226 protein-coding genes, 2 tRNA genes, 1 other RNA gene, 1 riboswitch and 3 other annotated features (2 of these 233 cut by a window edge) are annotated in these 230,686 nt (G+C 37.1%); of the genes, 99 read left to right on the top strand and 130 right to left on the bottom strand.

The genetic code is table 11. The features are described 5' to 3' along the window. From AOC36_RS05335 to thrS, 11 genes are all read left to right on the top strand, one after another. A protein-coding gene (locus AOC36_RS05335; RefSeq protein ID WP_067632189.1) for a DnaD domain protein crosses the window boundary here: on the top strand, positions 1-756 show its 3' portion. It extends 417 nt beyond the left edge of the window; 756 of the gene's 1,173 nt are visible here — the last part of the coding sequence; its start codon lies beyond the left edge, outside the window; it ends in the stop codon at positions 754-756. Beyond that, complete coding sequence (locus tag AOC36_RS05330) at positions 753-1,673, top strand: ATP-binding protein (RefSeq protein WP_067632188.1); 921 nt, start codon at positions 753-755, stop codon at positions 1,671-1,673. Before AOC36_RS05335 ends, AOC36_RS05330 begins: the two co-directional genes overlap by 4 nt. A gap of 58 nt (positions 1,674-1,731) precedes the next feature. Further along, complete coding sequence (gene pfkA / locus AOC36_RS05325; protein ID WP_067632186.1) at positions 1,732-2,691, top strand: 6-phosphofructokinase; 960 nt, start codon at positions 1,732-1,734, stop codon at positions 2,689-2,691. A gap of 16 nt (positions 2,692-2,707) precedes the next feature. Beyond that, positions 2,708-4,135, top strand: a complete 1,428-nt coding sequence (gene pyk, locus AOC36_RS05320) for a pyruvate kinase (RefSeq protein WP_067632184.1) — start codon at positions 2,708-2,710, stop codon at positions 4,133-4,135. A gap of 39 nt (positions 4,136-4,174) precedes the next feature. Next, a complete protein-coding gene (locus AOC36_RS05315) occupies positions 4,175-5,077 on the top strand; it encodes an ROK family protein (RefSeq protein WP_067632182.1) in 903 nt (300 codons plus the stop codon). 1 nt (position 5,078) lies between these two features. Then, a complete protein-coding gene (locus AOC36_RS05310; protein WP_232505397.1) occupies positions 5,079-6,311 on the top strand; it encodes an aminopeptidase in 1,233 nt (410 codons plus the stop codon). Positions 6,312-6,347: 36 nt separating this feature from the next. Further along, on the top strand, positions 6,348-7,574 hold the full coding sequence (locus AOC36_RS05305) for an aminopeptidase (protein WP_067632180.1): 1,227 nt from the start codon (positions 6,348-6,350) through the stop codon (positions 7,572-7,574). Between the two features lie 136 nt (positions 7,575-7,710). Continuing rightward, a complete protein-coding gene (locus AOC36_RS05300) occupies positions 7,711-8,181 on the top strand; it encodes a YbaK/EbsC family protein (RefSeq protein ID WP_067632179.1) in 471 nt (156 codons plus the stop codon). A 315-nt stretch (positions 8,182-8,496) separates the two neighbouring features. Next, positions 8,497-15,126, top strand: a complete 6,630-nt coding sequence (locus AOC36_RS12070) for an InlB B-repeat-containing protein (protein ID WP_067632177.1) — start codon at positions 8,497-8,499, stop codon at positions 15,124-15,126. Positions 15,127-15,390: 264 nt separating this feature from the next. Further along, positions 15,391-16,821, top strand: a complete 1,431-nt coding sequence (locus tag AOC36_RS05290; protein ID WP_067632175.1) for a helix-turn-helix domain-containing protein — start codon at positions 15,391-15,393, stop codon at positions 16,819-16,821. Positions 16,822-16,873: 52 nt separating this feature from the next. Further along, positions 16,874-17,071: a binding site (T-box leader), on the top strand. 36 nt (positions 17,072-17,107) lie between these two features. Continuing rightward, on the top strand, positions 17,108-18,868 hold the full coding sequence (gene thrS, locus AOC36_RS05285; RefSeq protein ID WP_067632173.1) for a threonine--tRNA ligase: 1,761 nt from the start codon (positions 17,108-17,110) through the stop codon (positions 18,866-18,868). Positions 18,869-18,921: 53 nt separating this feature from the next. Here the strand turns inward: thrS and AOC36_RS05280 are convergent, their stop codons facing one another. Beyond that, on the bottom strand, positions 18,922-19,494 hold the full coding sequence (locus AOC36_RS05280) for a TetR/AcrR family transcriptional regulator C-terminal domain-containing protein (RefSeq protein WP_067632171.1): 573 nt from the start codon (positions 19,492-19,494) through the stop codon (positions 18,922-18,924). A gap of 168 nt (positions 19,495-19,662) precedes the next feature. Here AOC36_RS05280 and AOC36_RS05275 point away from each other — a divergent pair, with 168 nt between their 5' ends. The 8 genes from AOC36_RS05275 to AOC36_RS12580 all read left to right on the top strand — a co-directional run bounded on the left by AOC36_RS05275 (position 19,663) and on the right by AOC36_RS12580 (position 27,685). After that, positions 19,663-21,432 (top strand): oleate hydratase, encoded by a 1,770-nt coding sequence (locus AOC36_RS05275; RefSeq protein WP_067632169.1) that lies wholly within the window; start codon positions 19,663-19,665, stop codon positions 21,430-21,432. A gap of 233 nt (positions 21,433-21,665) precedes the next feature. Further along, positions 21,666-22,820, top strand: a complete 1,155-nt coding sequence (locus AOC36_RS05270) for an ABC transporter substrate-binding protein (RefSeq protein ID WP_067632166.1) — start codon at positions 21,666-21,668, stop codon at positions 22,818-22,820. A gap of 58 nt (positions 22,821-22,878) precedes the next feature. After that, positions 22,879-23,757: a branched-chain amino acid ABC transporter permease gene (locus tag AOC36_RS05265; protein WP_067632164.1), complete on the top strand. Its 879-nt coding sequence runs from the start codon at positions 22,879-22,881 to the stop codon at positions 23,755-23,757. Beyond that, complete coding sequence (locus tag AOC36_RS05260) at positions 23,754-24,716, top strand: branched-chain amino acid ABC transporter permease (protein ID WP_067632161.1); 963 nt, start codon at positions 23,754-23,756, stop codon at positions 24,714-24,716. The genes AOC36_RS05265 and AOC36_RS05260 overlap by 4 nt, the downstream gene beginning before the upstream one ends. After that, positions 24,697-25,473 (top strand): ABC transporter ATP-binding protein, encoded by a 777-nt coding sequence (locus tag AOC36_RS05255; protein WP_067632159.1) that lies wholly within the window; start codon positions 24,697-24,699, stop codon positions 25,471-25,473. Before AOC36_RS05260 ends, AOC36_RS05255 begins: the two co-directional genes overlap by 20 nt. Continuing rightward, on the top strand, positions 25,473-26,177 hold the full coding sequence (locus tag AOC36_RS05250) for an ABC transporter ATP-binding protein (RefSeq protein ID WP_067632156.1): 705 nt from the start codon (positions 25,473-25,475) through the stop codon (positions 26,175-26,177). Before AOC36_RS05255 ends, AOC36_RS05250 begins: the two co-directional genes overlap by 1 nt. Before the next feature lie 170 nt (positions 26,178-26,347). After that, the gene (locus AOC36_RS05245; protein ID WP_067632155.1) at positions 26,348-27,070 is read left to right on the top strand and encodes a DUF695 domain-containing protein; all 723 of its coding nucleotides are present in this window, start codon (positions 26,348-26,350) and stop codon (positions 27,068-27,070) included. A gap of 486 nt (positions 27,071-27,556) precedes the next feature. Continuing rightward, entirely contained in the window at positions 27,557-27,685 is a 129-nt protein-coding gene (locus AOC36_RS12580; protein ID WP_257721656.1) for a hypothetical protein, read from the top strand. 59 nt (positions 27,686-27,744) lie between these two features. Here AOC36_RS12580 and AOC36_RS05240 read toward each other — a convergent pair whose 3' ends face one another. Together AOC36_RS05240 and AOC36_RS05235 are read right to left on the bottom strand one after the other, a co-directional pair. Next, positions 27,745-28,173 carry a GNAT family N-acetyltransferase gene (locus tag AOC36_RS05240; RefSeq protein ID WP_067632154.1) on the bottom strand — a complete coding sequence of 143 codons (429 nt, stop codon included), beginning with the start codon at positions 28,171-28,173 and terminating at the stop codon, positions 27,745-27,747. A gap of 8 nt (positions 28,174-28,181) precedes the next feature. Continuing rightward, on the bottom strand, positions 28,182-29,624 hold the full coding sequence (locus AOC36_RS05235) for a nicotinate phosphoribosyltransferase (protein ID WP_067632152.1): 1,443 nt from the start codon (positions 29,622-29,624) through the stop codon (positions 28,182-28,184). A 74-nt stretch (positions 29,625-29,698) separates the two neighbouring features. Between AOC36_RS05235 and AOC36_RS05230 the strand changes: the two genes are divergently transcribed. The 26 genes from AOC36_RS05230 (at position 29,699) to phoU (ending at position 51,111) form a co-directional block, all read left to right on the top strand. Further along, the gene (locus AOC36_RS05230) at positions 29,699-30,922 is read left to right on the top strand and encodes a M16 family metallopeptidase (protein ID WP_067632150.1); all 1,224 of its coding nucleotides are present in this window, start codon (positions 29,699-29,701) and stop codon (positions 30,920-30,922) included. Then, positions 30,909-32,177: an EF-P 5-aminopentanol modification-associated protein YfmH gene (gene yfmH / locus AOC36_RS05225; protein ID WP_067632148.1), complete on the top strand. Its 1,269-nt coding sequence runs from the start codon at positions 30,909-30,911 to the stop codon at positions 32,175-32,177. The genes AOC36_RS05230 and yfmH overlap by 14 nt, the downstream gene beginning before the upstream one ends. Before the next feature lie 204 nt (positions 32,178-32,381). Then, positions 32,382-32,639 (top strand): hypothetical protein, encoded by a 258-nt coding sequence (locus tag AOC36_RS05220; RefSeq protein ID WP_067632146.1) that lies wholly within the window; start codon positions 32,382-32,384, stop codon positions 32,637-32,639. A 15-nt stretch (positions 32,640-32,654) separates the two neighbouring features. Beyond that, positions 32,655-33,524 carry a thymidylate synthase gene (locus AOC36_RS05215; protein WP_067632145.1) on the top strand — a complete coding sequence of 290 codons (870 nt, stop codon included), beginning with the start codon at positions 32,655-32,657 and terminating at the stop codon, positions 33,522-33,524. Next, positions 33,524-33,982 carry a dihydrofolate reductase gene (locus tag AOC36_RS05210; protein WP_067632142.1) on the top strand — a complete coding sequence of 153 codons (459 nt, stop codon included), beginning with the start codon at positions 33,524-33,526 and terminating at the stop codon, positions 33,980-33,982. Before AOC36_RS05215 ends, AOC36_RS05210 begins: the two co-directional genes overlap by 1 nt. After that, positions 33,982-35,283 carry a pyrimidine-nucleoside phosphorylase gene (locus AOC36_RS05205; protein WP_067632140.1) on the top strand — a complete coding sequence of 434 codons (1,302 nt, stop codon included), beginning with the start codon at positions 33,982-33,984 and terminating at the stop codon, positions 35,281-35,283. Before AOC36_RS05210 ends, AOC36_RS05205 begins: the two co-directional genes overlap by 1 nt. 14 nt (positions 35,284-35,297) lie before the next feature. After that, positions 35,298-36,023, top strand: coding sequence for a segregation and condensation protein A (locus AOC36_RS05200; protein ID WP_067632133.1), 726 nt, complete (start codon positions 35,298-35,300; stop codon positions 36,021-36,023). Then, on the top strand, positions 36,024-36,563 hold the full coding sequence (gene scpB, locus AOC36_RS05195; protein WP_067632129.1) for an SMC-Scp complex subunit ScpB: 540 nt from the start codon (positions 36,024-36,026) through the stop codon (positions 36,561-36,563). Further along, positions 36,547-37,287: a pseudouridine synthase gene (locus AOC36_RS05190; RefSeq protein WP_067632128.1), complete on the top strand. Its 741-nt coding sequence runs from the start codon at positions 36,547-36,549 to the stop codon at positions 37,285-37,287. Before scpB ends, AOC36_RS05190 begins: the two co-directional genes overlap by 17 nt. Beyond that, entirely contained in the window at positions 37,288-37,986 is a 699-nt protein-coding gene (locus AOC36_RS05185) for an RsmE family RNA methyltransferase (RefSeq protein ID WP_067632126.1), read from the top strand. A gap of 43 nt (positions 37,987-38,029) precedes the next feature. Further along, on the top strand, positions 38,030-38,722 hold the full coding sequence (locus tag AOC36_RS05180) for a hypothetical protein (RefSeq protein WP_198401209.1): 693 nt from the start codon (positions 38,030-38,032) through the stop codon (positions 38,720-38,722). Continuing rightward, on the top strand, positions 38,719-40,176 hold the full coding sequence (locus tag AOC36_RS05175) for a UDP-N-acetylmuramoyl-L-alanyl-D-glutamate--2,6-diaminopimelate ligase (RefSeq protein WP_067632122.1): 1,458 nt from the start codon (positions 38,719-38,721) through the stop codon (positions 40,174-40,176). The genes AOC36_RS05180 and AOC36_RS05175 overlap by 4 nt, the downstream gene beginning before the upstream one ends. Next, complete coding sequence (gene deoC / locus AOC36_RS05170) at positions 40,160-40,825, top strand: deoxyribose-phosphate aldolase (RefSeq protein WP_067632120.1); 666 nt, start codon at positions 40,160-40,162, stop codon at positions 40,823-40,825. The genes AOC36_RS05175 and deoC overlap by 17 nt, the downstream gene beginning before the upstream one ends. Positions 40,826-40,988: 163 nt before the next feature. Continuing rightward, on the top strand, positions 40,989-41,498 hold the full coding sequence (locus AOC36_RS05165; RefSeq protein WP_067632119.1) for a GNAT family N-acetyltransferase: 510 nt from the start codon (positions 40,989-40,991) through the stop codon (positions 41,496-41,498). A gap of 21 nt (positions 41,499-41,519) precedes the next feature. Beyond that, positions 41,520-42,293 carry an AAA family ATPase gene (locus tag AOC36_RS05160; RefSeq protein ID WP_067632114.1) on the top strand — a complete coding sequence of 258 codons (774 nt, stop codon included), beginning with the start codon at positions 41,520-41,522 and terminating at the stop codon, positions 42,291-42,293. Between the two features lie 24 nt (positions 42,294-42,317). After that, on the top strand, positions 42,318-42,902 hold the full coding sequence (locus AOC36_RS05155) for a histidine phosphatase family protein (RefSeq protein ID WP_067632111.1): 585 nt from the start codon (positions 42,318-42,320) through the stop codon (positions 42,900-42,902). 75 nt (positions 42,903-42,977) lie between these two features. Then, on the top strand, positions 42,978-43,262 hold the full coding sequence (locus AOC36_RS05150; protein ID WP_067632109.1) for a hypothetical protein: 285 nt from the start codon (positions 42,978-42,980) through the stop codon (positions 43,260-43,262). Between the two features lie 176 nt (positions 43,263-43,438). Beyond that, positions 43,439-44,308, top strand: coding sequence for an AraC family transcriptional regulator (locus AOC36_RS05145; RefSeq protein ID WP_067632107.1), 870 nt, complete (start codon positions 43,439-43,441; stop codon positions 44,306-44,308). A 57-nt stretch (positions 44,309-44,365) separates the two neighbouring features. Next, complete coding sequence (locus AOC36_RS05140; RefSeq protein WP_067632103.1) at positions 44,366-44,905, top strand: dihydrofolate reductase family protein; 540 nt, start codon at positions 44,366-44,368, stop codon at positions 44,903-44,905. Positions 44,906-45,096: 191 nt separating this feature from the next. Further along, a complete protein-coding gene (locus AOC36_RS05135) occupies positions 45,097-45,420 on the top strand; it encodes a PadR family transcriptional regulator (RefSeq protein WP_067632101.1) in 324 nt (107 codons plus the stop codon). A gap of 62 nt (positions 45,421-45,482) precedes the next feature. Next, complete coding sequence (locus AOC36_RS05130; protein WP_067632098.1) at positions 45,483-46,370, top strand: fructose bisphosphate aldolase; 888 nt, start codon at positions 45,483-45,485, stop codon at positions 46,368-46,370. 240 nt (positions 46,371-46,610) lie between these two features. Continuing rightward, positions 46,611-47,522 carry a substrate-binding domain-containing protein gene (locus tag AOC36_RS05125; RefSeq protein WP_067632096.1) on the top strand — a complete coding sequence of 304 codons (912 nt, stop codon included), beginning with the start codon at positions 46,611-46,613 and terminating at the stop codon, positions 47,520-47,522. 45 nt (positions 47,523-47,567) lie between these two features. Continuing rightward, positions 47,568-48,494 carry a phosphate ABC transporter permease subunit PstC gene (gene pstC / locus AOC36_RS05120; RefSeq protein WP_067632094.1) on the top strand — a complete coding sequence of 309 codons (927 nt, stop codon included), beginning with the start codon at positions 47,568-47,570 and terminating at the stop codon, positions 48,492-48,494. Then, entirely contained in the window at positions 48,491-49,714 is a 1,224-nt protein-coding gene (gene pstA / locus AOC36_RS05115) for a phosphate ABC transporter permease PstA (protein WP_067632092.1), read from the top strand. The genes pstC and pstA overlap by 4 nt, the downstream gene beginning before the upstream one ends. Before the next feature lie 3 nt (positions 49,715-49,717). Beyond that, complete coding sequence (gene pstB, locus AOC36_RS05110; RefSeq protein WP_067632091.1) at positions 49,718-50,470, top strand: phosphate ABC transporter ATP-binding protein PstB; 753 nt, start codon at positions 49,718-49,720, stop codon at positions 50,468-50,470. A gap of 11 nt (positions 50,471-50,481) precedes the next feature. After that, on the top strand, positions 50,482-51,111 hold the full coding sequence (phoU, locus tag AOC36_RS05105; protein ID WP_067632090.1) for a phosphate signaling complex protein PhoU: 630 nt from the start codon (positions 50,482-50,484) through the stop codon (positions 51,109-51,111). Positions 51,112-51,173: 62 nt separating this feature from the next. On the opposite strand, the gene rpsU is transcribed toward phoU, so the two are convergent. Next, entirely contained in the window at positions 51,174-51,359 is a 186-nt protein-coding gene (gene rpsU / locus AOC36_RS05100; RefSeq protein ID WP_067632088.1) for a 30S ribosomal protein S21, read from the bottom strand. A gap of 209 nt (positions 51,360-51,568) precedes the next feature. Between rpsU and AOC36_RS05095 the strand changes: the two genes are divergently transcribed. The 35 genes from AOC36_RS05095 to pepD (AOC36_RS04925) all read left to right on the top strand — a co-directional run bounded on the left by AOC36_RS05095 (position 51,569) and on the right by pepD (AOC36_RS04925) (position 83,793). Then, entirely contained in the window at positions 51,569-52,525 is a 957-nt protein-coding gene (locus AOC36_RS05095; protein WP_232505396.1) for a PhoH family protein, read from the top strand. 1 nt (position 52,526) lies between these two features. After that, positions 52,527-53,198 (top strand): response regulator transcription factor, encoded by a 672-nt coding sequence (locus tag AOC36_RS05090; protein WP_067632084.1) that lies wholly within the window; start codon positions 52,527-52,529, stop codon positions 53,196-53,198. Continuing rightward, entirely contained in the window at positions 53,179-54,393 is a 1,215-nt protein-coding gene (locus tag AOC36_RS05085) for a sensor histidine kinase (RefSeq protein ID WP_067632082.1), read from the top strand. The genes AOC36_RS05090 and AOC36_RS05085 overlap by 20 nt, the downstream gene beginning before the upstream one ends. A gap of 39 nt (positions 54,394-54,432) precedes the next feature. Further along, positions 54,433-54,876, top strand: coding sequence for an rRNA maturation RNase YbeY (gene ybeY, locus AOC36_RS05080; protein WP_067632080.1), 444 nt, complete (start codon positions 54,433-54,435; stop codon positions 54,874-54,876). Then, positions 54,851-55,219 carry a diacylglycerol kinase gene (locus tag AOC36_RS05075; RefSeq protein WP_067632078.1) on the top strand — a complete coding sequence of 123 codons (369 nt, stop codon included), beginning with the start codon at positions 54,851-54,853 and terminating at the stop codon, positions 55,217-55,219. Before ybeY ends, AOC36_RS05075 begins: the two co-directional genes overlap by 26 nt. Continuing rightward, positions 55,216-55,623 (top strand): cytidine deaminase, encoded by a 408-nt coding sequence (cdd, locus tag AOC36_RS05070; RefSeq protein ID WP_067632076.1) that lies wholly within the window; start codon positions 55,216-55,218, stop codon positions 55,621-55,623. Before AOC36_RS05075 ends, cdd begins: the two co-directional genes overlap by 4 nt. Then, positions 55,610-56,509, top strand: a complete 900-nt coding sequence (era, locus tag AOC36_RS05065; protein WP_067632074.1) for a GTPase Era — start codon at positions 55,610-55,612, stop codon at positions 56,507-56,509. Before cdd ends, era begins: the two co-directional genes overlap by 14 nt. Further along, entirely contained in the window at positions 56,502-57,203 is a 702-nt protein-coding gene (gene recO / locus AOC36_RS05060) for a DNA repair protein RecO (protein ID WP_067632072.1), read from the top strand. Before era ends, recO begins: the two co-directional genes overlap by 8 nt. 29 nt (positions 57,204-57,232) lie before the next feature. After that, positions 57,233-58,612, top strand: a complete 1,380-nt coding sequence (locus tag AOC36_RS05055) for a glycine--tRNA ligase (protein WP_067632070.1) — start codon at positions 57,233-57,235, stop codon at positions 58,610-58,612. A 6-nt stretch (positions 58,613-58,618) separates the two neighbouring features. Then, positions 58,619-60,373, top strand: a complete 1,755-nt coding sequence (gene dnaG, locus AOC36_RS05050; RefSeq protein ID WP_067632065.1) for a DNA primase — start codon at positions 58,619-58,621, stop codon at positions 60,371-60,373. Next, positions 60,363-61,709 carry an RNA polymerase sigma factor RpoD gene (gene rpoD / locus AOC36_RS05045; RefSeq protein ID WP_067632063.1) on the top strand — a complete coding sequence of 449 codons (1,347 nt, stop codon included), beginning with the start codon at positions 60,363-60,365 and terminating at the stop codon, positions 61,707-61,709. The genes dnaG and rpoD overlap by 11 nt, the downstream gene beginning before the upstream one ends. Further along, positions 61,709-62,356, top strand: coding sequence for a tRNA (adenine(22)-N(1))-methyltransferase (locus tag AOC36_RS05040; protein ID WP_067632061.1), 648 nt, complete (start codon positions 61,709-61,711; stop codon positions 62,354-62,356). Before rpoD ends, AOC36_RS05040 begins: the two co-directional genes overlap by 1 nt. A 5-nt stretch (positions 62,357-62,361) precedes the next feature. Continuing rightward, a complete protein-coding gene (locus tag AOC36_RS05035) occupies positions 62,362-63,693 on the top strand; it encodes a DEAD/DEAH box helicase (RefSeq protein ID WP_067632059.1) in 1,332 nt (443 codons plus the stop codon). 8 nt (positions 63,694-63,701) lie between these two features. After that, a complete protein-coding gene (locus AOC36_RS05030) occupies positions 63,702-65,723 on the top strand; it encodes a peptidoglycan D,D-transpeptidase FtsI family protein (protein WP_067632057.1) in 2,022 nt (673 codons plus the stop codon). Positions 65,724-65,906: 183 nt separating this feature from the next. Then, a complete protein-coding gene (gene rpmG / locus AOC36_RS05025) occupies positions 65,907-66,056 on the top strand; it encodes a 50S ribosomal protein L33 (RefSeq protein ID WP_067632055.1) in 150 nt (49 codons plus the stop codon). A gap of 52 nt (positions 66,057-66,108) precedes the next feature. Next, positions 66,109-66,732, top strand: a complete 624-nt coding sequence (locus AOC36_RS05020; RefSeq protein WP_067632052.1) for an MBL fold metallo-hydrolase — start codon at positions 66,109-66,111, stop codon at positions 66,730-66,732. Positions 66,733-66,902: 170 nt separating this feature from the next. Next, on the top strand, positions 66,903-67,748 hold the full coding sequence (locus AOC36_RS05015; protein ID WP_067632050.1) for an ATPase, T2SS/T4P/T4SS family: 846 nt from the start codon (positions 66,903-66,905) through the stop codon (positions 67,746-67,748). Beyond that, entirely contained in the window at positions 67,723-68,715 is a 993-nt protein-coding gene (locus AOC36_RS05010) for a hypothetical protein (protein ID WP_067632048.1), read from the top strand. Before AOC36_RS05015 ends, AOC36_RS05010 begins: the two co-directional genes overlap by 26 nt. Further along, positions 68,715-69,008: a competence type IV pilus major pilin ComGC gene (comGC, locus tag AOC36_RS05005; protein ID WP_067632046.1), complete on the top strand. Its 294-nt coding sequence runs from the start codon at positions 68,715-68,717 to the stop codon at positions 69,006-69,008. Before AOC36_RS05010 ends, comGC begins: the two co-directional genes overlap by 1 nt. Then, a complete protein-coding gene (locus AOC36_RS05000) occupies positions 68,986-69,288 on the top strand; it encodes a pilus assembly FimT family protein (RefSeq protein ID WP_099091536.1) in 303 nt (100 codons plus the stop codon). The genes comGC and AOC36_RS05000 overlap by 23 nt, the downstream gene beginning before the upstream one ends. A 141-nt stretch (positions 69,289-69,429) precedes the next feature. Further along, complete coding sequence (locus AOC36_RS04995) at positions 69,430-69,756, top strand: hypothetical protein (protein ID WP_198401208.1); 327 nt, start codon at positions 69,430-69,432, stop codon at positions 69,754-69,756. Continuing rightward, on the top strand, positions 69,725-70,078 hold the full coding sequence (locus AOC36_RS04990; protein WP_067632041.1) for a hypothetical protein: 354 nt from the start codon (positions 69,725-69,727) through the stop codon (positions 70,076-70,078). Before AOC36_RS04995 ends, AOC36_RS04990 begins: the two co-directional genes overlap by 32 nt. Then, positions 70,075-70,635, top strand: coding sequence for an elongation factor P (gene efp / locus AOC36_RS04985; protein WP_067632039.1), 561 nt, complete (start codon positions 70,075-70,077; stop codon positions 70,633-70,635). The genes AOC36_RS04990 and efp overlap by 4 nt, the downstream gene beginning before the upstream one ends. A 76-nt stretch (positions 70,636-70,711) precedes the next feature. Further along, positions 70,712-70,829: riboswitch (FMN riboswitch) on the top strand. 54 nt (positions 70,830-70,883) lie between these two features. Then, positions 70,884-71,402, top strand: coding sequence for an ECF transporter S component (locus AOC36_RS04980; RefSeq protein ID WP_067632038.1), 519 nt, complete (start codon positions 70,884-70,886; stop codon positions 71,400-71,402). Between the two features lie 36 nt (positions 71,403-71,438). After that, entirely contained in the window at positions 71,439-72,521 is a 1,083-nt protein-coding gene (locus AOC36_RS04975) for a hypothetical protein (RefSeq protein ID WP_067632036.1), read from the top strand. 24 nt (positions 72,522-72,545) lie between these two features. Continuing rightward, a complete protein-coding gene (cmk, locus tag AOC36_RS04970) occupies positions 72,546-73,205 on the top strand; it encodes a (d)CMP kinase (RefSeq protein ID WP_067632033.1) in 660 nt (219 codons plus the stop codon). Then, positions 73,202-74,515: a ribosome biogenesis GTPase Der gene (gene der, locus AOC36_RS04965; RefSeq protein ID WP_067632031.1), complete on the top strand. Its 1,314-nt coding sequence runs from the start codon at positions 73,202-73,204 to the stop codon at positions 74,513-74,515. Before cmk ends, der begins: the two co-directional genes overlap by 4 nt. Further along, positions 74,512-75,510 carry an NAD(P)H-dependent glycerol-3-phosphate dehydrogenase gene (locus AOC36_RS04960; RefSeq protein WP_067632029.1) on the top strand — a complete coding sequence of 333 codons (999 nt, stop codon included), beginning with the start codon at positions 74,512-74,514 and terminating at the stop codon, positions 75,508-75,510. The genes der and AOC36_RS04960 overlap by 4 nt, the downstream gene beginning before the upstream one ends. 54 nt (positions 75,511-75,564) lie before the next feature. Next, positions 75,565-75,852 carry an HU family DNA-binding protein gene (locus tag AOC36_RS04955; protein ID WP_067632027.1) on the top strand — a complete coding sequence of 96 codons (288 nt, stop codon included), beginning with the start codon at positions 75,565-75,567 and terminating at the stop codon, positions 75,850-75,852. A 55-nt stretch (positions 75,853-75,907) separates the two neighbouring features. Further along, the gene (locus AOC36_RS04950; RefSeq protein WP_067632025.1) at positions 75,908-76,594 is read left to right on the top strand and encodes a zinc metallopeptidase; all 687 of its coding nucleotides are present in this window, start codon (positions 75,908-75,910) and stop codon (positions 76,592-76,594) included. A 298-nt stretch (positions 76,595-76,892) separates the two neighbouring features. Further along, positions 76,893-78,269, top strand: coding sequence for a PTS mannitol transporter subunit IIBC (locus AOC36_RS04945; protein ID WP_067632023.1), 1,377 nt, complete (start codon positions 76,893-76,895; stop codon positions 78,267-78,269). A 23-nt stretch (positions 78,270-78,292) separates the two neighbouring features. Then, positions 78,293-80,353: a BglG family transcription antiterminator gene (locus tag AOC36_RS04940; RefSeq protein WP_067632021.1), complete on the top strand. Its 2,061-nt coding sequence runs from the start codon at positions 78,293-78,295 to the stop codon at positions 80,351-80,353. A 2-nt stretch (positions 80,354-80,355) separates the two neighbouring features. Beyond that, positions 80,356-80,778, top strand: coding sequence for a PTS mannitol transporter subunit IIA (locus tag AOC36_RS04935; RefSeq protein WP_078055085.1), 423 nt, complete (start codon positions 80,356-80,358; stop codon positions 80,776-80,778). Between the two features lie 21 nt (positions 80,779-80,799). Beyond that, positions 80,800-82,059: a zinc-binding dehydrogenase gene (locus AOC36_RS04930; protein WP_067632016.1), complete on the top strand. Its 1,260-nt coding sequence runs from the start codon at positions 80,800-80,802 to the stop codon at positions 82,057-82,059. A gap of 297 nt (positions 82,060-82,356) precedes the next feature. Next, positions 82,357-83,793 carry a beta-Ala-His dipeptidase gene (gene pepD, locus AOC36_RS04925; protein WP_067632013.1) on the top strand — a complete coding sequence of 479 codons (1,437 nt, stop codon included), beginning with the start codon at positions 82,357-82,359 and terminating at the stop codon, positions 83,791-83,793. A gap of 52 nt (positions 83,794-83,845) precedes the next feature. Here pepD (AOC36_RS04925) and deoB read toward each other — a convergent pair whose 3' ends face one another. From deoB to rplU, 31 genes are all read right to left on the bottom strand, one after another. Further along, positions 83,846-85,039 carry a phosphopentomutase gene (deoB, locus tag AOC36_RS04920; protein ID WP_067632011.1) on the bottom strand — a complete coding sequence of 398 codons (1,194 nt, stop codon included), beginning with the start codon at positions 85,037-85,039 and terminating at the stop codon, positions 83,846-83,848. Positions 85,040-85,041: 2 nt separating this feature from the next. Beyond that, positions 85,042-85,962 carry a tyrosine-type recombinase/integrase gene (locus tag AOC36_RS04915; RefSeq protein WP_067632010.1) on the bottom strand — a complete coding sequence of 307 codons (921 nt, stop codon included), beginning with the start codon at positions 85,960-85,962 and terminating at the stop codon, positions 85,042-85,044. Then, positions 85,959-87,137 (bottom strand): DNA polymerase IV, encoded by a 1,179-nt coding sequence (gene dinB, locus AOC36_RS04910; RefSeq protein WP_067632008.1) that lies wholly within the window; start codon positions 87,135-87,137, stop codon positions 85,959-85,961. The genes AOC36_RS04915 and dinB overlap by 4 nt, the downstream gene beginning before the upstream one ends. Continuing rightward, a complete protein-coding gene (gene recN, locus AOC36_RS04905) occupies positions 87,134-88,771 on the bottom strand; it encodes a DNA repair protein RecN (RefSeq protein WP_067632006.1) in 1,638 nt (545 codons plus the stop codon). Before recN ends, dinB begins: the two co-directional genes overlap by 4 nt. 7 nt (positions 88,772-88,778) lie before the next feature. Next, a complete protein-coding gene (locus AOC36_RS04900) occupies positions 88,779-90,500 on the bottom strand; it encodes a 1-deoxy-D-xylulose-5-phosphate synthase N-terminal domain-containing protein (protein WP_067632004.1) in 1,722 nt (573 codons plus the stop codon). Between the two features lie 8 nt (positions 90,501-90,508). Then, positions 90,509-91,348, bottom strand: a complete 840-nt coding sequence (locus AOC36_RS04895) for a polyprenyl synthetase family protein (protein ID WP_067632001.1) — start codon at positions 91,346-91,348, stop codon at positions 90,509-90,511. Beyond that, complete coding sequence (gene xseB, locus AOC36_RS04890; protein WP_067631999.1) at positions 91,332-91,535, bottom strand: exodeoxyribonuclease VII small subunit; 204 nt, start codon at positions 91,533-91,535, stop codon at positions 91,332-91,334. Before xseB ends, AOC36_RS04895 begins: the two co-directional genes overlap by 17 nt. Further along, positions 91,532-92,929, bottom strand: coding sequence for an exodeoxyribonuclease VII large subunit (gene xseA, locus AOC36_RS04885; protein ID WP_067631998.1), 1,398 nt, complete (start codon positions 92,927-92,929; stop codon positions 91,532-91,534). The genes xseB and xseA overlap by 4 nt, the downstream gene beginning before the upstream one ends. Continuing rightward, the gene (locus AOC36_RS12470; protein ID WP_067631996.1) at positions 92,926-93,696 is read right to left on the bottom strand and encodes a transcription antitermination factor NusB; all 771 of its coding nucleotides are present in this window, start codon (positions 93,694-93,696) and stop codon (positions 92,926-92,928) included. Before AOC36_RS12470 ends, xseA begins: the two co-directional genes overlap by 4 nt. A 36-nt stretch (positions 93,697-93,732) precedes the next feature. Beyond that, positions 93,733-94,062, bottom strand: coding sequence for a hypothetical protein (locus AOC36_RS04875; RefSeq protein ID WP_067631993.1), 330 nt, complete (start codon positions 94,060-94,062; stop codon positions 93,733-93,735). Positions 94,063-94,216: 154 nt separating this feature from the next. Continuing rightward, positions 94,217-95,167, bottom strand: a complete 951-nt coding sequence (gene ribF / locus AOC36_RS04870; RefSeq protein ID WP_067631990.1) for a riboflavin biosynthesis protein RibF — start codon at positions 95,165-95,167, stop codon at positions 94,217-94,219. Then, on the bottom strand, positions 95,167-96,009 hold the full coding sequence (gene truB / locus AOC36_RS04865; RefSeq protein WP_067631988.1) for a tRNA pseudouridine(55) synthase TruB: 843 nt from the start codon (positions 96,007-96,009) through the stop codon (positions 95,167-95,169). Before truB ends, ribF begins: the two co-directional genes overlap by 1 nt. 39 nt (positions 96,010-96,048) lie before the next feature. Then, positions 96,049-96,399 carry a 30S ribosome-binding factor RbfA gene (gene rbfA / locus AOC36_RS04860; RefSeq protein ID WP_067631986.1) on the bottom strand — a complete coding sequence of 117 codons (351 nt, stop codon included), beginning with the start codon at positions 96,397-96,399 and terminating at the stop codon, positions 96,049-96,051. Positions 96,400-96,412: 13 nt separating this feature from the next. Further along, positions 96,413-98,266, bottom strand: coding sequence for a translation initiation factor IF-2 (gene infB / locus AOC36_RS04855; RefSeq protein ID WP_067631984.1), 1,854 nt, complete (start codon positions 98,264-98,266; stop codon positions 96,413-96,415). Then, positions 98,208-98,600, bottom strand: coding sequence for a L7Ae/L30e/S12e/Gadd45 family ribosomal protein (locus AOC36_RS04850; RefSeq protein WP_067631981.1), 393 nt, complete (start codon positions 98,598-98,600; stop codon positions 98,208-98,210). The genes infB and AOC36_RS04850 overlap by 59 nt, the downstream gene beginning before the upstream one ends. Further along, positions 98,569-98,829, bottom strand: coding sequence for an RNase P modulator RnpM (gene rnpM / locus AOC36_RS04845; RefSeq protein WP_067631978.1), 261 nt, complete (start codon positions 98,827-98,829; stop codon positions 98,569-98,571). The genes AOC36_RS04850 and rnpM overlap by 32 nt, the downstream gene beginning before the upstream one ends. Positions 98,830-98,844: 15 nt before the next feature. Then, positions 98,845-100,551: a transcription termination factor NusA gene (gene nusA / locus AOC36_RS04840; protein ID WP_067631975.1), complete on the bottom strand. Its 1,707-nt coding sequence runs from the start codon at positions 100,549-100,551 to the stop codon at positions 98,845-98,847. Positions 100,552-100,561: 10 nt separating this feature from the next. Further along, positions 100,562-100,993 carry an LSm family protein gene (locus tag AOC36_RS04835; protein WP_067631973.1) on the bottom strand — a complete coding sequence of 144 codons (432 nt, stop codon included), beginning with the start codon at positions 100,991-100,993 and terminating at the stop codon, positions 100,562-100,564. A gap of 339 nt (positions 100,994-101,332) precedes the next feature. Further along, positions 101,333-105,643, bottom strand: coding sequence for a PolC-type DNA polymerase III (locus AOC36_RS04830; protein ID WP_067631971.1), 4,311 nt, complete (start codon positions 105,641-105,643; stop codon positions 101,333-101,335). Between the two features lie 13 nt (positions 105,644-105,656). After that, a complete protein-coding gene (gene rnc / locus AOC36_RS04825) occupies positions 105,657-106,337 on the bottom strand; it encodes a ribonuclease III (RefSeq protein ID WP_067631969.1) in 681 nt (226 codons plus the stop codon). 18 nt (positions 106,338-106,355) lie between these two features. Further along, positions 106,356-108,320, bottom strand: a complete 1,965-nt coding sequence (locus AOC36_RS04820; RefSeq protein ID WP_067631967.1) for an ATP-dependent DNA helicase RecG — start codon at positions 108,318-108,320, stop codon at positions 106,356-106,358. A 286-nt stretch (positions 108,321-108,606) separates the two neighbouring features. After that, positions 108,607-110,238: a DAK2 domain-containing protein gene (locus tag AOC36_RS04815; RefSeq protein ID WP_067631965.1), complete on the bottom strand. Its 1,632-nt coding sequence runs from the start codon at positions 110,236-110,238 to the stop codon at positions 108,607-108,609. Position 110,239: 1 nt separating this feature from the next. Next, positions 110,240-110,599 (bottom strand): Asp23/Gls24 family envelope stress response protein, encoded by a 360-nt coding sequence (locus AOC36_RS04810; RefSeq protein WP_067631963.1) that lies wholly within the window; start codon positions 110,597-110,599, stop codon positions 110,240-110,242. Positions 110,600-110,616: 17 nt separating this feature from the next. Then, positions 110,617-111,438, bottom strand: a complete 822-nt coding sequence (locus tag AOC36_RS04805; RefSeq protein ID WP_067631961.1) for a cell division protein FtsQ/DivIB — start codon at positions 111,436-111,438, stop codon at positions 110,617-110,619. A gap of 1 nt (position 111,439) precedes the next feature. After that, on the bottom strand, positions 111,440-112,513 hold the full coding sequence (gene murG / locus AOC36_RS04800; protein ID WP_067631959.1) for an undecaprenyldiphospho-muramoylpentapeptide beta-N-acetylglucosaminyltransferase: 1,074 nt from the start codon (positions 112,511-112,513) through the stop codon (positions 111,440-111,442). Positions 112,514-112,531: 18 nt separating this feature from the next. Then, on the bottom strand, positions 112,532-113,536 hold the full coding sequence (gene ruvB / locus AOC36_RS04795) for a Holliday junction branch migration DNA helicase RuvB (RefSeq protein WP_067631957.1): 1,005 nt from the start codon (positions 113,534-113,536) through the stop codon (positions 112,532-112,534). A 13-nt stretch (positions 113,537-113,549) separates the two neighbouring features. Continuing rightward, positions 113,550-114,122: a Holliday junction branch migration protein RuvA gene (gene ruvA, locus AOC36_RS04790; protein ID WP_067631956.1), complete on the bottom strand. Its 573-nt coding sequence runs from the start codon at positions 114,120-114,122 to the stop codon at positions 113,550-113,552. Positions 114,123-114,136: 14 nt separating this feature from the next. Next, positions 114,137-115,420, bottom strand: coding sequence for a GTPase ObgE (gene obgE, locus AOC36_RS04785; RefSeq protein ID WP_067631954.1), 1,284 nt, complete (start codon positions 115,418-115,420; stop codon positions 114,137-114,139). A 53-nt stretch (positions 115,421-115,473) separates the two neighbouring features. After that, positions 115,474-115,758, bottom strand: coding sequence for a 50S ribosomal protein L27 (rpmA, locus tag AOC36_RS04780; protein WP_067631952.1), 285 nt, complete (start codon positions 115,756-115,758; stop codon positions 115,474-115,476). Then, a complete protein-coding gene (locus tag AOC36_RS04775) occupies positions 115,755-116,075 on the bottom strand; it encodes a ribosomal-processing cysteine protease Prp (RefSeq protein ID WP_067631950.1) in 321 nt (106 codons plus the stop codon). The genes rpmA and AOC36_RS04775 overlap by 4 nt, the downstream gene beginning before the upstream one ends. A gap of 3 nt (positions 116,076-116,078) precedes the next feature. Beyond that, positions 116,079-116,390 (bottom strand): 50S ribosomal protein L21, encoded by a 312-nt coding sequence (gene rplU, locus AOC36_RS04770; RefSeq protein WP_067631948.1) that lies wholly within the window; start codon positions 116,388-116,390, stop codon positions 116,079-116,081. Positions 116,391-116,404: 14 nt separating this feature from the next. Next, positions 116,405-116,482 (bottom strand) — a sequence feature (ribosomal protein L21 leader region). Between the two features lie 256 nt (positions 116,483-116,738). Between rplU and AOC36_RS04765 the strand changes: the two genes are divergently transcribed. The 3 genes from AOC36_RS04765 to AOC36_RS04755 all read left to right on the top strand — a co-directional run bounded on the left by AOC36_RS04765 (position 116,739) and on the right by AOC36_RS04755 (position 120,528). Continuing rightward, complete coding sequence (locus tag AOC36_RS04765; protein ID WP_067631946.1) at positions 116,739-118,103, top strand: polysaccharide deacetylase family protein; 1,365 nt, start codon at positions 116,739-116,741, stop codon at positions 118,101-118,103. Positions 118,104-118,448: 345 nt separating this feature from the next. Then, on the top strand, positions 118,449-118,919 hold the full coding sequence (locus AOC36_RS04760; protein WP_067629969.1) for a DUF6431 domain-containing protein: 471 nt from the start codon (positions 118,449-118,451) through the stop codon (positions 118,917-118,919). 133 nt (positions 118,920-119,052) lie between these two features. Next, positions 119,053-120,528 (top strand): ISL3 family transposase, encoded by a 1,476-nt coding sequence (locus AOC36_RS04755; RefSeq protein ID WP_067629964.1) that lies wholly within the window; start codon positions 119,053-119,055, stop codon positions 120,526-120,528. 171 nt (positions 120,529-120,699) lie between these two features. Here the strand turns inward: AOC36_RS04755 and AOC36_RS04750 are convergent, their stop codons facing one another. The 9 genes from AOC36_RS04750 to AOC36_RS04710 form a co-directional block, all read right to left on the bottom strand. After that, complete coding sequence (locus AOC36_RS04750) at positions 120,700-122,052, bottom strand: sensor histidine kinase (RefSeq protein ID WP_232505395.1); 1,353 nt, start codon at positions 122,050-122,052, stop codon at positions 120,700-120,702. A 64-nt stretch (positions 122,053-122,116) separates the two neighbouring features. Beyond that, on the bottom strand, positions 122,117-122,788 hold the full coding sequence (locus AOC36_RS04745) for a response regulator transcription factor (RefSeq protein ID WP_067631942.1): 672 nt from the start codon (positions 122,786-122,788) through the stop codon (positions 122,117-122,119). A gap of 43 nt (positions 122,789-122,831) precedes the next feature. After that, complete coding sequence (gene dnaE / locus AOC36_RS04740) at positions 122,832-125,876, bottom strand: DNA polymerase III subunit alpha (protein ID WP_067631939.1); 3,045 nt, start codon at positions 125,874-125,876, stop codon at positions 122,832-122,834. A gap of 156 nt (positions 125,877-126,032) precedes the next feature. Then, entirely contained in the window at positions 126,033-126,827 is a 795-nt protein-coding gene (locus AOC36_RS04735; RefSeq protein WP_157777146.1) for an HAD family hydrolase, read from the bottom strand. A gap of 4 nt (positions 126,828-126,831) precedes the next feature. After that, a complete protein-coding gene (locus AOC36_RS04730; RefSeq protein ID WP_067631934.1) occupies positions 126,832-127,800 on the bottom strand; it encodes a DHH family phosphoesterase in 969 nt (322 codons plus the stop codon). Then, positions 127,748-128,950, bottom strand: coding sequence for an acetate/propionate family kinase (locus tag AOC36_RS04725; protein ID WP_067631932.1), 1,203 nt, complete (start codon positions 128,948-128,950; stop codon positions 127,748-127,750). Before AOC36_RS04725 ends, AOC36_RS04730 begins: the two co-directional genes overlap by 53 nt. Beyond that, positions 128,940-129,260, bottom strand: a complete 321-nt coding sequence (gene ylxM, locus AOC36_RS04720; RefSeq protein ID WP_067631929.1) for a YlxM family DNA-binding protein — start codon at positions 129,258-129,260, stop codon at positions 128,940-128,942. The genes AOC36_RS04725 and ylxM overlap by 11 nt, the downstream gene beginning before the upstream one ends. Then, positions 129,250-130,203 carry a signal recognition particle-docking protein FtsY gene (gene ftsY, locus AOC36_RS04715; RefSeq protein ID WP_067631927.1) on the bottom strand — a complete coding sequence of 318 codons (954 nt, stop codon included), beginning with the start codon at positions 130,201-130,203 and terminating at the stop codon, positions 129,250-129,252. The genes ylxM and ftsY overlap by 11 nt, the downstream gene beginning before the upstream one ends. Beyond that, entirely contained in the window at positions 130,190-133,126 is a 2,937-nt protein-coding gene (locus AOC36_RS04710; protein ID WP_067631924.1) for a chromosome segregation protein SMC, read from the bottom strand. The genes ftsY and AOC36_RS04710 overlap by 14 nt, the downstream gene beginning before the upstream one ends. A 153-nt stretch (positions 133,127-133,279) precedes the next feature. On the opposite strand from AOC36_RS04710, the gene AOC36_RS04705 reads away from it, so the two are divergent. Continuing rightward, positions 133,280-133,789, top strand: a complete 510-nt coding sequence (locus tag AOC36_RS04705; protein WP_067631922.1) for a hypothetical protein — start codon at positions 133,280-133,282, stop codon at positions 133,787-133,789. Here the strand turns inward: AOC36_RS04705 and AOC36_RS04700 are convergent. The 8 genes from AOC36_RS04700 to parE all read right to left on the bottom strand — a co-directional run bounded on the left by AOC36_RS04700 (position 133,786) and on the right by parE (position 142,204). After that, positions 133,786-134,487 (bottom strand): 5'-methylthioadenosine/adenosylhomocysteine nucleosidase, encoded by a 702-nt coding sequence (locus AOC36_RS04700; RefSeq protein WP_067631920.1) that lies wholly within the window; start codon positions 134,485-134,487, stop codon positions 133,786-133,788. The genes AOC36_RS04705 and AOC36_RS04700 overlap by 4 nt on opposite strands. Continuing rightward, positions 134,475-135,137, bottom strand: coding sequence for a class I SAM-dependent methyltransferase (locus tag AOC36_RS04695; protein ID WP_067631918.1), 663 nt, complete (start codon positions 135,135-135,137; stop codon positions 134,475-134,477). The genes AOC36_RS04700 and AOC36_RS04695 overlap by 13 nt, the downstream gene beginning before the upstream one ends. Then, complete coding sequence (gene rsfS / locus AOC36_RS04690; RefSeq protein WP_067631916.1) at positions 135,134-135,457, bottom strand: ribosome silencing factor; 324 nt, start codon at positions 135,455-135,457, stop codon at positions 135,134-135,136. Before rsfS ends, AOC36_RS04695 begins: the two co-directional genes overlap by 4 nt. 1 nt (position 135,458) lies before the next feature. Next, positions 135,459-136,463 (bottom strand): nicotinate (nicotinamide) nucleotide adenylyltransferase, encoded by a 1,005-nt coding sequence (nadD, locus tag AOC36_RS04685; RefSeq protein WP_067631914.1) that lies wholly within the window; start codon positions 136,461-136,463, stop codon positions 135,459-135,461. Further along, the gene (locus AOC36_RS04680) at positions 136,460-136,744 is read right to left on the bottom strand and encodes a YhbY family RNA-binding protein (protein ID WP_067631912.1); all 285 of its coding nucleotides are present in this window, start codon (positions 136,742-136,744) and stop codon (positions 136,460-136,462) included. The genes nadD and AOC36_RS04680 overlap by 4 nt, the downstream gene beginning before the upstream one ends. Beyond that, positions 136,744-137,760 carry a GTPase gene (locus AOC36_RS04675; RefSeq protein ID WP_067631910.1) on the bottom strand — a complete coding sequence of 339 codons (1,017 nt, stop codon included), beginning with the start codon at positions 137,758-137,760 and terminating at the stop codon, positions 136,744-136,746. The genes AOC36_RS04680 and AOC36_RS04675 overlap by 1 nt, the downstream gene beginning before the upstream one ends. Positions 137,761-137,841: 81 nt before the next feature. Further along, positions 137,842-140,307 (bottom strand): DNA topoisomerase IV subunit A, encoded by a 2,466-nt coding sequence (gene parC / locus AOC36_RS04670; protein WP_067631908.1) that lies wholly within the window; start codon positions 140,305-140,307, stop codon positions 137,842-137,844. Next, the gene (gene parE, locus AOC36_RS04665; RefSeq protein ID WP_067631906.1) at positions 140,297-142,204 is read right to left on the bottom strand and encodes a DNA topoisomerase IV subunit B; all 1,908 of its coding nucleotides are present in this window, start codon (positions 142,202-142,204) and stop codon (positions 140,297-140,299) included. The genes parC and parE overlap by 11 nt, the downstream gene beginning before the upstream one ends. Before the next feature lie 120 nt (positions 142,205-142,324). Between parE and plsY the strand changes: the two genes are divergently transcribed. The 3 genes from plsY (at position 142,325) to AOC36_RS04650 (ending at position 145,424) form a co-directional block, all read left to right on the top strand. After that, positions 142,325-142,927 carry a glycerol-3-phosphate 1-O-acyltransferase PlsY gene (gene plsY, locus AOC36_RS04660; RefSeq protein ID WP_067631904.1) on the top strand — a complete coding sequence of 201 codons (603 nt, stop codon included), beginning with the start codon at positions 142,325-142,327 and terminating at the stop codon, positions 142,925-142,927. 101 nt (positions 142,928-143,028) lie between these two features. Next, complete coding sequence (locus AOC36_RS04655; protein ID WP_067631901.1) at positions 143,029-143,742, top strand: ABC transporter ATP-binding protein; 714 nt, start codon at positions 143,029-143,031, stop codon at positions 143,740-143,742. Beyond that, positions 143,742-145,424 carry an ABC transporter permease gene (locus AOC36_RS04650; protein ID WP_067631900.1) on the top strand — a complete coding sequence of 561 codons (1,683 nt, stop codon included), beginning with the start codon at positions 143,742-143,744 and terminating at the stop codon, positions 145,422-145,424. Before AOC36_RS04655 ends, AOC36_RS04650 begins: the two co-directional genes overlap by 1 nt. 40 nt (positions 145,425-145,464) lie before the next feature. Here AOC36_RS04650 and AOC36_RS04645 read toward each other — a convergent pair whose 3' ends face one another. The 27 genes from AOC36_RS04645 to pyrR form a co-directional block, all read right to left on the bottom strand. Further along, complete coding sequence (locus AOC36_RS04645) at positions 145,465-146,463, bottom strand: LacI family DNA-binding transcriptional regulator (protein ID WP_067631898.1); 999 nt, start codon at positions 146,461-146,463, stop codon at positions 145,465-145,467. Between the two features lie 26 nt (positions 146,464-146,489). After that, positions 146,490-147,395, bottom strand: coding sequence for a ribokinase (rbsK, locus tag AOC36_RS04640; protein WP_067631896.1), 906 nt, complete (start codon positions 147,393-147,395; stop codon positions 146,490-146,492). A 10-nt stretch (positions 147,396-147,405) separates the two neighbouring features. Further along, entirely contained in the window at positions 147,406-148,317 is a 912-nt protein-coding gene (locus AOC36_RS04635) for a nucleoside hydrolase (protein WP_067631894.1), read from the bottom strand. Next, positions 148,314-149,219 carry a nucleoside hydrolase gene (locus AOC36_RS04630; protein WP_067631892.1) on the bottom strand — a complete coding sequence of 302 codons (906 nt, stop codon included), beginning with the start codon at positions 149,217-149,219 and terminating at the stop codon, positions 148,314-148,316. The genes AOC36_RS04635 and AOC36_RS04630 overlap by 4 nt, the downstream gene beginning before the upstream one ends. Further along, positions 149,216-150,397 (bottom strand): MFS transporter, encoded by a 1,182-nt coding sequence (locus AOC36_RS04625; protein WP_067631890.1) that lies wholly within the window; start codon positions 150,395-150,397, stop codon positions 149,216-149,218. The genes AOC36_RS04630 and AOC36_RS04625 overlap by 4 nt, the downstream gene beginning before the upstream one ends. Beyond that, positions 150,394-151,353: an ABC transporter permease gene (locus AOC36_RS04620; protein ID WP_067631888.1), complete on the bottom strand. Its 960-nt coding sequence runs from the start codon at positions 151,351-151,353 to the stop codon at positions 150,394-150,396. The genes AOC36_RS04625 and AOC36_RS04620 overlap by 4 nt, the downstream gene beginning before the upstream one ends. A gap of 1 nt (position 151,354) precedes the next feature. Next, a complete protein-coding gene (locus AOC36_RS04615; RefSeq protein WP_067631886.1) occupies positions 151,355-152,458 on the bottom strand; it encodes an ABC transporter permease in 1,104 nt (367 codons plus the stop codon). Then, a complete protein-coding gene (locus tag AOC36_RS04610) occupies positions 152,451-154,007 on the bottom strand; it encodes an ABC transporter ATP-binding protein (RefSeq protein ID WP_067631884.1) in 1,557 nt (518 codons plus the stop codon). Before AOC36_RS04610 ends, AOC36_RS04615 begins: the two co-directional genes overlap by 8 nt. 58 nt (positions 154,008-154,065) lie before the next feature. Next, entirely contained in the window at positions 154,066-155,133 is a 1,068-nt protein-coding gene (locus AOC36_RS04605; protein ID WP_067631882.1) for a BMP family ABC transporter substrate-binding protein, read from the bottom strand. Next, entirely contained in the window at positions 155,134-155,856 is a 723-nt protein-coding gene (deoD, locus tag AOC36_RS04600; protein ID WP_067631879.1) for a purine-nucleoside phosphorylase, read from the bottom strand. Positions 155,857-156,162: 306 nt separating this feature from the next. Next, positions 156,163-156,423 carry a YtxH domain-containing protein gene (locus AOC36_RS04595; RefSeq protein WP_067631877.1) on the bottom strand — a complete coding sequence of 87 codons (261 nt, stop codon included), beginning with the start codon at positions 156,421-156,423 and terminating at the stop codon, positions 156,163-156,165. A 57-nt stretch (positions 156,424-156,480) separates the two neighbouring features. Continuing rightward, positions 156,481-157,206: a YebC/PmpR family DNA-binding transcriptional regulator gene (locus AOC36_RS04590; protein ID WP_067631875.1), complete on the bottom strand. Its 726-nt coding sequence runs from the start codon at positions 157,204-157,206 to the stop codon at positions 156,481-156,483. A gap of 9 nt (positions 157,207-157,215) precedes the next feature. Next, positions 157,216-159,588 carry a phenylalanine--tRNA ligase subunit beta gene (gene pheT, locus AOC36_RS04585; protein WP_067631873.1) on the bottom strand — a complete coding sequence of 791 codons (2,373 nt, stop codon included), beginning with the start codon at positions 159,586-159,588 and terminating at the stop codon, positions 157,216-157,218. Positions 159,589-159,597: 9 nt separating this feature from the next. Continuing rightward, complete coding sequence (gene pheS / locus AOC36_RS04580) at positions 159,598-160,629, bottom strand: phenylalanine--tRNA ligase subunit alpha (RefSeq protein WP_067631871.1); 1,032 nt, start codon at positions 160,627-160,629, stop codon at positions 159,598-159,600. 34 nt (positions 160,630-160,663) lie between these two features. Next, positions 160,664-160,858: a binding site (T-box leader), on the bottom strand. A 240-nt stretch (positions 160,859-161,098) separates the two neighbouring features. Further along, the gene (locus tag AOC36_RS04575) at positions 161,099-161,956 is read right to left on the bottom strand and encodes an EamA family transporter (protein ID WP_067631869.1); all 858 of its coding nucleotides are present in this window, start codon (positions 161,954-161,956) and stop codon (positions 161,099-161,101) included. A gap of 352 nt (positions 161,957-162,308) precedes the next feature. Then, a complete protein-coding gene (locus tag AOC36_RS04570; protein ID WP_067631867.1) occupies positions 162,309-163,136 on the bottom strand; it encodes a metal ABC transporter permease in 828 nt (275 codons plus the stop codon). Next, positions 163,133-163,777, bottom strand: a complete 645-nt coding sequence (locus AOC36_RS04565; RefSeq protein WP_067631864.1) for a metal ABC transporter ATP-binding protein — start codon at positions 163,775-163,777, stop codon at positions 163,133-163,135. Before AOC36_RS04565 ends, AOC36_RS04570 begins: the two co-directional genes overlap by 4 nt. Positions 163,778-163,868: 91 nt before the next feature. Next, positions 163,869-164,228, bottom strand: coding sequence for a PaaI family thioesterase (locus AOC36_RS04560; RefSeq protein ID WP_067631861.1), 360 nt, complete (start codon positions 164,226-164,228; stop codon positions 163,869-163,871). 18 nt (positions 164,229-164,246) lie between these two features. Beyond that, entirely contained in the window at positions 164,247-164,936 is a 690-nt protein-coding gene (locus AOC36_RS04555) for a glycerophosphodiester phosphodiesterase family protein (protein WP_067631859.1), read from the bottom strand. A gap of 20 nt (positions 164,937-164,956) precedes the next feature. After that, entirely contained in the window at positions 164,957-166,042 is a 1,086-nt protein-coding gene (gene hflX, locus AOC36_RS04550; RefSeq protein WP_067631857.1) for a GTPase HflX, read from the bottom strand. Between the two features lie 47 nt (positions 166,043-166,089). Continuing rightward, positions 166,090-166,812 carry a tRNA (guanosine(37)-N1)-methyltransferase TrmD gene (trmD, locus tag AOC36_RS04545; RefSeq protein ID WP_067631855.1) on the bottom strand — a complete coding sequence of 241 codons (723 nt, stop codon included), beginning with the start codon at positions 166,810-166,812 and terminating at the stop codon, positions 166,090-166,092. Beyond that, a complete protein-coding gene (gene rimM, locus AOC36_RS04540) occupies positions 166,809-167,312 on the bottom strand; it encodes a ribosome maturation factor RimM (RefSeq protein ID WP_067631853.1) in 504 nt (167 codons plus the stop codon). Before rimM ends, trmD begins: the two co-directional genes overlap by 4 nt. Before the next feature lie 27 nt (positions 167,313-167,339). Continuing rightward, the gene (locus AOC36_RS04535; RefSeq protein ID WP_067631851.1) at positions 167,340-167,600 is read right to left on the bottom strand and encodes a KH domain-containing protein; all 261 of its coding nucleotides are present in this window, start codon (positions 167,598-167,600) and stop codon (positions 167,340-167,342) included. Positions 167,601-167,602: 2 nt separating this feature from the next. Next, entirely contained in the window at positions 167,603-167,875 is a 273-nt protein-coding gene (gene rpsP / locus AOC36_RS04530; protein ID WP_067631849.1) for a 30S ribosomal protein S16, read from the bottom strand. Between the two features lie 177 nt (positions 167,876-168,052). Further along, positions 168,053-168,994 carry a 3'-5' exoribonuclease YhaM family protein gene (locus tag AOC36_RS04525; RefSeq protein WP_067631847.1) on the bottom strand — a complete coding sequence of 314 codons (942 nt, stop codon included), beginning with the start codon at positions 168,992-168,994 and terminating at the stop codon, positions 168,053-168,055. Beyond that, positions 168,975-170,954 carry a glycosyltransferase gene (locus AOC36_RS04520; RefSeq protein ID WP_067631845.1) on the bottom strand — a complete coding sequence of 660 codons (1,980 nt, stop codon included), beginning with the start codon at positions 170,952-170,954 and terminating at the stop codon, positions 168,975-168,977. The genes AOC36_RS04525 and AOC36_RS04520 overlap by 20 nt, the downstream gene beginning before the upstream one ends. Before the next feature lie 29 nt (positions 170,955-170,983). Next, entirely contained in the window at positions 170,984-171,493 is a 510-nt protein-coding gene (gene pyrR / locus AOC36_RS04515; protein WP_067631843.1) for a bifunctional pyr operon transcriptional regulator/uracil phosphoribosyltransferase PyrR, read from the bottom strand. An 82-nt stretch (positions 171,494-171,575) separates the two neighbouring features. Between pyrR and AOC36_RS04510 the strand changes: the two genes are divergently transcribed. Then, positions 171,576-171,649 (top strand) — tRNA-Trp (locus AOC36_RS04510). Positions 171,650-172,116: 467 nt separating this feature from the next. Continuing rightward, complete coding sequence (locus AOC36_RS04505) at positions 172,117-173,025, top strand: exonuclease domain-containing protein (RefSeq protein WP_067631841.1); 909 nt, start codon at positions 172,117-172,119, stop codon at positions 173,023-173,025. Positions 173,026-173,183: 158 nt separating this feature from the next. Here the strand turns inward: AOC36_RS04505 and AOC36_RS04500 are convergent, their stop codons facing one another. The 5 genes from AOC36_RS04500 to AOC36_RS04480 form a co-directional block, all read right to left on the bottom strand. After that, positions 173,184-173,453, bottom strand: a complete 270-nt coding sequence (locus AOC36_RS04500) for a LysR family transcriptional regulator (protein WP_067631839.1) — start codon at positions 173,451-173,453, stop codon at positions 173,184-173,186. Positions 173,454-174,344: 891 nt separating this feature from the next. After that, positions 174,345-175,304 (bottom strand): aspartate-semialdehyde dehydrogenase, encoded by a 960-nt coding sequence (locus tag AOC36_RS04495; RefSeq protein ID WP_067631837.1) that lies wholly within the window; start codon positions 175,302-175,304, stop codon positions 174,345-174,347. 8 nt (positions 175,305-175,312) lie between these two features. Next, entirely contained in the window at positions 175,313-176,518 is a 1,206-nt protein-coding gene (locus AOC36_RS04490) for an aspartate kinase (RefSeq protein WP_067631835.1), read from the bottom strand. After that, entirely contained in the window at positions 176,515-177,609 is a 1,095-nt protein-coding gene (locus tag AOC36_RS04485; protein ID WP_067631834.1) for a homoserine dehydrogenase, read from the bottom strand. Before AOC36_RS04485 ends, AOC36_RS04490 begins: the two co-directional genes overlap by 4 nt. Beyond that, the gene (locus AOC36_RS04480; RefSeq protein WP_067631832.1) at positions 177,606-178,055 is read right to left on the bottom strand and encodes an ACT domain-containing protein; all 450 of its coding nucleotides are present in this window, start codon (positions 178,053-178,055) and stop codon (positions 177,606-177,608) included. Before AOC36_RS04480 ends, AOC36_RS04485 begins: the two co-directional genes overlap by 4 nt. A gap of 86 nt (positions 178,056-178,141) precedes the next feature. Here AOC36_RS04480 and thrC point away from each other — a divergent pair, with 86 nt between their 5' ends. The 3 genes from thrC to AOC36_RS04465 all read left to right on the top strand — a co-directional run bounded on the left by thrC (position 178,142) and on the right by AOC36_RS04465 (position 181,241). Then, positions 178,142-179,563 carry a threonine synthase gene (gene thrC, locus AOC36_RS04475; RefSeq protein ID WP_067631830.1) on the top strand — a complete coding sequence of 474 codons (1,422 nt, stop codon included), beginning with the start codon at positions 178,142-178,144 and terminating at the stop codon, positions 179,561-179,563. Continuing rightward, on the top strand, positions 179,560-180,432 hold the full coding sequence (gene thrB, locus AOC36_RS04470; protein ID WP_067631828.1) for a homoserine kinase: 873 nt from the start codon (positions 179,560-179,562) through the stop codon (positions 180,430-180,432). The genes thrC and thrB overlap by 4 nt, the downstream gene beginning before the upstream one ends. Positions 180,433-180,551: 119 nt before the next feature. Then, positions 180,552-181,241 carry a helix-turn-helix transcriptional regulator gene (locus AOC36_RS04465; protein ID WP_067631826.1) on the top strand — a complete coding sequence of 230 codons (690 nt, stop codon included), beginning with the start codon at positions 180,552-180,554 and terminating at the stop codon, positions 181,239-181,241. A 2-nt stretch (positions 181,242-181,243) separates the two neighbouring features. Here the strand turns inward: AOC36_RS04465 and AOC36_RS04460 are convergent, their stop codons facing one another. The 7 genes from AOC36_RS04460 to pepD (AOC36_RS04435) all read right to left on the bottom strand — a co-directional run bounded on the left by AOC36_RS04460 (position 181,244) and on the right by pepD (AOC36_RS04435) (position 184,774). After that, positions 181,244-181,432: a hypothetical protein gene (locus AOC36_RS04460; RefSeq protein ID WP_067631825.1), complete on the bottom strand. Its 189-nt coding sequence runs from the start codon at positions 181,430-181,432 to the stop codon at positions 181,244-181,246. A gap of 129 nt (positions 181,433-181,561) precedes the next feature. Continuing rightward, on the bottom strand, positions 181,562-181,783 hold the full coding sequence (locus AOC36_RS12465; RefSeq protein ID WP_232505394.1) for a MarR family winged helix-turn-helix transcriptional regulator: 222 nt from the start codon (positions 181,781-181,783) through the stop codon (positions 181,562-181,564). 27 nt (positions 181,784-181,810) lie between these two features. Next, positions 181,811-182,005 (bottom strand): hypothetical protein, encoded by a 195-nt coding sequence (locus AOC36_RS12460; RefSeq protein ID WP_232505393.1) that lies wholly within the window; start codon positions 182,003-182,005, stop codon positions 181,811-181,813. Next, entirely contained in the window at positions 182,005-182,367 is a 363-nt protein-coding gene (gene rplT / locus AOC36_RS04450; protein WP_067631823.1) for a 50S ribosomal protein L20, read from the bottom strand. Before rplT ends, AOC36_RS12460 begins: the two co-directional genes overlap by 1 nt. A 17-nt stretch (positions 182,368-182,384) precedes the next feature. Then, positions 182,385-182,579 (bottom strand): 50S ribosomal protein L35, encoded by a 195-nt coding sequence (gene rpmI, locus AOC36_RS04445; protein ID WP_067631822.1) that lies wholly within the window; start codon positions 182,577-182,579, stop codon positions 182,385-182,387. Between the two features lie 17 nt (positions 182,580-182,596). Next, entirely contained in the window at positions 182,597-183,136 is a 540-nt protein-coding gene (infC, locus tag AOC36_RS04440) for a translation initiation factor IF-3 (RefSeq protein ID WP_067631820.1), read from the bottom strand. 210 nt (positions 183,137-183,346) lie between these two features. Then, on the bottom strand, positions 183,347-184,774 hold the full coding sequence (gene pepD / locus AOC36_RS04435) for a beta-Ala-His dipeptidase (protein ID WP_067631818.1): 1,428 nt from the start codon (positions 184,772-184,774) through the stop codon (positions 183,347-183,349). A gap of 145 nt (positions 184,775-184,919) precedes the next feature. On the opposite strand from pepD (AOC36_RS04435), the gene mscL reads away from it, so the two are divergent. Next, a complete protein-coding gene (mscL, locus tag AOC36_RS04430) occupies positions 184,920-185,327 on the top strand; it encodes a large-conductance mechanosensitive channel protein MscL (RefSeq protein WP_067631816.1) in 408 nt (135 codons plus the stop codon). 69 nt (positions 185,328-185,396) lie between these two features. On the opposite strand, the gene AOC36_RS04425 is transcribed toward mscL, so the two are convergent. From AOC36_RS04425 to AOC36_RS04385, 9 genes are all read right to left on the bottom strand, one after another. Next, on the bottom strand, positions 185,397-185,933 hold the full coding sequence (locus AOC36_RS04425; RefSeq protein ID WP_067631814.1) for a ClbS/DfsB family four-helix bundle protein: 537 nt from the start codon (positions 185,931-185,933) through the stop codon (positions 185,397-185,399). 111 nt (positions 185,934-186,044) lie between these two features. Beyond that, a complete protein-coding gene (recD2, locus tag AOC36_RS04420) occupies positions 186,045-188,177 on the bottom strand; it encodes an SF1B family DNA helicase RecD2 (RefSeq protein WP_067631812.1) in 2,133 nt (710 codons plus the stop codon). Positions 188,178-188,189: 12 nt separating this feature from the next. Then, positions 188,190-188,942, bottom strand: coding sequence for a CPBP family intramembrane glutamic endopeptidase (locus tag AOC36_RS04415; protein ID WP_067631810.1), 753 nt, complete (start codon positions 188,940-188,942; stop codon positions 188,190-188,192). Continuing rightward, positions 188,939-190,072: a tRNA 2-thiouridine(34) synthase MnmA gene (gene mnmA / locus AOC36_RS04410; RefSeq protein ID WP_067631809.1), complete on the bottom strand. Its 1,134-nt coding sequence runs from the start codon at positions 190,070-190,072 to the stop codon at positions 188,939-188,941. Before mnmA ends, AOC36_RS04415 begins: the two co-directional genes overlap by 4 nt. After that, a complete protein-coding gene (spx, locus tag AOC36_RS04405; protein ID WP_067631807.1) occupies positions 190,072-190,506 on the bottom strand; it encodes a transcriptional regulator Spx in 435 nt (144 codons plus the stop codon). Before spx ends, mnmA begins: the two co-directional genes overlap by 1 nt. Before the next feature lie 56 nt (positions 190,507-190,562). Further along, positions 190,563-191,405 (bottom strand): undecaprenyl-diphosphate phosphatase, encoded by an 843-nt coding sequence (locus tag AOC36_RS04400; RefSeq protein ID WP_067631805.1) that lies wholly within the window; start codon positions 191,403-191,405, stop codon positions 190,563-190,565. Positions 191,406-191,409: 4 nt separating this feature from the next. Next, entirely contained in the window at positions 191,410-192,405 is a 996-nt protein-coding gene (trpS, locus tag AOC36_RS04395) for a tryptophan--tRNA ligase (RefSeq protein ID WP_067631802.1), read from the bottom strand. Continuing rightward, positions 192,398-193,111: a transglycosylase domain-containing protein gene (locus AOC36_RS04390; RefSeq protein ID WP_067631800.1), complete on the bottom strand. Its 714-nt coding sequence runs from the start codon at positions 193,109-193,111 to the stop codon at positions 192,398-192,400. Before AOC36_RS04390 ends, trpS begins: the two co-directional genes overlap by 8 nt. A gap of 35 nt (positions 193,112-193,146) precedes the next feature. Then, a complete protein-coding gene (locus AOC36_RS04385; protein WP_417935080.1) occupies positions 193,147-193,317 on the bottom strand; it encodes a YneF family protein in 171 nt (56 codons plus the stop codon). Between the two features lie 586 nt (positions 193,318-193,903). Here AOC36_RS04385 and AOC36_RS04380 point away from each other — a divergent pair. The 3 genes from AOC36_RS04380 to AOC36_RS04370 all read left to right on the top strand — a co-directional run bounded on the left by AOC36_RS04380 (position 193,904) and on the right by AOC36_RS04370 (position 197,984). Continuing rightward, entirely contained in the window at positions 193,904-195,589 is a 1,686-nt protein-coding gene (locus tag AOC36_RS04380) for a proline--tRNA ligase (RefSeq protein WP_067631797.1), read from the top strand. Positions 195,590-195,904: 315 nt separating this feature from the next. Beyond that, the gene (locus AOC36_RS04375; RefSeq protein WP_067629969.1) at positions 195,905-196,375 is read left to right on the top strand and encodes a DUF6431 domain-containing protein; all 471 of its coding nucleotides are present in this window, start codon (positions 195,905-195,907) and stop codon (positions 196,373-196,375) included. A 133-nt stretch (positions 196,376-196,508) separates the two neighbouring features. Further along, positions 196,509-197,984, top strand: coding sequence for an ISL3 family transposase (locus AOC36_RS04370; RefSeq protein WP_067629964.1), 1,476 nt, complete (start codon positions 196,509-196,511; stop codon positions 197,982-197,984). Between the two features lie 161 nt (positions 197,985-198,145). Here AOC36_RS04370 and AOC36_RS04365 read toward each other — a convergent pair whose 3' ends face one another. From AOC36_RS04365 to AOC36_RS04285, 17 genes are all read right to left on the bottom strand, one after another. Beyond that, entirely contained in the window at positions 198,146-198,532 is a 387-nt protein-coding gene (locus tag AOC36_RS04365) for a hypothetical protein (protein WP_067631795.1), read from the bottom strand. Between the two features lie 56 nt (positions 198,533-198,588). Beyond that, the gene (locus AOC36_RS04360; protein WP_067631793.1) at positions 198,589-199,242 is read right to left on the bottom strand and encodes an HD domain-containing protein; all 654 of its coding nucleotides are present in this window, start codon (positions 199,240-199,242) and stop codon (positions 198,589-198,591) included. Beyond that, on the bottom strand, positions 199,223-200,929 hold the full coding sequence (ptsP, locus tag AOC36_RS04355; RefSeq protein ID WP_067631791.1) for a phosphoenolpyruvate--protein phosphotransferase: 1,707 nt from the start codon (positions 200,927-200,929) through the stop codon (positions 199,223-199,225). Before ptsP ends, AOC36_RS04360 begins: the two co-directional genes overlap by 20 nt. A gap of 477 nt (positions 200,930-201,406) precedes the next feature. After that, a tRNA-Ser gene (locus AOC36_RS04350) sits at positions 201,407-201,495 on the bottom strand. A 187-nt stretch (positions 201,496-201,682) separates the two neighbouring features. Next, positions 201,683-202,138: a hypothetical protein gene (locus AOC36_RS04345; protein WP_067631789.1), complete on the bottom strand. Its 456-nt coding sequence runs from the start codon at positions 202,136-202,138 to the stop codon at positions 201,683-201,685. Between the two features lie 5 nt (positions 202,139-202,143). Continuing rightward, the gene (locus AOC36_RS04340) at positions 202,144-202,491 is read right to left on the bottom strand and encodes a hypothetical protein (RefSeq protein ID WP_067631787.1); all 348 of its coding nucleotides are present in this window, start codon (positions 202,489-202,491) and stop codon (positions 202,144-202,146) included. Beyond that, positions 202,472-203,359: an ABC transporter ATP-binding protein gene (locus AOC36_RS04335; RefSeq protein WP_067631785.1), complete on the bottom strand. Its 888-nt coding sequence runs from the start codon at positions 203,357-203,359 to the stop codon at positions 202,472-202,474. Before AOC36_RS04335 ends, AOC36_RS04340 begins: the two co-directional genes overlap by 20 nt. A 95-nt stretch (positions 203,360-203,454) precedes the next feature. Then, a complete protein-coding gene (locus tag AOC36_RS04330; RefSeq protein WP_067631783.1) occupies positions 203,455-204,528 on the bottom strand; it encodes an ABC transporter permease in 1,074 nt (357 codons plus the stop codon). Further along, positions 204,528-205,799, bottom strand: a complete 1,272-nt coding sequence (locus tag AOC36_RS04325) for an ABC transporter permease (RefSeq protein WP_067631781.1) — start codon at positions 205,797-205,799, stop codon at positions 204,528-204,530. Before AOC36_RS04325 ends, AOC36_RS04330 begins: the two co-directional genes overlap by 1 nt. A 9-nt stretch (positions 205,800-205,808) precedes the next feature. Beyond that, positions 205,809-206,741, bottom strand: a complete 933-nt coding sequence (locus AOC36_RS04320) for an ABC transporter ATP-binding protein (RefSeq protein ID WP_067631779.1) — start codon at positions 206,739-206,741, stop codon at positions 205,809-205,811. A gap of 107 nt (positions 206,742-206,848) precedes the next feature. Continuing rightward, positions 206,849-207,481, bottom strand: coding sequence for a response regulator transcription factor (locus tag AOC36_RS04315; RefSeq protein ID WP_067631777.1), 633 nt, complete (start codon positions 207,479-207,481; stop codon positions 206,849-206,851). A gap of 1 nt (position 207,482) precedes the next feature. Next, the gene (locus tag AOC36_RS04310) at positions 207,483-208,607 is read right to left on the bottom strand and encodes a sensor histidine kinase (protein WP_067631774.1); all 1,125 of its coding nucleotides are present in this window, start codon (positions 208,605-208,607) and stop codon (positions 207,483-207,485) included. Positions 208,608-208,784: 177 nt separating this feature from the next. After that, positions 208,785-209,819 (bottom strand): recombinase RecA, encoded by a 1,035-nt coding sequence (gene recA / locus AOC36_RS04305; RefSeq protein WP_067631772.1) that lies wholly within the window; start codon positions 209,817-209,819, stop codon positions 208,785-208,787. A gap of 46 nt (positions 209,820-209,865) precedes the next feature. Next, on the bottom strand, positions 209,866-210,459 hold the full coding sequence (pgsA, locus tag AOC36_RS04300) for a CDP-diacylglycerol--glycerol-3-phosphate 3-phosphatidyltransferase (RefSeq protein WP_067631770.1): 594 nt from the start codon (positions 210,457-210,459) through the stop codon (positions 209,866-209,868). Then, positions 210,456-211,433, bottom strand: coding sequence for a helix-turn-helix domain-containing protein (locus tag AOC36_RS04295; protein ID WP_067631768.1), 978 nt, complete (start codon positions 211,431-211,433; stop codon positions 210,456-210,458). The genes pgsA and AOC36_RS04295 overlap by 4 nt, the downstream gene beginning before the upstream one ends. A 125-nt stretch (positions 211,434-211,558) precedes the next feature. Beyond that, positions 211,559-211,900: RNase P RNA component class B (gene rnpB / locus AOC36_RS04290), an RNA gene on the bottom strand. Positions 211,901-211,912: 12 nt separating this feature from the next. After that, positions 211,913-212,224, bottom strand: a complete 312-nt coding sequence (locus AOC36_RS04285; RefSeq protein WP_067631766.1) for a DivIVA domain-containing protein — start codon at positions 212,222-212,224, stop codon at positions 211,913-211,915. A gap of 115 nt (positions 212,225-212,339) precedes the next feature. On the opposite strand from AOC36_RS04285, the gene recU reads away from it, so the two are divergent. Together recU and AOC36_RS04275 are read left to right on the top strand one after the other, a co-directional pair. Next, the gene (gene recU / locus AOC36_RS04280; protein WP_067631764.1) at positions 212,340-212,918 is read left to right on the top strand and encodes a Holliday junction resolvase RecU; all 579 of its coding nucleotides are present in this window, start codon (positions 212,340-212,342) and stop codon (positions 212,916-212,918) included. After that, complete coding sequence (locus AOC36_RS04275; protein WP_067631762.1) at positions 212,915-215,965, top strand: transglycosylase domain-containing protein; 3,051 nt, start codon at positions 212,915-212,917, stop codon at positions 215,963-215,965. The genes recU and AOC36_RS04275 overlap by 4 nt, the downstream gene beginning before the upstream one ends. A gap of 213 nt (positions 215,966-216,178) precedes the next feature. Here AOC36_RS04275 and AOC36_RS04270 read toward each other — a convergent pair whose 3' ends face one another. The 13 genes from AOC36_RS04270 to AOC36_RS04210 all read right to left on the bottom strand — a co-directional run bounded on the left by AOC36_RS04270 (position 216,179) and on the right by AOC36_RS04210 (position 230,390). Further along, on the bottom strand, positions 216,179-217,201 hold the full coding sequence (locus AOC36_RS04270; protein WP_067631761.1) for a D-alanine--D-alanine ligase family protein: 1,023 nt from the start codon (positions 217,199-217,201) through the stop codon (positions 216,179-216,181). Beyond that, entirely contained in the window at positions 217,201-218,514 is a 1,314-nt protein-coding gene (locus AOC36_RS04265; protein WP_067631759.1) for a UDP-N-acetylmuramoyl-tripeptide--D-alanyl-D-alanine ligase, read from the bottom strand. Before AOC36_RS04265 ends, AOC36_RS04270 begins: the two co-directional genes overlap by 1 nt. Then, positions 218,495-219,142, bottom strand: coding sequence for an endonuclease III (nth, locus tag AOC36_RS04260; protein WP_067631757.1), 648 nt, complete (start codon positions 219,140-219,142; stop codon positions 218,495-218,497). Before nth ends, AOC36_RS04265 begins: the two co-directional genes overlap by 20 nt. After that, positions 219,139-219,633 carry a DnaD domain-containing protein gene (locus AOC36_RS04255; protein ID WP_067634568.1) on the bottom strand — a complete coding sequence of 165 codons (495 nt, stop codon included), beginning with the start codon at positions 219,631-219,633 and terminating at the stop codon, positions 219,139-219,141. The genes nth and AOC36_RS04255 overlap by 4 nt, the downstream gene beginning before the upstream one ends. Positions 219,634-219,638: 5 nt before the next feature. After that, a complete protein-coding gene (locus AOC36_RS04250; protein WP_067631755.1) occupies positions 219,639-220,091 on the bottom strand; it encodes a hypothetical protein in 453 nt (150 codons plus the stop codon). 30 nt (positions 220,092-220,121) lie between these two features. Beyond that, positions 220,122-221,084, bottom strand: a complete 963-nt coding sequence (locus AOC36_RS04245) for a nucleoid-associated protein (RefSeq protein WP_067631753.1) — start codon at positions 221,082-221,084, stop codon at positions 220,122-220,124. A 77-nt stretch (positions 221,085-221,161) separates the two neighbouring features. Continuing rightward, the gene (gpmI, locus tag AOC36_RS04240) at positions 221,162-222,727 is read right to left on the bottom strand and encodes a 2,3-bisphosphoglycerate-independent phosphoglycerate mutase (protein WP_067631751.1); all 1,566 of its coding nucleotides are present in this window, start codon (positions 222,725-222,727) and stop codon (positions 221,162-221,164) included. 134 nt (positions 222,728-222,861) lie between these two features. Beyond that, positions 222,862-223,320 (bottom strand): PTS sugar transporter subunit IIA, encoded by a 459-nt coding sequence (locus tag AOC36_RS04235; protein WP_067631749.1) that lies wholly within the window; start codon positions 223,318-223,320, stop codon positions 222,862-222,864. A gap of 52 nt (positions 223,321-223,372) precedes the next feature. Next, on the bottom strand, positions 223,373-224,872 hold the full coding sequence (locus AOC36_RS04230) for a PTS transporter subunit EIIC (RefSeq protein WP_067631747.1): 1,500 nt from the start codon (positions 224,870-224,872) through the stop codon (positions 223,373-223,375). 1 nt (position 224,873) lies between these two features. Next, positions 224,874-225,548 carry an N-acetylmannosamine-6-phosphate 2-epimerase gene (locus tag AOC36_RS04225; protein WP_067631745.1) on the bottom strand — a complete coding sequence of 225 codons (675 nt, stop codon included), beginning with the start codon at positions 225,546-225,548 and terminating at the stop codon, positions 224,874-224,876. Positions 225,549-225,556: 8 nt separating this feature from the next. Beyond that, complete coding sequence (locus AOC36_RS04220) at positions 225,557-226,381, bottom strand: BglG family transcription antiterminator (protein ID WP_067631743.1); 825 nt, start codon at positions 226,379-226,381, stop codon at positions 225,557-225,559. A 273-nt stretch (positions 226,382-226,654) separates the two neighbouring features. Beyond that, a complete protein-coding gene (locus AOC36_RS04215) occupies positions 226,655-228,283 on the bottom strand; it encodes a hypothetical protein (RefSeq protein WP_067631741.1) in 1,629 nt (542 codons plus the stop codon). 10 nt (positions 228,284-228,293) lie between these two features. Then, the gene (locus AOC36_RS04210) at positions 228,294-230,390 is read right to left on the bottom strand and encodes a dockerin type I domain-containing protein (protein ID WP_067631739.1); all 2,097 of its coding nucleotides are present in this window, start codon (positions 230,388-230,390) and stop codon (positions 228,294-228,296) included. 170 nt (positions 230,391-230,560) lie between these two features. Between AOC36_RS04210 and trhA the strand changes: the two genes are divergently transcribed. Next, positions 230,561-230,686, top strand: the start of a protein-coding gene (gene trhA / locus AOC36_RS04205) for a PAQR family membrane homeostasis protein TrhA (protein ID WP_099091535.1). 534 nt of this gene lie beyond the right edge of the window; the window shows 126 of its 660 coding nt (coding positions 1-126); the start codon lies at positions 230,561-230,563; its stop codon lies beyond the right edge, outside the window.

Genomic DNA, 230,686 nt, shown 5'->3' with positions numbered 1-230,686 from the left:
ATCACAAAACCCTTCGATGCATCACGATTATCTGTATGGGATGAAGGTCTTGAGACAACCATTGATGAACATCAAACAGAGGTATTTGCACCCCATTTTGATGTGGATCGATTCTTCTCTACAATGTCAGATACTGTGTTTCCCTTGAGTCTTCGAACCGATTCATTAAAACGTATTATAGCTGAAGCTGGATCCTTGTATCAAATCTCCTATCCCGATATGAAATCAATCCTCTTCAATGCAACCAACTTCTCAACGCGAACCCTTGACGAAGTGAAACTCGTTCATGCAATTGATAAAGAGTTTAGGGTATCAAAACGTGAACTTCCAAAACAAGTTGAAAATCCTTACGAATTGGATCCTGTGAGTTTCTTACAATTTAAGCAAAATCACACGTATATTGTGGATGCAGATCGCCGTCTTATTGAGTCACTCAGCAAAAACTTTGAATTCACAAATCCTGTCATCAATGCACTCTTGGAATATGTCCTTGAAATCAACAAAGACAATTTGAACCGTGCTTATGTTGAGAAGATTGCATCGACCTGGAAACGTCGTAATGTGAAAACCTTAAGTGACGCACTGAAAGAAATCAGTCAACCCGCTAAAAACACATCGTCAAAATCCACACAAAAATCAAAGGGGACTGTTGTTCATCAAGTTCCTGAATATTCAAAAGACGATTCCATTGACGAAGATGTGGATGCACTACGAAAAATGCTCAAAGATAAATTATCTAAAGGAGGGGCTTCATGAGTTTCAAAAACCTGAAATATCCATTAACTAAAGACCAACAGAACCAACGAAACCAACTGATTGCACAGCTTCTTGAACATAAACATGTCAAAGCATTTTTAACACAATATCGCGTTTCGCAAAAGATTGTTGAGGAGAATGCCTACCGTTTTAAAGATTGGGTAAGTGAAAAAGAGAAAGCAGAATCTGTTTCAAAAGATCTCTTGGAAGCCAATCCCACCTTAGGAGAATATGTTGATTTAGTATTCGATCACGAAACCAACACCTTAATGGAAGTCTTTGTACGCACAGATGCGCTTCAATCAATGAATGAATCGTTAGAGTATCTTAAACGTTATATTGTATTTGATTTGCCAGCACAGCTTCAAAAAGTATCCTTTGATACACTTGACATTGAGCATGAATCACCAAATTACCTTAAAGCCATTGCACTTTGTGAACCCTTAGAGCTTGGAAAAAAGGGGATGTATCTCTACGGAGATTTAGGTGTTGGGAAAAGTTATCTTGCAGCCTGTATCACAAATAAGTTTGCGAAACAAAATCGTTCGGTAATGTTTGTGACAACAAGTGAATTATTAACATATATAAAAACAACATTTGGACTTCAATTTGAACAAGAAAAAATGTTCAATGCCTTAAAGAATTGTGATGTTCTAGTTTTGGATGACCTAGGTTCTGAACCCATTACCCCTTGGTCAAGAGATGAAGTATTGTTTCCAATATTGAACTCTAGAATGGAGAATTCAAAGCTTACGATCTTTACAAGCAACTATCCAATTCAAAAATTAGAATCTGTTTATTCTATCGATTCTAAAGGAAATATTGACCCTTTACGAGCGAAACGGTTTACAGACAGAGTAAGTACATGTGCTACTCCCTTTGAAATCGTTGGAACAAACAGAAGAAATCATAAATAAATGTTAAAAATCTGCACAAAATGTGATAAAAATGGTATGATAACTCAAGAGGTGACGTATGAAGAAAATTGGTGTCTTAACTTCTGGTGGTGATGCACCAGGAATGAATGCAGCAATTCGTGCTGTTGTTCGTTCCGGGCTAATCCAAGGATTAGAAGTTTATGGAGTATTTAACGGATACAAAGGGCTTGTGGAAAACGATATCCAAAAACTCACGCGTAGTGATGTAAGTGATATCGTCATAAAGGGTGGTACCATCCTTGGTTCTGCTCGATTAGAAGATTTCAAGCTTGAAGAAGTAAGAAAAAAAGCAATTGATAACTTAAATGCACTCGGTATCGAAGGGTTAATTGTTATCGGTGGCGATGGTTCATACCGTGGTGCAAAAGCATTAACGGATATGGGTATAAATTGCATTGGTTTACCGGGAACGATTGATAACGATATTGCAGCTACTGATTATACGATTGGTTTTGACACTGCTTTGAATACAATCATCGAAAACGTAGATAAACTACGGGATACATCAAGTTCACATCACCGATGCTCTGTAGTAGAGGTTATGGGAAATCGATGTGGTGACTTGGCACTGTTTGCGGGTATAACTTGCGGTGCTGAAGTTGTGATCACAAAAGAAACTGGATTTGATGAGCAAGAGATTTTAGAACGGTTAAAAATGTTTGAAGTAAAGAAGAAAAAGCGTCATGCGATTGTCATTATTTCAGAAAAAATAACCGATGTAGACCTCTTAGCTCAAAAGATATCTCAGCATACTGGTTTTGCTGGAAGATCAACAGTATTGGGGCATATTCAACGAGGCGGTTCACCAACCGCACGAGACCGAATTCTTGCAACCCAATATGGTGACTTTGCAGTTTCTGAATTAATTCGTGGTGGAGGGGGATCTTGTGTGTGTTTTGTGGATGAACAATTCCGGGCAGTTCCAATTGATGAAGCACTAAAAACACCGAAGAAATCACGTAAAGAGTTATTTGAATTACATCAACGATTAGTTTAATAGGAGGAAATATCTAATGGATATGTTAAAGAAAACAAAAATTGTATGTACGATTGGACCAGCGAGTGAAAATGAGGAAATGATTGAACGTCTTGCAAACGAAGGGATGAACGTTGTTCGTTTTAACTTCTCACATGACATTCATGAAAATCACCTTAAGAGAATGGAACGTGTTCGTGAAGTCAGCAAGAAATTGGGCAAACCACTTGCATTGCTTTTGGACACAAAAGGTCCTGAAATTCGCTGTGCTGTAATGGAAAATGATGCAATTGAATTCGCAACAGGTGATACTGTTAAAGTTGGGTTCGATGCTGATTACTTAGGAAACAAAGAACGTTTCTGTTTACAAGTTCCTGAAGTATACAACGACGTTGTCGTTGGGGATTACCTCCTTATTGATGACGGTAAGATTCGTCTTACAATCATTGACAAAGATGAAAAAGACTTGATCTGCCGCGTTGAAAATGCTGGATTTGTTAAAACACGTAAAGGGGTTAATATTCCTAACGTTAAACTTTCCATGCCTTTCTTATCAGAAAAAGATGAAAAAGACATCCGCTTTGGTGCTCAAAACAATGTCGATTATATTGCCGCGTCATTTGTACGTCGTGTAAGTGATGTATTAGATATTCGTGCAGTACTCGAAGATGAAGGCAAAAAAGACATTCAAATCATCGTTAAAATTGAAAATCAAGAAGGTGTCGATAACATTGAAGAAATTCTTGAAGTAGCTGATGGTGTGATGGTTGCACGTGGAGACTTAGGTGTTGAAGTTGCAACATATCTTGTACCAATTTACCAAAAACAAATCATCAAAGTTGCTAACCGTCTTGGTAAGCCAGTAATTACCGCAACACATATGCTCGAATCAATGCAATCAAATCCACGTCCAACACGTGCAGAAGCGAGTGACGTAGCAAATGCAGTCCTTGATGGAACCGATGCAATTATGCTATCAGGAGAATCAGCAGTTGGTGCATATCCAGTTGAAGCAGTTCAAACAATGCACAATATTTCTACTGCAATGGAAGATATCTTCCCATATCGCGATCGTTTAAATCAAGCAATTCAATCATCACACAACACAATCCAAGATTCGATTGGTATGTCAGTGGGTGAAACAATTCTAAACTTAGCGGATGTAACTGCAATTATTGCCTTTACACAAAGTGGAATGACAGCACGTCGTATTTCTAAATTCCGTCCTAAAGTGCCAGTTATTGCGGTAACATTTGACCGTGCAGTTCAACGTAGCTTAATGCTCAATTGGGGTGTAATTCCAGTTTATTCTGAAGTTGAAAATAAAATGACAAATGATGACGAACTCGCAACTACAATCGCGAAAACATTTGGCGTTCAAACCGGAGATAAACTTGTAATTGTTGCTGGATATCCTTCAGGCGAAGGTTCAACCAACATGATGAAGATCATTGAAGTAAAATAAAAACTAAATACTAAAATAATAAATACTTAAGGAGATAATATGAAAAAGTACTTAGGCGTTGATTTAGGTGGAACAAATGTTCGTGTTGCAGTTGTCAGTGAAACTGGAGAGATTCTTGAGGAGATCAAGCGTCCTTCGCTTGCTGATCAAGGTCCAGAGATTGTTTTGGACAACATTGCTGTAATGATTCAAACTTTGAATACTTCTAAAGAATGTCTGGGTGTTGGCATAGGTATCCCAGGGCCTGTAGACACTGAAAGAGGTTGCGTAACACTTGCAACTAATATTAAAGGGTTTGCAGGTTTTCCTGTTATTGACTATCTTCAAAAGAAATTAAATATGCCAGTATACCTAGATAATGATGCTAACGTAGCCGGACTTGCTGAAGCAGTGGTTGGTTCAGGACGTGGCAAGAAAATCGTATATTATGTAACCCACTCAACTGGAATTGGTGGCGCACTTGTTGTTAGTGGTAAAGTAGTGTCTGGTCACAATGGTTATGCAGGAGAAATTGCGAACATCGTTATTGATCGCAACCGTCCTAAAGTTGACCATTTAAATGCAGGGGCAGTTGAAAACTGGGCTTCAGGAACAGCGCTTGTGCGTCAAGCACGTGAATTAATTGATCCTGAAATCACATCTGCATATCCAATCTTCCTAAAAGCACAAGATGGTGACGCAAAAGCAATTAAGCTTGTCAGCACAATGTGCGAAGATATGGCATATATGTTTTCTGCAATCGCACACGTTGTTGAACCACATGTATTTGTCATCGGAGGTGGCGTTTCACAGTCTCATGAATTCTACTTTGACGAAATGATTGAGAAGTTTAAAGGCCTAGTTCATCCTGGTATGAAAGATGTTGAGTTTAGACTCGCTTCGCTTGATGAACCAGGTGTAATTGGAGCAGCAATGCTTTGCAGTTCAAATGGAGACGCATAAGATGATTCAAGATTTATTAAAGAAATATGCACGACTGGCAATTCGTACAGGAATAAATGTTCAAAAAGGTCAAGTACTTTTAATTAACGTTAAGGCCGAACACTATGAATTTGCACGCATGCTTACTGAAGAAGCATATGAAGCTGGCGCAAAACGCGTTATTGTTAAGTTTTCTGATGATATCATTGGAAAATATCATTACGAATATCAATCCATTGAAACACTCACAGAAGTGCCACAATGGTTGGTGGACGAATATGACAGTTACATGAGTGAAGATTTCTGTCGTTTATCAGTGTATGCACCATCGCCAGGGCTTTTAAGCGATGTTGATGGTAATAAGATAGCAGCACAAGCCAAAGCGCAAGGTGAAGCTTTAAAACGCCTTAGAGAATTCACGATGGCAAACCGTGGTCAATGGTCACTTGTTTCATTACCTACGCAAGAATGGGCACAGGTTGTATTCCCAGAACTTTCGCCTGAAGAAGGTGTTTCGAAACTGCTCGAATCCATCCTTTATACAGTTCGTATTGATGAAGACACAGATCCCGTAGATCTTTGGAACAAACACAATGCAACACTTGCGCATCAAAACAAAGTACTCAATGACTATAACTTTAAATCATTACACTTCACAAATGGACTTGGAACCGATATTGTTGTTGGTTTAGTAAAAGATCATATCTGGGCTGGTGGTCAAGAAACTTCAGAAAAAGGATATGTCTTTAATCCAAATATGCCAACCGAAGAATCCTTTACCATGCCAGATCGTGATCGCGTAGATGGTCGCGTATATAGCACAAAGCCTTTAAATTACAACGGGAAACTCATTGATGCGTTCTGGCTTGAATTTAAAGATGGAAAAGTTGTGGATTTTGATGCTAAAAAAGAAAAAGAAACACTCGAACACTTATTAAATACTGATGAAGGAAGTCGTCATCTTGGAGAAATTGCCTTAATTTCGCATGACTCACCAATCTCAAATCTTAACATCCTATTCTATAACACACTTTTTGACGAAAATGCATCCTGCCATATGGCATTGGGAGCTTCTTATCCAATGAATGTGAAGAATGGAACTACAATGACTCGTGATCAATTAAACGATGCACATGCTAACGATTCAATTAACCACGAAGATTTTATGTTTGGTAGCGAAGATATGAAGATTGTCGGAATTACTTACAACGATGAAGAAGTCCTTATCTTTGAAAATGGAAGTTTTATTATCTAAGCGTGATTCTTCACGCTTTTTTTAAAAGGAGCGATTATGAAAGCAATTGATATAAAATATGCAAATCTATTGATTAATACCGGAATTAATATTCAAAAAGGACAAACACTACTCATTCACGCAGAACCGGTGCACTATGAATTTGTGACACTTCTCAGTGAAACAGCTTATAAACGTGGCGCAAAGCGTGTTATTGTCAAGTATGCAAGTGAACACCTCCAACGTTTAGATTATATATATCAAGATCTAGACACATTGACACAGATGAATCAATGGGAGATTGATGAGTTTGATTCATATCTTAGTGAAGATCTTGTGAGACTTGCACTGAGAGCACCCAATCCAGGCCTTATGAACGATGTTGATAGCTCAAAAGTTCTTGAACATTCAAAAGTTCGCGGTAAAGTAATGGAACGCTATACCCAATACTCCATGAGCTCACAAGGACAATGGCTTGTTTGTGCGTATCCAACGATGTCATGGGCAAAAGCTGTTTTCCCAACACTCAATGAGCACGATGCTTACGATAAGCTTTATGCATCAATTTTATATGCTTGTCGTGTGAGTGAAGATAATGATCCACAGCATGAATGGGAACTCCATAATGCTCAGTTATTACATCAAGGAGATTGTCTCAACACTTATAACTTCAAATCCCTTCATTTCACAAATGCAAAAGGAACTGACATAACCGTTGGACTTGTTAAGGGACATATATGGGGTGGGGGACGAAAACCTTCAGCAAAAGGCATTCCTTTTAATGCAAATATCCCAACTGAGGAATCATTCACAACACCAGATCGCATGAACGTTAACGGTATTGTGTATAACACACTACCACTCAATAACAACGGCCGACTCATCGATGATTTCTGGCTCAAGTTTGAAGATGGTAAAGTCACCGACTTTGATGCAAAAGTAGGAAAAGAGGCATTACAAGCACTTTTAAAGACAGATGATAACAGTAATCGTCTTGGTGAAATCGCACTTGTTTCTTATGACTCTCCAATTTCCAAAATGAATATTTTATTCTACAACACACTCTTTGATGAAAATGCATCCTGCCACATGGCACTTGGTCGCGGATACCCATTGATAGAAAATGGGAGTGCTCTTTCTAAAGAAGCACTCGAAGATTGCGGTATTAACCAGTCACTAATCCATGTAGACTTCATGTTTGGTAGTGATGATATGAAAGTTGTAGGAAAGACCTTTGAAGGTGAAGATATCACCATCATGGAAAAGGGGAATATTACACTATAACTCTGATTCGTGCAGGATCAATATTATTGACCTCTTTTGTCTTCTATAGATAGCGTTCAATCACTCATATAGCACCTCCTTGTTTACATATTCTTTGAATTAGTTTATGATTTTTATCAAAAGGATGTGAATTAAGATGGCACTATCAAATGTAATTGAATACTTCAAAGACGTTAATTTAGATCATAGAATCGTAACGCATGACATTATAACAGATACAGTAATCCATGCAGCTCAAGTAATCGGTTGTCAACCAGCACAAATAATGAAAACAATGTCATTTTATGTCAAAGAAGATGTCGTTTTAATTGCGATGGCAGGGGATGCGAAAATCAGCAATCCAAAATACCGTGCGCAATTTCATCAAAAAGCAAAAATGATTCCCTCTTTTGAAGTGCTATCCTGTGTAGGTCATAATCCTGGGGGTGTTTGTCCTTTTGCTGTCAAGGATAATATAAAGGTCTACCTTGACATATCACTCAAACGATTTCATGATGTCCATGCAGCAGCAGGGGATGCACAATCTACGATAAACCTCACGATAGATGAGCTCGTCAAACATTCTAATATGATAGATTGGATTGATGTAGGCAAAGATTGGGAATAACAATACAGGTGCTTTCTAACACGTATAGAAAGCACCTTTTTATGTGTCTGTTTTTTTAATGGATTATGCAAAATTATGGCACATTACCTTAAGTAAACCCAAAACCTTGTGAGAAGTCAAAGAAATTGCACAAGTAATTGACTTAAAACTGATGGTTCACTCATTAAAAGTGAGATAATTGCTGTTTCTCATAACTATTACAATATATCTACAATGCACTTGACCACGTCTAAATGAGACACCTTAGAGGCAAAAAAGGGTGTGGGGATTGGTTCTCGCGGTATGAGCAAGCACATTGATATAGGAGGAGTTAACATGAGAAACAAAATAATGCGTTTAGGATTCGCAGTCCTTCTTTTCTTAAGTTCTGCGTTTTCATATAATGTTTCTGCAGACTCTAGTTCCGATTATTCATCAAGTGTTACGATCACACATTGGAATTTCATTGCTTCCGATGGGTCAATCGTTGACAATGATTCTTTCATTAAACTTGACGACTCATTCGGACTTGAACTAGAGTTCCGTTTAAACCTCACTGAATCTACACTAAAAAGTGGTGACTCAATTGAGATTGCACTTCCAGATTCTTCGCTCATTCAATCAATCACATCTGATACAAAAGCACTCTTGAATGATACAAAAGAAATTGGTAAATGGCGGATTGCAGACAATAAGATTTTCGTAGAATTCTCAGATGCAGTTGTTGGTGAAACATTTGTAGTGGGAACGATAAAAACCGATTTAGATTCCTTTAGTTCTAAGGTTGACGTTACAAAGCTGTTAACCATAACAATTGGTGATCTTTCGAAAGACATTCAGTTTGTTAACCCAAACTTAAAAGTAACAGTTAATACTTTATCCGGAACTGCCTCGTCCACGACTAAGTATTCCATTACCTACAAGCTTGATGGTGGTACAAACAACAGTCAAAATCCAACAACCTATACATACGGAGTTGGCGTGAATTCTTTCAAAGATGCTACTAAAACAAACTATACATTCCTTGGTTGGTATGATAGTTCTGGTAATAAAGTAACATCCATTTCTAAAACAACCAAAGGAGATATCACACTCACTGCGAAATGGGTAGGAGTTCAATACTCAATCGTATATAACCTTGACAGTGGTACAAACAATACTCAAAATCCATCTGCGTATACATACGGTACTGGTGTTTCTTCATTTTATCCAGCAACAAAAACAGGGTATACATTTGTTAAATGGGCTGATAAGAATGGTAATGAAATCAAATCAATTTCAACCACTTCTACTGGAACTGTAACACTGTATGCAAAATGGACGCCTACAACCTATACGATTACCTATGTACTTGGTGGTGGTACCAACTCATCCAATAATCCTACTTCCTATGCGTATGGAACTGGTGTTTCAACATTCTATGCTGCAACAAGAACAGGATACACATTCGAAAAATGGATTGATGAGTCAAACAATGCCATTACATTAATATCTAAAACAGCGACTGGAAACAAAACACTAACTGCTGTTTGGAAAGCAAATCAATACACGATTACCTATGATTTGAATGGTGGTACGAATGCTCCAAGTAATCCAACAACCTATCAAGTTGGAGTTGGTGTTGCTTCTTTTGCAAATCCAACACGAACGGGTTATACATTCGACAAGTGGGTGAATGAAAACAATAACACCATTACTTCGATCTCAACAACAGATACTGGTAATAAAAAATTGATTGCAAAATGGATACCAACAGTTTATTCAATAACGTATCAACTTAATGGTGGGTCCAATAGTGGCAGCAATCCAACAACATATACCTTTGGAGTTGGTGTAACATCCTTCAACCCAGCAACACGTCCTGGTTATAGTTTTGTACGCTGGGAAGATACAAGTGGCAATACTGTTACATCCATTTCAAAAACAGAAACTGGCAATAAAACATTGGTAGCTGTTTGGAAAGCTTTAAGTTACACCATTACGTATCAACTTAATGGAGGAACTAATGATCCAAGCAATCCATCATCCTATGCTTATGGCGTCGGCGTAGCGTCCTTTGGACCGGCAACAAAACCTGGATATACATTCATGGGTTGGGTTGACGAACACGACAATGCCATTACTTCAATCTCATCTACAGCCACAGGCAATAAGACATTGTGTGCTGTTTGGAAAGCTACGGATTACACGATTACTTATCAACTCAATGGTGGGTCAAATAACAGTAATAATCCATCGACTTATACATTTGGAGTAGGAGTATCTTCATTTAAACCAGCGACTAAAACTGGATACACTTTTGTACGGTGGGAAGATACAAGTGGCAATACTGTTACATCCATTTCAAAAACAGAAACAGGTAACAAAACACTTATCGCCATTTGGAAAGCAAACGAATATACGATTGACTACCAATTAAACGGTGGTATCAATGATCCAAGCAATCCAAATAAATACACATATGGTGTGGGAGTCGCATCCTTTGCTAATCCAACACGATTAGGCTATAGCTTTACCGGTTGGATTGACCAAAGCAATAATCCAATCACTTCAATATCAACGACAGATAGTGGTAACAAGACCCTAAAAGCAACGTGGACGCTGAATACATATTTAATTACCTATGTACTAGATGGTGGTATTAACAACCCATCAAATCCAACTACCTATACATTTGGTACTGGTGTACCATCCTTTAGTCCAGCAACAAAACCTGGCTTCGCATTCCTTGGTTGGGTAAATGAAACAAATCAACTTGTAACTTCAATTTCATCTACTGATACTGGAAATAAAACACTCATCGCAACATGGGCTGCTTTATCTTACACAATCACTTATGATTTAAAAGGTGGTGTGAACAGCAGTAATAATCCAGCATCATACATCTTTGGAATTGGTGTTCCATCTTTTGAACCAGCAACACGTCTTGGCTACACTTTTGTAAGATGGGAAGATCCACAAGGTAATCCTGTAACATCAATCGCACCAACTTCTACTGGAAATATAACACTTTGTGCTGTATGGAAAGCAACAGACTATGCGATTAACTATACTCTCAATGGTGGTACAAACAACTCCCTCAACCCAAGTAAATATACTTATGGAGTGGGCGTACCTTCATTTAAAGCCCCTACACGTTTTGGATATACATTTACCGGTTGGATTGATGAAAACAACAACCTAGTTACCTCAATTTCATCAACCGCGATTGGAACCAAAACACTGATTGCAACATGGACTGCAGTAACATATACAATTACCTACCAACTCGGTGGTGGTACAAACAGTCCAAGTAATCCAGCAACCTATGCTTATGGTGTTGGTGTTCCTTCATTCGCACCAGCAACACGTACTGGTTACACATTTATGGGTTGGGTTGATGATCATAACAATGCGATAACTTCAATTTCAACTACTGCAACGGGTAACAAAGTGCTCTGTGCTGTATGGAAAGTACAAGATTACACAATCACTTATGTACTCAATGGTGGTACAAACAATCCACAAAACCCAAGCAAGTATACCTTTGGTGTTGGTGTCTCTTCATTTAAAGACCCAACAAAAGTAGGTTACACCTTTACAGGTTGGGTTGATGAAGACAACCATTCAGTTACATCAATATCTAAAACAGCAACTGGAAACAAAACACTAACTGCAACATGGACTGCAAATAAATATACAATTACCTACCAACTCGGTGGTGGTACAAACAGTCCAAGTAATCCAACAACCTATACTTATGGTGTCGGTGTTCCTTCATTTGCACCAGCAACACGTACTGGTTACGTATTTATGGGTTGGGTTGATGATCATAACAATGCGATAACTTCAATTTCAACTACTGCAACGGGTAACAAAGTGCTCTGCGCTGTATGGAAAGTACAAGACTACACAATCACTTATGTACTCAATGGTGGTACAAACAATCCACAAAACCCAAGCAAGTATACCTTTGGTGTTGGTGTCTCTTCATTTAAAAACCCAACAAAAGTAGGTTTCACCTTTACAGGTTGGGTTGATGAAAACAACCATTCAGTTACATCAATATCTAAAACAGCAACTGGAAACAAAACACTAACTGCAACATGGACTGCAAATAAATATACAATTACCTACCAACTCGGTGGTGGTACAAACAGTCCTAGTAATCCAACAACCTATACTTATGGTGTTGGTGTTCCTTCATTTGCACCAGCAACACGTACTGGTTACACCTTTGCAGGTTGGGTTGATGATCATAACAATTCAATAACATCAATCTCAACAACCGATATGGGAAGTAAGAAGCTCATTGCAACATGGACTGCAAATAAATATACGATTACCTATCAACTCGGTGGTGGTACAAACAGTCCAAGTAATCCTGCAACCTATATTTATGGCGTAGGGGTTCCTTCATTCGCACCAGCAACACGTACTGGTTACACATTTATGGGTTGGGTTGATGATCACAACAATGCGATAACTTCAATTTCAACTACTGCAACAGGTAACAAAGTGCTCTGTGCTGTATGGAAAGTACAAGATTACACAATCACTTATGTACTCAATGGTGGTACAAACAATCCACAAAATCCAAGTAAGTATACCTTTGGTGTTGGCGTTTCATCATTTAAGAATCCAACACGAACTGGATATACCTTTACGGGTTGGGTTGATGAAGACAACCATTCAGTTACATCAATATCTAAAACAGCAACTGGAAACAAAACACTAACTGCTACATGGAAAGCTCAAGAATACTCAATTAAGTATGAGCTTAATGGTGGTACAAACAATCCACAAAATCCAAGTAAGTATACCTTTGGTGTTGGTGTTCCTTCATTTAAGGATCCTACAAAAGTAGGTTACACCTTTACAGGTTGGGTTGATGATCACAATAATCCAATAACATCAATCTCAACAACCGATATGGGAAGTAAGAAACTCATTGCAACATGGACTGCAAATAAATATACGATTACCTATCAACTCGGTGGTGGTACAAACAGTCCAAGTAATCCTGCAACCTATACTTTTGGCGTAGGGGTTCCTTCATTTGCACCAGCAACACGTACTGGTTACAACTTTGTTCGCTGGGAAGATGCTCATGGAAATGTTGTGTCGTCAATCTCGGTAACTTCAACTGGTAATAAGATCCTTAAAGCGATATGGAAAGCTCAAGAATACTCAATTAAATATGAGCTTAATGGTGGTACCAACAATCCACAAAATCCAAGTAAATATACCTTTGGTGTTGGCGTTTCATCATTTAAGAATCCAACACGAACTGGATATACCTTTACAGGTTGGGTTGATTTGGATAACAATCCAGTAACATCAATCTCTACTACCGATATTGGAGCTAAGAAACTCATCGCAACATGGACTGCTAATAAATATACAATCACTTACCAACTAGATGGCGGTACAAACAGTCCATTGAATCCTACAACGTATACCTATGGTGTAGGTGTTGAATCTTTTGAACCTGCGACTAAAACTGGATACACATTCATGGGTTGGGTTGATTCACACCACAATCCAGTGACTGCCATTTCAGCAAATGCAACGGGCAATAAAGTATTGTGTGCTACTTGGGAAGTACAAGATTACACAATCTCTTATGTACTTGATGGTGGTACAAATGATCTTTCAAATCCTGCAACATATACCTTTGGCATCGGAGTTGCATCATTTAATCCAGCAACTAAACTTGGTTACACCTTTGCAGGTTGGGTTGATTTTGATAACAATCCAATAACAGCCATTTCATCATCCGACACAGGCAATAAGACACTTGTTGCCACATGGGTAGCAAATGAGTATGTCATTACTTATGACTTAGTTGGCGGCATCAATGATCTTACGAATCCTACATCATACATTTATGGAGTAGGGGTACCATCTTTTGCAAATCCAACTAAATTTGGTCACACTTTCTTAGGATGGGTTGATACAGAAAATAATCCTGTAACAGCAATCACGACTACAGATACTGGCGACAAGCATTTAATCGCCCAATGGACACCAAATGTTTATGGTATTACTTATATTCTAGATGCACAAGCTCCATTCAGAATGTTTATGGCCTTTGCGATCAGCGCAACAAATAGTCCAGACAATCCTGATAGTTATACATTTGGAATTGGTGTTCCATTATTCTATCCTGCAAGTAAACTTGGTCATATATTCCTTGATTGGGTTGATGAAGAGGGTAATGTTGTAACATCCATTGATCCTGAACATACCGGTGAAATCACCTTGTATGCAACATGGGAACCTGAAGTCTATGCAATTAACTACTTATTAGATGGTGGTACAAACAATGCAAGCAATCCTGCATCATATACATATGGTGTTGGTGTCGACGCATTTGAAGCTGCTTCTAAACCTGGTTATACATTCCTCGGTTGGACAAACGAATTCGGTGATGCATTCACCGCAATTACAGATACAGACATGGGTGAAATGACACTCGTTGCATCGTGGAAACAAAATGGTGCAAAAGTGACTGTCTACTATGAAGATGAATCTGGAAATCAACTCGATGATCCGATTATATTTGAAGGGGATATTGGTACAACATACATTGCTCAAGCACTCGTGCTTAATGGATATACACTAAAACAAGTAGTTGGTCTATCAGAAGGTCAAATTAGTGCTGTAGAACAAATCGTTCGCTTTGTTTATTCAGTAAATGTTCCACCAAGTGGACCAGTAAGACCTGAAGAACCAGTTGATCCTGTTGAACCAGTAGATCCTGTTGATCCTGTTGTTCCTGTTGAGCCAGTTGAACCTGTAGTTCCAGTAATACCAGTGGAACAAAAACCAAATCCAACAGTTAAAACCCCAACATCGAATAATCAAGGAACAAAAGAACTTGAGAATTCTGGTATCGCTTCGGATAATACATCTGCATTCATGGTAGTCATAGGTGGACTTCTCATGATGTTCAGTTCAATTCGAAGAAAACAAAAACGTTAGATTTTGAAATCGAGGCAGTTATACAAAAAGTGTAACTGCCTTTTAAAATTAAGCGCCTTATAAATGAAAGGATCGTGTTGTAAGAAATAAACCTTTTTTAATTGCACGGATCATAATATGAACACTTTTTTAAACAGAATCACAATTTATTCATAATTAATGAAGTTTTCTTGCGGTAATGCTATTCTATGGGAGAAATAACTAAATCCGTTAACCTCTTGTTCATTGATAGTAAGACTATTTAAAAAGGCGATTGGTGTCATTATGAATATACTTATAGAATCTCACATTAAACGAAAACTCAATTTACTGAATACGCTCTATTTCCGTGAAAAACCAATATCACTTGTTGAGCTTGCTTCCATACTTGGTATTTCTGAAAACACTTTAAAAGGTGATTTACAAAAATATGATTTATTGGGTACAAAAGGGGAAATTGATATCGCAATTGATAAAGATCGCAGATTGGAACTCTATTATACATTCATGCAAGAGTCAATTATTGTGAAAGTATTCCGAATTTTATTGCGTGAACCAGGAAAAAAAGCACAATACTATAGTAATGCACTTTCAATTAGCAGAACTTATTTCTATAAAGTAGTTCTTGCACTCAATAATGAACTTGAAAAATATAAAGCACGGATTTCTGTCAATACTGGTTATCATATTATTGCGGAAGATGAACGTATGTTTCGTTTGTATGCTTTTTTCTATTTCTCAACAACCTACACGGAGCAAGACCCAATTCAAAATCAAAGGTACCGCGTTTTTTTAGAACTTCTAAAGATGAACCATATTGATTATCCTTTACTTGAACAAATCGAATTCTGGGACGATAATTATCACACCTCATTTTTACTTATTAATATCATCCGTCAATCCGATAACAACAGTGCCTTACCAATCCCTGATTTTCATTCATATCGTAAATCCATTAAAATTCCAGAACAAGAATATAATACGATTCGCTCATTATATCCTCACGCTACACGCCAGTCCATTACCGAAGCACTTATTTTGTTTGCCCGATTTAAGGATTCAGGATACTTAGATGTAGAACCAGATGATGTAAACGACATTCTCTTAAACTATAGTCAAATGACTGAGTTAGAACTCAATGAAAATCAGATGGAGCAAATTGTCACTCGATGTACTCAGATTTTGTCCATGACACTTTATGTATCAAAAAACTTCCCATTCAATGTAAATCATTTTTCAATTATTATGAAAGACTTTTACTGTGAATACGCAATTATCAATGCGGATTTGTTAGATAACTATAATAAATTTCTTGAGCTTGCATCGCAAACAATTCAAAACGATTTTTCCAAGATTCGTGTTCTTGTGTTTTATCTTATGATCACAAATATTGGTGACTACTTATTTGCACCAAAAAAGAAGATCTTATTTGCAAGCAAACGCGGGATGATGCATCTTGAACATAGTAAAAACGAGCTAGAAATTATGCTTAGAATGGTAAAAATCAATCCTGACATTACAATGATTCCTTTAACAGAATTGAGAAGAGAAGCCCAAAACGGAACCTATGATTTGATATTTAGTGAATCCAAACTTGATGGGCTAGACAATGTCCTTCTTGTTGTATTTAATAATTCTTTACTTATGTTGGAACTTGTTTTGAAAACCTTCAGAAGTGATTACAAAACCCAACTCGAATTATTAGAAGGTGAGTAAGCGAATTTTTATAGAAGTGCTTGCATATTTCTATTGTTTGCGTATAATTAACTTATAAACGGTGAAGAGGACATGAGTTTATCTTAGTGATGTAGAGAGTGAAGCGGTTGGTGAAAGCTTCTCGAATCTAATTAAACTTACCACCTTGGAGTTGAACTTTTAAATGAAGTTCCGTATATCTGGCGTTAACAGAAAATTAAGTGCACAGTTATTGTGAATTAAGGTGGTACCGCGAGTTTTCGTCCTTGGAAATTGGCGGTTTTTTATTTGTAAAGGAGAAACAACTATGAATATCAAGGAAAATCCAGAGTTAAATGTATTAAATCACTCTGCAGCCCATGTACTTGCGCAAGCTGTAAAAAGACTATATCCAAATGCGAAATTTTGGGTAGGTCCAGTTATTGAAGACGGATTCTATTATGACATTGATTTAGGAGATATTGTCTTAAGCGAAGACGATTTCCCAAAAATTGAAAAGGAAATGAAGAAAATCGCAAAGGAAAACAAGCGAATTTCACGTGAAGAACTCACAAAAGAAGAAGCTTTAGAAATGTTTAAAGACGATCCTTATAAGATTGATATCATTACAAACAACCTTGAAGAAGGGTCTACAATTTCTGCTTATCGTCAAGGTGAATTTGTGGATTTGTGTCGTGGACCTCATGTTGAATCTACAGGGAAAGTTAAAAATGTTCGCCTAACCAAAGTGTCTGGTGCTTATTGGAAAGGGGATGCAAATAACAAAATGCTTCAACGTATTTATGGTATTGCATTCGAAACTAAAGAAGCACTTGAAGAATATGAAGCATGGCTTGAAGCTGCGAAACAACGCGACCACAAAAAATTAGGACGTGAACTCGGATTGTTTATGACAAGTGAATATGGTCCTGGTTTCCCATTTTGGTTACCAAATGGTATGCGATTAAAAAATGCACTCCATGAATACTACCATAAAGCGCATATGGATCGTGGCTATGAATTCATTGAAACACCGATTATGTTGAATCGTGAACTTTGGGAAATATCAGGACATTGGGCAAATTATAATGACAATATGTATACGTCATCCATTGATGAAAAAGATTTTGCGATTAAACCAATGAACTGCCCAGGCGGGATCCTAGTATATAAGAACGGACTTCATTCATACCGCGATTTACCGATTCGTCTTGCTGAAATGGGACATGTTCACCGTCATGAAGCCAGTGGGGCACTTAATGGTTTGTTTAGAGTTAGAGCTTTCACACAAGATGATGCCCATCTCTTTATGACACCCGAACAACTACAAGGTGAAATCATTGAAATGCTTGATTTCATTGATGAAGTGTATTCACTCTTTGGACTCTCTTATACAATTGAACTTTCGACACGTCCTGAATCTAAGTATATTGGAGATATCGAAGTGTGGAATCGTTCAGAAAAAATTCTTGAAGATGCATGTATTGCAGCCGGTGTAGAATTTAAAATCAACCCTGGCGATGGTGCATTCTATGGTCCAAAACTTGATTTCAAAGTTAGAGACTCACTAAACAGAATCTGGCAATGTGGTACAGTTCAACTTGATATGAACTTACCAGAACGTTTCGATATTACTTATATCGACTCAGAAGGTAACAAACAACGTCCAATTATGTTACACCGTGCAATCTTTGGATCACTTGAACGTTTCATTGGAATTATCATTGAACACTTTGGTGGTGCATTCCCAACATGGCTCGCACCATTACAAGTTGAACTCATTCCAGTCAATGCTCAGTATCATCTTGATTACTGTAATGAAGTTGCCCAAATCCTTGAGAAGAAAGGCCTTCGTGTTCATGTTGATGCAAGAAATGAAAAACTGGGTTATAAGATGCGTGAAGCACAAAAAGCGAAAACTCCAATTCAACTTGTAATTGGGGATAAAGAAGTCGAAAATCGCTTTGTAAATGTGCGTCGCTACGGTCAAACATCTCAACATTCTATGTCAATTCAAGCATTCGTAGAATTAATTAGCGACGAAGTAAGCCGTAAACTCTTAACACCTGAAGTAACTTCAGAAGACTAATGTATATTCAAAAGGTGCGATCGTTCCAAATGATCGCACCTTTTTTACACGCTTTAGTGTTGTTTTGATTGGAAGTGTTTTGCATGTTCAATTGCATTTACGTACTGTTGATCCATAATCCATGATAACCGACCAATAATTTCAGAGCTGGGTTCTTTACAACCACTTAAGATCCAATCCACAACAATTCCCGAAAAAGCATGGCTAAAGAAATTCACGATAAAATCTGCGTCTTGTTGTGGAATGTCTTTTGAACCAGAGATATCATAGAACACCTTACTTAATAATTCAGAAATCGTATGATAAAACATTCGCGTAAACTGATTTCGTTGCAATGAGTTTAGGGTATTTAGACAAAAATCATAATTATTCGATACATAATTGAGAATGACTAAAAAACTATCTTTCCAATTCGTATAGTCCACTTCATTTTTAATATGATGAATAAAGTCATCTTCATAGACCCATTCTAAAAGGGCATAGATATCTTGAAAGTGATAATAAAACGTTTGACGTGTTATTTGACACGCATCAACAAGTTCCGTCACTGTAATTTGTTCGATGCTTTTTGATTTCATCAAGGTTTTTAACTCAGTCCCTAAGAGTTTTTTTGTAGGATGTGACATAGACAGTCTCCTTTGATAGACATATTTTATAAGTTTTAGACCATTCTTTCAATATGTTTTTTTACACAATGACATACCTGTCAAATTTTTTGTCACTTCAACTTTTCTGTCAATTCTTTTAGGGTTTATCCAGCGCTATAATGACACTGTCAAAAGGAGGTACAAACAATGTACTATAGCAACGGTAATTATGAAGCATTTGCACATGCAAAAAAACCAGAAGGTGTCGAAAATAAGAAAGCTTACCTCATTGGTTCAGGTCTTGCATCACTTTCTGCAGCATCATTCCTTGTAAGGGATGGTCAAATGGACGGATCAAATATCACCATCCTTGAAGAAATGTCACTTGCAGGCGGTGGTCTTGATGGAATTAAAGATGATGGACGAGGATTCATTATTCGCGGTGGACGTGAAATGGAAAACCATTTTGAATGTTTATGGGATCTCTACCGTTCGATTCCTTCACTAGAAATTGAAGGTGCTTCTGTTTTAGATGAATTTTATTGGTTAAATAAAGTTGATCCAAACTATTCACTTCAAAGAGCCACCATTAATCAAGGGAATGATGCGAAAACTGATGGAAAGTTTACACTCACACCACAAGCATCTGAAGAGATGATCAAATTATTTTTCACGCCTGAAAGTGAACTTGATAACTTAACAATTGAAGATGTCTTCTCTCAAGATTTCTTTGACTCAAACTTCTGGTTGTATTGGCAAACTATGTTTGCATTTGAAACATGGCACAGTGCAATGGAAATGAGACGATATATCGCACGGTTTATTCACCACATTGGAGGTCTTCCAGATTTCTCAGCACTTAAATTCACAAAATACAATCAATATGAGTCCCTTGTCTTACCTCTTAAAAAATATTTAGTGGACCAAGGCGTTACCTTTAGATTTAATACAAAAGTTGTGAATGTTATCTTTGACATTACTCCAACCAAAAAAGTTGCGAAATCGATTATTTGCGAATCAAATGGCAGTGATTTTGAGATAAACCTGACTGAAAACGATCTTGTGTTTATTACAAATGGTAGTAATACAGACTCATCCTCAATTGGTGATCATCATAGTGCAGCAACTCTTAGTGCGACACAAGGAAACAGTTGGAAACTATGGAAGAACATTGCTGCTCAAGATAAAGCATTTGGAAACCCAGGCAAATTCTGTGATGATGTGAAGAAGAGCAATTGGGAATCTGCGACAATTACAACACTTGATGACAAAATTCTTCCTTACATTGAAGCTGTTTGTAAACGTGATCCACTTGCAGGTAAGGTGGTTACTGGTGGGATTGTTAGTGTTAAAGATTCAAGTTGGTTCTTAAGTTGGACCATTAACCGTCAACCTCATTTCAAAGCACAACCAAATGGACAAGCAGTTGTTTGGGTATATGGACTCTTTAGTGAAGTAGAAGGGGATTATGTTAAAAAAGCAATGAAGGATTGTACTGGAGAAGAAATAACACAAGAATGGCTTTATCATCTTGGGGTTCCTGTATCACAAATTAATGAACTAGCTGCTCATAGTGCAAACTGTGTTCCTGTCATGATGCCATACGTCACTGCATACTTTATGCCTCGTGCATTAGGAGATAGACCTCTTGTTGTTCCAAAGAACGTGGTCAATGCAGCATTTATAGGAAATTTTGCGGAAACACCGCGCGACACCGTTTTTACAACTGAGTATTCAGTAAGAACTGCAATGGAAGCAGTCTATACACTCCTTGATATAGATCGTGGGGTACCTGAAGTATTTGGATCTGCATTTGATGTCAGAGTCTTACTGGATGCAACTTCAAAAATGCTTGATGGAAAGAAACTTACTGATATGCACATGAGTTTACCGCAAAAATTGATGGTAAATAAAGTAGAGAAGAAAATTGAAAACACGATTGTTTTAGATTTACTTAAAGAGTATAAGTTAATTTAAAAATAAGCAAAAAGAGCCAAGTTTAAGATACTTGGCTTTTTCATGTCTTATAAAGTCAAAGTTTTTTTTCTTATTCAAGAAACAATTGTATCAAAGTAAGCGCTTTATGTCATCTTATGCTTCATTTTTATGAAAACAAGTGTTTCATAATGTAAAAAAGTGAAAATTCTGTGAAAATAGCCTTGAAATATTTTTGTGGTTTGTTATAATCATTAAAACAAAGGAGAGAAGCTATGAAGAAAAAGGTATTCAAACTATTTCAAGTTATGTGTGTGACGTTGATGCTTACAGCATGTGGTTCCAGTAATGGAAGCGATGGTGATGTTACTATTGGATTTAATTTCGACTTGACAGGTGCTGGAGCTCAATATGGTGAAGCTGAGTTGGATGGAGCTAAACTAGCTCTGAAGATTTTCAATGAAAATGGCGGATTTAATGGTAAAGAGGTTAAGTTCATTTCTCTTGATAGCAAATCAGACCAAAGTGAAGCGTATCAGGCTCAAACTAAATTGGCAGAAGATGGTGTGTTTGCAATCGTAGGTGCTACAATCTCAAGTACATCTGCACAAGCAATCCTTGCATCCGAAGAACAAAAAGTTCCAACTGTTACACCTTCTGCTACAGCAGATAAGGTAACAAACGATGGAACAAAAGGAATTCCTTATGGATATCGCGTTTGTTATGCAGACTCATTCCAAGGGTTGACGATGGCAAACTTTGCTGTTAATGAAAAAGGGTTTAAGAAAATCGGAATTATCGCTGATAATTCAAGTGATTATGCAAAAGGACTTGTATCTGTATTTAAAGCTCAACTTGAATCACTTGGTGGTCAAGTAGTTGTAGAAGAGTATTACTCAACTGGAGAAACAGACTTCTCAACAATCTTAACTAAGATTCGTGGAAACACTGATATCGAAGCATTGTTTATCCCAGGTTACTACAATGAAGTCGGAACCTTAATCAAACAAGCACGCGGACTTGGCGTTGATTATCCAATTCTAGGTGTTGATGGTTATGATTCAGCTGAACTTATTAACCTTGCAACTGCAGAAGCATTAAATAACGTATATTACTCAAACCATTATTCAAATACAGTTGAAAGCAAAACGCGCGACAACTTTGTAGAACTATTCAAAGCTGAGTACGGTAAAGAACCAGCAGGATTCCAAGCCCTTGCATTTGATGCCACTAACTTGGTGTTGGAAGCATTAGTTAAAGCAGGCAAAGCAGATCCTGAAGCAGTAAATGCAGCAATTGAAAGTACTAAAGGATTTGAAGGTGTTACAGGAACAATCTCAATTGATTCACTACACAATGCTGAAAAATCAACATTTGTACTTGAATTGAAAGATGGTGTTGAAGTAGAAGCAACCATCGTAGCACCATAAGAATTACAAGGCGATGTAAAACTCGCCTTTTCGTTTAATTATAGAATAGGGGAATTGTATGGACCAGTTTTTTCAACAAATATTGAATTGGTTGACAGTCGGAAGCGTATACGCTCTGATTGCACTAGGGTATACCATGGTATACGGAATTATGAAACTCATAAACTTTGCCCATGGTGAAGTATTTATGATCGGAGCCTACACTACGTTTGTAGGTATGGTATATTTGAAATTACCATTTTTAGCATCTCTGTTGCTTGCAATGGTATTTGCAGGACTTTTAGGCTTTGTGATCGAACGAGTCGCTTACAAACCACTGCGTAAATCTTCACGGATTAGCGCATTGATTACCGCGATTGGGATGTCACTATTACTCCAAAACATTGTCATTAAAATCTTTGGAGCAGACGTGTTAACTTTGCCTGAAGTCAGTGTCTTTCCTTCACTAACATTTGGTAATGTTGTGATTAACGGAAATCAATTACTCATTTTTGTTGTAACAATTATCTTACTTGTAATTCTCCAATACATCGTGTATCACACTCAGATTGGACGAGCAATGCGTGCTGCATCCATCGATTATGAAGCAGCAAGCCTTATGGGAATTAATGTAGATTTTGTTGTTTCATTCACATTTGTACTTGGAAGTATACTGGCTGCGGGTGCGGGATCACTTGTTGCTGCATACTATAACAGCCTTTCACCAGCTATGGGAGTATCTCGCGGACTCAAAGCATTTATCGCTGCCGTATTTGGTGGGATTGGTATTCTTCCAGGAGCGGTTATCGGTGGGTTTTTAATTGGTGGCATTGAAACACTTGTTTCACTCATCGGTTTATCATTATGGCGTGAAGCAGCAGTATACTTTGTACTCATTATCATCTTACTTGTAAAACCATCTGGTATTTTAGGGAAAAAAGGAGGAACAAAAGTATGACAAAACGCGACCTCAAATCTGGTGCTATCTGGATTGCGTGTACACTTGCGATATATGCAGTGTTCCAACTTTTAATCTCGATGAGAATTCTTCAGGTATCACAACAAATCGCTTGGATTACAATTGGAATTAATATCATTCTTGCAGTCTCATTAAACTTGATTCTTGGCGTTGCTGGACAGTTTTCACTTGGACATGCAGGCTTTATGTCAATTGGCGCATATTCGGTTGCAATCACGCTTCAATTTGTCGATGGGTACCTTGGATTTGTTTTAGGAATCTTAGTGGGCCTTTGTATCAGTGCCATTGTTTCACTGATCGTCGCAATTCCAACACTTCGACTCAAAGGGGATTATTTGGCAATTGCCACTTTAGGGATTTCTGAGATCATCCGCATTATTATTACGAATCTAACCATTACAAATGGAGCAATTGGAATTACCGGAATTCCACGTCATGTTAATTTTACAACCGTATATATATTCGTGGTATTCTCAGTCTATATCCTAACCTCAATTACACGTTCACGGTTTGGACGCGTATGGAAAGGGATCCAAGAAGATGAAATTGCTTCGTCTTCAATGGGCGTTCCATTAACACGGTATAAAGTAAGTGCCTTCTTAATTGGTGCATGCTTTGCCAGCATTTCAGGAGCACTCTACGCTTCATATTTTAGAGCAATTCAACCAGGGCTCTTTGATTTTAATAAGTCCGTTGATATTCTAGTTATTGTTGTGTTGGGCGGAATGGGAAGTTACACCGGTTCTGTAATTGCAGCAATTGTAATTGGGCTCATCAACTTAGTGTTCCAAGGCTTTGCTCAAGAACGCGTTATTATTTATTCAATCTTATTAATCGCAATGATGATCTTGCGACCTAAAGGACTCTTAGGCTCCTATGAGTTGAGTTTTAAACGTCTCTTTGGTAGAAAGGACTCCTATGGAAACACTAAAGGTTAATCACTTAACACAGCGCTTTGGTGGTGTTGTAGCGATTGAAGATGTATCCTGCGAAGTAAAAATGGGTGAGAAGGTAGGCATTATCGGACCAAATGGTGCAGGTAAAACAACCTTATTCAACTGCTTAACAGGTATCTACGTCCCTACTGAAGGATCAATTTCTCTCAATGGCGAAACAACCACAGAACTTACAGGGATGTCCGTTGAGAAAATTACAGAACTTGGACTCGCCCGTACATTTCAAAATATTCGACTTTTCAAGGATTTAACACTTCTTGACAATCTTAAAGTCGCGATGAATTTTAATGTCAACTATTCTAAATTTGATGCAGTCTTTAGAACACGTAATTTCTATCGTGAAGAACGAATCATGCAAGAAAAGGCGGATTCATATCTTGATATTGTAGACTTAAAGGACAAGGCTGAACAAAAAGCGTCTTCATTATCTTATGGGGAACAGCGACGTCTTGAAATCGTTCGTGCACTTGCAACAGGTGCAAAATACTTATTCTTAGATGAACCTGCTGCAGGTATGAACCCACAAGAAACAAATGATCTTCGCGATTTCATCAATCTTATCCATTCAAAATTTGAACTAACAATTGTCCTTATTGAACATGATATGGGGTTTGTAATGGACCTATGCGACCGTATTTACGTATTAAACTACGGTAAATGTATAGCCGAAGGAACACCCAAAGAAATACAATCAAATAAACTCGTTATTGATGCTTATTTGGGAAATGAGGATGCGTAATGTTAAAAATTGAAAATTTAGAAGTTAACTATGGCTCAATTTCTGCCATTAAATCCATCTCAATTAATGTTGAAGAAGGACAGTTAGTATCGCTTGTTGGCGCAAACGGAGCTGGAAAAAGTACGTTACTTAAAACCATTTCAGGATTAATTAACGCTAAAAGTGGTTCCATCACATTTGAAGGAAAAAACTTGTCAAAAGTTAAACCACACGATATTGTGAAAATGGGGATAGTTCATGTCCCTGAAGGCCGTCGTATCTTCTCAGGTATGACTGTTGAAGAAAATTTATTGCTAGGAGCATTTACACGCTCAGATCATCAAGCAATTAAAGAAGAGCTTGAAGTAATCTATAAACGATTCCCAATTCTTGGGCAACGTAAAAATCAAGATGCGCATACGCTCAGTGGTGGAGAGCAACAAATGCTTGCGATATCGCGTGCATTATTATCAAAACCAAGACTCTTACTTCTTGATGAACCTTCGATGGGACTTGCGCCATTAATTGTTAAAGAGATTTTCAACATCATCAAGGAAACAAATAACGATGGTGTTACGGTGCTTCTTGTTGAACAAAACGCTAAGAAAGCACTCGAAATTGCAGATTATGCTTATATTATTGAAAACGGAGTTTTAAGACTTGAAGGAAAAGCTGAAGATATTATAAACAGCGATCAAGTTAAGGAACTCTACTTAGGGGGTTAAGAAGGTACATTCAGTGCCTTCTTTTCTTACGTTTAAAACGCACTATTCTTTACATCATGCGCATGATTATATACAATGAGTGCGTGTTCTATTCAAACCGTATGGACAATACGATTACGTTGAAGGTATAATTTAAAAAGGAATTTTAAATCAAAGGAGATGCATTATAAATGAGTGAACGAACTGAATTTGTTTTTTATCCAACTACATTGGATGAAGTAGCACATAGTGTGCGCGTTGATATTTATGCCCATGAAAGACTTGAACAATATCCTCATGGGGTTATTGTCATGATTAAATATAAAGTAAGGGAAGACGGGTATCCAAGTGAAGATGAATTTGATCGACTTTCTACACTTGAAAGCTCGTTAATGAATGATATGGTTGAACATGGTTCCCTTTATCTTGGTACTATTACTGGAAATGGGAGCGTTGACTTGTTCTTTGCAAGTCCAACAGCAGACAACATCTCAGAACCCCTTAAACAACGTCAGGGCGATGAAATAGAGGTTTTAGTGCATCCAAACGGATCAGAATCACTCTATATCAATTACCTTTACCCAAACCTTTATGAACAACAATATATTGTAAATCAAGATTACTGTAAAGAACTCTTAGAACAAGGGGAGATGTTTGAAACAGCACGTGATGTGCTCTTATATGCATCATTCCACGATAACAAGAGCGCGCATGATTTTGCACATGAATTCGAAGGGTTAACAAAAGAAGCTCACATACATTTAAGCAAAGATGGACATATTCATGTTCACCTCACCATGCACATTGTTCCAGATGTCATGACCATGAATCTATTAACTGATAAAATGATTCACGGTACAGAATCACGCCATGGTCACTTTGAAGGGTGGCAAACAACTGTAGTAGGTGTATAAATAAACTCATTTAATGATCCGATATTGTAAACCAATTTGAACACATTATCGGATATCAATACAAAAACAGTGTCGTAAATACAACAAGCATCGTTTGTATATAAGACACTGTTTTTACATTTCAAACTTGAATAATTTCATTGTTTTTCGATGCTAATGACGGGTATTTTATAGAGCTCAATAATCTGTTGCACTATTCTGAAAATTCTTGAAAAAGATTGGAAATTGCCGTGTAAATAGATTGCTTTCAAATTTCTATTTTGCTAGTATTACTCCAGATGCTTTAAATAGCACAATGACAAAAAGGGGGTAATGTCAATGACAGTAAAATTACGTGGGAAACATGGAAACCTAAAAGAAGTGAAGGTTGGATTTAGCTGGTCTGTATTTTTCTTCGGATTCGTAGATCCATGATTCAATGGAGATTTTAAATGGGGAATCATCCTGCTTTTACTGGAAGTGTTGATAAGTTTAAAGACAAAGGGTATGGGAGCCATTATTGTATCGGCAGCATTCTCAATATTCTACAACAAAATTTACATAAACGACTTGTTGAAAAAAGGTTATGAACCTGCATCTGAAGTTGATGCTGAAATCTTAAAACAAAAGCTTTAGTATCAGATAGTCGAAAATTATCTAAAAAAAGCCAAACTCTTATCTGAATTTGGCTTTTATTAAAGGGTTTTATAAAAATGTTTTTGTGACTTTGTGGAATGATACCCACAATGTTCATAGAAAGCATGTGCTTGTGTTCGAATCACATTTGAGTTCAAACGAACTGCAGATAGGTGATTGTTTAGCGTCCATGATTCCACTTCTTGTAATAACTGTTTCCCAAACCCATATCCACGCACCGCACGATTTACCGCAAGTCCACATACATTTACACACGGCTCACTATATATTGATCGATAGATATGTGCATGAACATAACCAACGACAGAGTCTTGATGTTGGGCGACAAAGATTACATGTTCAGGATTTAAACTTAATGAATTAAAGTTATCTTGGACTAAAGAAAGCGTTGTATTTGGATAACCTAAATCGTGTTGACTTAAAAGCGTAATTGATTCTAAATCTTCAAATAAGCACCGTCGAATCATATCGAAGACTACTTTTCAGTGAGACTTAATAATAAGTCCATTTTTAGATCATACAATTCTTGCGATAGGTCAACATAATAGGTATGAGGGTTTTGAAGCCGTTTTACTTCATCCCACAGTGTTTCACGTTCTTTCGCAGCATAAACCTTTATGTCTTGAAGTGTTGGTGTTTCATAAACACACTGACCCTTAACAAAAATTGGAACATGCAGTTCTCGTATTGTATAGTTTTCCAAATCTTTACGTTTCCATGGAGCACTTGGATCAAAGATCGTAAGCTTATCTTCAGGAACAGTTTCATGTGAGAGCGCGATGTAGTCTGCGAGTGCTTTGTTAGTTGTGTTATCATAGAAACGATATAATCGTTTAAATCCAGGATTGGTAATTTTCTCAATGTTGTCACTTACTTTAATTTTCGGATGGATGACACCATTGACTTCCGATGCAATCAGCTTGTATACACCACCAAGTACCGGTTCACTTTTTGAAGTGATCAAGTTTTCACCCACTCCAAATTGATCAATCGCTGCCCCTTGATAGATTAAGTCATCAATAATAAATTCATCCAGTGAATTTGATGCCATAATCTTACAATCGTGCAAACCCTGTTCATCCAGCATTTTACGCGCTTCTTTTGAAAGATAGGCAAGGTCACCCGAATCCAGCCGTATTGCTTTCAGACGATAACCATTTGGAATCAAATAATCCTGAGCAACTTTAATCGCATTTGGCACACCAGATCCTAATGTATCATAAGTGTCCACTAAGAAAATACTATTTGTTGGATTAATTTTCGCAAAGGATAAGAATGCATCATATTCTGAATCATGCAGTTGAATGTAAGAATGGGCCATTGTACCACTCACATAAGCACCAAATTTATGACCAGCTAATGTGTGCGAAGTTCCGACACATCCAGCAATGATCGCAGCACGTGCTCCATCCAATGATGAATCATATCCGTGCGCTCGTCGAGCACCAAACTCAAGGACTGAGCGTCCTCGTGATGCTGTCACAATACGACTAGCTTTAGTCGCAACTAAGGTCGAATAATTGATGGATAATAAGAGCATGGTTTCAATAAGTTGTGCCTGGATGACATTTCCATGCACAGTCACAAGGGGTTCGTTTGGAAAACAAACAGTTCCATCTTCCATCGCCCACATATCAATATCAAGTTCCATTTCTAGAAGATAATTTAAGAATGCTTCATCCTGAAATCCACACTCTCTTAAATAATCAATATGTTCCTTTTGAAACTTAAAGTTTTTAATGCCTTCGATTAGTTTCGCTAATCCATTAAAAATCATATATCCACCACTATTGGGTGTGCGTCGTGTAAACATATCGAAATAAACAATTTCTTCATGCCTTTTTTCTTTGAAATAGGTATAAGCCATTGTAAACTCATATAGATCAGTGAGAAAAACAATATCATCAAGTTTAATCATAACTATCAATTCCTTCTAAGTATGTTGTATAATGTACTATAGTGATTATACCATTAAATCGGAGGTTTTTATCTATGTTTAATTTGAATCAAATCGTTGGTGAGCCAAATATTTGGCTAATTCCCGACTCAAAGTTCAACGAAGTATCCGTAAATCTATTAATTAAGTTTCCTTTAACAAAAGAAACTGCAACAACCGCGAATGTCTTAACAAAGATGTTAAGCGATCGTCTGAGTGCCTATCCATCTAAACAAGAAATGGCAAAACACTTGGATTGGTTATATGGAACAAGTTTATCTGTTTTTACCTATTCACTGGGGCAAGCACAGATTCTTGAAATAAATACACGTTCAATTAATAAGCGGTATGTCGAAGAAGACTTGCTTAATGAACAGTTTAAGTTAGTGTATGAAGTTTTATTGAACCCTTTGCTTAATGAAGAAACATTTAAGGAAGCCAAACTGAATGTCAAAAAGGATTTGTTAAGGGTGAAAGAAAACCCACAATACTTTGCACTTTTAGAAGCCTTATCAAAAGCTGGACCCGACCAAATATGTGGCATTCAGCCTGATGGAAATTTAGAGCGACTAGAATGTGTTACTTTAGAGGATGTGCACTCATTCCATCAAATGTGTGTTCATGAATTTGAGAAAACAATCTATGTCGTTGGGGATGTATCTCCATCTGACATTCCAACCATCCCAACGCTTTCACAAACACAAACACAAGAAAGTCTTGTCTCAAATCAAATCTTAAATGAGCATCAGGTGGACTATCAACCCTCTAATCAAACAGAGCTTGTGATGATTTACCAAACTGATATCACACCACACCATGAACTTTACCTTCCTTATCTTGTGTTTATTGCGTTATTAGGGCAAGGCACTTCGTCTCTTTTATTCCAAAACGTTCGGGAAAAACACAGTTTGTGTTATTCAATCTATGCTTCCCAGCTTATTTTTGATGGATTGTTCTATATAAGCACCAGCATTTCACCTTCGAATGAAGCGAAAGTCATTGACCTTGTATCAGAACAAATTGAAGCAATCAAACGCGCTCCACACGATCTTGCGAAAACAAAAGCTTATTTAGTGAATCAAATCAGTGGCACCACAGAGAAACTTAGACGTTTAGGACAATTTGTGGTTCGTAATCATGCATTAAACCGGGATGATTCACCCGAAGATATGATTGAATCCATTATGAATGTAACACCAGAATCTGTTCAAGCAGTTGTGGATCATATCAATCACTCATTTATTTACAGCTATAGGGGACAAGACGATGAAACAAATTAAAAATTCTTTTATTGACAATGCGTATGCATTCGTAACGGAAAGTGGCCTACGGGTAACGATTATACATCGCCCAGGGTTTAAACAATCTGTTGCAGTATATGGAACACCATTTGGTGCACTTGACTTAATCCAATCCATTGATGGCTTAGAAGTTCAACACAAGACAGGGGTTGCTCATTTTCTCGAACATAAACTCTTTGAAGATGAAACCGAAGATGTATTCAGTAAGTTTGCTGAAGTAGGGGCCAGTGCGAATGCCTTCACATCACATGAACAAACTGTTTATTACTTTAGTACTAATGGCGATGTATTAACCCCTTTGGGGATTCTAATAGATTTTGTCAGTCGTTTTTCTTTAAATCAAGAACGCGTCGACAAAGAAAAGGGGATTATCTTAGAAGAACTTCGCATGTATGCCAAAATGCCGGATACAAATCTCTTAATGAAGACCTACCAAAATGTCTATCACACGTTTCCTTTACGAATTGATATTGGGGGAACTGAAGAAGATGTTTCATCAATGCTTTTAGATGATTTACGAACAGCCTACCGTATGAATTACACAGACTCACGAATGGGCCTAGTAATTACAACTGGGGAAGACCCACAGAAAATCTTTGAGACTGTGACACTTCACACTCAAAATCATCCGTATGAAGTCTTAAACGTTCAAACCCACTTCAAACATGAACCACTCACTGTACGATGTGCTTATGAAGAAATTTATGACAATGTTTTAATTCCAAAAATGAGTGTCTCTTATAAATTTGAGTACAATGGTACCAACAAAGTCTATGATGAATATTTGGTTCGGTTTATCCTTCAACTTAACTTCTCTGAGATGAATGATGCATACCAATCCTGGTTAGATGATGAAATTATCAGCGATTCATTCATGTATGATGTCGATTTGAGAGATGGCTTTGGTGTTGTTTATTTCTTTAACGATGCCGAAAAACCAGAGGCTTTCAGAGAACTCATTGATTCAGTAATGCAAAAACTAGAAGTAAACCCAGATAATTTTACCCAATTGTCAAGACGTCAATATGGACGCCTGATTATGTTAATGGAACACAACGATCGTTTTGTCATGAATATATTAAGTACTGGGTTTAAAAGGGTCCAATACTTTGATTACCTTGAATTCATTAAGACTTTGGATTACAAAAGAGTACTTAATACATTAGATTTCTTACAAAACTTTAATTCAAGCTTTGTACTAATGAAACCACACGAACCTACCCATTCAGATTAAGAAGCTTTAAGTTTGATCATCACATCGATTATTGTATGAAATTGATTGTTTGATTAATCCTATCTTTTTACCTCATAAATCATAGATTTAAGCAAAAAATCACGTAGAGAGTATGTTATAATTTTTGTATGATTTTTGTGCCGAAAATCTAACGGATCTAGAATTGAGGTGAAGCGTATTAACCAGTTCAGTCTCGTCGGAAAAGTGAAGAGTCAAACGTCGAAAGTTGCGGATCTGCAAGGGGGCATCTATCATGCATTTGATATTGAAGTCATTAAAAACTTCAGAGAAGCGGATTTCTCATTTAAAACAGAAATCTACCGCATTCATTTATGGCAGGGCATGGCTGCAGAAGTTATGTCATTTCGTAAAATAGACGATAACATCGCTGTACACGGCAGAATTGAAAAACGCGGCAATGACTTGATGTTAATTGCTGAAAATTTAGAATATTTAGCTTAAGATAAGGGGACTTTTATGAAAACATATCTCGATTTATGTCAGTTTGTAATGGAACATGGTGAACAACGTATGGATCGTACTGGTACAGGTACACGCAGTGTATTTGGATACCAAATGCGGTTTAATTTAAGCGAAGGCTTTCCTTTGCTCACAACAAAACGCGTACACTTCGCATCTATTGCGAAAGAATTACTTTGGTTTATCAGCGGCAATACGAACATACAATGGCTCGTTCAAAACAAAGTAAGGATTTGGAACGAGTGGCCATATGCTGCATTTAAAGCGTCAGATATGTATCAAAACGAAACAATGAATCAATTTATTGAGAGAATTGCTCACGATGATGCATTCGCTGCTCAATTTGGTGATTTAGGTCCTGTTTATGGAAAGCAATGGCGTGACTTTGGGGGTGTTGATCAACTACAAGAAGTAATTGATCAAATCCGAAACAATCCAACTTCACGTCGGATTATAATGAGTGCCTGGAATCCACCTTTAATTCATGAGATGGCTTTGCCACCATGTCATGCATTTCTACAATTCTATGTCAGTGATTCAGGCAAATTATCCCTACAACTCTACCAACGCAGTGCCGACATCTTTTTAGGTGTTCCATTCAACATTGCGTCATACGCACTGCTTGTGCATATGATTGCGAAAATATGCAACTTAGAAGTTGGTGACTTCGTTCATACGTTAGGTGACGCGCACATTTATAATGATCACGTTGATGCAATTGAAGAACAACTATCACGTGAACCATTACCACTCCCACAATTAATCATTCACGGGGATCAAAAAGAAATTGAAGACTTTAAATATGAAGACTTTGAAATCGTAAACTATAACCATCATCCTTCCATTAAAGCCAAGGTGAGCGTTTAATGATTACCTGTATCGCAGCGATGAATCAGTATGGTACCATCGGCCGTGATGGGGTGATGCCGTGGCATTCATCCGAAGACTTAAAACATTTTAAATCCTATACAATGGGAAAGGATTTGTGTATGGGGAGGGTTACTTATGAAGGATTACCTCAAAAACTCAGAGGTCGAAACATTCATGTAATCACAACAGACACCACATATCCAAACAGCATTCAAGATATTAATGCATTTTTTAAAACATATAAAAACAGTGAAAAGGAATGTGTCGTATGTGGCGGAGGAACCATCTATGAACTTCTTTTACCAATCTGTGATAAACTCGTATTATCCTTCATTAAAGACAATGACGTCATTGGCGACACTTATTTTCCGTCGTTTTCAATTAATGAATTTAGAATAAAGGAAATGCGTGAATTTAAAGAGTATAATTTAGTTATATACGAAAGGGTGATTTGATGAGAATCGTTGAGATAATCGAGAAGAAACGCGATGGACACGCCTTATCTTCTCAAGAAATTAAGTTTTGGATTGAAGGACTTACAAACCACACGGTTGAAGATTATCAATCTTCAGCCTTGTTGATGGCAATTACTTTAAATGGTATGAATATGGAAGAAACAACAGCACTAACAGAAGCGATGATTGCTTCTGGTGACACCATTGATTTATCCTTAATTCATGGTCTTAAAGTCGATAAGCACTCCACTGGAGGTGTTGGGGATAAGACATCCCTTGTCATCAGTCCTATTGTTGCTGCATGTGGTGGCAAAGTTGCGAAAATGAGTGGAAGGGGACTTGGACATACCGGTGGAACCCTTGATAAACTTGAATCAATTCCAGGATTTGACATTAATTTAGAAAATGACGCATTTGTAAATCAAGTAAACGACATTAATGTCGCAATCATTGGTCAAACAGGAAATCTAGTATACGCAGATAAGGTGCTTTATGCTTTACGTGATGTAACGGGAACGGTTCAATCAATTCCACTGATTGCTGCATCGATTATGTCTAAGAAAATCGCAGGTGGAGCCGATGCAATCGTACTCGACGTAAAATATGGCGAGGGAGCATTTATGAAGACATTGGATGATGCACGCGAATTAGCACGTGTGATGATATCCATTGGAAAAAACCTTGGACGCGATGTTACAGCACTTCTTACGAATATGAATCAACCCCTTGGTTTTTGTATTGGAAATGCGCTTGAAGTAAAGGAAGCCGTTGAAACGCTGTGTGGACATGGACCGAAAGACTTAGAAGAACTCTGTTTGGTTGCATGTGGACATATGCTTGTTCATGGCAAGCAAGTTGATTCATATGAAGCAGGGTATCAAAAAGCAAAAGCTTCCATCGAAGATGGATCAGCATATAAGAAATTCCTTGAGTGGATTGCAAGACAAGGTGGCGATACATCAGTATTTGAAGACCTTGGTGCGTTTACTCACGCAGCCTACACCCAACAAGTCTACGCTGATTCCCATGGATTTGTATCTGATTTAAAAGCTTTAGAACTTGGAATGGCTTCACTTCATTTAGGTGCAGGACGCACAAAAAAAGATGAAGACATTGACTTTAAGGCTGGAATCATATTAAATAAGAAAGTTGGGGATTCTGTAAGTGAAGGCGAACTTCTGGGTACTTTGTATAGCAATGAACCCATTGAGTCGCGTCACATTGAAGAATTCAAATTAGCATTCTCTTACACAGACAATGCACTTGAAACACCGCAATTAATCGCGGATATCGTAAGTTAGAAAAGAGATTTTGGATGGCATTTGAAGTTACAATTGAACAATTTTCCGGTCCTTTGGACTTAATGCTTTATTTGATCAAGGATAAGAAACTTGATCTTTTTGACTTAAACATCCTTGAACTCGCGAATCAATATGCTGATTTTTTAAATCACGCTAAAGAACAAAAACTCGAGATTGCTGCAGAATACATTGCAGAACTCGCTGGACTTATTGAATATAAAAGTAAAAAGCTTTTGCCTCGTGACAAAAGTGAACTTGATGTCAAAGAACTTGAAGACCAAGAAACAGACCTGGTGAAAAGGTTGCTTGAATATCAACGCTACAAAGAAGTTAGTATGGAACTTGCAGTACGCTATCAAGAACGGCTCCAACAACATACAAAACCCATCTCTGTTCAACTTCTAAAAGACATTAAAACATCACTTAAGGATAGTATTTCTTATGATCAAACGCCTTATGATCTCATGAATGCCATGGTCAAGGTAATGCAACGCTTTAAGCTTGCAAATCCACATGAAGTATCCATCGAACGTGTTGAATATTCAGTGGATGATCGCATCATTTCACTGCGGATGGAGTTTTTAAACAAAAAAGTAATGACATTGGATGATTTGCTCGAGAAATCACCCAATGTAAGTTTTATGATTGTCACATTCCTAGCAGTTTTAGATATGTTACGAATGGGTGATTTACTCTTGAGCACTCAAAACGACGCAATTTATCTGAAAGGAGCAGTCTAGATGGAAGATTTTGGTACATTAGAAGCAATACTCTTTGCATTTGGTGATGAAGGCATTACTAAATTTCAATTACAGACTGTATTCAATCTTGATGAGGGATCGTGTAATACATTTGTTGAAGACTTTAAAAACCACTACAAAGAAAGTGCAACATCCGGTCTTGATGTTGTGGAATATGGTGGTGTCTTAAAACTTGTTACGAAACAGAAACATCACGAGATTATTGGTGAACTGCTTGAATTTAACCGCACCCGTCAATTATCTCAAGCTGCCCTTGAAACACTTGCAATCATCGCCTACAAACAACCCATTACACGCGTTGAGATCGAAGAAATCCGCGGTGTTAACAGTGATATGATGTGTCGCCGTCTTGAAGCACTAGACCTTATTTGCGAAGCGGGACGCAATGACACACCGGGTAGACCCATATTATATGAAGTAACTTCTTCATTCTTTGATGTATTTAAACTGACATCATTAGATGAATTGCCTGAAATTAAAGTAGAAATGATTGGAGAAAATCATGAGCTCTTCAAATGAAATAAGATTACAAAAAGCAATCGCGGATGCGGGGGTATGTTCGCGTCGTAAAGCAGAAACACTGATCCTTGACGGAAAAGTTAAAGTCAATGGCGTTGTGGTCAAAGAATTGGGTGTTAAAGTGTTGCCACAAGACAAGATTACCGTTGATAACAAGCCAATCATTCAAGAGAATAACCGTGTATATTATTTATTGAATAAACCAAGAGGTGTTCTATCCAGTGCATCCGATACACATGATCGACCGACTGTTATTGACATCGTACACGATCAACACAGACTGTATCCGATAGGACGTCTTGATATGGATACAACAGGCGCACTCATTCTCACCAATGATGGTGCGTTTGCACAACTTCTAACGCATCCAAAATACCACGTTAAGAAATCCTATCGTGTATCAGTAAAAGGGAAACTCCCATTCAGCGTATCAGAGAAACTGCGTCAAGGCGTTACAGTTGATGGTGTCTCTTACCAAGGGATGGAAGTCGAAGACGTTCGTTATATTAAAAAAGCAGACAGAACTGCATTTACCTTAATTCTATCAGAAGGTAAAAATCGTCAAATTCGTAAAGTTATGGAGCACTTTAAACTTCCTGTTGTGCGGCTTCATCGCTTTGCAATTGGTCCAGTAACGCTGGATGGTGTGGGAATTGGTCAATATAGGGACTTGAAACCTTTTGAAATCAAAAAGCTTTCATTAATGGCTAAAGGCGAACTATAAATGCAACAGTTTTTTATTGATGATATTGACAACCCGTCATTATCTGATGACCAACACCACCAAATAAAAAATGTCTTAAGAATGAAACAAAACGATACCGTTCGTCTTGTTGATGCAAAGGGAAACGGCGTCCTTGCACGATTTAATACAAACGCTTTGGATTCCTTTGATATTCTTGAACCCTTAACCTTTTACAAAAAGAAATATCGCATTCGGATTGTTGCTTCACTCATACGTTCTGAGCGTCTTGAATGGATGATTCAAAAAGCATGTGAGTGTGGCGTTGATGAAATCATCTTGTATCGATCCGATCGTGGGGTCGTGCGCGATTTTGGAAAACGGGAAGCACGTAAACTTGAACGACTTCAATTAATTGCGAAAGAAGCCTCTGAACAGTCTTACCGTCAATTCCCCGTGAGTGTATCTGGAATTATTGAGTCAAAAGATTTAAAATCAACCTTATCTGATTTTAATCTATATGGTGATACATCAGACCATCCCCACTTGCTCAGTGTCTTAAACAAATCTCAAGGCTCAATCACTGTATTTATTGGACCTGAAGGAGGTTTTTCTGATAAAGAACGTGCTCTATTTGATTCATTAAACATCCAAGCAGTCAGCTTTGGACCTTATATCTACCGTGCTGAAACAGCACCACTTGCAGTTGCAACCTTAATTAGTACATTGGAGATTGGATAATATGCTATCAAAGTATCATAAGTATAAATTGAATAAAAAACGCATGAATCAGCTTAAAACACTCGCTGAACGTTTTTCATTGCCTTATGATCCGAAAAACTTGATGGACTATCTTACATTAACTGTATTTGAAGAAGGATTAAGAAACAAAGAGACCATTGAATCATGCTATGAAAGTGTGCGCAGTCAATGTTTTGATATGTGGGACTATTTGAGTTTTAAAGAAAGAAATGCTTTGATCCTCAAAGACTTAAAACCAGAACTTCAAAACTTAAAACACTTCAGCTATAATAATGAACAAATATTTATTCCATTTTTTGATGAACTGATGAACGCACTGTATTCAAAAGAAGTCGCCATTCTAGAACTTCCTCAGTTTTTCGAACTGTATCAAAACTTTAAGAGTAAGATTATCAACATTAATCGTTACGGACGCTTGCCTTTTATTGCAAATATGGGAGAATTTGAGTGTTCGTTTGATACCAAAGACTTCTTTATTTTACATGATGAACGTGGTAAAGCATTCATTAAAGTATCTGATAAAGACTACGACATATTTCCATACCTAAAAACAAAAGATTTGATGCAGCGTGACATCTTTACCTTTTCATTATTATTAGCGGAAGATGAAGATGCATTTTATAAAGCATTAGTGGATAAAGAAGTGGTTTCTAAGCGTTTTATTAAGAAATACAATAAACTCGTGAAGAAAAGACAAAAGAAGGTGAAATCATGACAGGGTTTGATTTATTTGGAGTCGATGATTCAAGACAGATAACACGTTTATGCAACAACACGAACCAAGTGATTGCGAACTCGTGTTTCTTTTGTACTACAGGCGTCAGCGCAGATCGCCATGACTTTGTGGATACAGCCATTGAAAAAGGTGCAATATGTATTGTCCATTCCAAACCATTCACAACTTACTATGATCATATTCTTTACATTAAGGTTGACGATGTTCAAAAAGAATTAGTACGGGTTGCTGACCTTTATTATGGCGATCCATCCCGCCATTTAACGCTATATGGAATCACAGGGACCAATGGTAAAACTTCAACCGCTGTCATGATTTATGATCTTTTGAAACAACTCAAGGTTAAAGCAGGATATATGGGAACTGTCGCCATTCGCTATGATGATATTGAATTACCTGCAAAACTCACAACACCCGATATAATTGAATTTAGGGAACTTCTCAGTGATATGGTAAACCATCAAATTGATTCCGTAGCAATTGAAGTTTCAAGTCAAGGCTTATCCTTGGGTCGTGTTGACAATATCGACTTTGATGTGGTTGGATTTACAAACTTAACGCAAGATCACCTTGATTATCACAAGAATATGGAAGCCTATTTCAATGCTAAAAAACGTCTTTTTGATCAAGCAAAACCATCCTGTATTATGGTAATTAATGAAGACGATGAATACGGTCAAAGACTGATTCATACTGGATATACACAATCGATTGTTACATATGGGACACACCCTACAGCAGACTATCAAGCTGCTGATATCAAACTGTTTGATGATCATACAGAATTTAAGCTAATCCATAAACACCAATCCTACGATGTTTACTCAAGTCGTGTCGCACGGTTTAATGTTTATAACTTGGTTCTAGCGATTGCGATGATCCACAACCAAACCCACGTTTCACTTCAAGAAATCGTATCTGCAGCTGCTACACTTTCAGAAATTACAGGACGCGTCAATTTTCTAGACTATGGACAGGACTTTAAAGTCATTGTAGATTATTCTCACACACCCGATGGTATGGAGAAGATGTATCAATACTGTAAAGACATCATCAACCCAAACAACAAAGTAATCGCTGTATTTGGTAGTGCAGGGGGACGCGATCATGACAAACGCCCGATGATGGGACAAGTCAGCGATGCTTACTGTGATGTTATCGTTCTAACAGAAGATGATCCGCGATCTGAATCTGTTTTAGACATCGCCCATGATATCAAAACTGGCATCACTAAAACTGAAACAATTATTGAGCCAAATCGATATTTAGCCATTAAAAATGCTATAATGAGAGCGGATCCTGGTGATATTGTTGTTATCATGGGAAAAGGGCTCGAAACCTATCAGCACGGACCCAGTGGTAAAGAACCTTGGATGGGTGATCCAGATGCTGTAAAACAATCATTGGAGGAAAAAAATGAACACACTCAATAAATACATCGACCACACACTCTTAAAGCCAGAAGCTTTAGAATTCCAAATTGAAACACTTTGTAAAGAAGCGTTGCAATACGATTTTATGAGCGTTTGTGTCAATCCTTATTACGTATCAAAATGTGCAGAACTTCTTAAAGGTTCTGATGTTAAAGTATGTACCGTTATTGGATTTCCTTTAGGTCAAAACACAACTGAAACTAAGGTATTTGAAACAAAGAATGCCATTGCAAATGGCGCAACAGAGATTGATATGGTCATCAATGTTGGCGCTTTAAAAGATGGAAAACTTGATGTGATTACACACGAAATAAAATCAATCAAAGAAGCATGTGGTGACTTAGTACTAAAAGTTATCTTAGAGACTTGTCTTCTTTCTGATGAAGAGATTGTGAATGCATGCAATGCTTCAGTTAAAGCCGGTGCTGATTTTGTGAAAACATCGACTGGATTTAATTCAGGCGGGGCAACTGTAGAAGCAGTAACGCTTATGAAACAAACAGTAGGGGACAAAGCACAGGTTAAAGCTTCAGGGGGTGTACGCTCATTTGAAGATGCTCAAAACATGATTAATGCAGGCGCAACACGCTTAGGCACTTCAGGAGGTGTTGCTTTAATGCAAGGTCAAAAGGTTGAAGGCACTTATTAAGTTACAATTTCTAGAGAGACCGTGATATTTGGTTTCTCTTTTCTTTTAAGGCAATCTTTCACGATGATTCATAACACTTTGATACCCCATTGATTCAGACAGCGATACCTTGTTAATGTTAGGGTTAATACAGTATAATATTCACGCTAAAGGAGATGATGTGATGTACACTTTCACACTTAAACCCGTATCCCTTGAAGAACGAGAGATTCTTGCAAACTTACTTGAAAAATATCTCTATGAATTCTCACAATACACAGAAGTTGATGTAAACCCCTTGGGACTTTATGGGTATATGTACCTTGATTACACATGGACTCAATCAAATCGTTGGGCATACTTCATTATGATTGATGATGCTCTTGCTGGTTTTGTGATGGTTAATGACTATCCAGAAGCCTTTGATCGCATTACAGATTTTTCACTTTCTGAGTTCTTTATACTCCATAAATACCGCAGAAACCGTGTTGGAACATCTGTATTTGAAACCCTTTGTTCATTACATAAAGGATCATGGCAACTTAAATGCCACCCTAAAAATATTCCTTCCGTAAAGTTTTGGGAAAAAGTTATTTCAACCTATACCCTCAATAACTATGAGAAGGTCGTCGATTATCCTAATTCGCATTATGAAGATGGGTCATTAGGAACGCTGTTCTTTTTTGAATCATAACTGCACAAGGAGATAGATACTATGCTAAAAGAAATTACATGCTTGAATGCAACACAGACTGAGTATCCATTTAATATACTGAAATTCGATTCGCTTGATCTTTCCTCACCTGTAATCTTTCTGACCGGTGAAAATGGATGTGGTAAGTCAACCTTACTCAATGCGATTAGCACCTTAACCCAAAGTATTCCCGTTGGAAAAGCATCGTCAATGCACCACCCTTATGAAGATGGGTTCAAACTTTCATGGTCTTCTAAACTTAAGAAAGGGTATTATTTCCAAAGTGAAGACTTCTACACCTATTTGTCCTGGGCATCCGATGAAGTTGAAACCAATCAAATGATGTTACAGGATGCTCAAGCACGCCATAAAAATCCAGAATCACTTGCTTATCTTCTTGAGACAAACCTTCATAAAGGCAATACACAGCGCATGAATGGGATTGTTGAATCTTACCTAAAGGCATCGCATGGCGAAGGGTATATCCGCTTTTTTAGTGAAAGACTGCGTTCACAATCACTTTATTTACTTGATGAACCCGAAACCCCTCTTTCGTTTCAAAACCAATTAACCTTGCTTTACCTTATTGGTGAGTATGTGAAAAAGGGGAGTCAATTTATTATCTGTACCCACTCGCCCATACTCTTAGCATATCCTCAGGCTAAGATTTATTATATACATGAAGCAATTAATGAAGTTTCATACGATAATCACCCAATTGTGAGTGACACACGTTCATTTTTGAAAGATCCGCAGCGGTTCATGCATTATCTTTTTAATGAAGAAGGTTCATAATTTGTTAATGATAAAGGAGTCTCTATGAAACTATACATCGCACGACATGGTCACACATATTGGAATGAAGAAAAACGTATTCAAGGAAGTAGTGATACTGATTTATCACCTAAAGGGATTTTGCAAGCTCACGCACTTGCTGATCAACTGAATCAAATGCACGTCGCTTTTTCTTACATCTACACAAGCCCCCAAAAAAGAGCAAAAGATACCGCAACAATTGTGTCTCAAGTTTGTGGAATTGGTATGGTTGAAATGCCAAATCTTCAGGAGATTGCATTAGGAACCTGGGAAGGGAAGACGTGGATTCAAGTTGAAAACGATGATCCGGATTCATTTCGTACATGGTCTCACAATCGACGCTATTCAAACATTCATCAAGGGGAATCCTATCAACAAGTCTTACAGCGCGTCTTATCAGGGCTTAGACAAATTATTTCGAATCATCAAGATGACGTCTTAATTGTGACTCACAGCGGTGTGGTAATGGCGTTGTTATCCTTACTCAACAAAACTCCTTTTGAGATGATGGTTCAGTACCATTTGAATAATGCTGCATTCATAACACTTGCCGATCAAGATGTTCATCAAATGGAAATACTGTTGTAAGGAATATTCCTTTAATTGTTGATTTTTTCTGGTATACTTTAATTACAAGAACCATGCAAGAGGAGGAATTGACCGATGCTTGAATTATTTGTTTCATTATTTCATGATTTGTTTATTTTCACTAAGTTTGAAAAGTTAGATGATTTTAGCTCAAGAAAAGATTTCATCAAATACATCACATACTTATATTTGATTACAACGTTTTCTTGCATTCTCTTTAGTATCGGATGCTTAAATCTATTCAATACAGTTCGGTTTTTTCACCCTGTATCATTCATCTTTGCTTTGACTTTCATCCCTGTATCAATCTTTGTAATCACTTTTGGATATCGTCACTTAAACAAAACATACAAAATCTAAGTCCAATACCTGGGATTATCGAAGCGGTTGGTTTTTCCAATCGTTTTACTTTAGCAAATTCACACGTAAAAAAGTTCGCCAATCAAATCGTAATAGAATCGACTAAGTTTGGTGTGTAATGTCGAGTGAATGACACATTAAATTGATATGATACATAGGAAAGAGGTGGTTTATTGATGATTAAAGGATTGAATGCAGTGATTGACATGATTGAATCACACCTAAAAAAAACACTAACACTTGAGATGCTTGTTGAGGTAAGTGGGATGCCAGAGATTCAACTCAAAAAGGTATTCTTCTTTTTGTCTCAAATGAGTTTGAGTGAGTATATTAAGTGTCGACGTCTCACATCCGCAACACAAGACCTACTAAATGGTGTATCAATCACTGAAGTTGCCTATACGTACTGTTATGAGTCACTTGATGGTTTCACACGCGCTTATAAGGCGTGGAGTGGGATTTTGCCTTCTGAAGTTAGAAGGCATCACATCATCACCACAACACCAAAACTCTCTTTCAAAATACAGGTAGAAGGAGGAACTACAATGCAAGTTAAACTTGTACAATTGCCAGCGTTCAAGTTTGCAGGAGTGAGCAAACGTGTCTCGCTTCAATTTGAAGGCGTGAATACGGAAATCGTGGCATTAGCCCAATCCATAACGCAAAAACAACGCACAGAAATGCATCAGGTGAAAACGATGGATCCAAAGCAAATTTTGAATATATCATGGGATTCAGACACGAATTTTACACAAGAATCCGGTTCACTAATCCATATGATAGGGGTCATGACATCATACGATACACATTGTGAAACCCTGGAAGAAAAAGACGTTTCAAGTCATACATGGGCAGTGTTCACATGCGATGGACCATTTCCAGAAAAAATGCAAAATTTACACGCTGATATTTACGCAAAATGGTTACCCAGCTCAAATTATGAACTGGTTGATGCACCAACATTTTCTTATACAATTGATAGTAATCTTGATCCAAGTTACAAATTCTCTGAAATCTACATTCCAGTTAAAGAATTACAGTTATAAGTGTGTCTATTTTATCTGGTTTGTGATACATTATTCTTATAAGGTAGGATTTAGCATATGAGAAAAATTGTCTTGAATTTAGCAATGTCTTTGGACGGTTATATTTGTGATGTTGATGGGGGATATGAATGGATTAAAGGACACGGGAATCATTCCCTTGACTCCCATGAAAAATTTGATATTAATACTTGGGCAGAATCAATTGATACCATCGTCATGGGACGTGTCTCACTTGAAGATTGTGGAATTGACTTCATTAAAGATTCTGAACACAAAAAGATTTTAGTCGCAACCAATAATCCAAACTATAAGACTCAATTTGAACACATAGAGTTTATCCATGGAGATATCGTAAAACATGTCGTGAATCTAAAAAACAATGAAGCAGGTAAGGACATCTGGTTGTTTGGTGGCGCACGGCTTGTTGAGAAATTTATTGAAAACGATGTGATTGATGAGTACATCATTGGAATCATTCCAGTCCTTTTAGGATCTGGACGTCGTTTATTCCACGATTTCAGAGTTCCGATTTCATTAGTGCTTGATAAAACATTCATTGATGATGGGATGGTAATTCTGAAATATCATAAAGCATAATACTCTAAAGGTGCGTGAAGACGATCGGTCAATCACTCACCTTTTTTTGTTCAATAATTCACAAATTATACATAAACGAACTAAAAAGTGGATCTAGTATGGGGGTGATAAATACATTTAAACTCAAAGTTATTCCCACTACTTGACATAAACAAATAGCAAGTCTATGATTGAGTCAGAGGTGATAAGCTGTGGATGACAAGCAGTTACTTAAAGGTGTATTAGAAGGATGTGTTCTTGCCATCATTTCACGCAAGGAAACATACGGATACGAGCTGATTGTTATATTAAGAGAATATGGTTTTGAGGACATTCAGGAAGGGACATTATATCCGATTCTCACACGTCTTGAGAAGAAAGGATATATACGTGCACGGGGGGTACGCTCTGAAATAGGGCCTATTCGTAAATACTTCTCGATAACAGCCGTAGGTCGTTATCATTTATCACAGTTTGTTCAATCATATGCTAAGTTAACACAACGATCGCTAAAGATCTTAAAAGAAGTTAATTAGGGCATCATTTTCTTTAAGCCTTATCGCCAATGGTATAATTGTTCTTACGAAAGGGTGATATTATGAACAAAGAACAACTCGAAAGAATGCAACTTGGACAAGGTTTTATCGCGGCTTTAGATCAAAGTGGTGGTAGTACTCCTAAGGCTCTTAAAAGTTATGGAATTGACGAAAGTGCCTATAGCAATAACGAAGAGATGTTTGACGTTGTACATGAAATGCGGACTCGTATTATCAAGAGCCCAGAATTTAAGGCTGAAGGAATTTTAGGTGCAATTTTATTTGAAAATACAATGGATCGTAAAATTGACGGCAAATATACAGCGGATTATCTATGGGAAGAAAAGCACATCGTGCCATTCTTAAAAGTTGATCAAGGCTTGGCTGATGAAGAAGATGGGGTTCAACTCATGAAACCGATTAAAGGCCTTGATGACCTTCTAAAACGTGCAAAACTTCGTCATGTATTTGGCACAAAGATGCGCTCTGTAATCAATAGCGCAAATGAAGTTGGAATTCGAAAAATTGTGAAACAACAATTCGAATTTGCTCGGATTATATTAAGTTATGGATTGATTCCAATTCTAGAACCAGAAGTTACAATTTCTATTTCTGATAAGAAAGAAGCAGAAACAATCTTATTGGCTGCAATTCATGAAGAACTTAAGACAATTAAGGATACAGATCATATCATGTTCAAACTTTCAATCCCAACTGTTGATGATCTTTACGCTGACTTGATGAAAGCACCAAAAGTATTACGGATTGTTGCGTTGTCAGGTGGCTATTCTCGTGATGAAGCAAACGAAAAACTTGCACGTAATCATGGTTTAATTGCAAGCTTCTCTCGTGCACTTGTAGAAGGGTTGACCTTCCAACAAACCGACGATGTATTCAATAAACATCTTGAAAATGCGATCAAAGCAATTAAAACAGCATCAATCGCTTAATTACCATTAGTATTCACCGTGTCATCGCACTGACTTTAAGTGCAATGGCACTTTTTTTTATCCAATGACATGATCATATCCCTTTGTGAAACCTTGGCCTGGTTTGCGTGTTTATATCCATAAATAATCGAAATTTAAGTGTGAGCACATGAGTTTACACAATCTTAACAATTGGTTAAATTGAAATTAATAGAGGTAGGATATGATGAGTTTGCAAGAAAACATTGCATCGGAGGATTTATGAAAAAGGCAGTCGCAATTCTTATATCTTGTTTAGTATTAGTTGGGTGCGGTAATAGCACGTCTGCATCTATGGATATTAAAATATATACTCGTGATAGTTCGAGTGGAACCCGTGAAGCGTTTGAAGCAATCATTGGTCTTGATGATGATGCACTTACCGCAAATAGCTCAGAAACAACATCAAATGGAGATATGGCGTCTCAAGTCGGTAAAGACACCAATGGTATTGGCTATGTATCACTCTCAACAGACTTTGAAGCAAACAGCCTCAAGGCACTCACATATGAGGGTGTCGAAGCAACCGTAGAAACCGTTAACTCAGGTGAATATAAACTCGCACGTCCATTTGAGTATGTAACTCGAGCATCCGGGGACTTTGATTCAGATACAAAAGAACAACTTGTATTGGCGTTCATTGATTATCTTACAAACTCAACTGAAGGACTTCAAGCTGTACTAAGTGCTGGTGGTATTGTTGATGTGAGTCAAGGCAAACCATGGTCAACACTGAAAGCAAATCATCCTGTAGTAAACCAAGACAACTCAAGTATTACGATTAAAACAGGTGGATCAACCTCAGTTGCTAAAACTTTGGAAGCAGCAATGCAATCCTTTATTCCACTCGCAGGTAACTTCAAATTTGAACCAAATCAAACCGGTTCCTCTGATGGATATAAACGCGTACTTGGCACAGAAAAAGATGGTGCGAACGCTGTAGACATCGGCTTTGCATCCCGTGAATTTAAATCTGAAGAGGATACAACACGCTCTATTGCTGCAGGTCAATATGCAAAAGATGCGGTGGTTGTGGTTGTGAATGTTGCAAATGAAGCAATCACAGATCTTAATGCTGAAAAACTTGTTCAAATCTTTAGTGGTGAAATTACAACGTGGGATGGAATCAAGTAAGCTTAGTTTACACTAAGCTTTTCACACGTTTAGAAAAGAGGTTTTATGAATTCATCGGTTACACGTTATCAAAAGCGAAAGAAAATTGTTGACCTATTTTTTATTGGTCTTTTTCGCCTTGCGGGAATCATCGCTGCATCCGCAATTGTTTTGATTTTCGTATTTATCTTTAAGCGCGGTATTTCAGTCTTTTTACCAAACTATCCAGACCAAATTAGCTTATGGAAGTTTCTAACAGGGTTTCAGTGGCAAAGCTCAACTCAAACCTATGGTGTATTATTCATCATTATCAATACACTTATCTCTGCATTCTTTGCAATGCTCCTCGCATTTCCAATTTCAGTTTTAACTGCATTATTTATTGTTAAAATTGCACCAAAGAAACTTGGTGAAATACTCACAACAGTTATTGAGCTTCTGGCTGCGATCCCATCCGTTGTTTACGGAGTTTTTGCATCAGGAGTTATTGTAGGATGGGTTGATTCACTTGCAAAAGTGATGGGATATTCTACTTTTGGTGGGCGTTCGTTACTCGCTGTGATTATACTTTTAGCGCTGATGACATTGCCTACTATGACATCACTATCCATTGTTGCAATTAAAACTGTGAAACCACAACTTGAACTTGCCTCATTGGCCCTGGGTGCATCAAAAACACAGACAAACTTCAAAGTTGTCTTAACGTCTGCTAAATCAGGTATTTTTGCAGGACTTATCTTAGGACTCGCACGCGCTTTTGGTGAAGCAACCGCCGTCTCAATGGTTGCCGGAAACAAGTCAGTGGGTCCCACACTCAATCCATTTGATATAACGCGAACCTTAACCTCCACAATGTTATCAGGATTAAAAGAAACAACTGGGCTCGACTATGATGTGCGTTTTAGCGTTGGGATTGTCTTAATGATTACGATTCTTATCTCAAACTTATTGATTCACCACGTTAAGAAAAAGATAGGAAGTGAACACGCATGACAAAACGACGTAAAATAATCGATGGTATTTACAATGCAATAACAATGCTTGCCTCAGGAACCACCGTAATCGCCCTTGTACTCATCTTTGGATTTGTGGCAATCCGCGGAGTTGGTACATTAAGTTTTGATATGTTAACCAATAATTATTGGTCACAAAACTATTTAGTTCACTTTGAAAATAACCAACCTAGCTTATTTGAAACCCCAGATGACCTTGGCGATGATGTTTATTTTAGTACTCAATATGGTGTTGCACTTAAAGATTCAATCAATCATGAAAAGAAAAAAGAAGTGCTTATTGTCTATATTGCAGAAGACTCACCGTTTTTAACAAGTGTTGATGCATCACAAGGCTCTAATTATCTCCAACCTTTGTCCATTGATGACAACAGCATTTTTAATCGTCTTGAGTATCTCAATGAAGAAGGGGTTGTTTCCCTAACAGGACTTACAATGCAAGAAAATGCGGAAACAATTGTTCAAAATCTTGACAGTGCTTCTGAAATTACCTCGCTTTACTTTCAAACTCAAGGTGGGGGGATTTGGGGATCTTTACTTGCAACTTTAATGTTAATTGCGATCTCAATTGTCATTGCACTACCATTGGGAATCTTTGCCGCAATCTACCTCACTGAAATAGCGAAACCAGGCTTCCTTAGAAATACAATCGAACGTGCAATTGAAATGCTTGCTGGGGTTCCTAGTATTATCTTTGGTCTCATGGGAATTGCAGTACTCTTTCCAATTACTGCACTCTTTAACATTTCTGGATTGTCTGTTTTATTAGGAGGCATGACTATGTCCATTGTACTGCTTCCAGTGATAATCCGATCTGTACAAGAATCTTTAGTTGTTGTTCCCCGTGATTATCGGTATGCTTCATTATCATTAGGTGCGACTCAAACTCAAACCATTTTTAGAGTGATTCTCCCATCAGCGCTTCCTGGAATTCTCTCAGCTTTATTATTGGCAGTAAGTCGTATCATTGGAGAATCTGCAGCCTTGATTTACACAATGGGAACCTTCATCAATGACGCTCCTAAATTAAGTACCGGTGCGACAACCCTAGCAGTTCATATTTGGACAATTATGAGTGGTGAACAACCTAACTTTGAGCTTGCTAGTGCAATTTCAATCATCATATTAATCATCGTATTCATTCTCAATTTCAGTGTTAAATTTTTATCAAGACGTTTAGAAAGAAAGTGGCAAGGATAAATTATGAATTCATTTAAAGTTAAAAATCTTGATCTCTACTATGGTGAGACTCAAGCATTAAAAAGCATAAACATAGACATTACAAAGCATCAAGTAACTGCATTTATTGGTCCTTCAGGTTGTGGGAAATCAACCTTCCTACGTTGTTTGAACCGAATGAATGATTTGATTCCAAACACAAAAATAACCGGAGACATCCTTTTTAATGATCAGGATATTTACGACAAGAACACCGATGTTGTGGATCTTCGAACAAAAGTAGGGATGGTATTTCAACAACCCAATCCATTTCCGATGAGTATCTATGATAATGTTGCCTATGGGTTACGCTGTCAAGGGATTAAAGATAAGGCATTTTTAGATGAAGCAGTGAAGGTTGCATTACAGCAAGCGGCATTGTATGATGAAGTTAAAGATCGTCTTCATAAAAGTGCCATGGGATTATCGGGTGGTCAACAACAACGTTTATGTATTGCACGTGCCATCGCATTAAAACCAGAAGTCATCTTAATGGATGAGCCAACATCCGCACTCGACCCAATTGCAACAGCAAAGATTGAACAACTCATCATTGAATTAAAGAAAACATATACGATTATTATCGTAACCCATTCAATGCAACAAGCAGCACGGATTAGTGATATGACTGCGTTCTTCTTATTAGGGGATCTCGTTGAGTTTGAAGATACAAAAACATTGTTCCATACACCAAAAGATAAACGAACTGAAGATTATATTACCGGACGATTCGGATAGGAGACTAAAACATGCAAATCGATCAACTTATGAATCAATACGAAGAAAGTATTTTCACACTTGCACATCAAGTCCGTGAAAACTTATCCAACGCATTGACGGCTTTTAAAAATGATGACAAGACTTTAGCGCTGGATGTCATAGAAAAAGATGAATTCATCAACAATCAAAATGAACTCATCAATAATCAAGCCATTCAAATTTTGTCCTTGATGCAACCTGTTGCGCGTGATTTACGCCTTTTAGTTGGTGGCGTTAAGATTGCGACAGATTATGAACGGATTGGAGACTATGCAAAAAATATCGGACGTTTTGTTATCCGATATTATGATGGTGTAAATCAGTATCGTGAAGAAGTTGAATCTTTGGGTGATACACTGATAGATTATTTGGATCAAGTTACAAATGTGTTAAAAAAGCAAGATGTTAAGGAGGCCTATCGTGTTGCTTCCTTGGACGAGGAAATTGACCAAGCATTTAAGCGCTTGTTGTATCAAATTGCTGACAAGGGACATAAAACAAGCTTTCCGGTCGAATTAACGGGAATGTTACGGAATTTAGAGCGAACAGGGGACCATTTGAAAAACATCTGCGAACAAGTTGTTTATATCGTAAATGGTCAACATGTTGACTTTGGATAAGAAAAAAGGAGCGACGAGCTCCTTTTAATGTGTATAATCACAAATTTTTAAATTAAATCAGATTAACGACGTTTTTTACGACGCGCCTTTTGAGCGGCTTCAGATTTAAGTTTACGTCGTACGCCTGGTTTAACATAATACTCTCTTTTGCGAGCCTCAGCTAGGGTACCATTGCGAGATACTTGACGTTTAAACCTGCGTAAAGCATCATCTAAACCTTCGTTCTCTTTAACTACTACTCTCGACATGACTAACCTCCTCTCTGATGCAAGCAAAAATATTATAACACGCAATCATCAAAAATCAAGAAAAACAGTGAATAAAAAAGCAATATTTTCTCGAAACTTTTAATGCTTGGCACAATACAGCAAATATTTTGTTAGAAATACTCTTTCTGCACTAAAATGTTCTTTTTTAGTACATTTTTGATATAATAAGTTAAATGGAGGATGTTTCTTTGAGAACTGAACGCGTAACTCTAGATATAGATAACAAAGACTATTCACTCTTAACGGGTGTTGAGGAGGAAAACCTCAAACGAATTGAAAAAGCATGTGACGTCGAGCTTTATGTTAAAGATACGTCAATTGCGATTAAAGGCACGGATGATGCTGTTGAAAAGGCAGTGCGTATTATTAATACGATTCAACGGATTATTATAAAGTACTCTAAATTCAACAAGTATGATCTTGAACTGTTGGTTGATGCGGTCAACCGCAATGCTGAAGATAAATTATTAGAAGCACTGGATACAATTATTGCAAGAACCTATACTGGTAAACCAATTCGAGCCATGACATTAGGGCAAAAAGTATTCATCGATAAAGTTAAAGCCAATGATTTAACCTTTGCAGTGGGTCCTGCAGGTACAGGAAAGACTTATCTTGCAGTTGTTTATGCTGTGGAATTGTTGAAAAAGGGACAGATCAAAAAAATTATATTAACGCGTCCAGCAGTAGAGGCCGGTGAAAACCTAGGATTCTTACCTGGCGATTTGAAAGAAAAAGTTGATCCGTATTTGCGTCCACTTTACGACGCTTTGGATGATATGCTTTCAAGCGAGAAAACCTTACGATATATTGAAAACAACACCATTGAAATTGCACCACTTGCATACATGCGTGGTCGTACCCTTGATGATGCAATGATCATCCTAGATGAAGCACAAAACACAACAAAAGCACAGATGATTATGTTCTTAACGCGGTTGGGACGCAATTCCAAGATGATCGTCACTGGGGATTTAACACAAGTTGACTTACATCCTAAACAGGAATCAGGACTAAAGACTTCCATCGATCGATTACAAGACATTGACAACATCGCTTTTGTGAAGCTTACAAATTCTGATGTTGTGCGTCATCCACTTGTCATTGAAATCTTGAAACGGTTTGAAAATAACGGAGGCATGTAACGTGGAAAAAATATTAATCATTGAAGATGATGACAGCATACGCAAATTACTGCGCTATGACTTAAAACATGCGAACTACGATGTTGATACTGCTGAAGATGGTTTAAATGCTCTTGAAAAAGCAAGATCATCACATTACGATGCCATCATCTGCGATTGGATGATTCCACACAAATCGGGGATTGAGGTCGTATGTACACTTCGAAGTGAAGGATATCAAGGCGTCATCATTATGCTTACTGCAAAAGATGAAGAAGAGGATATTCTAGAAGCCTTTGAAGCAGGGGTTGATGACTACTTAACCAAACCCTTTTCACCCCGTGTATTGACAGCGCGCATCAGTGCTCATTTAAAACGATCATCGTTATCACTTAAACACCATGATCAAGTTATTGGAAATACAATCATTAACACCGAACTTCGTAGTGTTATTGTAGAAGGACAAGAGATTGACCTTACAAAAAAAGAATTTGATTTACTGCATTACTTAGTAGAAAATCAAAACAGTGTAAAAGACCGCGACCAAATCCTTACAGAAATATGGGACTTTGGCTATGATGGTGACACGCGCATTGTCGATGTGCACATTCATAAGCTTCGCGCTAAACTTGAACAATCAACCATACATATAGAATCATTGAGAGGTATTGGCTATGTTATCAAAACAAAATAAAATGATCTTATTTGCAATCTTAGGATTCAGCACCCTTGCATATTTAACACGAGAGAATGAAGTCTTGATGGTTTTATTCTTGGTCATGGATGCTTTATCTGTATTTGGGATCATGTTTTACCAACAGAAAGAACTTGAACATAAAAAAGCATCTGAATTTGAAGGCAAGATTGCATCAGTAGAACAACAACTATCGTTTGAAACTGAAAAATTGGACCATATTATACAAGCAATCCCTTCTGCCATGTGTTATGTGGATCAAAAAGGGAACTTTGACACCTATAATTCAAAATTTAGGGACTTAGTAGGGGATGAGGTTCACGATGTTTATGCATCAAATGTCGGATCTTCCTTACACAAAATATTCTTAGATGCCTTTTTAGGCGAAAAACACTTCTATAAACAAGTCGTGATCAACAGTGTTGACTATCAAGTATTATCGGTTCCAATTTTCTTTGAAAATCGCTACAACGGATGTATTCTTGTATTCCAAGATGTTACCTTAGTGCGTGAAGGGGAGAAAATGCAAAAACGATTTATTGCTGATGCATCTCATGAACTTAAGACACCAATCGCAGCAATAAAAGGTATGCACGAGATCTTAACCCGAGAAGGATTTGATGATAAAGAAGCGATGGAAGAATTTAAGGAACAGATCACCCTTGAGTTAACCCGCCTTGAAAAGATTGTTGAAGATCTACTGCTTCAATCAAAACTGTCAACCAATAAGGTGCACTTAGAGAAATCACGCTTCAATCTCAACGATTTCTTCCAAGGACTTATTTATCGAAGACGTTCTCAACTGCATAACAACAACATCAAAGTTGTACTGAATTGTGCTTCCGACTTAGAACTTGAAGCCGATCAATTTAGATTAAGCCAAGTTTTCATCAACCTCTTCAACAATGCAATAAACTATTCAAAAGACCAATCCATTCGCATCGATTGTGAATTGACAGAAAAAACATGCATCATTAAGTTCTCAGATACAGGTGCAGGAATTAGCGAAGACGTGCTCCCACATATTTTCGAGCGCTTCTTTAGGGGTCAATCTGATCGCAATCGTAACGATGGAAACAGTGGTTTAGGACTCGCAATTTCCAAATCAATTGTTGAAGCACATGGTGGCACCTTGAGTGTTGCAAGTAAACTTGGAAAAGGAACAACCTTTACCATTGCTTTACCAATCGCCTAAACACATGTTTATCATTAGATAGAAGCAGGAAGTGAACATATGGATATTACATTTTTAAATCAAAGCAGTGAAACATCATGGAAGGAATATAAAAAATATCTGAGTCCTTTACTTAAAGAAACATTGCATCACGTCAAACATGATGATAAAGTCAGTGTTTCTGTAGTGCTCGTTCATGATGCACAAATTCATGAGTACAATAAAGCATTTCGTGATATTGACACTCCCACTGATGTTTTAAGTTTCCCTGATGGAGATTGTGAAGAAGGTATCACCAATCTTGGTGATATTGTTATCTCTGTGGATGCTTTAAGACGACAAGCACAAGAGTATCAACACTCTTTAAAACGTGAATTCTCATTTCTTGTAGTCCATGGCTACTTACATCTTCTTGGCTATGATCATCATACTCAAGAAGAAGAACATGAGATGTTTACACTTCAAAAGGAGATTCTCGATGCACTCGATATTAGACGTTCTTAAACGTACCATTTACAAATTCAGATGTGCATTTCAAGGTTTTTATGCAGGAATTCGCTATGATCGAAGCATCCTAATTCAAGTCATCTTTGCACTTATATCTATTATTTTGTTTTCTTTTATAGGAATTTCCGTAATTGAATGGCTATTTATTATCAGTGCTATATTTATTGTGCTGATTGCGGAGTTCTTAAATTCCGCAATTGAAGACATCTGTGATTTGTTAATTAAAAAATATGATTTGCATGTAAAAGAAATTAAAGATATTGCTGCAGCAGCTGTACTTCTAGCAGCGTTGTATGCAGTCGTAGTGGGAGTCGTTATTCTTGGAGGAAAAATACTATGACCAAAGATGTCGTAATCGAAAAAGCATTTGTCGCTATGCATAATGCCTATGCACCGTATTCTAACTACCATGTTGGAAGTTGTGTAAAAACAAAAGATGGCCATTATTTTTTAGGTGCAAATATTGAAAATGCATCATTTGGTGCAACCAACTGTGGCGAACGCAGTGCTGTATTTGCATGTTATTCAAATGGGTATCGAAAAGAAGATATTGAATCCATCGCCATTGTAACAGATGGTTCAATCTTAGCAGGTCCTTGTGGCATTTGTAGACAAGTACTTAGTGAACTACTTGAAGAAGATACACCCATTTATTTATCAAATGGAAAAGAAGAAATGACAACCAATATGGCAGCACTCCTTCCGCTCTCATTTGGCAGAAAGGATCTCAATGACAGACTTTAAATCAGGATTTATATCAATTGTTGGACGCCCAAATGCAGGTAAATCAACACTGATAAATCAACTTGTAAATCAAAAAATCGCAATTATATCAAATAAACCACAAACCACCCGTGATGCAATCATCGGCGTTGTAACCGAAGATAACTACCAACTCATTTTTATTGATACACCCGGCATTCATAAACCGAAACATGAGCTTGGATCGCGTATGAATCGTGTTTCTTACGCTCATTTTCATGGCGTAGATGTAATTTATTACATCATGGATGTCAGTGAAGCGTTTGGGCGAGGGGATCTGTTTGTTATTGAGAAATTAAAGGGATCACACATTCCTGTAATTCTCGTATTGAATAAGATTGACCAAGTCTCTAATGACCACATTCTACAACGCATTGTTGAGGTACAGGAGCACTTAGACTTTAAGGAAGTCGTGCCAATTTCAGCTTTAAAGGATGATAATGTTGATCGATTGATTGATGTAACCTTAAATTATCTTGATGATGGTGTGATGTATTATCCAAAAGATACTGTAAGTGCATATCCCGAACAATTCATCATCGCAGAGATTATTCGCGAGAAAATATTAGCATTAACCCAAGAAGAAATTCCACACTCAGTTGCGGTTGCAATTGAACGCATTGTGAAAAAGAAGAATGCAGTGGTTATCTCAGCATTAATTATGGTAGAACGTTCTTCACAAAAAGGAATTATTATTGGAAAAGGCGGGGCACTTTTAAAGAAAATTGGCGAACAAGCTCGACTTGAACTTGAAACCATTATGGGCCAACCTGTATTTCTTGAAACCTATGTTCGTGTAGAAACAAACTGGCGTAATAAGAGTCGACTCCTAAATCAATTGGGATATATTGAAACTGAATATGAATGATCTTGACATTGGGTTTGTCCTATCCGTAAGTGCTTATCGTGAACATGATGCAATGATTCTTTTTCTTGGAGAAGAAAAAGGAATGTTGCGTTTTGTTCTGCCAGGGTATTACAAAGAAAACTCAAAACAAGGTGCCCTCGGTCTTGAATATTCAAAGGTTCGCTATCGATTTCGATACCGTAAAGATGCTTTACTTCGAATCCAAACGGGGGAGTTGATTGATTCTTACTATCAACATCGTTTTGATTTTGATTGGCTAGTCTATGCATCCTTACTCTCTGAATTATGCATTCGATTTTATGATGAAGACCACAATCACATATGGTTCAATTGGTTTGATGTCTATTTGCGTGATCCAAGCAAACCCTATCTTGTTACCATCTTGGTTACCATCATCAAACAAATGGGGTATGAACCCTATGTTGATGGGTGTGTCATAACACATCAAGCACACGTATCAGACTTTTCAATTGAAAAAGGGGGATTTGTTTCAATTGAATATCGATCTTTAACTTCCAAAATCGATTTGGAAACCTTAAAACTTATTCGTTATATTTTTAAAGCAGAAACAATTGATATGAATACACTCAAAGAGTCTTCAAAACTTGACAATCTTATTGAAATTCTAATTGAATATCTTCAGTATCATGCAGATATGAAATTTAATAGTTGGAAACTCATTTCTAGTGTATAATAGATAAAGAAAATGGATGGTGTATATTAATGAAAAAAGAGTATCGTATTGAACAAGTGATCAGTCATATCAGAACATCTGGATTTGTATTCCAAGGTTCTGAAATTTATGGTGGACTTGCAAATACTTGGGACTTTGGTCCATTAGGCGTTGAGCTTAAAAATAATGTGAAAGCATTATGGTGGAAATCCTTTATTTCAAATAACCCTCATAATGTAGGGATTCAATCTGCAATCTTAATGAATCCAAAAGTATGGAAGGCAAGTGGACATTTAGATACATTCAACGATCCTTTGATGGATTGTAAATCGTGTAAATCACGTCATCGTGCGGATAAATTGATTGAAGAATTTACAAATCATGAAGTCAATGCGGGTGCGATGAGTTTTAAAGAAATGGAAGATTATATTGAAGAACATAAGATTCCATGTCCAGTATGTGGAAAACACGACTTTACAAACATTCGTCAATTCAACCTTATGTTTAAAACACATCAAGGTGTTGTTGAAGACAGTAAAAATGAAATCTACTTACGCCCAGAAACAGCTCAAGGGATGTTTGTAAACTTTAGAAACGTACAACGTAGTATGCGTCTAAAAGTACCTTTTGGAATTGGACAAATCGGAAAATCATTTAGAAATGAAATCACACCAGGGAACTTCATCTTCAGAACACGTGAATTTGAACAAATGGAACTTGAATTCTTTGTGAAGCCAGGTGAAGATCTAAAATGGTATGAATACTGGAAATCATTTTGTCTACAATGGCTTGTAGATTTGGGCATTGATCGCGATAATCTACGCCTTCGTGATCATGACCAAGAAGAGCTCAGTCATTATTCAGTAGCAACTGCAGATATTGACTACAATTATCCATGGGGCTTTGATGAGTTATGGGGAATTGCTGATCGTACTGATTTTGACTTAACACAACATCAAACCCATTCAAAACAAAGCATGGAATACTTAGATCCTCATACCAACGAGAAATACATTCCTTATGTCATTGAACCTGCACTTGGGGTAGAACGCTTAATGCTTGCATTGATGTGTGAAGCATATCGAGAAGAAGAAGTAAGCGAAAATGACACGCGAATTGTCATGGGATTCAGTCCAAAAGTTGCACCAATTAAAGTTGCAATCTTGCCTCTATCTAAAAAACTCAGTGAAGAAGCTACAACAATTCTTCATGACTTTATGGATGAGTTTGTCTGTGATTACGATGAAGCCGGAAGCATTGGTAAACGATATCGCCGTCAAGATGCAGTTGGTACACCATTTTGCATGACTGTAGATTTCGATTCTCTTGAAGATAAGAAAGTTACATTACGTTATCGTGACTCCATGGAACAAGATCGTGTAACATTAGAAGAAGCCAAAACAATACTGAGAGATTCACTCAAAGGATAGGTGATTATGAGGCGTATTCCAGAAAACGTAATCGATGATATACGTCAAAAATCCGATATTGTAGATACAGTATCTCAATATCTTACACTCACAAGAAAGGGCAAAAACTATTTGGGGGTTTGTCCTTTTCATGATGACCACGACCCATCCATGTCCGTATCACCAGATCGACAAATATACAAATGCTTTGTATGTGGAGCTGGCGGGAATGTGTTTCGTTTTATCCAAAGCATTGAAAACATCAGTTTTACGGATGCTGTGATTAAGCAAGCGGAGAATGTTCATATTGATTTGTCTGAATATAAGTCTTCACAAACACAAACGATCGACCCAAAAAAACAACGCGCTTATGAACTTATGAGTACAGTACAATCCTTCACGCAATATACCCTCAATTCAGAAGAAGGAAAATTAGCATTAAATACATTGCATGAGCGTGGGTATAGTGATGATCTAATAAAACATTTTGGCATCGGTGTAGCCCTTACCAACAACAAAATCCATACATTCTTAAGGGCAAAAGGGTATCAAGATGATGAAATGCTTGCGAATGATATCATACGCATTAATGATACCATCCAAGATGTATTCTATAATCGCATCATGTTTCCTATTTCAGATCAATATGGCCGTGTCATTGCATTTACAGCTCGTACACTCGATCCAAACAGTACCGTTAAATACATCAATACATCTGAAACAGAGAACTATATTAAAGGAAACCATATCTACAACTTCAATAATGCGAAAGAAACTGCGCGAAAAGAGGGACGCATTATTATTTGTGAAGGGGTCACAGATGTTATGGCTTTTTATACTGCTGGACATCAAAATGCCGTTGCGATGCTTGGGATTGCGTGCACAGATTCTCAAGTAAATTTGTTGAGAAGCGTCACAAAAAACGTCATGTTAGCCTTTGATGGCGATAAAGCAGGGTATGAAGCAACATTTTCAATCGGAACAAAGCTTGTTAGTAGCGGTTTTAAAGTAAGTGTATGGTATAATGATACTGGTAAAGACCCAGATGAAGTCGTAAAAACTCTCGGCAACAAACGACTCAATGAAGGCATTGAAAATGCACTTGGCTGGTATGACTTTTTATTCACTTACACAATTGGTCTTTATGGACTTACATCTTTCGAAGATAAAAAACGTGTCGCACTGACAATGATTGATCATTTATCGGATGCGGATTCTTTAGAACGCAATTACTACCTTAAACGAGTTAGTGAGAAAACCGGGTTTGACAACGCAATCATCCAACAGATGATTTCAGAGCAAACAAAATCACATCCTCAAACTCAACCCAAGATAGACTATGAGTTCATAGAACCACGTTATTCAGTTTCAAAACCTGAGCGAGAACTTTTAAAGCAGATGCTCCTATCAAAGCAAGCAGCGCATGAATATCGTGATAAATTAGGATTTCTTCCTGATCCAATGGCGCATGAACTTGCATTAATTATTTTGGATATCTACCGAACTCGTGATAAAATAGAGGTTGCGGATTTATATTCGCTGGATCTCTCGGCAGAAATGGGATCATTTATCTCAAATATCGCGGAAGATAAAGGTGTTGAAGTATATAAACAAAGTGTTGTCATTGAAACCATTGAACGGATTCAAGCAATGATGACCGATAAAAACAATCGACGGATTCGACAAGACATTCCTCAAAAAACGTTTAACGAGCAACTGGAATTATTGGATCTTGTCATGAAGTCACGTAGAAAAATTAAAGGAGGAAGTAATAATGGCTAAGGAATTACTCACATTGGATGAGATTAAGGCTGCATTAAAACGTAAGTATAAGAAAGAAGGCGTCCTTAATAATGAAGATGTTGAAAAAGCAACAGGTCATCTTGATTTAAATGAAGAAGAAACAGATGAATTGTTCCAATGGTTTAATGATCAAGATATCATCTTAACTGACCCACAAGACGAAGATGAAGAAGATCTTCCAGAAGGTGATGATGATGTTGAGTTTATTGGCGATGAAGATGGTGACGAACCCTTTGATGATTCAATGAACAAAGTTGACTTAAGCTCATATGAAAATGAATTAACTTCCTCAAATCAATTACGAATCAGTGACCCTGTAAAAATGTACCTCAAAGAAATTGGCCGTGTAAATCTTTTGGATCCTAAAGATGAACCAGAAATTGCACGACGATTACAAGAAGGGGAACAAGCAAAAGTCATGATTAAAGACATCTATAAGGAACACTTTGATCCAGATATGGACGAAGAAACTTATGATGATTTAAAAGTTGAAGACATTCATCGTGAAATGTTACAGTTTTATAAAGATGAACCGACAAATCTTGCATACGTAGAAAACATTCTAAATGCTTATTATGACGGACTAGAAGCACGACGTATCCTTATTTCCGCAAACTTACGACTTGTTGTGTCCATTGCGCGTAAATATGTTGGGCGTGGTATGTTATTCCTTGACTTGATTCAAGAAGGGAATATGGGGCTTGTTAAAGCGGTTGAAAAATTCGACTTTACACTTGGATTCAAATTCTCAACATATGCTACATGGTGGATTCGTCAAGCGATTACCCGTGCGATTGCTGACCAAGCACGTACCATTCGTATTCCAGTACATATGGTTGAAACCATTAACAAACTTACGCGAATTCAACGTCAATTAGTCCAAGAACTTGGACGTGATCCAACTGCTGAAGAAATTGCTGCTGAAATGGAAAATATCACACCTGAAAAAGTTCGTGAAATTCAAAAGATTGCACTGGATCCTGTATCACTTGAAACACCAATCGGTGAAGAAAATGACTCTCATCTTGGTGATTTCATTGAGGATAAAGATGCCTTATCTCCTGATGAATATGCAAACAATCAATTACTCCGTGATGAAATCAACATGGTTTTAGAAGGACTTACTGAACGCGAAGAAAAAGTATTGCGTCTGCGTTTTGGTTTAGAAGATGGTCGTACCCGTACACTTGAAGAAGTTGGTAAGGAATTTAACGTTACCCGTGAACGGATTCGTCAAATCGAAGCAAAAGCACTGCGTAAATTAAAACATCCTTCTCGTTCAAAACGACTCAGAGATTTTATCGACGGTAAATAATGATTAAGCTATCAAAACGACTTGATTTAATCTATGATTTGATTCCACACAACGCAATTGTTGCAGATGTAGGAACAGATCATGGATGGTTGATTATAAAAGCAGTGATGACCGGTAAAGTTTCTTTGGCTTTTGGACTTGATATCGCTGAGGGTCCTTTAAGCCATGCGAAAGCAAATGTCGAAAACTACGGTCTTGAAGATAGAATTACGTTACTTAAAATGGACGGTCTTTCACAATTTAGTGAACCCTGTGATACATTTGTAATTGCAGGTATGGGTGCTGAGACAATCTGGTCAATCCTTGAACAGGCTTCATTTAAGACAACAGATCGAATCCTTATACAATCAAATACGGATCTGCCTTGGCTTCGTAAAACTTTGTTTATGAATGGGTTTAGAATTATTGATGAGCGGTTTATCATCGACCATAATAAACCCGTATTCATTCTTGTATGTGAATATCGACAAACAAGCTTTACGTTAATTGACCAATACATCGGACCCGTTCTTAAGAATGCAAAGGATAATCTTGCGTATTCAAAATATCTCGTTTCACGCTGTAATCATTTATCTGAGATTTCAAAGTATAACCAATCAATTGTAGAAGAATTTAATGTATTAAGAACTTTCATAGAAACGGAGTGAATAGTATGAATTCCCTTAATAAGGATATTATGAGAATTGCGGGTTTTAAAAGCCTCACTTCCGTACAATCACAAGTATTAGAACAAATTAATAAAAACAGAGACATGATCGTCCGTTCCGCAACTGGAACGGGGAAGACACATGCCTTCCTTTTTGCATTGTGTGAAAAGATCAATTTTAATGTGCAAGAAACGCAAGCTTTAATCTTAGCACCAACGCGAGAACTCGCAATGCAAATTTTTGAGTTCTCCAAAGATTTACGTAAAGTTGATGAGAGTATTACCATTGATTTAGCGATTGGTGGTATGGACAACAGTCGTTTAAAACGTAAAATCGAGAAACAACCTCATATCCTTATCGCAACACCGGGTAAAATGTTAGATATTCTTTCTTGGAATACATTGCGCGTTGACACCATTAAGATGCTTATTCTTGATGAAATGGATATGATTTTTGATTATGGATTTTCTGAAGAAATCAATTCAATTGCATCAAGACTGCTTGATAGCACACAATTCCTATTGTTTAGTGCTACTTTGCCACGATCACTTGAACCGTTTATCAAGAAATATCTAAACCACCCCATTGAAATCCACGCTACCGAAGAACGCATGAAACCTCGAATTGAGTTCTCATTAATCCATCGAAAACATTGGGATCTTAATGAAGCAGTCACAGAGGTGTTACGTTCCATTGAACCTCTTTTAGCGGTTGTATTTGCGAATCGTAAAGAAGAAGTTTCCGAAATTGCACAACGCCTTCGTGAAAATGGCTTTGAATGTCTTGAAATCCATGGTGATATTAGCGATCGTGAGCGTAAACAAACAATCTCACGGTTACGTTCGGGTCAAGTTCGTTACATCGTTGCGACAGACCTCGCTGCGCGAGGCATTGATTTACCTGAGATCTCTCACGTAATCAACGCAAACCTTCCTGCACATGACATTTCATTTTTCATGCACCGAGCAGGCCGTACAGGGCGTTCAGGGCGTGAAGGGTATTGCATTACACTTGTAACGGATTCGGATCAAAACACAATCTCAAGAATTCGCAATCAAAACAATGTTTCCTTTAAGTTTAAACGGATTCAGCAACATGTGATTGTGGATGCTCGTCCATTCTTTAACTTTGAACGACGCCATCGTCGTTTAGATCCTGAGATTCAAGCAAAACTTAAACGCAAAAACGTTAAAGTAAAACCACGTTACAAGAAAAAGCATAAAAATGAAATTGAAAAATTGATGCGTCATAAACGAAGAGAAATCATTCGTGATGATATTCGTCGTCAAAAGAAAGAACGCAACAAAGAGCGTCAAAAGAGCATGCAAGATTTGTAGGTGAATAAATGAAGAATTTTCGAGAATCAACAAGCAAACAATCAACGTCCAACTATAAAGGAAGTTCAAGTCATTTAAAGAAACGTTTCGACATTCGGAAGATTGCAAACGTTCGTTTAATTGTACTCATGGGAATCATTGTGTCACTTGCTGGAATCTTGATTGCACGACTTTACGATGTTCAAATATTAAATGCTGATTATTACGCCGAACTAGTACGTCGACAAGAAACAGCACCGCAAACAAAAGAAACAATGCGGGGTGAAATTTTAGATGCAAGCGGAAATATTCTTGTATCCAATAAATCACGAAATGTTATTACATACTTCCCAACTGTATCAATTGAGAGTGATGAACAATGGGATCTCGCGACACGGTTTGCAGTTCAATTTGGTGAAAAAGCAAGTTTAACAGAACGTGAATTGAAAGATCTCTACATCTATTTAAATAGTAACGGAAATGATTTAGTTACAAATGAAGAAATACTGGGGCTTTCTGACGCTCAAATTTATGCATTAAAGTTGGAAAAAGTCACAGATCAACATATTGCAACGCTTAGCGAAGAAGACAAGAATGGATTCAGCATCTATCTTAAAATGAATACTGTCACTTCAACACAAGCTGCGATTACTTATGACAATGCAACTCAAGAACAAATTGCATATTTATCTGAGCATCAAGCTGATTATCCTGGATTCAGTTGGCAAACAACATGGGATCGCGAATATACAGGAATTACAGGTCTTGAAGCAATTGTAGGAAGCGTTGGTGCAATTCCTGCTGAGAAAATTGACTTCTTCCTCGCAAAAGGGTATTCAACCAATGATATCGTTGGTGTTTCTGGACTTGAATATCAATATGAACAATTCCTTTCGGGGAACAAAAGTGAATATATGACCGACAGCAATGGTAATTTAACCGAAACTAAATCTGGATCAAAAGGCTATGATATTGTGTTAACAATTGACATGGAATTTCAGAAAAAAGTTGAAGAAATTGTCATGAACTACTATCGCCAATATCGTTCTGAAACAGGGCGTGATGTCATGGAAGCCATTAACTTTGTTGCTACCGATCCAAATACCGGTGCAATCCTTGCATCAGTTTCCATTAAGGAAGATTCTGAAGGAAACCTTTATAACGATCCTCAAGCACCTTTCCTTGATGCACAGATTCCAGGATCTGTTGTAAAAGGAGCGACAGTATATTTGGGACTTACTGAAGGCGTTATGAAACAAGGTGAAGCAATTTATGATACACCCCTTCTAATCCAAGGAACAAAACCCAGAGGATCATGGAGAAACTTGGGAAGTGTAACTGATATTACTGCATTACAATTATCAAGTAACGTTTACATGTTTAATGTCGCAATACGACTTGGTGGTGCTGTATATATTCCAAATCAACCGTTAGTATTTAACCATTTAGAAGATACATTTAGTACAATGCGTTATTATTTCAGTCAATTTGGATTAGGGGTTAAAACAAACCTTGATTATCCTCAAGAAGCAACTGGATATAAAGGTTCGGCGCAAAGCTCAGGGATGTTACTTGACTTTGCAATTGGACAATATGATAGTTATACAACACTTCAACTAAATCAATACATCAGTACTGTCGCAAATGGTGGATATCGAGTTAAACCGTATCTAGTCCAAAAAGTTGTTGATAATGACAATGATGATGTTGTTTATGAAACAGTTCCTGAAGTACTTAATAAGATTGAAAACAAGAGTAATCTTGACCGGGTTAGGGCAGGATTTAGAGCCTGTGTTACCACATCAAACTGTGGAACCTTAACATCCGCTAAACCTTATACATCTGCTGCTAAGACCGGTACTTCACAGCTTTATAACAGCGAAGGGATTGCAATTCGTAACAATGCATTTATTGCATTTGCACCTTATGACAATCCAAAAATTGCAACAAGTTGTGTAAACGCGGGTGCGTATCGTGATACTTATGACCTTACAAACATCTGTTCACGCTTGACACCAGAGATTCTAGATTACTTCATGGCAAATCACTAGCAATGAACAAACCTTCAAGAAGCGACAATGCGCTTCTTGATCTTAAGGTTAGCCTTAGATATCCATAAAACGGATTAACTGATGATTTCACTAAAATGACGTGAATGAAAAGTTAAGGTAACCTATATGCAGATAGAATTTTATATGATATAATGGTACAGCAAAGTTTGGAGGTATGATTCAATGAGACACCAAGTTATCTTAAAATGCACTGAATGTGGCGAAGAAAACTATATTTCTACACGCAACCGTAAAATTCATACAGAACGTATGGAAGTAGTTAAATATTGTCCACGTGAACGCAAACACGTGTTACACCGCGAAAAGAAATAATTTAAGACAGGTTGTGGAAACACAACTTTTTCTTTTTCAGGAGGCGAAATAAATGAATATTCAAAAATTAACGCTCGGGTATGTACAAACTAACACATACTTTATCGACAGTCCATCCGGATTAATTGTCATTGATCCATGTATCGCGACACCACAAGACTATGATGCTGTGTGTGAAATGGTCCAAGACAAACCCATTGTCGCAATCCTTTTAACACACGGTCATTTTGATCATATCGCAGGTGTTGACCATCTAATGCAGGAAAATACAATCCTATACATCAGTGATAAAGACAAAGACTACTTGGTGAATCCACAACTCAATGGTTCATGGATGATTCAAGAAAACCTAATGATTAATGCGACTCCAACCATCATAAACTCAAACAAAATTGAAGTCGATTCATTCACGTTTAAAGTCATTGAAACACCTGGTCATACGCATGGTTCTGTTGCTTTTTTATTAGACAAACACTGCTTCATCGGTGATTTTATCATGGATGGTTCGATTGGGCGTACTGATCTTGAAGGGGGTAGCAGCCTTGAAATGAGAAACTCCTTAATTACCTTTAAAAAGCGATTTGAAAACAAAAAGATTTCTTTATATCCAGGACATGGTTCAATATCACAGTTTAGTGATGAACTTAAACATAATCCATATTTATCAAAAAGGTAATGGGACTTTTTAAACGATTCCCAAAGCCAATGTTAAAAGCTGATCATATTTTAATCGTTTATAGGCAAACAAGAGATGCAATCACAAGAATGTGAGCGCATCTTTTTATTTATGCGCCACTTGTCATTTTTTATCTTAGGAATTCCAACCAAAGAATCCTATTTAATAGTATGAACAACATATCCATCGAATTTGATACACTTCTCAAAGAAGCTTATAAGCACGGTGCCTCAGACATTCATATTTCACTTAATAAAAACCTGTCTACAATTCAGTTTAGACGCCATAAACGCTATGTCGCTCAATTTAATTCAGACAATATTATGACACTCTTTGAGTATATTAAGTATTTTAGTGGACTTGAACTTCGAAAGTACCAAGAACCTCAATCTGCTCAATTCACTTATATTGTTGATGAGGTAGAGCTTTTCGTACGTTTTGCAGTGCTCGAGACACGGTATCAAACTCATGGAGTCTTACGAATTCTGAATCAAAACAACATCACTTCTTTAGAAGCATGTGGGTTTTGTGACCATCATCTTAGGTTAATTCGATCATTTTTTACCAAACGTAATGGCTTGTTATTATTTACAGGCGCAACGGGATCGGGTAAAAGTACATCCATGTTTAGTGCGCTTCATGAATTAAAACACAAACAGGTCATCACACTTGAAAACCCAGTAGAACAATACTATGACTCCTTAATTCAACTTTCGACACCATCAAAGATGTTGGGCGAGTATGTTACACAAATATTGCGTCATGACCCTGATATCATTGCTGTAGGCGAAATACGAACAAATGATGAACTCTTTCAGTGCCTTCGTTGTGCATTAACAGGACATCTTGTAGTATCCACAATGCATGCAGGTCACGCACATGATGTGATTCATCGATTTAAAGAACTGAATCAAACAGGAATCCCACTTGAGTCCATTTTATACGGTATCGTCCATCAAACACTCATTGATATTGAAGGGGAGGTGCAACTTGAAGCAACTATTGAACTCTATTGAATCATGGATCAAGCCAATAAGGTACCATATCTCGACGTATATAAAATCACAGTTTAATAAACAAATTCCGCTAAACGAACTGGAACACATCCTTGCCTGTCTTGAATATGATGTATCTCTAGAAGAAACAATCCAAGTTCTAGGGATGAATGCAACAAAAACAGAACAAGCAATTCACCAAATAACCCGAAATAACAAAGGCAATTTAAACGACATTGATTTACTTAAACGGTATGTTGAAATAAAAAAATATACACATAAGTTTATGATTGGTTTGTTCGCAAAAAACACATATCCACTAATTCTAATGAGTGTTTCATATTTTATGTTATGGTTTCATTTATCTTTTTTCTCTGGATTTGTAAAAGACCTATTGGTGGATACTGGCGTAAAAAACAGCAGCTCATTTATTAACTTTATAAGTGGCTCCCTCGTGTTAGTTAAGTCAATCTGTGTCCTTGCAATCGTTTTGTTTGCACTATTCATTCGCACACCTAAAAATAGAATCATCGTTTATGGATTCATTAAAGATACACCTTTGGCATTATATTATGTAAACATCGTGTCCTACTTATTTTCCGAAACATTATTGTGCATTTGGAAATCAAACAACAGTATGAAACATGTGCTTGATGTCATGCGAACCTATGATTTAGGTCTTGAACCACAATGGGTCGCATTTCAAATTGATGCGAATCTTGAGAAAGGGGATCCTTTATCATCAAGTCTTGATGTTCCAATGCTCAGTCCGTTATTAATTGGTTTTATCAAAACCGGTTTATATAATAATCGACTCATTGAAAACCTTGAACGCTTTAATAAAATATCTACTGAGATCATGAACAAAAATCTTAGCCGTATTCATCGTTACATAAGTTTTATATCTTTTGTCGACGTATTGATTGTTGTGAGTTTGTACTATGGTTTGCTATATCAAACACTCAAAATTGTGGAGGTGCTTCAATAATGAAAAAAGGTTTTACATTAATGGAAATGGTTCTGGTAATGGTTATCATTGTTATCTTATTTTTACTTACAGTACCAAATATTTCAAATACCCTTAAAACAGTCAATGATAAAGGATGTGATGCACAATTAAAAATTGTTGATGCTGCAATCTTACAGTACATTCTTAAAGTCGATAAAACACCCACATCAATCGGTCAATTAGTGTCAGAAAATATCATTACCCAACGTCAAACACAGTGTCAAGACGGAACAAATATAGGGATATCCAATGGTCAAGCAGTCACACAATAATGGATTTACTTTGGTTGAAATTCTGATTGTATGTCTTTGCAGTGTCATTATTATCCTTGTCTTTGCAATTCCAATGGTATCATCTCAACTGATTGAAGACAGTTTCACTGACTTTCAATACTGTCAACTTGAAGCAATGGCTGAAAAGACGCGATGTACTGTAAATGAAAATCTTTGGTTTAATAAAAACGGAAATATCAATCAAGCACAAACACAACAATTTGGTCGAAAAACCTGTGTATTCCAACTGGGTTTTGGGAGGTTTAAATGTGAACGGTAATAAAAAGGGAAGTATCCTGCTTGAATCACTAATTGCACTTATCGTGTTAATTGGCGTTGTTCAACTCGTTACAATCATGGTAAAGGTAATGCAATGAAAAGGGGATATACACTTGTAAATTATTTACTAGGATTGTTTTGTGTGATGGTTTTGCTCCATGTATCCAGTTTAATTCTCAGAATATTAATCAACCATAACACACCATTCATCGCCCAAAATGAACTCTTTGAACTGCAGATTTTGAATCTGTATACTAAAACTAACGCCGTAACATGTGACAAGTCACTATTAACAATCGATGAATCAGAAATTGTATTTGACCGCGAGCGAATCATCAAAAGACCAGGGTATGAAATCCTATTACAAGATGTTCAATCCATCGAATTTTCTTGCTCAAATCCAATAAAACTTATCTATGTATATAAGGGGAATCGTTATGAACTTTCATTTGAGAAACCAAAAGGGTAGTATTCTGTTATATACTTTAATTCTGATGATTTCTGTGTGTGGCTATCTTCATTTTGAACTGAAGCGATATGCATCGTATATTCAGGGCCAACATCATAAGCGGATTGTAATCGAACATCTTGAATTAGAATTTGAAATCGCAAATATCTTGAATTCTCTAGACAAAGAATTCGAATCAGAGACCTTCTATTACCAAAATACAACGATATTTATTGAAAAAACTGATGAAATATATACGGTTTATGTTTCAGGAACTAGTGAATTTAGCGCTAAGTATGGTATAATTAGTGACGATAGTTTGAAGTGGAGGCAAATAGAATGATTTCATCAAACGATTTAAGATCTGGAATGTCCATTATTTATGATAATAACTTGTATCAAGTTCTTGACATTTCGCACAACAAAACCGCTATGCGACAAATGATTGTTAAAGTTAAAGTTAAAAACATGAGAACTTCATCAATTACAGAATTGAGCTTCACAGGTGGCGATAAAGTAGAACCTGCTCATATTGACAAACGCTCAATGCAATATCTATACGATGCTGGTGAAGGTTTAGTATTTATGGATGCAGAAACTTACGAGCAAATTGAAATTCCAAAAGAGCGCTTAGAATGGGAAATGAATTTCATGACAAGTAACCTAGATGTTACAATTGTTATGTATGAAAATGAAGTGTTAGGTGTTCAATTACCTGAAAAAATTGCATTAACAGTAACCGAAGCAGAACCTGCGGTAAAAGGTGACACAGCTACAAATGCACAGAAGAATGCTGTAGTTGAAACAGGATATGCAGTACGTGTTCCATTGTTCATTGATCAAGACGAAGTAATTCTAATCAATACTAACGATGGTAAATATGCAGGACGTGCAAATTAATCAATAACCATCATGGATAGAGGTGTCTCTATCCTTTTATTTTGTTGAATTTTTCACAATAATTGTGTATGATATGTATGTACTTCAGGGCAGGGTGTAATTCCCGATCGGTGGTAAACCCCACGAGTCAATAATTGGCAGGAACCGGATAATTCCCGGTGGCGACAGTATAGTCTGGATGGAAGAAGTTTTTTTTCATGTTTGCCTTGAGTATGAATGTTTCGTAACGATACATATAGGAGGTAAATATGAAACAATTCAATACTCGAACAATGGTTAAAATTGCAATTCTCACTGCGGTTTCCGTTGCGCTTTACGCTTTAAATTTTGTGGTCTTTGAACCATTAAAGATGGATTTTAGTGATCTACCAGTAATTGTCACTGGATCAATGTTAGGGTTAATTCCAGGGATAATTGTTGCTTTTTTGAAGAACTTAATTCATCTATTCTTCTTAGGTTCAACATCACCAGTTGTTGGGGAAGTTGCCAATATGTCATTTTCAATTCTCATCATGCTCCCGTTTGCATTACTAAAAGGGAAAAAATGGGACAAATATCTGATAAAATCAATAATCGCAATTCTATTAGCATCAGCAGGAATGTTTGTGATGAATTACTTTGTTACGATGCCATGGTATGGCATTAACGAATCCTCTGAACGAATTCGATTATTATTTAGTGTTTACACACCTTTCAACCTTGTAAAAAGTGCAATATTATGCGGTGTATTTGCACTAATCAAACCGCAAATAGATAGAATGAACTAATATAAATGTGATATACTTTAACATAGAGGTGATGTGATGAAATCCCGTGTTCAAAAAAACCATGAGTTATATGAGACTCTTGCATCTTCAACCGAAGAAAAGGTTGAATCCAGCGACTTATCAAGATATGCTAATCAGCTTAATGATATTGATAGTCGTTTTGAGCGTATGAATATTATGGGGAACGTTTCCCATGATCCAAGTCATGCTCGTGATGATGTTACAGATAATGAATCATTGACAAATGTTTATGATACGTTTGAAAATGAGTATCTCAAGGATTTTTTAGAAGAAGTTAAAGAATACAATGTAAAAAAAGGGTATAGAACGTCTGATGACACACAAACTAACATCCTTGGTACATTTACAACTAATTCAGTCATCAAAAAAGACATTCATATTGAAGACGATGATGTTGATTCAATTGAATCACTGGTGAGTTCCATTGAAAAGAACCAAGATGCTGTTAATGAAATCAATCAAACGAAAGAATATGGTCAAGGATTAGTGCATCCAGAAGATTTCGGTTTTGTTTTCCAAGAAAACTATGACGACTTAAATGATGACTTAGTCCAAGATATCGAAACACTCTTTGATGATGTTGAACCCAATGAGACACTCGATTCTCATGATTCAGAATTAATGAATTCAAAAGAGTTGTTATTAAAACAGGGGTTAGACCCTGAAGAAAATTGGAGAACCAGTGATATTCCAATTTTTGAAGGTTTTACAGAAGAAATTAAAACGATTGATTCTGAAGAAACAAAAGAACAACCCTTATCAAATGATGCCTTACAACAAAGTATCGTTGATGAACAACCAGAACCGATTCAAAAAAGCCAGCCAATTATCGATGATATAGAGCATGAGCCTTCAATCATTCAAAGTTCAATTGATACAGGGTTTGAACAAAATGTCGATGTTTTTGAACTTAATAGAGTTGCTTTAGAAGAAACAAAGACAATCCAATTAAAATTAGAAGAGCAGCAAAAAGATATTCAATCAATTAGTAAATCAATGGTTCAAACAAATCGCATCCTCAATACAGTGATTGCGATTGTGCTTTTGTGTTTCTTTTTGGTGGTTGCCTTTATTGTGAAAATGTTCTGGTTTAGTTAAAATAGATTATTAGGAGTTGATTAAGTGTTTAATATTGCTATTGATGGACCAAGCGCCTCAGGAAAAAGTACAATTGCTAAGCAATTAGCGCGTATTTTGAATTTTACACACATTGATACAGGTGCTATGTACCGTGCAATAGCATATCAATGTTTAAAAAACAAAATTGATTTAAATGATGAAATCGGATGCACTGAAGTTGCAAATCACAGTGTTATTGAGCTACTCTCAAATGGAGAGGTGTTTATTAATGACATGAATGTGACACAAGCCATTCGTCATGAGAAAGTTTCTCAAGGAGCATCCGCTGTTTCTCGTTTTAAAGGTGTTCGTCAACGTCTTGTTGAAATGCAACAAGAGATGGCGAAATCAAAAGGTTTTGTTATGGATGGACGTGATATCACATCGGTAGTACTACCGGATGCTGAAGTGAAAATATTTCAAACAGCAGATGTCGCTGTTCGTGCCAAAAGACGTTATGATCAACTTATTGCTAATGGAGCAAACGTTGAATATGATGATGTCTATACTGATTTAGTGAATCGTGATTATCAAGATACACATCGTGATGAATCACCGCTCATGAAAGTCGATAACGCTGTTGAAATTGATACGACATATTTATCAATTGAAGAAAGTGTTGCATTAATCATGGAAATAATTGAAAGTAGGGGACTTAAATGATAGATGGAGTAGTAGCAATTGTAGGACGTCCTAACGTTGGTAAGTCGTCTCTTTTTAACCGTATTATGGGTGAAAGAATCTCAATTGTTCATGAAACACCAGGTGTTACCCGTGATCGAATTTATGGAAAAACCACTTGGTTAACAAAAGAATTACGATTCATCGACACAGGTGGAATTCAAGTAGAAGGACAAACCTTCGGTGAAGAAATTGAAATGCAAGTTGAAATTGCAATCGAAGAAGCAGATATTATTGTTTTTGTTGTCAGTGCTCCAGAAGGAATTACACATGATGATGAGTATGTTGCTCGTTTATTAAGAAAAACAAATAAACCGGTTGTTGTTGTCGCAAATAAAATGGACGATCATCAGTTCATTTCTGATATTTACGAGTTTTATGGACTTGGTTTTGATGAACCAATGGCTGTAAGTTGTGAACACGGAATTGGTATTGGTGATTTACTCGATAAAATTACAACAAAACTCCCTGAAAAGGGGTTGAATACCTATGATGAAGAATTGAAATTCTGCGTGATTGGTCAACCTAATGTTGGGAAGAGTTCATTGGTGAATGCAATTATCAATCAAGATCGTGTGATTGTTTCTGATATTGAAGGAACAACCCGCGATGCGATTGACACCCCCTTCAAATTTGAAGGGGATGATTATGTCATTATAGACACTGCAGGAATCCGTAAACGTGGTAAGGTTTATGAAAAAGTAGAGAAGTATTCTGTATTGCGAGCAATGAGTGCGATTGAACGTTCGGATGTTGTTCTTTTTGTAATTGATGGTGAAGCTGGAATTAGACAACAAGATAAAACTGTTGCTGGTTTTGCACACGAAGCTGGAAAACCAATCATCATCGTATATAACAAATGGGACACTATTGATAAAGAAGAAACTGAAATGGAAACTGTACGGAAAAAGATATATGAAGAGTTCATCTATCTTACTTATGCACCCATTGTCTTTGTCTCTGCACTGACAAAGAAACGTGTTCATACTTTAATACCATTAATCAATCTCGTATTTGAAAACAGTACCCGCCGTATTGGCACCTCTGTTGTGAATGAAGTTGTTCAAGATGCCGTAATGTTTACGCCACCACCTTCGCACAACGGGAAACGCCTCCGTGTATATTATTCTTCACAAGTGAGTACCGCTCCACCTACATTTGTATTGTTTGTTAACGATCCAGAACTATGTCACTTTTCATATAAGCGATATTTGGAGAATTCATTAAGAAACGCATTTGATTTTACAGGTACTCCAATACATATAATTGTACGAAAGAGAGTGAATGTATGAAAATAGCAATTATTGGTTCAGGAAGTTGGGGGACCGCATTAGGAAACGTATTGGCACAAAACGGCCACGACGCATTGATTTGGGGGAAAAGCCTTGATGAAGTGGTTGATATCCAACAATATCATCTCAATGAAACATACTTCCCAGGGGTTAAACTCTGTGAAGATTTAAGAGCTACTCCTACATATAATGATATCCTTGATGCTGACATCTTCTTGCTTGCGATTCCTTCAATTGCCATTGAGTCGGTCTGCCAAGAACTCGATAAGCATTTAGATCGTCCTGTAATTATTATTAATGTTGCGAAAGGGTTCCATCCTGTAACCCATGAATATTTAATGGAAGTAATTGAGCGTTCAATATCAAACGATCACTTATCTGCTGTTGTAAGCCTTATTGGCCCATCCCATGCAGAGGAAGTTGTATTGAACCAGCTTACCACAGTCAATGCAGTATCATCAAATGAAGACGCTGCACGCACTGTTCAAGAAATCTTCTCAAATGATTTTTTCCGTGTATATCGAAATGATGATGTTGTCGGAGCACAAATCGGTGTTGCTGTTAAAAACGTAATGGCCCTTGCAAGCGGAATCGCTTCTGGGCTTGGTTATGGCGACAATACACGTGCAGCACTCATAACACGCGGTCTTGCAGAAATAACGCGCTATGGGCTTTATTTTGGCGGTAGGATGGATACATTCCTTGGATTATGTGGTGTAGGGGACTTAGTGGTAACTGCTACAAGTCAACACAGCCGTAATTTCCAAGCAGGCTATGATGTTGGTGTAAATGGTTCTACAAGTCATTTCTTCGATACCAACATTAAGACAGTCGAAGGTGTAGCTGCAACGAAGGTTGTTTATGAGGTTGCGAAAGAAAAAGGAATTGATATGCCAATCACAGAACAAGTCTATAAAGTATTCTATGAAGGCAAAGATCCAAGACAAGCAATTGTGGACTTAATGAATCGAGAACTAAAACATGAAACCAAATAACTTGATTTTACCCATAAAATCGGTTATCATGGTAATAGAAATGGAGGATTAGTAATGACTACTAAAACACTAAACAAAAAAGCTTTGGCGGAATCACTTTCAGCTAAATTAGATATTACAAAAAAAGATGCTGCAGAATTCATCGAAGCATTTTTAGAAGAGGTTAAAAGTACATTAGAATCAAAAGACACAGTGGATCTTGCCGGATTTGGTAAATTCGTTGTTAAGGAAAGAGCTGCACGTGATGGTTTCAATCCAGCAACTAACGAAAAGATTCGCATTGAAGCTTCTTACGGAATTAGCTTTAAACCAGCAAAAGCCCTAAAAGAAAGCGTTAAATAGTAATTAATTATATAAGGGGCTTATGCTCCTTCTTTTTTATTTTAGGAGGACTACTATGAATCTATACTATTGGATTGCAATTGGTATCACCGCAGTAATATCTATGCTTGCGAATTCATTTGTGATGAGATCTTATGCTCAATACAAAGAAATTCGAACACGTAGTGGGTTAACTGGAGCTCAAGTTGCCCGTAAAATACTTGATGATAACGGGCTACACGATGTAGCGGTTGTTAGAGGGTCTGGAGGAACATTAAGTGACTTCTACGATCCAAGTAAGAAGATTGTGTCTTTATCGCCTGACAACTATGCAAATGCTTCTGTGGCAGCATCCGCAGTTGCAGCGCATGAAGTGGGGCACGCCATCCAACATGCAACTGGATACAAATTCATTGCATTAAGAAACATGCTTTTAAAGCCAACAATCATCGCGAGTCAGTTTTCTCAAATCGCAATTATTATCGGATTGACATCGACTGCATTAACTGGACTTTTCGATCTTGGGATCATTATGATTTCAATTATTCTTGCATTCCAAGTTGTTACATTACCTGTCGAGTTCAATGCTTCAGCACGTGCACTTAAAATTATTAAGTCTGATGGAATCGTGGATTCTTCAGAATATGGTGGTGCGCAAAAAATGTTAACAGCTGCAGCACTTACTTATGTCGCAGCAGTCATCGGAACATTACTGAACCTACTTTACTTCGTTATGTTAAGAGGAAGTAGAAATAGAGACTAAATATGGATACTAAAAGTTGCAGATTTACTGCAACTTTTTTTCATGTCTCAACACCTCACTTAAAATTCATGATTCAAATTTATCCGATTCTCGTTTATAATTTACCTATAAATGTATTTTATGATAATCTCTGGGGGGACACATAAATATTAATATTCTAGATTAATAGTACTATTGTCACACTGCCATTGCCAAAATCATATTTGTTTTATAAATTAAAGTTCCTTACAATATAAGTGAAGTAAGGTACCATCTTCAAAATAATATGAATCTACCAATAGATTCAAAGGAGAAGACAATGTCAGAAAACAAAAGTTTAAAAGTGAAAGTGCAACGCTTTGGAAGCTACCTCAGTGGAATGGTTATGCCAAATATCGGTGCATTCATTGCTTGGGGTCTTATTACAGCACTCTTTATCGCAACTGGATGGGCTCCAAATGAACATCTTGCTCAACTAGTAGACCCTATGATTAAATACCTCCTACCGGTATTGATTGGGTATACTGGTGGTAAACTAATCTACGATACACGTGGAGGCGTCATCGCTTCAACCGTAACGATGGGGTTAATTGTTGGATCTTCGATTCCAATGTTCTTAGGTGCAATGATTATGGGGCCATTCTCAGCATGGCTACTAAAGAAATTTGACGGACTTGTTGAAGGGAAAATCCCAGCTGGATTTGAAATGCTTATCAATAACTTTTCTTCAGGAATCTTAGGAGGAATCCTTGCAGTTTGTTCACTCATTATTATTGGACCTGCTGTTGAACAGCTCAACAACTTTATGGCCAATGGTGCTGACCTCTTAATTTCAAATAGTTTATTGCCACTGGTTAGCATTTTTGTGGAACCCGCAAAAGTACTCTTCTTGAACAATGCAATTAATCATGGAGTTTTGGGACCAATCGCACTCGACCAAGTTGCGGAACATGGTAAATCATTGCTCTATCTTGTAGAAGCAAACCCTGGCCCTGGTCTTGGAATTTTGGTTGCTTATACATTATTTGGTAAGGGGACAGCTAAACAAACCGCACCAGGTGCGATTATCATTCATTTCTTAGGTGGAATTCATGAAATTTACTTCCCATATATTTTGATGAACCCAATTCTCTTGCTTGCAGCAATTTCTGGTGGTATGGTAGGCGTATTTACACTATCGATTACGAATGCAGGTCTTGTTGCTGCAGCGTCACCAGGAAGCATCTTTGCAATCCTAGCAATGACAGAAAGAAACTCATACATTGGTGTTATACTAAGTGTGATATTATCAGCAACTGTTTCATTTATTGTTTCTGCAGTCATCTTAAGACGATCAAAAGACTCAGAAATGTCACTTGAAACTGCAACTCAAAATGTTCAATCAGCAAAAGCGCAATCAAAAGTTCAACTCACTCCATCTTCAATAAAGAAAATTATCTTTGCATGTGATGCAGGTATGGGTTCAAGCGCTATGGGAGCTTCTGTTCTTAGAAACAAAATTAAGAATGCTGGACTTGATATTGAGGTGACAAATGCTGCAATTTCACAATTACCAAATGATGGAGACATCATTGTAACGCATGTAGATTTAAAAGACCGTGTCCTTGATAAACGTCCAGGTGCACATGTCATTACTGTAACAAACTTCTTAAGTGAAGGAGAATATACTGATTTAGTTAACTCATTAAAAAAATAATGATTTCATAAGGGGTGTGACACATGTTAGTTTCTGCTCGGGGACGATTAATCCTTGAAAAATTGCTCGTATCGAGTTTTCCAATATCAATCGATACGATGGCTAAAACATTGGGAGTTAGTAGTCGAACGATTCGACGTGATTTAGACGAAATAACATCAATATGTACTGATTACGATCTGAAACTTATAATAAGAAACAACACCTTAAGCATCGATGGTTTAGAGAAAAACATTCAAACATTTAAATGGCACTTATTTGACCTATCCTATAGTGAATTTACCCCACTTGAACGTCAAAACTTTATCCTTAAGCAACTCATAAAATCAAACGATACGCTCACAATCACATCCCTTGCAAATGAATTAAATGTTACGGAGTCAACAATTCGTGCTGACCTTTTAAAAATTAAAGATGAATATGGGCAATCCATCAAGATTGATACAAAAAGGGGCACAGGCATCTCACTAATTGCGACTGAAATCGAAAAACGAACGATTATTCGGAATATGGTCCATAACACCATTTCAACGCCGCTTCTTGTTCAATTCTTATATCAAAACGATACAGATACGAATCGACTCTTTATAAAAGACAGACTCTTGGGCTTAATTGATGACAATCGATTAATTATTGTTGACCAAGAACTTAAAAAATGGCATGAGACACAAGAATATAAATTAGCAGATGAATCCTATTTTACCTTATTGGTTCATGTATCTATTGCAGTAGAACGGATTAAGGAACAAGAACTTGTCAAAGTGTATGATACTAATATTGAAGATATCGTTGAATCCGATGAATACCAGGATGCAATTCAGATACTCTCAAACATCATGGACACACCACAAACTGATCTCCCTGAAAATGAGATTATTTATGTCGCTCAATACCTGAGAAGTGCTAAACTCAAGGATTCACACCATCTTATTGAACGGGATACGATGCGTGCAACGAATCTTGCTCAAAAGCTGATTCATCGCATTCAAAACGACCTGGACTATCACTTTAACGACGAAACACTATTAAAAGGACTCATCACACACTTAAGAAGCGCGCTCAGAAGACTGGATCAAAACATGATGATCTCCAATCCATTGATTGACTCAATTAAGGAAGAACATGGTCTATTGTTTAATACAATCTCTAAAGCAGTGGAAGATATATTCGTTGATATTTATGTCAATGAGGATGAAATTGGTTACCTCGTATTACACTTTGGTGCAGCAATAATTCAATCTCAGAAGAAAAAGTTCTCGTGTTTGATTGTGTGTTCAAGCGGTATTGGAACCTCTAAAATGCTCTTAACGCGCATTCAAAAGACATTCCCACAGTTTTCTAAGCTTAAAACAACTTCAGTATTTGATGTACTTCAGCGTGATGACCATCAGTTATACGATATCATCATTTCAACACTAGATCTTGGTAATGTAAACTTTGACTATCTCCTTGTGAGTCCCATTCTATCAAATCAGGATATTGAGAACATCACATCACACTTATCCTTGATGAATGTTAACAGTTTGCGCTATGAAACACCTCAGTCAGTATCGCTCAATGAAGCGATGGATTATTTTGAAACACTTTCCAAAACATCCACACTCATGTCTCAACTAATTGAAGACTTTGAAGTTCGTATGTTGACTGTCAACTCCAATTCAATTGAAGATTACATACGTGCAATGTGTTTAGTTGCAATGACTCAAAGTGAATCAGAACCAGAACTTGTTGTGAAATCGATGCTTAACGGGGGACACAAAAACAGTTTCGCCATTCCAAATACACACCTTGCTTTTTTTCATGAAAGGTCTGCAGGAATAAAAAAATCAACCCTAAAAGTATTTCCATTGACTCAACCCATTCAAATTCTGGGATTGGATAATCGAAATCACTGGGTTAATACCTTTATTCTCTTGTTAGCACCTGAGAAACTTGAGCAATACGAATTGGAACTCTTAAGTTTTACCAGTTCGCTCATCATCGACAATGAAGAAGCTCCAGGCATATTTGAAATGGGTGATCAAAACGAAATTACAACGTATCTCGTGTCGAGATATAGAGGATTTATACAAAAAGGAGTATAGAGATGGAAATTACATTTCAAGATATCGAACTCAACATGGCGTTTCAAACTAAGGAAGACTCAATCCGATATGCAGGACGCAAACTTGTTGAACGGGGTTATGTTGTGGAACCATATATAGAAACAATGATCCAAAGAGATATCCTAACAACAACTTACATCGGAAACGGTGTTGCGATACCACATGGTACAGATGAAGCACGTGACTTTATCTTAAAATCAGGAATTGTCGTCTTACAAGTACCGCAAGGTATCGAATATAATGGAGAATGTGCAACCGTTATTTTTGGAATTGCTGGAAAAAACAATACACATATGGATATTTTGTCTCAAATCGCGATTGTGTGTTCAAATGAAGACAACGTCAAAAGAATCACAAATGCTGAGTCAAAAGAAGAAATAATCCAAATCCTGAACGGAAAATAGTCAAAAAAAAGGAGACATACTATGGAAACAAAAGCAGTACGCCTTTATGGTGTTAATGACGTTCGTCTTGAAACTTTTGAATTGCCTGAAATAAAAGACGATGAGATCTTAGTAAAAGTTGTGTCAGACAGCATTTGCATGTCCTCATATAAAACAATCATTCAAGGTGCGAATCACAAACGTGTGCCAGATAATGTTCATGAAAACCCAATTATTTTAGGTCATGAGTTTGCAGGAGATATTATTAAGGTAGGCAAGAAATGGCAAGACCAATTTAAACCCGGTCAAAAATTTGCGCAACAACCGGCATTAAATTACAAAGGCAGCTTAGCATCACCTGGCTATTCATACCCATATTTTGGCGGGGATTGCACGTATTGCATCATCCCACAAGAAGTTATGGAACTTGGATGCCTTATGGTATATGAAGGGGATTCATATTATAGTGCAAGTTTAGGAGAACCTATGTCGTGTGTAATTGGTGGGTTTAACGCAAATTATCATACCAATAAAAGAAACTACGACCACGAAATGGGGATAAAAGAGGGGGGATATCTTCTAATTTTAGGTGGAACTGGCCCGATGGGTCTTGGAGCAATTGATTATGCTGGTGCTCTAGAAAAGAAACCAAAAATGGTGGTTGTAACCGATATTAGTCAAGATCGCCTTGACCGTGCTAAGAAAGTCCTTCCTGAAACAAAAATGAAAGAAAAAGGGATTGAATTAGTCTATTTTAATCCAAATGATTATGACGATGACGAACAAGCACTCATGGACCTGACAAACGGACACGGCTATGATGATGTATTTGTGTATGTTCCAGTGAAAGATTTAGCTGAACAAGGAAATCGACTCTTGGCCTTTGACGGATGTTTAAATGTCTTTGCAGGACCAACCGACAAAAACTTCTTAGCAAACATAAATCTCTATGATGTGCATTATACTAGTACACATATCATGGGTACAACTGGTGGTAATAATGATGATTTAATTGAAGCACTTGATTTAGCAAGCAAAGGTCTGATTAATCCATCCTTAATGATCACACATATTGGTGGTTTAAACAGTGCTGGTGAAACAACCAAGAATCTTCCAAACATTCCTGGTGGTAAGAAATTAATCTATACACATATAGAACTGCCATTGACAGCGATTGAAGATTTTAAAGCATTGGGTCAAGACAACGAATTATTTAAAGCGTTAGATCTATTATGCGAAAAATATAATGGACTTTGGAATAAAGAAGCTGAACATTATCTCTTAAATTACTTCAACGTTTAAGATAGTAAGCAAGAACTGTGTCATTACAGTTCTTTTATTTTGGACATATGAGTTCATCAAAGCATTTCATTACTTCGTATAATGTATATTATGTAAGTTTTGGATAATAATTTATCACTAATACATCTTAATCAGATCCTTTAGGTTCCTTCAAGCCCCCTAAATAGATTGTGAATCATTTTAGTCTAAATTCTTTCATTATTCTCTATTATTCATGTGAATCTCGATTTGTAGTTAATAGAATTCAATTTCCTAGATACGATATAATAATTACAACATCAGTAAAGGAGGATTCTTATGGCAGAATCTAGAATCATTGAACTATTTAAACAAATTAGTGAAATACCCCGTGCTTCTTTTGACGAAGAACGCATTAGTAATTTTATTGTTGATTTTGGTTTGCGTTTAGGACTTGAAACCATCCAAGATGAACACTTTAACGTTATCATCAAGAAACAAGCAACACCTGGATATGAAGATGTTCCAACATTATTACTTCAAGGTCACATGGACATGGTCGCAGAGAAGAATAAATCAAGCAACCATGATTTTAGTATAGACCCCCTTTCATTATGTGTTAGGGATGGACATTTGTGGGCAAATAATACAACATTAGGCGCTGATGACGGTGTTGGTGTTGCTTATATGCTCGCAATCCTTGAAGACACACAAATTCATCACCCTGCCCTTGAATGTGTCTTCACTGTGCAAGAAGAAGTCGGTCTTATTGGCGCTGAAAACTTAGATATGTCAGGTTTAAAGTCAGAATTAATGCTGGGTCTTGATAGTGGTGGTGAGAATATCGTTTGTGTATCATCAACAGGTGGCGTGTACAGCAGACTCATCGCTCCAATCGATTATGAAGCAACCTCTTATGAAACACTTCAGATTAGCATCCGTGGGCTTCTAGGCGGTCATTCAGGAATCGATATTGATAAAGAATATGGAAACGCATTGAAAATCGCAGGGTTTATCTTACGACGTGCCTTGGATAAATTTGAGATTCGCCTTGTGGATATTGAAGGCGGCTTAAAAGTTAACGCTATTTGTCGCGAAGTAGATTTTGAAATTGCACTGAATAATGAACTGATTGAACCCTTTAAGCAATGGATAGATTCAATCATCGATGAATTAAAATTTCAGTTTCAATTCAGTGATCCTGGTTTAGAAATCTCTATCTCAGATGGCCAATCACATAGAGTCCTGAGTAAGCAAAGTACTCAAAAGATAATTGATCTTTTGTTTATGTTACCCTATGGCGTGATTCATAAGAGTATGGCAATCAAAGATTTAGTAATTGCTTCAGCAAACATTGGAAAGATCGCACTTGAAAATAATCAACTTGAAATACTCCTTTCTGTTCGCGCAACCCAAGCATTCGTCTTGGATAACTTAATGAGACAGGTTCAATGGATTACCGATAATTTAGGGGTGCAAATCGATGTTACGGCCCATTATCCTGGTTGGAACTATGATAAGGATTCGAAACTAAGAAAACAGCTTAAGGATGTGTTCTTTGAGCTTCGAGGTTATGAAATTGTTGAAGAAGCAACACATGGTGGGCTTGAGCTGGGAATCTTTAAAGATAAGATGCCTGCGCTTGATATCGTCAATATCGGTCCCCTTATGTATGATATTCATACCCCTTCTGAACATCTTGACCTCGCGTCATTTGAAAGAACCTATGAATTTATTCTTGCATTCATGAAGTCACTGAACACCTTCAATCAATAATATAGCAAAAAGGTAGAATCACATTATTTAAAATGATTCCACCTTTTTTATCTTATATTAGTTCATCCAATACTGATGTCCCATATTCAGGTTTAGCTGTATTGAAGTTATCCGCAATTGTTTGTGCAATGTCAGCAAAGAATCCTTTATCTTTAAGTGGACCAAAATGCGTGAATGATGGTGAGTAGTATAGCACCGGTACTTCTTCACGTGTATGATCGGTTCCAGGATGTGTTGGATCATTACCATGATCTGCAGTTATGATGAGTAAATCATCATTTCTAAGTGACGCAAGAAGTTCTGCTAATTGTCCGTCAAATTCCTCTAATTGTTTTGCATATCCTTCAGGATTTCTACGATGACCCCAAAGTGCATCAAAATCAACAAGATTAACAAACATCAATCCTGTAAAATCAGTGTTCTTAACAATATCGATGGTTTGTTCCATTCCATGGAAATTGCTCTTGGATCGATGGTAATCTGTAATTCCTTCACCATCAAAGATATCAATAATTTTCCCAACACTGATTACATCCAAGCCAGCATCTTTCAAATGATCTAACTCTGTTTTCCCAAATGGCTTCAAAGCATAATCATGTCTATTTGAAGTACGTGTAAACGCACCTTTTTTGTCACCGATAAACGGCCGTGCAATGACACGTCCAACCTTCCATTCAGGTTTCATTGTGAGTTCACGTGCAATTTCACATGCGCGATACAATTCATCCAAACCAAACACTTCTTCATGAGCTGCAATTTGCAGTACAGAGTCAGCAGAGGTGTAAACAATCATCTTTTTAGTTGCCATGTGTTCTTCACCAAGCTCATCTAAGATTTCAGTGCCACTCGCAGCTTTATTTCCAATAATGCCATACCCTGTTCGCGATGAAAGTTCATCCAGTAAATCTTGTGGAAATCCTGTCTCAGTAAATGTAATAAAAGGTTCATCGATGAATAAGCCCATTAATTCCCAGTGACCAGTCATCGTATCTTTTCCTGCAGAAGTTTCAACAAGTTTCGTATAATATCCGTGTGGTTTTTCTACAGGATCAACACCCTTGATTGGATGTAGATTTCCAAGGCCTAAATTTTGAAGGTAAGGAAGATTGAGCCCCCCTACAGCTTCACCGATGTGTCCAAGTGTATCTGAACCGGCATCGCCATACTTTTCTGCATCATGGGCTGCTCCTGCTCCCACAGAGTCCATAACGACTGTAATAATTCGATTAAACTTATATTTCCCCATTTTTAATCATCTCCTTCAAAGTCAAAATCCCCAAACATATAGCGTTCATATTCATTCTTTAATGTTTGACGTTTGACATGGGTATATATTTGAGTTGTTTGGATATCTTCATGTCCAAGTAACTCTTGAATAATTCTAAGATCCACACCCGCATCAAGCAGTGTTGTTGCGAATGTATGGCGCAACGTATGCGCCGAGATATGTTCATTAACGCCCGTTTCATTGCACCTATATTGTAGCATTTCGTGGACATATTGTCTTGTAATTCGGTTTCCACGCAATGTAAAAAATATGTATCGCCGCGATGCATCATTTTGTTTTTTTATACAGATGGGGCGTGTAGTTTTTATGTAAGCTTTAAGCGCATCATTGGCATCTTTTGAAATTGGAACAAAGCGTTCTTTATTTCCCTTTCCCAAGATCCGCAACCATCCTTCGTGTTCGTTGTATTGTTGGAACGATAAATCAACACATTCACTCACACGAAGTCCACATCGAAAGAGTAAAAGAATAATTGCAAAATCCAAGAAATCTTTGGGCAATTCTTTTTCAAACGATACTAACGTACGAACAGAATCAATTGAAACTGCTTTGGGAATCCTTTGCGCTTCTTTATGACTTGATAGTAGCGTTGTTGGATTGAATTGAGCCCTGCCAAAGCGGTGTAAATATCGGTGAAACTGACGCACAGATACCCGTTTTCGACTGATTGACGCAGGTTGAAGGGTGTGTGTCATATCTGAGAAATATTCGATCAACAGCGCATGCGTAACTTGATCTATGTCTTCGATTTTCTGACGTTTTAAAAAGCGAATGTATTCTTCAACATCACGACGATAGTTTTCTACTGTGTTTTTACTTAAAGGTTCTACAAACTGAATGTGATAGATAAAATCCTGATAATGTTTATCAAGGGCAATCATAATTTCTTACCGGAAGCACGAACATCACTTGCTTTCTTAAAGACATCTGTTTTAAGAGCGTTATTTAATTTGCCAATCAGTTCATCCGTTTTAAGATTGCGTGTTACATCAAATAGATTAATTTGCGAGACGACATCTTCGCGTGGAAGAAGATTGGAAAGCGCAACTGAAATAAACGTCACTGCCCCCTCACCTTCAAATTCATCATAAAGCATGAGAGCATTTTCGAAAATATCGTTTTTCGAATCAATATAGCGGTCTAACGTAACCGATCGACTTGCAGTTTTGTAGTTTTCAAGTCTTAATGAAAATTGAACCGTTTTCCCTACCATACCTGTTTTCTTTAAGCGTCGTTCTACTTGTACAACTTCATGAAGAATTGCAGTCTTCAATTCGTCAAAGTCATGGATTGCTGGAATTAAAGTTTTTGATTGACCCACCGATTTCGCGACGGAAGATTCTTCAATTTGACTGCTTGCATTCCCATTTGCTCGATCGATATAGTTTTCAGTATTGATTCCTAGAATGTTTCGAATTGAATCAGGATTTGCATGTGCGAGATCTCCAATGGTCACAATGCCTTGTGCTTTAAGTTTAGGAACAGTTTTCTTTCCTATGCCATACATATCTTCGATTGGTAGTGGCCACAACATGGTATCCACTTCCCGTTTTCTCAGTACTGTAATTCCCATGGGTTTTTTCATATCACTGGCCATTTTTGCTAAAAACTTATTGGGTCCAACCCCAATACTCACAGGTAGTTTGAGTTTCTCGTGTACTGTTTTTTGAATCGTAACCGCTAGATCTAAAGGTCGTTTGTATCGTTTGATTGATTCGGTTACATCTAAATAACATTCATCGATACTCATCGGTTGAATGGATGAACCAAATGTGCTCACGATTTCCATAAATTGTTCGGAGAGTTCTTGATACCAACCAAAATCCATTTCAACAATCACAAGGTCTTTACAGAGTTGTTTTGCTCTACTTAAGGGCATTGCACTGTTAATTCCATATTCACGTGCTTCATAAGAAGCGGTCGTAATAACTGACCCTGTTGCATCACGCGCGACCACTACTGGTTTCCCTTGTAAAGAAGGATCCAAAATCAGATGGGCACTGGCAAAAAAGGCGTTAATATCAATGTGGAAAATTACTTTTGCATGGTGGCTCATAAACTTTGTCCTTGTTCAAAAAGCTGACTTGCAGCCAATAGTGAGGCTTCTTCTTCATTTCCAGACATCATCAAAGCAAGTTCGTGTACCCGTTCTTTGGTCTTAAGTCGTTTCACAGAAGTGATGGTATGGTCATGATCTTCAGATTTCTCAATGAGGTAATGATTATGTGCACATGCAGCAACAGTTCCATAGTGTGTAATTGTCAGCACTTGAGTATCTTTTGAGATTGTTTTCATTTTCTCACCAATCTTAAGGGATACTTTGCCACTGACTCCAGTATCAATTTCATCAAATACAAGTGTTGTTATTCCTTGAAGTTTACTGAAGATGACTTTCATTGCAAGCATCACACGTGAAAGTTCTCCGCCGCTAGCAGCACTAGCAAGCGGTTGGAGTGCTTCTCCCTTATTCATACTAACCATAAAGACAATTCGGTCTTTTCCCGATTCAGAATAGTCGATATCATCAAAAGAAATATCAAATCGAACATTCTCAAGCATTAAGTCGCGACATTGGCCAACAACCTCTTGGATTAGACGTTTTGATGCATCAACACGTGCGTTTCTAAGTAAACGCGCATCTTGAGCTAATAAATCTTCTACCTTCTTCAATTCTATGTCTAAATCTTCCATTAACTGATCATGATGTTCCACAGCATGGATCATAGTTTCTAGTTCTTTCTTTTTCTCAAACAATCCTTCAAGAGAAAGATATTTACGAATCATTTGGTTATATTTATACAGTCTATCTTGTAGTTTTTCATAGACAATTGCGTCGAAGGATGTTTCACTATTTATTTTTGATACTTGATAGGATATGTCTTCTAAACGATAATAGACATCATCAAACCCTTCTTTTAAATCAGAAAGCATATTAAAATGATCTTTAATACTGAAAAGTGATCCTAAAACATCTTTAGAACCCGTTAGTGTGGATTCAATGTCATTTAGCAAGGATTTATTCTTTTCATAATCATCGAGTTGTTTGATTTCAAGCCGAATCGCTTCATACTCATCACTTGACGGCTTAAATGCTTCAATTTCATTGAGTTGTGTTTTCGCGAATTCAAGCTCATAACCAGATAATGTCGTGGTTTTAAGTCGGTGAATCTCATCAACAATTTGCTTATATTTGTGAAAAGTTTCTTGATAGTGTTGGAGGTATTTTGAATCGTTAAGATACATATCGAGGAGTTTGAGTTGGTGTGTTGTATTGAGGAGATATTGTGTTTCATGTTGTGAATGAATATCCAGTGTCTTTGATAAGACATCTTTCATTGTTGAAACATTAACCGTTCTTCCGTTGATTCGACATACATTCCGTCCATCTTTTGAAATTTCGCGTGAAACAATCACTAAATCATCTTCGGATTCAATGTATCCCAATAATTCGAGTTCTTTATAAAAAGATGATGTTGGACTCACTGAAAACGATGCCTCAACAAGTGCTCGGTTTCCGTGTTTCCCAACTACCGAACTTTTGCTTCGTTCACCGGTTACAAAATTAAGCGCATCAACGACAAGAGATTTTCCTGCACCTGTTTCTCCAGTAAAGACATTAAAACGATCTGAAAGTGAAACAGATAATTCTTGAATCAAAATATAATTCTTGATATATAAATTTACTAACATACGTCACCTACTTATCAATTATTATCGAAAGAGCATGTTCAATATTTAAGTGATACACGTTTTTCAAATCTTTTGATCCAAGGTTTAGGTTTGTGCCATGCAACGAAAGATTTGAAGACTTTGACATCCCTAAATAGTTAGAAACAATTATAAATAAAGAAGCTGAGATATCTTCTAAGTCATAAACGACACTTGGAATGTTATGTTTTGATACTTCCGACAAAACATCTTCATCGCCAATTAAAGGACAGGTACAGTTTACTACCCAAACACGATAGTTATTAACACGGATCTTATTGAGAATTTGATTAACACTTGGACCATAGGTAAAAATCACACCGACAGGCTCTGTGACTTCTTCTTTATTTAGTATGGTCCATGATGATAATCCCACAGGATCATTGTGACCACGATACCCAGTTAGACCAGTTGGAATTCTTAGGATACGTACCCCTTGTGTAATATCTAAAATCTGAGGCAATAAAGTTGTTGTTTCATCAATATCTTTCCCCATATAAATATGGTTGGTAAAGATTTGTGAATAGGTCAAATCAAAAACACCTTGATTTACGCGTCCAGGACGTGGTGCGAGTCCTGCATCACGCAAGATGATGGTGATATCATCGCTTTCTCTAAACTGTTCTTCAATATGTGGTGCACAGTATTTATAATCAGAAGAATTCATCACAAGCACACACTTGTTTCCCTTCATAGAGTAACCCTTCATCATATCTATTAATGAATTGTGACTCCCACTGCTGATGATATAGTGATCTGGATACTTAATCGCAAAGTCAACTAAATGATCTTGATGACGTATCACGTCATTAAATACGATGATGTCGTCACGTTCTGATAATAGATTATCGATATGTTCGAGATAGTTTTTATACCCCTCTGGCACACTATGATCTGTTTTAAATTTTGGAAATTGAACAGTTGATTGGAAAGACCGGCGAAGGCGCGTCTTGACATGGAATATTTGGGGTCCTTTGAGTGTTTTCGCAACCTGAAAAGCACGAATACATTCCTTAAGGTTTGACCCATTCAACGGTCCTTTGTATTCAAGACCAAATTGAGAAAAAATGGTTGGTTCAATGATACGTTCTTTTAAACCATCACGAACTTTTGTCATAGTTCCAAGTAAAGGTTTCCCAACTGGATTGGACAATAGCATTTTCACATCTTTTTTAAGGGTTGTATACGTTTTACTAATTCTTACTGATTTAATAATTGAATCTACAGAACTATAATGGCGAAGTAAAGAGTTTTGTTCATCAATCACAACGATAATCATGTCTGGATTGTACGTTGCGATTTGGAGCAATGATTCAAATGTCGTTCCATAGTTAAGGGCATAATCATCGATTACCACAATGATTTGTCCATCAGATTCCAAGGCTAAACCACAACCAACACCTAAGCCATAGCCCGGTTGCGAGGATTGATAAAAATCATGTTTATACTCGAAATCAGTTAAATCATCATACCCTCCCATTAAGAAGCGATGGACGATACTTTCTTCTAGATTATCAAACACAATCTGACTTTTTTTGACATCAAAAACATGGTGAAGTGCCATCGTTACTTCCATCACCATCAGGGATCGAGTAAGCGATTCAACACTAAAATGCGTCTTGTTCACTAAGTAGTCGGATATTAAAGACGCCGTATCCTCAAGCTGAGCAATATTCATTGTTTTCAAGTCAAATGCTGGCAGTTTGTTCATGTTCCCTCCTACATAATTCGTTTATCGATTGTTTTAACGAGTTCATACAAACTTTGATTGCTGAGATGATTGTCATGCATCAAATCAAAGATTGTCTTGAATAAGTCATCTAAATAGAGTTGTGCTTTGTCAAGTGACATAAATGAGAGAATTGTCTTTTTGTTGCGGATTAAATCACTTTGAACTGATTTACCAATAATCTCACTGCTTTGTGTAACTTCCAATAAATCATCTTGGATTTGAAAGGCAATGCCTAAGTTTCTACCTAACTTAGAAGCGAAAGGTCTTAGATCATTGCGTTGTGCTAAGACAACAGCCATTTCAAGTGACGCATTAAATAAGCATCCTGTTTTAAGTTCATAACATTTCAGTAATTCTTCAAGTGTGTGAATATCATCAAGAATATCAAGCTCTTGACCTAATATCATCCCATTTGATCCAGCTTGTTTTGCTAGAATCCCAACGCAATCTTTTGCGTTATCACAATCAGATACAAGTTGAAATGCAAACGTTAATAAAGCATCCCCTGCTAGGATTGCAAAATCTTCACCATAAACCTTATGGTTTGTAGGTTTCCCTCTTCTTAAATCATCATTATCAAGCGCAGGAAGATCATCATGCACTAAAGAATACGCATGGATGCACTCAAGTGCACATGCAGCATCCATCCCTATAGACATATTTACGCCTAAGTCTTCAAGTAACGATAAGAGCATAACAGGACGCAATCGTTTACCACCACTTAAAAGTGAGTATTTTAAAGCTTCTTTAACCTTTGAATCTTCCAGTGAATCCACCGATTGTTCAAGATGTATATTTATAGCAGTAATTTTATGAGACAGATTCATTATGCTTATCTACCAAATCCTTTACCTTCGTTTCATATTGTGTCAATTTATCTTGACACTGCTTTGATAACTCAAGTCCTTCTTCGAACAACTTGATCGATTCATCAAGCGGTAAAGTATCACTTTCTAATAATTCAGAGATTTCTGTTAATCGTTTCATCGCTTTTTCAAAGTTAAATTCAGTCATTGTTTTAGTTCCTTTCTGACAATTTTACTTATAAGAATTCCATCTTGCACGCGTGTATTCATTTCATCATTGATATCAATATCATCAATTGACTTAATTACATTTTCACCATGTGAAGATACACTGTATCCACGGATCATAACATTCAGTGGAGAAAGGTAACTCAATGTCTTAAGAATATCACTAAATGCCTTTTTTTTCAAGGTTACAAACCCACTCATTCCCCTGATTAAGTCTTCATTTGATTGAATCGTATCGCGTCTTGCGGTAGATAATTTAAAGTCAATATTCATGTGAAATTGATTGACGGTTTTATCTAATGCCATATTTTGTTTTTGAAATGTATGTTGTAGGTTATAACCCATGGTATCGACGGTTCGTTTCAACATCTGCGTATGCCGTTGAAATTGCTGATAGTGTTGATTCAAACTATAGTTGACGCGATCCAAATCCATCCACCGGTAATTAAACAACGTTTTATAATCTTGATAGTAAGGTTTGTTCTTAATTGTATCAAATGAGTGAGAAAGTGCTACAATCGAACGACTTATACTCATGATATTTGCACGATCAACCTTCTTCAAAGTAATCCGTATTTCTTGTGTATCAGGTGTCACTTCATGAGCAGCTCCAGTTGGAGTAGCTGCTCGATAATCCGCTACATAGTCTGACAAAGTAGTGTCGCTTTCATGGCCAATTCCAGTAACAATTGGTGTTTTGCAATTGTATACAGCCATAATCACTGGAATTGTGTTAAAAGCCCACAAATCTTCGATACTTCCGCCGCCTCGAGCTAAGATAATAACATCTAGTCCCATCTCATCTGCAAATTCAATCTTTGTCACAAGATCTTGGGTTGCACCATCCCCTTGAACAAGGGAGAATAAATCGACTTGTTCTGCTAAGGGCCATCGGCTTCTTAATGTTCGTGTAATATCTGCATGAGCTGCACTCCCCGCTCCACAGATAACACCAATTCTTTGTGGGTATGGTGGAAGACTCTTTTTATGTGAACTCTGGAAATATCCTTTTTCTTCGAGTTCTTTTTTGAGCGCTTCATATTGGATGTAGAGATCACCCAATCCATCCAAGTTCATCTTGGAAACATAAACTTGCATTTGTCCAGTTTGCGGATAAACATCAAAGCGCCCTTGAATGATGACTTTATCGCCATCTTTTGGTTTAAATAATACAGACTGTGCCTGGGATCGAAACATTACTGCAGAGATACGCGCTTTATCGTCCTTCAGTGAAAAATAAAAATGTCCACTAGAATGCGCTTTGAAATTTGACAACTCGCCTACTAATATGACATTTTGAAATAAGGGAATGTCTGAGACGATTCCCTTTACGACTGATAAAAATTCACTGACTGACACTGGATTATTCATCATAATGTATCTAACACTCCATTAATGAGTTTATATGATTCCTCATCTGAGAACTCTTTTGCTAATTCAACCGCTTCATTCACAACAATGGTTTTTGGAACATCACCAAACTCTAGTTCAGCGCAAGCTAAGAGAAGGATGGATTGTTCGATTAGACCCAGTCTTTCAAATTTCCATGTTTTCTTGAGCGTATCATCAATAACCGCACGGTAAATTTCGAAGCGTTCTTCAATTCGATATAATACATTCATAAAATCATCATTTAATTCAAGATATGGGATAAACGTATCCACTGTGATATGAATCATCACATCATCGTTAAGTAAGGATGGCATATCAACAATGATGGGTTCCCATTTCAATTGATTAATCTTATGTCTGATTGCTTTTCGTTTAATAGGTTGTACTTCATCATCTTTATCTACAGGTTGTACCACTGCATTTTCAACACCGAAAAGTGGTTGATTCAATGAAATTTCACGATCACTTTCAGCAAGTGATAAGAAGTATGACCCCTTTAATACTTTGTTAAAAGAAGCGACACCATCTTTATTTGATTTTGCTTTATACAGTGTGCTTGTATTTTTTGAATTCAGCTTGATATTAACATTAGGGATAGCATTCCCTTCCCCATCTTCTACTAATATCATCAACTTATCAAGTTTTGCTACATCACTTACAGATTCAACCAAAGAATCAAAGGATTCATCACGTAATAAGTGCATATATATCAGTGCTAGTGCATGTTGTCGTTGTTCGTGTCTTTTCATTCATTCCTCCACATTAAAAGAAGCAGATATCTGCTTCTAACTAAATCTAAATCCTACTACATTAATAATGATATCTGGATTTCGATAATCAAGCATCAATTCTAATGCTTCTGTCAAATTCTTTTGTAAGTCGGTACATGAATGTTCAACATCTTCACCGTATTTAACTCTAACTTTAAGCACAATTTGCAGTGCATCTTCAGCAATATTTAAGATTGGTGCTGCTTTAATTGTACGTGTTTCATCTAAAAAAACGGAAGTACTTTCATCAATTACTTGACGAACAATAGAATCTACGACTGTGTTTGATACCTTAACACTTCCAAGTCCAGTATCCACACCTTGAATTACTAAATAATCACTCATATATATCACCTTCTTGAATAATTATAACATTAAATTAGCAAAAAACAAAAGAAAACAATGCCAATTCGTATTGAAAGCTAACTTATGTGATAACTCACTTAATGTTGTGTGTGTGACACTTGTAATTTCATAAATTCAATCAAAATAACTGACATCAAAATTTAACATGCTTTAGGTTTTCACCTAAGTGTTCTCTTGCAAATTGAGCATCTTGATTCATTTGATCGATGAGTCCATCAAGTCCGTCAAACTTCAGCTCATCACGAATTCTTACACTGAATGATTGGGTAATAACTTCACCATATATTTCATCGTTAAAATCAAGGATATGGGTTTCAATGGATAACGTTGGTGTTGTATTAAACGTTGGGTTATATCCAATATTAATAATACTGATATATACATTCTCTTTAACTCGTGTATACCCAGCATAAACACCTGGTTTTGGGATGACATACTCTCCAATCAGTTCCATATTCGCAGTAGGAAAGCCAATCAAACGACCTTGCTTTCGTCCATGAATTACTTTACCACTCACACAGTATTCACGACCTAATTCTTGAGTCACAACTTCCATATTTCCTTTTAGGATTTTTTGGATAATATGTGTTGATCCAATTTTTCCAAACTCATCATTTAGAAGATCAATCACATCACATGGTAATATGTCGGCATAATTGGCCTGAATATATGCTGGAGTTCCTTGACCTTTAAATCCAAATCGATAATCATTGCCACAGATGAGAGATTTAACATTAAGTGGTAAGATTAATTTTTCAATAAAATCTTGTGGTGAGAGTCGTGAGATATCTTTTGTAAACCCAATAACCACCATCATATCAAAACCATACGATTCGACAATTCGAGTTTTTTCAACCATAGGTGTAATATGGTTTACTTGATTTGATTCCTTAAGCACTGACCATGGATCGGGATGAAATGTTATAAAAGATGATTTTAAATCTTTCTCAGAAGCTACTTTTAGGGTTTTATGAATCAGTTCCTGATGCCCACGATGAACACCATCAAAATATCCGATACAAGCAGCTGTTTCGTCAAAATCATGTGACAATGAATCCAATGTGTCAATATGTATTACTTTCATTACCATAATCCTCTTTTCACTCTAAAATTTCCTTCTTCTGTCCGCTCACAGACAGCAAATACCTCCCCACAATCCACAAATACTAAATCTTCATCAGTTGGTAAATCAAACCGTTTCCCATGTAAAATTGGCGTTTGAAACTGGGTGTCTTTGATTACTGGAAGTGCAATGTTATCTTTCGTAGGTAATAACACTTCATCTAAACACTCAATATCCTCTAACAAATGCGCATCTTTGAGCGTGAAGTTCCCTACTTTACTTCGAAGTAAAGAAGACATCGAGCCAATGGTTTCGAGTTTTTCAGCAATGTCTTCACAAAGTGTTCGGATATAGGTACCATTGGAGACATGTGCTCTAAAGCAGATGTTTTGTCCATCAAACCAAAGAAACTCAATAGCGTAGATTTCAATATCAGTATACAATGTTTCAACCGCTTGGTTTTGACGATGGTACTCATAGAGTTTTTTTCCGTTAATCTTTTTTGCGGAAACCGATGGAACGCGTTGTTTCATTTTCCCAACCATGGATAAAACAACTGCTTTTACATGATTTTCATCCAGATCACAAAGAGTCTGTTTTTCAACAACCTCACCCCAAATATCTCCGGTATCCGTTTTAAGTCCAAGGGTTAACGTTGCTTCGTAGACTTTATCACTGACTCCGATGTATGGCAGTGCTTTGGTTGCATTGTTAATTGCGACAATTAAAATGCCTTCAGCTTCAGGGTCTAAGGTTCCACTGTGACCAGTCTTTACCCCGAATTTACGCTTTACTTTATGAATCGCATCAAATGATGTCAACCCTTTTGGTTTATACAGACATAAAATTCCACTTTTATTCATACAGTACCCCTTATGGAAGAAAAAGCGGATAAACCGCTCTTACTTCTCTTTATTCTCATCATTAATTTGTTTTAAAATTCCTTCAATCTTTGAACCATATTCGAGTGATTCATCGAGTTTGAAAATCAATTCTGGAGTTCTACGAGTATCAAGTGATTTACTTACTTCTGTTCTTAATAGACCTTTAGCTTTTTCAAGCACTTCCATACCGGTAACCTTATTTGTTTCTTCAAAAAAGCTGACGAAGATGGTAGCAAATGATAAATCATTTGTTACTTCAACATCCGTAACACTCATAAATTTAAGTGCTGGATCGTTCAAACGGTTCGCAATTGTAGATGAAACTACACGCTTAATAATTGACTCAATTCGCTCTTTTTTTACTGTCATAATGGGGGTCCTCCTAGTCTTGAGCTATTTCTTCTTCACCATATGCTTCAATAACATCGCCTACTTTGATGTCATTAAAGTTTTCGATTGTAATACCACATTCATATCCTTGAGATACAGTTTTTGCATCGTCTTTGAATCGTTTTAGGCCTAATACTTTACCATCATAGATCACGACACCATCACGAATGAGGCGACATTTTCCATCTCTAAAGATTTTTCCATCAACAACCATCGATCCAGCAATTGTACCAATTGATGATGCCTTGAAGATTTCACGCACTTCTGCTTGTCCGTAGATTACTTCTTCAAATACAGGGGCCATCATACCCTTCATTGCTGATTCGATTGCTTCAATTGCTTGGTAGATGACATTGTATAAACGAATATCTACACCTTGTTCTTCAGCAACTTTACGCACTGCACTTGTTGGACGAATGTTAAATCCGATAATAACAGCATGGGATGCTGTTGCAAGTAGGATATCATTTTCTGTGATTGTTCCTGCAGTTGCACGGATAACATTTACACGGATTTCATCTGAGCTCAATTGTTCTAATGAACTCTTGAGTGCTTCTGCAGATCCTTGAACGTCCGCTTTAAGAATAATATTAATATCTTGTACTGCACCTTCAGCAATTTGACGTGACAAGTCGTCAAGACTCATTGCACTTGATGCTGAACGATCCGCTTCAACTTTAGCAATATTACGTTTTTCAGCTACAAAACGCGCACGTTTTTCACTGTCATAGGATTTAAAGAGGTCACCCGCTGTTGGAACATCTTGTAAACCAATGATTTCGACAGGCATTGAAGGCAATGCTTCTACTAGTTCGCGTCCATTGCTATCAGTCATCTTACGAATACGTGCGAAGATTGAACCAACAACAAGTGGATCCCCCACATGTAAGGTTCCATTTTGAACAAGGAGTGTTGCGACAGGACCGCGTCCCTTATCAAGTTTCGCTTCAATTACTGTACCAATTGCAGTACGGTTAGGGTTTGCGGATAATTCTTCTAACTCAGTAGCAACAAGAATTGTTTCAAGTAAGTCTTCAATTCCTTCTCCAGTTTTCGCAGAAATCTTCGCGAATACTGTATCGCCACCCCATTCTTCAGGTGTAATCCCTGCATCAGCAAACTCAGAATAAATACGATCAAAGTTTGCCCCAGGTTTATCAATCTTGTTGATTGCAACAATCATGGGTACTTCCGCAACTTTTGCGTGGTCAATGGCCTCGCGTGTTTGTGGCATCATACCATCATCAGCAGCAACAACAATAATAACTAAGTCCGTAACCTTAGCACCCCGTGCACGCATCGCCGTAAACGCTTGGTGACCTGGTGTGTCAAGGAAGGTTAATAATTGATTATTGTGGCGGATTTGATACGCACCAATATGTTGCGTAATTCCACCAAACTCATCGGATACGACATTTGTTTTACGAATGGTATCAAGAAGTGTTGTTTTACCGTGGTCAACGTGTCCCATAATTGTGATAATTGGTGGACGTGGTTTAAGATCTTTTGGATCATCTTGAATATCATCATCAAGTGCAAGTTCATCAATAACCTCAACTTTTTGTGCGGTTACGTTGTATTCCATACAAATTAATTCTACTGTTTCGGAGTCTAGTGATGAGTTAATTGTCACAACAGTTCCCATAAGGAAAAGTAGTTTGATTAATTCACTTGGACTACGTTCTAAACGCTCTGCAAGATCAGTAACAGTAATGCCGTCGAAATATTCGATTTCAGTTACTGTAGGAACCTTCTTCTTGGGTGCAATAGAAGCAGGGTTCTTTGATTTATTCCGGGATTGATTTCCTCTCCCTTTTACGCGTTTGTTCTTTTTCTTTTGACTCATTTATAACTTCACCCTTTCCATAAATTGTTTTTTGAATCATGCGTGTAAACCCAGCATCTATAATGCCAAGTGCTACACGATTTGTTTTACCGATTGAGATGGAGAGTTCATCAACACTCAACAACTCAATTACTGGGATGTTATAAAAAGCACATTTCTTATTGAACATACTTTTCGTTCTATCTGATGCATCCGTAGCTAGCATCACAAGTTTAACGTTACCAGAGCTCAAAGAATCCACTAATTTATCACCAAAGATGCATTTTGAAGCACGTTGGCACAAACCAAGATTTCTTTGAACTTTACTGATCTGAATATCGTTTAAGGAGTTCATCATAAACCTCTTGTGGCACTTTCGTTTTGAGTGCACGATCAAGTGCGCGGTTTTTTTGGGCTAACTCTACGACTTCTTTAGAGCCATGTAGGTAAGCGCCTCTCCCATTTTTTCTGCCAGTATCATCAATTTCTACGGTGTCTTCTGGCGTTAAAACAATACGAATCAGTTCTTTCTTTGGATGTTGTGTCATGGTTACGACACATTTTCTCATTGGAACTTTCTTCATGTCAAATCCTCATCATTAATCTTTATCGTAGTACTCATCGTAGATATCAAAGTCAATATCATCATCGTACCATTCTTCTTGTTCTTGAGTACGTTGTGCATTGATTTCTTCAAGCTCTTCCTCTGAATATTCTGGCAAGATTGAGTATTCTTTTTGTTTCAGAAGTTCTGCAGTATTCACTGGTTTTTCTTCTTCACGTTCAACTTTACGACGACGTCTTGAATAATGACCTTCATCATTTTTCTTTGAAGCAGAAGCAATTTGTTCAAACTTCGAAACATATTCATCCGCACGTGGTTTCAATACTGGACGTTTACGACGAATAATTTCTTTTTCTTCTTCGGTTTGTTCGTGCTCTTCCACAAAATCAGTAGATTCAACTATTTCTTCAATCTCTGCTTCCATTGTGTCGTCTTCACTTACTAATGTAACAGGTTCACCCTCAACAACTACTTCTTCAACAGCCGCTTCAGAAACACTTGCTTCAGATTCAGTTTCAATTTCAGTTTCAGTTTCACTCATTTCCACAACTTCTGTGTCTTCAACCACTTCTACTGTTTCTTGAGGCGCTTCAGTTACTTCTTCCACGGTTTCAACACTGCGTGCGAGAGCTTGTGCTTCGAGGTCTGCTTTGATTTTCACTTCAAAATCAGCCATCAATGCTTCATAATCTAAGCCTTCTGTATTTGCTTCTGTCTGAGACTTAATATCAATACGTTGTTTTGTAAGGCGCACTGCAAGGCGTGCATTCTTACCACGTTTCCCAATTGCAAGTGATAGTTGTGAATCATCAACAACAACCATCAACCCTTTTCCATTTGGATTTGGGAATACTGCCAAGATTTCTGCAGGAGATAATGCATTCTTAACTAAATCAATGGCATTGTCACTCCACTCAAAAATATCGACTTTTTCACCCATAAGTTCTTCGATAATGACTTGAACACGTGAACCGCGCGGTCCAATACATGCACCAATTGGATCAATATCTGGATCATATGAGTATACTGCAATCTTTGTACGTTCACCTGCTTCACGTGCAATCGCTTTGATTTCGACTTGGCCTTGATAAATTTCAGGCACTTCTTTTTCAAAGAGACGACGTACAAGGATTTCGCTTGCGCGAGATACAATAATTTGTGAACCTTTTGTGTCTCGGTTTACATCTGTGATTACCACTTTAATTGTGTGCCCTTCACGGTATGTTTCACCAGGTATTTGAGCTGTCTTAGGCATCACACCCAATGCTTTACCTAAATTGACCACTACAAAACGTTCTTCTACACTTTCAATCATACCATGAACCAGTTCACCTAATTGATCAATATACTCATCATATACGGCTTGTTTTTCTGCTTCACGAATTTTTTGACGGATCACGTTTTTAGCCAATGTTGCGGCAGCACGCCCCAATCCACTAATATCTTCTTCAACACGATAGTAATCCCCAACTTTGAGTTCAGAATCTGCATCTGTAATTTCATCCAGTGCTTTCTCTAACTCATCATCTTCAACTTCTTCAACAACTAAGAATTGGTGGAACAAACGTAGATTCCCAGTTTTTTCATCAAGTTCAATTTCTACTAAAGCATCCGGTACATCAATTTCTTTACGGTATGCTTTTACGAGTGATTCTTTCAGTGCTTCAACGATGATTTCTTTTGAAACATTTCTATTATCAACAATCTCTTGCATTGCTAATACGACATTTTTTATATTCATTTCTTACTCCCTATACTTTAACTGCGAGTCGAAGCAGTTTTATGTTTTTTCTATCTACAGTAAATTCTTTTGAAGTATGTTTGACACGTACGCTTATAATAATTGTCTCATCATCAAGCGATACAAGGTCACCCTCATATTCATTATACCCTTTTTCTGGGTTAATTAACTTAATATATACATACTTTCCTACTGCTAAACTGTATTCAGATTCCACCAGTTCCCGTTCAGCACCTTCCGAACTTACATCAAGTCCAATTTCGTAGTCAATTGCTTCTGCAAACAATGAGGCAGCTTGTGAAACTGTCTCCAAGTCTAAGGCTTCGAGTGAATCCTTATGCGCAAGTCTAATCTCTAATAAATCGTCACCAACTGAGTGAGTTTTGACGATTTTAAGATTTAACGTATCGGCTACTTTATTTAATGTATCTATATATGTCACAATCTATCACTCCTTTTAAACATAAAGCAAGGAGTGGCGTAACCACTCCTTGACTTCTCTACGTACTAATTATACTATTTTTGATAACGAATTGCAAATATATTTATCTTGTGCTGACGTGCTTGCGATTCGACCTACAATTACTGCATTTGACCCCATAAAAACACGAGAAATTACAGCACTTTCAACCATTTTTAAAACATCAAAAATACGCTGAACATTCGATTTTTAAGATTGTGTGGAGCCAAAACACTTGAAGTCACCTCATCTGAAGTTTCAAAGCAAATATGGTAATGGTTTAGCGTATCACTTCTGTTATCAAATTATGAAGACTCAATTTTAAAATAACGACAATTGATTTGTTTCTTGTAAGTGGTTTGTGACACCCAATGCATCAAGTTTAGATAAAAGTGTTGTACTTAAACCAGTTCGTTTAATAAGATCTCGTTTGGATATAAACTCACTTTCAATCCGTGCTTCAACAACCGTTCGTGCAACCGCATCACCCAATCCGTCAATAACATTAAACGGTGGAATAATCCCGTATGGATCATCTGGGTCGAGTTTGAACTCAGTCGCATCTGATTTCATCAAATCAATTGGATTGATATGGAAGCCCCTGCTTTGCATTTCTATAGTGACTTCTAGGGTATCGATAAGGGACTGTTCTTTCGTTGAGACATCGCGTTTAGTTTCAAAGTTTTTTAATCGCATTCTGATATTGTCCAAACGTCTTTGAACTGAATCTAAAGGTGCAGTCATTGTCTCAATCTCATATGCATTCACCCGTAAAGTAAAGTAAACAGCATAATATGTGAGCGGATGATGCACTTTAAACCAAGCAACCCGGATTGCCATCATTACATATGCAACCGCATGGGCTTTTGGAAACATGTACTTAATCTTTTCGCAAGAGTCAACATACCATTCTGGTATATTATTTCGTTTCATTTCTTGCTTCCATGCATCATTTACACCCCGACCTTTACGCACCGATTCCATGATGTCAAAGGCAAGTTTAGGTTTGAGTCCATGCAACATGAGATATACCATGATATCATCACGACATCCAATAACATCTTTTAGCGTTAAGCCATTTTCAATAAGCGTCTCAGCATTGTTTTTCCATACATCTGTACCATGAGAAAGACCGGATATTCGCACTAGATCTGAGAAAGTATCTGGACGTGTTGCTTCAAGCATCCGACGTACAAATTGCGTTCCAAATTCAGGAATTCCTAAGGCCCCTGTTTTTTCATGATATGTTCTCGTATCAACTTTGAGCGCATTTGGAGTCGAGAAAAGTGAAATCGTATCTGGGTCACTCATTGGAACTGTGTTAATATCAATTCCAGATAAGCGTTCTAACATCTTCATCGCAGTTGGATCAACATGCCCTAAAATATCAAGTTTTAAGACATTATCATGAATATCATGGAATTCAAAGTGCGTTGTCTTCCATGCAGATTCTGGGTTATTTGCTGGATATTGAACCGGTGTAAAATCATGGACATCCATATAATTCGGAATAACAATAATCCCCCCTGGATGTTGTCCTGTTGTTCGTTTAACACCTTCGGCAGCAAACGATAAATAGGTAGCCCACGCTTGACTTGGGTTTCCTTGGTTGGTATTTTCATAATAGCCTTTTACATATCCAAACGCAGTCTTTTGCGCAACGGTTGAAATGGTTCCAGCACGATAGACATAGTCTTCACCAAAGATTTCTTTGGTATAGGCATGCGCAACTTCTTGATAAACTCCAGAGAAGTTTAAATCAATATCTGGGACCTTATCCCCTTCAAACCCTAAGAAGGTTTCAAACGGGATATCTTGCCCTTCACCAATCATCGCCTCACCACAATGTGGACAGGTTTTGGGTGGAAGGTCAAATCCAGATGAGTATTCTCCATCCGTGAAAAATTCACTATGCTGACAGTTTTTACAAATATAGTGTGCCGGCAGTGGATTTACTTCAGTTATTTTTGCCATAGTTGCGACAAGCGAAGAACCTACAGATCCCCGTGATCCGACGAGGTAACCATCATCCAACGATTTTTTTACCAATAAGTGTGAAATATAGTAAATTACGCCAAACCCGTGTCCAATAATTGAGTTTAATTCTCGTTCAATACGATCACTAACAAGCACTGGCAGGGTTTCTCCATACGTTTGATGTGCTGTATTATACACAATTTCTTTTAAGAGCTCATCACTGTTTTCAAGTTTTGGTGTGAAAAGTTTACTTGGTATTGGTTCAATTTCTTCCAATTGATCAAAAAGTAAGTTTGTATTTGTAATAACATACAATTCCACATCTTCTTTGGAAAGATATGGGAACTCTTGCATCATTTCTTGTGTGGGTCTAAAGTGTTGTTTTGGTGATTTGAAATTCATACGGCGGGTTTCATCATAGATATATAACGGGTGACGTGAGCCACCAATTCCTTGCGAATGAATATAGATATCCCGCACGATTTGTTGTTTTGGATGATTATAATGTGCATCACCTGAGGCAATGATTAATTTATTGCATCGTTTTGCCATCGCAATGATCCGTTGAATCACCTGAACTAAGCGTGCTTCACTTTCAATGACATCCCGTTCTACAAGATGACGGTAGGTATCAAGTGGCATAATTTCAATATAATCATAGAACTCGATTGCTTTTTGAAGATGTGCATCACTTTTGTTCATGGCAGTTTCAAATACATCTGAGTTACTGCATCCTGCACCAATAAGCAATTGGTCGCGATGTGATTCGATTTCTTCTTTAATAATACGGGGCTCAGCAACAAATTCTGCTGACTTTGTCGCACCAAATGATGCAAGGTAAGTTGTATAGGACAGACTAATGAGTTCATACAGTTTCTTAAGTCCTGCTTGATTTTTAGCCACTACGGATATATGCGATTTTCTTGTCTTAGCATATGCTGTTTCATCACTTAATCGGTTTAAATCATCCACCGTTTCAAATGAAGCAAGTTTTTCTTCACGAAGCATGTGTGCAAAAACATGGGCAAGGATTTCAGCATCATAGTCAGCTCTATGCGCTACATCATCGTCATAGGTGATTTTAAGAAGACGTGCAATACTTCCAAGACGATATGAGCGACGGTTTGAATACAACGAGCGCGCCAAATCCAGTGAATCTACACATGAATTATCGATGGGTGGCATTCCCAGTCTTCGGAGTGTTTCTTGAATAAAATCATAGTCAAAGGTTGCATTATGGGCTACCAAAACTCCATCACCGATAAATTTCAGCATGGTATGGATTGCTTGTTCAATTGTTGGCGCATTTCTTACATCATTATCAGTAATGTTTGTAAGTGCTTGGATGGTTGGTCGAATTGATATTGGCGGTTTTATAAACATCTGCATCTTATCAACGGTTTGTCCGTTCACGACTTTAACCGCACCAAATTCGATAATATGATCATAATAGGATGATAATCCGGTTGTTTCAAGGTCAAAAATAATATACGTTGTATCGTGCAAGCTTTGACCTTTTGGATTTTTGGCGATGGTCAGATTTTTATCTGCCAAATTCATTTCCACCCCATATCCTACTTTAAACGGTTGATCTGGATTCTTTTTCTTGAGTGCACGAGCTGCATTGTATGCCTTAGGGAAACTTTGAACCCCTTCATGATCTGTAATCACTAACCCTGGATGTCCCCATTCATGGGCTTGTTTAATATACTCACTGACATCACTCACCCCATCCATTTCTGAGATAGTTGTATGGAGGTGAAATTCAACTCTTTTCTTGTCGCTGGTATCATCGCGTTTAAAAATCGAATCAATCAAGGTAAATCGCTTCATCTTAAAGATGTAGTCTTGTACATAGGGTTTGTTGTCGTAAATATAGTTGCCGTAAAAACGTGCAAAGGTTCCTTTTTTTAAGATGTCATCTTCACTCTTATAATATTCACCGATAATAATGGCTGCTTCACCATCTTCAACAAAATATTTAACACTAAAATCACCCGATTTCAGTTGGAATATTTCAACTTCAAAAATATGTCCTTCAACCACGATGTTATTTGCATCTTCAGTCAATGCCCGTAACTTAATCGGTTGGTAATCTGTAATTTTTACATTTTGACGCGGTACTCGTTTTAAGTCACTGGAGGCATCTTGTTCACGCACGGGTTTTATAGGTGCTTCATTGCGTACAATGACCTCTAGTTCATTGGATTCACGAATTGTTTTGACTTCCATTTCACGTTTGATTCCCACTTCAGAAAGCCGTGATGATAAAAGTTCAAAACCTTTTCGAATTTCTCGAGTTGTTGCTTCATCTTTAGATAAAAAGATAATTTCATCATTTTCAACATTAAACGGAATGCCTCTTAATTCACGAATGCGCGATTGTTGCACAAAGAAATCGACATAATCCATAAGATCTTTAAACGCGATCTCAGAAGCACTCGTATTAATTTTTATGGATGTTGGCATTCTTAAACTCGTAATAAAAGCCTTACGTAACGCATAAAATACAGTGTAAGGCAGGATAATGTGTGATTCAAGTTCTACTTCGACTCGTTTTTCTTCTTGAATGTATGTTGATGACGTAATCGCTACATCATCGAGTTGGGAAAGGATTTCACTGTCTAAGTTTAATTTATTAAATACTGATTTCATCAGATCTCCTCTCTTATTTTACTAATTTTTCAAACGCATCTCTTGCAGCCATTTGTTCGGCTCTTTTTTTACTTGTTCCAATCCCCTTGCCAAAAACAAGGTCATTAAGTTTCACAACCACTTCAAAAGTGGGAGCATTTTGAGGTCCCGTAACACTGATTACTTCATAGGTAACCACATCTCTTCGATCGGATTGAACAAATTCCTGTAGTTTTGTCTTATAGTCCATTACAGACATCGCATTGTATGCTTCAAGATCATCCGGTAATACTGCATAAATTAATTTTTGCGCATTTTCTAATCCGGAATCAATATAGATGGCACCCGATAAAGACTCGAAAATATCCGCAACAATTGAGTCGCGGTTACGGCCTCCGTTACGTTCTTCTCCTAAACCTAATACAAGATATTTCTCCAGTCCAAGCTTACGCGAATATCCTGCTAAGGCTTCTTCACATACAAGTCGTGCACGAATGAGTGTCATTTCGCCTTCACTCCAATGATTTTTATGGTTAAATAAAATGTTTGATACACTAACTTGTAGTACAGCATCACCCATAAACTCCAACCGTTCATAATCTTCTTTATAATCTGTTTTTTCGTTCATGCATGAAGAATGAACAAATGCTTGTTCAATAAGTGCTTCATTGTTTACTGGAATATCAAGTTTTTTTAATAAATCCCAAATTGTCATGTCTATCACCTTCATCTATTATACACCATCAATTCCATTTTTGTTTATACGAACTATATCTATAATATTTTTATAATCTTGATTATGAGGATGGTGTAAAATTTCGTGGGCATCCAACTTCGCTTGATTTAAGATTGCGACATCTTTTACCACATCTCCTAGTATAAAGTTAGGAATGCCACTTTGTCTAGACCCTAACAGGTCCCCCATGCCCCTGTTTCGCAAATCTTCAAGGGATAAGTCAAACCCGTTGTTTACGTGTGTCATAAGCTCTAAACGCTTCTTAGCATCGTCCTTGTTGTCACTCAGTAAATAACAAACACCTTGAATAGCACCTCTACCAACACGTCCTCTGAGTTGATGTAGGGTTGCTAATCCAAAGAGTTCTGCGTTATAGATAATCATTGTATTCGCGTTATGAACATCAATCCCAACTTCAATGACCGTTGTGCAAACTAAAACATCAATGGATCCCTGTTTGAATTGTTTCATGATGTCATCTTTTTCTTGCGCTTTCATTTGCCCATGAAGCATCCCGATCCGATACCCTTTGAGTGCTTGTACCATTTGATCATAGATTGCACTGACAGTTCGAACCCCGCGCATATTTGTCGATTCTTCAATCGCTGGGCATACAATATAGATTTGTTCTTTCTTAGATAAGCGATCATGCACATCATCCATGATTGATCGCATGGAGTTCTCTTCAATAAATACAGTATTAATTGGTTTTCTAAAACTTGGATATGTTTCGATCGTTGATACATCTAAATCAAAAAATAAAGAAGCTGCAAGGGTTCGTGGAATCGGCGTAGCGGATAACAAAAGGATATCGGGTTTATCAGACTTGTTAATCAGTGATTCACGTTGACGCACACCAAAGCGGTGTTGTTCATCAATGATAATGAGTCCGAGTTTCTTAAACGAAACTTTCTCTTGAAACAGTGCGTGTGTTCCGATGATAAGGTCTACATCACCCTTGGAAATTGCGTCCATGACAGACGGTTTATCGGATGTCGATTGTGATAAGCTTGCAATCTTAACTTCTGGTATTAATTGTTTTATTGACAACACATGTTGTTCCATAAGAACATCTGTCGGTACCATAAAACAAACTTGATATCCTTGTTTGATAACACAAAGTGCAGCAAGTACAGCAACCACAGTCTTACCACTCCCTACATCTCCTTGTAAAAGACGGTTCATTTGCCGTGGTGCTTTTAAATCTTTCACAATGTCTTCAAGTGCAATCAATTGATCAGCAGTTAATAAATATGGAAGACTTTTTATTTTCGCATTTAAAGCATCTTGATCAATTGAAAGCGGGCTTTTTTCAAGACGGTTCATTTGATTCATTTGACCATACAATTGATACATTAAAAATTCTTCATATTTCAAAGTGCGATATGCAGCTTGAATTTGCACATCATTATCAGGCATGTGAAGGTATTTCAGCGCAGTTTGCCGATGCAGTAATCGATACTTTGCAACAAAATCTTGCGGAATGATATCTTTAAGCTCAACATGGTTTAAAATCTTTTGGATTAGCCGTGTAATTTCGAATTGTTTAATGCCTTGCTTTGTGGCATAGACTGGTTTAATTCCAAGTTGTTGTTCAAGGGGTTGATTTGTGACTGATTTTGCTAAAAACTTAAATTTACCATTATAAGTACCGTGAACAATAATACGTTGTGCATAATGTTCTTGTTTTAAATACGGACGGTTAAAAATCACAACGCTGATAATCTCTTCATCTACTAGGACTTCAAATGTTGTACGCGTTTGATTTTTGCCAAAACGATAACTTTTGAAAGCAGATAATAACGTCCCTTCAAATACAACCTCATCGCCTTCTTTCCATTCATTAAATGGAATAGTGACGCGATATTCATAGCGAAACGGAAAATGATTTAAAAAATCGAGGTCATTTTCATACCCTAAATCATGAACGATGGCTTGTTGTTTTTCGGTTAGATATTTCATAGTCTCACAATTAGAGTATAACTCCAATCCCTTCTTATCTTTTACTTAATTAACTCTATGTATATGTTAAGTGATAAAGTGACTTAATTCAAGACACAACATTTTAAAAATAATGGATTCTCTTCTCAGTTTTTGTATTGTTTACTTGTGCATATTATAGCGTTATTTTTACCTTAACCTTAAATATGCATAAGCACGTCTTAACTCCTATATAAATTAGAAGAGATGAAATGAAAAGAACCTAACATGAAGTGTTAAGTTCTTTAATTACTTATGATATTAATAATTATTCAACACCAATAATGTAAGCGTAAACTGGTTGATCTCCAAAATGAGCTTCAACTTCTACATCAAATGTTGATTCAATGTAAGCGACAAGATCATTCAGTTGATCTTCTGTTGTATCTTCACCTGCAAGTAATGTCACAAGTGCACTGTCATCATCAATTAATTGATCAATAAGGCGTTTCGTGATTTCTTGTTTATCTTGACCTGATACAACAATATCTTTTTCAAGAATTCCCATGAAATCATTTGCTTTAATCTCAATGGAATCAAAAACAGTATCTTTAATTGCGTAGGTTACTTGACCTGTCTTAGTGTGTTGAATTGCTTCAACCATTTCTTGAATGTTTTCGTCAATATCAACCTCAGGGTTGAACATAACACATGCTGCTAGTCCTTGAGGAATTGATTTTGTTTCAAGTACACGAATATCTTTATCTTCAAGTAAATCCTGTGCTTGTTTTGCAGCCATAATAATATTTGAATTATTTGGCAAGACAATAATATGATCAGCATCAATTGTATTAATCATTTCAATGAAATCTTCAGTTGAAGGATTCATAGTTTGACCACCACTGATAATATACTCAGCACGCAATTCATTAAACAATTCAACAATACCATCTCCAGCTGCAACTGAAACAATCGCATATTTTGAATGTTCTTTTGCAACCGGTTTTGTTGCATGAGGAACATCCGATTCCATGATTGTATGGTGTTGCTCAGTCATGTTCTCAATCTTCAGTTTTAGGAATTCTCCATAACGTTGCCCAAGATTCAATGCATTTCCTGGTTTTAATGTATGAACGTGAACTTTAACAAGGTCTTCATCCGTTACAACAACAATTGAATTCCCTAAAGATTCAAGTTCGGATCTGAATGTTTGTTCATCATAGCGTGATGCATTTGGATCCAGTTGAACAATAAATTCTGTACAGTATCCAAACTCGTCACTTTCCATATTTGCACCAGCAGATGCAAGATCTTCTGATACTTCATGGGCTTCAATAATTTCACCCTTAAGCGCAGATAAAAAACCTTCAATTACTGCAACATATCCTGCGCCACCACTGTCAACAACACCAACTTCTTTAAGAACTGGTAAAAGTTCAGGTGTATGTTCAAGTGACTTGTTTGCTTCAGCAAGTAATACTTCGAAGTACTCTTCAAGTGTAGCGGATTGATTGAGTAAGGTCCAATCGTATGCAGCTTGAGCACTTTCACGTAGTACCGTAAGGATGGTTCCTTCTACAGGACGCATAACTGCTTTATAAGCAACTGTCTTTCCATTTTGAAAAGCATTTGCAATTGCTTTTAAATCAGCTTCTTTCAGTGACTCTACGGATTGCGCAAACCCTCTGAATATTTGAGATAAGATTACCCCTGAATTTCCGCGTGCACCCATTAAGAGTCCACGGGATAATGTTTTCGATACATCCCCAATGTTTGACGAAACAATCTTTCGTGCTTCGCTTAACCCATTGGTGAATGTTAAATTCATATTTGTTCCTGTATCACCATCTGGCACAGGAAAAACATTTAAAGCGTTAATTTCGTGATGTTTGTTTGATAGATTATTTGCTCCGCTTTCAAGCATTTTTAAAAATAAATCACCATTTATATTCAATGTCATATTACTTCACAACCTTTATTCCCTGTACGAAAACATTTACAGATTTTAGATTGATTTGTAACGTTTTCTCTAACATGTATTTAACTTTCTTTTGAACTTCTAACACGACTTCGGAAATCTTAACATTATAGCTTAATACAAGATAAAGGTTAAGTTCAAATCCTTCGTCTGATCCAATTACTTCAACCCCTTTGGAGTAATTTTCACCTTTTAATAGCTCGGCAAATCCATCTTTAAAGAATTTTTGTGATGCCATTCCCACAACACCATAACATTCGGTGACAACGCCACCTGCTAACATAGCTATTGCTTCGTTTGTAATATTAATTGAACCAAATTCATTTTGTTTCTCAATTGACATGATAAACCTCCTCCATTTTACTGATTACCCCCGCATGGTTTCGCAATCGAAACCTGTGAGTCTGGGACATCCTCATAATAATCGAGGAAATAAATACATCGATTATCCGGATGATCTCCGTTCATTACACTGGATACTATCTCAGTATAATGATTCATCAACATCATGTTTTCAACACTCGTAAACACTTTAAATCCGTTGTTCATAACAAATCGCATATAAAGCGTTTCAAACTCATTTACTTCATAATGAATCTCAGATATATTGTAGAATGCTGTTTTTTCAATCCGAGATAACTTATCAGCAAATTCTGGATGAGCGTTGATGATATCATTTGTAAATCCAACAAGCAATGGAAAGTCAGCATAGGAATTTGATGCAGTTACATACAGCGCATTATCCGCAAATAAAACGGTAGGTCCTTCTGCAAGATATGCAACAACTTCTTTTTCTTTGACATTCAAAACAACTTTCCCTTTAGTATAATACACGTTTGTTTCACTTAATGCAACACCGGGAATATTTGATATGCGCCGATTTACGAAATGCGAAAGTGTAAAAATCAGACGGTCTCCAATCTCTACATTACTCTCATTAAGTATTATATCACTATTAATGTAATTATTGCCAACGACATCCACCGAAGACACCCGTGAGAATGGTTGGTTATCGACATATACAATACCCGATATCACTAAAACAAATACTAAAATGAACATAATGCGTCGCATGATGCGTTTACGACGACGTTTTCGCGCAAGCTTCTTTTTCGCAAGCAGCTCCTTTTGAACTTTCTCTACATGAGACTCTTGCTCTTCATGTACTCTACGTCTACTCATACTAGGCACCTATCGTTTTAAGAAGCGCTAGGATTCTTTGATTGGCATCAGGTCGAGCAAAGGTCGAAACAGCGGTTCCAATCGCCTTAAGTTTAATCGAATCACCCATAAGATCGTCAATTGCATCCATTAACACGTCTGTTTTTACACGATCTTCTTCAATTAAAACACAGGCACCTTTATCCTCCAAAGCTTTTGCATTATAGAGTTGATGGTTGTTTGCAACATACGGACTTGGGATTAAGATTGATGGGGTTTTAAAAGCAGCAAGCTCAGCGATTGTTGTCGCACCAGAACGCGCAACAACTAAATCAGTGACACCCAACAAAGCCTTTTGATCAACAAATGGTTCAACTATGACATTTGAAGGAACCTGTTCAATCCGTCTGATAAACGATTGATACTCATTTGCTCCAGTTGATACCACAAGTTTATACGGTTTGTCCTTAACTTTTGGAATCAGATCGACCATCACATCATTCATTGTTTGAGCACCTTGTGATCCCATCACATATAACACGATGGCATCAGTATCTTTTATACCCAATCGTTTCATTTCATGTTTGGAATCAATTTGTTTTGGATCAATGGCACCGCGGGGATTTCCGTATTGATAAACACTTTCAACACCCTCAAAAGCCTTGTCATAACAGGTGATTATTGCGCGTGCATAGCGTGCAGCCATCTTGTTTGCTTTGCCTACATAAGCATTTTGTTCATGAAGTACAACAGGTATATTCAAGCGATGTGCTGCGAGAACACAGGGTAAAGTTACGTACCCTCCGAATGCAAAGAGAAGATCAGGTTTTTGTTCTTTAAGAATCTTTCGTGCTTCTGAAATTGCACTGAATTGACCCGCAACTGCTTTTACTTTATCCAAAACACTTCCTTGAAGCCCTTTGTTGTGAATCGCGAAAAACGGATACCCTGCTTCAGGGATAATCCGTGATTCCATTCGGTCTTGATTTCCAATAAAGAATATACTGGTATCTGAGTTTTCTTTTGCGTAATCCGCAAAGGTTAATGCAGGATAGATATGTCCTCCACTACCACCTGTTACGATACATATTTTCATAAACACTTACCTCACTTCTTAAAACATTGAATCATTATAAGGGATTTTTAAATGTTCATATGCTTTTTGTGTTACCACACGTCCTCTTGGTGTTCGATTGATAAAACCAAGCTGTAATAAATAGGGTTCATAGACATCTTCTAAAGTCATGACTTCTTCAGAAATGCTTGATGCGATTGCTTCAATGCCAACCGGCCCACCTTTAAAGCGCTCAATGATTCCTTTTAGGTATCGAATGTCTACATCATCCAACCCTAAAGAATCCACCTTAAGTTGATTGAGTGCGTAATCTGCAATTGATTCGTCAATAAAATCATCATTCATCACAAATGCAAAATCGCGAACACGGCGAAACAATCGATTTGCGATTCGTGGAGTTCCGCGTGATCGAGATGCGATTTTTTTTATCGCTTCATGATTAATGCGGGTATCCATAACCCGTGATGTACGTTCAATAATTTGACACAGTTCATCATGTGTGTAGTAATCTAGTTTTGATACAATCCCAAAACGATCACGCAAAGGTGACGACAAATCACCTGCACGCGTTGTAGCACCTACAAGTGTAAAGGGTGGTAAATCGATGCGTAAAGAACGTGATGTTGCATCTTTGCCAATAATGACATCTAACACAAAATCTTCCATCGCTGAATACAAAACCTCTTCAACAACCTTAGGAAGCCGATGAATCTCATCAATAAATAAGACATCACCAGGTTCTAGTGACGATAATAGCGCCGCTAATTCCCCACTGCGTTCAATACTTGGACCACTTGCAACTTTAATCCCAGAATTCATTTCATGGGCAATAATATGGGCAATCGTTGTTTTTCCAAGACCTGGAGGTCCATAAAATAATAGATGATCCAAGGATTCATACCGCGCGCGAGCGGCTTGAATAAATATAGAAAGATTCTCTTTTAATGCTGTTTGACCAATGTACTCATTGAGCGTTTTGGGTCTTAATGACAATTCTGAATCCATTGATTCTTGATCAAGTTCCGGTGCTACTAATCGACTCATTCAATCATCCCTTCTATCGTGCTAATAATTTTAATGCTTGTTTAATTAAAGTATTGATATCTGTTGCTCTTGATTCGTGAAGTTGTGTTTTGATGCTGTTGATTTCACCACGTTTAAATCCAAGGTCTCCCAACGCAACTGCCACATCTTCAAATAAGCCGTCAAACTTAGAGACTGGTGCATTGCTTGAAGCACTGACCAATTTCCCTTTCAAATCAAGGACAATCTGAGAAGCCATCTTTGGTCCCACACCTGGCATTGTTTTCAAATAAGTGTGATTCCCTGCTTCAATTGCATTTACCAAATCGCTTGAAGGTACTTTTTTCATGATACCAAGTGCGACCCTAGGTCCGACACCTTTTACCGTGATTAAGCGATTAAAAAGATTTAAATCTTCACGCGATTCGAATCCATACAAAAGAATGGCGTCTTCACGAACATAGTAATAAGTATGTAATGTAATATTATGATTTACTAAAATTGAATGGGTCGTTGGACAAAACACTTGATATCCAAGACCATTCACATCAATGATTACTGCATCTTCTTCTTTAAAAACACAAGTTCCTGAAACATAAGCTATCATTTATATCACCACTTCTATTCTATCACACCTTCATCAAATTCAAATTGAATATCGCCTAAGATTACGGTATCACCATGCTTACATCCTGCATCACGCAAGGCTTGGTCAACACCCAATCGTTTCATGGCCATACCAAATTGAATGGCTTCATCTTCTTCCTGAACATCAAACTGATCAAAGAGTTTATCAATTTTTTCACCAGTTACTTCCCATAATCCAGGGTTTAATGGAACCACTTCAAACTTAGGTTTTGGCGCTTCATATTTGAATACAACTGTTTCAGCTTGTTCAATTTCTTTTTCTTGACGGTTTTCATCCAATAGATCGGCAAGTCGATACAACAGTGCATCCTTTCCTTCACCAACAACAGTAATCATTTCAAAAACTTCAACTTCAGGATAGGCTTCTTTGAAGCGTTTTAGGTTTGCTTTTGCTGGATCTAAATCCATCTTATTTGCAACAACTACCATCGGTCTTTCTAAAATATCTTCTGAGTATTGTAAAAGCTCATTGTTAATGACCTTAAAATCTTCAACAGGATCTCTTCCATCTTCAGCACCCATATCAACAACATGACACAAGACACGGCATCGTTCGATATGACGCAAGAACACATGCCCCAATCCTTTTCCTTGATGGGCATCTTCAATAAGTCCTGGTAAGTCAGCAATGACAAAAGAGCGACCATCATTACTGCTCGCAATACCTAAATTTGGTGAGAGTGTTGTAAAGTGATAATCCGCGATTTCGGGTTTAGCACGTGTTACAACTGAAAGTAGTGTTGATTTCCCAACAGATGGGAATCCTACTAGTCCAACATCTGCAAGTAATTTTAGTTCAAGCACTAGTTCTTTTGTTTCACCAATTAATCCTTTTTCAGCATAAGTTGGCGCAGGATCTTTATGGGTTTTGAATCGTGCATTCCCACGACCCCCTCGTCCACCATTTGCAACAACAACCCGTTGACCCTGACGTACGATATCTGCAACAACTATATCCTTTTCAATATCTTTAACAATCGTCCCTAATGGTACAGGAATCACGATATCATCAGCACCTCGCCCATGCATTCGTTTATTCTTACCATTTTGCCCACGATCGGCTTTCACAATACGATGGTACCTAAAGTCAAGTAACGTTGTTTTATTGGAATCACCCACTAAAACGATGTCACCTCCTTTACCGCCATCTCCACCATAAGGCCCACCTAGGGGTACAAATGGTTCACGTCTAAAAGACGACATACCATTGCCACCATTACCAGCAATGACCTTAATCTTAACGCGATCTACAAACATGTAATCACTCCTTTAAAAAAATAAATCCCCTAGAACCTAGGGGATTAGATTTGTTACGCTACCGGATAAACCGAGATACAACGGCGTGAACGACTGATGCGTTCATATTTAACAACACCGTCAACTTTTGCAAACAATGTATCGTCACCGCCACGTCCTACATTTTGACCTGGGTGAAGCTTTGTTCCACGTTGACGATATAGAATTGAACCAGCAGTTGCGAATTCACCATCAGCACGTTTAGCTCCAAGTCGTTTCGCATGAGAGTCACGACCGTTCTTTGTAGAACCTACTCCCTTTTTCGAAGCGAACAACTGAATATTTAATACGAATTTCATCGGATGTCCTCCTTTTCAAGTATTTGTATTGCATCAGAATGTGAGAATTCAATTGTTTTCAATTGAGTTAATACAAACTGAAGTAAAATTTGATTTGTTTTATTTACCGTCATACATCGTATAGAGATGTATGGTTCTTCATTCATAATTAATTCACTGTTATCGTCCAATTGATCAAAACCATTTAATGCGCCTGTCATTACTGAACTGACGCCTGCACACACCAAATCATACCCTGGATCATTTGTATATGCATGACCCGATACTTCAATGCGTTCAATGGAATCTTTTGAACGTGTAACAATAACCTGAATCATTTTTTAGCCTTCGATTGCTTCTACAACCAAACGTGTGTAAGGTTGACGATGACCTTGGCTCTTACGAGTAGAACTCTTCTTAGAAACATATTTGAAGATTTTGATTTTCTTACCTTTGCCATGTTTTTCAACTTTAGCAGTAACCGTTGCACCTTTAACATATGGGGTACCCACTTTAAGAGTGCGGTTTTTCACTGCGACAACAGTATCGAAAACAACAGTTTCTCCTTCAGCTACATCCAATTTCTCTACGTAAATTGTTTGGCCTTGTTCTACCATTACTTGTTTTCCACCAGTTTCAATAATTGCGTACATACTACACCTCCTTATTTTAGCATAAGACTCGCCATATTAGGTGGATACTTAAATCTCTTAGGGAACCTATATATGTGCGGTTGTATGTCTTGTAAGGACATCAACCAGTCTATAACGCCTTTATATTATATATAAAATGGGGGTGGTTGTCTAGCATTACTTTCTCTTCTTCATAAATTTACCACACTTATACACCAACAATGTCATAAAGCCAACTAAATTACTTGTTTGACCAATAAAAAAAGTGGCCTATCAGGTAAAAATATCTTATATCAAAAAGATTTCGATTCTTTTATCTTCTCATTTAATATGTTATCCTATTCATATGGAAAAGAGGGGTTTTTTTCAATGAAGAAAAGAAAAATTAGACGTTGGGTTGTTTACGCACTCGTCTTTGTACTTGTCGGGGGGCTGACTTATGCAGGGATATGGTTTTACAACGCCGTTTCCATACAATTTCCGGAAAATATGTTAAATGTAGAACAAACAAATAAAAACTTTGGTAGCCAAAAAACAATTAAAGATAAAACATCCAGTTATTTTATCGTCCAACATTATCCACATACTGGTGTTGAACCACTTGATCAATGGATTAAAGAAAGTACGGATGCAATTCGCGAGCAAGTTAAGAAAGAAGTTTTAATAAACGCAATTGTTAAAGAGGGTGAAAAACCCTATGAGTTTCTGCAAGATTATGCTTCAGAGATTCTGGATGGAAACTTTATATCCATTAAGATGACTGCTTATCTCAACAATCAAATTTATAATACCGAGTCAAAAGTATTTGATAAGCGTCTCAATCGTTTCAGTTCTGTTAATGATTTTTTCAAACCACTCGCACTTCGTCGCTTAACAAATGAAGCACGCGAAAGTATTGATATGGGTGAAATGAGTCGCATGGACTTTCTAAGTAAGGTTTCATTATTAACAGGCACTGAGAATATTTTCATTAAGGGAACTACCTTTACGTTCACCTTCAGTGACTCCTTATCATTCACAAAAGATATGGCTGAAAACGAAAATTATTTGTTATTGAATCTTGGTGATTTGAAATCAAATGATTCACCCGTTTACCCGACTTATGTCGCACAAGGGGTTGATCCACAATCTAAGCTCATCGCCCTTACATTTGATGATGGTCCGCATATGGAATTGACGGCTCAAATAATGGATATTCTTGAGAAATACGATGCACACGCAACATTCTTTGTAATGGGTAGTCGTGTTGAAGGCCGCGAAGAAATTCTTGTTGATATGTTAAATCGAGGCCATCAACTGGCAAATCACTCTTGGAATCATCCAAATTTCACCAAATTGAAACCTGAAGAAGCACTTGAACAAGTTATCAATACAGAAAATGCGTTGATCAAAGCAACTGGGTATGAAGGGCCTTATTTTGTACGACCTCCTTATGGTGCGATTAATCCAGGACTTCGCGAATTAATTGACCGTGTGTTTATCAATTGGACTGTCGATTCAGAAGATTGGCTTTCAAAAGATGCAGATGCAATATGTAAGCATATCGACTACGCTGCATTTGATGGTTCCATTGTACTCATGCACGATATTCATGAATCAACTGCACAATCACTCGAATGTGTGCTCAGTTCACTCAAAGAAGATGGGTATACCTTTGTAACAGTTCGTGAACTACTCGAAGCACGTGGTCAAGGACCAAACTCTGGCCAACTCTATCGTGAAGCAGTGAAGTAATGAAAAGAAATTCATCGTTGAATTTCTTTTTTTTATGAAAAAGACATCCCTAAAGATGCCGGATATTAAACTTTACTTGGGGTTTTCACTCGCAACACTATTTCTTGGGGTGAGGTAATCTTGCTCTAGCCTCTGTCTTTAAAGAAGTTTGGGGATTTCTGTTGTAAACTGATTATCTTAGACCAGCAGAATAAAAAATCACTTTACTTTATGCACAATTAAGTGCTGTATTAAAGTGATTTTTTTTGTATTATTAGTTTAACGAGGTTAATAAAATGGTAGAAACCCCAAGTTTCCAGACCTAAGTTTCTACCAATCCAATACCTCCTATAAAGGAGTAAGAATATGATAACAGTTTTCTCAAACACATTCAATAATAAACAGTTTTCTCAAAAGGAATATTACAAATTTCTCAATTCAATTAATCCAAAAACAATACCTTGTCCGTGCTGTTCAAAAACAGATACACTGATTCGTTATGGATACTATCCGAAAACCATAATTACTGGGCGATTAACCATTGTCGTAGAAATCGCACGTTTCTTTTGTAATCAATGTAAGAGAACTCATGCAATAATACCAAGTAACTTACTTCCCTATTTTCAACTGTCTGTACCCACAATTGAAATAATATTAACCCATGAACTTGATAGCACGCTTTTAACTGATATTGATGAATCAACATATATTCGGATAAAAATACGTTTTAACGATTATGAATCGGTGAGACATTTAAGTTATTTGGAACGATTGAATTACTTCATATTATCCACAAAACGGAATATCTATCATTCCGCCATTACTTCACCAACATGAGAAAAATAGTTTTAACTCCTCAGATTGAATATAATGAAGATGGTTATTTAAATAACAGACAATCATTTTTATATTTAGGAGCAAGATACATAATGAAACCTTATCAAAATAGTCAAAGAGAGGCAGGGTTTCTATGAACGCTAATGCCACTCTTTTAAGTAACGAAAAAATTCTTGAATTATTTAACTTAGAACACCATCAAGTCCAGAAGATTGATATCAAAGGTCAAAGTGACGCATTGAATGTGTACATTACGCTTCAGGTAGAGGAACAAACATGCCCAATTTGTGAAAGCAAAACATCCACAATCAAAGATTATTCTGAAAAGAAGCTTCTCCACTCACTGGTAACACATATACCCTGTTACATTCGTTACCGTGCACGACGTTATAAATGCACAACGTGTAATAAATGCTTTTTTGAACACAATCCATTTGCGTATCGAAATATGAAGATTACTCAGCTGACCGTATATAATGTCCTGAATGATCTTAAATCGCCACATGAAACGTTTACCACAGTTGCCAATAGATATCGGTTATCTCCCACTACAGTATCATCTATTTTCGATTCCCACGTTTCTGTCTCCAGACAAAAACTACCCGCTTATCTGCTTATTGATGAATGTTATGCGTACCACAGTGATCGCAGTGATTATGTATGCGTTCTTATTGATGCAATGACAAAGAATATCGTAGATATATTACCGTCCCGTAAGAAACAAGACTTAGTCGCGTATTTTAGCCAAATCCCCCTTGAAGAACGCAAAGGAGTCTTAGGTATTGGAATCGACATGTGGTATAGCTATAGAGTCGTCGCAAAACAATTCCTTCCAAACGCGTTTATCAGTGTTGATCGTTTTCATGTTTATAGTGATTTAATGAAACGTATCGACTCTATTAGGGTAGACACTATGAAGAAACTAAAACCTCCTAAGAACTGGAAGCAAACAGAAGATAAAGTCAAAAGACAAGAATATTATAAGCGTGACCAGCAATACTATCTGCTTAAAAAGTTCAACTGGTTACTCTATAAAAACCCCAAAGCAACAACCACAGTTAAAGATAAGAAATACAATATATTTGATCCAAATGTACCGAAACAACGCAATAAGAAATTGGGAAAGTTTCTAAACCTTTACGACATAATAGACCTAATTCTTCAAACGAGCAATGGCCTTGAAGATGCATATAACATGAAGTTCTTACTCGATCAATTCTTCAATGAATCAAAAGCTGAGAATGCACACGAGAATCTGAACACACTCATCAGAGTGATGGCTCAGAGTAGAGTTGCATCAATCGTTGATTTTAGCCGAACTTTAGGAAAGTGGAAAAATGAAATTGTCGCAACTTTCAATAAAGTAGAAAAATGCACAAAGGTCACAAATAAGAAAACAGGAGAAACCCATTATGAAGTTTCCATAACACACATAAACAGTGCGTTGATTGAGAATCGAAATCGCATAATCAAGCAAATAAAAAACAATGCAAGTGGCTATCGTAATTGGGAGCGGTTTAGGAATCGTGTGTTGTATGTGCTTAATGAAGACGCAACATATCGAATTAACCCAATAATTAAAACAACCTATGACAAAGGACTCTCTTAAGAAATGACTCATTATTGATATACTATAACAAAAAGAGGGAAGCTATAGTCATGTGCGACTACGCTTCCCTTTGGTCTTTAACAAACTTGTTTGGGGTAACTTACTCCCCAAGTTATTTTATATCATTTTCTGAATTATCCCCAAGTTATTTCAGACCGCCAAGATGCCTCATCAACCCTTATTTATGGATTTCATTTTGGTGAGATTGAGTGTGTAATAGAATGTCGCACCCTCACCTTCTTCACTTATAACACCATAAGAAGAGCCTGTTGCTTCACAAATTGCCCTTACAATTGATAGACCCAATCCAGTTGAGTTTTCATTGCGTCGATGATGTTTATTAATTTGAGCATATCGGTCCCACACTGTGTTTTGGTGTTCTTTTGAAATGCCAATTCCATGATCAATAACGCGAACAGTCACAAGATTCTTGTCTACCAATGCTTCAATAATAATTGTATTATCCTCTCCGACAAACCGAGTGGCATTATTGATAAAATTATAGAGCACCTGTCCCATTTTAATTTCGTCGGCTTTCACGAAGATTCCCTCACGAACATTAACAATAAAATTAATGTCTAGTGAGAAGAATAAACGCAAGGTTGCTTTTACATGAGTCAGTAATTCGAACTCTGTCTCATTAATAACATAGGCTTTTGATTCATATTTAGACAAAGTAAGCATATCGTTGACTAAACGCTCTAAATGATCTACCTCATTCACAATCACATCAAGATGTTCTTCGCGTTTGAGTGGATCATCACCTGAAATGTCTTTAATCATTTCAGCATAAGCTTTAATCATTGTCAGAGGTGTTTTGATATCGTGTGACACATTTGCTACAAGGTCGCGTCTTAATTCATCAGTTTTACTAAACTCACTGGTCGCATAGTTAAGAATTTCGGAAAGTTCAATTGCTTCATTATACCCTTCACCTGTGAATTCAACATTAAAATCACCGCTGGCTAATTTTTTTGCACTGTTGTTTATTGTTACAAGTGGATAAGCCAGATGCCTTGATAGCATGATAGACAATCCGGTTGCTAGTGCGATAACAATCATGATTACCACAAAAAACTGATTCTTTAAAATGGTAACAGTGGAGTCAAGTAGTTCCATGGGAGTATTCACAAATATATAAAATTGTGAATCACCGACCGCCATTTCTTTGCCAAAAAAGGACATAGATTGGTCAAAAAATTCATTGGTAAATGGGAAACTAATTGAACCAGTGGCAGCATTTTGAATCAAACTGATGTATTCTTGGCGTGAATTTGATGTAATTCCACGAAGAAAACAATTTTGACCCATAAGGTCAACCGCAATCAGTGAAACTTCAATACCAGTATCAGAATAGATAATGCCACACATGTTTTGTTTTGCAAACAATGTACGTAAATTTGAATCTTTTTGGGTTATATCTAAATTGCTTTGATAAATTCGCTCTGCTTCATTTACTGTGTCGGAGATTGTACGCTCACGATTTAGTCGATAATAGGGTTCTAAAAATGTAATTTGTAACATCCACAAAATTACAATAATGGTTCCAACTAAAGTAAGAAAATAGAACCAAACCCTAAATGACATGTTATTTATCTTGGACTTCAAATTTATACCCTACGCCACGTAAAGTAACGATATAATCGCGATAAGGTCCTAAACTTTGACGCAACATTTTAATATGTGTATCAACAGTTCTGAGATCACCATAAAAATTGTATTTCCAAACTTTATCTAACAGCGCATCTCGGGTGAGTGCCATTTTTTCATGTTGCATTAAGTAAACAAGCAGGTCAAATTCTTTAGGCGTGATATCAATGCGTTCGCCGTCAACTGTTAAAGTACGTCCGACAACGTCAACAACCAATCCACCATATTCATAGGTTTGTTGGAGGCCATTTTTTGAGCGTTCACTCACAGCTTTAATACGTGCCATAAGTTCACGGGGTGTAAATGGTTTGGTCACATAGTCATCAATTCCCAATTCAAATCCTAGAAGTTTATCAAATACTTCTTGACGTGCTGAAAGCATGATAATTGGTACATCTTTAATGGCTTTAATTTCACGGCATGCGGAAAATCCATCAAGATTTGGCATCATGATATCCATCACGACTACATCAAAATCTTGTTCTTTAATCATTTGAAGTGCAACCAGCCCATCGCTTGCTTCATGACAATCATACCCTGCTGCCTTTGAGTACTCTTTTACTACATTTCTAACATTCACTTCATCGTCTACGATCAATAATTTAATCATAACTTACCTCCACTTTACATTATTTTATATCACTAATTTGCGATTAGTGCAAATCACTTGGTTCTCTAAATATTTTTATCTTATCCAATATAATGGTGCCTTGTTCTTTCATGTTCCCTTGGACAAGGACCATATCACCTTTGTTGACCAACTCACCAACACTATCATAAAGATTTGGAAACAAAATCGCATCACATGTGCCTGTATCATCACTAATACTTAAAAACGCCATCATTTTACCATTTTTTGCACGATGCTTTTTAACTTTATCTACAATTGCTACAAGTTTGATATCATTCATCGGTGCTTTGAGTGATACCAACGATGGCAATTGGTGTTTTTTCTTAAACGATGTTGTTGGATGTTCACTTAAATAAAACCCAAGCGTTGATTGTTCGCCATATAAACGATAAGCAGACGAATCTTTTTGAGCCGCTAAATAAGGAACACTCACTATTGAGAAATTGAATCGCATTGATTCATCCGTTATGCGGACAAGATCTGCGTATTGAAGTAAATCTTCTAATCGATTTCTAAGAACACTTCGAGAATCAAAGAGTGAATCAAAGGCTCCCACATCAATCAAACTCTCAAGTTGTTTTCGATTGAGCTGAATCTCTTTAAGTCGGGCAAAGCATTCAAAGATTGATTCAAACTGACCATATGCTTCGCGTTCTTCAACAATCGTCTGTGCGGTTGATTGACTCATCCCTTTTAATACTGAGAATGGTACGCGTATGCCACCCTGTTTGTAGGTATATCCATCATAGCTTTCATTGATGTCAATCGGTAGGATTGTTAATCCACGGCGACGACATTCATCCAACGTCTGCCCTGTTTTTTGATCACTTCCAATTGAGGAGGTGAGAAGATATGTATAGAATATTTCTGGATAGTTGGCTTTAAGATATGCCATTTGATAGGATATCAAACTGTATGCTAATGAGTGCGACTTATTAAATCCATAATTTGCAAACTTATATATCAACTCGAAGATTTCAACTGCTACCGATTGAGTATAGCCATTATTTAAACATCCATTCACGAAATCTTCTCGTAAACTCTCAAGGACCCCTGCGTCTTTTTTACCCATAGCACGTCTTAAGATATCTGCTTTTCCTAGGGAGAAACCTGCAAACACTTTCGCAACTTCCATGATTTGTTCTTGATAAATTAGAACACCATGTGTTGAGGTTGTAATAGATTTTAAGTTCTCATGAATATACGTAATCTTCTGTGGATTGGCCTTATTTTCAATATATACTGGTATATTTTCCATTGGACCGGGTCTAAAGAGTGCATTTGCGTCTACAATATCCGTAAATTGCATGGGTTTCATCCGTCTTAACAGCTGTTTCATCCCATCTGACTCAAGTTGGAATATCCCCAAGGTATCACCATCTTGAAGCATTTTAAAAGTTTGAGGATCATCAAGTGGGATGTTTTTTAAGTTAAAGGATGGATCTGTTCTATTGATTTCATCCACCACATTTTGAATGATTGTAAGGTTTCGAATGCCTAAATAATCGATTTTGATAAGACCTAATGATTCAATATTAGTCATATCAAATTGAATGCATTGGTTGTCTTCATCAATTTGATATAAAGGACAGATATCGATCAAATCACCTTTAGATAATACAATCCCAGCAGCATGCATGCTTACATGTCGTGGTAAATTTTCAAGCTTGTTTGCAAGTTCAAATGCAGCCTTAATTTGGGCATCCCCATTCACGACTGTGCGAAGTCGTGCACTTTTATCAAAGGTGTTTTGAAGCGAATCATTTTCCAAAAGCTTCGCAACTTGATTCACTTTACCAATGGATATCTGTAAGACACGCGCTGCATCTCTAAAACTTTGTTTTGCTTTTAAGGTTCCAAAGGTAATGATGTGCGCAACATGGCTGTTCCCGTATTTTTCTTTTGTATAAGCAATTACCTCATCCCTTCGATTATCCGGGAAGTCAATGTCAATATCTGGCATTGTAATCCGTTCTGGATTTAAAAATCGTTCAAATAGGAGCCCATATTTCATCGGGTCGACATCGGTAATTCCTAAGGAATAGGATACCAAAGATCCCGCAGCACTCCCACGTCCTGGCCCCACATTAATGCCATTTGTTTTTGCATAACGAATAACATCATAAACAATTAGAAAATAATCCGTGAACCGCATTGATGTTATCACATTCAATTCAAACTCAAGACGCTCAAGATAGTCTTTAGACAGTTGATTGTTCAAGCGTTTCTTGAGCCCCATTTTACTCAATTCACTCAGGTACACTTCATTTGACACGTGATGATTGTTTTCAAACTGCGGTAGTTGTGTTTTCGACTCATATAAATTAATGGAACATGAATCCGCAATATGATCTGTAACATTAACAAGTTGTGTGTCGTAGAGTTCCAACATTTTTTCACTGGGAATAAACCATCGATTAGGATTGAGACTTAATGAACTATCATGAAGGTGGGTTCCCTTGTCGATTGCACGAAGTGCTTGGTAAATATCATGGTCCTTTTCATCTTTGTAATATACTTTAGGGAGCGCTACACACTTGATATCATGGTTTGATGCCATTAATCTTAATTGTTGATTCGATGCTTTAAAAAACCGTGATTCTTGATGAGAAAGACCGATGAAAAAAGTCGGGCATGCTTGTTTAATAGTCAACAGTTTGGATTCAATCGCTGTCCAATTGTTTTGAAGGATGTCCGCATCAAAAGGACCAGACTCACCGTATAAGATGAAGAAAACATCTTCTAATTGATCTTTAAAGTCTTCATATTCGATTGGTTTTTTTTGGCTCATTTTATATGAAAGTCGATATAATAACTTTAAGCCTTTGTTATTACGAGCAATCAATAAACTTTCATAGTCTTCAATGTTAATTTCAAGTCCGATAATCGGTTTAATTCCGTGTTTTAAAGCAGCATTATAGAAATCAAGTGCTGAAAAAAGCACATGGTGTTCAGTCAGAGCAACTGAGGTATAGCCACGGTTTTTTGCAGTTAAAACAACATCCTCAACAGACATTGTTCCATTAAGTAATGAAAAATGACTTCTTACGCTTAAATGAACGGCCACACCTATCACCTCTTGATATTATTATACATGAAGAACCTATAAATAACTGAATAAATAATACAAATCAGTGTGAAAACATAAATATTTTTGTATCTCTTTTTTAACAGTCTTCTTAAAAAAAGTATCTACTGCGAATATTTGCAATAGATACTTCGATTAAGCTTGATTAAGAATGTTTTGTTCAATCCAATAGGCAACACCATCTGCGTTGTTTGATTTTGTGATTGCAGTTGATCGTTGTTTTACTTCATCACAAGCATTCTCCACTGCAACAGCGTGATCGCAGTATTCGAACATCTCAATATCGTTAAGATCATCCCCAAAACACACGATTTCGCTGCGGTCAAATCCCCACATCTCACAAAGATGTTGAATCGCACCAGCTTTAGATACTGATCGATGCAATACCCTGCATAATGATGTACCCTCAATATTATGAGCATACATAAAGTCTGGAAGACAATCCAGTAATCTTGGATAATCATCGAGAGATTTCAATCCAATAATGATACGTGGTGATATCGCTTGAGGTAGATCACTAAAGTCTGTTAGGACATAGTTTTGCTCATAGGGATCCACTTCCCATATATTGTGATTCACATACATGGTATCATTCATTTCAACTGAGATTCTTTCAGTTGGAAAGTGTGAACACAGAATCTTTAGTACGTGATCGCGTTGATTGGGATTGAGTCCTTGATCAAAGATCACAAATTCATCCTTCATAATACGTCCGCCATTCAGAAGAATAAGACTATCATGAGGCAGTATTGAAAGCAATTGAAGTCTTTGTAGAACACGATGTGCACGAGCAGTAGCTGGCACAAACTTTATGTCTTTATCTCTTAAGCGTTGGATTACATTTAAAGTATATTCTGATAATGTTTTGTCATCTTTAAGAAGTGTTGCATCTAAGTCAGTGAGCACCATTTTAATTGGTTTTCGATTCATCGCATCACCCATTATTTTGCGCGTGCATTAGTTTTTCGAGTACTTCGTCAACATCCTGACGCGTTAATTGTCTCAAACCACTTGCTAATCGATGACCCCCACCGTTGTATTGTTGTGCAATTGTATTAATTGTTACAGATTGTGAGCGCAGTGATCCTAAATAAAGACCATCCGCTTCCTCAACAAAAATAGCCCATATCTTGTATTCTTTAATGCCTGACATGATATTGTTGAAAAGTTTTGCTTCAGCAACACTCAGTCCTAAAGATTCCCGTAACGCTTGATTAATTATGAGCCATGCAACACCATCTTTATATTGAATGTGTGGTGCAAGTTGTACTTCAATTGAATGTTTCTTTAGATCCTTTGTAAAGAACATATTCGATAGTTTGTTGATGTTTGCACCATAGGTCATTAAATGTGATGCAATCATCAGTGTATCCGCTGTGGTGGTCTCAATAGAGAATCGAATTGTATCCGTCATCATCCCAGCGAGTAAATAGCTTGAAGAGATCTCATCAAGACACTCTTTCACCATTAAAAGTTCTGAAACAATCTCGCAAGCACTTGATTTGGTTGGAACAACATAACTCAAATCTCCATAGATATCGACCTCAGGGTGATGATCTATTTTTATGAGTGTTTGTGCTAAATCAAATCGTTTATCATCAATGCGTTCACGATTCGCACAATCGACAATAATAGCAAGAGATCCAGAAATACACGCATCGTCCACTTCATCCATTAACGGAAAGAGTGGTAGTCCAGTTCCATTTCCCCCAAGTGCTACTATGCGCTTATGTGGGTACAGAGAACTGAGTGCATGCTTTAATCCACATTGAGCCCCAAAGGCATCCCCATCAGGGTTTTCATGACGGAAGATGCAGATTGTATCATAGCGCTCAACAAGTTCGTAAAATTTATTTACTGTTGTGGATGGAATATGCGTCTGTAGCGATAACGAGTTCTTCATTTGTAGGTACTACCCAAACAGCAACATCTGATTCAGATGTACTGATTTTGATTTCCTTCCCACGTGTTTTAGCATTGAGCTCTTTATCAAATTGAATGTTTAGTCCTGGTCCAAGAAGTTCCAATACAGCTTCACGAATTCCACCATCGTTCTCACCAACACCTGCAGTAAAGGCAATTGCATCCACATGGCCCAATTGTAGTGCATAACCACCCACTACTTGTAACACACGTTGTGCATAGATGTCTCGTGTTAATATGGCACGTTCATTTCCTTCAGCGATTGCATTTTCGATGTCACGTGCATCACTTGATAGTCCACTTACACCAAGCATTCCTGATTTTTTATTGAAGATATCAATGATTTCTTCAGCGGTTTTATCAAGTTTACGCATTAAGTATGTTACGATTGCAGGATCAACATCCCCAGTACGTGTTCCCATCATAATCCCAGCAAGTGGTGTGAATCCCATTGACGTATTGATACATACACCATCTTTAACTGCTGAAATTGATGCACCATTTCCTAAGTGTAAGGTAATTACGTTAAAGCCTTCAGGTCCTTTTCCTTCAAGTTCTGATAAACGGTTTGATACATATTGGTGTGAAATACCATGCATACCATAACGACGTACATTTAAGTCTGTGTAGTATTCATATGGTAATGGATAAACATACACTTCAGGTTTCATTGTTTGATGAAATGCTGTGTCAAATGACAATGTATGTGTCGCTTTTGGTAGTGCTTCTTTAAATGCGTGATATCCAACAAGGTTTGCTGGGTTGTGAAGTGGTGCTAAATCTGCAAGATCTTCGACAACTGCGATATTTTCTTCGGATGCAAATACTGATCCTTTGAAGTTTTCACCTCCGTGTACTACACGGTGCCCAACAGCGACAACTTCTGATAAGTCTGTAAGAATGTTGTTGTCAACTAATCCTTTTAATACAAGTTCAACAGCAACTGAATGGTTTGGTATATCCAATGTGTCTGATACTTTTTTTCCGTTAAATTTAATTGTGAAAATTCCATCGTTGATACCAATTCTTTCAACGATTCCAGATGCTAATACAACATCCCCTGGCATTTCAAATAATTGAAACTTTAATGAACTACTCCCCGCGTTTACTGCTAATACTTTATGACTCATAATTTCCTCCTTTTAAATATTCATTAACAATCTTGTCCACTCTTTTATCTTCGAGTTTATTTAAAGCGTTAATTAATGTGTTGGTTTGCTTAACAAACCCTAATTTACGTTCTGTTTCTTCCAATAAGTCCACAGCTCGCTTGATATTATCATACACTCCCGACCTACTAATATGCAATATCTCAGCGATCTCTTGGTACGATAAATCTTCGTGAAAATAGTAACGAATGACTTCTTGTTGTTTTTCTGTTAATAATGGCGCATACATATCAAACAATTCATTCACTCTTAGTGTTTTTTCAATACTCATCGCCAAAGACCATACCTGATAAATAAGCCTTAATTTCAAATGGTCGAAGGTCTTCAACGGATTCTCCCAACCCTATGAAACTAGCTTTTACACCCAGTTCATCTTTAATACTTAAGAGTACACCACCCTTTGGAGACCCATCGAGTTTTGTTACTATAATCGAAGTGACATCCGCAACTTCTGTAAAGGTCTTCGCTTGCGCAAGCCCATTTTGTCCAGTGTTTCCATCCAGTACTAAGTAGGTTTGATCAATAAAACCAGTTTCCTTAATTAATACTCGACGCATCTTTTCAAGTTCATTCATAAGATTAATCTTATTTTGAAGACGGCCTGCACTATCACAAATCATCAAGTCGAACTCATTGTCTTTTGCATAGCGTGCTGCATCAACATACACAGATGCAGGATCTTGGTTATCATTTCCACCCACAAAATCAATCTCAAGGTTTTGAGCCCATAGTTTTAATTGATTACTTCCTGCGGCACGAAACGTATCACCACCAACCAATAATACTTTATAGCCCATGTCCTTATATCGCTTCGCGAGTTTGGCGCAGGTTGTTGTTTTTCCTGAACCATTCACACCCACAATCATAATGACATTAAGACGGCCTTCTTCAAGCGTATAGGGTGCAATGTCTTCTCCATAGTTTTGCTCGATTAATTCAATTAATGTATTGAGTGCATCAGTGTCATCCATGTTCTTCTTGATTCGTTTACGTAAACCTTTGAGAATCTTTTGAGCACTTTTGAGTGATACATCGGATTGAATTAATAATCCTAAGAGATTGTCATACCACGCATCATCAAAAGTAACATCTCCTTGAAACATTTGAAGTAGTTTGGACCCAAATGATTTTTGTGTCGTTGATAGCCCGGTGTTATAGACAGTTTCATCTTTTTTTGATGAAAACGCACCTTTAATTTTATTAAACAGCCCCATTTGTCACTTCCTCCTTTAATTCAATTGCTTCTTCAAGTTGTACCTTCAACAAGGATGAAACACCTTGTGTTGGCATTGTAACCCCGTAAAGTACATCACAGCGTTCCATGGTTCCTGAACGGTGTGTAATGACAATAAATTGTGTATCATCGGATAAAGATTGAATATACGTCGCAAGCCGCTCTACATTTACCTGGTCAAGTGCTGCTTCAACTTCATCAAAGATACATAATGGCACATGGCGTGCTTTTAAAATTGAGAACAAGACTGAAATCGCAATGAGTGATTTCTCACCCCCTGAAAACAAGCGAATGTTTTGTACCGATTTTCCTGGAGGTTGAACATCTATATCCACCCCTGTATTGAGCAAATCATCGGGGTCCTCTAGGACAAGTTTTGCCTTTCCACCATTAAAGAGTTGGGTAAAGACTGCAGATAATTCTTGATTAATCTTATCAAACATTTCTTTAAATTGAACACTCATGATCTCATCCATTTCTTCGATAATATCCAAGAGTTTTTGACGACTGTCGGTTAAATCATGAAGTTGTGTTGTTAAGAATTCATAGCGTTCATTAATGGCTTCATATTCTTCAGGAGCATCTAAATTAACATTCCCTAGCTTCGAAATCTCATCACGCAATAATAATACTTCTTCACGTTTCGTTGATTTTAATCCATCAAAGACATTCTCTGAAGCATATTCAAAGGTCATTTGATACTCACTGGATAAACGTTCAAGCAAGCTTTCACACTGTGTTTCACGTTTGACATTCGTCATTTTGTGATTGTTTAACAGTTGGTTACGCCCGTTTAAATCTTGTCGGTGTTGGCGCAGTGTTAATTCTTTACGTTGAATCTCATTGGATAGATTTAAACGACGTTCATGATCTAATGACAATTTTGATGTCAACTCATCACGTTCCATATATGCGCGATTGAGTTGTGTGATGACATCATCATCCAGTTTCTCATTCTTATCGGATTCAAGTTCTAATGCATCATAATCTGATTTTAAACTTTCATATTTTGACCGTTTTACATCAAGCAGTGGTTCTATTTGTGCAAGTGCAATCCGTTTTTCCATCAAGAGTTCATTATCTTTTAGATGCTTATTTTTAATGTGTGTCAAGTCGACATTGAGTGCATCCAATTCGATATCATTGCGTTTGATGGTTTCTTCAAATCGATCGATATCACGGCGTATTTCAGCAATTGAATTTGATTGATTTTTGTTTTGACCACCAGACATCGTTCCACCGCGATGGATGACATCCCCATCTAATGTCACAATCTTTGCATTATAGTTTACGCGTTTTGCTAAAGTGTTTGCATGTTCAATGGTATCAAATACATAAACATCGCCCATAAAACTTAATGAGAGATCACTATATCGCGCGTCAACTTCTACAAAGTCACTGGCAATACCTTTAAATCCTTGGGTATTATGTGCAATCGTTAACACATCATGATTTGCACTGCGTGGTTTAACAACTGTTAATGGAATAAAGGTTGCACGTCCTGATCGGTTTCGTTTTAAGAATTGGATTGCATGAACCGCAGCTTTATCATCATCAGTGACAACATGGTTTGTAGCACCACCAAGTGCTGTTGATATAGCAAGTTCATACCCTTCCAAAGGCAGTAAAAGATTTCCGACTGTATCATGAATGCCTGAGATTGAATGTTTATTGTTCATGATGGTCTGAACACCGTATTGATGTTCATAGGGTCTTTCAAGACGATGTTTCAAGACATCTAAACGACTTAATGTTGATTGCCGTTGACTCTTTAACATATCTATTTTTTGTTGAATATCAAGGATAACCCGGTTGTTTTCATAAGTAGCTTGATTGTGTAAATCCACTTCCGCCTTTAAAAGCTCATGGCGTTTAAACCGTTCTTTATATTCCAATTTCGCATCATTTAATAATGCATACAATTCATTGGCACGTTCTTGAGCATTCCCAACTTCAAGGGTATATTTACGTTTTTCTTCAATTTCAATTTTACGCGCTTCTAAAATCCCAATTTCTCGTACAAGACTCATCATCTTCTCTTGTGATTTTACAATCCCTTGATCCAAGATAAATCCTTCTTGACGGCTTGATTCAAGTTCATGCTCTAACACACCAATTTGCGTTTCTGTTTGCGCAACTTGTGCTTCTAGATCATAAATAATTGTATTTGTTTCATCAATTTCTTTTCGAAACGTTGAGATGTCAGAGACTAATACAGAAACTTCAATCGCTTCAAGCGCATCTTTTTTCTCTAAAAATATTTTTGCTTTTTTTGCTGCACGTCGCAGTGGGGATACTTGTTTCTCAATTTCTTCAACAATATCTTGCATCCGTTCAATGTTTTCTTGAGTGCGTTCAAGTTTACTGATGGATTCAATTTTACGACGTTTGTATTTCGCAACACCTGCTGCTTCTTCAAATATCATTCGTCTTTCTTGAGGTTTCGCTTCCGCAAAAAAACTGATACTTCCTTGTGAAATGATTGATAGTGAATCACGTCCAAGTCCTGTATCCATAACTAAATCATGAATGTCGCGTAAACGACAGGGTGTTTTATTGATCAGATATTCTGATTCGCGTGTATCTCGATAGAGACGTCGTGTGACTTCGACTTCTTCGAAATCACTGTTGAGTGGCTTTTCTGCATTATCAAAAACCAGTGTAACTTCCGCAAGGTTTACACGGCGTCTTTTTTCTGAACCATTAAAGATAATATCCGTCATGCTTGAGCCACGCATTGATTTTACAGATTGCTCTCCTAAAACCCAGCGAATCGCATCACTGATATTACTCTTACCACAACCATTGGGTCCTACAACCCCAGTTACCGAATGATCGAAGTTAATGACTGTTTTATCTGCAAAGGACTTAAACCCTTGCAATTCAATTCGTTTGAGGAACATATTAACCCCCGTTTCTAACTCAACAATTATAACCTAAAACATATTAAAACAAAAGATAAGGAAATGAAACAACTTTCCTAAAGAATGTGAATTTATGTGTAGCCTTGAAATAAGCGACAAATAATGGTAATGTAAACCATGTAAGGAGGGACTATGAAGAAAATAATTTTAATTGTATTCAGTTTAGTATTAATAGTCTCAGCCGGCGCAATTGTATTGTATAAACATTTTAAACCCGCCGATGTATCAACCGCTTTTACTGCTACAGAGTCTGAGACCGTATCATTATCATTTAATGAGAGTCTCGAACAAGTACGATCCGTCCCAGGAAACTACCTGTTGTTTCTATTTAGCGATAACGAAGATGATGAATATGTATGGAAATCACTGCTCAATCCGTTGTTGATGAATACGGATGTTGAGATTAAGGAAATTACCTATATTAATACATCTTCAACAAAAGACCTAACGGTTACTCAACTTAAATCAGCATATAACGTAGAACGAACCCCTTCATTTGTGTCAATGACAGTCAATGAAGACAAATCCGTTCAAATCAATGCAACACTCACTTATTTTTCAGACAAACCGTTTTCTCAAAATGATTTGAAAACATGGTTGTTTGAGAACAATCTATGGACAGGACCATATTCAGCTCGCTAAACGCGAGCTTTTTTAATGGTTTCAATGCAGATGCGAGCACTTGATTCACTGGCATGAACGAGGTATTGCTCAAAGGTTTCTTCGTTATTTTTATAAAATGGGACATCAGATAATGCACGAATTACCACAAAGGGTACATTAAACCGTGAACACGTTGCCCCAACAGCAGTCGCTTCCATTTCAACACAAATCGCTTCGCTGTATAAATCTTTGATGCGATGATATGCATAACTGTCGTTTGTTACAAATTGATCGCCTGATACAATCAACCCAATATAGTGCGTTTTGTTTTGCATGTCTAAGACTTCATTTACATTTTGAATTAATGCTTTGTCAGCATGATATTGAAACCGCATATCTGTCGGAGTGGTGGGTCCAATATCAAAATCATGACTGAGCACTTTTGTTGATACAACAACATCTCCAACATGTTGTGATTCAAGCAATCCCCCTGCACTTCCAACATTAATGACATGTTTTACGTCATAGGTCATCAAAAAGTAAGTCGTCGTGATGGCGGCATTAATCTTACCAACACCCGATAAGATAACGCAAACCGTTTTATCTTCAACAACGCCACTGACGGCTGTAAATCCTGTATGATCAAGGGTCTTAGGGTTTGATAGATGCGATACGATTGCGTGCATTTCTTCTTGCATTGCTGCAATCACAAGAAAATCCAGCGTTATTTTTTGCATACAAGCATTACCTTCTCTCCAATTGATTCGATGCCTTTAGTTTCAAAATCTGTATAAATTTCAACCGTGAAGCCCTTTGCTTGAAATGCTTCGATTAAAATGGCAGGATCAAATACCCATTGAAGCACTTGATCAAAGGTTCCGTCCATAAAATTAATGGTATGAATTAAATGATCATCTTCGGAATCAATGACATACATGTATTGAAATTCTGAAGTATCCCCTTCTTCATAATAACCATCTTCAAACTCTTCAAGTCGATATGGATGATGCATATCAAGAATAATACAGTTTGAAAAAAACGTCGCACTTTCTACAAATTGATTGAGTTCGTCTTCATCATGGAGATAATTCAAGCTATCACCAACACAAATTAAGGTATCGTAATGCTTGGTATCACGATATGTTAAAAAATTACCTACCGTAAATTTTGACGCAAACTGTGGATATTTCGCAATGGCTTTATCAATCATTGTTTTATCAAGATCCAATCCGACACAGTCAAATTGATCGGATAATTTGACCAATAAATCACCCGTACCACAGGCAAACTCAAGTAACGTTGATCCTTGTCCATGCTTCTTAACAAAGTCTGCATACATGTTAGACCCTTCTAGATCTTGAAATAAGCTGTCATAATACTGTCTCATTGTGAGATATACTCCGCATAAAGTTTCTCTAAATTATAACGTTGTCTTTCTTCGGTTAAAAAGACATGTGCAACAACATCGCCTGCATCAAGGAGAATCCATGGTGAGTCTGTCTTGCTGTCTGAGCGTCGAATAGCATAGCCTTGTTTTGATACTGCTTCATCGATTGCTTCTGAGATTGCATTGACTTGACGTGCATTTGATGCATCACAAATTACAAAATAGTCACAGATTGGGCTGGTGTTTTTAAAATCAACAACCACAACGTCGTGTGCTTTTTTATCTTCCATTGTTTTTTTAATTAGTTCTAATAATTCCATTTTATTGTCCTCTATATCGTTTACTTTCTTGTTTTACCTTTTTAAATCCTGCTCTTAAATTCTTTTTGCTTAACACAATGAGGGGTTCAGAGTCATAATCTCTTCCGCGTTCACATTTATCTGCAATATATAATATCATCCCGATGTCAGATGTGCTTGCACCACTGACATGCCCTCGTATTGCATTTAATACCTGTTTATCTCTTACATAATAATGTTTCGATAAAACCGATGCAGCAGCAAAGCCATGATATAAAGCTGGATGCAGTTTCAGGAGGTCAGGGTTGATCTTTTTCATTTCAATTTCTAAGTCTTTTTTATCCCATTCCTTACACCAATCATGGACCATACTTGCAAGATACACGCGGTTTTCATCAATGTGATGATGTTTCGCAAGTTCAAGTGCAAGCTCCGTGACTCTTAGTGTATGTTTGAATCGCTTCTCACTCATTTTTGATTGTGTTATGAGTTTTAAGTAAAGTCCGTGCTCCATCATTGCATTCAGTATCTTTGGACTTGTATCCAATGAACGCCCGTTTCGAATATCGGTTGAGCTGATGTCATAGGTCAATCCTTTGATTTCTTCAAACGCATGGTGGTAGGTGTGACTCGGTCTTGGATATACAACAAATTTCACCATTTCACAAAGCGCTTCATAATTTTTCCACTTTGGTAGATCAGGAATTTGATCACTCCCAATAAGCCATGAGAAGGATACCTCGGGGTGTTGTTTTTTGAGTGCAGTAATGGTATCGATTGAATAGGATGGAATTGGAAGTGTCTGTTCGATGGTACAAAGTTTGAGTCTTTTATAGGGATTTATCATAAGTTTCACCATTGAAGCTCGTGCTTCAAAGGGAGGTGCATCCTCTTTAAAAGGACTTAAAGCAGCTAAAACAAACCAAACTTCTTCAGCTTTGGTTTGTTTGAGTGCACTGAGTGCTATTTCGAGATGTCCATTATGAATGGGATCAAAAGACCCTCCAAATAAAAGTATTTGTCTCAAATCAGAATTCGCCCCTTTGGTCCTTTACGATAGAATACAAGGACACGCCCTACGCTGCTTACAAGATCGCAAGCAAAGCGTTCTGTCAGTTCTTCTGAAACGACTTCTTTTTCAATCGGCGCTGTTTTTTGTAGGGTAACTTTTACAAGATTGTGTGCAACCAGTGAATTTTCAAAAGATTCATAGACTGTTTCAGTCAATCCATTTTTTCCAATATAGACGGTTGTTTTTTCATGGTGAGCAATTGCTCTTAGTTTTCTTTTTTGTTCATTCGTAAGCATTAGAATAGTGCCTTTCTGTATACTATTTCAGCATCTTCATCAAAGTAAGTTTCTAAACTCTTAAGTTCGCCATGGAAACTTACAAACCCAATGTCGAATATTTCTAAATCAATCTGTTTATCCTTAACAGGCCAGTTGTGTTTGCGGTACTTAGGGTTTTCAATCATAAGTTCATGTTCTAATCCCAAATTCACATCGATACGTTCTTGTTTGACACGCTTTAATTTGATGGGCAAATATGAAATTACACTGACGGATGTTTTAGGTTCAATAATAAACGCACCTAAATTACCAAATACTAAGGCTTGTTTCTCATAGATTTGGAAGACATGGGGTTTGATTGTCTTTTTCGGAGAGAGAAGCACCAATCCTTCATCTGAAAACTTCGACAAAAGATTAGATTCTGCATTGAGACCTGGAGTATCGTAAATATCGTACACTTCATGTTCAATGTGGATGACATCTGCTGTTGTCGATGCGACGGGTGACACTGACAATTGATCACGCTTCATTAGAGCATTTAGCAAGGATGATTTTCCAGCATTTACATTCCCTACAAAGGCACAACGGTCATCTTCTAAGTATGGTAGAAGGGTATCCAGTGTTCTTCGTTGCATTGCTGAAACAAAGACAATATCCATTAAAGATAAAGGAATTCCTTTTAACATTGACATAATGGAGCGTTTGATCGAGTGTTCATTGATGGAGCGCGGTAAGACATCGCGTTTATTCACCACCATTAACACGCGTTTTCCAATCATTGCGCGCAGCAATCCACTGTGCATGGATTGGTTGAGTTTCGTCACATCAACAATCCACAGTATCGTACCATCAAATGATTCAATAAAGGACAGTGTTTCACCATCATTTACTGCTTGTTTAACACGACGAAAATCGCGATAATGTCTCAATCGAAAGCATGACTGGCAATACTCGTTGTCAAGGTTTTTCGTATAACCGGGTTCATTGTCATGTGTATTTTGTAGCGTAATGCCACATCCTTTACATTTACTCATAGTTCTCCTTTGGGTTTATTTTCATGCAAAAAAGTATGATTTGATCCATTCAATGCTTTTTGCTAGGTTTATTATATCAAATTACAGGTCTAATTTTAAAGGTTCATCCACATGTCTTGCGTGTGTTGTATGATGTTCAACCAGTGGAACATCAATACATTTACGCACTATCTCAAGGTTTTCAAGCTTTGTGACTTGTGAATAAGATGCATCAAAGTCCATAATTGGAACAGACTTGATTTCAATAAAATCAACCTTTTCATGATAAATTGTGATTGTATCATAAATGTTACCTACCACAATATCGGTAACATAATGTGGGTTTGTTTTCACTTTACGTGCGACCAAGACGCCCAATGTTGCACGATTCATGACAGGGATATCGGCTGCTTTGATTCGTTTGAAATAACAACGATGGGTTCTTACCACTGCTTCAGATTCATCATGTAAGATGGCTGCACTTTTCACAGCATCTCCCTTACGTAATTTCATCCCAATAACCCCTTTTCCTTTGAGTCCAATTGGATTGATTTCAGTGAGATCTAAACGCATAATTTGGCCATCATTTGAAACCATCAAAAGATGATCATCTTCATTACTAATGTATGCCCCAACTAAATCTGCGCCTTTATCAAGTTTCATGATGTCATACAGTTTACCAGAACGCTTCACTTCAAGATCAGGTACACCACTCTTTTTAATCATTCCATTTGAACTTACCGTCACAACAAACATGTTGGTGTTAAAGTCTTTAACGGTAAAGGCACTGACAATTCTTTCGTCTGAATCCATTCGCATGTATTTGTTCATGTGCGGACCAATATCACGCCATTTTGATTCTTCAAGTTCGTGAACTAATATGTACCCATAACGACCTTTACTTGTGATAAATACCAGTTGATCGAGTGTTTGTACTTGAGCACTCACAATTGGATAATCACTATCACTTAAACTAATCACATCGGTTTGACTTGAATTGTAAGAGCGCATGCTGACTTTTTTAATATAACCTAAGTGTGACACTGTAATCATAACATCTTCATTTGAAATTAAGCTCATATGGTCAATTTCAAGTTCACTCACCTTCGCTTCAATGCGTGTTTTTCGTTCAATTGAGAATTCATCTTTAATTTCAAGAAGTTCTCTTCGTACTAAAAGACTGAGCATTGAATCATTGTTGATGATAAGGTTCAGTTCTTCCAGTTCGTTGGCCAGTTTTGCAAACTCATCACGAAGGGCCACAACATCTGTTGAAGACAATCGATAGAGTTGCAAGTCAACAATTGCACTTGCTTGAGCGTGTGAGAATCCAAATTCATTCATGATGTTATCGCGTGAATCTGCCCGATTCTTTGAAGCACGAATGATGCGAATGATTTCATCAAGGATTGATGTTGCTTTAATTAACCCTTCAATAATATGAAGGCGTTTTTCTTTTTGCTCATACCGATAACGGGAACGATTTAATACAACTTCTTTTCTAAATTCAATATAAGCCTTCAACATCGGAATCACACCGGTGAGTTGCGGGCGTTTGTTAATGATTGAAACCATATTTGCATTGTAATAGACTTGAAGCTCAGTATGTTTGAAGAAAAGATTGAGAATGCTTTCAACATCACTGTCTGGGCGACAATCAATCACAATTCTAAGTCCATTACGATCGGACTCATCGCGAACATCCATCACATCCCCTAATCCTTCGGATGCTTTGGCATATCTTAATTCATCAATCTTACGAACTACATTTGACTTAATCACTTCATATGGAAGCTCTGTAACAACAATTTGAGCCAATGTTTTTTTGCGAATAATTTCTGTTTTGGCACGAACAACTACACGACCACGTCCTGTATTTAGAATATCCTTAATGCCTTGTTCCCCTTGAACAATTCCACCGGTTGGAAAATCAGGACCTTTAATAAATGTCATGAGTTCTTCGATGGACGCTTCGTCATTTTGAAGAAGATACGTGGTTGCATCCAGGATTTCTCCTAAATTAAACGGTGGAATATTGGTTGCATATCCTGCTGCAATTCCTGTCGCTCCATTAACCAATAAATTTGGATAGCGCGCAGGTAAAACAACGGGTTCTTGAGTTGTATCATCAAAGTTAAGAACAAATGGCACTACCTCTTCGCCAATGTTCTCCAAGAGTTTTGAGGAGAGCTTTGAAAGACGTGCCTCTGTATATCGCATCGCAGCAGCAGGGTCATCATCAATCGACCCGTTATTACCTTGCATGTCAACTAAAGGCATGTTCATTTTCCAAGGTTGTGACAAACGAACCATTGCATCATAAACCGAACTATCACCGTGTGGGTGGTAGTTACCAATAACAAGTCCGACTGTTTTCGCAGACTTACGATACCCTTTATCATGGGTGTTCTTTTCAGTATGCATGGCATATAAAATCCGGCGTTGAACGGGTTTTAACCCATCTCTCACATCGGGTAATGCACGCTCTTGAATAATATATTTCGAATAGCGACCAAACCGATCACCAACTACATCTTCAAGAGGCATTTTCAAAATATCATGACTCATGAATTGCCTCCTCTAATGTAAATGCAACATTTTCTTCAATCCACTCCCGGCGAACATCTACCTTATCTCCCATAAGAACATTCACGCGGCGATCTGCTTTAAATGCGTCTTCAACTTGAATTTGAATCAATTGACGTGTTTCTGGATTCATTGTGGTGTCCCACAATTGATCTGCATTCATTTCACCAAGCCCTTTATAGCGTTGGATATCAATTGAACCATATTTTTCTCTAAATGCATCCAGTTCATCATCAGAATAGCAATATTGAACGTTTTTCCCCGATTTTGCAAGATACAATGGAGGTTGGGCAATGTATACATACCCTTGTTCAATCAGTGGACGCATATGTCTGAAGAAGAAAGTTAGAAGTAGTACTTGAATATGGGCACCATCAGTATCCGCATCGGTCATAATAATCACTTTATTATAGTTTGAATCGTCGGCATCAAAATCCGAACCAAAACCCGCACCAATACAATGAATAATTGTATTGAGTTCTTCATTCTTCACAATGTCTTCAAGTTTGGCCTTTTGGGTATTTAATACCTTACCACGCAGTGGTAAAATGGCTTGAAACTTAGAATCTCTCCCTTGTTTCGCACTTCCACCCGCAGAATCCCCTTCGACTAAAAACAACTCGTTTTTTGCTTTATTTTTGGTCTGAGCATTCGCAAGTTTCCCAGACAAGAGTTTTTCAATCTTATTACTCTTCCCTTTGCGGGCATTGTCACGCGCTTTACGTGCTGCTTGGCGTGCTTGGGTTGCTTTTTGAATTTTCCCTAAAATAACCATCGCTTCATCATGATGAAGGTCTAAGTAACTTGGAAGCTGATCCAAAATAATTCCTTCAACGACATTTTTCGCGATTGGCGTTCCTAGTTTTCCTTTTGTTTGTCCTTCAAATTGAAGCAAGTTTTCAGGAATTGAAACGGACACGATTGCAGATAATCCTTCACGTACATCGGCACCTTCAAAGTTTTTATCTTTTTCTTTAAGCACATTTAACTTACGCGCATATTCATTAATTACTTTCGTAAGCCCTGAACGGTATCCAATAACATGGCTTCCCCCATCCGTTGTGCGAACTAAGTTAACATAAGAATAGACATCTTCACTGTAACCTTCATTGTATTGAAGTGCAATTTTCACTTCGATGTCTTGATCCATTCCAGAAATCATGATTGGATTTCCAATGGTCTCTGATTCTTCATGAATATAGTTCATAAACGACTTTAATCCGTCTTGGTATTGATAGGTTACCACTTCATTGATACGTTTGTCTTCAATGATGAATTCAATATTTTCTAAAAGAAATGCAGATTCTTGAATACGTTCTTTGATGGTATCAAAGCTAAATCGTGCATTCTTAAAAATCGTGTCATCTGCTCTAAAACGAACTAACGACCCGCGTTTTTGTTTTCCTTCTAATTTTTTGAGTTTGCTGATGTCTTTACCGCCATTTTCAAAACGCATCGTATAGGTTGCGTCATTGTACACGGTCACTTCAAGCCATTTGCTTAAAGCATTTACAACAGAAGCACCAACACCGTGTAGACCACCACTGGTCTTATATCCGCCTGCTTCTGAAAACTTGCCCCCAGCATGCAAGACCGTAAAAATAACCTGTAAAGCTGAAATACCACTTTGGTGTTTCCCTACAGGCATTCCCCGTCCTTCATCTCTAACTGATAATGTTAAATCATCTTCAATGACAATTCGAATTGATTTCCCATAACCGTTCAACGCTTCATCGATTGCATTATCTACAATTTCCCAAACCAAGTGATGTAATCCGCGTTGATCTGTTGACCCGATATACATACCTGGGCGTTTTCGAACTGCCTCTAATCCTTCCAAAATTTCAATACTGGAAGCAGAGTATGTCTGTTCATTCAAAATAAACAACTCCCTTCATCTAAGGTATTATACCATTTTAAACGATTTTAGAAGAAGAATAAATCAATAATTTCAACATTTATGGTAAAATAACAACGTACTTATAGTTGAGGTGGTTAAATGAACATTGTATTAGCAAGCATTTTGGGGTATTTATTTGGTTCAATTCCATTTGCGTTAGTCATTGGTAAAGTGTTTTATAAGACGGATATTCGTCAACATGGTTCTGGTAACTTAGGTGGAACCAATGCTGGGCGTACGTTAGGCGCAAAGGCTGGAGTATCTGTTATTTTATTTGATGTATTGAAGGGTGTTATTGCCATGCTGATTGTTTCTTTTTTCTCAAAAGAAGCCATCATCTACGCAGGCTTTTTTACAACATTGGGACATTGTTTCCCTGTATTTGCGAATTTCAAGGGTGGTAAAGCAGTTTCGACAGCGTTTGGTTTTCTAATTGGGATCTCTATTTTTCTAACACAAAATTATGTGTTTGACTTTATAATCCCTCTTGGCATCTTCTTCGTATTACTCTTTCTTTCAAAAATGGTTTCGTTTTCTTCTATGATTGCATTGGCTTGTGCGACAGTCCTATTATATGTGACCCAGTCAAACATTCAAGTTTCAATTGCATTCACAATCATCACATTGATTGTGATTTATAGGCACAAAGAAAATATTAGCCGTATCCTTAATAAGACCGAGCGAAAAATAACATGGATGTAATTCATGTTTTTTTATGCATTCATTTATCATCAATTAATATTGCATGGTAGTGATAATTATGGTATTGTACTAATGTAGTAATACAATAAGGGAGAATGAATATGATTAACTTGAATAATGTGTCAAAGGCTTTTTCTGGTTTTCAAGCTGTAGACTCAATTAATATGAATATTGAAAAGAATTCCATTGTTGGTTTTATTGGACCCAATGGTGCAGGAAAAACAACAACACTGAAGATGATTACAGGTCAATTAAAACCGGATGCTGGGTCGATTTTGGTGAATGGTTATGACATCGTAAACGATGCGATTAATGCAAAAAAACAATTTGGTTTTGTATCAGATGATCCAAACACCTTTTTAAAGCTTAAAGGGATTGAATACCTAAACTTTATTGGGGATATTTATGAAGTGGATACAACCCTTCGTCAAGAACGTATTGAACGATACTCATCGATGTTCAAACTTGAACAGTCTTTGAATGATAAAATTCAATCTTATTCACACGGTATGCGTCAAAAAATTAAGATTATTGGCGTATTGCTTCATAATCCAGATATCTTTATTCTCGATGAACCATTGACTGGACTTGATCCACAAGCAGCGTTTGATTTGAAAAAGATTATGAAAGAACATGCTTCACAAGATAAGTGCGTGTTATTTTCTACCCACGTTTTGGAAGTTGCCGAGAAGTTATGTGATGCCATCATCATTATCAATCATGGACACATTTTATACACTGGAACCTTAGATGCACTCAAAGCACAGTATGAAGGCTTGAGTTTAGAAGAAATCTTCTTAGAGGTAACACGATAATGCAAAGGATTTGGGCACTTTCTAAGGTAATGTTGAAGTCTTCTTTAGACGAACAGTTCAACGCTTTTAAAGGAAAGAAAAATTCAGGAATCAAGTCAATTTTATTGTTTGGATTCTTAGGAATTTATATTGGCGGTGTCATTTTGTTTTTGGGAACCCTATTTCTATCTTCACTTATTTCAGTGGGACAGCCCTCACTATTTATCTTCTTATTGAATCTCTTCATGCCAATGGTGATTCTGTTTTTTACGATTTTCTCTGTTCCAATTATTCTGTATTATTCCTCTGATAACGCATCATACTTTGTACTTCCTTTAAAGCCATCCGAGATTATTGCAGGTAAATCAATCGCAATTTATGTACAGACATTTATCACAGTTTTAGCGGTGCTACTCCCCTTATACATCCTCTACTTCATAAAGGTCGATGTATCGTTTCTGTCCATGGTCCTCGCGTTATTGAGTATTTTCATTGTTCCAATATTACCCATCTTGGTTTCAGTCATCTTAATTGTATTGATTTTTACGTTTACTCCATTTTTTAGAAACAAAGAGACCTTCACCTATGTTTCGCAAATTATTGCAGTGGTCTTATCATTGGGTTTATCGCAAATTTCAGTGTTTATGGATGCTAATTCACTCTCTATTGAGTCAATTATTGATGCGATACAAAATCAAAATGATACGATATTTACAATGTTGTCCTCAGCATTTCCAACCACTCGATTTATTTCAGATGCTATTGTGAATCAATCCATGAGTTCATTTGTTCTTGCACTACTGATTTCTGTCATTGCAGCTTTTGTAGTGTTTAAGATCACAGAGCCGTTATATTTCAAAACAGTATTGCTCTTTACAGAATCAAAACGATCAAATCGTCGCATTTCACTCAATCAACTTACAAAAGAAAGCAATCAAAAAAACATCATTGTATCTTTCATGCAATACGACTTCAGAAACATTCTGAGAACCCCTGCTTTTGTCAGCAACTATTATATTCCGTATTTGTTGATTCCTGTCATGATGGGGTTTGGAGCTTATTCTGCAATCAGAGAACTGGGATCACTTCCAATTAATGAGATTCAAACAGTAGTCCAGCCAATTATATCCAATTTCTCTTCACTTGAACTCATAGTATTTATGTATATGTTAAGTTTAATTGTTGGTTTATTCTTTGTTAATCTTGGAAATCCAACATCAACCCTTATCTCTCGTGAAGGGATTAATGTCACTGAGTTTTTAACATTTCCAATACAATTATCAAGCATCATCAAAGCTAAAATACTCAATGGGTTAGTTCCTGCGATACCACTGCCAATCATTATTTTGTGCCTTGCAGTCATAATTCTTGGACTACCGCTCTATTTAATTCCATTTATTTTCCTTGGTGTCATTGTTGGCGGGGCATATGTTACCAGTATTGGTTCTTGGGTTGATATGGCAAGCCCTCGTCTAAAATGGGTCAATGAACATGATGCTGTCAAAGGAAACCTTCGCCAAGTATTTGTTATTCTTCCCTTTATGTTTATCCCTTTTGTGATTGGTATCATTCTAGTCAACACCCAATCACTCATTATTTGGGGTCTCATTTCCATATTCACGCTACTTGGCATTGTTGTGTTAATCAAGCACGTCTTAACATTTGCAGATAACCGCCTTGCTTCAATCTTACAAAACAAATAACAAAAAAACTAATGGCCTTATTTTGGTTCATTAGTTTTTTCTATAGTATCCCTCTTGATGAACTCCGCACTACAATGTCTTGGGATAGTTCGACGATTTTATCAATGTTATCACCATCAAAATGATTCATCAAAAGTTCTACTGCTTTTCGTCCCATTTCATAAGTCGGTTGATTGATTGTTGTCAGTGAAGGACTAATTGATTTCGCAAAATCAATGTTATCAAATCCAGTAACACTCACAGTACCTGGAACGTGAATATGTCGTTCTTTGAGTGCATTCACAACACCTAGCGCAATTAAGTCATTGCCACATACTATGGCAGAGACATATTGCGCTTTATCATATTCTAAGAGTAAATCATATCCAGATTCCACTGAATACTCACCAAACAATGCATCATAGTGATCGATGTTGAAGTCATTTAATGCAGCGCAGAAGCCATGATATCGATCTTGTGTCACATCGGACTCTTCAGGACCTCCAACATAAAGAAAATTCTTATGTCCCATTTGAATCATCATTTCTGTAATTGAATAAGAAGACTTAAAGTTATCTGTTGTGATAAACGAGATAATATTTGGATAATTTACAACTCGATCAATTGCGACCATTGGCGCACTCACTTGAAATGTTGACTCGACCTCTTTTCGTCTTCTATAAGAACCCGCAATAATAAACCCATCGATTTGTCTGCTGCTTAATTCTGACAAATATACAATTTCTTTATTAAAATTATCGTCTGTATTGCAGAAGAACACGGTATACCCATTATCGCTTGCAGCATCTTCAGCACCACGTGCTATCTCAGTGAAAAAAGGATTTCGAATGTCAGGTATCAGTAATCCTAATGTTTTTGATTTATTTGTTTTTAAATTTCGTGCTATTTGATTTGGTGTATATCCTTCGCGATCTAAAATTTCCTGAACCCTTTGAACTGTTTTTTCACCAATGTCTAATGTTTTTCCGTTAACAACTTTGGATACAGTAGCAATTGAAGTCCCCGCGATTTGTGCAATTTCTTTTAACGTTTTGCTCATTTTATACACCTTCCTAAAAGTCTATATTACACCATTTGCTTCAAATATGGAATTGATTCTTGTGCACCTTTCGTTGAAACAGTGAGTGATGAGGCTTTAGTTGCGAATTTCATTGCATCCAATACCGTATCACCGCAATCAATCCTTGATACAAAAGCTCCAATATATGTATCTCCTGCTGCTGTGGTGTCAATCGCATTCACTTTGTAGGAAGCCACAAAATGATCCGTTTCTTGATCAATATAAACTGAGCCGATTGAACCTAAAGTAACAATAATTTTTAGATCATATTGTTTACAAAGCTTTCGCGCTCTTTCTTTAATGTCATCAAGATTTAATGCATCCTGTTTATCGTCAAACAGACTACAAAACTCATTTTCATTTGGAATAAAGTATTCAACATTTTTTAACCATTCTAAATCAAAATCTGGATGATAAGGAGCGGGATTAAGGACAACTGGGATATTCATAGATTTACAGCATTCTAAAACTGTTTCAATAACAGGAAGTTGCAGTTCAAATTGGAGCACACAGTATGATGCGTCTTGTAATTCTTCTTTAAGACTCATGATGTCTTCAGAATTCAGTGCATAGTTAGCACCAGGGTATACAATGATGTTGTTTTTCCCAGAGCTATCAACTGCAATAATCGCAAATCCTGTAGACTCATCTTCCTTAGCAATTGGGATTACATGTATGCCATCTTTTACCAAGTTATCAACTAATTGTGTGCCATTTTCATCATTGCCTACGGCACAGATAAAGGTCGTGTTTGATCCCATTCGATTCAGTGAAACCGCTTGGTTTGCTCCTTTCCCTCCGCCATTATACTTAATAGATTGAGCAATCACGGTATCTCCTTCTGAAGGTAAATTGCGCATGGTTAAACTAATATCTTGATTTACACTTCCAATAACTACGATTTTTTTCATAATTCACCTCTTATCTATCATTATAAGTATTAATTATATCAAAAACACGTTTTACGACGTTTTCTCTTGATTTCACATCTACAAAATAGACATTCCCATTATTTTTAAGCTCACTTTCATAGACCATGCCATTTGCACTATCTGCAGACGTAAGCACATTTAGGTTCATCTTTTTGAACTCAAAAAGATGAGGATCTGACAGGGATAATACTGCCAAAACATCATGAAGATATGGATCAAGGTTAATATAATATTCCAAAGTCTTTTTAATGAACTCCGATTTGTTATTTTTCACCTCATATGCATCAAATTCTTCATAAGTAAAGTAGACTTGTGTCGTCGCATCAAGGGCTGACAAATATATATCAATACCGCTTAACAATACTTTTTGAGCAGCATATGCATCGCAGTAAAAGTTAAATTCAGCAAGATCGGTCACATTCCCTTTTTTAAGTCCACCTCCCATAATATAAATGGCTTCAATCTTTTCGTTTAGGTGTGGATCGATCATTAATAGTTTCGCAATGTTTGTTAAGGGACCAATCGCTATGATTGTGATCTTGTCTTCACTTTGACTTATATACTCTGCAAGGTCATATAACCCCCCTGTTTTCCGGTCTAAAGGGGGGGTAGCTTCTCTATAAGAATCATAAAGATTACCAAGTCCATCACTACCATGAACATTGCTATTTCGAACTGGAGAATTAACGAGAGGTTCTTTACTACCTTTATAGACCGGGGTATTTTGTTTTAAAATATCGAGTGTTAAGATTGCATTACGTGTAGTATATTCCAACGATACATTTCCCTTAACACTGCTTAAAGCGACGATATCAAGAGAATCAATACAATATGCTGTTGCGATTGCAAGCACATCATCGATTCCTGGGTCGGTATCTATTAAAATCTTTCTTTTTGTCATTGATACACCTGTAATCCTTTCTTAAGTTCATTTTGAAATGCTTCAAGATTTACATCGCGTAGTACATAAACATTTTCTTGGGTGCTTCTACCAACATAACGGTCATCAGCCAGTGTGAGCCCACGCGAATAGACGCCTCCTGTTTCTACAACAACGCGGTGGTTTGTTCCTGAGAATATATCAGGATGTACAAGTGTCATAACCGCAACAACATCGTGTAGATTACAACGTGTGGTATCACCAAGCATCTCTTTGAGCATTGCTCCAACTGTGCCAAAGGTTCCAATTTCATGGATGTGTTTTGTTAAGATGTATGATTGTTCTGTAACATCTAGCCCAGCCATTGTCATCAAAATCCCTGAATCAAAAACAATGCTTGCTGCTTCTGGATCTACAAAGATGTTAAACTCTGCAGCAATATTTGCATTCCCACCTTTTAATCCGCCACCCATAATCGAAATCCGTTCAATTTTCTCTTTTGCTTTTGGATAACGAATTAAGAGTGTTGCGATATTCGTCAGTGGCCCCAGTGCAACGATCGTTATTTTGTCTGAAGTTGTCTCAAGCACATCAATCATCGCGTCAACTGCATCTTTTTCTATAAATGATGGTGAGGCACACGGTTTGTATGCATAATCCCCTAAACCCGATACTCCATGAACCGCTTCAGCGTATAAAGGTTTTGAGAACAACGGGCGGTTTGCGCCTTTTGCGACATCAATACTTTCATCTGCAAGCCTCAAGATTTCTAGTGCATTTGCAGTTGTTTTTTCTACGCTCACATTTCCAGAAACCGTAGTAATCAATTTAATATCAAATTGTGAACATCCTATTGCATAGAAGAGTGCAAACGCATCATCTATCCCAGGATCACAATCAATAATGAGTGGAATTTTATTCATAAGTCTCCTTTTATCATTTTCAAATATAACGTTCTAAACCACGTTGCTAAACAAATCGCAAGGCTCAAAAGGATGAGCACAAACGTAAATAGATGTTGAAACCCTGTATATGGGTATAATTTACCGGTAAGAAAAACAGTTGTCATCCCTGCTGACATACTTGCAGACCCGATAAACCCAGTTGCCTTCCCAGAGGATTGCGGGAACATTTCTCCAGCAATATTAAGTGCTAATGAGAATAACACGCCCATGACCATTCCAACAACAAAGACACTGAGAGCAGAGATGTTTGGCATAAACACAATCGTCATCATCCCAATAAGTGCAATCAATGGATTAATGATTAAGAGTACAGTAGCATGCACTTTCGTTAAGATATAAGCAAAAAGAAGTGCCCCTACAATATTTCCAAATTGAAGTTTGGCTAATAGCTCAACACTACTTATCAATGTCATGTTTTTTTCTTGGTTTGCAAAGGTGGGTAACCACGTATTAATAACTGCGCTTGAAGATGAAAGCAAAAATGTTGTACATGCTAATAGGAGTCCCTCTCTCATAAAGGATGGCTCTCTTTTTGCAGATTCATTTGCATCAATGGGTTCGCCTTTGTATCGTTTCGGATAGCGTGCAGTGAGAACAATTGCAATCACAACAATTCCAACGATGGCATATAAGGCGTAAATGAGTTTCCAATTCATGTTCTTTTTAATGATAAGACTTGTAAGTGTGGAAGTGATGGCACTTCCTGAAGCAAAAAACACTTGAACAAAACTCATTGCTGGCCCACTGTCTCTCCCAAAGATATCAATCAACATCGAGATTGCAGGTGAATCCATCAGTCCATGTGCAATGCCTCCGATGAGCGCAAAGAACATGGCCATATAGAAGTTTTGGGTCGATATTAATCCAATAAGAAACACCATGAAGAATACGGAACCTAAGCATATGATGTTTTTTCTACCAATGAGATCTGAGAGTGACCCACTGAAGTAGATGGTTGCAACGGTTCCAATGCTTTTTATAGTGATCAGAGTGCTGATTGAAGCAGCACTCATTTCAAAATGATCTTGTAGCATTGACATTGTTGCAACCATAAGTACATTAATCGCGCCTTCAAACAGCATGCACCCATAGGTTACCATAAGTGCACTTTTGTTTTTTAGGATTAATTGTTTCATGTATTGGTCGAACCCTCATCAAGTTTGAGAAGTTTTTTCGCAATACGTTCTTTTTCTGTCTTCACACGATAGGATGCGATTGAATAGGCGACGATGGTTGCTACATAAGGAATCATGTAGATGAATTCAACGGGAATTTTAAGCGTCTGCATATTATTACCCAGTGCATCAAAGATACCAAATAACAACGAAGCAAGAAGCGCTCCGACCGGTGATTGGTTCCCAATGTTTGCAGCAGCAAGTCCGATATAACCACGACCTGCTGTCATATTTCGTGTAAATACGGTCATATATCCCATGGACATAAATGCTCCGCCAAGACCTGAGAAGAGACCACTAATAATTAAAGCAATGTATTGTGTTTTAACTACAGATACCCCTACAGATACCGCTGCATCAGGATTCCCTCCAACAGCACGGATTCTAAGTCCTAATGGTGTTTTAAAGAGAATGTAATTGACAACCGCAACCGATAACAATGCCACATAAACAAGAATATTGTGTCCAAGGATCATATTCCCAAGGATTGGAATCTCCATAAGACCTGGAATAATGAGTCGTGGTACAACCAAACTATCCAGTGCAGCTGAAGTTCCGCGTTCGCCTGAGACAAGATATAGTACAAAGATTGTTGCCCCTGTTGCGAGCAAATTAAGTGCAATGGCGACGAGTAGTTCATCTGTTTTCATATTGATTTTAAAATATGCAAGTGTCATCGAAATGACCACTGCAACTGCGATTGCGCTGAGCACACCGACGATAACACTTTGGGTTAATGCCGATCCAATAACAGCAAAGAGTGCTGCAAAGAGCATTGTTCCTTCAATTGCCATATTTGTGATTCCCGCACGTTTTGACATCAATGCAGCGAGTGAAGCAAATATAATTGGAGTCATTAAACGTAAAACCCCTGAGAAGAATTGTTCTGTAAAAATAATGTCGATTAACATTTTCATATTAGTGTTGACCTCCTTCTTGAGTTTCAAGTGCACCGGTACGTTTAACAATTAAGCGGTGTTTGAATTTAGCAAGGAATGCTTGCGCTGCAATCAATAGAATAATTGAAGCTTGTACTACGGAAATAATTTCTGCTGGTAAATCCGAAGAACGATTCAAGATATCCGCACCAACACGTACGTATGCTAAGAAGAATGCTGCTAATGGAACGTTGTATGGATTGCCGCGCGCTAAGGTAGAAATAATAACGCCATCAAACCCATATCCTGGTGACTCAAGCCACTTGAATGTCTTGTGAATACCAATTAACTCAACAGCACCACCTAATCCAGCAATCCCTGTTCCGACTACTTGAGCTAATACTACGATTGAACCAATCTTCATACCGCTATAACGTGCAAAGTTTTCATTGGAACCTGTCGCTCTTAGTGCATAACCCCACCGTGTTCGATAAATTACAAACCCTGAAATAAGCACTAATGCAATGAGTATAATAATCCCCACGTGAATCCGTGTTCCTGGAATGATGATGGGTAAGTCTACACCTGGTTTCAGCGGTAAGGATTGCATCGCTTGTTTACTGGTATCTCGTACTTTATAGTTAAATAAATACTTAACAAAAAATGAGACAACGTAATTTAGCATTAACGATGTTACAAGTTCGTTTGAACCAAATTTACTATTTAAGAGTGCAGGTACACTTCCCACTAATCCTCCTGCAAGAAACGCAGCAATGAGTGCTAAAATGAGGGTTGGAATTGCTGGAAGCGGACTGAATATACCAATAATAGTCGCTACCATCCCTCCTAAAAAGAAGGCACTGTCTGATACTAAATTAAAGCGTTTTGACTTTAATACGATGGATATTGCCAACCCTGTGAAGGTTAATGGAATCATTAACTCAACAACATTTCCAAATCTTCTAAATGAAGATAATGGTCCAAGCAATAGGTTTTTGATTGCTTCTAATGGATTGTCACTTACAATCGCAACAATGATAATGATTAGGAGCATGGATAATCCAATTGCTACTAATGTTCGAAGAACTTCAAAGAGTGCTTCAAGTTTTAACACTTTTGATTTGTTTGTCTTCTCTTTAGCCATACATTTCCCCCTCGATTTCTTCTTTCTTCATAACCTTAAGTCCTAACATATATAATCCCAACTCTTCTTCTGAGACATTTTGGGCATTTTTAAAGTACCCTGTGATTTCCCCGTTATACATGACGATGAGTGAGTCTGAGAGCTCTAGCACTTCATTAATGTCTGCAGAAGACAGTAACACAGCTACGCCTGAATCACGAAGTTTCACGATACTGTTATGGATAAAGGATGCAGTTCCTACATCAATACCACGCGTTGGCTGGTCTGCAACAAGAATTGACATGTCAACACTCATTTCACGCGCAGCAACAACTTTTTGAATGTTCCCCCCCGACAACATCCGTACTGGTGATAGAGGACTGTCTGTTTTTATTTCAAATTCCTTGATTAAATCACTGGTTAAAGCATTTATCTTTTTCATATTCAAAGATAAGCCACTGTTGTATTCTTTTAAGTTATATCGATTTGAAATAAGGTTGTCTCGAATGCTTTCATCTGCCATAACGCCAAATGTAAAGCGATCTTCTGGAATGTGTACAAGGCCCCGTTTACGACGATCTAATGTGGGATTATTATTTGCACATTCTTTATTTTCAATATAAATATCACCTGAATCATAACCACCCAGTCCTGTGATTGCATCAATCAATTCGCGTTGTCCATTCCCTTCAATCGCAGCAATTCCCAAGATTTCACCTTTTTTTACGCAAAAGGATACATCATTCACAACAATTTTTTGATCGATACTCACTACCTTTAGGTTCTTAACATCTAATGTCGTATACCCACGTTTTGCCTCAGGCTTGTTTATGGCGTTGATGACATCGCGTCCAATCATTAATCGAGAGATGTCTGAGGTCGTAACATCCTTAACATGATAGACACCAACTTCTTTTCCAGATCTCATAATAGTAATTCGATCACAAATTTCTTTAATCTCTTTGAGCTTATGAGAGATGAATAAAATTGTATGACCTGATTTTTTAAGTTCAATCAATTGTGCAAACAGTTCTTCAGTTTCTTGAGGTGTTAATACCGCAGTAGGCTCATCCATGATTAGAACATTTGCGCCTCTAATTAAGACTTTTAGGATTTCAACTTTTTGTTTTTGACTTACATTTAAATCAACAATAAGTTGGTCTGGTTTAATGTTAAAGTTATATTTTTTTGATGCTTCTTCAACGATTGAACGCGCTTTATCCCAATCAATTCGGATTCCCTTCCTTGGTTCCATACCGAGCACGATATTTTCAAGCACACTTAAATGATCAACAAGCATAAAGTGTTGATGAACCATCCCAATTCCTAGTTCAATTGCTTTTAGCGGTGAATCAATGTTAACAGGTTGATTGTTTAAATAAATTTGTCCAGCTTCATGAGATTCCATGCCAAACAAGATTTTCATCAGTGTTGATTTACCTGCACCATTTTCACCCATCAATGCATGAATTTCACCGCGATGGGCTGAGAAATTAACGTCTTGATTTGCAACAACGCCATTGGGATATACTTTTGTTATACCTTCCATTTTTAGAATTTCATCACTCATAATTACCCTCCAATTTAAAGTAAAGCGCAGCTCTTTTTTAAACTGCGCTTGATCTTGATTACGGTCTTACGGAATCTCGAATCGTTGTGATTTCATCGGTAGTCTTTCCGTATGCAGTGTCTACTTTAATTTCCCCACTTGTAATTCTACCAAGTAGTGCTTTTACTTCATCTCTTAACTCTTGTGATACCATTTCTTCATAGTATTTGTTTTCGGCAATTCCAACACCATTTTCTTTAAGTCCTAATGTGTCTTTTCCACCAATGTTAAGTTCTTTCTTCAAATATAGATCAATCGCGCGATACAGTGATTCATCCACATTTTTCATAACAGAAGTTGGAATAACTTTCGCAAAGTTAAGCTTACCCGATGCATCATAGATCATCGCTTGATCAGAATCTACACCCAATACATAGAATTTACTTTCGTCCGCAGCTTCAATAAGTCCTACACCTGCACCACCAGCAACATTGAAGATCATGTCAGCTTTTTGATTATGCATTGCAAGTGAAAGTTCTTTTCCTTTAGAGGAGTCATTATAGTTACCTACAAAAGAAACAGCCACTTTTACATTTGGATTTGCTTCTTTAGCACCTTGTATAAAGCCTACTAAGAAGTCATTGATGATTGGTGCCTCTTGTCCACCTAAGAACCCAATAACACCAGTTTCGCTTAATTTCGCAGATAAGTACCCACCAACATAGGATGCTTCATTCGCACTATAAATAATGCTGTTAACATTCTTGTTTTTACCATTTGTATAATCAACTTCACCATCAAAAATAATGAATGTTGTATTTGGATACGTAGCTGAATGATTTTCGATATAATCTACAAAGGATGACCCTGTAATAATCACGTCATATCCAGTTTCAGCAGTATCAACAAATGTCGTTTCAAACTTATCAGTTTCATGTCCATATTCGATGACTTTAACATCAACTTCAAAATCTTTACCGGCTTTTTCAACACCACGTACAGCGCTATCGTTAAATGACATATCGCCTCTGTTTCCAATTAATAATGCAACTTTTGGTATTTCGTTATTCCCATTATCACTATTACCACACGCAGTAAAAGTAATAAGTACGAGTAATAAAACGATGAACTTACGAATATTTTTCATTTATTTCTCCTCTTGAGTTGCGACCTTTAGTGCAATCTCCATCATTTGCGTATACGATGTTTCTCGGTCTTTAGAAGATTCAGCAGAATCAGCATTATCACTAATCGTGAACAGCGCAAGTGCTTTTTTATTGAGTCTTCTTGCTGTCATATATAACCCTGCAGATTCCATTTCCCCTGCCAATGTACCGTATTGTATTAACTTATCTCTGGTTTCCTTCTTCAGTTCCCCATAAAATTCATCACCTGATAAAACAGTGCCAACATGATATGACACTCCCATATCTTTTGCAATTTCAACTGCTTTTATGAGTAATCCAAAGTCAGGTGTTGGAGCAAAATTAATTTCTTCGAATTTTCCTTTGACAATACTACTGCTCGTATTTGCCGCAGTAGCAATCACAACGTCACGAAGTCCGATATAATCTTGCATGCCTCCCGCAGTACCAATACGAATAATTGATTCAACGTCATAAAAACTGAAAAGTTCGTAATAATAAATATTTGCTGATGGAATTCCCATACCCGATCCCATAACTGAAACCCGTTTACCATTATAATAACCGGTATAGCCTAACATGCCTCTTACTTCATTAAAACAAGTAACATCAGTTAAGTAGGTTTCTGCAATATACTTTGCACGTAAAGGATCACCGGGCATGAGTACAGTTTTAGCAACTTCATCAACACTTTTTGCACCGATATGCGGTGTTGGAATTTTCATTGTTTCCTCCTCCATAAAATTACTTAAACGTTTAAGTAACGCATCAAAAAAAATAGAAATCTAATACTAAGCGCTTACATTGCTAATATAGCAAACTCTAATTAAGTTAGTCAACGTGGCATTTAATACTGTTTTTTTAAGAATCTTTAATTAAATATAGAATTTTGTTTGTGATTAAGAATGGACCTTTAAAATGTCTCTTTTCGTCACGTTCCATGCATATTTGTATTGATATTATTGATAGGATATATAAATAAAAAAGTGGTTCTTTTAAGAACCACTTTCATAGACTCAGGTAAAAATCTGTTATTTTAACCGATCTTCTACTTTATCTTTTACATCTTCTGCGAAATCTTCAGCCTTATCTTTTAGGCCTTCAGCTTTGTCTTTAAGGTCATCAACGACGTCTTCTGCTTTATCTTTTAAATCAGATGCAACATCTTTTGCTTTATCCCCTAAATCTTCAACTGTATCTTTAGCTTTGTCAAATCCGTCTTCAACCACATCTTTAGCCTTTTCACCAGAACCAAAGAGTGATTCCTTAACTTTATCAAAGATGTTCGACATAAATTTGCCTCCTTTGTGATAAGACAATTATATCAACGTATTTTATAAAAATGTAAATTATGCATCGCTAGTTTTTACATTGTGATAAACATCTTGGACATCCTCACACTCATCAAGCATATTTGTTAAGCGTTCAAAGAGCATCTTATCATCATCTGAATCTAAACTTACTTCTTCGTGTGGAAGGTACGTAATTTCCACAACTTCACATTCAATGCTTAATGCTGCTTCAAGTGCGTCTTTTGTTTTGTACAGATCAGTTGGTTCAACAATAATTGACATGCTTCCATCTTCAACTTCTAAATCTTTTAAATCAACTTCTGCTTCAAAAAGAATATCTAACACTTTTTCTTCATCTGTTTCACTAATACCAATAAGTCCAACATGATCGTATCCATGAATTACAGAACCACTCACACCCATTTTACCTTTGGATTTAGTAAATGCATTTCGCACTTCACTTACAGAACGATTATCATTGTCTGTTAAACATTCCACAATGAACGTTGACCCATTTGGACCAAATCCTTCATAACGTACTGAATGATAATCTGCCTCATCATTCCCTTTGGCTTTGTCAATCGCACGATTAATAACATCTGCGGGGACTTGTTGTTGACGTGCACGATCAATAATGCGTTTTAGGCTTAAGTTCATTTCAGGATCAGGAACACCATTTTTGGCTTCCATATATATTTCTTTACCAAATTTTGAATAAACTTTTGCTTTTGCTGCTGATGTTTTTGCCATTGAGGCTTTTCTTACTTCAAATGCTCTTCCCATGTGTTCCTCCTATCGAATGCTGACGTTATGGTTTGATACCAGTTTGTCTTGAATGTCTTTCATAACAGTTTGGATCTCTGTCTCACTTAAAGTGTGATCTGAACCGAGTACTAGCTCTATAGCTAGCGATTTCTGATCACCCAGTTTCTCTGATGTAAACAAGTCAAATACATTCACATCAAGCAAGAGTCGACGTGATGCTTTTTCAATTGTTTGAATAAGCGCTTGTGCTGTGACTTCTTTATCACATAAAAGTGCTAAGTCACGTGTAACAGTTGGATGCACGCGAACATCAGATGCTTTAATTGCTGTTTTCTTTGAAGCAAACAGTAGATCAAGATATATCTCTAATAAGGTCGTTTTTTTAATGCCCAACTCTTTTTCTTTTAATGGATGAATGGTTCCAAGAACACCAATGCGTTTACGGTCAAAATAAATTGAAGCACTTTGGTATGGATGGAACAAGGTCTCATCAAAGTCCTTTGTCTCAAAAGTAAAACGACGAGGTTGGAATCCAAGTTGTTCAACAAGTGATAAGAATAATCCCTTAAGCGCAAAGAAATCTAATGTTACTGTTTCTTTGAGCCAATTCACCTTATTCAATGTTCCTGTTCCAACGATGGCAAGTTTTTCATACGATGTACTATTTCCATATATTTTTGAGTGTTCAAAGAACAAGAGATTATCCTGGCGACGTGATACATTATAAGCAATCGTATCAAGCACTGAAGGTGCTAATTGTGTTCTTAAATGTGTGCGTTTGTCGCTGATTGGACTCATCAATGGAATTGGATTTTCAAGCGACTCGCCACCTTGAGTCCATGCTTCTTCAACCAAGGTATACGTATTGATTTGATCTGCACCAAGACCAAGTAAAATCTTCTCAATTGAGCGAATTGTTGTTTGACGTGGTGTTAAAGATCCCATTGTTAAATCAAGGAGTGGAAGTGTTTCACCAAGTACGTCATATCCGACAACACGGATGACTTCTTCAATTAAATCCACATCTGCGAATATATCTTGGCGATATGAAGGAATGGTACATGTAATTGTATCTTCGTCTACTACGGGTTCGAAATAGAGGCGTTCAAACACATTAAATACAACATCCATTGAGAGATTGGTACCTAGGTATGCATTAATCTTATTATATGAAACCGATACTTTGATTGGCGTGTACTCTGTATTACCAAATACCACTGTTTCTTCGATTAATTCAGCGTCCGCATAGTCAATGAGCAGTTGCACTGAGCGATCAACAGCTTTTTGAGCACTTAGATCATCCATCGGTTTTGAGAATCGTGATGAAGATTCTGTATTCAATGTAAAGCGATTTGCAGTTTTACGAACTTTGACACGATTAAAGCGTGCTGCTTCAATTACGATTCCTTGTGTATCATGTTGAATCATAGAATTTCCCAACCCCATGATACCTGCGATTCCAACTGGTGTCTCACCATTCATGATGACAAGGTCACCTAATTCAAGTGCATACTCTTTATCATCAAGTGCAGTGACAGTCTTACTAATTGAACTGGATACACTGAGTGATAATGGATTCAAAAATGAACGATCATAAAAGTGTAGTGGTTGTCCTGTTTCTAACATGACCAAATTTGAAATATCAACAACGTTGTTAATTGGTTTTACACCACTGCCTATTAATGCATGTTTGATCCAATCTGGTGAATCTTTGATGGTGACTTTATTAATTACTTTACCAATAAATAGATTGCAATCTGGAGTGTCTGAGTGGATTGTTAGTTCTGTTTTTGAACCCACAGAAGCTGCGTTTTCGTAGTTTGGTAAAGTAAGTTTACGATTCATAAGCGCGGATACTTCATGAGCAACTGCGAATAACGACAAGAAATCTGAGCGATTTGGTGTTTGGCTTACATCAATGATTTCATCATCTAAACCCAAAGCAACCCGTGGATCACTCCCAGGTTCACCCTTATCAAGTGCCACAATTCCATCTTTGAATCGTTCTTCAACAAATTTTTCATGAACACCCAATTCTTGAAGTGAACAAATCATTCCATTTGATTCAACACCACGAACTGATGATTTCTTGATTGTGATCCCTGGTAAAACTGCTCCTGGAAGCGCAACAATAACTGTTTGTCCTTGAGCTACATTAGGTGCTCCACAAACAATTTGAAGAACCTCCTTACCAACATTTACAGTGCATACGTGTAAATGGTCACTATCTGGATGATCTACACACGTCTCTACATACCCTACTGTGAGGTTTGTTCCTTTTACCAATTGTGAGATTCCTTCAACTTCAAGCCCTGCATTTGTTAATGCATCCGCAATTTCAAGTGTAGGAATGCCTTCTAAATCTACATAACGATCTAATAATTTTCGACTAATTAACATGGTTTCCTCCTACTCAAATCGCTTAAATTGATCAATGAATCGTTTATCATTGGTATAGAACGAACGAATATCTGTGATACCATATTTCAACATAGCTATACGTTCTACACCAATTCCAAATGCAAATCCAGAGAGTGATTCATCGTCATAACCAGCTGCTTTAAAGACTGCTGGGTGAACCATACCTGCTCCAAGTATTTCGATATATCCTGTTTGTTTACAGATTGAACACCCTTTAGAGTCGCAAAATGGACACGATACATCCACTTCGACACTTGGTTCAGTAAATTGGAAATATGATGGTCTAAACCGAATCGTACGTGTTTCTCCAAAGATTCGTTTTGCAAGTAGTGATAATGTTCCTTTTAAATCAGCAAGTGTAACACCATGCCCTACGACAAGCCCTTCACATTGAACAAATTGGTGGGAGTGTGTTGCATCATCTTCATCACGACGGTACACCTTACCTGGGCAAATTACTTTAACAGGTATATTTGGTGCATACTCTTCCAAAGCGCGTGTTTGTACTGCGGTTGTATGTGATCTTAACAACGTGTTTGGATCAATGTAAAATGTATCTTGCATTTCACGAGCTGGGTGATCTTGAGGAATGTTTGCGCGTTCAAAGTTATACAAGTCAAGTTCAACCTCATCCCCTTCAACTACTGAGTAACCCATTTCTCTAAAGATATCTTCAACTTGTCTTTGAATCCCTACAAGAGGGTTTTGATTTCCAATTGCCCAGTTATGACCTGGCATAGTAATATCTATTGATTCTGCAATCATATCTTGGTTCAATTTGATAGATTCAAGCTGAGCTTGTGTTTCACTGAGTGCATGCTCCAGTTCTTGCTTCAGTTGATTTACGAGTTGCCCAAATGCAGGTCGTTCTTCTGCTGATAAGTCTTTCATTGATTTCATTGCACTCGAAACAAGTCCTTTTTTACTAAGGAATTTGATTCTAACCTCATTTAAAGCATCAAGATCTTGAGCATTTTTTATTGCTTCAAGGCCAACACTTAAAATCTCTTTAAGTTCCATATTTCCTCCTTATGAAAATAAAAAAACCACGCAGTCCAGGAACGTCATGCGCGGTACCATCCTGATTTGTATAAACTATACACAACTTTAAACCTTTAACGCAGGTATACGGAAGGGATTAGCTTCTCTCTAAGATGAATTCATCGGACCTAGCTTACAGGGATCTCACCAAACTCCCATTCTCTTTAATAATTAGGGACCAATTACTTGTTCTTATCAACGATTTGTACGCCCCTAATTATACATAAAAGCGCGTACTTTTGCAAACATTACTCGATTTATAGTTATGCTATTACAAATATAAACCAATCGTGCTAAAGGTTTCCTTAAGACAAACAACATTTTCAAAGATGCTGTTTTTTTCCTCAATTTAAAATCAACATTCTTATGATAAATGACTTAGATTTACGAACACTTTTTTAACCTACTTTGGTAAAATTTAAGACAATGTATTTTTTTAAATACTCACCTAGATAAGCAAGCTTAAAGTTCCGACTACAATTAATACCAAGCCAATCCTTTGTGCTTTATCCAATGTTTCTTTGAACGCAAAATGACCAAAGAACACTGTCACGAGAATACTTAACTTATCAATAGGTACAACAATGCTTGCGGGACCATCTTGTAGTGCTCTGTAATAACACATCCATGACAACCCCGTTGCAAAGCCGGAAAGAATGATGAATATCCAACTCTTTTTATCGATTGACTTCATTTCATGGTGTTTATTTTGAACAAAAACAATTCCCCATGCCATGACAAGAACAACCAGAGTACGGATTGCTGTTCCTAAATTTGATTCAATACCTGAAATCCCTATTTTCCCTAAAATCGCAGTCAAACTGGCTAATAAAGCGGATAAAAGGGCATAAATGAGCCAAGTGTTTCCTGTTTTCACTTCATTGTTTGTTTTTTGTACTTCAATCATTTTATATGTTCCAATGCCGAGACAGACCATCGCAACAATCTTAATCCAAGACAAGGATTCCCCTAACAAAAGGAATGCTAAAGCCATCGTCAGTATTGTACTTGACTTATCAACTGGTACCACTTTATTGACATCTCCAAGTTGTAACGCTTTGAAGTAGCACAACCAAGAACCTCCGGTTGCCAGACCTGAGAGCACTAAAAATAAAATGCTCTTTGGTGCAATTGAACCAATCGTCTGTTGGGAACCCACAATAAAGACCATGAGCCATGCAAAAATAGCAACAACAATTGTGCGTAAAGCAGTTGCTAGGTTTGCATTTGTATCTTTAATTCCGATTTTCGCAAGAATCGTTGTCACACCTGCAAAGAAAGCGGAAGCAAGCTCAAAATTATCCACATGTTCGTCCTCCTTAAAACTACATCACACGCGTGAAGATTGCTACTTTAAAACTGTTAACATGAATAGTGTAATCCTTCACCCAATCAATAATAAGCCCCACTAATGAACATCAATTATCCGATGATTGTTGATAAGGTAACCTTTTATACCTACTCAATTTCTTGAATACCACTTTAACTCAACGTGAATTTGAAGCATTTTTTTGATAACCTTCATATAGACAGATTAAAAAACAAGAACCTTGAGTCTAGCTCCTTCAGTTCTTGTCTTAATCATCTAATCAATTTAAGCGATAATATATCATTTAAAAATCAACGTACACTGTATTCAATGCACCGATGATTCGATGCTACACAGTATGGTGAATTCCTCTTTTTGAAGCAATTCCTTTTACGATAAGTACGACGAGTAATTCGAATACAGATACCAACACAATCGTCCCTCCCGGTCTCAATCCCCATGGTGCATAAAACGCAACAAACAAGCCAATCCAGATTGATGAAATAGAAAATAAGATGCTCCATAATAAGGTTGAGCGATATCCCTTGCTTATTTGCATTCCTGCTGTCACTGGAATTACCATAAGTGAAGAAACGATCAGTGCACCTACTATTCGTGATGTAATGGAAACAACAATCGCTGTCATAAATGTAAACAACATGTTAAATGTGTTTGTATTTATTTTAGATACTTTGGCTGATGTTTCATCAAAAGAAATGTAGAAGAATTGACGGTAGAATACTAAAGATAAAACGAGCACTAATAAGCACAGTCCGATCGATAACATCAATTCATTTTGACTAATCGCAAGGACACTTCCAAATAAGAAGTTATTAAAATTAGCTGGGTTATTTACAAAGCCCATTAATACCCCTGCTAACCCAATACCAAAGGACATGATAACCGCTAGAGAAAGTTCGCTGTATGTTTTCAATCGATTGCGAATGACTTCGATGGATAACGCTGCAATAACTGAAGCTGCCAGTGCACCTAGTATTGGATCATATCCAAAAATTAGCCCCAATGCAACACCTGCCAAGGAAACATGAGACAACGCCTCTCCCATTAAGGACATACGCTTAAATACCATTGTAGACCCTACTAAGGGAACGGTAATCGCAACCATAGTCCCTGCTATAAATGCTACTCGCATAAATGCATAACCGAAAATACTCATAATGTTACCTCGTGGCAGTGTTTGTTTTCAACGCGAATAAGCCTGTTTACATAAGGTTTAATTTCTTCGAGATCATGATTCACAACAAGAATTGAAACACCTAATTCTTGATTGAGTTTTTGCAGTAACTCAAACAATCCTTTTACAGATGCTTCATCCAATCCATTCGTCGGTTCATCAAGAATTAGTAAGTCTGGATTTGCTCCTATTTCACGAGCAATAAGAACACGTTGAAGTTGACCTCCGCTTAATGTGGAAATCAGTTTGTAAGCTGCATCTTCCATTCCAACTTTCTTCAATGCTTCAAGAGCACGCTCTTTACGTTTCTTGCTTAGACTTGATACAAAACTGTCACCTTTTAGTCGCAACATTACGATTTCAAGTGCGTTAGCGGGAAATGACGATACATTTAAAAGACCACCTTGAGGTACATATCCAAGTGTTTTTGCATTCACTGATACATTTCCTTCTTGTGGTTTAAGAAATCCTAAAATGATTTTTAATAATGTAGATTTACCAGAACCATTCGCTCCTACAATTGCCATAAAATCATGATCGATAACATCAAGTTTCAATCCACATAAAACTTCTTGTTTTCCATAGGCAAAGTGTACATCATTAAATTGTATAATTTGATTCATAAACACCCCTTTTGCAAACGATTTGCATATATGATTATACACCGAAGTGATAAAATTACAAGTGTACTGACTAAAAAAGCTTGTTTCCAAGCTAATTAATGTGATACATCGTAAAGGTTCCAACTGCACATAAAGTGTCTTGTGAGTCTTTGACTGATACATCAATCACACACGTTTTGCGTGTTTTACTGACTAAAGTCGCATACGCATTCAAGGTTCCAAGTTTACATCCCGCAATAAAATTAAATGATGAATTCAAGGTAACCCATGTCTCATACTCTGATGCTAAAATAGCTCCAGCTGCACTGTCAGCCAATGAGAAATAGACACCCCCATGTACATATTTGTAACGATTCATGTGTTTGTCATTCAATTTGATTTGTAAATGCGATCTCTTACTTGTTACACTGATACGTTCAATCTCAAGTAATTCATGATAATTTTGACTCATATACTTCCCCTTAGTAATCTAAAATGTTTCATATATTATAGCATCTGCATCAAAATGATGGGGTGAATTTTTTTTCATCGTCCAAAGTACTATGTCACAATGTCTTGAAAGATATCGGTAATACCAATGACTTAATTTTCTACTCCCTACACGATAATGAAATGCATAGAAGTCAGGTTTTGTTAACCAATGGGTAATGCCTGACCCTCCAAAAAACCACAAGAACCCGTTATCGTAACGATCTTTAGTCATGACTAATTGTCCTCTTTTAAAGTGCGGTCTATTTTTCTTAAACCACCTTACAATGAGTGGATGGAACGATTCGACGCAAAACTCACCCTTATAATTATCCAATAAGTGGGCCACTTTTAGACATAATGCTGTGTTATCAAAGCAATGTTTACATTCAACAATTAACGAAACACGGCCATTGATAAACTCTAAGAATTCTTCAAATTTCATGATTCTTAAAGTATCTTTGGTAAGGTCATTGAGTTCATTATAGCTCAAGGCTTCTACTGACTTATCAAGTCCATAGATTCGCTTTAAGGATGCATCATGAACCACAATGACTTCTTTATCGCGTGTTAGCCTAACATCCAGTTCAATGCCTACATTTTCATCTACTGCACACTGAAAAGCTTCTTTTGAATTCTCAAGTATGTTTTGTTGAGGATTATAAAGTCCTCGATGACTGTAATATTTCATACTATGATACCTAACCACAGCTAATGAAATGATCGGTTCGAAAATTCATGAATGCATGCTTTTAGCGATTCAATCCCTTGATGGTCCTTGGTAGAGATAAAGTGAACTGTAGGGGTTGACATAAAGATTTCATCGAGACGATCAATCTTATTGTAAACTTTCCAAACTGGTACATCTTCCACCTGCATTGATTTGAGATAGTCCTCAATTACCTGTTCTTGACGCTCATAAAATGGATGTGAGCGATCAATAACATGTAGGATTAAATCTGCGTCCATGATCTCATCTCGTGTTGATTGGAAAGCAGGATAGAGTGCTTTAGGAAGATTTTCAATATACCCAACTGTATCATGTAAAATAAACGACGAATCGCCATTATAGATTTGACGAGAGGTTGTATCAAGACTGGCAAAAACCATGTCTTGTTCTAAGACATTTTTAGTGTCATTTGATAGCAGTACATTCATCAAAGATGACTTCCCAACATTTGTATACCCTACAAGGGCTACTTTTAAGTCCGTGTTATTCACACGACGACTGCGCTGTGTTTCGCGTTGTTTTTCAAACTGTTCAATTTTCTTTTTCAGTAAATTAATGCGTTTTCTGACATGACGTCGATCAAGTTCAAGTTTTGTTTCACCTAAACCTCTATTTTTTCCTGATCCTCGCCCACTTTGGCGACCCAGATCATCATACGATCCTACCATGCGTGACATCATATAATTCAAATTAGCAATTTCAACACGTGCTTTAGATTCTGCACTTTGTGCTCGTTTTGAGAATATCTGTAATAACACCATATTCTTATCTAGAACTGTGCATTTAAAGCGCTCTTGCAAGTTTTTAATTTGATTGCCAGTCAATCCCACATTAATAATAACCGCGTCATAATCACTGTCTTGTACAACATTCGCAACCATTTGTACATTTCCATCACCAAAATATGTCACTGCATTGGGTGACTTGAGTTTAAAACTTGCTTCAGCCTCTACTTCCATTTCACAGGCTTTCGCAAGACCTAAAAATTCTTGGCGATCTTCTTCGATTTCAAATGCATTATTCCCTTGCGCAATAATTACTGCAAGTACTTTATCTTTTTGAGTCATACTATAACTCCTTTCTGATCTAGACTTCATGTAATTATTGTCTAAATCTATTCTTCGTTTTCTCGTATCATTTCAACGATTTTTAATTCTTCTTTTGTAAATACCCGATTTTTGAGTAAATCTGGTCGATATTTCATCGTTTTCTCTAAGGATGATTGCAATCGATATTTTCGAATGTTTTCATGATGTCCACTAAATAAGACCTCAGGTACTTCTTTTCCTTCAAAAACACGTGGTCGTGTGTAATGTGCATACTCAATAAGCCCATCACTAAACGAATCATCTTCATGTGAATCTTTGGTTATCACACCCTCAACAAGACGTACCACAGCATCACTTATGACCATTGCAGCCACTTCACCACCGGTCAATACATAATCACCAATTGAAAGTTCCATATCCACATAATCACGGATACGTTCATCAAACCCTTCATAATGTCCACAAACCAAAATAAGGTGTTTTTGCGTACTGAGTTCATATGCTATCTCTTGCTTCAAAGTTTTCCCTTGAGGCGTCAACATAATCACGAGTGAATCTTCAGTTCGTGTTGCACGGATTGCATCCACTACCGGTTGGCACATCAAAACAAGTCCAGCACCACCACCATAGGGATAATCATCAACTTTATTGTGTTTATCCAGTGTAAAATCACGCATGTCAACACATTGGATATCAATAACTCCACTTTCTAATCCCCGTTTTATGATTGAAGTTTGTTTAAATCCTTCAAACATATCAGGGAAAAGTGTAATGATTGAAATTCTCATAATAAACCATCCATTGGATTAATATCGATGCGTTTTTCATCAAGATTTACATCTTTAATAAAGACTTCAACAAAAGGCACCATCAAAATCTCGCCGTTATCTAAACGTTTAATTCGAAGCAGTGGTTGGGCTGGCATGTCCATAACTTCAATCACTGATCCGATTTCTTGATTATCAATGTAGGCATTACACCCGACAAGATCGACAAAATAGTACTCATCCTCTTCCAGATCGTGTAAATCATCACGTTCGACTTCAAGTGATGATAATTGAAGACCTTCCACATCATTCAAGGTATCATACCCTACAAGACGAATGAGTAAGTTATCTTGATGATTACGAACGGATTGAATTTCAACAACCTTACGAGCGTTTTTTGTGACTAATTCCATTTTTGATCCCACACTGAATCGCTCTTTCGCAAAATCAGTCATAGGTTTAACTTTAATTTCACCACGAATACCAAAAGGTTTCGCAACGACTCCTATTTTTACTTTCATAAGCACCTCATATATTAAAAAAGGATGTTAAGAAACATCCTCATACGACTCAAAATTAATCGAGATACGTTGATCCATAACACGTGAGCCAATTGTCATCGTTTGACGAATTGCGTGAGCCATGCTTCCCTGGCGACCAATTAGACGTGCAACATCTGAGCTTTCAGCATAAACAGTTAATATAACTTCTTTATCATCAAGACTTGGTAAACGTTGAACATTCAGCTGGTCTTTCTTTTCGACCATTGGAAGTACTAAATCATATAAAATATCTTCGATTGGTCTCATAGTTATTTCTTCGCCTTTTCTTCGTGGAAACGTGTCATGATACCTGCTTTAGATAAAATATTACGCACTGTATCGGATGGTTGAGCACCTTCACGTAACCATTTCAATGCTAACTCTTCATCAACTTTTACTTCAGCTGGAACAGTTAAAGGATTGTAATGACCAATAATTTCAATGAAACGACCATCACGTGGTGCACGAGAATCTGCTGCAACAATACGGTAGAATGGACGCTTTTTAGAACCTGATCTTCTTAAACGTAGTTTTACTGCCATAATTTTTCCTCCTAATCTAACTTAACCTCACTAAGTATATCATATATTGAATAGGTGTCAAGTAATATTACTTGACACCTTTTACTTTTTATCGACATTCTTTACTGGTAGCTTTAGCACATAACACTTTACCTACCAGTTTTTTTTGATGTTTCTTCACCAATTCAAACGTCGTAATTACTTCACGCCTTTTCCTTTATAGAACGTTCTATTTTCTAATGGGAAAGCACGGGGTGCGAAGGTTCCTTCTTCAAGATCTTTGTAGATCTTATCAAACATATTCATGCGTGCATCAATGTTATCAATGAAGTTTAATATTTCTGCTTCTTTTACAAGCGGTAATACTGGTGAACCATATTCATACTGACCATGATGGCTTAAGATTAAATGTCTTAACAGCATGGCTTCTTCTGTATCACGAACTCCAAGTTCACAGGTCACTTCATAAACTTTAGCCTGCATAATCGATATATGCCCCAGCAGTTTACCTTGGGGTGTGTACTCGCTTAAAATCGGTGCGGAGTATTCTTCAATTTTCCCCATATCATGAAGCAGTACACCTGCTAGGAGTAAATCCAAATCTAAAATTGGGTAAAGTTTGCATAAATCTACAGCAAGTAGACACATCCCATATACATGGGTAGCAAGACCTCCTACAAAATCATGATGATTCTTGGTTGCTGCAGGGTAAAGATAGAAATCTTCACCATAGAAATCAAAACACTTATCGACTATTGAACGGTACACTGAATTCTCAATCATATTCTTGAACCCTTCAATTTCCTTTTTCAAAAACTCGGGTTCATACTGTGATCCTAGCACAAAATCATTGACATTGTATGATTCGCTAAAATCAATATTGTGTACTCTTAATTGTAGCGCTCCTTTATATAGAATCGCATCAACTTTTACCATTCCAATCTTACCTTGTTTCACATTGGCCTCATCAAAGGGTTTCACATCCCACCATTTTCCTTCAATGGATCCTGTATTGTCTTGAAATGAAATCGTTAAGTATGGTGCACCATTTTGTGTAACACCACGAAGTACGTTTGTTACAAGCATTGGCAATGTAGTCTTCATGCCATTTTCTAATGTATTAATCTTCTGAGTCGTCATCTAATTCCTCCATAACATCTTTAACCATGTCTACAGGATATCCTTTTGAAATCCCGTAATTAATGGTTTTTGTTCGAGCAAGTTGCTCATCATCTTTTCTAAGATAACGAATAAATGCTTTTGACATGATTCGCATCAAAGAAGCGCGTTCTGCATCGTGGGTATAATCATCTTCAAGTTGACTCATGATTTCTCGTATTACCGAGACTTCGAATCCTTGTCGCAACAAATGTTGCCTTACCTTTGAATTACGCTGTAAACGCGAACCTTCCTTAATCGAACCACTATAATTTATTGCGCGTTTAAGTCCCCGCTCTACATAAATTTCATGGTCTTCATCTAATAAGGTGTTTTCAATATCGATTTTTGAGAAGCCTCTTCGGCTTAAATCTTCAATAATCCATTCATTTCCACGTAACTGATCACGATGGTAATCAATTTTATCTTTAAAGTATCGGTCGTCATTAATGAAGCGTCGTTTCTTCAATATTTCAAGAATTGTTTCGACTTGTTCTTCATTCATTTCATGACGTGTTCTTAAGAAATCAGAAATTTCAAAACTTGTGTAATCACGAATTGCAATGCGTTTCAACACTGCTTGATACGCTTCATATATTTTTTGATCTTCTTCAAGTGAGTTAATTTCGTTTCGAGATAGCTTCATTCCAACACTCAATCCCCTTCGTTGAATTAGTTCTGTATCAAAAACTAGTTTATCGTGTTCAAACCCTTGTTTTATATCAATATAGGTTCGTTCTTCGTCCTGATCAAGGTATTCAATTTCATATTTGCCATGATACGAATCAATGGCCTCTTGATAGCAATCAAGAATGTTTTTCGCAAAGGTTTCACTGCTTAGACCACTCACAATTTCTTGTGCTTTGGCTTGGAATTGATCTTTTAACGTTTCATAATTATCAATATACATGACTGCTTTTTCAACAAACGCGTCGATATCACTAAACAGATATCCCGTTTCACCTTCAATAATTAAATCGTCCAAGGCTCTATCAGGTCGTGCAAATACACATAAGCCACTCGCAAGTGCCTCAATAAAGGTTAACCCTTGAGTCTCAGTGAGCGATGCGGAAACAAAGGCATCACTCGCATGATAATATGCTGGAACACGATCTCGCATAACAGAACCAACGAAATAAAACTTATCCTGTTTACCTAAGTCGCTTACTTGATTCTTGAGATCATCTACTGATGGGCCATCCCCAGCGATGATCATCCGTACATTTTCTTTTTCATCCATAAGTTTTGATACAGCATCAATGACCAATTCAAGACTTTTTTCTTCCGCAATTCTTCCTAAGTAAACAATTGTGAACTTATCATTCAAATCCAACTCTTGTCGAATTGATGCGACTTCTTCTGTTTGAACTTCTTTAAAACTCTTCAAATTTAATCCACTTGGAATTACCGCAATCTTTTTTCTTATATCATAATTCATCAAAAGATCCTTTGTTTTTTGCGAAGGAACAATTACAGCTTGAACATTTTTTGAATAGAAACGTCTCAAAGCAGCTACGGCCTTTTTGGATACAGTATCAATGCTCTTAAGACCCAAAAAGTTCACATAATGTGTATAGTCTTCGTATTGTGTATGGTATGTAATCACAAGTGGTATATATAATGACCGTGCACATTGGCGCGCAAAAATACCAATCCCAAATTCCGTATGTGCATGAATAATATCAAGGTTCATTTCCTCAATTGCTCTCATGGCACTGATATGAACGGGGGAACTCATCGTATATCCATATAAAAATTTTAATTCTACCCCTGGCAAGCGTAACACATTATCTTCAAGTGTTGCGGACATAAGCGTGGACTGTGTCGTAATGACAAATACAGTATGCCCTGCTTCCTCAAGTGCATGTTGAAGTGTTGCGACCGAAGAAGCAACACCATTTATATCTGGTACATAGGTATCAGAAAATAATCCGATTCTCATCAAGTAACCCCTCCTGGCACCTTTACTTACTACTTACTTAAAATAACACACTCTTCGTTGTCATTTTCAACTAAATGAACTTTTACAGTCTCACTTAATGCTGTTGGAATGTTTTTCCCAACAAAGTCAGCACGTATAGGAAACTCTCGATGCCCACGATCAACAAGCGTAGCAAGTTGAATTGCACCGGGTCTTCCATTATAAACTATTCCATCCATTGCAGCACGTACAGTTCTTCCTTTAAACAAGACATCGTCAACTAAAACAACAATTCGATCTTGTACGCTTAATGGGAGTCGCATTGCCTGTTGTTTTACATCAACATCATCTCGCCAATAACTTACATCCAAGGATGCAACAGGTACTTTTACTTTTTCAATTGATTCAATAATATTTGCAAGTCTAAACGCTAAGGTTGCACCACGCGTTTCAATTCCTAATAAGATGACACGATTCAGTCCATTGTTGCGTTCAATAATCTCATGTGCCATTCTAGTTAATGCTCTGTTTATCGCATTTTCATCCATAATTATATTCATACATACACCTCTTGAAATATTATACCAAACACGTATTGAAAATGATAGAAGAGTATGGTATTATTTATGAGCGTTATCAAACAGGGGTATAGTTCAATGGTAGAGCAACGGTCTCCAACACCGTTAGTGTGGGTTCGAGTCCTGCTACCCCTGCCAATATACACACAGGCCTACTATTTAGTAGGTTTTTTTATGTTCTATTTTATTATTGAACATACAAAACACATACAAATTGTTTTGTGTTTGATGCATAAAAAGATAACAGTTAAGGATTACAAGGCTCAAATAATTTCAACGATATTATCACCACTTCCAGTAAAGTTTCTATCCGCCTTATTGTAGTATAAAGCTAGACATGGGATCTGGACGAATCCCATTAACCCTTGATCGTACTTTATCTGTTGTGGAAACAAAGAACAACGCTCATCCCACAAGACAAAAAATCGACTGATTTTTTCCTATACTTTCTCTATAATATTCGATAATATAATCGATATCATTTTTAGTTTGCCTGTTCAACCAATTGATCCATAAGAGCATCAAAGGAAGCTATGCTAAAATATTTATACTATTCATGAGTGAATCATAGTGATATATTATCTATACGCAGAAAGGACGACACAATGACCCAATTGACGCAAAGAACTTCAAATCGAACCTCTAAAGGAAAAAGTTTATTAAGCTTTTATGATGCATATTGCGTCGTCGCAATTGAAACGACAGATTTTGACTATGGTCAGGGTGAAATCATTGAGATTGCATCAAAAAAATATCGGAATCATCAATGCGTTGATTCCTTTCATTATCATATTAAGCCAACCTCACCTATTTCTTCCTATATCGAAGATCTTACAGGAATTACCAATGAGTGCGTCAGTAAATCACCGTCTCTTTCACAAGTTTTTCCTCTATTTCTTGATTTTATTGATAAGGATATCCTTATTACCAATCAAGCAAATAGAACGATTAACTTCCTATACGATGCTTGTACTCAAGTATTTCATCAGCCCTTAATCAACGATTATGTAGACATTCATCGATTATCTCGATATTTAATGACAATCATCGAAAACCATCAACTTGATACTCCGATGCGGTCCCTTGTTTTTCCAGTTCAAACCCACCACCCCATAGATAATGTCGTCATAATTCAAGAGATGTATTCAACCCTTAGAAACCTTGGAATACCACTTTTAACCAAGCATGTAATTGCACCTTCAAATCTAGACGCTTCGTCAGAAAGTGTCAATTCAGATAATTATTTTCTCAACAAAAATGTTGTTTTTACCGGTAAGCTTGATGGGTTTACACGCAATGCTGCATCTCAAATTTTGGTTAAGTTAGGCGCAAACATTCAGTATGGTGTAACAAAACGTACTGGTATATTAATATTAGGTACCTCACGATACCAAAATGATACCAATGGAGGCAAGTCAAACAAACATAGACGCGCAGAGCAATTGATTGAACAAGGAAAATCTGTTGAGATCATGTGTGAGGATACCTTTTTAAGACTTGCGAATTATAAATAATACTGTGAATACACGTCTTTATTCATGAAAAAAACTCAACCTTTAAGCATGTTGCCTATCGGTTAAGTTTTCTATAAACCATATTGGTTTATTTGCAGATTATAATTTTGCATAACGATGTATGCTTGACTCCGTGCAAATAATTATTCGTTTTCAAACTATTTCTGCAAGCCCACTTTGCTTACAGATTTTTTTAACTCGTCAGCTTCTTGCAAGAGTTCCTTTGCTCCATTATAAAGCATTTCTCCTGCTTTCGTAATCTCAATTCCGTTAGTAGAACGTTTTACGAGTTGAGTGCTGAGTACATCTTCTAAATATTTAACATTCCAGCTAAGTGCTGGTTGTGTCACTGATAGCGAGCGAGCTGCACGTGTGAAGTTACCTTCTTCTACCAATGCTACAAAATAATTGAGCTTCTTTAAATCCATGTTGCCTCCTATGAATTCTACAAATTCTTCGATCGATTGTTACTTTATTGGCACGGGCCATTAAGTAAGGGTATAATTCATATCCCCCCGGATAAACAACTATGTTCGCCATATTAAGTCTGCGATGACCGAACATAATTCATCATATGCATTTACACATAATTGTGTAATCTTGAGTCTCAATAATCGACAAATTGAGATTCGCACCAAATATATTGTTACACTATACAATTGTAAATTTTTCTTGAACTTTACAAGATGGAAGATCAGTTTTTTAGGACACAACTAAATTCTTATGCTTCGATATTTATTACCTCTCATGAACCATATTCATAAGTGACTCAAGATACCATTGCATTTGTATAGATATCACAAATATCTAAGTATGTAAAAATCTCATATTTGAATGAATAACTCAGCTTAAATGAATCGAGAATTTTCTTAGAACTACTCTAATAATTTCATTCATAACTCTGTTAATTAAATTCAAATATTTCGCCCTTTACACCCCTAGTAATATAAGTATATCAATAATACAAAATAAAAATTAATCTATTATTTTGGCAAATCAACAATAAATATATAGAATGTTCAGATATACATCATTTCAATATCAAATCAAAAAAAATATCGCAAAATTTACGATATTTTTATATTTATATACTAATTTTGTGCATTTAAGTAAATAAAACACGATATTTTTATTTTTGAAAGTAATTAACTTATAAAATTTATTTTGCAATAATGCTGAAATTCGCATATATAAAAGTTCAATATGTATAAATGAAACCACATAAACTTCGCATCTGGCCACTAAAAAACTACTTGTTTTCCATCTTTGGTTCATATTGATGTCACATGGACTCAGATTTAAACAAATTTAAACGATGATTACAGAAATAACTCTGCAATCTGAACTGTATTGGTTGCAGCACCCTTTCGTATGTTGTCAGCAACACACCAAATATGAACACTATTCGGTAATGTTGGATCTTTTCGAATACGTCCAATTAAGACATCATCTTGACCATCGGCCATTTCTGATGTCGGGTAAGGTTTGATAATTTGAAGTCCTTGGTAAGCTTCTAATACAGTCTCGAGCTCATTGAGTTCAAATGGTTTTGATAAAGAAGCATTAATTGCAATTGCATGTGTATTCTCAATTGGAACGCGCACTGTTGTTGCTGTTACTTTTAAGTTTGGTAAATGCAATATTTTGCGTGTCTCTTCAATCATCTTTTTCTCTTCAAAGGTATATCCATCCTCATCAAAAGCATCGATATGAGGCAGGATATTCTTGTGAATATGATGTGGAAAATGCGCTTGTTTTTGTTCTTTTAAATCTTCAATCCCTTTGATACCTGCCCCAGAGACTGCTTGATAAGTGGTGTAACTTACACGATCCAATCCATACTTATCAAGAATTCCTTTCAGTGGAAGTACTGATTGAATTGTAGAGCAATTTGGATTCGCAATGATTCCCTGATGCTTAAATGCATCTTCAGGATTCACCTCTGCTACGACTAAGGGAACATCTGGATCCATGCGCCAACATGAACTGTTATCAACAACAATTGCTCCTGCTTCCGCTGCAAGTGGTGCATAGTGATGTGATGCCTCTTTTCCTGCAGAAAAAAGTACAAAGTCCAAATGTTTATCTTTGAATGAATCGTCATTAAGCCCTTCAACACTCACACTATAAGGGCCACAGGTAATCACTTTACCGTGAGATCGAGACGATGCAAATAAGAATAGATTCTGAATTGGAAAATCTCGTTCGACCAAGATTTCTAAGATTTTTCGACCAACAAGTCCAGTCGCACCAACAATTCCTACGTTATATCGTTTCATAAACCCCCCTATATATATTCCAGCAAGCGGTCATGAAGTAAGACCACTGCCTCATTGGCTTGTTCTTGTGGGATGATGAGTGACATCTTAATTTCTGAGGTTGAAATCATATCAATGTTGACTCCTGCTTTAAACAGTGTTTCAAATACAACTGCACCAATGACTGGATTTGCTTCTAAACCCGCACCCACTACAGATAATTTTGCACTTGCTTCATTAAGTATAATATCCTCAGCTTCAAAATCATGTTGAGCACTTAATAGATATTCTAGTGCCTTGGGCCCGTTATCAAGGGACACGGTGAAGACCATATCTTTCGTATTATCACGGCCAATGGATTGAAGAATGATATCTATAGGTATGTTATTATGCGCAAGGACTGAAAAGATTTGATACGCGATTCCTGGTCTATCTTTAAGCCCAATCACTGAGATAGTTGCAATGTTTTTGTCTACAACGACGCCACTTACTTTTGTTTTTTCAATTGGATTTTGCATTACGGTTGTCCCTTCTATATCGTCAAAACTAGATTTAATATGCAATACAACACCATATTTACGCGCGATTTCAACCGATCGATTATGAAGTACCTTTGCCCCAAGCGATGATAGTTCGAGCATTGAATCATAATCAATACTCTTAAGTTTTTTAGCATGTGGTACTTGTCTTGGATCTGCTGAGTAGATGCCATCAACATCCGAATAAATCTCACAAAAATCAGCATTTAAAACATGCGCGATTGCGACTGCACTGGTATCAGAACCCCCCCGGCCTAATGTTGTGAAGTCTTCGGTATGGTTAACGGCTTGAAACCCTGTCACAAGGACAATATTCGATTGACTGAGTTCTTCTTCAATCCGTGTCGTATCAATATTTGTAATCCGTGCAGAACCATAGATGCCATCGGATTGAATCTTTGCTTGATATGCATTCAACGAAACGGATGAACAATTTCGTTTGGATAACGCTAAAGACATGAGCGCTACGGATTGTTGTTCTCCTGTAGCCAGTAGCATATCAAGTTCACGTTGACTTGGTTGGTCATTGAGTTCCATTGCTTTCTTTATCAATTCATTGGTCGTATTTCCTTGCGCAGATAAGACAATAATCAATTGATTGCCTTCATGATATGATTTTGCAATGCGATCTGCGACACGACCAATACACTGGGCGTCTTTTAAAGAACTCCCACCATACTTCTGTACAATTCTCATAACTCTCCTTCAATGCGCACAAACACGCCTCCAGAAGCTTGTGCTTCATTGTAATCCATGATAACAACTGATATTTCAGTGTTACAAAAAGGTTTAATCTCAGCTTCTACTGGAAGCCATACAGCATACATCCCTTTATCCCGTTTTACGTCAACAGGTTCAAAGTCCCACGTTGTATTTACAAGGTATGGATTCTTACAGGCCAATACATCAGCAACAACTGCACTTGCTGTGGGTTCTCGCCCTGCTCCTTGACCTTTAAAAACAATGGTTCCAACATCTTTACCATATACAGCAACAGCATTATCGACATCGTCCACTTGGTAAAGGGGATGTTTTTTGGGTAGAAGTATGGGTTCAACACTTGCTGTAACACCTGCTTCTGTTGTTTCTAAACATGCGACCAATTTTAATTTAAAATCCATTTTCTTTGCAAATTCATAGATTGCTGGGTGAACATGGCGAATCCCTACTGTATAAATCGATTCGTAATCAACAAAGTGTTTTGTCAAGATTGACCCCAAGATTGCAATCTTTCGTGCTGTATCAAATCCATCCACGTCATCACTTGGATCACGTTCAGCATACCCTAAGCGTTGGGCACGTTTAAGTACTGTTTCAAATGATGCATCCGTTTCGATGACTTGTGTCAAGATATAATTTGATGTGCCATTGAGAATGGCCTCAATCTTATAAATAGGTTCATGCGCTAACCCGTTTCTTAATGCTGATAATATGGGAATACCACCGCCAACACTTCCTTCAAATAAAAAGTGAACGCCATGTTTTTGAGCGCATAAGTGTAATGTTGCACCATGTTTTGCAACAAGTGCTTTATTTGATGTTACAACATGTTTTCCTTGTTCAAGTGCTGCTTTGAGCATTGAATAAGCGGGTTCTATACCACCCATGGCTTCAACTACAAGATCAACTTGCTTATCGTTCAAGATATCTTGATAGTCAGTAGTATAGCGTTTATCATCCAGTGTCTCGCGCGTAAAAATATAGAGCACTTCACAATCATCGCGTCGATCGATAATATCGACGACTCCTTTGCCAACTACACCATAACCACAAACTGCTATTTTCATATTGTCTCCCCTGCTAATATTCTGACTGATTTAATTGATTGATGTTCTTCAAGAATCTGAATTAATTGCTCGAGATCCTTGGTGTTGTTGAGTGTTTCAAGTGTGAGGGTTACATTTGCAATCCCATTAATCGGAATTGTTTGATTAATGGTTAATAGATTGAAATTAAAGGTTGCAAGAATCCCAAGGACATCACTTAAAATACCGGGTGAATCTAATAGATTTAATCCAATAGTAACTGTGCGTTGGGCTTCGTCTTTATAAAAAGGTTTTACAGCATGTTGGTATTTATAGAATACAGAACGACTAATACCAACACGTTCTGTTGCCTCAGAAATAGACTTTACAACCCCATTATCAAGGAGTTCTTGTGCCTCTAGAACTTTTAGAATACTGCTTGGCAATGCCTTCTTTTGAATAATATAGTATTTCTGTCGATCTGCCACTTTGTCCTCCTAGAATACACATTTGTATTTACTATGTGGAAACTTTAGCATATAATGAAAACTATATCAAGAGGTGGAGAATAAAAATGAATTATAAAAGCACACGATCTACGACACACGCAACACCCAGTCAAGCAATATTAAATGGCCTTGCACCAGATGGCGGACTTTATGTTCCAAAAACGCTGATGGCTTTGCCCTTAGAAAGCTGTATCTCTAAAACCTATCAAGAAATCGCTGAAATGATTTTCGCGTATTATTTCGATGATATTCCACATGATGCACTCATGGACGCAATTACAAGCGCTTATAACACGCACAAGTTTTCGCATCCAAAGATTACCAATGTTCGCTCTGTCGATGAAACAACACATTTACTTGAGCTTTTTTATGGTGAGACTGCTGCATTTAAAGACCAAGCATTGTCAATTTACCCATATCTTATCAAAGCGTCAATGGACCTTCATCACACCCGTCATCTCACCATATTAACCGCAACATCTGGAGATACTGGAAAAGCTGCGATGGAAGCACTAAAAGATGTAAATGGGTTATCCATTGCAGTACTGTATCCTCAACATGGCACCAGTACCATGCAAGCACTCCAAATGCAAACACAAGATGGCAATAATGTGTTTCCAATTGGGATTGATGGCGATTTTGATGATGCCCAACAAGCCGTAAAATCATTTTTTAGTGCGCATTCAGATTTATCGATAAGCAGTGCTAATTCAATCAATATTGCGCGTTTATTGCCTCAAGTCATCTATTATTATGATGCTTTGAGTCGACTCAACCCAAGTACACCAGTAGATATCTATGTTCCAACGGGTAACTTTGGAAATGCCCTTGCTGCATATATCGCAAAAGAAATGGGATGTCCGATTCGTAAGATTGTGATATGTACCAATGACAACAATGTGCTTTATGATTTCTTCACAACCGGAGTCTATGACATTCAAAAGCGCCACCTTGTGAAAACACATTCACCATCAATGGATATCCTTGTATCTTCTAATTTAGAACGCTTATTGTATTTTATGTTTAAAGATGAAAGAAAAGTAAGCAATTGGATGAAATCTCTTAACGAACATCAAATGTTTACTTTAGATCAAAACGAACTTGATGAGATAAAAACTGTATTTGATGCACAACATATGTCAAATTCACAAACAGAATCAACCATTGTGTCTTTGTTTGAATCAAAAGGAATCCTGGTTGATCCACATACTGCTACCGCATTTCCACAAACACCATCAAAGCATCCAAAAATCATTGTGTCTACCGCAAGTCCTTATAAATTTCCAAACGTATATCGTGCGTGTTTTCATTTGGATTCTATGTCTGATTTTGATATTTTAGATTATATTGAAGCACACTCCCAAGAATTCTATCCCGAACACTTAAAATCACTGCGCGATAAACCCATTAAGCATCAAACCTTTATACCAAAGGATGAAGTTGAAGCCGTATTGTTGGACTTTATTGCTAAGGAGGAGCATGCATGAAGTTTTCTATTGTAGTTCCTGCAACAAGTGCGAATATGGGTCCTGGTTTTGACACAGCTGGGATTGCATTATCCCTTTATAATACCTTTACCTTTGAACTTAAAACCTCAGGTGGGATTACCTTTCATGATTCAGATCATGACTTTAATGAGTCGTTAACCCTGAATACATATTTTCAAGTATTAAAAGAATTTAAGGTCAATCCGCCGCAACATATTCACCTAGAAACAAAATCTAATATTCCAGTTGCGCGGGGTTTAGGAAGTTCTTCAACCTGCATTGTTGCGGGGATAATGGCCGCAAATAAAACAGCTTCACTAAACCTTACGAAACATGAGATGGCACAGATTGCATCAAGAATCGAAGGCCATCCCGACAATGTAACGCCTGCAATTATGGGTAATATGTGTCTTTGTGTTTATGATTCTGAGTCCTTTTTAGTCCAAAACTTAACAGTCCATCCATCACTTCAGTTTGTTGGTGTATATCCTGACAAACCCGTATCGACACAAAAAGCACGTGCGATTCTACCAACAACACTCCCTTATGAAGCAATTGTGTACTCATTGAGTCGTGCCAGTTTGCTTGCGTATGGATTTCAAAGTGGTGATGTTTTTGTTTTAGCACAAATAACCAAAGATAAACTCCACGAGCCCTATCGAAGCACGCTGATTGAAGACTATGCTTTAATTATCGACACTTTTACATCCCTTGAGTGTATTACTTCGTGGATTTCTGGTTCTGGTCCCACTATGATTGCTCTTGTGCAAAACCCCGATGAAGCCTTGAACACCTTAGCATCCAACCTTTCGTCAACGTATTCAATTCATCATTTGACGGTTGACACTGCTGGTGCACGTTATATTTAAGAAGCCTTAATCATTTGAAACTAGAAACTTTAGATGTATTCTAGTTTTTTTAAACCATTTTTATCAAGTCTGAGTAAGTCAAAACCAGTACACTTAATATGTAAGGAGGTTATAAAAACGTGGACCAAACACAGTTGATGCATCAAATCATAGAATCTATTGAATCTTCGTTAACTCAAGAGATATCACTTGAGACGCTTTCAAAGACATTCAATTATTCAAAGTCACACTTTCACAAAACATTTAAAGCAATTACAGGTGTCAATCTGTATCAATACATTAGAAAAAGACGGCTTGTATCTGCTTCAAAACTATTGGTCTTTTCAGATATGCATATCATCGATATTGCGATGCTATATCAATTTAGTTCACATGAAGCATTTACGCGTTCTTTCAAATCTCTATACAATCAATCACCCAGTGATTACCGCATTTCAATGCGACATTTACTTGACAAAAAGGAGGCAAAAGAAACAATGGAAACTCAAATTAATGGTTGGACTTTTACAGGAATAGACATTGAAAAGTATCGGATTACTAAGGACTACAACGAATCACATCAATCAGATGCATCCCTGCGTATTGAATCAGTTGATGATTCTGTGAATGCAAATGATACATTTGCGAATTTTATGCAAACTTTCAAAGCGGACGCTTATCTCAATAAGCGCATGAAATTTTCTGCTTTCATCAAGAGTCAAAACGTAACGGAATGGAGTGGATTATGGATGCGCATCGATGATGCGTCGTATCACATGCTTGGGTTTGACAACATGTCAGATCGTCCCGTTACACACGATACTCAGTAGAATCAAGTATCGTGTGTACTTGATGTTCCACAAGGGAGTGTCAATATTAATATCGGTGTTATATTAGCAGGATCTGGAACAATTTGGTTTGATTCTTTGGCATTTGAAGCAGTCGATAATCGATATCCCACAACGGATATAAGAGAGACCAAAGTTACATTACCTAAAGCACCTGTAAATCTTGAACTCACTTAATACATCACTCCAAAAATATCAACGTGATAAAGGTGTGTTGAACTAATTTCATGGATTCAAGCTCACACATAAAAAACCCCTATAGATTGATTTTTAAAATCAGGTCTATAGGGGTTCCTTTTAGTTTAATCATAGTTTTCTTTAAAGAATGTATTGATATGTTGCAATGCACTCTTTAATGCGTCTTGATCAGAATCTTTTAATTCTTCCATGAGTTGTTTAAGCATTTCTTCATGGAATGCATCATGAACCTTCATAACATCTTTTGCTTTATCAGTGAGTTTTAATCGATAGATTCGACGATCTTTCGTGTCTTGAACACGATAAACATAACCCTTATTTGTCAAACGGTTAATATTAACAGTAAGCGTTCCTTATGTTATGTGTAAGTGACGTGCAACGTCACCCATTGTCTTCGAATCACTTTTATACACAGCTTCTAAAGTGTGGATTTCACTCATTGAAAGCTTAATCCCCTTTGATTTGTGATAACGCTCTTCAATCAACAAAATGTGATTAAAGATGTCAACTAAAAGTTCATTCAAAACGTCATGAAGATTATCAGTCATTATTCTTTATCGAGCGCTTTGTTTGCTTTGCTTACAAGTGTAGCAAAACCTTTAGGATCATGGATTGCGATTTCTGAAAGCATTTTACGGTTGATTTCAATCTTCGCAAGTTTTAGACCATGCATTAAGTTGCTGTATGTTGTGTCGTTTTGACGTGCTGCAGCATTAATACGTGCAATCCAAAGTTTACGCATTTCACGTTTAAGTTGTTTACGGTCACGGTAAGCGTAACGTTGTGAACGCATTACTTGTTCATTTGCTGTACGGTATAGTGTATGCTTAGAACCGAAGTACCCTTTCGCTAACTTTAAAGTTTTTTTACGGCGAGCACGACTCGCAACTGATGTTTTTACTCTTGGCATCTTAAGAACCTCCTAAATTAATCTTGTAGCAAATGCTTCACGCGTTTGTAATCACCTGCACTAACAAGTGTTCCCTTGCGAAGTTTGCGTTTTTGTTTTTGTGACTTATGTGCAGCAAAGTGTGATACATAAGCATGTTGACGTTTCAATTTTCCAGTACCTGTACGTTTAACACGTTTTGCAAAGGTACGCTTTGTTTTCATTTTTGGCATACGAATTCTCCTTTTACTTATTTTCTCTTTTTAAGTGGTGAGATAACACAAGACATTGTATTACCTTCAAGTTTTGGTGTTTTTTCTACACTACCCAAATCATTACATGCTTCAATAAACGCATCCATTGTTTTACGACCCACTTCAAGACGGGTAATTAAACGACCACGGAAACGCATATCAACTTTAACCTTAATGCCTTCATCAAGCCATTTGCGAGCATGACGTAACTTTGTGTTGAAGTCATGTTCTTCAATAACTGGTGATAGACGAAGTGGTTTGATTTGAGTAACTGATTGATTTTTCTTCGCTTCACGTGTACGTTTTTGTTGTTCGTAACGGTAGCGTCCATAATCTAGAATTTTACATACTGGTGGATTACCATTTGGTGATACACACAATAAGTCCAAATTTGCCTCAGCAGCGCGATCCAATGCTTCTCTTCGAGTTAGAATACCGAGTTGTTCCCCTTTAGGACCAATTACAAGAACTTCTTTGAACCGAATCGCATCATTCACTAAATCGCTTGGTGTTTGACGTTTGCTAATAAAATTCACCTCCTATGTGATATTAACAATAAAAAAGTGTGATCAAATTGAACACACTTTAGGCATACTTACTACGTTAATGTATTTAAGCCTTAACCCATGACTATCGTGCCATCAGGTGAGAAGTGTGCTTCTACTTTCTTACTGCTTAACCATTATACATGAAATAGGCATGCACGTCAACATAAACATCTATGTCCCAACAATCCCTATTTATTCTTAGTTCCACTCACTCAATGACTTAAGAAGTGCGACTAATACTTCATATGTACGATCAAATGAAGCGATATCTAAATGTTCTTGGGGTGTATGAATGTCATACATGATTGGACCACAGTTTACGATATCAAGTTGAGGCATTTTATCTTTGAAGATCCCTAGTTCCAATCCTCCATGGGTTGCTTCTTCAATCATTTCATTGCCACGCATATCCTTATAAACACGCTTTAATTGCTCTCTAAACTTAGAGTCTTTTTCATAATTCCATCCAGGATAGCGTGCATTAAAGGAAACATTCACACCTAATATATCTGCAAGCCATTCTACTTGACGCATGATATTTTCTAAGACAAATCCTTGTGTGGCACGAATTGACACACAGATTTCAAGTTCATTGTTTTCAATCTTAACTGTCCCAATATTAGCGGATGTAATGACGAGGTCTTCAATGGCCATGCTCTTTTGAATAACACCATATGGAAGCATGAAGAGTAAATCAATAACCCTACACGTGTCACTTGCTGTTAGCACATGGTGTGCATGCCCTTCTTCAACAACAAAGTATAGATCAGGGTCGCTGAATTCATATTGTTGTTTTAATTCGTTTTGAACATCTGAGAACCAGACTTTAAATGCGTCTTTATCATCCAAAGCAATTTCAAAGTCAACTTCGCGACAAATCGCATTGATTTTGAGACCCCCTTCAATATCACGAAGGCGTAGATCGAATTGATCCAATGCACGTCTTAAGATGATTCCCGCAAGTTTCAACGCATTTCCGCGTTCTTTATGGATGAGTCCACCAGAGTGACCACCTTTTAACCCCCTAATGCCAATCTTTAAAGTATCAAAATGGCCATCTTCATAGTCTACAGGAGCGGTCAATGACGTACGAACACCTCCTGATGAAGAAACACACACGACATTTTCTCCTGAGCTATCAAGACCCACCATAAGCTCTGCTTTAAGGTTTGATGTATCTAATTTATCTGCACCAATGAGTCCTACTTCTTCTTGAACGGTAAATACACATTCAAGTGCTGGGTGTTGAAGGGTATGATCTTCAAGAATTGCAAGCATATACACAACGCCAACACCATCATCTGCACCTAAGGTTGTATTATCGGCCCATAGATGACCTTCTTCGATATGAAGGGTTAATGGATCTGTTTCAAAATTGTGGTTACTGTCTTTGTTTTTTTCCGCAACCATATCCATATGACTTTGCAGCAATACTGCAGGGACATTTTCATAACCTGGTGTTGCATCTTTTTTGATAATAACATTCAAGAATTCATCCTGAACGGTTTCAAGTCCTAAGTCTTTTCCAAACTGTGCGATATAATCACTGATACGTTTTTCATCAAACGAAGCACGTGGAATGTCGCTGATGTTTCTAAATAATTCTAAAACTCTAGATTCACTCATATTCTACCTCCTATTTATGGTATCTATTATACTCCAAAAAATATCAATATATACATCAAACATTTTTTAGTTCATAAAGTTTGGGTGCGCTTAACTTTAAACGGTATAGAATTATGTTATAATTCACACATAGGAGGCGCATATTATGAAGAAATTTCTGAATGAATTCAAAGACTTTGCAATGCGTGGCAACGTGCTTGATCTCGCAATTGGGGTTGTAATTGGGGGTGCTTTCTCCAGTATTATAGCATCACTTGTGAACGATATTATTACACCCTTCATCAGTTTACTTGGAAACTCTGGAAATCTTGAAACAAAACAATGGGTTTTACGCGGTGCATCCGAAGGGAAAGAAGCAATTTTTGTATCATGGGGTAACTTTATCCAAACAACAATTAACTTTCTAATCATTGCTTTTTGTATCTTTATGGTTGTGAAGGTTATAAACAAAATGGCACCAAAGAAAAAAGAAGATGTGATTGCAGATCCTGTTAAGTCTGACGAAGCAATCTTACTTCAAGAAATCTTAGCAGAATTAAAAAAAGACGCTTAATAAAAGAACACCGATATGAAGCAGGTTGTATTGAGTACAAACGCTTTAACTATCGGTGTTTTTTTGTCTTTAAGTTTGATTTGATTTCACATGTTTCTTTATTTTCTTATAGGCCCATTCATAGTGGCTTGACGTTGATGAAACAATATAACTGCCCAATGTACTGCCCTTAGTCCATGAGAAGACCCCTTTTGAAAATAGGGCATCATTTGAAAAGTCTTCGACACAGTTCATGATATGAAGGTGTGTATTTTTCAGATTACTCAATGCATCATCCAGTGATGTGGATTGATGTTTTTCCCAAAACATCTGGTTCATTGATCCATAATTCTTCCAATTATATCCGTCAAGTAAAAATGGTTTGTCTTCCCCTTTTTGATTGGATTCAATCCAATGGATTAAGAGTTGATGCCATTCATACAAGTGCGCAATCACATCACGAACGTTTTTATCACGTGCCCAATGTGCTCCTTTTTCTTTTTCAACACTGAAACTAAAGGGTTTATTCAACAAATCCTCATGCATTGTATCAATCATCTGGATGAGTTTGAAGTAGGTTTCATTTGCGGTTTGGATTAAATCCTGTTTGGTTGTAGGTCTTGCCATATCCTTTTCTCCCTTACACTTCATTATTATACAGCAAACGATCTTAAATGATTCGTACATTGTTTAAACTTCTTAGAACTCAATCAAAAGAAAAAGCTGAATTAATCCAGCTTAATCGTTCATGAGATGAAGAATGCGTTCTTTAAGATAGGTGTTTCTGTGAATTTGCGTATCGGTTTTGCTTGCTTTATCAAACGAGTTCAAATCCCCTACCAAAATCACCGATTTCGATGAACGGGTTATCGCAGTGTAATAAAGTTTGCGTGATAACATCATTCCAAAATCTCTTGATGCCAGCAAGATTACAATTGGATATTCACTTCCTTGTGCTTTATGAACACTCATCGCATAGGCATGGGATATATTAATGTAATTTGATTTGTCGTAAGTTACAAATAATCCGTCAAAATCCACAATCAAACTGCGATCATCGTCAATCTCCACCAATGTTCCAATATCGCCATTGTAAACACCGTCATCCGGTTGATTTTTCAGTTGAAGAATCTTATCACCTTCCCTAAAGATGCGCGCGCCAACTTGCACAAAGCGTTTATGCATCGATTCAGGATTGCAAGATTTTTGAAGAAAGTAATTCAGATTATCAATTCCATTGGGTCCAGCATATTTCGGAGATAATACTTGAATATCATTCAGAGAATATCCACGATCCATCGCTTCATTTACAACTTTTACAACGATATCCTTTGCACTTCCATATCTTGAATCAAAATACTTCACATCTTTATGATAATGACTGATATCAAAAATTCCTTCATTAAACGAAAGGGCTAAATCAATGACTTCTGACCCTTGTTCTTGACGGTAATTGTGTTCAAGTCGGATGACTTCAAACCCATCACTCTCTAATAAGTCAGAAAGAACATATCCAGGCCCAACGGATGGGAGCTGATCCTTATCCCCCACAAATACAAATTTCTTTACTTTAGAACCCGCCAAGATTAACTTATATAAAAGCCAAATGTCTACCATTGAAAACTCATCAACAATCACGACATCACTTTCAAGTGGATTGGTTTCATTCATTCCAAATACATTGGTATGAAGGTTCCATTTCAAAACTGAGTGAATCGTTGCGGCATTTACTTTGGTTAAAGATTCTAAACGTTTCGCTGCGCGTCCAGTAGGCGCACATAGCGTAATACTGACGTCTTTAAGTTCATCTTGGATAATTGATATGACACCGGACAATAAAGTGCTCTTACCCGTCCCTGGGCCTCCAGTAATAATAACAACCGATTGATCAAAGACTTGTTTAATGGCATCGCGTTGATTATCATCAAAAACTATCCCCAAACGTCGTTGAATCCGAACAATGGATTCATCAATATTATCCAGTTCAAACACTGATTTGTGTTTATGATCAACTAAGAACCTTGCGACATTTACTTCAGCATCATATTGTGTGTGGTGATAGATTTTCCCTTCATCATCAATTAATATCCCTTTTTGTAAAAGACGATCATATGCAGCTTCAAAATCATCGCCACTAATATCGATACGGTTGTGTAAATCTTCTTTGTAGATAAAGGAATGTCCATCTTTGAAACACACTTCTTGATATACGTAAATGAGGTACCCTTCAAGTCTGAACGGATGATCTTGTTCAAACAATAAAGATTGACCTAATTTATCTGCGGTTTTAAACCCTATACCACTGACTTCTTCAATCATGCGGTACGGATTGATTTCAAGTACTTGACGAGTATCTTCTCCATAGATATTCAAGATTGATTGAATCAAGGTACCTGTAATTCCATGCATGTTTAAAAACTGGATGGATTCATCAAAGCCTGTTTGGTGTTGGAGTACAGATTTAATCACTTCAATTTTGTCTGAAGACACCCCTGTAACTTCTAACATCTCATCACGGCTGTTTTTTATGATTTCTAAAACATCTGATCCCATTTTCTCAACCAAAATTTGAGCAGTTTTGGGTCCAATTCCCGGAAATGAGACCCCACTTAAATACCGAATAATGTATTCATCTTTGATGGGAAGTTTCTTTTCATAGGATTCAACCTGAAACTGCATACCAAAACGCGGGTTCTCGATAAAGGACCCGCTAAATGCATAATATGAATCAACTTCTAACTTATAGAAGTTTCCGACAATAGTTATTGGACGATCATTTGAGTCAGATGCGACAACGCGATACACACCGTAATGATTGCCTTCATTAAAGAATATCTCGCTGTCAACAATTCCTTCAATTTCAACGTTCATAAAGAATCACTCCTAATATAATGAGAATAAGAATAAAATGAGGACTGATAATAAATTATTAAGGAAGTGTAGCGTAATTGAACCCCAGATATTGTTGGTTTTTCGTGCTGCAGTGGTAAAGAAAAATCCCATAAATGCATAAGGAATAATATATAAGACTTCACTGAGAACAAGTGAACCATTCACAAACAAGCTGGGTGCTACGTGTAAAAGACCAAAACCAAATGAACTGATGAGTGTCGCTTTTGTTTCACTCATGCCTGAGCGAACAAATCCAAAATAAAAACCACCTCTGAACAGAAGTTCTTCACAGATTGGCGCAAAGATTAACGTCACAAATATCACAAAAGTGGGTGCGTAGCGTGCAATTTCCATAATATTTGATTGATTTGAACTTGTATCGGTTCCCATCAAGTAACCAATAATGATATTTGATGCAATGACTAACACTTGCATCATTACAAATAAAATCAAAATCGTTTTAATGTTTTCAAGGAAATTATGCTTAAACAGTTCCCATTGCGTGCGGACAACGCCAATCGACACAAGATAAAACAAAACCAATCCAACAAGATAAACAATAAAATCATAATAGATTGGCAACACAAGGACACCCGATGCGGTCATCTCATAGTCGCCAAAGATTCCTGCAACAACCCCTAAGATAATTGGTATAATTGCTTGAACGACACCAAAATAAATCACAGAGTACCACAGTGTATGTCGTATTGTAAAATTTCTTTCTTCTCTTAGTTTAAGTTTCATAGTGTCTCCTTTTTTGAAGAATCATAAAGCACTTCTTGGTCGTCTTTATTAAATACGCGTGCAATGCGTCCTCCACCTAAGCAAACTTCATCGTGATAAAAAACTGCTTCTTGACCCAAAGTAACAGCCTTGACACCCTTTGGCATCAATACTTCAAGTGTTGTTGCATCGATAAACCGGATGGATACAGGTTGATCGGGTTGGCGATATCTAAACTTCGCAGTACAGTCCATCAATCCTTCATGTTTTGATCCAAACCAGTTCACATCATCAATAACACAGCGATAGGCAAAGAGTTCTGGATGATCGCTCCCCCTACCAACATACAGATTATTGGTGCTCATGTCTTTTCCTACTACAAACCAGGGCCCCATTGCACCACTGATATCCAGGCCATGTCGTTGACCAATTGTATAAAACATCACGCCATTATGACGCCCCACAACCGTTCCAGTATCAAAATCTAGAATATCGCCTTCACGATCTTTAACATAGTTTTTTAAGAACTCACGATAGTGACGCTCACCAATAAAGCAAATTCCTGTAGAATCTTTTTTGGTCGCAACCGGAATGTTTTGTTCAATTGCTATTTTTCTTACTTCTTGTTTTGTCATATTTCCTAATGGAAATAATACATGACTTAATACGGATGGATTGATGCGGCTAAGAAAATAGGTTTGATCTTTATTGCCATCAAGTCCTCGCACTAAGGTATTGTTGATGATTTGCGCATAATGACCTGTCGCAAGCGCATCAAAGCCTTCTTGTTCCATAAAATCATAAAATGCATCAAATTTTACGTATTTATTGCACAAAATGTCTGGATTGGGTGTATACCCTTTTTCAGTCTCACTGATAAAAGTTGTAAAAACATTATCCCAATAATCTTTAACATAATCTACACGCAAAAGAGGTAGACCTAAATGATCTGCGACTTTTTTCGCATCATTATAGTCTACTTCTTGAGAACACATATCATCCATAATTGTTGGGTTTCCTAAGATATCATTGTTTGTAAAGGAATCCCAGTTTCTCATAAAAGCACAGGTAACATCATAGCCTTGTGCCTTTAATAAGTAGGCAGCAACTGCACTATCAACGCCACCTGATAATCCCACTAATACTTTCATTAATCATCATCTTTCATTTCTAAATTGACAGATCCTTCATCATCCAAATCATGATGGATTGGATAATGGTGCATATGTCTGAGTTCATGCGGAAGAAATGCATTAATTTCCTCTTCGTCATAGCCAACTAGGAATGATTTTTCATTCAATACGATTGGTCGTTTTAAGATACTTGGATGACGTTGAATAAAGGCAATTAATTCACTTACTGAAAGCTCATCAAGGTTAATGTGAGCTTCTTGCATAACTTTTGAACGTTTTGAAATTATATCCTCAGCACCGTTCTCACTGCGCATCAAGAGATACTTGATTTCGCGCTCGCTAAGTACCGCTGTAAAAATATTTTTTTCGATAAACTTTAAATGGCGCTCCTTTAACCATTGTCGAACTTTTCGACAAGAAGCACAGCCTGGTGAAGAATATAATACAATCATATGGGCAACCCCTTCCGTCACTATAATTATAACTACTAAATTAAATTTATCAAATACTATTTCAAAAATAAGACTGATAAGATCCCCACAGAGACACAATATAATGCAAAAACATCAAGACGACGTTTCTTTAAAATGTTTTGGAACAATTTCAAACAATAATACGTTACAACACCACTTACAATTACACCGATTGTATAAGGAATTAAAAGACTTGTAAGATCAGGTTGTGATAAAAAGTCATTAAGTCCTAAAACCATTGCCCCTAAAGCAACTGGAATAAACATTATGAACGAGAATTTCATGGATGATTCTACATTAAATCCTTGAATTAAGGATGCACAGGTTGTAGATCCACTGCGTGAAACACCTGGAAAAAGTGCAATAATTTGCATTAATCCTGTATAAAGCGCGTTTTTAGGTTTAAAATCTTTGTCTGTTTTATTTCCACTAATTTTAAAAGCAGCAAATAGTACACCTGCTGTAAAAATGAGTGCAATCCCTACCGCCTTTGGATTCATCAATGTTTCTTCAATCCAATCTTTGAATAAGATACCAAAGATTGCTGCTGGTATCGTTGCAATTAAGACATTCACACCATAAAGAAAATGTTTTTGATTTTCCTTCTTAGGCGCATCACCCTTATTCAGAACATACAAGATCGAATGCCACAAATAACCCAATCCTTTTCCAAACAGATTTTTCACATCTTCCCAGTAAAAGACTAAGATTGCGATTAACGACCCAAGATGCAACAAAATCTCGAGTTCAAGGCCACTTCCACCTTCTATGTTAAACACACTTTGAAAGATGACAAGGTGACCACTGGATGAGATGGGTAGGGGTTCGGTAATACCCTGGACGATTGCTAAAAGGATAATTTCTAGGATTCGTTCCATGTCGTTACATCCACTCCAATCCCATTTTTTGTTGAACTTCTTTAAGGGTACTTTGTGCTTGAACACGCACTTTGCTTGCACCGTGTGCTAAGACTTCTTCAACGATGCCGCTGTCCTTAATTTCGTTGTAGCGATTTTGAATCATTTCTAATTCTGACACAACCACATCTGCGACAGCTTTCTTAAAGGTTCCATATTGACACCCTTCAAACTCGGCTTCGGCATCTTGAATGGACACGTTTTTAAGTGCTGCATATATTGACAAGAGATTTGATACTCCGGGTTTATTTTCAACATCGTATTTCACAAGCATATCACTGTCTGTCACTGCGCTCATAATCTTCTTGCGTGCTGTTTTCAAGTCATCACTGAGATAAATTACACCCTTTTCACCAAAATGATCGGATTTACTCATCTTCTTTGTAGGATCTTGAAGTGACATAATGCGTTTGCCTACTTTTGGCATCACAACTTCAGGGACAATCAACGTTTCACCCCCAAAGCGTTGGTTGAATCGTTGCGCTAAATCCCGTGCAAGTTCAACATGTTGTTTTTGGTCTTCCCCTACAGGAACCCCATCTACTTTATGAATTAAGATATCAGATGCCATTAATGCTGGATAGGTATAAAACCCCGCCGTTAGCGTTTGACCCGAGTCTTTTTTATCTTTGAATTGAGTTTGTCGGTTTAGTTCGCCCATTGATGTAAGACACGATAATATATACCCCAATTGAGCATGTTCCATCACATCACTTTGCAAGAAAATGGTGGATTTTTGTGGATCGAGTCCACAGGCTAAATAAAAGAGCACCTGATCTTTTAAGTATCCTTTGAGTTCTTCTGGATCGATGGGCAAGGTAATACAGTGTAGGTTCGCGATGAACACAATCATCTCATATTCATCTTGCATCGCAACAAAATTGCGAAGTGCACCAATATAATTCCCCAAATGCAATTTTCCGGTTGGTTTGATCCCGCTGATCATTCTCATCTTAGTCATTAAAAACCTCCATTTGATAAATTTCTTCTCCAAATTCTTCTGTTATAAATCCATTTGAAATGAGTCGATTAATTACGATGCGTTGTCGTGCTTTTGCAGACTCATAAAAGAGAAATGGATTAAAGGATGATGGTGCTTGTGGTAGTCCAGCAAGCATCGTTGCTTGAGCATCCGTAAGGTTAAGTGGTGTTGTATCAAAATAGATCAAGCTGGCCTCACTGATACCATAGGCATTTGCACCATAATATATTTTATTTATATAAAGTTCTAATATTTCCGCGCGAGTATATAGATTATCTAAGTGTCTGGCGACAAAAAACTCAGAGATTTTACGAATCACACTTACTTCTTCATCGAAATACATATTTTTAGCCACTTGTTGAGGAATTGTAGATGCACCTTCTAAGAAATTAAGATTTGTGAGATTCACGTAGGTAGCACGCCCTATGGCTCTTATGTCTAACACTGAGTTACGTGTCCAAAAGCGACTGTCCTCCACTGCCACAACTGCATCTACAAACATCTCTGACACCTCATCTAAGCTTACAAACCCGGGTTCAGCTTGGATTTGCGCAACATAGGTTTCAATTGGTCGTTGGGCTACGACACGCTTATAATCTTGAAGTCCAAGAAAGATCAGTACCGTGGAAACAACCAATGTGACAATTAAGGTCCATACGAGGACACGTTTTAAGAACTTTTTCATCTAAATAATTAAAAAACACAGGTCGAACTGTGTTTTTATTGCCCCATCGACTTCATAATTGCACGAATTTGAGCTTCAGACGGTTTACGTCCCATTTGCATATACATCGCACGAATCATTTTTTCATTGATTGGTGGGTTTTCCTTTATTTGTTTTTCAAACATATGCTTTGTTACAAAAAACGCAATCACAGCACCTACGGCCATTCCACCAATAAATGTCCAGAATGTTGACCATAAACTTGTAGCTACTAATAACATAAATTCACCTTCCTCGATACTAACTATTTTAAACTGTTTACTGCATAAACGCAATAATAATCACATATTCACATTAAAATAACTAAAAGGAAGTCATAATATGCGAGAATTAGTCAGATTATCCTCCAATATTCTATCATAAATCTTGATATATGTATCTACAAATTAAGCCTCTTGTCAAATTCGAAGGAACTAAAAAGCGAATTGAGCACACAGATTTGCGTTATCAATTCGCTTTTCCACTGAGCGGTGGTTTTAAAAACTCTGAACCCAAAAGGTTGATATTTATTCCCTGTTTATACAGGTGGGTGTCCTGTTCTAGGTTTGGGATTCTAAACAAAAAAGTAAGACTCACACCTCCTAGAAACTCCAGATTCCCTTATATCAAAGTGTCGGAAATATATTTGTTTCCTTTTGGGCAATTTCATTATAACACGATTGGTCGACAGGTACAAACACAAAACATCACGGATTATTATCACTTAAATTGTGTGAATTATGGTATACTATATGAGTTAAATAGAGGTGGATTATGAAACTCAGTGAAAGTTACTTTTATACATTAAGAGAAGATGTTAAAGATGAAGATTCCGTAAGTGGAAATCTTTTAGTGCGTGGTGGATTTGTTAAGAAAAGTTCATCAGGTGTATATATGTTTTTACCGCTTGGACTTCGTGTAAAACAAAAAGTTGAAGCAATCGTACGTAATGCAATGAATGAAATTGGATCTCAAGAGGTCAGTATGCCAACATTGATTCCAGAAGATGTTTATATCGCATCTGGAAGACGTGACATTATTGGTACAAGCATGTTTACCCTTAAAGATCGCTATCAAAAACCCTTTGTATTAGGACCTACTCATGAAGAACTCTTTGCTCAAGCTGCAAAGATGATGGTTCGTTCTTATAAAGACATGCCTGTAAGTCTTTATCAAATCCAAACAAAATTCCGTGATGAAGCCCGTCCTCGTTTTGGGCTGATTCGTGTACGTGAATTTGTGATGAAAGACGCTTATACCTTTGATGTTGACCTGTCTTCATCGGATAAGGCTTATGATAAAATGTTTAATGCTTATAAGAAAGTGTTTGATACTGTTGGCTTAAATTATCGAATTGTACGTGCTGATACAGGTATTATGGGTGGTCTTCTATCTGAAGAATTCCAAGCAATCACAAACATTGGTGAAGATACCTTGGTTTTAGGTGAAGACACAGGCTATGCAAGCAACTTAGAAATCGCAGAAAACTGCGCACGTATTGTGAGTGATGAACCACTCTTAAAACGTGAAAAGGTGCATACTCCTGATGCGAAAACAATTGAAGAAGTATCTGCTTTCTTGAATCAAGATGTCTCACGCTTTGTAAAGACTTTAATTTATAGTGTTGATGATAAACTTGTTGCGGTATGCGTACTTGGAGATCGCGATGTGAACGAAACCAAACTTCGCAAATTGTATGAAGCGGTGAATGTTGAGCTTGCCGACTTCAATCAAGTGCAAGCAGTAACCGGTGCCCGCGTTGGATTTGCAGGACCAATAGGTTTAGAAGGCATTGACATTGTCTTAGACAAGCATATTGAAGGCTTACGCAACTATATATGTGGTGCAAACGAAAGTGATTACCACTATATTAATGCAAATCATACAGAGTTTACTCCAACACATATTGCGGATGTATCAAATGTTAAAGAAGGTGACCCAAACCCCGATGGAACGGGCGTCCTTAGTTTCTCCAAAGGAATTGAAGTTGGAAATACCTTTAAACTTGGTGTTAAATATTCAAAAGCAATGGGGCTTGATTACCTAGATCAAAATCAAACACTTCAAGATGTTTATATGGGATCCTATGGCATTGGAATTGGTCGTACAATTGCGGCAGTTGTTGAACAAAACAATGATGACAAAGGCATTGTTTGGCCAGATGTTATTGCACCATTCAAAGTAGCACTCGTACTTATTAACGCAAAAAACGAAGACCATGTAAGAATCGCAAACGAGTTATATGACACATTATGTGCTCAAGGCATTGAAGTGTTACTTGATGACAGACAACAACGACCAGGTGTTAAATTCAACGATATGGACCTTATTGGTGTACCCTACCGAATCACATTAGGACGTGGGCTTGATTCTGGCGAAGTTGAGTTTAAATCACGTAAAGAGCAAGAACCAACAATTGTGAAACTCGAAGATATAGTAAGCAAAATTAAGAGTTTGTAAACAAAAAGCGCATCTGCGCTTTTTTATATCGGATATTAAACTTTACTTGGGGTTTTCACTCGCAACACTATTTCTTGGGGTGAGGTAATCTTGCTCTAGCCTCTGTCTTTAAAGAAGTTTGGGGATTTCTGTTGTAAACTGATTATCTTAGACCAGCAGAATAAAAAATCACTTTACTTTATGCACAATTAAGTGCTGTATTAAAGTGATTTTTTTTGTATTATTAGTTTAACGAGGTTAATAAAATGGTAGAAACCCCAAGTTTCCAGACCTAAGTTTCTACCAATCCAATACCTCCTATAAAGGAGTAAGAATATGATAACAGTTTTCTCAAACACATTCAATAATAAACAGTTTTCTCAAAAGGAATATTACAAATTTCTCAATTCAATTAATCCAAAAACAATACCTTGTCCGTGCTGTTCAAAAACAGATACACTGATTCGTTATGGATACTATCCGAAAACCATAATTACTGGGCGATTAACCATTGTCGTAGAAATCGCACGTTTCTTTTGTAATCAATGTAAGAGAACTCATGCAATAATACCAAGTAACTTACTTCCCTATTTTCAACTGTCTGTACCCACAATTGAAATAATATTAACCCATGAACTTGATAGCACGCTTTTAACTGATATTGATGAATCAACATATATTCGGATAAAAATACGTTTTAACGATTATGAATCGGTGAGACATTTAAGTTATTTGGAACGATTGAATTACTTCATATTATCCACAAAACGGAATATCTATCATTCCGCCATTACTTCACCAACATGAGAAAAATAGTTTTAACTCCTCAGATTGAATATAATGAAGATGGTTATTTAAATAACAGACAATCATTTTTATATTTAGGAGCAAGATACATAATGAAACCTTATCAAAATAGTCAAAGAGAGGCAGGGTTTCTATGAACGCTAATGCCACTCTTTTAAGTAACGAAAAAATTCTTGAATTATTTAACTTAGAACACCATCAAGTCCAGAAGATTGATATCAAAGGTCAAAGTGACGCATTGAATGTGTACATTACGCTTCAGGTAGAGGAACAAACATGCCCAATTTGTGAAAGCAAAACATCCACAATCAAAGATTATTCTGAAAAGAAGCTTCTCCACTCACTGGTAACACATATACCCTGTTACATTCGTTACCGTGCACGACGTTATAAATGCACAACGTGTAATAAATGCTTTTTTGAACACAATCCATTTGCGTATCGAAATATGAAGATTACTCAGCTGACCGTATATAATGTCCTGAATGATCTTAAATCGCCACATGAAACGTTTACCACAGTTGCCAATAGATATCGGTTATCTCCCACTACAGTATCATCTATTTTCGATTCCCACGTTTCTGTCTCCAGACAAAAACTACCCGCTTATCTGCTTATTGATGAATGTTATGCGTACCACAGTGATCGCAGTGATTATGTATGCGTTCTTATTGATGCAATGACAAAGAATATCGTAGATATATTACCGTCCCGTAAGAAACAAGACTTAGTCGCGTATTTTAGCCAAATCCCCCTTGAAGAACGCAAAGGAGTCTTAGGTATTGGAATCGACATGTGGTATAGCTATAGAGTCGTCGCAAAACAATTCCTTCCAAACGCGTTTATCAGTGTTGATCGTTTTCATGTTTATAGTGATTTAATGAAACGTATCGACTCTATTAGGGTAGACACTATGAAGAAACTAAAACCTCCTAAGAACTGGAAGCAAACAGAAGATAAAGTCAAAAGACAAGAATATTATAAGCGTGACCAGCAATACTATCTGCTTAAAAAGTTCAACTGGTTACTCTATAAAAACCCCAAAGCAACAACCACAGTTAAAGATAAGAAATACAATATATTTGATCCAAATGTACCGAAACAACGCAATAAGAAATTGGGAAAGTTTCTAAACCTTTACGACATAATAGACCTAATTCTTCAAACGAGCAATGGCCTTGAAGATGCATATAACATGAAGTTCTTACTCGATCAATTCTTCAATGAATCAAAAGCTGAGAATGCACACGAGAATCTGAACACACTCATCAGAGTGATGGCTCAGAGTAGAGTTGCATCAATCGTTGATTTTAGCCGAACTTTAGGAAAGTGGAAAAATGAAATTGTCGCAACTTTCAATAAAGTAGAAAAATGCACAAAGGTCACAAATAAGAAAACAGGAGAAACCCATTATGAAGTTTCCATAACACACATAAACAGTGCGTTGATTGAGAATCGAAATCGCATAATCAAGCAAATAAAAAACAATGCAAGTGGCTATCGTAATTGGGAGCGGTTTAGGAATCGTGTGTTGTATGTGCTTAATGAAGACGCAACATATCGAATTAACCCAATAATTAAAACAACCTATGACAAAGGACTCTCTTAAGAAATGACTCATTATTGATATACTATAACAAAAAGAGGGAAGCTATAGTCATGTGCGACTACGCTTCCCTTTGGTCTTTAACAAACTTGTTTGGGGTAACTTACTCCCCAAGTTATTTTATATCATTTTCTGAATTATCCCCAAGTTATTTCAGACCGCCTTTATATCCCCAATTGTTTTTTAGCAAGGTCTAAATCATCAAACGAATCAATCGCAACAACTTTCATCACTTTACCATTCAATGTTAGCTCAGTAACACCCATTGGATTCCTTCGTTGTCCGTTCCATGAATTAAATTGTCCACAAACACGGCAAATGATGGTCCCAATCCAACGATATTCATCCGATTTCCCTACCGCAATAATAGCATCTGGACTTTTTTCAATTAAAGTAGAACGAAGCCATGAAATCAGTTCTGGTTCAATGGATTCATAAACACTCATTAACTCATCAACATTCAGTTGTGTATGACGCAAATCGAGGGTTTCGATTCCATCGCATGCAACACACTCATTATGATTTCGATCATAAGTAATTAGTAGTTTCATATGTCATCACTCCTCCTAAAATAGTTTACCACACAGACAAAGAAAGAGGAGCTTATTTACTCCCCTTTAATCTCTTCATAAAACTCATTATAGAACCTTACAACACGCTCATGTCGGATTTTCCCAATCTCTTGCGCTTTTTTTGTCTCAAGTGCATCGTATAAGTGAAGTATTTTTTCATCAAAATGCGCTATGGCATTACGATGTCCGTTTCGATATTCTTGAAGATTTGTCGCAACAATTCCTTCAAGATCACGATCATGAAATGGTAATCCCTTATACCCTGCATAATAGAATGTTCGAGCAATACCAATGGCACCCATTGCATCAAGGATATCCGCATCGGATACTATGTGTGCTTCAAGCGTACGATCCTTTGTTTTTTGAAACCCACCTTTATATCCAATCTTTGAAATATTATCTAGGATTGTTGAAGTATTACCTTCAAAGTCAAGGTTCCATTGCAATGCAAGTTCATGTAAGTCCTTAGTGTCAAAGACATGCATCTTATCATCTAAAAACTCATGAAGATACGCACAACATAAAACAACAAAGGTATCAGCATCCGGTGTACAGATTTTCTGAGTAAGATTCACAACGCGCATAATATGACCAAAATCATGTCCAGAATTTTCATCACTGACAAGTTTTTTGATCTTATCATGTAATGTTTGAATGGTTTGATTTTGACTATTTGTTAAGTGTTGCATCAAGTAAAGCCAACACATCTTCTGTTGTAGGAAGGTTTAATGCTTTGTCAGCAAGTTCTTTCATTTCACCATAGCTTAATGAACGTACGATACTACGTGCTTCAAGAATTGATGATGCTGACATTGAGAATTCATCCAACCCTAAACCTAAAAGTAGAGGAATTGCTTTTTCATCTCCAGCCATTTCACCACACATACCACACCATTTACCTTCTTTATGTGCACCATCAATTGTCATCTTCACAAGACGAAGAATTGAAGGGCTATAAGGTTGGTATAGATAGGAAACTTTTTCGTTCATACGGTCTGCAGCCATCGAGTATTGGATCAAATCATTTGTACCAATACTGAAGAAGTCTGCTTCTTTCGCAAATTGATCCGCAAGCACTGCAGCAGCTGGAATTTCTACCATCATACCCAGTTCAATTGAATCACTGAATTCAACACCTTCTTTAGAAAGGTTTTTCTTTTCGTCTTCAACGATTGCTTTTGCATCACGGAATTCTTGGATAGTCGCAATCATTGGGAACATAATACTTAAGGTTCCATGTACTGATGCACGTAACAATGCACGAACTTGTGTTCTAAAGATATCAGTACGGTCTAAGCAAAGACGAATCGCACGGTATCCTAAGAATGGGTTCATTTCATGTGGGAATTTCAAGTAAGGTAACTCTTTATCGCCACCAATATCAAGTGTACGTACAACAACACGACGTGGTGCCATGATTTCTAATACTTTCTTGTAAGCAATGTATTGATCTTCTTCATTTGGAAGTTCAGCTGCGTCCATGTACAAGAATTCAGTACGGTATAGACCTATACCTTCTCCACCATTGTTAAGAACACCATCAACATCGTTTGGTGTACCAATATTACCCGCTAATTCAACATGATGTCCATCTGTTGTTTCGCTCTTCGCATCTTTTAATACTTTCAAGCTTTCTTTATGTGCCATAAATTCAGCACCTTTTTGTGTATATTCTTCTTTTTGTTGTGCGGTTGGATTAAAAATCACAACACCACTTAAAGCATCTAGGATGATTTCATCATCATGGTTTACAGTGTCAAGTAGTTTTCCAGCACCCACTACAGCAGGAATCTCTAAGCTACGAGCCATAATTGCTGAGTGTGAGGTACGTCCCCCAATTTCAGTCACAAATCCCTTAACATAACGACGGTCTAATTGTGCAGTATCTGAAGGTGTTAAATCTTCAGCTACAATCACAACTTCATGATCAATCGCTGATAAATCAGGGATTTGAAGTTTAAGAATGTGACACATCATACGATATGTAACGTCTTTAATATCTGCAGCACGTTCTTTAAAGTATGGATCGTCCATGCCTTCAAACATACCAATAAACATCGTTGCAACTTGATTTGTAGCATAGTCAGCATTTACAGACTCAGAATTAATAATTTCTTGAATTTGCCCAATGAATTCTGGATCTTCTGCAACCATTAAATGCGCGTCAAAGATTGCCAATTCTTCGTCGCTAAGTTTTCCAACTGCTTTTTCCTTAATGATACGAATATCATTTTTTGTTAATTCCAAAGCATCTTCCAATCGTTTCAATTCCACACTTGCATCTGAATCAACTTTCTCAATGTTCAACACTGGATGTTGAAGTTTAAAAACCTTAGATACAGCGATACCTGCTGAAGCAGCAATTCCTTTAATCATAGTTCTCTTAGCCTCCTTGTTTAAAGCATCTTCTATATTTTAACATTTAAGTTAACCGTTTTCAAATACATTCAAAGAACATTTCAAAACAATTATTTTATGGTTTCCGAAATTTTCCGAACTGTACCCTTCTGATTCATATATATTGTGATATTTTTGTTTTTTTGTGTAAAAACGTACCCTTATATCCCTTCGATTCTTATCCTATGCCTATAGCACTCATCCCCATAAAATATCATCTGATGTGATGGGTTCACGATTTAAATCATGAGATTCTTAGTCCATCCTTTTCACATTTGAAATTACCAAAACATTACCATTAATGGTGGCATATAATCCACAAAACGCGTCAGTGGCACAGTCTGTATCATGCCCTTTCTTATATGAAAAGAAGTTTTTGTAAAAAAGCTTCTCAAAGTCTTCTCACATGTGATTAAAGCATAAAAAAAACCACTGAATCGTGGTTCGCATTTAAATTGGCGGATGAAGAGGGATTTGAACCCTCGCGAGCTTGCACTCCTATCGGTTTTCGAGACCGACCCCTTCAGCCTCTTGGGTATTCATCCATGCAAAACGTATTATATCAACTTCATAAATCGATGTAAACAATTTCTCATAATTATTAAATTTGATTTCTCACAAATGGATGCTTTTGGCTTATATTTGTTTGAAACGATATCAAAAGAGGTAAATACCAATAAAAAAGCACACCTTTTGTATCAAAGATATGCGTATTATGTGTTGAACTGGATCTTATACAAGAATATCGCGGCGTTTAAAGCGTTGCATCCCAATGATAAAGACACCCAAGACGACAAGAATCCAAAGTGCAATTGATATAAGACTCACATTATTTGCATAGATTTCATGGGGCATTAAAGTGTGCAAAATTGATATCGCTTTGAGTGGTTTTAGCGAATCAATAAGTGAAGCCATCACCGCAACAACATAAGGGATAAATACGACTCCCATTGCGACACCCGTAATAGAGATAGAAGCGTCCAAAATCATGGATAACCCACTGCCTAACACTAGAAAGAGGATTGCGATAAAATAGTAGGAACCAAATATAGGCAGGGTTTCAACAATCAGTGAAGTAAGACTTATCCCTTCAGGTAGAAACAAAGCAAATGAAAGAATGCTCGTAAGTATAATACAGCTGACGAGAATCACCACTAAGATGAGGTTGCCAATCAACTTATCACGCATGAGTTCTAAGCGTGTTCTTGGCTGAGAAAACAGATATTCAATGGGCCTTCATTTTCTTCCTTAAGGTACCAATTGAGACCCATCAATAAAGCATAGACTGCCAGCGCCATGTTGACATATTGCATAATATAGCCATAGTAAACTTTTATATCCGTAAAATCGGGAAATGAATCAAAACCAATGACACTGAGGATTGATTGGGGTAATGATTGCAATTTACCACTTGTGAGTTCTTTCATCGCATCATTTGACATTGAAGGAAAGAAAGCCATAAACCCTAATAGTAGTGCAAGTAAAACCGCTGACCACACTAAGGCTCCTTTTTGATTAAGTTTAATGTGTAATCGAATCATGTTCAACACCTTCTTCCTTATAGAGTTCAATAAATTGATGTTCAATGGAAAGGTCTTCAATTGAAACATCACGCAACGTTGTGTTTGAAAGTGCTACAAACAGATCTTGAAGTTTCCCATCATAAATAAACGATAAACTATTGGGCTTGTCTGATAATATTTTCTGTGCAAGGGGTCTGAGTGGATCGACTTCACCTTCACAATGAACAAATTTACCAGATAGTCGATAATCATTCAACAAAACCACCTTCAAGATCTCCCCATTTTTTATGAATGCTACACGATCACAATGCTCTTGAATTTCCCGCAAATTATGACTTGATATGAAGATTGTAACGCCGTTTTGAGCCATTTCTTTTAGATGTTTAAACAGTTCACTTTGAATCAAAGGATCCAGACCACTAGTGGGTTCATCCATGATTAATACTTTCGGATTGATTGCAAGGGCACAAACAATTGCAATTTTCTTTTTGTTCCCTAAGGACAATGCTTTCATTTTCTTATGTTTTTCTACTTGAAAATCATCACAGAGTTTATTGAGTCGATCAAAATCAGTGATACCATGCAGCTTGGCTGAGAGTTTAATTAAATCATATCCAGTTTGTTCAGGATAAAAATTCACTTCACTGGGCACATAACCAACAATTTGTTTAATGTCTTTATTCTGTGTTATTGCATCAAACCCCGCAATGGATAGTGTCCCTTCATCTGGGAAAATGAAGTTTAAAAGCGCTTTAATCGTTGTAGATTTCCCAGCGCCATTTGGACCTACAAATCCATAGATTTCACCTGGTTCAATGTTCAAGCAAACATCTTTGATTGCATATTTATTATTGTAGATTTTACTAAGGTTTTGAATTGTTATCATATACATTCCCCTTTAAGTTCATTCTACGCTTATCTCCTAGAAAATCAAAGGAAAACGAACTATTTTATCACAAATATAGTTCGTTAAATGTGTATTTATTTTCGTTCCATTTTATTCAACCCAACCCCCATAAATAAAACACCCATAAATGCCATAATTGATACTGGAAACACCATTTGGGATAACCCTTGATTAAGTAGGATTGCACCTTTGAGCCCTTCCATTCCATAATAAATAGGCGTTACTTTCGCAAGGGATAATAGGATGTTATTGGTTACAATCTCTAAGGGCCAAAACGCACCCCCAAGCATTGCGAATGCCGTGGCAAATATTGGGATCACTACCTGAAGTTGTTGGGGTGAGTTCACCATACTGATAATGAGAATTCCAAGTGATACAATCACAAATACAAACGCACCGACAACCATGAGTATTGAGCCATATTGATTTCCAAAGTCAAAATTGAAGAAGTGCTTAAAAATGAAGAAACATGCAAGGATTTGAAAAACACCAATCATGAAATATTGTATAAGGATTCCACTATAGATTTGTGTCTTCTTAAGTGGCGATAAGATCATCCGATTCCATGTTCCTGTGATCTTTTCTTGGGTAACATTTGTAAGGCTTGAAAGGATTGTTAATGCTGAGAAGTATAATGTTAAGCCCACGAGAATGCTGGCACTTGAAGATTGAATATTCGTTACACTATCTTTTAAAGTTGAAACGGATGCACTCACAATTTCTTTTTGAGTGATGACGATATCATCCATTGCTTCTTGGACTTGATCCAACGTGAGCTGTGTTCGGTACACATTTTCAACATGTTGGCTGACGCCCGTTTGAAGTTGTGACTCTTGTCCAACCAATACCTTGAAATTTGATGATTCAAGGGATAGAGCAAATGGAATATCACTGGATTGAATACGTGTTTCAATCGCTTCTTTTGATTCTATCTCAAAGATATAAGGACTGTCTGCATTCAACAATTCAACCTTTTCTTGGAGTGCTTCTTGTGAAAGGGTTGATGAGTAGACGGGAATTGTATGGGTTTGATCATTATTAGCGCCGACCATTGTAAACACAAAGATTATCGTCATTAATAGAAATGAGATGAGAAGTAATGGTTCTCTTACAAGTCGTAACATTTGATGTCTGAGTACAGTTATCATTACACTAACCTCCTTTTAGGAAATACAATGAGTGCGATTGTAATGAAGACAGTTGCCATGAAACCCATTCTGATAAGCAGTGGGATTACATCATTAAGTCCTTGCCCTCTTAAAAGTTGTAAGTAAACATTCATCATGGCTCCATTGGGCGTCCAAAGACCTATGTGTCCAAGCAGTGGTGAGAACATTTGCGTTGGTATAATGCTTCCACCAAGAAATGAGAATGCACTGATTAAAAATGTCGAAAATACGCTTGAAACACTATCGGTATTGAATCGTTGTGCTATTGAGGTTAACAAGGCTGATAGCGTGCCGATTGTTATCGCTAATATTATCGATGCAAACAGGATATATCCTAAAGTATCCATACTTATACTACCAAATGTATTAAAAAGCAATGTTGAGGTTGTAAACAGAATTGCCAATTGTGTACATGCAACTAAACTTGCTGAGATAGCTTTACTCATGAGATAACGTATTGGTTTTTCACCCGTCACCATAATTCTTGAGAATGTATGATTTGATTTTTCCTTGAATGCATTGCCTGAAATGGAGGATGCAACATATAAGGAAAACATCATTGACATCCCTACTGTATAGTATTGAAATGACGAGATTGATTTTAAGAGTGGAAGATGGATGACAGTTCCAAAATTATCGGGAAGTTCAACTTGTACCCCAACACCATTCGTTGCCATTAGAACTGAAGCTTGTAAGTTATATTCGGATGTGAAACGCGATAAAATACTTTGAAGGATTGTTGTACTCACAGCATCTTTATCCCCTACAATAACCTCAATATGACTGTCGCCATGAAACCCTTGAAATACTGATATCAGTGAATGGTATGTAAAGGATTGTGGAAGTGTAATCACAGCTGCAACATCACTCTTTTGAAGTGCATCCATCGCTTGAGATTGTGATAATGTGGCATTGATTGTAAATACAGCTTCAGTCTCAAGACTATCTATGATATTAAGAAACAGCTGCGCTGGGTCAATGGTACTTGCTTGACTTGCGATTTGGGTTGCAACGGTTTCAGGTGTCCCTGATTCAATTAAATCAGAAACAAAGTCCTTGATGGCTTGATCAGCGTTGTTTTCATTAACAAGTGCAATTGGAATCTCCTTAATGTTTGACTCTTTATTAAGCATCCCACCCAGTGAAAACCCCAAAATAACAATCAGTACAGATGGCATAATGAGCAGTAAAATAATCTCTGATCGATTTCGTGTGAGGGTGAGAAAGTCTTTTTTTATAAGATTGAACATAGCACTCACCTAATCCCTAAGTTTTCTTCCGGTTAAATGGAGGAATACATCTTCTAAAGAATTGTCTTCAACATGCATCCCAACAATTTTAACATCGCATCGTTTCGCCATCGCAAAGATATCTGAAAATAGGTCTTCACCTTTCATGACAATTAATTTATACCCACCATTATTCTCAATTACCTTATGGATTAATGGATGGGTAGCGAGTTGGTGTTCAAACGGCATTGATTTGGATTGAACATTGATTTGCATCGCGTCTTCACTGGATAAAATGCTTTTTAATTCAGATTGTGTTCCTGAAGCAATAATTTGCCCATGGTCCATGATATAAATACGATCACACAGTTTTTCAACTTCTTCCATGTAGTGACTTGTATAAAGTATTGCCATTCCTTTTTCAACATTCAGTTTTCTCACCATTTCTAATATGTAATTTCGTGATTGGGGATCAATACCCACCGTTGGCTCATCCATAATGAGAAGTTGTGGATTATGCATGAGTGATACCCCGATGTTGATACGCCGTTTCATACCCCCTGAAAACTCTTTGATCCGATCTTTTTGTCGGTCAGTGAGGCCAACCAATTCTAAGACTTCAGAAACTTTTTGATCCAACGCTTCGCCTTTTAATCCATAAGCTCGTCCAAAAAAACGCATATTTTCAGCAGCAGTGAGTTCATCATACAGGGCAATTTCTTGAGGTACAACTCCAAGCACTGGTCGAATGCTTGATGGTTTTTTAATGATGTTTTCACCATTAAAATAGATCATTCCCGCTGTGGGTTCAATTAATGTTGATATCATCGAGATGGTTGTTGATTTACCGGCACCATTGGGTCCAAGAAGGCCTATAGACTCCCCTTTTTCAATATTAAGATTCACACCATCAACTGCTAGGTGGTTTTTAAACTTTTTTTCTAAATCAATCACTTGTAACATTCTTCAATCCCCTTTTCGTTTTCATAAGTCTATTATAAAAAATAAACCCACCATAATAACACTGCCTTGAGTCACTGGTGAGTTCAGTTTTCGTGACTTAAGTCACGTTATGATATGTGATGCTTAATCGCATAGATTGCAAGTTGGGTTCGATCTCTTAAGTCAAGTTTATCTAATATTATGGATATATTGTTTTTAATGGTTCCAATCGATAAGAAAAGTACATTCGCAATTTCTTGATTACTAAGCCCTTGACCTACACATTTAATAATCTCAAGTTCACGTTTTGTAAGGGTGGTGTCAATATTGACTGTATTATCCTGAGTCATCAATGCAGGAATAACTTTCGCAGCAACTTGATCTTCTAAGGTGAGACCGCCTTTAAGACAACTGTGGATAGCTTGAATGAGACCTTTGGCATCCGCATCTTTCAGCATGTATCCATTTGCACCATTTCGCAAGGCTTCCAGTGCATATGCTTCATCATTGAAGGTTGTAAGTACCAGTATTTTAGTATCTGGCCACTTAGCCTTAATGACTCGCATCGCTTCAAGCCCTGTCATTACTGGCATTCGAATATCAAGAATTGCGATATCAAAGCTCTGGGTTTCACATAGATTAAGCGCTTGTTGGCCATTCTCAGCTTCACCACTGACTTTTAAAGTAGGATCTGTCTCTATCATCATCTTTAGCCCTTGACGCACAAGTGCTTGATCTTCTGCAAGTAAAATTGAATGCATATTACACCTCTTTTTCCATTGGGAATACTCCCAATACAATGAATTGATCATGCGTTTGAGAAATCGTTAACGTTCCTTGTATCTGTAACAAGCGTTCACGCATTGATGTGAGTCCAAACCCTTCTTGATATGGCACAACGAAATCTAAGGGATTACTCACTTGGAACCGAAAGAATTGCTCACCGATAAGGCTAAATTCAACATGACCAATACGTGTTTGAGCGTGGCGCATCATATTTGTTAAACTTTCTTGAATACATCGATATAGGATCACGGATTGACTGGAACTCAGTGGAAACGAGAGTGCCCCCGCTTTTACCTGGAATGTGATTTCAAGATGACTTTCTGATTCAAGTTTACGAATCAATTGAATGACTGCATTGAGTCCTGTAGTTTCATCATGTTTCAGTGTTTTAACAGCTTCGCGAGTTTCACTCAAACTTTCTTGGGCAAGCGTTTTTAATTGTTGAATCCGTTGGTTTAACTCAGTCCCTTCAGTTTGCATACGAAGCACTTCAAGTTGCATTAAAAGTGCTGTAAGACGATGCCCTACAGAGTCATGAATTTCGCGTGCGATTTGTTTACGTTCTTCTTCACGCAATGCCTTCTCATGGATTACACTGTGTCGTTTTAATCTTCGATAGTCACTTTGAATCGTGTCATACATTGTATTGAGTTCAATATAGGCGTGTTCTTTTTTATCCGTTAATATAATCCAGGTATACGCTATCGTCATCATCATGCCTACTAATAAGAGTTCTTTACCCATACCGATACGTGGTATTACACTGATCATCAACACGGATTGAAAGAAGATATGAACACGGACACCCCAGGGGTCATTTGTTTGACTTGAAACGTAAGTGAGTATGATAAAGATTAGGGGTGCAGCACTATTAAAGTTACCTTGAATAAAAACAACAAATACAAGGATATCTAAAAGCATTGAGGTCAGTCGCATTATGATTTTATTATTTTTTATGATTGCACATGAAAAATAGACGCTAAAGAAAACAGCACTTAAACCAAAATCAAGTGCGCTAATATGAGATGTATCAGTTTTAATCAAGAGTCCAAGTCCCCATGTTAACCCTAAGAAAAAAAGATTAAACCAAAATGATATCATTGCAAGAAATTCCCCTATTCTTAAAAACTATTTTGACACAGCTACCATAAATAGTTTCTTGTATTTTAAGAATACACAAATAAGCTAAAACATTCAAGTGTCTAATAAATCGTGCGCACACTTAATTTTTTACCATCTTTGAAAGAAAAAAAGGAACTTTCGTTCCTTTGAAAATGGTTATTTGCTGTTTTCTTGTTCCAACTTCGCAGCACGAGCTGGAATAATTCGATCACGAATTTGTTCGGATAATGTATTCATAATCTCTGGATTTGCTTCAAGGAATGCTTTTACAGCATCACGGCCTTGTCCAATACGCTCATCTTTGTATGAATACCATGAACCACTCTTTTGAAGGAGTTCAAATTCAACTGCCATGTCCAAGACTTCACCAACATAGCTGATTCCTTTTCCATAGACAATTTCAATTTGTACGGCTTTGAATGGTGGTGCCACTTTGTTTTTTACTACTTTAATGTTCGTTTTGTTTCCGATGATATCTGTCCCTGCTTTAATTTGTTCTGAACGACGAATCTCAAGACGAACGGATGAATAAAACTTCAACGCACGACCACCTGGTGTTGTTTCTGGATTTCCAAACATAACCCCTACTTTTTCACGCAATTGGTTAATGAAGATTGTGGTACATTCACCACGGTTCATTGCCCCGCTGAGTTTACGCATTGCTTTTGACATCATACGCGCTTGTGTTCCGACCAGTGCATCTGCCATATCGCCATCAAGTTCTTGTTGTGGAACAAGAGCGGCAACACTGTCAACAACAATTAAATCAACAGCACCTGAACGCACTAAGACATCTACAATATCCAACGCTTGTTCACCACTATCAGGTTGCGATAAAATTAACTCATCGATGTTTACCCCTAAGTTCTTTGCATAGGTAGGGTCAATTGCATTTTCAGCATCAATAAACGCTGCACGACCACCCGCTTTTTGAACCTCAGCTATCGCATGAAGTGCAAGTGTTGTTTTACCACCAGATTCTGGTCCATAGATTTCGATAATACGCCCTTTTGGATATCCACCAATCCCTAAGGCAGCATCAAGGCTTAAAGATCCTGAACTAATCGCATCAACATCAACATTCGGTCGATCACCCAATTTCATAATTGAGCCCTTACCGTATTGCTTTTCGATTTGACTGATGACACCTTCTAGAATCTTATCTTTATTTTCAACATTTTTCTGACTCATAATAGCCTCCGTCTCTTAGTTAAGTATTCAACGATTTATCGTTTTCCTATTCATTTGTCATGAATAGTGAACGACTTTGTAATACATAGGATACACCACTTAACAATGACATTAAGGTAGCGAACCAAATCATGATTGATGAAACTGGAATTCCATACAGTTCAAAGGGTAAGTTCCCTAAGAGAACTAAGATAATTGCAAGCATTTGTGCAACTGTTTTAACTTTACCAAAGTATCCAGCAGCTAAAACAATTCCTCGTTGTGATAATAGCATTCTTAAAGCATCCACAACCGTATCACGCCAAATCATAATAAGTACTGCAACAAGCGGTACGGTTTGTTGTGATACAAAGATAATCAATAATGTATTAACAAGCATCTTGTCCGCAATTGGATCTAAGAATTTACCAAAAGTGGTAATCATATTGCGAGAACGTGCTAGATATCCATCTAAGAAATCCGTAAAGGATGCAATCGCAAATAAAATAAGAATTGCGATGTTTTTATGGTAAAGCAAGACTGTATCTACTTTAACATAGCCTTCTGTTATCCCAAACTGTGCGTATGGGAATACGTAAATCAAGACAATAATCGGAATTAAGATAATTCTGAATATTGTTAATCGGTTTGCCAAATTCATTCTGAACCTCCATTATTCGAGAACTTGAAATAAATCTTCGCTGTACCCTGAAGATTCGCAACGCTGTCATTAAGGGTTATCGCTGTGTCATTCACTTTAAAGGTATTACCATTCATGTAACCCACATGGAACATAACAACTTTTCCTTCAACAGCTATTTCACTTAAATGCACAATTTCTCCACTTTCATATATTTTACTTGTTGGATTATCTACGTCTTTGTCATCAACGGTAATGCGAAGCCATGTTCGATTCGCAACCGTTAATGTAATGTCAACGGATTGATTCTCAGTCCATCCCGAGAGTACGAAGTTTGTATCATCGGTGGCTTTTATTGTAATGTCTCCTGGTTTTGGTGTTTCACTACCATTGCCATCAGTATCACCATTATCGCCACCATTTTGACCGTTATCAGTGCCGCCATTTGTTCCACCGTTGGTTCCACCATTTGCACCACCGTTATCGGTATCAGCTGGTGGGGTTGGTGTCGGTACTGGATCATCAGCGAGCCATTGTGGCACATAATGAAATAAAACAAGGACAACTACCGCGACAACTGCTACTGCAGATACTAAAAATGCGAGCATTGAAAAATCAATGCTACGTTTGCGCTTCACGGGTTTAGCTTTTGTTTTCTTAATTTTGTTTTTTTCTTTGGACGTTTCGGATTGTTTACGAATTCGATCTGATATTTCGATATTCCTTCGAATCTCCCCAACATCCAATGATTCTGTGTATTCATATACAAAATGATCTATGTCATCTTTAAAAGATTCATAATCCATTCCAAGTTCTGTCGCATAATGACGAACATAATAAGATAAATAGGATAAGTCGTCTTTAAAAAATTCGATATCCCCTGACTCTATTGCTCGAATGAATGGTATTTGTAGTCGTGTTTTTTTGCTTACTTCTTCTAACGTTAGACCAAGTTCTAACCGTCTTTCACGAAGTGCTGCACCTATCTGTTCCAAGCGATGTTCACCTTCTTCCAAATATTTATATAAAAACAATGTAAACCTAACAATATAAATTATAACAACCCTAACAACTTTATACAACACAAAAAAGGGCACAAAACCCTAAATGCATTGACACTCAATAAGCCATGTTCTGTTAATGATAATCATTTCTCTACGCAATTTCATCACGTCCTATACGTTCTTCTTCATTCGATTGTATAAGTTCCCCTACCAAATTTGGGTTTCTCGCTTATGGGGTTTACCAACGTTCCACTTTTCACGTTTCCATGAAAACTTCGTCACTGTGGCACTTTTAAAGCCTTCGTCCATAGTTTCCCTTAGGAGTCCGGTCAGCCGTCATAGATGCCTCTATGCCTTAACTTATCGTTTCGTTAAGCACAAACACTACCATCATCACAGATGGTGCGAGCATGGACTTTCCTCTAGTTGTCTAAGCAACCAGCGATTATCTTTCGTGTCATTAAGTTATTTTATTTATTGTTAAATACTTCATCTTCTAGTTTCGTTACGCGTTTCAATAAATCAACATAACTTACTGTCGGTTGAACATCTTTAACCGCGCGATGCTTTCCCTCATATTCTAGGATCATGCGCTTTTGATTCGATAGTGTTTCTTCATATCGATCTAAAAGTGTTTTTTGTTCAGCAATAATTTCTTGAAAAGCTTCATAATCTTTCATTACATCATCTAAAAATGCGTCAACTTCTTGAGCATTATAGCCTTTGAAATCAATATGGAACTCTTTATTTAAAATCATATCTACCGTTAATTTCTGCGCCATAATTCCACCTCGTCCTTATTATCTCAAATCTTATGTTTTCTTGCAACCAAATTTATTCAATCAAACTTATTATTAAGTTTTTTGTGAATTAGTGTATAATATCCTTGGTGATGTTATGATTCAGTATCCAAACGGAACACGAAAGAATGCTTCAAGACCGCAACAAGCGAACACAAGTAGACGTGGTATGACTCTTGAGTCTGATATTAATCAGACGAATGAATCCTACCTTATTTATAATAAGGCAGTCATTCACAAGAAACCAACCCCGATACAAGTAGTTCATGTTGACTATCCAGCGCGCAATAAAGCGAAGATTGTTGAAGCATATTATCGTCATGCTTCCACAACGGATTACAATGGAATATATAAAGGAAAGTACATTGACTTTGAGGCGAAAGAGACAAAGAACCGTACGATCTTTCCATTGGCATTGTTACATCAGCATCAAATTGATCATTTAAGAAGTGTGTTACAGCATGGAGCGATTGCCTTCTTAATTATTCGATTTACGTCTTTAAATGAGACATATTTAGTTTATGCTCAGGACATATTTGAGTATATTAGCACACACAAATCCAAGTCATTACCTTTACCTTGGATTCGTGAAATTGGTACAATGGTGGAAGAAACGTATCATGCACCGTGTGATTATCTTCCTATTATTGATCAAAGATTAAAGGAGAACTTATGAAAGAGAACTCAAAAAAGAAGCTTGAATCGACCTTGGAAATTCCAAAGTTGGGTTCAAGTAAAAAGGCAGGGCCAAGTCCAAACAACCCCCAGGACCCTTCGTCAAAAAACAAGAAAAAGACGCATAGCCCTCATTATAAAGCACGAATATTTGCAGGAATCCTAGGAACAATTACAGCAATTGGTGTACTGGGTGTTCTTGTGGTCTCAATATTTGTTGTTTCTGCAGTGAATGAATCACCTGAAGTATCGGTTGATATGTTTGAGAACTTAGACTCAACTGTCATTTTGGATGCAAATGGTGACGTGTTTTATGACACGGGAGCAAAACTCGTTGAAAACATTACATACGAGGATATTCCGAATTCTTTAATTGATGCATTTTTATCAATCGAAGATTCGCGTTTTTATGAACATAATGGATTTGACTTACCACGTTTCTCCATTGCGATGTTAAATAACGTTAAAGACTCAGTTTTATCCATGAGATTATCCTTCTCAGGTGGTGGTGCTTCGACAATTGACATGCAACTTGTTCGTAATGGTGTATTCTCTAAAGAAGATCCAGTCACAGGAGAAGTTGTAACGCCTGCAGACAGTGGGCCTGATGGAATTAAACGTAAGATTCAAGAAATCTACATCGCAACAAGCCTCAACAACAATAATATCCTCAGCAAACGTTCAATCTTCCAAATGTATGTGAACAAGATTAACTTTGGTACTGGGAATAACATCTTAGGTGTTGAGAAATCCGCTAACTTTTATTTTGATAAGAGTGTCAGTGAATTGAACCTTGTTGAATCGGCATTTTTAGCAGGAGTCATTAATTCACCATCAAACAATACGCCTTATGCAAGTCTTGAAACTGCTACAGATCGTACGCATACAGTTATTGACATGATGCTTCATCATGGATACATCAGTGAAGAAGAACATGCACGGGCTATGACAGTACCACTTGAAAACTTATTTGTGGACCGTTCTGGTGAAAATCAAACACTTGATTATCAAGCATATGTTGACTTAGTGCTTGCTGAAGCTGAAGAAATCACTGGTAAAAGCCCTGTCACAACTCCAATGGTTATCCACACCGCAATGAACATCAATGTTCAAACAGCGATGGATCAAGTTTCACGTCGTGAAGTAAGTAACTTAAACTTTGGTAGCAGAACAGATTTACAAATGGCAAGTTCTATCGTTGATAATTCAACGGGAGAAGTGATTGCTGTTATGGGTGGTTATGATTATAACAACAAACGTTCTTGGTTACGTGTTAAAGAAACACATTCACAACCAGGATCAACAATCAAACCACTTGTTGATTATGCACCAGCCTTTGAATACTTAGGTTGGGCAACATCCCACGTCATGATGGACCAACCATATGTTTGGGGTGGAACTGACTTTGCAGTTGGTAACTGGGATGGTCGATTTGAAGGTCAAGTAACCTTAAGACGCGCAATCTCAGATTCACGTAACATTCCAGCCATTGAAGCATTTACAGCAGTGTATGATTCAATTGGTCGTCAAAGATACATTGAATACTTAAGAAGTTTTGGATTTAATATTTTTGAAGAAGATGGTTTCGATCACCAATTCTCAATTGGTGGTAACCGATTTGAAACATCACCTTACGAACTTGCAGGTGCTTATGCAGCCATATTTAATGGAGGTGTGTTTACAGAACCGCATACAATTCGTCAAGTTGACTTTAAGGATGGTTCAGAATCCGTGATGTCACCTTATGCTTCAAACCAAGTAATTTCGGAAGCAGCAGCGTTTATGACCGCTCAAACAATGCGTTATGTTATCCTCGATAACTTAACCTATACCGCACGGCCAACACGTCGTTCTTACCCAGTTTATGGTAAAACAGGTACGACAAACCACGACCAAGCAAATGCAAACAACTTTGGTGTTCCTGCAAACTCTGCGAAGGACTTATGGATTGTGAATGCAACCGATCGATTCACCTTTGCGACATGGTCAGGCTTTGATAAGTTTGACAAAGATGCATGGCTCACAACTGAAATACAACGATTCAACTTACCGGGTAATATGAACAGTTATATCTTGGATGTCCTTGCAGAAGAATACGGTGTAGGAAGAGAAATATCTCGCCCTTCAACGGTTTCAGACATTACCCATATCTTAGGCACATTCCCATATCAATCACCAATTGATGGTATGGATTCAAGCCTCATAACAACAGGTCTTATAAAACGTGATCGCCTCAATCTTGTTGAAGCAACACCACCAACACTCAATGATCTAGCAAGTGCTACAATTACGACAAGTGGTGGTCTTCTAAACACCAAGATTACAGTCAACATGACGCCATACCCTAATGCCGATGCACTTACGGTTGCACCAACAACCTTTGAAATGACATCATCAACAGGGCGTACCTTTACTGGAAAACGTCTGTATGACCCATCATGGATCTTTGGAGCAGTCCGTTATCAAGCAGATCTTTATGTAAATGGTGAACTTCAAAAAACAGTGATGAGTGACACAGAAAACGTAGAACTCACATTATCTAACTTTACCTCTGGCGAAGTAAGAGTTTGTGCTTACTATACCTTTGAAAAGAACCAAGATAAACGCAGTAATGAAATCTGTAATACACTGGATATGAGCAACTCAGAAGTTGAAGTACCAGACTTCGAAACAGAAGATGATGTTACTGGATTTAGCAACCAATATGGAAAAGACGTAGTATCACTTACTTACCAACCCGTATCAGATATTAATCGATACAACACCGTTGCATCCGTTAGCCCAGATTATCGTGGACAAAAAGTTACGCTTAGTAAACTAAAATCATCAAAGATGACTGTAGTTATTAATGACTTTGTAATCGATGTAATGAATTATACCAATCGACCATACAGTGAGTTTGCGAATCAATTTGGAGGCTACTTCACTCTTAAAAAAGAGGGAAGTGGAAATAATATTGTTTCAATTTCTGGCCCAAACGAAACGCCACTAACTTCGATTCGATTGAGCTCTATGGAAGGTCAAACATTGACAATTAAAACTCAATAACCCATTAAAGCGAGTGGTAATCACTCGCTTTTTTATTAACTTTTCATCCTGTAGTAAAACCCAACTTCATTCGCTTAGGATTTTTTAAAATGCGTTTTTTCATGCCGTGTTGTTTATTAGTGTGCTTGGATGATATTTTAGTCACCGCACATAAAAAAGAATCACCGTTTCTTTTAAGAAGTGTGATTCTCTGTGTTGTATTGGTTAAGCGTATTATTTACTGTTTACGACATCCTGTAAAATTGTGCGGATTAAATCAGTGTATTCAAGGCCTTCATTGGCGATTAATATTGGATAAAAGGATGTGCTTGTAAATCCTGGCATTGTATTTATCTCGTTAAAATAGATTGTTTCATCTTCTGTCACAAAGAAATCAAGCCGTGATAAGTGACGCGCACCCATAATATCAAAGATTTCAAGGGATAGATCTTTGAGTTTTTGTTTTGTTTGGTCAGAATAAGTTGCATCATAATGTACAATTACATCGTCCGTAATGTATTTATCTTCAAAGCTGAAGAATTCTGACTTCAGGATTGTTTGGACTGGTTCACTGACAATCTTATGGTTATTTGTGTCTAGGACGGCAATAGAGGCTTCAGAACCGCGAACAAAGGTTTCGATGAGTATTCGTGTGTCATATTTAAATGCTTCTTCACACGCCTTTAAAAGCTCTTCATAGTCATGAGCACTTGATACACCAAATGATGACCCTTCACGTGATGGTTTTACGATGACTGGGTAATCAACCGCTTCAATATCAATATCATCAATTGATGATACACATTGATAGTTTGTCATCTTAATCCCATGTCCTTCAAGAATTTGGTGTGTGAGTGCTTTGTCCATGCTTGTCACTGACGCAAGTAAATCACTGCCTGTATAAGGAATCATCGCCATATCCAATAGCCCTTGAATGTGGCCGCCTTCACCAGTTGGACCATGCAATGCTAAAAAAGCACCGTCAGCATACACTTTGCGTCGTGTATCTCTAAGAAATATACCTGGGTGTTCTGAATCAAACCGTAAGAATACTTCTTGACCTTCGAAATTTTTATTTTTGAATGAGTCTAAGGTGTACTTCCCATGAATCCATTCACCTGTTTTTTTGATGTATATTGGATAGCATGTAAATTCATCCGAAGGGAAGAATTCAAAAATTGATTGAGCAGTTTTAATTGATATATCATGTTCACTATCTTGTGATCCAAAAAATAACAAGATTCTTTTCTTATTCATTACTTAACTCCTTCTTCTAATAATCGTTCGAGTTCATAATATCGAGACCCTTTAAATACGATGAGACAGTCTTGTTGATACAGTTTTGTGACATCGTTTTTTAAATCCTCAAAATCATCATACCACATAATTCGATTATCATTATAAGTCTTTACTACTTTTCCAAACTCTTCACCAAATAAATAATACTTTTCAAATGGATAGGCAAGCATATGATCCAACACTTCTTGGTGTCTTTGTTCACTTCCCTCACCTAAAGAGTACATATCCGCCATCACAACAAACCGATTGGTATCGGTTGGATAGGCTGCAGCAACATCAATCGCAGCCATTGCACTTTGAGGGCTTGATTTATAGGCGTCAAAAATGATGAGTGCTTCATGATGTTTGTATACTTCAGTCCGCATCTTTGTTAGTGCGACCTGTTTTAGCCCTTTACGAATAACTTCATTGGAAATGTTCATTGCTTTTAATACCGCTACAACAGCTCCAGCATTAATTGCTTGGTGTTTTCCTAGTAAGTTGACACAATATGCATCATCATTCACTGTAAATGAAACACCCTCTTGTTTAACATCAATTGCTGCTACCACAAATTCATTGTCTTTATTCAATCCAAAAGGATGTTGTCCATAGGCAAGTGATCGATAGATTTCACTGTCTCCATTGTAATAACAAACCGCAGGGTCTATGCCATCAAAGAGTGTGAATTTTTCTTTTCCAAGAGCTTCCATTGTACCAAAATTATCCATATGCGCTTGATCTAAGCTTGTGAGTATTGCATAGTCTGGTTTGATGATACATGTAATCTTTGGGAGATCACCTGGGTCGTCCAATCCTGCTTCAAAGATTCCAAAACGTGTGTGTCCATCCATTCTAAATAGATTCAAACAAGCTCCAATTTCAGTATTCTGATTTTCAAGTGTTGCGATGGTTGGCCCCACTTCAGATAAGCAGCTTAAGAACATATCTTTTGTTGATGTTTTGCCATTGCTGCCACTAATAACAATAAACGTTGCATCCAAAGTATCACGGTATGCTGATGCAATATCACTGAGCCCTTGTAGTGTATCACTCACAAGAATTTGAGGACAATCAAGATCAAGATAGTGATCTACAAGTAAACACGTTGCACCTTTATCAATCGCACTTTGGGCAAAGGTGTGACCATCTACTTTAGCCCCTTGAAGGCATACAAACAAGTCGCCTTGTTTTACGTTTCGATTGTCAACACTCACGCCGGTTAACAACGCTTCACCGCGTGTTTCACACTGAAGCCATGTTGCGATTTCTTTAATGGTCGTTTGTCTCATTTTGATTCTCCTTTATCTCTCCTAACACATCATAAATATTTCGTTTATCACGTGCTGTACTGTAATACCTTCCAAAGAGCAGTAACAAATGATGGGCTTTTGCCCATGATTCTTTCGGTATTTTCTTCATCAATGCTTTTTCTACTTCTAATACTGAGGCATCTTTTTTAGCCCACCCTAAACGAATTGCGACACGATGAACATGGGTATCCACTGCGATAGCGGGTATGTTAAACCCTACTGCACGGACAACATTCGCGGTTTTTCTTCCAACTCCGGGTAAAGAAACTAACGCATCAAAATCTGATGGGACCTCACCCCCATACACATCCACTAGGATTTTTGATGCTTCAATAATGTTTTTTGCTTTGGTTGCATACAAGCCAATACTCTTTATAATTTGAATAACATCACGTGTTTGTGCTTGGGATAATGCATCAGCATCGGGATAGTGTTCAAATAATTCAGGGGTTACTTTATTCACAGATTTATCGGTTGCTTGTGCAGATAAAATAACCGCAATCAAGAGTTCAAAGTTATTGCGGTAATCCAAATCACTTTTCGCATTGGGAAACAGCGAATCCAGGATTTCGAGCACTTCATTTACAGGTAGTTTTTGCGTTCTCATTGTGCGTCCCGCTTATTGATGAGAATTGCGTTGATATATTTCATGGATACTTTTTGAACAACAATAGCACTTCTAAGTGCATCCAGGATTTCATCTTGTGTATATTTGCTTAACCATGTATTTAACATTTCAAGCTCGGGTTGCGATAACAAGCGTCCTAACTCTGATTCAAACACTTCATAAATGGTTTCATCCATATATTCATAGCGAACCCCTTCTTCAAACAACGGATCAATGCTGAATACAATCCGATCTTTAGATGGTTTCACAACTAAAAGCTTTGAGCGTTGTAAGTCATGCAAAATCATGTCGATTTCAGAAACTTCGAGCCCTGTTCTAACATTTAAGGAATTCAAATCTATGGTTTCATTTTGGCCATTCATATAATCAATCATCAACAACAATACGGTTTGTTTTGCAGAAAGTTTCAATGTTTTTAAGTTTTCTAAGATCCAATCTCTTCGATTAACATACGGTCGATTCCACCACATATGCATCACACTCCAATCCGTAATACGACATCTTGTGTTTCAAAATCTATGATAAAATCAAATCGATCTGTACGAATAAAGTAAACGAGTTTATCTTCATACACTCCATATGATATATCAGTTGCGGTCAATCCTTGTCCATCTACCCATCTTTGTGCAGGTGAAAAGTCTTGATAGGTTTCAAAACCACTATTTTTTAAGTCACGTGAAAACCAATATAAGGTTGTTCTCGAACTGTTTGACACGATGTAAGTTACATCATCAAAAGCGAAGCGGTTCTCAAGTGTAAGGTTTGTAATGTTGTTGCTTTTTTCAAAGGCTTCAATGAGTTGTCGGTCTTCTTTTTCATAGGCTCTATTTGGCCCTGCTATATAGACCAAGTAGATGAGAAGCGCAAAGAAAAAGATTCCAAATATCAACAGAAGATTGAGTGATAAAGATTTAAGTTTTTCTTTCATAATGCACCTCTAGATAATCGGATATATCACCTAAAGAATCTTACCAATATTCTTTAAATGAATGGTTGCATACCCACTGTCATCGTGTTCGATTTCTAACACACGATCAACTTCAACGGAGTCAAGGGGTATTTTTATTTCAACACCACTTTCAGTTACAATGGTATGCGTTTTTGCTGCGCGTAAGCGTTGCACTTGTTTGGATGGTAAAAAGTTTTCAACATGATGGGTTTCAAAGGCATCATCGACCAGTGTTTGGTCTTGATCACTTAGATCTTCAAAGACTTGTGTCATTAACTCTTTGGGTGCGACTTCATCAAAAAGTGCCGCATTCTCTGTGAGTAATTGCTTTGTTTTAATAATATTCATCAATGAATCTTCATCTCGTGACATTGAAACCGTGTCAACAACTGTTTGTAAGACTGTCACTGCATTTTTAGTATTAAGATAGATCTCACAATCTAAGACCTCTTCCATTACATCTTGGGTCTTTAGCGGTGTTTTGACAGTTAACTCACCACTGCTTAAGTCAATTCCAAAAGCATTCTTAATGCCACCAAAAGACTCACTCAAAATCCGTCCTTGGAATTCAATGTCTGTTTCATTTTCTTTTACAACAGAGATATACCCCGGTTTACTATTCACTTCAAACATTGTAAAAAGGTATCCACCCTCATCTTCTTGATCAATCATCGCAAACAGAAGATTACAACTTGTAAATCGTGCGGATGCATCTTTTAGGTCAAACCAATGCTTTGCGATTTTCTCACTGGTTCCCATAAAATCGAATTGTTGATTCACAATATCATTTAAAAAGCTACTCTCTTTAAGAATTGCTTTTGATGTTGTTGAGCTTGTGATTAAACTCTTGGATAGTTTTAAAACAAGAGCATCCACTGGATCATCTTGATTTAAGTTTACTTGTTTTTCTGATAATACTACTGTTTTCATTTGATGGTCCAGCGCGTGAACCACTACTTTAACTACGTCCATATTTCACCTTCATTTTTGCTCTTTAATGATACCACGTTTATGACGTGGATTAAAGAAAAAGAGCTCATTTAATGAGCTCACTTCGATTCAATTAGGCTTTCTTCCCAAATTGGGTTTGGTGCAATATCCATTAAATCACACACGGTTGAAGCGACATTCGCAAGACCAAAGTTTCCATCTTGCTTTAATGTAACGTCTCTGTTATATACGATAAATGGTACAGGGTTCAATGTATGTGATGTTTTTACTTTACCCTTCTTATCAAACATTTCGTCTGCATTACCGTGATCCGCAAGGACTAATAATGTTCCGTCATTCCGTTTGATTGCTGGAAGTAAACGTTGAAGTGCTAAATCAACTGCTTCAACAGATACTACAGATGCTAAGAAGTCTCCAGTATGTCCAACCATATCACCATTTGGGAAATTAATGCGAATGAAATCAAATTGATCACTATCAAGTGCTTTAATCACTTCATCCGTAATTTCTGCAGATTTCATCCAAGGACGTTGATCGAATGTTACATCATCACCCTTTATTTCCATCCAAGTTTCAAGTGAATCATCAAACTTCTCTGAACGATTTCCATTCCAGAAATAGGTAACGTGTCCAAATTTTTGTGTTTCAGAAATCGCAAAGATTGATTTTCCAGCTTGGATCATTGTTTCTGTCATTGTGTTTGTAATATGTGGTGGTTCAACTAAGAAGTGTTTTGGAATTTCCAAGTCTCCATCGTATTGAAGCATGCCTGCATATTTTACACTTGGTACGCGTACACGATCGAAACGATCAAAGTCATCACCTGCTTCAAATGTTTTTGAGATTTCAAGGGCACGGTCTCCACGGAAGTTAAAGAAGATTACTGAGTCTCCATCAACAATTGGTGCTACTGCTTTTCCATCTTTTTCAATAACCCATGCAGGTACGTATTGATCTGAAAGACCCGGTTGTTCAGCACGGTATGTTTCGATTGCTTCAGTCGCACTTGCAAAGCCTCTTGCTTCACCTAAAACGTGTGTCTTCCATCCACATTCAACCATACCCCAGTCTGCATCATAACGGTCCATTGTTACAAGCATACGTCCACCGCCTGAAGCAACTTCAGCATGGAATGTATCGTCATTGAGTTCAGCCATTAAATCTTCAACTTGTCCAAGGTATTCAAGTGCAGATTGTTGATCAACATCACGACCATCTTGAAGTGCGTGTAGTGCTAAGTGTTTAACACCATCTTTTTTAGCTTGTTTAATCATTGCAAGTACATGATTCACATGTGAATGTACATTTCCATCGGATAACAGTCCAATAAGGTGTAGTGTATGACCATCGAGATCTTCACTTAACCATTTCCATGTTTTTGATTCAAAAAGTGATCCATCCTCAATTGATTCATTGACTAGTTTTGCACCTTGTGAGTAGATTTGACCTGCTCCCAATGCATTGTGTCCTACTTCCGAGTTACCCATGTCATCATCTGTTGGTAGACCTACAGCGTGACCATGTGCTTTAAGCGTAATATTAGGGCATTCAGCCATTAATTTATCCAGTGTTGGAGTCTTAGCTTGTAATACAGCATTTCCTTCAACTGTGCTACTTAAACCAACACCATCCATTACTACTAGAACAACCGGTTTTTTGCTCATAAAGTTATTGCCTCCTATTTCATACCCAATAATTTTACCACTAATCAAGGCTCTTGTGTATACATTAAATCTGTTTTGTTAATGAAATCACGAGAAACGCTCACATCTATTGCTGACATGAGCGTTTTATAAGCTTATAGAGACATTACTGCGTCATTTTTTGTTACGGATTGATTTTGAGTAAGAAGTGTTATGGGTTCACCACTTGTGATGATGACCATGGAAGTTGTTTCTTTTCCTTTTGAGCGGATCAATTCTAAATCCATCTCAGCAATCAATTGACCTTTTTTCACAACATCCCCCACCCCTACATGACTTACAAATCCTGCTCCATTGAGTTGTACTGTATCAATTCCTAAATGAATTAAAACTTCCACACCCTTGGGCGTTTTGATTCCATAGGCATGTTTCGTAGGAAAAGCGACCGTAATTTCACCATCACAGGGTGCATAAATAAGGCCCTCACTGGGTTCAATTGCATACCCATCCCCAACCATTTTGTTTGAAAAGACTGGATCACTTACTTGACCTAATGTGATGATTGACCCTTGGGTAATCGAATTCAATACGTTGTTTGATTTTTTAAAAAACATTGCTCCCTCATTTCTAACTCAGTGTTTAACCACATAACATCTGTCTGAGTAACTATTCGTCGATGCCTAAGTAATCGGCAATATTATTCTTATACAGAATTGCTTTTGCACCAAAGATTGCTTGAATACCATTTCCAACAACTAAGACATCAGTTGCACCCATTGACTTGATGGCATCTTTGTTGACTGCATTCGCATCTTTTACGCTCACTCTAAGGCGGGTGATACACGCATCCACATCGAGAATGTTTTCAGGTCCACCTAATAATTCAATAATAACTTTGGATTCATCGCTGATACTTTCTTTGGATGTAACCGTTGGCACACTTTGTTCTTCGTCATCAAGACGACCAGGTGTCGGTACATTAAACTTCTTAATGAAGAATGTAAAGACGCCATAATAGAGTGCAAACCAGATTGCCCCAACTGGTAACACAAGCAACCAATTTGTTTTTGCATTACCTTGCAAGATACCAAAGAGTGTAAAGTCTATCACACCCCCTGAGAAGGTATTCCCAATTGAGATGTTGAGGATATCGGCAACAAAGAACGAAACACCATCTAAGAATGCGTGAATAACATAGAGTACCGGTGATACAAACAAGAACATAAATTCAATTGGTTCTGTAATCCCTGTGATAAATGATGTCAAAGCAACACCCAAGAATAACCCTGCATATTGTTTCGAGCGTTTACTTGGAACCAGTTTATACATTGCAAGTGCAGCACCTGGTAGACCAAACATCATGGTTGCAAAGCGACCTGCAAAGAATCGTGTTCCTTCGGTAAATAGGCCGGTATGGTTTGGATCTGCAAGTTGTGCAAAGAATATATTTTGAGCACCGACAATTGTTTGTCCTGCCACAACTTCAACGCCACCCAGTTCTGTATACCAAAACATTGGATAAATCATGTGGTGTAGCCCTACAGCACCACATAGACGCATTAAGAACCCATAGAAGAATGTACCAATTGGTCCCATCTTTGCAATGCCTTCACCCGCTGATATCAGAAGTTGTTGGAACGGTGGCCACACTAAATAGAACACTGCTCCCACAAAGATTGCGGCAAAAGATGTTACGATTGGAACAAACCGTGAACCTCCAAAAAATCCAAGAATTTGTGGTAATTGAATGTTATGGTAACGGTTGTGTAGATACACTGCAATACTACCGATAGCAATGGCACCCACAACACCTGTATCAATTGCAGCACCATCTGGATTGAATATTCCTAAAAGTGCTGAAATTGTTGCATTCATCACTAGATAGCCAACAACAGCTGCTAGGACTGCGGTTGCTTTATCGCGTTTTGCAAGTCCTGCAGCAAGTCCCATCGTTAAGAGCATTGCAAGATTTCCAAAGATGATACTTCCTGCTGCTGACATCACGCTAAAAATTGCTTGTAAAAATGGTACATCTAAAAACGGATACGCTTGAATTGTATTTGCATTAGAAAGTGCACCGCCAATACCCAACAACAACCCTGCTGCAGGCAGAATTGCGATCGGAAGCATAAACGCCTTCCCTATTTTTTGTAATTTTTGAAACATATTATTCTCCTTGTTTAAGTTCCTTTATAAATCGTGCAGCAATTTCTTGAGGCCGTGTAATTGCACCGCCCACAACTGCACTATGCACACCCAAGTCCATCACAGCTTTAAGCTGTTTTGGCTCGTGTATTTTCCCCTCTGCAATAACAGGAATCGTAACATTTTGAAGAATTTGTTGAATAAGTTGGATATTAGGACCTTCAACATTGGTGGAATAAGGTGTATATCCAGCAAGGGTTGTCGACACACAATCAAAGCCCATTTTCTCAGCAGCAATTGCTTCATCAAGGGTTGATATGTCGGCCATTGATTCAATGTTTGCTTTTTTAATCAGTGCGAGTAAGTCCTCAGTGAGTTCCCCATTAGGCCGCACACGCTTAGTAGCATCCAGTGCAATCATGTCACACCCTGCATCAATAAGTGCTTGTACTTCTTTTTGAGTTGCTGTGATGTACACCTCAGAATCCGGATAGTCCTTTTTAATAATTCCAATTACAGGTAATCCTGTAACCCGTTTAATCTCAAGGATATCTTCAACACCTTGAGCACGAATGCCACATGCTCCTGCATTTTTAGCAGCAATTGCCATTCTCCCCATAATCATCGCACTGTGAAGCGGTTCATTTTCCAATGCTTGACACGATACGACAAGTTTTCCTTTAATTTCGTTTAACATACTTCCTCCTAATATTGCAGATTATAAATGTGTAATGCAATATAACCAATTTCTGATTCAGGTAATTTGACTTGGAAACGCGATTCGATTTCTTGACTTAAGATCATTGACAAATGATAGATTTCAAAATATTTCTCACGAATGACATCGCTCAATGGATTATCAATCGTTTTGTTTTGTTCAGTTCTCTTGAGCGCAAACTTTAAATGCGTAATGAGTCGTGTTCGCGCAATTGAATCCGAAGGAATTTCCAATGGAAGGTTATTCTGGATGTATCCCAATGAAAAACTAATGATTTGTGCATATAAAGCAGAAGTCGATACTTTTTCTTTATTCAATGCAGCATGAAGGTGCAATATAATGGATCCAATCTCTGTATTTGGTAAGCGAACATCAAGTGCTTCATTAATCATCAAAACCATCTCTGAAGCAATGTCATAGAGATCTTGATACATCAGATAATATTCTTCCGTAAAGAAACTTCCAACTTCAATATTATTCTTAAGTCGATACAGGGCGAAATTGATATGATCTAAAAGCGAAATATGAATGCCACCATCAAAACTCTGATTTAGCTTCACCTCCGCATACCCCAGGGCTTTTTCAGTCACAAGCAATACAGAATCATCAGTATTTAAAACGATCATTTCATAATCTGTCAATTTACTTCGATCATGAATAACGTAATAACTCGAAATGTTTGCTTCCAAAATCACATCATCTGTTTTCTTTTGAAATCCAATACCTTTTCCTATAAGGATATACTCATTATCCCCATCCGACCCCAGTATTATATTATGTGTCAATACCTTTCGAATCTTAAATTCCTTCATCGCTCTCCCCTTCTTTGTTAACGTTTGCCTAAAAGTTTAATAAAAAAACAACTATCCTCCTTTTCGTAGACAAAAACTTTTTAGACAAAAGCTAATGCCTATACGAAGTATAGTTGCACGCACTTAAATTTTAAGACTAAAGCAAAAAATTGTCAAGTTATACAAAAAAAACCGATACCTATCGATAGTATCAATACAATAATGTATTTTATCTCAACAAACTAGACATCAATGAAAAAAAGGGTCTAGTACTTAGACTAAACCCGATTGTTATTAAAATGAGTTATGTTTTTGAATTAAATCTTTAACTTTACGACGTTCAAGGATGAAGTATGCAAGGAATGCTACAGATACAACACCTGCAACTCCAGTTGCAACATAAGCCCATGTACGGTGGAAGTTATCAACAATATCGAATGATGCAAATGCTGCCATCGAAGTGTTGCTAACTTGATCAATATACTTGAACCCTTCATTACCATTTGAATCCATTCCATACGCAAGGAATCCAACTACAGGATCAGTATTTTCTCCTGAAGTATCTGTATTGGCTTCTGCTTCTGGGGTTTGCTCTGGAGAATCACTAACTTCATCTGAATCAGTCTCAGCAGTAGGTGAACCTATTTCAGTTTGACCACCTGTAGCTTCAATTTTAATATTTTCAGTCTTCCAAGCACCTACAGTAGTATTAAATACTAATGTTGGATCAATTGCTTGTAATGATTCAGAAACTTCAAAAGTATGCGGTGCATAACTTTGATTTTGGTGTTTCTCATTTTGAACTTCTTCTGGTGCTTCCCATAGGAATGATACAGTATGTGAAGCTTCGGAGAATACAGGAACTACTTCACGAACTACTTGATTGTTTTCATCTAACAATAACCAGAACGCTCTGTTTGATGTGTCTTTTGTCAATTGAACCCTTACACTGTCATTTGTATAATAGAAAGACTCATTACCATTGGCATCAGTGTAAACTTCACGCTTAAATGAGAACTCTTTTAGGAATGCATCTGCCTCATCACGGTCAACAATTTTAGTATCAACACCATCAACTTGTTGAGTCGTAGTGGCAGTTACAGGACGTGTTACCTTAACTTTAATTTCTTGTGCAACTTCATCCTGAACTGCACTTAGGATAACAGTTTTCTCAAACTCAATTTCACCAAATTCAACTAAATCAGATCCTGTCACAGTTACATTATCAGCAATCTTAGTTAAATTAAGCTTGATAGAAGAAACATTTTTTGGCCCTTCAAATTCATAACTAAAGATATCCTTTTCAGTTGTTTTAGTGCCATATACTTGTTCAGAATTATCAGGATTAACAAAGTCAATTTTGGAAATCAATGGAATCTGTTTTCTACGAGCTAGTTCTTGTGCAGCTAATTCCTGAGCTGTTGGCTTATTAGCTTCTTTTTCTTTCTCAATATCGTTATTGGTATTAGAGTTGCCTCCACTACTGTTGCTGTTGTTATTAGCATTGTTATTAGTATTGTTATTGTTTGAATCTGTCTTAGGTTTTTCAGTAACTGTAAAAGTAAACGTCTGGTTAATAACAGGTTCATCGTCTGCGGATCCAGTACCTAACCCAAATCCTGATACTGAAATCGTACCAGTACCAACGCTTTTCGCTGTAACTTTTATTGTATATGAATTTCCAGCACCAGGAATTGTAAGAATTTTTGATGTGTCACTACTTACAGCACCAGAAGCACTTACATTTGCATCTAAAGAACCCTGCTTATCAGAAATTGATATTGTTATAGTAGCTGTTTCTCCTACATACAAGCTTTTTTTTGAAACATTATATCCAATTGTTGATAAGGCAAAAATCTGCAACGGATTTAATGCAATAACCATTGCGCAAAAACAAGTTATTACTCTAATAAATTTTTTCATGTTATCTCCTTTATTGAATTGTTACTGTTCCTATGATATGGCGATATACTGCCATCATATCTCTTGAATCAATCTTCCCATCACCATTTATGTCAGCTTTGTAAAAATCATTTGCTGAAATTGTGACAGTTCCAATGATATGGCGATAAATAGCCATCATATCTCTTGAATCAATCTTACTATCGCCATTTAAATCACCTTTCATTCCTGTTGGAACCTCAATAGGAGATTCTGTTTGTTTTACAAAGTCAGGAGAAACGTAGCCTCTTAATCCATTATACTCAACCTTAACCCATCCATTTGAAGCTATTCCAACACTTTTAACAATTGCATTGTCAGGAATGGTAGTCATTATTCGTGAGTTTGTTGTCCAAGAAGATCTCATATTTAGGCTAGTTCCATCACCAGTTGATATCATGTAATTAACTTCGCTTGACTTGAGTGTAATTCTTGTTTGAGGAACTGAAGTACCATAATTGGTCACTTTTGGAAGCTTGGTAATCCTATTTGAAGAAATATACCCAAAGACTGAAGTAAGATCAACTTCAACATCTTTATCCACCACTGAACCATTTTCTGTTGGCATTGAGAGGTTAGTTTTAATAAATCCATTTTCTTCAGAAAGAATAGTAAATGTTTGATTAATTCTATTAGTTTTAGTAGAATACCAATTTGCAGCTGAATTAGAAGAGGATTTTTTTACATCCACAGGCTTATTATCTGTAATTACACCTAATTGATAAGCATCGTAATCTTTAAATCCAGAGCGATAATCGATAAAGTACGCAATTGAAGCGATTTTATATCCGTAGTATGGGTCAGAAGCATATGCCGGTGTCACACCCGATCCTTTATTACCATAGGAATTTCCGTAATATCTCCAATCATTGATTGAGAAATACCCTCTAAATAGAGTGCCCATGAATGAGGATAATGCTGTATCTAATCCCGCAAAGGTTGTTGCTAAGTTAGGGTTCGAATCTACAGCATTCCATCCAAATAGATTTAATCGCTCTCTTGCATAGGTAGAAGATCCATAAGTAGATTCTAAACAAGCTTGAGCAAAAACCATCAAAGCATTCATCCCATATTTATTTGCATATTCTATAAACAACTGTTCATTGCCTGCAATTACAGAATATTTAGCATTGTTTTTATCGGAAGAATATCCTAATCTATTAACCAAGTAATTATTTAAATCATCTGCAGTAATATTTGACATTGAGCGAACTGGCAACCATACATAATAAGCATAAAATGATGCTCCATTATTTACTGGCTGTTTTAGTTCAATATCATAATAATAATTAATTCCATTTGCAGAATAATATGTTCCAGGAGGAAGCCAACTTGGAGCAATTGCAAAAGTTGTGGAAGCTCCTGTTGTACTAGAGCTCTTATGTGAGGTCGTTACAACAACAGAAAGATCGTTAGTTTTAGCTGAAGCATCATACACAACTTTATAATGAGTGAGACTAACAATCTTCTTATATGGTTGTTCTGCATCTGATCCATTCTTTGCATAATAGTCTTCATTTCCACCTAACATTATTTCCTTCTTTGTTTCATAGTAAAACAATGGAACAATATCAATTTGATCGAGGTCTACAAATCCACGAGCACCATTTACTTCTACTTCAGCAACAAGTTTACCATTCACCAAAACAGTTTGGTAATAAAATAATTCGTAATGTGCTGGAACATAAGTGTATCTGCTTTTTAGCTGATTATCATAATAAATACCAAGTGTTTTTGCACCATCTGTCCCTAAAATTGTACTCTTTCTGTAAGGATACGCTTGAGCTCGAGCACGAAAAGCAGAAACAATTTTTGTGTCAGACCGGCTTGTTGTCGATCTTACAACAATATTTTTGTTGTCTTGTGAATTAGCATAATCATTCATTTTTTTCTGAGCGTCGTTAAAGTTATTAGTACTAAAGTTATCTACTGTAGATGAAAAACTACCATCTGGCTCAATTCTGTGAACCGTGTAAACAGGCGTACTTCTATCAGAAATGGTATCTTCAGATAACACATTTGTAATTATACCGCTAGATATTAGCATCCCTACTAAAAGAACGGTTATCAGTTTCTGTTTTTTTCTCACAAGGTTCCTCCCTTATTTGTTAATTTATAAAACAACTAATTTATCATATCATAATTTCAATAATTATTCGGTTATTTTCTTTCTTTATAGCGCATAAAGATTATCGCACACCAGATGACTTGTTTTATATTCTCGTACATTCTATAATTAAATAGATCAGGAGGTATTTTATGACATCTGACGTATCAATGAAAAATAACGTTCGGTTAAGTTTAGGGGAAGAAATTGGTAATTCAGTCACACATGGTGTTATGTCTGGTTTACTCCTGCTATTTCTTCCTTATGCAAGTGTGAGA

This window comes from Erysipelothrix larvae (assembly GCF_001545095.1).
GTDB classification, from domain to species: Bacteria; Bacillota_I; Bacilli_A; order Erysipelotrichales; family Erysipelotrichaceae; genus Erysipelothrix; species Erysipelothrix larvae.
This window is presented reverse-complemented; position numbering and strand designations above follow the sequence as displayed.

Excerpts from the sequence above, each read along its gene's own strand:
- AOC36_RS05330 (WP_067632188.1), top strand. The coding sequence starts at position 753 with ATGAGTTTCAAAAACCTGAAATATCCATTAACTAAAGACCAACAGAAC.
- pfkA (WP_067632186.1), top strand. The coding sequence starts at position 1,732 with ATGAAGAAAATTGGTGTCTTAACTTCTGGTGGTGATGCACCAGGAATG.
- pyk (WP_067632184.1), top strand. The coding sequence starts at position 2,708 with ATGGATATGTTAAAGAAAACAAAAATTGTATGTACGATTGGACCAGCG.
- AOC36_RS05315 (WP_067632182.1), top strand. The coding sequence starts at position 4,175 with ATGAAAAAGTACTTAGGCGTTGATTTAGGTGGAACAAATGTTCGTGTT.
- AOC36_RS05310 (WP_232505397.1), top strand. The coding sequence starts at position 5,079 with ATGATTCAAGATTTATTAAAGAAATATGCACGACTGGCAATTCGTACA.
- AOC36_RS05305 (WP_067632180.1), top strand. The coding sequence starts at position 6,348 with ATGAAAGCAATTGATATAAAATATGCAAATCTATTGATTAATACCGGA.
- AOC36_RS05300 (WP_067632179.1), top strand. The coding sequence starts at position 7,711 with ATGGCACTATCAAATGTAATTGAATACTTCAAAGACGTTAATTTAGAT.
- AOC36_RS12070 (WP_067632177.1), top strand. The coding sequence starts at position 8,497 with ATGAGAAACAAAATAATGCGTTTAGGATTCGCAGTCCTTCTTTTCTTA.
- AOC36_RS05290 (WP_067632175.1), top strand. The coding sequence starts at position 15,391 with ATGAATATACTTATAGAATCTCACATTAAACGAAAACTCAATTTACTG.
- thrS (WP_067632173.1), top strand. The coding sequence starts at position 17,108 with ATGAATATCAAGGAAAATCCAGAGTTAAATGTATTAAATCACTCTGCA.
- AOC36_RS05280 (WP_067632171.1), bottom strand. The coding sequence starts at position 19,494 with ATGTCACATCCTACAAAAAAACTCTTAGGGACTGAGTTAAAAACCTTG.
- AOC36_RS05275 (WP_067632169.1), top strand. The coding sequence starts at position 19,663 with ATGTACTATAGCAACGGTAATTATGAAGCATTTGCACATGCAAAAAAA.
- AOC36_RS05270 (WP_067632166.1), top strand. The coding sequence starts at position 21,666 with ATGAAGAAAAAGGTATTCAAACTATTTCAAGTTATGTGTGTGACGTTG.
- AOC36_RS05265 (WP_067632164.1), top strand. The coding sequence starts at position 22,879 with ATGGACCAGTTTTTTCAACAAATATTGAATTGGTTGACAGTCGGAAGC.
- AOC36_RS05260 (WP_067632161.1), top strand. The coding sequence starts at position 23,754 with ATGACAAAACGCGACCTCAAATCTGGTGCTATCTGGATTGCGTGTACA.
- AOC36_RS05255 (WP_067632159.1), top strand. The coding sequence starts at position 24,697 with ATGGAAACACTAAAGGTTAATCACTTAACACAGCGCTTTGGTGGTGTT.
- AOC36_RS05250 (WP_067632156.1), top strand. The coding sequence starts at position 25,473 with ATGTTAAAAATTGAAAATTTAGAAGTTAACTATGGCTCAATTTCTGCC.
- AOC36_RS05245 (WP_067632155.1), top strand. The coding sequence starts at position 26,348 with ATGAGTGAACGAACTGAATTTGTTTTTTATCCAACTACATTGGATGAA.
- AOC36_RS12580 (WP_257721656.1), top strand. The coding sequence starts at position 27,557 with ATGGGAGCCATTATTGTATCGGCAGCATTCTCAATATTCTACAACAAA.
- AOC36_RS05240 (WP_067632154.1), bottom strand. The coding sequence starts at position 28,173 with ATGATTCGACGGTGCTTATTTGAAGATTTAGAATCAATTACGCTTTTA.
- AOC36_RS05235 (WP_067632152.1), bottom strand. The coding sequence starts at position 29,624 with ATGATTAAACTTGATGATATTGTTTTTCTCACTGATCTATATGAGTTT.
- AOC36_RS05230 (WP_067632150.1), top strand. The coding sequence starts at position 29,699 with ATGTTTAATTTGAATCAAATCGTTGGTGAGCCAAATATTTGGCTAATT.
- yfmH (WP_067632148.1), top strand. The coding sequence starts at position 30,909 with ATGAAACAAATTAAAAATTCTTTTATTGACAATGCGTATGCATTCGTA.
- AOC36_RS05215 (WP_067632145.1), top strand. The coding sequence starts at position 32,655 with ATGAAAACATATCTCGATTTATGTCAGTTTGTAATGGAACATGGTGAA.
- AOC36_RS05210 (WP_067632142.1), top strand. The coding sequence starts at position 33,524 with ATGATTACCTGTATCGCAGCGATGAATCAGTATGGTACCATCGGCCGT.
- AOC36_RS05205 (WP_067632140.1), top strand. The coding sequence starts at position 33,982 with ATGAGAATCGTTGAGATAATCGAGAAGAAACGCGATGGACACGCCTTA.
- AOC36_RS05200 (WP_067632133.1), top strand. The coding sequence starts at position 35,298 with ATGGCATTTGAAGTTACAATTGAACAATTTTCCGGTCCTTTGGACTTA.
- scpB (WP_067632129.1), top strand. The coding sequence starts at position 36,024 with ATGGAAGATTTTGGTACATTAGAAGCAATACTCTTTGCATTTGGTGAT.
- AOC36_RS05190 (WP_067632128.1), top strand. The coding sequence starts at position 36,547 with ATGAGCTCTTCAAATGAAATAAGATTACAAAAAGCAATCGCGGATGCG.
- AOC36_RS05185 (WP_067632126.1), top strand. The coding sequence starts at position 37,288 with ATGCAACAGTTTTTTATTGATGATATTGACAACCCGTCATTATCTGAT.
- AOC36_RS05180 (WP_198401209.1), top strand. The coding sequence starts at position 38,030 with ATGAATCAGCTTAAAACACTCGCTGAACGTTTTTCATTGCCTTATGAT.
- AOC36_RS05175 (WP_067632122.1), top strand. The coding sequence starts at position 38,719 with ATGACAGGGTTTGATTTATTTGGAGTCGATGATTCAAGACAGATAACA.
- deoC (WP_067632120.1), top strand. The coding sequence starts at position 40,160 with ATGAACACACTCAATAAATACATCGACCACACACTCTTAAAGCCAGAA.
- AOC36_RS05165 (WP_067632119.1), top strand. The coding sequence starts at position 40,989 with ATGTACACTTTCACACTTAAACCCGTATCCCTTGAAGAACGAGAGATT.
- AOC36_RS05160 (WP_067632114.1), top strand. The coding sequence starts at position 41,520 with ATGCTAAAAGAAATTACATGCTTGAATGCAACACAGACTGAGTATCCA.
- AOC36_RS05155 (WP_067632111.1), top strand. The coding sequence starts at position 42,318 with ATGAAACTATACATCGCACGACATGGTCACACATATTGGAATGAAGAA.
- AOC36_RS05150 (WP_067632109.1), top strand. The coding sequence starts at position 42,978 with ATGCTTGAATTATTTGTTTCATTATTTCATGATTTGTTTATTTTCACT.
- AOC36_RS05145 (WP_067632107.1), top strand. The coding sequence starts at position 43,439 with ATGATTAAAGGATTGAATGCAGTGATTGACATGATTGAATCACACCTA.
- AOC36_RS05140 (WP_067632103.1), top strand. The coding sequence starts at position 44,366 with ATGAGAAAAATTGTCTTGAATTTAGCAATGTCTTTGGACGGTTATATT.
- AOC36_RS05130 (WP_067632098.1), top strand. The coding sequence starts at position 45,483 with ATGAACAAAGAACAACTCGAAAGAATGCAACTTGGACAAGGTTTTATC.
- AOC36_RS05125 (WP_067632096.1), top strand. The coding sequence starts at position 46,611 with ATGAAAAAGGCAGTCGCAATTCTTATATCTTGTTTAGTATTAGTTGGG.
- pstC (WP_067632094.1), top strand. The coding sequence starts at position 47,568 with ATGAATTCATCGGTTACACGTTATCAAAAGCGAAAGAAAATTGTTGAC.
- pstA (WP_067632092.1), top strand. The coding sequence starts at position 48,491 with ATGACAAAACGACGTAAAATAATCGATGGTATTTACAATGCAATAACA.
- pstB (WP_067632091.1), top strand. The coding sequence starts at position 49,718 with ATGAATTCATTTAAAGTTAAAAATCTTGATCTCTACTATGGTGAGACT.
- phoU (WP_067632090.1), top strand. The coding sequence starts at position 50,482 with ATGCAAATCGATCAACTTATGAATCAATACGAAGAAAGTATTTTCACA.
- rpsU (WP_067632088.1), bottom strand. The coding sequence starts at position 51,359 with ATGTCGAGAGTAGTAGTTAAAGAGAACGAAGGTTTAGATGATGCTTTA.
- AOC36_RS05085 (WP_067632082.1), top strand. The coding sequence starts at position 53,179 with ATGTTATCAAAACAAAATAAAATGATCTTATTTGCAATCTTAGGATTC.
- ybeY (WP_067632080.1), top strand. The coding sequence starts at position 54,433 with ATGGATATTACATTTTTAAATCAAAGCAGTGAAACATCATGGAAGGAA.
- AOC36_RS05075 (WP_067632078.1), top strand. The coding sequence starts at position 54,851 with ATGCACTCGATATTAGACGTTCTTAAACGTACCATTTACAAATTCAGA.
- cdd (WP_067632076.1), top strand. The coding sequence starts at position 55,216 with ATGACCAAAGATGTCGTAATCGAAAAAGCATTTGTCGCTATGCATAAT.
- era (WP_067632074.1), top strand. The coding sequence starts at position 55,610 with ATGACAGACTTTAAATCAGGATTTATATCAATTGTTGGACGCCCAAAT.
- recO (WP_067632072.1), top strand. The coding sequence starts at position 56,502 with ATGAATGATCTTGACATTGGGTTTGTCCTATCCGTAAGTGCTTATCGT.
- AOC36_RS05055 (WP_067632070.1), top strand. The coding sequence starts at position 57,233 with ATGAAAAAAGAGTATCGTATTGAACAAGTGATCAGTCATATCAGAACA.
- dnaG (WP_067632065.1), top strand. The coding sequence starts at position 58,619 with ATGAGGCGTATTCCAGAAAACGTAATCGATGATATACGTCAAAAATCC.
- AOC36_RS05040 (WP_067632061.1), top strand. The coding sequence starts at position 61,709 with ATGATTAAGCTATCAAAACGACTTGATTTAATCTATGATTTGATTCCA.
- AOC36_RS05035 (WP_067632059.1), top strand. The coding sequence starts at position 62,362 with ATGAATTCCCTTAATAAGGATATTATGAGAATTGCGGGTTTTAAAAGC.
- AOC36_RS05030 (WP_067632057.1), top strand. The coding sequence starts at position 63,702 with ATGAAGAATTTTCGAGAATCAACAAGCAAACAATCAACGTCCAACTAT.
- rpmG (WP_067632055.1), top strand. The coding sequence starts at position 65,907 with ATGAGACACCAAGTTATCTTAAAATGCACTGAATGTGGCGAAGAAAAC.
- AOC36_RS05020 (WP_067632052.1), top strand. The coding sequence starts at position 66,109 with ATGAATATTCAAAAATTAACGCTCGGGTATGTACAAACTAACACATAC.
- AOC36_RS05015 (WP_067632050.1), top strand. The coding sequence starts at position 66,903 with ATGAACAACATATCCATCGAATTTGATACACTTCTCAAAGAAGCTTAT.
- comGC (WP_067632046.1), top strand. The coding sequence starts at position 68,715 with ATGAAAAAAGGTTTTACATTAATGGAAATGGTTCTGGTAATGGTTATC.
- AOC36_RS05000 (WP_099091536.1), top strand. The coding sequence starts at position 68,986 with ATGGTCAAGCAGTCACACAATAATGGATTTACTTTGGTTGAAATTCTG.
- AOC36_RS04990 (WP_067632041.1), top strand. The coding sequence starts at position 69,725 with ATGAACTTTCATTTGAGAAACCAAAAGGGTAGTATTCTGTTATATACT.
- efp (WP_067632039.1), top strand. The coding sequence starts at position 70,075 with ATGATTTCATCAAACGATTTAAGATCTGGAATGTCCATTATTTATGAT.
- AOC36_RS04980 (WP_067632038.1), top strand. The coding sequence starts at position 70,884 with ATGAAACAATTCAATACTCGAACAATGGTTAAAATTGCAATTCTCACT.
- AOC36_RS04975 (WP_067632036.1), top strand. The coding sequence starts at position 71,439 with ATGAAATCCCGTGTTCAAAAAAACCATGAGTTATATGAGACTCTTGCA.
- der (WP_067632031.1), top strand. The coding sequence starts at position 73,202 with ATGATAGATGGAGTAGTAGCAATTGTAGGACGTCCTAACGTTGGTAAG.
- AOC36_RS04960 (WP_067632029.1), top strand. The coding sequence starts at position 74,512 with ATGAAAATAGCAATTATTGGTTCAGGAAGTTGGGGGACCGCATTAGGA.
- AOC36_RS04955 (WP_067632027.1), top strand. The coding sequence starts at position 75,565 with ATGACTACTAAAACACTAAACAAAAAAGCTTTGGCGGAATCACTTTCA.
- AOC36_RS04950 (WP_067632025.1), top strand. The coding sequence starts at position 75,908 with ATGAATCTATACTATTGGATTGCAATTGGTATCACCGCAGTAATATCT.
- AOC36_RS04945 (WP_067632023.1), top strand. The coding sequence starts at position 76,893 with ATGTCAGAAAACAAAAGTTTAAAAGTGAAAGTGCAACGCTTTGGAAGC.
- AOC36_RS04940 (WP_067632021.1), top strand. The coding sequence starts at position 78,293 with ATGTTAGTTTCTGCTCGGGGACGATTAATCCTTGAAAAATTGCTCGTA.
- AOC36_RS04935 (WP_078055085.1), top strand. The coding sequence starts at position 80,356 with ATGGAAATTACATTTCAAGATATCGAACTCAACATGGCGTTTCAAACT.
- AOC36_RS04930 (WP_067632016.1), top strand. The coding sequence starts at position 80,800 with ATGGAAACAAAAGCAGTACGCCTTTATGGTGTTAATGACGTTCGTCTT.
- pepD (WP_067632013.1), top strand. The coding sequence starts at position 82,357 with ATGGCAGAATCTAGAATCATTGAACTATTTAAACAAATTAGTGAAATA.
- deoB (WP_067632011.1), bottom strand. The coding sequence starts at position 85,039 with ATGGGGAAATATAAGTTTAATCGAATTATTACAGTCGTTATGGACTCT.
- AOC36_RS04915 (WP_067632010.1), bottom strand. The coding sequence starts at position 85,962 with ATGATTGCCCTTGATAAACATTATCAGGATTTTATCTATCACATTCAG.
- dinB (WP_067632008.1), bottom strand. The coding sequence starts at position 87,137 with ATGAGCCACCATGCAAAAGTAATTTTCCACATTGATATTAACGCCTTT.
- recN (WP_067632006.1), bottom strand. The coding sequence starts at position 88,771 with ATGTTAGTAAATTTATATATCAAGAATTATATTTTGATTCAAGAATTA.
- AOC36_RS04900 (WP_067632004.1), bottom strand. The coding sequence starts at position 90,500 with ATGAACAAACTGCCAGCATTTGACTTGAAAACAATGAATATTGCTCAG.
- AOC36_RS04895 (WP_067632001.1), bottom strand. The coding sequence starts at position 91,348 with ATGAATCTGTCTCATAAAATTACTGCTATAAATATACATCTTGAACAA.
- xseB (WP_067631999.1), bottom strand. The coding sequence starts at position 91,535 with ATGACTGAATTTAACTTTGAAAAAGCGATGAAACGATTAACAGAAATC.
- xseA (WP_067631998.1), bottom strand. The coding sequence starts at position 92,929 with ATGATGAATAATCCAGTGTCAGTCAGTGAATTTTTATCAGTCGTAAAG.
- AOC36_RS12470 (WP_067631996.1), bottom strand. The coding sequence starts at position 93,696 with ATGAAAAGACACGAACAACGACAACATGCACTAGCACTGATATATATG.
- AOC36_RS04875 (WP_067631993.1), bottom strand. The coding sequence starts at position 94,062 with ATGAGTGATTATTTAGTAATTCAAGGTGTGGATACTGGACTTGGAAGT.
- ribF (WP_067631990.1), bottom strand. The coding sequence starts at position 95,167 with ATGAAAGTAATACATATTGACACATTGGATTCATTGTCACATGATTTT.
- truB (WP_067631988.1), bottom strand. The coding sequence starts at position 96,009 with ATGAATAAAAGTGGAATTTTATGTCTGTATAAACCAAAAGGGTTGACA.
- rbfA (WP_067631986.1), bottom strand. The coding sequence starts at position 96,399 with ATGACAGTAAAAAAAGAGCGAATTGAGTCAATTATTAAGCGTGTAGTT.
- infB (WP_067631984.1), bottom strand. The coding sequence starts at position 98,266 with ATGAGTCAAAAGAAAAAGAACAAACGCGTAAAAGGGAGAGGAAATCAA.
- AOC36_RS04850 (WP_067631981.1), bottom strand. The coding sequence starts at position 98,600 with ATGAACTCCTTAAACGATATTCAGATCAGTAAAGTTCAAAGAAATCTT.
- rnpM (WP_067631978.1), bottom strand. The coding sequence starts at position 98,829 with ATGAAGAAAGTTCCAATGAGAAAATGTGTCGTAACCATGACACAACAT.
- nusA (WP_067631975.1), bottom strand. The coding sequence starts at position 100,551 with ATGAATATAAAAAATGTCGTATTAGCAATGCAAGAGATTGTTGATAAT.
- AOC36_RS04830 (WP_067631971.1), bottom strand. The coding sequence starts at position 105,643 with ATGAAATCAGTATTTAATAAATTAAACTTAGACAGTGAAATCCTTTCC.
- rnc (WP_067631969.1), bottom strand. The coding sequence starts at position 106,337 with ATGACAATTTGGGATTTATTAAAAAAACTTGATATTCCAGTAAACAAT.
- AOC36_RS04820 (WP_067631967.1), bottom strand. The coding sequence starts at position 108,320 with ATGAAATATCTAACCGAAAAACAACAAGCCATCGTTCATGATTTAGGG.
- AOC36_RS04815 (WP_067631965.1), bottom strand. The coding sequence starts at position 110,238 with ATGACATTGAATATAAATGGTGATTTATTTTTAAAAATGCTTGAAAGC.
- AOC36_RS04810 (WP_067631963.1), bottom strand. The coding sequence starts at position 110,599 with ATGTCAATTGAGAAACAAAATGAATTTGGTTCAATTAATATTACAAAC.
- AOC36_RS04805 (WP_067631961.1), bottom strand. The coding sequence starts at position 111,438 with ATGAGTAGACGTAGAGTACATGAAGAGCAAGAGTCTCATGTAGAGAAA.
- murG (WP_067631959.1), bottom strand. The coding sequence starts at position 112,513 with ATGAAAATATGTATCGTAACAGGTGGTAGTGGAGGACATATCTATCCT.
- ruvB (WP_067631957.1), bottom strand. The coding sequence starts at position 113,536 with ATGAGTCGATTAGTAGCACCGGAACTTGATCAAGAATCAATGGATTCA.
- ruvA (WP_067631956.1), bottom strand. The coding sequence starts at position 114,122 with ATGATAGCTTATGTTTCAGGAACTTGTGTTTTTAAAGAAGAAGATGCA.
- obgE (WP_067631954.1), bottom strand. The coding sequence starts at position 115,420 with ATGTTTGTAGATCGCGTTAAGATTAAGGTCATTGCTGGTAATGGTGGC.
- rpmA (WP_067631952.1), bottom strand. The coding sequence starts at position 115,758 with ATGAAATTCGTATTAAATATTCAGTTGTTCGCTTCGAAAAAGGGAGTA.
- AOC36_RS04775 (WP_067631950.1), bottom strand. The coding sequence starts at position 116,075 with ATGATTCAGGTTATTGTTACACGTTCAAAAGATTCCATTGAACGCATT.
- rplU (WP_067631948.1), bottom strand. The coding sequence starts at position 116,390 with ATGTACGCAATTATTGAAACTGGTGGAAAACAAGTAATGGTAGAACAA.
- AOC36_RS04765 (WP_067631946.1), top strand. The coding sequence starts at position 116,739 with ATGAAGAAAAGAAAAATTAGACGTTGGGTTGTTTACGCACTCGTCTTT.
- AOC36_RS04760 (WP_067629969.1), top strand. The coding sequence starts at position 118,449 with ATGATAACAGTTTTCTCAAACACATTCAATAATAAACAGTTTTCTCAA.
- AOC36_RS04755 (WP_067629964.1), top strand. The coding sequence starts at position 119,053 with ATGAACGCTAATGCCACTCTTTTAAGTAACGAAAAAATTCTTGAATTA.
- AOC36_RS04750 (WP_232505395.1), bottom strand. The coding sequence starts at position 122,052 with ATGTTACAAATTACATTTTTAGAACCCTATTATCGACTAAATCGTGAG.
- AOC36_RS04745 (WP_067631942.1), bottom strand. The coding sequence starts at position 122,788 with ATGATTAAATTATTGATCGTAGACGATGAAGTGAATGTTAGAAATGTA.
- AOC36_RS04735 (WP_157777146.1), bottom strand. The coding sequence starts at position 126,827 with ATGAATCGAAAACCAATTAAAATGGTGCTCACTGACTTAGATGCAACA.
- AOC36_RS04730 (WP_067631934.1), bottom strand. The coding sequence starts at position 127,800 with ATGAAGAACTCGTTATCGCTACAGACGCATATTCCATCCACAACAGTA.
- AOC36_RS04725 (WP_067631932.1), bottom strand. The coding sequence starts at position 128,950 with ATGAGTCATAAAGTATTAGCAGTAAACGCGGGGAGTAGTTCATTAAAG.
- ylxM (WP_067631929.1), bottom strand. The coding sequence starts at position 129,260 with ATGAGTATTGAAAAAACACTAAGAGTGAATGAATTGTTTGATATGTAT.
- ftsY (WP_067631927.1), bottom strand. The coding sequence starts at position 130,203 with ATGGGGCTGTTTAATAAAATTAAAGGTGCGTTTTCATCAAAAAAAGAT.
- AOC36_RS04710 (WP_067631924.1), bottom strand. The coding sequence starts at position 133,126 with ATGTTCCTCAAACGAATTGAATTGCAAGGGTTTAAGTCCTTTGCAGAT.
- AOC36_RS04705 (WP_067631922.1), top strand. The coding sequence starts at position 133,280 with ATGAAGAAAATAATTTTAATTGTATTCAGTTTAGTATTAATAGTCTCA.
- AOC36_RS04700 (WP_067631920.1), bottom strand. The coding sequence starts at position 134,487 with ATGCAAAAAATAACGCTGGATTTTCTTGTGATTGCAGCAATGCAAGAA.
- AOC36_RS04695 (WP_067631918.1), bottom strand. The coding sequence starts at position 135,137 with ATGAGACAGTATTATGACAGCTTATTTCAAGATCTAGAAGGGTCTAAC.
- rsfS (WP_067631916.1), bottom strand. The coding sequence starts at position 135,457 with ATGGAATTATTAGAACTAATTAAAAAAACAATGGAAGATAAAAAAGCA.
- AOC36_RS04680 (WP_067631912.1), bottom strand. The coding sequence starts at position 136,744 with ATGCTTACGAATGAACAAAAAAGAAAACTAAGAGCAATTGCTCACCAT.
- AOC36_RS04675 (WP_067631910.1), bottom strand. The coding sequence starts at position 137,760 with ATGAGTAAATGTAAAGGATGTGGCATTACGCTACAAAATACACATGAC.
- parC (WP_067631908.1), bottom strand. The coding sequence starts at position 140,307 with ATGAGTCATGATATTTTGAAAATGCCTCTTGAAGATGTAGTTGGTGAT.
- plsY (WP_067631904.1), top strand. The coding sequence starts at position 142,325 with ATGAACATTGTATTAGCAAGCATTTTGGGGTATTTATTTGGTTCAATT.
- AOC36_RS04655 (WP_067631901.1), top strand. The coding sequence starts at position 143,029 with ATGATTAACTTGAATAATGTGTCAAAGGCTTTTTCTGGTTTTCAAGCT.
- AOC36_RS04650 (WP_067631900.1), top strand. The coding sequence starts at position 143,742 with ATGCAAAGGATTTGGGCACTTTCTAAGGTAATGTTGAAGTCTTCTTTA.
- AOC36_RS04645 (WP_067631898.1), bottom strand. The coding sequence starts at position 146,463 with ATGAGCAAAACGTTAAAAGAAATTGCACAAATCGCGGGGACTTCAATT.
- rbsK (WP_067631896.1), bottom strand. The coding sequence starts at position 147,395 with ATGAAAAAAATCGTAGTTATTGGAAGTGTAAATCAAGATATTAGTTTA.
- AOC36_RS04635 (WP_067631894.1), bottom strand. The coding sequence starts at position 148,317 with ATGACAAAAAGAAAGATTTTAATAGATACCGACCCAGGAATCGATGAT.
- AOC36_RS04630 (WP_067631892.1), bottom strand. The coding sequence starts at position 149,219 with ATGAATAAAATTCCACTCATTATTGATTGTGATCCTGGGATAGATGAT.
- AOC36_RS04625 (WP_067631890.1), bottom strand. The coding sequence starts at position 150,397 with ATGAAACAATTAATCCTAAAAAACAAAAGTGCACTTATGGTAACCTAT.
- AOC36_RS04620 (WP_067631888.1), bottom strand. The coding sequence starts at position 151,353 with ATGAAAATGTTAATCGACATTATTTTTACAGAACAATTCTTCTCAGGG.
- AOC36_RS04615 (WP_067631886.1), bottom strand. The coding sequence starts at position 152,458 with ATGGCTAAAGAGAAGACAAACAAATCAAAAGTGTTAAAACTTGAAGCA.
- AOC36_RS04610 (WP_067631884.1), bottom strand. The coding sequence starts at position 154,007 with ATGAGTGATGAAATTCTAAAAATGGAAGGTATAACAAAAGTATATCCC.
- AOC36_RS04605 (WP_067631882.1), bottom strand. The coding sequence starts at position 155,133 with ATGAAAAATATTCGTAAGTTCATCGTTTTATTACTCGTACTTATTACT.
- deoD (WP_067631879.1), bottom strand. The coding sequence starts at position 155,856 with ATGAAAATTCCAACACCGCATATCGGTGCAAAAAGTGTTGATGAAGTT.
- AOC36_RS04595 (WP_067631877.1), bottom strand. The coding sequence starts at position 156,423 with ATGTCGAACATCTTTGATAAAGTTAAGGAATCACTCTTTGGTTCTGGT.
- AOC36_RS04590 (WP_067631875.1), bottom strand. The coding sequence starts at position 157,206 with ATGGGAAGAGCATTTGAAGTAAGAAAAGCCTCAATGGCAAAAACATCA.
- pheT (WP_067631873.1), bottom strand. The coding sequence starts at position 159,588 with ATGTTAATTAGTCGAAAATTATTAGATCGTTATGTAGATTTAGAAGGC.
- pheS (WP_067631871.1), bottom strand. The coding sequence starts at position 160,629 with ATGGAACTTAAAGAGATTTTAAGTGTTGGCCTTGAAGCAATAAAAAAT.
- AOC36_RS04570 (WP_067631867.1), bottom strand. The coding sequence starts at position 163,136 with ATGAGTATTTTCGGTTATGCATTTATGCGAGTAGCATTTATAGCAGGG.
- AOC36_RS04565 (WP_067631864.1), bottom strand. The coding sequence starts at position 163,777 with ATGAATCAAATTATACAATTTAATGATGTACACTTTGCCTATGGAAAA.
- AOC36_RS04560 (WP_067631861.1), bottom strand. The coding sequence starts at position 164,228 with ATGAGTCAAAATTATCATGAATTACTTGAGATTGAACGTATCAGTGTA.
- AOC36_RS04555 (WP_067631859.1), bottom strand. The coding sequence starts at position 164,936 with ATGAAATATTACAGTCATCGAGGACTTTATAATCCTCAACAAAACATA.
- hflX (WP_067631857.1), bottom strand. The coding sequence starts at position 166,042 with ATGACTCAAAAAGATAAAGTACTTGCAGTAATTATTGCGCAAGGGAAT.
- trmD (WP_067631855.1), bottom strand. The coding sequence starts at position 166,812 with ATGAGAATTTCAATCATTACACTTTTCCCTGATATGTTTGAAGGATTT.
- rimM (WP_067631853.1), bottom strand. The coding sequence starts at position 167,312 with ATGAAAGTAAAAATAGGAGTCGTTGCGAAACCTTTTGGTATTCGTGGT.
- AOC36_RS04535 (WP_067631851.1), bottom strand. The coding sequence starts at position 167,600 with ATGAGACCAATCGAAGATATTTTATATGATTTAGTACTTCCAATGGTC.
- rpsP (WP_067631849.1), bottom strand. The coding sequence starts at position 167,875 with ATGGCAGTAAAACTACGTTTAAGAAGATCAGGTTCTAAAAAGCGTCCA.
- AOC36_RS04525 (WP_067631847.1), bottom strand. The coding sequence starts at position 168,994 with ATGACGACTCAGAAGATTAATACATTAGAAAATGGCATGAAGACTACA.
- AOC36_RS04520 (WP_067631845.1), bottom strand. The coding sequence starts at position 170,954 with ATGAGAATCGGATTATTTTCTGATACCTATGTACCAGATATAAATGGT.
- pyrR (WP_067631843.1), bottom strand. The coding sequence starts at position 171,493 with ATGAATATAATTATGGATGAAAATGCGATAAACAGAGCATTAACTAGA.
- AOC36_RS04505 (WP_067631841.1), top strand. The coding sequence starts at position 172,117 with ATGACCCAATTGACGCAAAGAACTTCAAATCGAACCTCTAAAGGAAAA.
- AOC36_RS04500 (WP_067631839.1), bottom strand. The coding sequence starts at position 173,453 with ATGGATTTAAAGAAGCTCAATTATTTTGTAGCATTGGTAGAAGAAGGT.
- AOC36_RS04495 (WP_067631837.1), bottom strand. The coding sequence starts at position 175,304 with ATGAAACGATATAACGTAGGAATTGTTGGTGCGACTGGACTTGTTGGT.
- AOC36_RS04490 (WP_067631835.1), bottom strand. The coding sequence starts at position 176,518 with ATGAGAATTGTACAGAAGTATGGTGGGAGTTCTTTAAAAGACGCCCAG.
- AOC36_RS04485 (WP_067631834.1), bottom strand. The coding sequence starts at position 177,609 with ATGAAAATAGCAGTTTGTGGTTATGGTGTAGTTGGCAAAGGAGTCGTC.
- thrC (WP_067631830.1), top strand. The coding sequence starts at position 178,142 with ATGAATTATAAAAGCACACGATCTACGACACACGCAACACCCAGTCAA.
- thrB (WP_067631828.1), top strand. The coding sequence starts at position 179,560 with ATGAAGTTTTCTATTGTAGTTCCTGCAACAAGTGCGAATATGGGTCCT.
- AOC36_RS12460 (WP_232505393.1), bottom strand. The coding sequence starts at position 182,005 with ATGACTGATAATCTTCATGACGTTTTGAATGAACTTTTAGTTGACATC.
- rplT (WP_067631823.1), bottom strand. The coding sequence starts at position 182,367 with ATGCCAAGAGTAAAAACATCAGTTGCGAGTCGTGCTCGCCGTAAAAAA.
- rpmI (WP_067631822.1), bottom strand. The coding sequence starts at position 182,579 with ATGCCAAAAATGAAAACAAAGCGTACCTTTGCAAAACGTGTTAAACGT.
- pepD (WP_067631818.1), bottom strand. The coding sequence starts at position 184,774 with ATGAGTGAATCTAGAGTTTTAGAATTATTTAGAAACATCAGCGACATT.
- mscL (WP_067631816.1), top strand. The coding sequence starts at position 184,920 with ATGAAGAAATTTCTGAATGAATTCAAAGACTTTGCAATGCGTGGCAAC.
- AOC36_RS04425 (WP_067631814.1), bottom strand. The coding sequence starts at position 185,933 with ATGGCAAGACCTACAACCAAACAGGATTTAATCCAAACCGCAAATGAA.
- recD2 (WP_067631812.1), bottom strand. The coding sequence starts at position 188,177 with ATGAACGTTGAAATTGAAGGAATTGTTGACAGCGAGATATTCTTTAAT.
- AOC36_RS04415 (WP_067631810.1), bottom strand. The coding sequence starts at position 188,942 with ATGAAACTTAAACTAAGAGAAGAAAGAAATTTTACAATACGACATACA.
- mnmA (WP_067631809.1), bottom strand. The coding sequence starts at position 190,072 with ATGAAAGTATTAGTGGGATTATCAGGTGGCGTTGATAGTGCAGTTGCT.
- spx (WP_067631807.1), bottom strand. The coding sequence starts at position 190,506 with ATGATTGTATTATATTCTTCACCAGGCTGTGCTTCTTGTCGAAAAGTT.
- AOC36_RS04400 (WP_067631805.1), bottom strand. The coding sequence starts at position 191,405 with ATGGAACGAATCCTAGAAATTATCCTTTTAGCAATCGTCCAGGGTATT.
- trpS (WP_067631802.1), bottom strand. The coding sequence starts at position 192,405 with ATGACTAAGATGAGAATGATCAGCGGGATCAAACCAACCGGAAAATTG.
- AOC36_RS04390 (WP_067631800.1), bottom strand. The coding sequence starts at position 193,111 with ATGAAAAAGTTCTTAAAACGTGTCCTCGTATGGACCTTAATTGTCACA.
- AOC36_RS04385 (WP_417935080.1), bottom strand. The coding sequence starts at position 193,317 with ATGGCCGTAGGTGCTGTGATTGCGTTTTTTGTAACAAAGCATATGTTT.
- AOC36_RS04380 (WP_067631797.1), top strand. The coding sequence starts at position 193,904 with ATGAAACTCAGTGAAAGTTACTTTTATACATTAAGAGAAGATGTTAAA.
- AOC36_RS04375 (WP_067629969.1), top strand. The coding sequence starts at position 195,905 with ATGATAACAGTTTTCTCAAACACATTCAATAATAAACAGTTTTCTCAA.
- AOC36_RS04370 (WP_067629964.1), top strand. The coding sequence starts at position 196,509 with ATGAACGCTAATGCCACTCTTTTAAGTAACGAAAAAATTCTTGAATTA.
- AOC36_RS04365 (WP_067631795.1), bottom strand. The coding sequence starts at position 198,532 with ATGAAACTACTAATTACTTATGATCGAAATCATAATGAGTGTGTTGCA.
- AOC36_RS04360 (WP_067631793.1), bottom strand. The coding sequence starts at position 199,242 with ATGCAACACTTAACAAATAGTCAAAATCAAACCATTCAAACATTACAT.
- ptsP (WP_067631791.1), bottom strand. The coding sequence starts at position 200,929 with ATGATTAAAGGAATTGCTGCTTCAGCAGGTATCGCTGTATCTAAGGTT.
- AOC36_RS04345 (WP_067631789.1), bottom strand. The coding sequence starts at position 202,138 with ATGCGTGATAAGTTGATTGGCAACCTCATCTTAGTGGTGATTCTCGTC.
- AOC36_RS04340 (WP_067631787.1), bottom strand. The coding sequence starts at position 202,491 with ATGATTCGATTACACATTAAACTTAATCAAAAAGGAGCCTTAGTGTGG.
- AOC36_RS04335 (WP_067631785.1), bottom strand. The coding sequence starts at position 203,359 with ATGATAACAATTCAAAACCTTAGTAAAATCTACAATAATAAATATGCA.
- AOC36_RS04330 (WP_067631783.1), bottom strand. The coding sequence starts at position 204,528 with ATGATAACTGTACTCAGACATCAAATGTTACGACTTGTAAGAGAACCA.
- AOC36_RS04325 (WP_067631781.1), bottom strand. The coding sequence starts at position 205,799 with ATGTTCAATCTTATAAAAAAAGACTTTCTCACCCTCACACGAAATCGA.
- AOC36_RS04320 (WP_067631779.1), bottom strand. The coding sequence starts at position 206,741 with ATGTTACAAGTGATTGATTTAGAAAAAAAGTTTAAAAACCACCTAGCA.
- AOC36_RS04315 (WP_067631777.1), bottom strand. The coding sequence starts at position 207,481 with ATGCATTCAATTTTACTTGCAGAAGATCAAGCACTTGTGCGTCAAGGG.
- AOC36_RS04310 (WP_067631774.1), bottom strand. The coding sequence starts at position 208,607 with ATGATATCATTTTGGTTTAATCTTTTTTTCTTAGGGTTAACATGGGGA.
- recA (WP_067631772.1), bottom strand. The coding sequence starts at position 209,819 with ATGAGTCAGAAAAATGTTGAAAATAAAGATAAGATTCTAGAAGGTGTC.
- pgsA (WP_067631770.1), bottom strand. The coding sequence starts at position 210,459 with ATGAATTTGGCAAACCGATTAACAATATTCAGAATTATCTTAATTCCG.
- AOC36_RS04285 (WP_067631766.1), bottom strand. The coding sequence starts at position 212,224 with ATGGCGCAGAAATTAACGGTAGATATGATTTTAAATAAAGAGTTCCAT.
- recU (WP_067631764.1), top strand. The coding sequence starts at position 212,340 with ATGATTCAGTATCCAAACGGAACACGAAAGAATGCTTCAAGACCGCAA.
- AOC36_RS04275 (WP_067631762.1), top strand. The coding sequence starts at position 212,915 with ATGAAAGAGAACTCAAAAAAGAAGCTTGAATCGACCTTGGAAATTCCA.
- AOC36_RS04270 (WP_067631761.1), bottom strand. The coding sequence starts at position 217,201 with ATGAATAAGAAAAGAATCTTGTTATTTTTTGGATCACAAGATAGTGAA.
- AOC36_RS04265 (WP_067631759.1), bottom strand. The coding sequence starts at position 218,514 with ATGAGACAAACGACCATTAAAGAAATCGCAACATGGCTTCAGTGTGAA.
- nth (WP_067631757.1), bottom strand. The coding sequence starts at position 219,142 with ATGAGAACGCAAAAACTACCTGTAAATGAAGTGCTCGAAATCCTGGAT.
- AOC36_RS04255 (WP_067634568.1), bottom strand. The coding sequence starts at position 219,633 with ATGTGGTGGAATCGACCGTATGTTAATCGAAGAGATTGGATCTTAGAA.
- AOC36_RS04250 (WP_067631755.1), bottom strand. The coding sequence starts at position 220,091 with ATGAAAGAAAAACTTAAATCTTTATCACTCAATCTTCTGTTGATATTT.
- AOC36_RS04245 (WP_067631753.1), bottom strand. The coding sequence starts at position 221,084 with ATGGACGTAGTTAAAGTAGTGGTTCACGCGCTGGACCATCAAATGAAA.
- gpmI (WP_067631751.1), bottom strand. The coding sequence starts at position 222,727 with ATGAGCAAAAAACCGGTTGTTCTAGTAGTAATGGATGGTGTTGGTTTA.
- AOC36_RS04235 (WP_067631749.1), bottom strand. The coding sequence starts at position 223,320 with ATGTTTTTTAAAAAATCAAACAACGTATTGAATTCGATTACCCAAGGG.
- AOC36_RS04230 (WP_067631747.1), bottom strand. The coding sequence starts at position 224,872 with ATGTTTCAAAAATTACAAAAAATAGGGAAGGCGTTTATGCTTCCGATC.
- AOC36_RS04225 (WP_067631745.1), bottom strand. The coding sequence starts at position 225,548 with ATGTTAAACGAAATTAAAGGAAAACTTGTCGTATCGTGTCAAGCATTG.
- AOC36_RS04220 (WP_067631743.1), bottom strand. The coding sequence starts at position 226,381 with ATGAAGGAATTTAAGATTCGAAAGGTATTGACACATAATATAATACTG.
- AOC36_RS04215 (WP_067631741.1), bottom strand. The coding sequence starts at position 228,283 with ATGAAAAAATTTATTAGAGTAATAACTTGTTTTTGCGCAATGGTTATT.